This window comes from Agrobacterium sp. ES01 (genome assembly GCF_050320885.1).
Classification (GTDB): domain Bacteria; phylum Pseudomonadota; class Alphaproteobacteria; order Rhizobiales; family Rhizobiaceae; genus Allorhizobium.
Genome location: NZ_JBNQTH010000001.1, coordinates 833,944 through 1,063,651, shown reverse-complemented (window position 1 = coordinate 1,063,651; position 229,708 = coordinate 833,944). Strand labels below are relative to the sequence as shown.

205 protein-coding genes and 2 tRNA genes (2 of these 207 running past the window's edge) are annotated in these 229,708 nt (G+C 59.4%); 125 read left to right on the top strand and 82 right to left on the bottom strand.

All coding sequences use genetic code 11. The features are described from left to right. From flgH to folD, 31 genes are all read left to right on the top strand, one after another. Window positions 1-287, top strand: partial view of a flagellar basal body L-ring protein FlgH gene (gene flgH, locus ACQQ2Q_RS05250; RefSeq protein WP_428185963.1) — the 3' portion only. 415 nt of this gene lie to the left of the window's left edge; 287 of the gene's 702 nt are visible here — the last part of the coding sequence; the start codon falls outside the window, past its left edge; it ends in the stop codon at window positions 285-287. 33 nt (window positions 288-320) lie between these two features. Continuing rightward, on the top strand, window positions 321-836 hold the full coding sequence (locus ACQQ2Q_RS05245) for a flagellar basal body-associated FliL family protein (RefSeq protein ID WP_428185962.1): 516 nt from the start codon (window positions 321-323) through the stop codon (window positions 834-836). Further along, window positions 833-1,570 carry a flagellar type III secretion system pore protein FliP gene (fliP, locus tag ACQQ2Q_RS05240; RefSeq protein ID WP_428185961.1) on the top strand — a complete coding sequence of 246 codons (738 nt, stop codon included), beginning with the start codon at window positions 833-835 and terminating at the stop codon, window positions 1,568-1,570. The genes ACQQ2Q_RS05245 and fliP overlap by 4 nt, the downstream gene beginning before the upstream one ends. A gap of 284 nt (window positions 1,571-1,854) precedes the next feature. Continuing rightward, on the top strand, window positions 1,855-2,820 hold the full coding sequence (locus ACQQ2Q_RS05235) for a flagellin (RefSeq protein ID WP_428185960.1): 966 nt from the start codon (window positions 1,855-1,857) through the stop codon (window positions 2,818-2,820). Between the two features lie 262 nt (window positions 2,821-3,082). After that, on the top strand, window positions 3,083-4,048 hold the full coding sequence (locus ACQQ2Q_RS05230) for a flagellin (RefSeq protein ID WP_428185959.1): 966 nt from the start codon (window positions 3,083-3,085) through the stop codon (window positions 4,046-4,048). 275 nt (window positions 4,049-4,323) lie between these two features. Further along, window positions 4,324-5,289 (top strand): flagellin, encoded by a 966-nt coding sequence (locus tag ACQQ2Q_RS05225; RefSeq protein WP_428185958.1) that lies wholly within the window; start codon window positions 4,324-4,326, stop codon window positions 5,287-5,289. A gap of 253 nt (window positions 5,290-5,542) precedes the next feature. Then, window positions 5,543-6,508: a flagellin gene (locus ACQQ2Q_RS05220; protein ID WP_428185957.1), complete on the top strand. Its 966-nt coding sequence runs from the start codon at window positions 5,543-5,545 to the stop codon at window positions 6,506-6,508. A gap of 274 nt (window positions 6,509-6,782) precedes the next feature. Further along, the gene (locus ACQQ2Q_RS05215; RefSeq protein ID WP_428185956.1) at window positions 6,783-7,736 is read left to right on the top strand and encodes a flagellin; all 954 of its coding nucleotides are present in this window, start codon (window positions 6,783-6,785) and stop codon (window positions 7,734-7,736) included. Window positions 7,737-8,251: 515 nt separating this feature from the next. Then, the gene (locus ACQQ2Q_RS05210) at window positions 8,252-9,217 is read left to right on the top strand and encodes a flagellin (RefSeq protein WP_428185955.1); all 966 of its coding nucleotides are present in this window, start codon (window positions 8,252-8,254) and stop codon (window positions 9,215-9,217) included. A 316-nt stretch (window positions 9,218-9,533) separates the two neighbouring features. After that, entirely contained in the window at window positions 9,534-10,496 is a 963-nt protein-coding gene (locus tag ACQQ2Q_RS05205) for a flagellin (RefSeq protein ID WP_428185954.1), read from the top strand. Window positions 10,497-10,812: 316 nt separating this feature from the next. Further along, entirely contained in the window at window positions 10,813-11,460 is a 648-nt protein-coding gene (locus tag ACQQ2Q_RS05200) for a GTPase (protein WP_428185953.1), read from the top strand. After that, window positions 11,457-12,830 carry a MotB family protein gene (locus tag ACQQ2Q_RS05195; protein ID WP_428185952.1) on the top strand — a complete coding sequence of 458 codons (1,374 nt, stop codon included), beginning with the start codon at window positions 11,457-11,459 and terminating at the stop codon, window positions 12,828-12,830. The genes ACQQ2Q_RS05200 and ACQQ2Q_RS05195 overlap by 4 nt, the downstream gene beginning before the upstream one ends. Before the next feature lie 5 nt (window positions 12,831-12,835). After that, window positions 12,836-14,113 carry a chemotaxis protein MotC gene (motC, locus tag ACQQ2Q_RS05190; protein WP_428185951.1) on the top strand — a complete coding sequence of 426 codons (1,278 nt, stop codon included), beginning with the start codon at window positions 12,836-12,838 and terminating at the stop codon, window positions 14,111-14,113. Window position 14,114: 1 nt separating this feature from the next. Next, window positions 14,115-15,641, top strand: coding sequence for a flagellar hook-length control protein FliK (locus ACQQ2Q_RS05185; protein ID WP_428185950.1), 1,527 nt, complete (start codon window positions 14,115-14,117; stop codon window positions 15,639-15,641). Continuing rightward, window positions 15,580-16,146, top strand: coding sequence for a transglycosylase SLT domain-containing protein (locus ACQQ2Q_RS05180; RefSeq protein WP_428186486.1), 567 nt, complete (start codon window positions 15,580-15,582; stop codon window positions 16,144-16,146). The genes ACQQ2Q_RS05185 and ACQQ2Q_RS05180 overlap by 62 nt, the downstream gene beginning before the upstream one ends. Before the next feature lie 278 nt (window positions 16,147-16,424). Next, the gene (rem, locus tag ACQQ2Q_RS05175; protein WP_428185949.1) at window positions 16,425-17,096 is read left to right on the top strand and encodes a transcriptional activator Rem; all 672 of its coding nucleotides are present in this window, start codon (window positions 16,425-16,427) and stop codon (window positions 17,094-17,096) included. A 127-nt stretch (window positions 17,097-17,223) separates the two neighbouring features. Beyond that, a complete protein-coding gene (locus tag ACQQ2Q_RS05170) occupies window positions 17,224-18,438 on the top strand; it encodes a flagellar hook protein FlgE (RefSeq protein WP_428185948.1) in 1,215 nt (404 codons plus the stop codon). A 29-nt stretch (window positions 18,439-18,467) separates the two neighbouring features. Continuing rightward, entirely contained in the window at window positions 18,468-19,925 is a 1,458-nt protein-coding gene (gene flgK / locus ACQQ2Q_RS05165; RefSeq protein WP_428185947.1) for a flagellar hook-associated protein FlgK, read from the top strand. 3 nt (window positions 19,926-19,928) lie between these two features. Beyond that, window positions 19,929-20,993 carry a flagellar hook-associated family protein gene (locus ACQQ2Q_RS05160; protein ID WP_428185946.1) on the top strand — a complete coding sequence of 355 codons (1,065 nt, stop codon included), beginning with the start codon at window positions 19,929-19,931 and terminating at the stop codon, window positions 20,991-20,993. A 37-nt stretch (window positions 20,994-21,030) separates the two neighbouring features. Beyond that, complete coding sequence (gene flaF / locus ACQQ2Q_RS05155) at window positions 21,031-21,378, top strand: flagellar biosynthesis regulator FlaF (protein ID WP_428185945.1); 348 nt, start codon at window positions 21,031-21,033, stop codon at window positions 21,376-21,378. Beyond that, window positions 21,375-21,824, top strand: coding sequence for a flagellar biosynthesis repressor FlbT (gene flbT, locus ACQQ2Q_RS05150; RefSeq protein WP_428185944.1), 450 nt, complete (start codon window positions 21,375-21,377; stop codon window positions 21,822-21,824). Before flaF ends, flbT begins: the two co-directional genes overlap by 4 nt. Further along, a complete protein-coding gene (gene flgD / locus ACQQ2Q_RS05145; protein ID WP_428185943.1) occupies window positions 21,815-22,309 on the top strand; it encodes a flagellar hook assembly protein FlgD in 495 nt (164 codons plus the stop codon). The genes flbT and flgD overlap by 10 nt, the downstream gene beginning before the upstream one ends. 43 nt (window positions 22,310-22,352) lie before the next feature. Next, window positions 22,353-22,619 carry a flagellar biosynthesis protein FliQ gene (fliQ, locus tag ACQQ2Q_RS05140; protein WP_428185942.1) on the top strand — a complete coding sequence of 89 codons (267 nt, stop codon included), beginning with the start codon at window positions 22,353-22,355 and terminating at the stop codon, window positions 22,617-22,619. Between the two features lie 153 nt (window positions 22,620-22,772). After that, a complete protein-coding gene (flhA, locus tag ACQQ2Q_RS05135; protein WP_428185941.1) occupies window positions 22,773-24,860 on the top strand; it encodes a flagellar biosynthesis protein FlhA in 2,088 nt (695 codons plus the stop codon). Further along, complete coding sequence (fliR, locus tag ACQQ2Q_RS05130) at window positions 24,857-25,606, top strand: flagellar biosynthetic protein FliR (RefSeq protein WP_428185940.1); 750 nt, start codon at window positions 24,857-24,859, stop codon at window positions 25,604-25,606. Before flhA ends, fliR begins: the two co-directional genes overlap by 4 nt. 30 nt (window positions 25,607-25,636) lie before the next feature. Then, entirely contained in the window at window positions 25,637-26,050 is a 414-nt protein-coding gene (locus ACQQ2Q_RS05125) for a hypothetical protein (protein ID WP_428185939.1), read from the top strand. A 31-nt stretch (window positions 26,051-26,081) separates the two neighbouring features. Then, window positions 26,082-26,636, top strand: coding sequence for a rod-binding protein (locus ACQQ2Q_RS05120; RefSeq protein WP_428185938.1), 555 nt, complete (start codon window positions 26,082-26,084; stop codon window positions 26,634-26,636). A gap of 18 nt (window positions 26,637-26,654) precedes the next feature. Then, entirely contained in the window at window positions 26,655-27,020 is a 366-nt protein-coding gene (locus ACQQ2Q_RS05115; protein WP_428185937.1) for a hypothetical protein, read from the top strand. After that, a complete protein-coding gene (locus tag ACQQ2Q_RS05110) occupies window positions 27,020-27,556 on the top strand; it encodes a hypothetical protein (protein ID WP_428185936.1) in 537 nt (178 codons plus the stop codon). The genes ACQQ2Q_RS05115 and ACQQ2Q_RS05110 overlap by 1 nt, the downstream gene beginning before the upstream one ends. Before the next feature lie 366 nt (window positions 27,557-27,922). Beyond that, window positions 27,923-28,702 (top strand): WecB/TagA/CpsF family glycosyltransferase, encoded by a 780-nt coding sequence (locus tag ACQQ2Q_RS05105; protein ID WP_428185935.1) that lies wholly within the window; start codon window positions 27,923-27,925, stop codon window positions 28,700-28,702. A gap of 245 nt (window positions 28,703-28,947) precedes the next feature. Continuing rightward, window positions 28,948-29,847 (top strand): bifunctional methylenetetrahydrofolate dehydrogenase/methenyltetrahydrofolate cyclohydrolase FolD, encoded by a 900-nt coding sequence (folD, locus tag ACQQ2Q_RS05100; protein ID WP_428185934.1) that lies wholly within the window; start codon window positions 28,948-28,950, stop codon window positions 29,845-29,847. Between the two features lie 18 nt (window positions 29,848-29,865). Here the strand turns inward: folD and ACQQ2Q_RS05095 are convergent, their stop codons facing one another. Further along, window positions 29,866-30,891, bottom strand: a complete 1,026-nt coding sequence (locus ACQQ2Q_RS05095; RefSeq protein WP_428185933.1) for a LacI family DNA-binding transcriptional regulator — start codon at window positions 30,889-30,891, stop codon at window positions 29,866-29,868. A 303-nt stretch (window positions 30,892-31,194) separates the two neighbouring features. On the opposite strand from ACQQ2Q_RS05095, the gene ACQQ2Q_RS05090 reads away from it, so the two are divergent. From ACQQ2Q_RS05090 to ACQQ2Q_RS05055, 8 genes are all read left to right on the top strand, one after another. After that, window positions 31,195-32,550 (top strand): ABC transporter substrate-binding protein, encoded by a 1,356-nt coding sequence (locus ACQQ2Q_RS05090; RefSeq protein WP_428185932.1) that lies wholly within the window; start codon window positions 31,195-31,197, stop codon window positions 32,548-32,550. Between the two features lie 108 nt (window positions 32,551-32,658). Further along, a complete protein-coding gene (locus tag ACQQ2Q_RS05085) occupies window positions 32,659-33,894 on the top strand; it encodes a carbohydrate ABC transporter permease (protein WP_428185931.1) in 1,236 nt (411 codons plus the stop codon). 14 nt (window positions 33,895-33,908) lie between these two features. Beyond that, window positions 33,909-35,072, top strand: coding sequence for a carbohydrate ABC transporter permease (locus ACQQ2Q_RS05080; protein ID WP_428185930.1), 1,164 nt, complete (start codon window positions 33,909-33,911; stop codon window positions 35,070-35,072). A 31-nt stretch (window positions 35,073-35,103) separates the two neighbouring features. Next, window positions 35,104-36,759, top strand: coding sequence for an alpha-glucosidase family protein (locus ACQQ2Q_RS05075; protein WP_428185929.1), 1,656 nt, complete (start codon window positions 35,104-35,106; stop codon window positions 36,757-36,759). A 14-nt stretch (window positions 36,760-36,773) separates the two neighbouring features. Beyond that, window positions 36,774-37,865, top strand: a complete 1,092-nt coding sequence (locus ACQQ2Q_RS05070; RefSeq protein ID WP_428185928.1) for an ABC transporter ATP-binding protein — start codon at window positions 36,774-36,776, stop codon at window positions 37,863-37,865. A gap of 184 nt (window positions 37,866-38,049) precedes the next feature. Continuing rightward, entirely contained in the window at window positions 38,050-38,406 is a 357-nt protein-coding gene (locus ACQQ2Q_RS05065) for a hypothetical protein (RefSeq protein ID WP_428186485.1), read from the top strand. 153 nt (window positions 38,407-38,559) lie between these two features. Continuing rightward, window positions 38,560-39,264, top strand: coding sequence for an SDR family oxidoreductase (locus tag ACQQ2Q_RS05060; RefSeq protein ID WP_428185927.1), 705 nt, complete (start codon window positions 38,560-38,562; stop codon window positions 39,262-39,264). Between the two features lie 275 nt (window positions 39,265-39,539). Beyond that, on the top strand, window positions 39,540-40,847 hold the full coding sequence (locus ACQQ2Q_RS05055; protein WP_428185926.1) for a DUF2778 domain-containing protein: 1,308 nt from the start codon (window positions 39,540-39,542) through the stop codon (window positions 40,845-40,847). Between the two features lie 94 nt (window positions 40,848-40,941). On the opposite strand, the gene ACQQ2Q_RS05050 is transcribed toward ACQQ2Q_RS05055, so the two are convergent. From ACQQ2Q_RS05050 to ACQQ2Q_RS05040, 3 genes are all read right to left on the bottom strand, one after another. Beyond that, window positions 40,942-42,240 carry a PQQ-dependent sugar dehydrogenase gene (locus ACQQ2Q_RS05050; RefSeq protein WP_428185925.1) on the bottom strand — a complete coding sequence of 433 codons (1,299 nt, stop codon included), beginning with the start codon at window positions 42,238-42,240 and terminating at the stop codon, window positions 40,942-40,944. 678 nt (window positions 42,241-42,918) lie between these two features. Next, complete coding sequence (locus tag ACQQ2Q_RS05045) at window positions 42,919-43,836, bottom strand: MYG1 family protein (RefSeq protein ID WP_428185924.1); 918 nt, start codon at window positions 43,834-43,836, stop codon at window positions 42,919-42,921. A gap of 263 nt (window positions 43,837-44,099) precedes the next feature. Further along, a complete protein-coding gene (locus tag ACQQ2Q_RS05040; protein ID WP_428186484.1) occupies window positions 44,100-44,702 on the bottom strand; it encodes a TetR/AcrR family transcriptional regulator in 603 nt (200 codons plus the stop codon). Between the two features lie 200 nt (window positions 44,703-44,902). Between ACQQ2Q_RS05040 and ACQQ2Q_RS05035 the strand changes: the two genes are divergently transcribed. Next, window positions 44,903-45,865 (top strand): alpha/beta hydrolase family protein, encoded by a 963-nt coding sequence (locus ACQQ2Q_RS05035; RefSeq protein ID WP_428185923.1) that lies wholly within the window; start codon window positions 44,903-44,905, stop codon window positions 45,863-45,865. A gap of 15 nt (window positions 45,866-45,880) precedes the next feature. On the opposite strand, the gene ACQQ2Q_RS05030 is transcribed toward ACQQ2Q_RS05035, so the two are convergent. Beyond that, the gene (locus ACQQ2Q_RS05030) at window positions 45,881-46,111 is read right to left on the bottom strand and encodes a DUF2061 domain-containing protein (RefSeq protein WP_428185922.1); all 231 of its coding nucleotides are present in this window, start codon (window positions 46,109-46,111) and stop codon (window positions 45,881-45,883) included. A gap of 134 nt (window positions 46,112-46,245) precedes the next feature. Between ACQQ2Q_RS05030 and ACQQ2Q_RS05025 the strand changes: the two genes are divergently transcribed. Next, complete coding sequence (locus ACQQ2Q_RS05025) at window positions 46,246-47,085, top strand: transcriptional regulator (protein ID WP_428185921.1); 840 nt, start codon at window positions 46,246-46,248, stop codon at window positions 47,083-47,085. Between the two features lie 16 nt (window positions 47,086-47,101). On the opposite strand, the gene ACQQ2Q_RS05020 is transcribed toward ACQQ2Q_RS05025, so the two are convergent. Then, the gene (locus ACQQ2Q_RS05020; protein WP_428185920.1) at window positions 47,102-48,148 is read right to left on the bottom strand and encodes an AraC family transcriptional regulator; all 1,047 of its coding nucleotides are present in this window, start codon (window positions 48,146-48,148) and stop codon (window positions 47,102-47,104) included. 85 nt (window positions 48,149-48,233) lie between these two features. On the opposite strand from ACQQ2Q_RS05020, the gene ACQQ2Q_RS05015 reads away from it, so the two are divergent. Continuing rightward, a complete protein-coding gene (locus tag ACQQ2Q_RS05015; protein ID WP_428185919.1) occupies window positions 48,234-49,460 on the top strand; it encodes an MFS transporter in 1,227 nt (408 codons plus the stop codon). Between the two features lie 109 nt (window positions 49,461-49,569). Here ACQQ2Q_RS05015 and ACQQ2Q_RS05010 read toward each other — a convergent pair whose 3' ends face one another. The 8 genes from ACQQ2Q_RS05010 to ACQQ2Q_RS04975 form a co-directional block, all read right to left on the bottom strand. Beyond that, complete coding sequence (locus ACQQ2Q_RS05010) at window positions 49,570-51,363, bottom strand: methyl-accepting chemotaxis protein (RefSeq protein ID WP_428185918.1); 1,794 nt, start codon at window positions 51,361-51,363, stop codon at window positions 49,570-49,572. A 209-nt stretch (window positions 51,364-51,572) separates the two neighbouring features. Beyond that, on the bottom strand, window positions 51,573-52,766 hold the full coding sequence (locus ACQQ2Q_RS05005; RefSeq protein ID WP_428185917.1) for a hypothetical protein: 1,194 nt from the start codon (window positions 52,764-52,766) through the stop codon (window positions 51,573-51,575). Window positions 52,767-52,769: 3 nt separating this feature from the next. Beyond that, the gene (gene edd / locus ACQQ2Q_RS05000) at window positions 52,770-54,587 is read right to left on the bottom strand and encodes a phosphogluconate dehydratase (RefSeq protein WP_428185916.1); all 1,818 of its coding nucleotides are present in this window, start codon (window positions 54,585-54,587) and stop codon (window positions 52,770-52,772) included. 88 nt (window positions 54,588-54,675) lie between these two features. After that, window positions 54,676-55,374, bottom strand: coding sequence for a 6-phosphogluconolactonase (pgl, locus tag ACQQ2Q_RS04995; protein WP_428185915.1), 699 nt, complete (start codon window positions 55,372-55,374; stop codon window positions 54,676-54,678). Between the two features lie 10 nt (window positions 55,375-55,384). After that, complete coding sequence (zwf, locus tag ACQQ2Q_RS04990) at window positions 55,385-56,857, bottom strand: glucose-6-phosphate dehydrogenase (protein ID WP_428185914.1); 1,473 nt, start codon at window positions 56,855-56,857, stop codon at window positions 55,385-55,387. A 72-nt stretch (window positions 56,858-56,929) separates the two neighbouring features. Then, a complete protein-coding gene (locus ACQQ2Q_RS04985) occupies window positions 56,930-57,364 on the bottom strand; it encodes a hypothetical protein (protein ID WP_428185913.1) in 435 nt (144 codons plus the stop codon). 12 nt (window positions 57,365-57,376) lie between these two features. Beyond that, window positions 57,377-58,660: an NAD(P)/FAD-dependent oxidoreductase gene (locus ACQQ2Q_RS04980; RefSeq protein ID WP_428185912.1), complete on the bottom strand. Its 1,284-nt coding sequence runs from the start codon at window positions 58,658-58,660 to the stop codon at window positions 57,377-57,379. A 25-nt stretch (window positions 58,661-58,685) separates the two neighbouring features. Then, window positions 58,686-60,122 (bottom strand): glutamine synthetase family protein, encoded by a 1,437-nt coding sequence (locus ACQQ2Q_RS04975; RefSeq protein WP_428185911.1) that lies wholly within the window; start codon window positions 60,120-60,122, stop codon window positions 58,686-58,688. A gap of 63 nt (window positions 60,123-60,185) precedes the next feature. Between ACQQ2Q_RS04975 and ACQQ2Q_RS04970 the strand changes: the two genes are divergently transcribed. The 4 genes from ACQQ2Q_RS04970 to ACQQ2Q_RS04955 all read left to right on the top strand — a co-directional run bounded on the left by ACQQ2Q_RS04970 (window position 60,186) and on the right by ACQQ2Q_RS04955 (window position 65,404). Next, window positions 60,186-61,427, top strand: coding sequence for an NAD(P)/FAD-dependent oxidoreductase (locus ACQQ2Q_RS04970; protein ID WP_428185910.1), 1,242 nt, complete (start codon window positions 60,186-60,188; stop codon window positions 61,425-61,427). A 124-nt stretch (window positions 61,428-61,551) separates the two neighbouring features. Then, a complete protein-coding gene (locus ACQQ2Q_RS04965) occupies window positions 61,552-61,695 on the top strand; it encodes a hypothetical protein (protein ID WP_428185909.1) in 144 nt (47 codons plus the stop codon). Window positions 61,696-61,930: 235 nt separating this feature from the next. Continuing rightward, entirely contained in the window at window positions 61,931-64,468 is a 2,538-nt protein-coding gene (locus tag ACQQ2Q_RS04960; protein ID WP_428185908.1) for a methyl-accepting chemotaxis protein, read from the top strand. A gap of 192 nt (window positions 64,469-64,660) precedes the next feature. Further along, the gene (locus ACQQ2Q_RS04955; RefSeq protein WP_428185907.1) at window positions 64,661-65,404 is read left to right on the top strand and encodes a YrbL family protein; all 744 of its coding nucleotides are present in this window, start codon (window positions 64,661-64,663) and stop codon (window positions 65,402-65,404) included. A gap of 157 nt (window positions 65,405-65,561) precedes the next feature. Here ACQQ2Q_RS04955 and ACQQ2Q_RS04950 read toward each other — a convergent pair whose 3' ends face one another. Both ACQQ2Q_RS04950 and aceA read right to left on the bottom strand, forming a co-directional pair. After that, window positions 65,562-65,834, bottom strand: a complete 273-nt coding sequence (locus tag ACQQ2Q_RS04950; protein WP_428185906.1) for a hypothetical protein — start codon at window positions 65,832-65,834, stop codon at window positions 65,562-65,564. Between the two features lie 77 nt (window positions 65,835-65,911). After that, window positions 65,912-67,201 carry an isocitrate lyase gene (gene aceA, locus ACQQ2Q_RS04945; RefSeq protein WP_428185905.1) on the bottom strand — a complete coding sequence of 430 codons (1,290 nt, stop codon included), beginning with the start codon at window positions 67,199-67,201 and terminating at the stop codon, window positions 65,912-65,914. A gap of 227 nt (window positions 67,202-67,428) precedes the next feature. Here aceA and ACQQ2Q_RS04940 point away from each other — a divergent pair, with 227 nt between their 5' ends. The 5 genes from ACQQ2Q_RS04940 (at window position 67,429) to ACQQ2Q_RS04920 (ending at window position 73,043) form a co-directional block, all read left to right on the top strand. Next, window positions 67,429-68,856 (top strand): helix-turn-helix domain-containing protein, encoded by a 1,428-nt coding sequence (locus ACQQ2Q_RS04940; protein ID WP_428185904.1) that lies wholly within the window; start codon window positions 67,429-67,431, stop codon window positions 68,854-68,856. Between the two features lie 131 nt (window positions 68,857-68,987). After that, window positions 68,988-70,085, top strand: a complete 1,098-nt coding sequence (locus tag ACQQ2Q_RS04935; RefSeq protein WP_428185903.1) for a polyamine ABC transporter substrate-binding protein — start codon at window positions 68,988-68,990, stop codon at window positions 70,083-70,085. Window positions 70,086-70,162: 77 nt separating this feature from the next. Next, window positions 70,163-71,305, top strand: a complete 1,143-nt coding sequence (locus tag ACQQ2Q_RS04930) for an ABC transporter ATP-binding protein (protein WP_428185902.1) — start codon at window positions 70,163-70,165, stop codon at window positions 71,303-71,305. A 4-nt stretch (window positions 71,306-71,309) separates the two neighbouring features. Continuing rightward, window positions 71,310-72,221, top strand: a complete 912-nt coding sequence (locus tag ACQQ2Q_RS04925) for an ABC transporter permease subunit (protein WP_428185901.1) — start codon at window positions 71,310-71,312, stop codon at window positions 72,219-72,221. 3 nt (window positions 72,222-72,224) lie between these two features. Continuing rightward, window positions 72,225-73,043, top strand: coding sequence for an ABC transporter permease (locus ACQQ2Q_RS04920; RefSeq protein WP_428185900.1), 819 nt, complete (start codon window positions 72,225-72,227; stop codon window positions 73,041-73,043). Window positions 73,044-73,118: 75 nt separating this feature from the next. On the opposite strand, the gene ACQQ2Q_RS04915 is transcribed toward ACQQ2Q_RS04920, so the two are convergent. Both ACQQ2Q_RS04915 and ACQQ2Q_RS04910 read right to left on the bottom strand, forming a co-directional pair. Further along, window positions 73,119-73,361 (bottom strand): DUF6460 domain-containing protein, encoded by a 243-nt coding sequence (locus ACQQ2Q_RS04915; protein ID WP_428185899.1) that lies wholly within the window; start codon window positions 73,359-73,361, stop codon window positions 73,119-73,121. A 49-nt stretch (window positions 73,362-73,410) separates the two neighbouring features. Next, window positions 73,411-75,261, bottom strand: a complete 1,851-nt coding sequence (locus tag ACQQ2Q_RS04910; protein WP_428185898.1) for an AsmA family protein — start codon at window positions 75,259-75,261, stop codon at window positions 73,411-73,413. Window positions 75,262-75,417: 156 nt separating this feature from the next. Here ACQQ2Q_RS04910 and ACQQ2Q_RS04905 point away from each other — a divergent pair, with 156 nt between their 5' ends. Beyond that, the gene (locus ACQQ2Q_RS04905) at window positions 75,418-77,370 is read left to right on the top strand and encodes an acetoacetate--CoA ligase (RefSeq protein ID WP_428185897.1); all 1,953 of its coding nucleotides are present in this window, start codon (window positions 75,418-75,420) and stop codon (window positions 77,368-77,370) included. Between the two features lie 250 nt (window positions 77,371-77,620). Here the strand turns inward: ACQQ2Q_RS04905 and ACQQ2Q_RS04900 are convergent, their stop codons facing one another. Continuing rightward, window positions 77,621-79,195, bottom strand: a complete 1,575-nt coding sequence (locus tag ACQQ2Q_RS04900) for an ABC transporter permease (protein ID WP_428186483.1) — start codon at window positions 79,193-79,195, stop codon at window positions 77,621-77,623. 462 nt (window positions 79,196-79,657) lie between these two features. On the opposite strand from ACQQ2Q_RS04900, the gene ACQQ2Q_RS04895 reads away from it, so the two are divergent. Continuing rightward, window positions 79,658-80,299, top strand: coding sequence for a DUF930 domain-containing protein (locus ACQQ2Q_RS04895; protein WP_428185896.1), 642 nt, complete (start codon window positions 79,658-79,660; stop codon window positions 80,297-80,299). A 415-nt stretch (window positions 80,300-80,714) separates the two neighbouring features. On the opposite strand, the gene ACQQ2Q_RS04890 is transcribed toward ACQQ2Q_RS04895, so the two are convergent. Next, complete coding sequence (locus ACQQ2Q_RS04890; RefSeq protein ID WP_428185895.1) at window positions 80,715-81,461, bottom strand: SDR family oxidoreductase; 747 nt, start codon at window positions 81,459-81,461, stop codon at window positions 80,715-80,717. A 94-nt stretch (window positions 81,462-81,555) separates the two neighbouring features. Here ACQQ2Q_RS04890 and ACQQ2Q_RS04885 point away from each other — a divergent pair, with 94 nt between their 5' ends. Both ACQQ2Q_RS04885 and ACQQ2Q_RS04880 read left to right on the top strand, forming a co-directional pair. After that, entirely contained in the window at window positions 81,556-82,485 is a 930-nt protein-coding gene (locus tag ACQQ2Q_RS04885) for a cupin domain-containing protein (protein WP_428186482.1), read from the top strand. 410 nt (window positions 82,486-82,895) lie between these two features. Next, window positions 82,896-83,408, top strand: a complete 513-nt coding sequence (locus tag ACQQ2Q_RS04880; protein WP_428185894.1) for a 2'-5' RNA ligase family protein — start codon at window positions 82,896-82,898, stop codon at window positions 83,406-83,408. A gap of 28 nt (window positions 83,409-83,436) precedes the next feature. Here ACQQ2Q_RS04880 and ACQQ2Q_RS04875 read toward each other — a convergent pair whose 3' ends face one another. Then, entirely contained in the window at window positions 83,437-87,384 is a 3,948-nt protein-coding gene (locus ACQQ2Q_RS04875; RefSeq protein WP_428185893.1) for an ATP-binding protein, read from the bottom strand. Between the two features lie 243 nt (window positions 87,385-87,627). Between ACQQ2Q_RS04875 and ACQQ2Q_RS04870 the strand changes: the two genes are divergently transcribed. The 4 genes from ACQQ2Q_RS04870 to ACQQ2Q_RS04855 all read left to right on the top strand — a co-directional run bounded on the left by ACQQ2Q_RS04870 (window position 87,628) and on the right by ACQQ2Q_RS04855 (window position 90,335). Then, complete coding sequence (locus ACQQ2Q_RS04870) at window positions 87,628-88,074, top strand: phasin (RefSeq protein WP_428185892.1); 447 nt, start codon at window positions 87,628-87,630, stop codon at window positions 88,072-88,074. A gap of 138 nt (window positions 88,075-88,212) precedes the next feature. Beyond that, a tRNA-His gene (locus ACQQ2Q_RS04865) sits at window positions 88,213-88,289 on the top strand. A 267-nt stretch (window positions 88,290-88,556) separates the two neighbouring features. Next, window positions 88,557-89,282, top strand: a complete 726-nt coding sequence (locus ACQQ2Q_RS04860) for an AbiV family abortive infection protein (protein WP_428185891.1) — start codon at window positions 88,557-88,559, stop codon at window positions 89,280-89,282. 450 nt (window positions 89,283-89,732) lie between these two features. Then, window positions 89,733-90,335, top strand: a complete 603-nt coding sequence (locus tag ACQQ2Q_RS04855) for a hypothetical protein (RefSeq protein ID WP_428185890.1) — start codon at window positions 89,733-89,735, stop codon at window positions 90,333-90,335. A gap of 303 nt (window positions 90,336-90,638) precedes the next feature. On the opposite strand, the gene ACQQ2Q_RS04850 is transcribed toward ACQQ2Q_RS04855, so the two are convergent. Beyond that, a complete protein-coding gene (locus tag ACQQ2Q_RS04850; protein WP_428185889.1) occupies window positions 90,639-91,607 on the bottom strand; it encodes a hypothetical protein in 969 nt (322 codons plus the stop codon). A 25-nt stretch (window positions 91,608-91,632) separates the two neighbouring features. Continuing rightward, a complete protein-coding gene (locus ACQQ2Q_RS04845; protein ID WP_428185888.1) occupies window positions 91,633-92,460 on the bottom strand; it encodes an FRG domain-containing protein in 828 nt (275 codons plus the stop codon). A 441-nt stretch (window positions 92,461-92,901) separates the two neighbouring features. Between ACQQ2Q_RS04845 and ACQQ2Q_RS04840 the strand changes: the two genes are divergently transcribed. Then, a complete protein-coding gene (locus ACQQ2Q_RS04840) occupies window positions 92,902-93,210 on the top strand; it encodes a hypothetical protein (RefSeq protein ID WP_428185887.1) in 309 nt (102 codons plus the stop codon). Between the two features lie 159 nt (window positions 93,211-93,369). On the opposite strand, the gene ACQQ2Q_RS04835 is transcribed toward ACQQ2Q_RS04840, so the two are convergent. Continuing rightward, window positions 93,370-94,008 (bottom strand): hypothetical protein, encoded by a 639-nt coding sequence (locus ACQQ2Q_RS04835; protein ID WP_428185886.1) that lies wholly within the window; start codon window positions 94,006-94,008, stop codon window positions 93,370-93,372. A gap of 309 nt (window positions 94,009-94,317) precedes the next feature. Between ACQQ2Q_RS04835 and dcm the strand changes: the two genes are divergently transcribed. From dcm to ACQQ2Q_RS04815, 4 genes are all read left to right on the top strand, one after another. Next, on the top strand, window positions 94,318-95,307 hold the full coding sequence (dcm, locus tag ACQQ2Q_RS04830) for a DNA (cytosine-5-)-methyltransferase (protein ID WP_428185885.1): 990 nt from the start codon (window positions 94,318-94,320) through the stop codon (window positions 95,305-95,307). 589 nt (window positions 95,308-95,896) lie between these two features. Further along, entirely contained in the window at window positions 95,897-96,343 is a 447-nt protein-coding gene (locus ACQQ2Q_RS04825) for a hypothetical protein (protein ID WP_428185884.1), read from the top strand. A 1-nt stretch (window position 96,344) separates the two neighbouring features. Continuing rightward, window positions 96,345-96,791: a hypothetical protein gene (locus ACQQ2Q_RS04820; protein WP_428185883.1), complete on the top strand. Its 447-nt coding sequence runs from the start codon at window positions 96,345-96,347 to the stop codon at window positions 96,789-96,791. 459 nt (window positions 96,792-97,250) lie between these two features. After that, on the top strand, window positions 97,251-98,129 hold the full coding sequence (locus ACQQ2Q_RS04815; RefSeq protein WP_428185882.1) for an NYN domain-containing protein: 879 nt from the start codon (window positions 97,251-97,253) through the stop codon (window positions 98,127-98,129). Window positions 98,130-98,274: 145 nt separating this feature from the next. Here the strand turns inward: ACQQ2Q_RS04815 and ACQQ2Q_RS04810 are convergent, their stop codons facing one another. Then, complete coding sequence (locus tag ACQQ2Q_RS04810; protein ID WP_428185881.1) at window positions 98,275-101,985, bottom strand: SIR2 family protein; 3,711 nt, start codon at window positions 101,983-101,985, stop codon at window positions 98,275-98,277. A gap of 280 nt (window positions 101,986-102,265) precedes the next feature. On the opposite strand from ACQQ2Q_RS04810, the gene ACQQ2Q_RS04805 reads away from it, so the two are divergent. Continuing rightward, window positions 102,266-102,985 (top strand): hypothetical protein, encoded by a 720-nt coding sequence (locus ACQQ2Q_RS04805; protein WP_428185880.1) that lies wholly within the window; start codon window positions 102,266-102,268, stop codon window positions 102,983-102,985. Between the two features lie 202 nt (window positions 102,986-103,187). Beyond that, window positions 103,188-105,422, top strand: a complete 2,235-nt coding sequence (locus tag ACQQ2Q_RS04800) for an AAA family ATPase (RefSeq protein WP_428185879.1) — start codon at window positions 103,188-103,190, stop codon at window positions 105,420-105,422. Between the two features lie 329 nt (window positions 105,423-105,751). On the opposite strand, the gene ACQQ2Q_RS04795 is transcribed toward ACQQ2Q_RS04800, so the two are convergent. The 5 genes from ACQQ2Q_RS04795 to ACQQ2Q_RS04775 form a co-directional block, all read right to left on the bottom strand. After that, a complete protein-coding gene (locus tag ACQQ2Q_RS04795) occupies window positions 105,752-106,057 on the bottom strand; it encodes a hypothetical protein (protein WP_428185878.1) in 306 nt (101 codons plus the stop codon). Window positions 106,058-106,127: 70 nt separating this feature from the next. Continuing rightward, complete coding sequence (locus ACQQ2Q_RS04790; RefSeq protein ID WP_428185877.1) at window positions 106,128-106,958, bottom strand: hypothetical protein; 831 nt, start codon at window positions 106,956-106,958, stop codon at window positions 106,128-106,130. A gap of 121 nt (window positions 106,959-107,079) precedes the next feature. After that, complete coding sequence (locus tag ACQQ2Q_RS04785) at window positions 107,080-107,436, bottom strand: hypothetical protein (RefSeq protein WP_428185876.1); 357 nt, start codon at window positions 107,434-107,436, stop codon at window positions 107,080-107,082. Between the two features lie 406 nt (window positions 107,437-107,842). Beyond that, window positions 107,843-108,175, bottom strand: coding sequence for a hypothetical protein (locus ACQQ2Q_RS04780; protein WP_428185875.1), 333 nt, complete (start codon window positions 108,173-108,175; stop codon window positions 107,843-107,845). Window positions 108,176-108,311: 136 nt separating this feature from the next. Continuing rightward, on the bottom strand, window positions 108,312-108,794 hold the full coding sequence (locus ACQQ2Q_RS04775; protein WP_428185874.1) for a hypothetical protein: 483 nt from the start codon (window positions 108,792-108,794) through the stop codon (window positions 108,312-108,314). 715 nt (window positions 108,795-109,509) lie between these two features. Here ACQQ2Q_RS04775 and ACQQ2Q_RS04770 point away from each other — a divergent pair. From ACQQ2Q_RS04770 to ACQQ2Q_RS04750, 5 genes are all read left to right on the top strand, one after another. Continuing rightward, window positions 109,510-110,970, top strand: a complete 1,461-nt coding sequence (locus ACQQ2Q_RS04770; protein WP_428185873.1) for a hypothetical protein — start codon at window positions 109,510-109,512, stop codon at window positions 110,968-110,970. Between the two features lie 5 nt (window positions 110,971-110,975). Further along, entirely contained in the window at window positions 110,976-111,413 is a 438-nt protein-coding gene (locus ACQQ2Q_RS04765; RefSeq protein ID WP_428185872.1) for a hypothetical protein, read from the top strand. A gap of 190 nt (window positions 111,414-111,603) precedes the next feature. Then, a complete protein-coding gene (locus ACQQ2Q_RS04760) occupies window positions 111,604-113,556 on the top strand; it encodes an AAA family ATPase (protein ID WP_428185871.1) in 1,953 nt (650 codons plus the stop codon). Window positions 113,557-113,567: 11 nt separating this feature from the next. Next, window positions 113,568-114,119: a hypothetical protein gene (locus tag ACQQ2Q_RS04755; protein WP_428185870.1), complete on the top strand. Its 552-nt coding sequence runs from the start codon at window positions 113,568-113,570 to the stop codon at window positions 114,117-114,119. Beyond that, a complete protein-coding gene (locus ACQQ2Q_RS04750) occupies window positions 114,109-114,477 on the top strand; it encodes a hypothetical protein (RefSeq protein ID WP_428185869.1) in 369 nt (122 codons plus the stop codon). Before ACQQ2Q_RS04755 ends, ACQQ2Q_RS04750 begins: the two co-directional genes overlap by 11 nt. A 500-nt stretch (window positions 114,478-114,977) precedes the next feature. Here the strand turns inward: ACQQ2Q_RS04750 and ACQQ2Q_RS04745 are convergent, their stop codons facing one another. The 3 genes from ACQQ2Q_RS04745 to ACQQ2Q_RS04735 form a co-directional block, all read right to left on the bottom strand. Further along, complete coding sequence (locus tag ACQQ2Q_RS04745) at window positions 114,978-116,570, bottom strand: hypothetical protein (protein WP_428185868.1); 1,593 nt, start codon at window positions 116,568-116,570, stop codon at window positions 114,978-114,980. A 420-nt stretch (window positions 116,571-116,990) separates the two neighbouring features. After that, window positions 116,991-117,326, bottom strand: a complete 336-nt coding sequence (locus ACQQ2Q_RS04740) for an SPOR domain-containing protein (RefSeq protein WP_428185867.1) — start codon at window positions 117,324-117,326, stop codon at window positions 116,991-116,993. Between the two features lie 68 nt (window positions 117,327-117,394). Further along, on the bottom strand, window positions 117,395-118,012 hold the full coding sequence (locus tag ACQQ2Q_RS04735) for a HupE/UreJ family protein (protein WP_428185866.1): 618 nt from the start codon (window positions 118,010-118,012) through the stop codon (window positions 117,395-117,397). Window positions 118,013-118,175: 163 nt separating this feature from the next. On the opposite strand from ACQQ2Q_RS04735, the gene ACQQ2Q_RS04730 reads away from it, so the two are divergent. Genes ACQQ2Q_RS04730 through ACQQ2Q_RS04720 form a run of 3 tightly spaced genes read left to right on the top strand, consistent with a single transcriptional unit; the run spans window position 118,176 to window position 120,169 of the window. After that, window positions 118,176-118,781, top strand: a complete 606-nt coding sequence (locus ACQQ2Q_RS04730; RefSeq protein ID WP_428185865.1) for a HupE/UreJ family protein — start codon at window positions 118,176-118,178, stop codon at window positions 118,779-118,781. Between the two features lie 15 nt (window positions 118,782-118,796). Beyond that, a complete protein-coding gene (locus tag ACQQ2Q_RS04725; protein WP_428185864.1) occupies window positions 118,797-119,549 on the top strand; it encodes a hypothetical protein in 753 nt (250 codons plus the stop codon). Continuing rightward, window positions 119,546-120,169, top strand: coding sequence for a DUF1007 family protein (locus ACQQ2Q_RS04720; RefSeq protein ID WP_428185863.1), 624 nt, complete (start codon window positions 119,546-119,548; stop codon window positions 120,167-120,169). Before ACQQ2Q_RS04725 ends, ACQQ2Q_RS04720 begins: the two co-directional genes overlap by 4 nt. On the opposite strand, the gene ACQQ2Q_RS04715 is transcribed toward ACQQ2Q_RS04720, so the two are convergent. The 3 genes from ACQQ2Q_RS04715 to ACQQ2Q_RS04705 form a co-directional block, all read right to left on the bottom strand. After that, window positions 120,166-120,594, bottom strand: coding sequence for an OsmC family protein (locus ACQQ2Q_RS04715; RefSeq protein WP_428185862.1), 429 nt, complete (start codon window positions 120,592-120,594; stop codon window positions 120,166-120,168). The genes ACQQ2Q_RS04720 and ACQQ2Q_RS04715 overlap by 4 nt on opposite strands. Window positions 120,595-120,642: 48 nt before the next feature. Beyond that, window positions 120,643-121,524, bottom strand: coding sequence for a LysR family transcriptional regulator (locus ACQQ2Q_RS04710; protein WP_428185861.1), 882 nt, complete (start codon window positions 121,522-121,524; stop codon window positions 120,643-120,645). Window positions 121,525-121,666: 142 nt separating this feature from the next. Next, complete coding sequence (locus tag ACQQ2Q_RS04705; RefSeq protein ID WP_428185860.1) at window positions 121,667-122,116, bottom strand: Rrf2 family transcriptional regulator; 450 nt, start codon at window positions 122,114-122,116, stop codon at window positions 121,667-121,669. A 138-nt stretch (window positions 122,117-122,254) separates the two neighbouring features. Here ACQQ2Q_RS04705 and ACQQ2Q_RS04700 point away from each other — a divergent pair, with 138 nt between their 5' ends. Further along, the gene (locus ACQQ2Q_RS04700; RefSeq protein ID WP_428185859.1) at window positions 122,255-123,160 is read left to right on the top strand and encodes an NAD(P)/FAD-dependent oxidoreductase; all 906 of its coding nucleotides are present in this window, start codon (window positions 122,255-122,257) and stop codon (window positions 123,158-123,160) included. A 25-nt stretch (window positions 123,161-123,185) separates the two neighbouring features. Here ACQQ2Q_RS04700 and ACQQ2Q_RS04695 read toward each other — a convergent pair whose 3' ends face one another. Beyond that, complete coding sequence (locus ACQQ2Q_RS04695; RefSeq protein WP_428185858.1) at window positions 123,186-124,262, bottom strand: D-alanine--D-alanine ligase family protein; 1,077 nt, start codon at window positions 124,260-124,262, stop codon at window positions 123,186-123,188. Between the two features lie 160 nt (window positions 124,263-124,422). Here ACQQ2Q_RS04695 and ACQQ2Q_RS04690 point away from each other — a divergent pair, with 160 nt between their 5' ends. After that, a complete protein-coding gene (locus tag ACQQ2Q_RS04690) occupies window positions 124,423-125,913 on the top strand; it encodes a PLP-dependent aminotransferase family protein (protein WP_428185857.1) in 1,491 nt (496 codons plus the stop codon). A 308-nt stretch (window positions 125,914-126,221) separates the two neighbouring features. On the opposite strand, the gene ACQQ2Q_RS04685 is transcribed toward ACQQ2Q_RS04690, so the two are convergent. Beyond that, window positions 126,222-127,820, bottom strand: coding sequence for a DUF4166 domain-containing protein (locus ACQQ2Q_RS04685; RefSeq protein ID WP_428185856.1), 1,599 nt, complete (start codon window positions 127,818-127,820; stop codon window positions 126,222-126,224). Further along, entirely contained in the window at window positions 127,817-128,266 is a 450-nt protein-coding gene (locus tag ACQQ2Q_RS04680; protein ID WP_428185855.1) for a thiol-disulfide oxidoreductase DCC family protein, read from the bottom strand. The genes ACQQ2Q_RS04685 and ACQQ2Q_RS04680 overlap by 4 nt, the downstream gene beginning before the upstream one ends. Window positions 128,267-128,864: 598 nt before the next feature. Between ACQQ2Q_RS04680 and ACQQ2Q_RS04675 the strand changes: the two genes are divergently transcribed. Further along, window positions 128,865-129,338, top strand: coding sequence for a VOC family protein (locus ACQQ2Q_RS04675; protein ID WP_428186481.1), 474 nt, complete (start codon window positions 128,865-128,867; stop codon window positions 129,336-129,338). A 48-nt stretch (window positions 129,339-129,386) separates the two neighbouring features. Here ACQQ2Q_RS04675 and ACQQ2Q_RS04670 read toward each other — a convergent pair whose 3' ends face one another. Continuing rightward, window positions 129,387-130,574 carry a TCR/Tet family MFS transporter gene (locus tag ACQQ2Q_RS04670; RefSeq protein WP_428185854.1) on the bottom strand — a complete coding sequence of 396 codons (1,188 nt, stop codon included), beginning with the start codon at window positions 130,572-130,574 and terminating at the stop codon, window positions 129,387-129,389. Window positions 130,575-130,974: 400 nt separating this feature from the next. Between ACQQ2Q_RS04670 and ACQQ2Q_RS04665 the strand changes: the two genes are divergently transcribed. After that, complete coding sequence (locus ACQQ2Q_RS04665) at window positions 130,975-132,471, top strand: CoA-acylating methylmalonate-semialdehyde dehydrogenase (protein ID WP_428185853.1); 1,497 nt, start codon at window positions 130,975-130,977, stop codon at window positions 132,469-132,471. A 222-nt stretch (window positions 132,472-132,693) separates the two neighbouring features. Then, window positions 132,694-133,344: a pyridoxamine 5'-phosphate oxidase family protein gene (locus ACQQ2Q_RS04660; RefSeq protein WP_428185852.1), complete on the top strand. Its 651-nt coding sequence runs from the start codon at window positions 132,694-132,696 to the stop codon at window positions 133,342-133,344. Between the two features lie 30 nt (window positions 133,345-133,374). On the opposite strand, the gene ACQQ2Q_RS04655 is transcribed toward ACQQ2Q_RS04660, so the two are convergent. Next, window positions 133,375-134,292, bottom strand: coding sequence for a DMT family transporter (locus ACQQ2Q_RS04655; RefSeq protein ID WP_428185851.1), 918 nt, complete (start codon window positions 134,290-134,292; stop codon window positions 133,375-133,377). A gap of 156 nt (window positions 134,293-134,448) precedes the next feature. Continuing rightward, window positions 134,449-135,489, bottom strand: coding sequence for a Fe(3+) ABC transporter substrate-binding protein (locus ACQQ2Q_RS04650; protein ID WP_428185850.1), 1,041 nt, complete (start codon window positions 135,487-135,489; stop codon window positions 134,449-134,451). A gap of 173 nt (window positions 135,490-135,662) precedes the next feature. On the opposite strand from ACQQ2Q_RS04650, the gene rirA reads away from it, so the two are divergent. Continuing rightward, window positions 135,663-136,133, top strand: a complete 471-nt coding sequence (gene rirA / locus ACQQ2Q_RS04645) for an iron-responsive transcriptional regulator RirA (protein ID WP_428185849.1) — start codon at window positions 135,663-135,665, stop codon at window positions 136,131-136,133. 31 nt (window positions 136,134-136,164) lie between these two features. Then, complete coding sequence (locus tag ACQQ2Q_RS04640; RefSeq protein ID WP_428185848.1) at window positions 136,165-136,701, top strand: gluconokinase; 537 nt, start codon at window positions 136,165-136,167, stop codon at window positions 136,699-136,701. A gap of 158 nt (window positions 136,702-136,859) precedes the next feature. Here the strand turns inward: ACQQ2Q_RS04640 and ACQQ2Q_RS04635 are convergent, their stop codons facing one another. Further along, a complete protein-coding gene (locus tag ACQQ2Q_RS04635; protein ID WP_428185847.1) occupies window positions 136,860-138,164 on the bottom strand; it encodes an NAD(P)/FAD-dependent oxidoreductase in 1,305 nt (434 codons plus the stop codon). A gap of 1 nt (window position 138,165) precedes the next feature. After that, window positions 138,166-139,521, bottom strand: coding sequence for a glutamine synthetase family protein (locus ACQQ2Q_RS04630; protein WP_428185846.1), 1,356 nt, complete (start codon window positions 139,519-139,521; stop codon window positions 138,166-138,168). A gap of 455 nt (window positions 139,522-139,976) precedes the next feature. On the opposite strand from ACQQ2Q_RS04630, the gene ACQQ2Q_RS04625 reads away from it, so the two are divergent. Next, a complete protein-coding gene (locus ACQQ2Q_RS04625; RefSeq protein ID WP_428186480.1) occupies window positions 139,977-140,459 on the top strand; it encodes an SRPBCC family protein in 483 nt (160 codons plus the stop codon). A 29-nt stretch (window positions 140,460-140,488) separates the two neighbouring features. Here ACQQ2Q_RS04625 and ACQQ2Q_RS04620 read toward each other — a convergent pair whose 3' ends face one another. After that, window positions 140,489-141,193 carry an SAM-dependent methyltransferase gene (locus ACQQ2Q_RS04620; protein ID WP_428185845.1) on the bottom strand — a complete coding sequence of 235 codons (705 nt, stop codon included), beginning with the start codon at window positions 141,191-141,193 and terminating at the stop codon, window positions 140,489-140,491. 285 nt (window positions 141,194-141,478) lie between these two features. Between ACQQ2Q_RS04620 and ACQQ2Q_RS04615 the strand changes: the two genes are divergently transcribed. After that, window positions 141,479-141,703, top strand: a complete 225-nt coding sequence (locus ACQQ2Q_RS04615) for a DUF2188 domain-containing protein (RefSeq protein ID WP_428185844.1) — start codon at window positions 141,479-141,481, stop codon at window positions 141,701-141,703. Window positions 141,704-141,951: 248 nt separating this feature from the next. Continuing rightward, complete coding sequence (locus tag ACQQ2Q_RS04610; RefSeq protein ID WP_428185843.1) at window positions 141,952-142,344, top strand: hypothetical protein; 393 nt, start codon at window positions 141,952-141,954, stop codon at window positions 142,342-142,344. A gap of 77 nt (window positions 142,345-142,421) precedes the next feature. Here the strand turns inward: ACQQ2Q_RS04610 and ACQQ2Q_RS04605 are convergent, their stop codons facing one another. From ACQQ2Q_RS04605 to ACQQ2Q_RS04580, 6 genes are all read right to left on the bottom strand, one after another. Then, the gene (locus ACQQ2Q_RS04605) at window positions 142,422-143,675 is read right to left on the bottom strand and encodes an NAD(P)/FAD-dependent oxidoreductase (protein WP_428185842.1); all 1,254 of its coding nucleotides are present in this window, start codon (window positions 143,673-143,675) and stop codon (window positions 142,422-142,424) included. A 171-nt stretch (window positions 143,676-143,846) separates the two neighbouring features. Beyond that, window positions 143,847-143,990 carry a hypothetical protein gene (locus tag ACQQ2Q_RS04600; RefSeq protein WP_428185841.1) on the bottom strand — a complete coding sequence of 48 codons (144 nt, stop codon included), beginning with the start codon at window positions 143,988-143,990 and terminating at the stop codon, window positions 143,847-143,849. A 103-nt stretch (window positions 143,991-144,093) separates the two neighbouring features. Continuing rightward, entirely contained in the window at window positions 144,094-145,989 is a 1,896-nt protein-coding gene (gene cysN / locus ACQQ2Q_RS04595; RefSeq protein ID WP_428185840.1) for a sulfate adenylyltransferase subunit CysN, read from the bottom strand. Further along, entirely contained in the window at window positions 145,989-146,888 is a 900-nt protein-coding gene (gene cysD / locus ACQQ2Q_RS04590; RefSeq protein WP_428186479.1) for a sulfate adenylyltransferase subunit CysD, read from the bottom strand. The genes cysN and cysD overlap by 1 nt, the downstream gene beginning before the upstream one ends. A gap of 158 nt (window positions 146,889-147,046) precedes the next feature. Beyond that, window positions 147,047-148,000: a dihydrodipicolinate synthase family protein gene (locus ACQQ2Q_RS04585; RefSeq protein ID WP_428185839.1), complete on the bottom strand. Its 954-nt coding sequence runs from the start codon at window positions 147,998-148,000 to the stop codon at window positions 147,047-147,049. Between the two features lie 192 nt (window positions 148,001-148,192). After that, window positions 148,193-148,897, bottom strand: a complete 705-nt coding sequence (locus tag ACQQ2Q_RS04580; protein ID WP_428185838.1) for a GntR family transcriptional regulator — start codon at window positions 148,895-148,897, stop codon at window positions 148,193-148,195. Between the two features lie 325 nt (window positions 148,898-149,222). On the opposite strand from ACQQ2Q_RS04580, the gene dctP reads away from it, so the two are divergent. Genes dctP through ACQQ2Q_RS04565 form a run of 3 tightly spaced genes read left to right on the top strand, consistent with a single transcriptional unit; the run spans window position 149,223 to window position 152,139 of the window. Then, entirely contained in the window at window positions 149,223-150,281 is a 1,059-nt protein-coding gene (gene dctP, locus ACQQ2Q_RS04575) for a TRAP transporter substrate-binding protein DctP (protein WP_428185837.1), read from the top strand. A 25-nt stretch (window positions 150,282-150,306) separates the two neighbouring features. Beyond that, a complete protein-coding gene (locus ACQQ2Q_RS04570) occupies window positions 150,307-150,822 on the top strand; it encodes a TRAP transporter small permease subunit (RefSeq protein WP_428185836.1) in 516 nt (171 codons plus the stop codon). Between the two features lie 3 nt (window positions 150,823-150,825). Beyond that, the gene (locus ACQQ2Q_RS04565) at window positions 150,826-152,139 is read left to right on the top strand and encodes a TRAP transporter large permease (protein WP_428185835.1); all 1,314 of its coding nucleotides are present in this window, start codon (window positions 150,826-150,828) and stop codon (window positions 152,137-152,139) included. 73 nt (window positions 152,140-152,212) lie between these two features. On the opposite strand, the gene ACQQ2Q_RS04560 is transcribed toward ACQQ2Q_RS04565, so the two are convergent. From ACQQ2Q_RS04560 to ACQQ2Q_RS04535, 6 genes are all read right to left on the bottom strand, one after another. After that, the gene (locus ACQQ2Q_RS04560) at window positions 152,213-153,379 is read right to left on the bottom strand and encodes an iron-containing alcohol dehydrogenase (protein ID WP_428185834.1); all 1,167 of its coding nucleotides are present in this window, start codon (window positions 153,377-153,379) and stop codon (window positions 152,213-152,215) included. Between the two features lie 24 nt (window positions 153,380-153,403). Further along, entirely contained in the window at window positions 153,404-154,240 is an 837-nt protein-coding gene (locus ACQQ2Q_RS04555) for an ABC transporter permease (protein ID WP_428185833.1), read from the bottom strand. Next, window positions 154,237-155,115, bottom strand: a complete 879-nt coding sequence (locus ACQQ2Q_RS04550; RefSeq protein ID WP_428185832.1) for an ABC transporter permease — start codon at window positions 155,113-155,115, stop codon at window positions 154,237-154,239. Before ACQQ2Q_RS04550 ends, ACQQ2Q_RS04555 begins: the two co-directional genes overlap by 4 nt. A 2-nt stretch (window positions 155,116-155,117) precedes the next feature. Beyond that, window positions 155,118-156,215 carry an ABC transporter ATP-binding protein gene (locus ACQQ2Q_RS04545; RefSeq protein ID WP_428185831.1) on the bottom strand — a complete coding sequence of 366 codons (1,098 nt, stop codon included), beginning with the start codon at window positions 156,213-156,215 and terminating at the stop codon, window positions 155,118-155,120. An 87-nt stretch (window positions 156,216-156,302) separates the two neighbouring features. Beyond that, window positions 156,303-157,433 (bottom strand): ABC transporter substrate-binding protein, encoded by a 1,131-nt coding sequence (locus tag ACQQ2Q_RS04540; RefSeq protein ID WP_428185830.1) that lies wholly within the window; start codon window positions 157,431-157,433, stop codon window positions 156,303-156,305. A gap of 63 nt (window positions 157,434-157,496) precedes the next feature. Continuing rightward, window positions 157,497-158,822 (bottom strand): glutamine synthetase family protein, encoded by a 1,326-nt coding sequence (locus ACQQ2Q_RS04535; RefSeq protein WP_428185829.1) that lies wholly within the window; start codon window positions 158,820-158,822, stop codon window positions 157,497-157,499. A gap of 141 nt (window positions 158,823-158,963) precedes the next feature. On the opposite strand from ACQQ2Q_RS04535, the gene ACQQ2Q_RS04530 reads away from it, so the two are divergent. Both ACQQ2Q_RS04530 and ACQQ2Q_RS04525 read left to right on the top strand, forming a co-directional pair. Beyond that, on the top strand, window positions 158,964-159,764 hold the full coding sequence (locus tag ACQQ2Q_RS04530) for a helix-turn-helix transcriptional regulator (protein WP_428185828.1): 801 nt from the start codon (window positions 158,964-158,966) through the stop codon (window positions 159,762-159,764). A 216-nt stretch (window positions 159,765-159,980) separates the two neighbouring features. Beyond that, window positions 159,981-161,105, top strand: coding sequence for a diguanylate cyclase domain-containing protein (locus tag ACQQ2Q_RS04525; protein WP_428185827.1), 1,125 nt, complete (start codon window positions 159,981-159,983; stop codon window positions 161,103-161,105). Window positions 161,106-161,233: 128 nt separating this feature from the next. Here the strand turns inward: ACQQ2Q_RS04525 and ACQQ2Q_RS04520 are convergent, their stop codons facing one another. After that, complete coding sequence (locus ACQQ2Q_RS04520; protein WP_428185826.1) at window positions 161,234-162,823, bottom strand: putative bifunctional diguanylate cyclase/phosphodiesterase; 1,590 nt, start codon at window positions 162,821-162,823, stop codon at window positions 161,234-161,236. A 511-nt stretch (window positions 162,824-163,334) separates the two neighbouring features. Between ACQQ2Q_RS04520 and ACQQ2Q_RS04515 the strand changes: the two genes are divergently transcribed. Then, window positions 163,335-163,769 carry a pyridoxamine 5'-phosphate oxidase family protein gene (locus ACQQ2Q_RS04515; RefSeq protein ID WP_428185825.1) on the top strand — a complete coding sequence of 145 codons (435 nt, stop codon included), beginning with the start codon at window positions 163,335-163,337 and terminating at the stop codon, window positions 163,767-163,769. A 53-nt stretch (window positions 163,770-163,822) separates the two neighbouring features. Here ACQQ2Q_RS04515 and ACQQ2Q_RS04510 read toward each other — a convergent pair whose 3' ends face one another. The 5 genes from ACQQ2Q_RS04510 to ACQQ2Q_RS04490 form a co-directional block, all read right to left on the bottom strand. Then, on the bottom strand, window positions 163,823-164,554 hold the full coding sequence (locus tag ACQQ2Q_RS04510; RefSeq protein WP_428186478.1) for a hypothetical protein: 732 nt from the start codon (window positions 164,552-164,554) through the stop codon (window positions 163,823-163,825). A 62-nt stretch (window positions 164,555-164,616) separates the two neighbouring features. Then, a complete protein-coding gene (locus ACQQ2Q_RS04505) occupies window positions 164,617-165,924 on the bottom strand; it encodes a hypothetical protein (protein ID WP_428185824.1) in 1,308 nt (435 codons plus the stop codon). 349 nt (window positions 165,925-166,273) lie between these two features. Further along, window positions 166,274-166,951, bottom strand: coding sequence for a peroxiredoxin-like family protein (locus tag ACQQ2Q_RS04500; protein WP_428185823.1), 678 nt, complete (start codon window positions 166,949-166,951; stop codon window positions 166,274-166,276). Between the two features lie 71 nt (window positions 166,952-167,022). Then, window positions 167,023-167,793 (bottom strand): enoyl-CoA hydratase/isomerase family protein, encoded by a 771-nt coding sequence (locus ACQQ2Q_RS04495; RefSeq protein WP_428185822.1) that lies wholly within the window; start codon window positions 167,791-167,793, stop codon window positions 167,023-167,025. 50 nt (window positions 167,794-167,843) lie between these two features. Beyond that, complete coding sequence (locus tag ACQQ2Q_RS04490; protein ID WP_428185821.1) at window positions 167,844-168,464, bottom strand: glutathione S-transferase family protein; 621 nt, start codon at window positions 168,462-168,464, stop codon at window positions 167,844-167,846. A gap of 107 nt (window positions 168,465-168,571) precedes the next feature. Between ACQQ2Q_RS04490 and ACQQ2Q_RS04485 the strand changes: the two genes are divergently transcribed. After that, window positions 168,572-169,444 (top strand): LysR substrate-binding domain-containing protein, encoded by an 873-nt coding sequence (locus ACQQ2Q_RS04485; RefSeq protein ID WP_428185820.1) that lies wholly within the window; start codon window positions 168,572-168,574, stop codon window positions 169,442-169,444. Window positions 169,445-169,743: 299 nt separating this feature from the next. Here the strand turns inward: ACQQ2Q_RS04485 and ACQQ2Q_RS04480 are convergent, their stop codons facing one another. Beyond that, window positions 169,744-170,745, bottom strand: a complete 1,002-nt coding sequence (locus ACQQ2Q_RS04480) for a zinc-dependent alcohol dehydrogenase family protein (protein ID WP_428185819.1) — start codon at window positions 170,743-170,745, stop codon at window positions 169,744-169,746. Window positions 170,746-170,834: 89 nt separating this feature from the next. On the opposite strand from ACQQ2Q_RS04480, the gene ACQQ2Q_RS04475 reads away from it, so the two are divergent. After that, window positions 170,835-171,800: a LysR family transcriptional regulator gene (locus tag ACQQ2Q_RS04475; protein WP_428185818.1), complete on the top strand. Its 966-nt coding sequence runs from the start codon at window positions 170,835-170,837 to the stop codon at window positions 171,798-171,800. A gap of 250 nt (window positions 171,801-172,050) precedes the next feature. On the opposite strand, the gene ACQQ2Q_RS04470 is transcribed toward ACQQ2Q_RS04475, so the two are convergent. Then, window positions 172,051-172,599, bottom strand: coding sequence for a TetR/AcrR family transcriptional regulator (locus ACQQ2Q_RS04470; protein WP_428185817.1), 549 nt, complete (start codon window positions 172,597-172,599; stop codon window positions 172,051-172,053). Window positions 172,600-172,710: 111 nt separating this feature from the next. Between ACQQ2Q_RS04470 and ACQQ2Q_RS04465 the strand changes: the two genes are divergently transcribed. The 5 genes from ACQQ2Q_RS04465 (at window position 172,711) to ACQQ2Q_RS04445 (ending at window position 177,529) form a co-directional block, all read left to right on the top strand. Continuing rightward, window positions 172,711-173,499 (top strand): SDR family NAD(P)-dependent oxidoreductase, encoded by a 789-nt coding sequence (locus tag ACQQ2Q_RS04465; RefSeq protein ID WP_428185816.1) that lies wholly within the window; start codon window positions 172,711-172,713, stop codon window positions 173,497-173,499. 55 nt (window positions 173,500-173,554) lie between these two features. After that, window positions 173,555-174,646: an alkene reductase gene (locus tag ACQQ2Q_RS04460; protein WP_428185815.1), complete on the top strand. Its 1,092-nt coding sequence runs from the start codon at window positions 173,555-173,557 to the stop codon at window positions 174,644-174,646. Between the two features lie 108 nt (window positions 174,647-174,754). Then, on the top strand, window positions 174,755-175,579 hold the full coding sequence (locus tag ACQQ2Q_RS04455; protein ID WP_428185814.1) for an oxidoreductase: 825 nt from the start codon (window positions 174,755-174,757) through the stop codon (window positions 175,577-175,579). Window positions 175,580-175,629: 50 nt separating this feature from the next. After that, window positions 175,630-176,493 carry an alpha/beta fold hydrolase gene (locus tag ACQQ2Q_RS04450; protein WP_428185813.1) on the top strand — a complete coding sequence of 288 codons (864 nt, stop codon included), beginning with the start codon at window positions 175,630-175,632 and terminating at the stop codon, window positions 176,491-176,493. A 31-nt stretch (window positions 176,494-176,524) separates the two neighbouring features. Next, on the top strand, window positions 176,525-177,529 hold the full coding sequence (locus tag ACQQ2Q_RS04445; protein ID WP_428185812.1) for an NADP-dependent oxidoreductase: 1,005 nt from the start codon (window positions 176,525-176,527) through the stop codon (window positions 177,527-177,529). A 249-nt stretch (window positions 177,530-177,778) separates the two neighbouring features. On the opposite strand, the gene ACQQ2Q_RS04440 is transcribed toward ACQQ2Q_RS04445, so the two are convergent. The 7 genes from ACQQ2Q_RS04440 to ACQQ2Q_RS04410 form a co-directional block, all read right to left on the bottom strand. Then, window positions 177,779-177,991 carry an SIP domain-containing protein gene (locus tag ACQQ2Q_RS04440; protein WP_428185811.1) on the bottom strand — a complete coding sequence of 71 codons (213 nt, stop codon included), beginning with the start codon at window positions 177,989-177,991 and terminating at the stop codon, window positions 177,779-177,781. 38 nt (window positions 177,992-178,029) lie between these two features. Beyond that, window positions 178,030-178,212 (bottom strand): hypothetical protein, encoded by a 183-nt coding sequence (locus ACQQ2Q_RS04435; RefSeq protein WP_428185810.1) that lies wholly within the window; start codon window positions 178,210-178,212, stop codon window positions 178,030-178,032. Further along, window positions 178,209-180,218: a Fe(3+)-hydroxamate ABC transporter permease FhuB gene (fhuB, locus tag ACQQ2Q_RS04430; protein ID WP_428185809.1), complete on the bottom strand. Its 2,010-nt coding sequence runs from the start codon at window positions 180,216-180,218 to the stop codon at window positions 178,209-178,211. Before fhuB (ACQQ2Q_RS04430) ends, ACQQ2Q_RS04435 begins: the two co-directional genes overlap by 4 nt. Further along, complete coding sequence (locus ACQQ2Q_RS04425; RefSeq protein ID WP_428185808.1) at window positions 180,215-181,129, bottom strand: ABC transporter substrate-binding protein; 915 nt, start codon at window positions 181,127-181,129, stop codon at window positions 180,215-180,217. The genes fhuB (ACQQ2Q_RS04430) and ACQQ2Q_RS04425 overlap by 4 nt, the downstream gene beginning before the upstream one ends. Before the next feature lie 5 nt (window positions 181,130-181,134). Further along, complete coding sequence (locus ACQQ2Q_RS04420) at window positions 181,135-183,630, bottom strand: TonB-dependent siderophore receptor (RefSeq protein ID WP_428185807.1); 2,496 nt, start codon at window positions 183,628-183,630, stop codon at window positions 181,135-181,137. A gap of 111 nt (window positions 183,631-183,741) precedes the next feature. Next, the gene (locus ACQQ2Q_RS04415; RefSeq protein ID WP_428185806.1) at window positions 183,742-184,704 is read right to left on the bottom strand and encodes a FecR family protein; all 963 of its coding nucleotides are present in this window, start codon (window positions 184,702-184,704) and stop codon (window positions 183,742-183,744) included. Window positions 184,705-184,797: 93 nt separating this feature from the next. Next, entirely contained in the window at window positions 184,798-185,301 is a 504-nt protein-coding gene (locus ACQQ2Q_RS04410; protein WP_428185805.1) for an RNA polymerase sigma factor, read from the bottom strand. A gap of 385 nt (window positions 185,302-185,686) precedes the next feature. Between ACQQ2Q_RS04410 and ACQQ2Q_RS04405 the strand changes: the two genes are divergently transcribed. From ACQQ2Q_RS04405 to ACQQ2Q_RS04380, 6 genes are all read left to right on the top strand, one after another. Continuing rightward, on the top strand, window positions 185,687-186,553 hold the full coding sequence (locus tag ACQQ2Q_RS04405) for an alpha/beta hydrolase (RefSeq protein WP_428185804.1): 867 nt from the start codon (window positions 185,687-185,689) through the stop codon (window positions 186,551-186,553). 222 nt (window positions 186,554-186,775) lie between these two features. Beyond that, complete coding sequence (locus tag ACQQ2Q_RS04400; protein ID WP_428186477.1) at window positions 186,776-188,872, top strand: TonB-dependent siderophore receptor; 2,097 nt, start codon at window positions 186,776-186,778, stop codon at window positions 188,870-188,872. A 153-nt stretch (window positions 188,873-189,025) separates the two neighbouring features. Beyond that, window positions 189,026-189,832, top strand: a complete 807-nt coding sequence (locus ACQQ2Q_RS04395; RefSeq protein ID WP_428185803.1) for an ABC transporter ATP-binding protein — start codon at window positions 189,026-189,028, stop codon at window positions 189,830-189,832. A 15-nt stretch (window positions 189,833-189,847) separates the two neighbouring features. Further along, window positions 189,848-190,723 (top strand): iron-siderophore ABC transporter substrate-binding protein, encoded by an 876-nt coding sequence (locus ACQQ2Q_RS04390; protein WP_428185802.1) that lies wholly within the window; start codon window positions 189,848-189,850, stop codon window positions 190,721-190,723. After that, window positions 190,720-192,696 (top strand): Fe(3+)-hydroxamate ABC transporter permease FhuB, encoded by a 1,977-nt coding sequence (fhuB, locus tag ACQQ2Q_RS04385; RefSeq protein WP_428185801.1) that lies wholly within the window; start codon window positions 190,720-190,722, stop codon window positions 192,694-192,696. Before ACQQ2Q_RS04390 ends, fhuB (ACQQ2Q_RS04385) begins: the two co-directional genes overlap by 4 nt. 809 nt (window positions 192,697-193,505) lie before the next feature. Continuing rightward, on the top strand, window positions 193,506-194,651 hold the full coding sequence (locus tag ACQQ2Q_RS04380) for an ROK family transcriptional regulator (protein ID WP_428186476.1): 1,146 nt from the start codon (window positions 193,506-193,508) through the stop codon (window positions 194,649-194,651). Window positions 194,652-194,710: 59 nt separating this feature from the next. Here the strand turns inward: ACQQ2Q_RS04380 and ACQQ2Q_RS04375 are convergent, their stop codons facing one another. Genes ACQQ2Q_RS04375 through ACQQ2Q_RS04355 form a run of 5 tightly spaced genes read right to left on the bottom strand, consistent with a single transcriptional unit; the run spans window position 194,711 to window position 201,108 of the window. Further along, complete coding sequence (locus ACQQ2Q_RS04375) at window positions 194,711-196,849, bottom strand: beta-galactosidase (protein ID WP_428185800.1); 2,139 nt, start codon at window positions 196,847-196,849, stop codon at window positions 194,711-194,713. A gap of 17 nt (window positions 196,850-196,866) precedes the next feature. Beyond that, a complete protein-coding gene (locus tag ACQQ2Q_RS04370) occupies window positions 196,867-198,003 on the bottom strand; it encodes an ABC transporter ATP-binding protein (protein WP_428185799.1) in 1,137 nt (378 codons plus the stop codon). Window positions 198,004-198,050: 47 nt separating this feature from the next. After that, window positions 198,051-198,902: a carbohydrate ABC transporter permease gene (locus ACQQ2Q_RS04365; protein WP_428185798.1), complete on the bottom strand. Its 852-nt coding sequence runs from the start codon at window positions 198,900-198,902 to the stop codon at window positions 198,051-198,053. Window positions 198,903-198,905: 3 nt separating this feature from the next. After that, window positions 198,906-199,787: a carbohydrate ABC transporter permease gene (locus tag ACQQ2Q_RS04360; RefSeq protein ID WP_428185797.1), complete on the bottom strand. Its 882-nt coding sequence runs from the start codon at window positions 199,785-199,787 to the stop codon at window positions 198,906-198,908. Window positions 199,788-199,845: 58 nt separating this feature from the next. Next, the gene (locus ACQQ2Q_RS04355) at window positions 199,846-201,108 is read right to left on the bottom strand and encodes an ABC transporter substrate-binding protein (protein ID WP_428185796.1); all 1,263 of its coding nucleotides are present in this window, start codon (window positions 201,106-201,108) and stop codon (window positions 199,846-199,848) included. 1,008 nt (window positions 201,109-202,116) lie between these two features. Between ACQQ2Q_RS04355 and ACQQ2Q_RS04350 the strand changes: the two genes are divergently transcribed. The 6 genes from ACQQ2Q_RS04350 (at window position 202,117) to ACQQ2Q_RS04325 (ending at window position 208,193) form a co-directional block, all read left to right on the top strand. Further along, window positions 202,117-202,365 (top strand): hypothetical protein, encoded by a 249-nt coding sequence (locus tag ACQQ2Q_RS04350; RefSeq protein WP_428185795.1) that lies wholly within the window; start codon window positions 202,117-202,119, stop codon window positions 202,363-202,365. Then, window positions 202,362-202,649, top strand: coding sequence for a DUF1488 family protein (locus ACQQ2Q_RS04345; RefSeq protein ID WP_428185794.1), 288 nt, complete (start codon window positions 202,362-202,364; stop codon window positions 202,647-202,649). Before ACQQ2Q_RS04350 ends, ACQQ2Q_RS04345 begins: the two co-directional genes overlap by 4 nt. Window positions 202,650-202,891: 242 nt before the next feature. Further along, on the top strand, window positions 202,892-203,059 hold the full coding sequence (locus ACQQ2Q_RS04340) for a hypothetical protein (protein WP_428185793.1): 168 nt from the start codon (window positions 202,892-202,894) through the stop codon (window positions 203,057-203,059). Window positions 203,060-203,375: 316 nt separating this feature from the next. After that, window positions 203,376-205,655, top strand: coding sequence for a glycosyltransferase family 4 protein (locus ACQQ2Q_RS04335; protein WP_428185792.1), 2,280 nt, complete (start codon window positions 203,376-203,378; stop codon window positions 205,653-205,655). Then, window positions 205,652-207,007 carry a glycoside hydrolase family 130 protein gene (locus ACQQ2Q_RS04330; RefSeq protein WP_428185791.1) on the top strand — a complete coding sequence of 452 codons (1,356 nt, stop codon included), beginning with the start codon at window positions 205,652-205,654 and terminating at the stop codon, window positions 207,005-207,007. Before ACQQ2Q_RS04335 ends, ACQQ2Q_RS04330 begins: the two co-directional genes overlap by 4 nt. Window positions 207,008-207,047: 40 nt before the next feature. Continuing rightward, the gene (locus ACQQ2Q_RS04325) at window positions 207,048-208,193 is read left to right on the top strand and encodes an AGE family epimerase/isomerase (RefSeq protein WP_428185790.1); all 1,146 of its coding nucleotides are present in this window, start codon (window positions 207,048-207,050) and stop codon (window positions 208,191-208,193) included. Between the two features lie 197 nt (window positions 208,194-208,390). On the opposite strand, the gene ACQQ2Q_RS04320 is transcribed toward ACQQ2Q_RS04325, so the two are convergent. Continuing rightward, window positions 208,391-209,335 (bottom strand): AraC family transcriptional regulator N-terminal domain-containing protein, encoded by a 945-nt coding sequence (locus tag ACQQ2Q_RS04320; protein ID WP_428185789.1) that lies wholly within the window; start codon window positions 209,333-209,335, stop codon window positions 208,391-208,393. Between the two features lie 77 nt (window positions 209,336-209,412). Between ACQQ2Q_RS04320 and ACQQ2Q_RS04315 the strand changes: the two genes are divergently transcribed. From ACQQ2Q_RS04315 to ACQQ2Q_RS04285, 7 genes are all read left to right on the top strand, one after another. Continuing rightward, window positions 209,413-210,240: an oxidoreductase gene (locus ACQQ2Q_RS04315; protein WP_428185788.1), complete on the top strand. Its 828-nt coding sequence runs from the start codon at window positions 209,413-209,415 to the stop codon at window positions 210,238-210,240. 199 nt (window positions 210,241-210,439) lie between these two features. Continuing rightward, window positions 210,440-211,003, top strand: coding sequence for an AAA family ATPase (locus tag ACQQ2Q_RS04310; RefSeq protein ID WP_428185787.1), 564 nt, complete (start codon window positions 210,440-210,442; stop codon window positions 211,001-211,003). Window positions 211,004-211,216: 213 nt separating this feature from the next. Then, window positions 211,217-211,549 carry a hypothetical protein gene (locus ACQQ2Q_RS04305; protein ID WP_428185786.1) on the top strand — a complete coding sequence of 111 codons (333 nt, stop codon included), beginning with the start codon at window positions 211,217-211,219 and terminating at the stop codon, window positions 211,547-211,549. A gap of 41 nt (window positions 211,550-211,590) precedes the next feature. Continuing rightward, entirely contained in the window at window positions 211,591-212,583 is a 993-nt protein-coding gene (locus ACQQ2Q_RS04300) for a L,D-transpeptidase (RefSeq protein ID WP_428185785.1), read from the top strand. A gap of 450 nt (window positions 212,584-213,033) precedes the next feature. Then, a complete protein-coding gene (locus ACQQ2Q_RS04295) occupies window positions 213,034-216,246 on the top strand; it encodes a S41 family peptidase (RefSeq protein ID WP_428185784.1) in 3,213 nt (1,070 codons plus the stop codon). Between the two features lie 28 nt (window positions 216,247-216,274). Then, window positions 216,275-217,087: a lysostaphin resistance A-like protein gene (locus ACQQ2Q_RS04290; RefSeq protein WP_428185783.1), complete on the top strand. Its 813-nt coding sequence runs from the start codon at window positions 216,275-216,277 to the stop codon at window positions 217,085-217,087. A gap of 116 nt (window positions 217,088-217,203) precedes the next feature. Next, on the top strand, window positions 217,204-217,836 hold the full coding sequence (locus ACQQ2Q_RS04285) for a tyrosine-type recombinase/integrase (protein ID WP_428185782.1): 633 nt from the start codon (window positions 217,204-217,206) through the stop codon (window positions 217,834-217,836). Between the two features lie 273 nt (window positions 217,837-218,109). On the opposite strand, the gene ACQQ2Q_RS04280 is transcribed toward ACQQ2Q_RS04285, so the two are convergent. Next, a tRNA-Gln gene (locus ACQQ2Q_RS04280) sits at window positions 218,110-218,183 on the bottom strand. A 252-nt stretch (window positions 218,184-218,435) separates the two neighbouring features. Here ACQQ2Q_RS04280 and ACQQ2Q_RS04275 point away from each other — a divergent pair. The 3 genes from ACQQ2Q_RS04275 to ACQQ2Q_RS04265 are packed head-to-tail and all read left to right on the top strand — an operon-like array spanning window position 218,436 to window position 221,120. Continuing rightward, window positions 218,436-219,971 carry a Ppx/GppA phosphatase family protein gene (locus ACQQ2Q_RS04275; protein ID WP_428185781.1) on the top strand — a complete coding sequence of 512 codons (1,536 nt, stop codon included), beginning with the start codon at window positions 218,436-218,438 and terminating at the stop codon, window positions 219,969-219,971. Between the two features lies 1 nt (window position 219,972). After that, window positions 219,973-220,707: an RlmE family RNA methyltransferase gene (locus ACQQ2Q_RS04270; protein ID WP_428185780.1), complete on the top strand. Its 735-nt coding sequence runs from the start codon at window positions 219,973-219,975 to the stop codon at window positions 220,705-220,707. Window positions 220,708-220,736: 29 nt separating this feature from the next. After that, window positions 220,737-221,120 (top strand): VOC family protein, encoded by a 384-nt coding sequence (locus ACQQ2Q_RS04265; protein WP_428185779.1) that lies wholly within the window; start codon window positions 220,737-220,739, stop codon window positions 221,118-221,120. 21 nt (window positions 221,121-221,141) lie between these two features. On the opposite strand, the gene ACQQ2Q_RS04260 is transcribed toward ACQQ2Q_RS04265, so the two are convergent. Continuing rightward, window positions 221,142-222,548: an MFS transporter gene (locus ACQQ2Q_RS04260; protein WP_428185778.1), complete on the bottom strand. Its 1,407-nt coding sequence runs from the start codon at window positions 222,546-222,548 to the stop codon at window positions 221,142-221,144. Window positions 222,549-222,802: 254 nt separating this feature from the next. Here ACQQ2Q_RS04260 and ACQQ2Q_RS04255 point away from each other — a divergent pair, with 254 nt between their 5' ends. Then, window positions 222,803-223,789: an MBL fold metallo-hydrolase gene (locus tag ACQQ2Q_RS04255; protein ID WP_428185777.1), complete on the top strand. Its 987-nt coding sequence runs from the start codon at window positions 222,803-222,805 to the stop codon at window positions 223,787-223,789. Between the two features lie 43 nt (window positions 223,790-223,832). On the opposite strand, the gene ACQQ2Q_RS04250 is transcribed toward ACQQ2Q_RS04255, so the two are convergent. After that, on the bottom strand, window positions 223,833-224,138 hold the full coding sequence (locus tag ACQQ2Q_RS04250; protein WP_428185776.1) for a DUF1476 domain-containing protein: 306 nt from the start codon (window positions 224,136-224,138) through the stop codon (window positions 223,833-223,835). Window positions 224,139-224,445: 307 nt separating this feature from the next. Between ACQQ2Q_RS04250 and guaB the strand changes: the two genes are divergently transcribed. The 5 genes from guaB (at window position 224,446) to ACQQ2Q_RS04225 (ending at window position 229,661) form a co-directional block, all read left to right on the top strand. Beyond that, the gene (gene guaB / locus ACQQ2Q_RS04245) at window positions 224,446-225,933 is read left to right on the top strand and encodes an IMP dehydrogenase (protein WP_428185775.1); all 1,488 of its coding nucleotides are present in this window, start codon (window positions 224,446-224,448) and stop codon (window positions 225,931-225,933) included. Between the two features lie 80 nt (window positions 225,934-226,013). Next, window positions 226,014-226,430, top strand: a complete 417-nt coding sequence (locus ACQQ2Q_RS04240; RefSeq protein WP_428185774.1) for an MAPEG family protein — start codon at window positions 226,014-226,016, stop codon at window positions 226,428-226,430. 177 nt (window positions 226,431-226,607) lie between these two features. Continuing rightward, the gene (locus ACQQ2Q_RS04235) at window positions 226,608-227,486 is read left to right on the top strand and encodes a dienelactone hydrolase family protein (protein ID WP_428185773.1); all 879 of its coding nucleotides are present in this window, start codon (window positions 226,608-226,610) and stop codon (window positions 227,484-227,486) included. 197 nt (window positions 227,487-227,683) lie between these two features. Beyond that, on the top strand, window positions 227,684-228,805 hold the full coding sequence (locus ACQQ2Q_RS04230; RefSeq protein WP_428185772.1) for a DUF3734 domain-containing protein: 1,122 nt from the start codon (window positions 227,684-227,686) through the stop codon (window positions 228,803-228,805). Window positions 228,806-228,878: 73 nt separating this feature from the next. Beyond that, a complete protein-coding gene (locus ACQQ2Q_RS04225) occupies window positions 228,879-229,661 on the top strand; it encodes a 3-hydroxybutyrate dehydrogenase (protein ID WP_428185771.1) in 783 nt (260 codons plus the stop codon). Here ACQQ2Q_RS04225 and ACQQ2Q_RS04220 read toward each other — a convergent pair. Beyond that, on the bottom strand, window positions 229,651-229,708 hold the 3' end of the coding sequence (locus tag ACQQ2Q_RS04220) for a LysR substrate-binding domain-containing protein (protein WP_428185770.1). Its footprint extends 884 nt past the window's final position; the window shows 58 of its 942 coding nt (coding positions 885-942); the start codon falls outside the window, past its right edge; the stop codon is at window positions 229,651-229,653. The two genes, ACQQ2Q_RS04225 and ACQQ2Q_RS04220, sit on opposite strands and share 11 nt — an antisense overlap.

Genomic DNA, 229,708 nt, shown 5'->3' with positions numbered 1-229,708 from the left:
TCGCGCGGTCTGAAAAGCTGACACTCTTGGTTGCTGCCGTCGTGACGGGCATTCTCGAAAACGGCAACCTGTTGATCAGCGGCTCGCAGGAAGTGCGCGTCAACCAGGAAATCCGAATTCTCAATGTCGCGGGTATCGTGCGTCCGCAGGATGTCGATGCCGACAACACGATTTCCTACGACCGCATTGCCGAGGCACGTATTTCCTATGGTGGCCGTGGCCGTCTGACGGAAGTCCAGAATCCGCCTGTCGGGCAGCAGGTCATCGACCTGTTCTCGCCGATCTGACCAGGGCTGCTGCGGCAACAGAGGTAACGAGTGATGGATGAAGAAGAAGCCGAGGCCGGGAAAAAGAAGAAGTCAGCGACGATAATGCTTGTCGCGGCCCTGGCGATCCTGACCGTCGTTGGCGGCGGCGGCGGCTGGGTCATCGGTTCCATGATAACACCGCAAATCAAGGCCGCCGATGAGGCCAAGAAGGCGCAAGAGGCCAAGGCGGGTGGTCACGAGGGCGGAAAGGAAGAGGAGGGGTTACCCCATATCTCGACCGAGGAGAGAGGCGTCTACCAGCTGGAGCCGATCACCACCAATCTCGCTTATCCATCCGAAAGCTGGGTCCGTCTGGAAGTGGCCCTTCTTTTCAAGGGCCCGCCGGATGTCGCCATGGCCGAAAGCATCCACCAGGATATCCTCGCCTATCTGCGCACTGTGTCGCTTCAGCAGGTCGAGGGGCCGCGCGGGTTTCAATATTTGAAGGATGACCTTGAAGAGCGTGTTGACCTTCGCTCTGAAGGGCGCGTATCGAAGGTGATGTTCAGGACCTTTGTGATCGAATGATTCGATTTCTATTCTTGCTCGCTGTCATGATGATGGCGCCGGAGCTTGCTCACGCACAGCAACTCCCGACAGATCTTTTCAGCGCGCCGATCGATGGCTCGGTCGCCGCGTGGATTATCCGTACATTCGGGCTGCTGACCGTCCTCTCGGTCGCGCCGGGCATCTTGATCATGGTGACGAGCTTTCCGCGCTTCGTTATCGCCTTTTCCATCCTGCGTTCCGGCATGGGTCTGGCAACCACCCCGTCCAACATGATCCTTACCAGCCTTGCCTTGTTCATGACATTCTATGTGATGGCGCCGACGATGGATCTGGCGTGGAACCAGGGCGCCAAGCCGCTGCTGGACAATCAGATCACCGAAGGCGAGGCCGTACAGCGCATTGCAGAGCCATTCCGCACATTCATGCAAAACAACGTGCGCGACAAGGATCTGGCGCTGTTTGTCGATATTGCCAACGAACGTGGGCAGCCGACCATTACCGATGACAAGGTTGACTATCGTGTCCTCATCCCGGCCTTCATGCTGTCGGAAATCCGCCGCGGTTTCGAGATCGGCTTCCTGATCATATTGCCGTTCCTGGTCATCGACATGGTTGTCGCAACCATCACCATGGCCATGGGCATGATGATGCTGCCGCCCACCTCTATTTCACTGCCCTTCAAGGTTTTGTTTTTCGTGCTGATCGACGGCTGGAACCTGCTCGTCGGCAGCCTGGTTCGCTCATTTTCCTGAAAAACGCTGTTTTTTTAGAAAGTTAATGGCTGATTCCGATCCGGGATCAGCCATTTTTGTTTTCAAAAACAGATAGCTACGCGATTCGTCGCTCCGAGCGAAAAAATCTGAAATAGGAAAAACTTTACCAAATCTCTTCAATGCAACTTAAGCTGTATGCTGTCTTTTAGGAGACAGAGGCGGAATTAATTTTACCTATTAATTGACATGACGTCGCCCCCCTCTGCCGGTCCTAAAATCCGGCATGTCCCTCTCTCGTATATTGTACCCAAGGGGACACTCCTATGACTAGCATTATGACCAACGCTGCCGCTTTGTCGGCACTCGACACTCTTCGTTCGATCAACAAGAGCATGAACGAAACGCAGAACCGCATTTCGTCTGGCTATCGCGTCGAGTCGGCTTCCGACAACGCTGCTTACTGGTCGATCGCCACCACCATGCGTTCCGACAACAAGGCCCTCTCGGCCGTTCAGGATGCGCTCGGCCTCGGCGCTGCCAAGACCGACACCGCTTACACCGGCATGGAAGCTGCCATTGACGTGGTCACCGAGATCAAGTCGAAGCTGGTTGCAGCCCGCGAACCCGGCGTTGACAAGACCAAGATCAACAAGGAACTGACCGAACTGAAGTCGCAGCTGAGCTCGATCTCTCAGTCCGCTTCCTTCAACGGCGAAAACTGGCTCTACAACGAGTCGACAACGGCTGTTGGCACCAAGGAAATGGTTGGCTCCTTCGTTCGCGACTCGAGCAGCAATGTTTCGATTGAAACGCTGGAATTCGACGCCTCCACTTCGGTTCTGATCGATACCAACAATGCGACCCGGGGTCTTCTGACCAAGGCGTATACGGTCTCGGTTGACAATGGCACGACAACGCCGACGACAGCGACCTACTTCCTGGTCGATGCATCCTCCACAACCAGCGCAGCTGGTACGGAAGTCGAGCTGACAACCGCGACGACTGATGAAGAAGTTGAAGGCATGTTGAGCGCTGTTGACGCCATCCTCGAGGACATGACAGACGCCGCTGCAACGCTTGGTGCGACCAATAATCGTATCGACATGCAGAACGAGTTTGCCGCCGACCTTCGCGACGTGATTGACACCGGCGTAGGCCGCCTTGTCGATGCCGACATGAACGAGGAATCGACTCGTCTCAAGGCCCTGCAGACACAGCAGCAGCTCGGTATTCAGGCGCTGTCGATTGCCAACTCCAGCTCGGAAAATATCCTCCAGCTGTTCCGCTAAAATCTTTCCCGATCCGGGGAATTTTGAGAGCTCCGCTGCAAGGCGGGGCTCTTTTTCGTTGCGTCGCTTTCGTCATACCAGTCAAATTTTTTCCTTTGGCTTTAGTCTTCATTAACCGCGACGGTGTTGAATGAAGTTGTTAAAGCGGCAGATTAATTGTTTGTAAATAATAGTTAATTGCATGAGGCGGACTGTCGCTCTCCGGTAATTTGAGGCCGGAATGTCCCTGTTATTTTTTTTGTCTTTAGGGGCTGTGTCTACAATGACAAGTATCGTAACCAACACTTCCGCAATTGCTGCACTCGACACTTTGCGTTCGATCAACAAGGGTCTGGACGAAACCCAGAGCCGCGTATCCTCCGGTTACCGCGTTGAAACGGCATCTGATAACGCCGCATACTGGTCGATCGCTACAACCATGCGGTCCGACAACAAGGCAATTTCCGCCGTTCAGGACGCCCTGGGCCTCGGCGCTGCCAAGGTTGATACCGCCTATACCGGTATGGAAGCTGCCATCGACGTCGTCACCGAGATCAAGGCCAAGCTCGTTGCCGCTCGCGAACCGGGCGTTGACAAGGAAAAGATCAACAAGGAACTGACCGAACTGAAGTCGCAGCTGAGCTCGATTTCGCAGTCGGCTTCGTTCTCCGGCGAGAACTGGCTCTACAACGAGTCCACAACGGCCGTTGGCACCAAGGAAATGGTTGGCTCCTTCGTTCGCGCTGCCGACTCAACGGTGTCCATCGAGACACTGGAATTCGACGCTTCGACTTCTGTCTTGATCGACACGGACGATGCAGGACTTGGTCTTCTGACCAAGGCTTATACGGTCTCGGTTGACAATGGCACGACGACGCCAACGACTGCGACCTACTTCCTGATCGATGCATCTTCCACAACTTCGGCAACCGGCTCGGAAGTCACGCTGACATCGGCCACGAACGACGAACAGGTTGAAGGCATGGTCAGCGCAGTCGACGCCATGCTCGAAGACATGACGGATGCCGCTGCAACGCTCGGTGCCACCAAGACGCGTATCGATATGCAGAACGAGTTTGCAGCCGACCTCAGCGATGTGATCGACACCGGCGTTGGCCGTCTGGTCGATGCCGACATGAACGAGGAATCGACCCGCCTCAAGGCTCTGCAGACACAGCAGCAGCTCGGTATTCAGGCTCTGTCGATCGCCAATTCCAGCTCCGAGAACATTCTCTCGCTGTTCCGCTAAGACCAGATCGTCCGATCTTCAAAGTCGAAAGGGCTCCGCCGAAAGGCGGGGCTTTTTTTGTTTGGTGACCATCCAAACTTTCTCCCGAAAATCTATTTTAATTTTATCTATTTTAGGTGTCGTTAACTTTAGCGTGTTTAGATTGAAGGGTGAAGACGGCGGATTAATCATTTGTAAAAAATGACTAATTGCATGAAGCGCCCGACCGTCATCCGGAGGAAAATAACCCGGAATGTCCCTGTATCATTTCTGTCAATAAGGGGCAGTGTCTCAACATGACAAGCATCATCACCAACGTTGCAGCAATTGCAGCGCTCGATACCTTGCGCTCTATCAGCAAGGGCCTGAACGAAACTCAAAACCGCGTATCGTCCGGTTACCGCGTTGAAACGGCGTCGGACAATGCCGCATACTGGTCGATCGCCACCACCATGCGGTCCGACAACAAGGCCCTCTCGGCCGTTCAGGACGCTCTGGGCCTCGGCGCTGCCAAGGTCGATACCGCCTATACCGGTATGGAAGCCTCCATCGAGGTTGTCACCGAGATCAAGGCCAAGCTCGTTGCAGCCCGCGAACCGGGCGTGGACAAGACCAAGATCAACAAGGAACTGACGGAACTCAAGGCTCAGCTGAGCTCGATTTCGCAGTCGGCGTCTTTCTCCGGCGAAAACTGGCTCTACAACGAATCGACAACGGCCCTTGGCACCAAGGAAATGGTTGGCTCGTTCGTGCGTGCGTCAGACAGCACGGTTTCCATCGAAACGCTGGAATTCGATGCTGCGACTTCCGTCCTCATCGACACCGACGATGCAGGTCTTGGACTTCTGACCAAGGACTATGCCGTCAGCGTCGAGAACGGAACGACGACACCGACACCTTTGACCTACTTCCTGGTGGATGCCTCTTCAACGACCGCGGCATCGGGTACTGAAGTCTCATTGTCCGCTGCCACGACCGACGAACAGGTTGAAGGTATGGTCAGTGCAGTTGACGCCATGCTCGAAGACATGACGGATGCCGCTGCGACGCTTGGTGCTACCAAGCAGCGTATCGACATGCAGAATGAGTTTGCCGCCGACCTGATGGACGTGATCGACACCGGTGTGGGCCGTCTGGTCGATGCTGACATGAATGAGGAATCGACCCGCCTCAAGGCTCTGCAGACACAGCAGCAGCTCGGCATTCAGTCGCTGTCGATTGCCAATTCCAACTCCGAAAACATCCTTTCGCTCTTCCGTTAAGATCGAAAACCTGGATATCCAGGCACAGAAGAGGCCCCGCCGAAAGGCGGGGCCTTTTTCTTTTCAAAACTCTGCCGGAAACTGTCTCCGATTTAGGGTCTGTTAACCATAATAAGATTGAATGGAGATATCAAAACGACGGATTAACCAATTGTAAACAATGGTTAATTGCATGAGGCGCGCTGTCGTTTTCCGGTGACGTTTTTCCGGAATTTCCCCGATACATTTCTGTCATCAAAGGGCAGCATTTTCCATGACTAGCATCATTACCAACACTTCCGCCATCGCTGCGCTCGATACCCTGCGCTCTATCAACAAGGGTCTGGACGAAACCCAGAGCCGCGTATCCTCCGGTTACCGCGTTGAAACGGCATCTGATAACGCCGCATACTGGTCGATCGCCACAACCATGCGGTCCGACAACAAGGCAATTTCGGCAGTCAAGGACGCTCTGGGCCTCGGCGCGGCCAAGGTCGATACCGCCTATACCGGTATGGAAGCCGCTGTCGACGTCGTCACCGAGATCAAGGCCAAGCTCGTTGCCGCACGCGAACCGGGCGTTGACAAGGAAAAGATCAACAAGGAACTGACCGAACTGAAGTCGCAGCTGAACTCGATTTCGCAGTCGGCTTCGTTCTCCGGCGAGAACTGGCTCTACAACGAGTCCACAACGGCCGTTGGCACCAAGGAAATGGTTGGCTCCTTCGTTCGCGCTGCCGACTCAACGGTGTCCATCGAGACATTGTCATTCGACGCCTCGACCTCTGTCCTGATCGACACGGACGATGCAGGACTTGGTCTTTTGACCAAGGCTTATACGGTCTCGGTTGACAATGGCACGACGACGCCAACGACTGCGACCTACTTCCTGATCGATGCATCCTCCACAACCTCGGCAACCGGCTCGGAAGTCACGCTGACATCGGCAACGACCGACGCACAGGTTGAAGGCATGGTCAGCGCAGTCGACGCCATGCTCGAAGACATGACGGATGCCGCAGCGACGCTCGGTGCCACCAAGACGCGCATCGAGATGCAGGATGAGTTCGCCGCCGACCTGATGGATGTGATCGATACCGGCGTTGGCCGACTGGTCGATGCCGACATGAATGAGGAATCGACCCGCCTCAAGGCTCTGCAGACACAGCAGCAGCTCGGTATTCAGGCTCTGTCGATTGCCAATTCCAACTCCGAGAACATCCTCTCGCTGTTCAAGTAAGACCAGATCGTCCGATCTTCAAAGTCGAAAGGGCTCCGCCGAAAGGCGGGGCCTTTTTCCATGGCATCCAGGTTCAGGCCAGCATCGTGCAATTTTTCGCCTATGCAAATTTGCGTTGCATTAATCCTCTCCAACTACTCTGGACGTGTAAGGCGGCAGGTTGGTTATTTCGTATTTTGAAAAATGATTGATGGCATGATGCATGCTGCCGTTCTCCGGAAATATTGCGCCGGAATGTCCTTGAATATTTCTGTCTGATGAGGGCCCGCGGCAGATGATGAGTATTATTACCAATGCCGGAGCAATTGCCGCTCTGGATACCCTTCGATCGATCAACGAGGGGCTTAAAACAACCCAGGGCCGGGTATCGTCCGGCTATCGGGTCGGATCCGCATCCGATAACGCTGCCTACTGGTCCATCGCCACCACCATGCGGTCCGACAACAAGGCGATCTCGGCCGTCCAGGATGCACTCGGTCTGGGGGCTGCCAAGGTCGATACCGCCTATACCGGCATGGAATCGGCGATCGACGTTGTCACCGAGATCAAGGCCAAGCTGGTTGCCGCGCGAGAACCAGGCGTCGACAAGGAAAAGATCGACAAGGAACTGACCGAACTCAAGTCGCAGCTTCGGTCTGTCGCGCAATCCTCCTCCTTTTCCGGCGAGAACTGGCTTTACAACGAATCGACGGCCGTTTTGGGGACTAAGGAAATGGTTGGCTCCTTCGTTCGCGCTGCCGATGGAACGGTTTCCATAGAAACGCTGGCTTTCGACGCGTCGACCTCGGTTCTGATTGACGTCGAGAACGACCAGCAGGGACTTCTCACGCGATTTTACACCGTCGATGTTGAGCAATCGAACGGCTCAACCACCACAGCCAGCTACTATCTCATGGGCAATCCCGGCACTGGTGCCGTCATCGAACTGACAACCGCAACCACAGATGATGAAGTCGAAGGCATGCTCAGCTCGCTCGAATTGATGCTGGGACAGATGACCGATGCGGCAGCGACCCTCGGTGCCACCAAGCAGCGTATCGACATGCAGCACGAATTCGCTGCCGACCTGCGTGATGTGATCGATACGGGCGTCGGTCGGCTGGTCGATGCCGACATGAACGAGGAATCGACCCGGCTGAAGGCACTGCAGACACAGCAGCAGCTTGGCATTCAGGCCCTGTCGATTGCCAATTCGAATGCCGAGAACGTCCTGCAATTGTTCCGTTAACGAAAATCATCGAAGACGTGAAAAAATGAAGAGCCTGCTGGGAAGCGGGCTCTTTGCCTTTCCGTGGCTTGCTGCGGTCGAACGAAAAAAATCGGCTGGACGTAAACGCCGAGGGATCAAACCTTAAACGCAGGTTCCGCTGAATGCTGTTTGGCGGCCCGGGGCGAGCGTTCCATTGACTTAAGTATCTGAAACAACGCGATCTATTACTCGCCGATGTGTTGGGCTTTCCCAATCCTGTCGGCGGCGGTTCACCCAAAATCCGCCACGTTCGACATCTGTTTCTCAAGGCAAACCTTAACGAAACAAGACCGTCGTTTGCACTTTCTGAACTTTAATTAACGAAGCCTTCCAGCCATTTAGGTTTCGTTAACCATAATGGTGTCTTCTGTGCTCAGCCAAGCGATAGGCCGGGGCAAACAAAGAGACCCTGGCTGGCATGACGCTCACTATCGTTGCCGGTACACTCAACCCGGTATGTCCCTTCCTACACTTCTGTCAAAAGGGGCAGTTTAATGACAAGCTTGATGACGAATACTGCAGCGATTGCTGCGCTCGATACCCTGCGCTCGATCAGCTCAAGCCTTGATACGACACAGAGCCGCGTCTCCTCCGGCTACCGTGTTGAAACAGCATCGGATAATGCGGCTTACTGGTCCATCGCGACCACCATGCGGTCTGACAACAAGGCTCTTTCGGCCGTCAAGGACGCTCTTGGCCTTGGCGCTGCAAAGGCAGACACGGCCTATACGGGCATGGAAGCCGCCGTTGACGTCGTCAGTGAAATCAAGGCGAAGCTGGTCGCCGCCCGCGAGCCGGGTGTGGACAAGACGAAAATCAACAAGGAACTGGAGGAGCTCAAGTCGCAGCTTGCTTCGGTCTCCCAATCCGCATCCTTTACCGGTGAAAACTGGCTCTACAATGAATCGACAGTTCCCCTGGGAACCAAGGAAATGGTTGGCTCCTTCGTTCGTGCCGAAGATGGAACCATCTCGGTCGAGGTTCTTCAGTTCAACGCTGCAAGTTCGGTACTGATCGATACGGTCGATGCGACGCAAGGTCTGCTCACCAAGGATTATGTCGCCTCAGTCGACAACGGAACGACGACCCCGACAACGCTCACTTACTTCCTGATCGATGCCGGCGGCACGGGAACATCGGGCACCGAGGTCACCCTCACCATTGCCACGACGGACGAACAGGTCGAAGGCATGTTGAGCGCGGTCGATGCGATGCTCGAAGATATGACCGATGCCGCCTCGACCCTCGGTGCAACCAAGATGCGCATCGAAATGCAGGATGAATTTACCGTCGATCTGATGGACGTGATCGAAACCGGCGTCGGGCGTCTGGTCGATGCCGACATGAACGAGGAATCGACCCGCCTCAAAGCCTTGCAGACCCAGCAACAGCTCGGCATTCAGGCGCTTTCGATTGCCAACACCAGCTCGCAAAACATTCTGTCGCTCTTCCAGAACTAAAAGTAAGGGCGCGAATCACGCGTCATCACTTTCATCAATCAGGCCGCACCCCGCTATCCGGGGTGCGGTTTTCTGCGTTCTGCCCGTCCGTCTGCACGATTTTCAGGTGAAAAAACCTAAGAAAATTAACGAATTATTAGGAAGTTGCCCCAACTTCCCGGTTGCGTTAACCTTTTGTTAACCATATGATCAGTAACCATTCGTTAACAAACGTCGGGTCGACCCAGGGCAAAACAGGTCGATAAGCATGATGCACTCCCTCGTTGTCGGTAATTTTTGAAATCCGGCATGTCCCGCAAACTGCATGGGGCAACTAATGACCAGCATCATGACCAACACCGCCGCAATGGCGGCGCTTCAAACACTTCGTTCTATCGACGCCAATATGCAGGAAACCCAGGCACGCGTGTCCTCGGGCTATCGCGTCGGCACAGCCGCCGATAACGCGGCTTATTGGTCCATCGCCACGACCATGCGGTCGGACAATTCCGCTCTCTCCACCGTGCAGGATGCATTGGGTCTCGGTGCCGCAAAGACCGATACGGCCTATACGGGTCTCGAATCGGCCGTTGAGGTTGTGACCGAAATCAAATCCAAGCTTGTGGCTGCCCGTGAACCGGGTGTCGACAAGGAGAAAATCAACAAGGAACTCGCCGAGCTCAAGGCTCAGCTTGAGTCCATTTCGGAATCCGCGTCGTTCTCGGGTGAAAACTGGCTCTACAATACATCCACCGCCGCCCCCGGTACCAAGGAAATTGTCGCCTCCTTCAACCGCTCCGCCGATGGTTCGGTTTCTGTCACCACGCTTGCCTTCGATACTGCCGAATCCGTGCTGGTGGATATCGATGATGCCAGCCGCGGCGTGCTGACCAAGGACTTCATCGTCGATGTCGATGTCGCCGGCACGACCACGCAAATGACCTACTTCCTGATCGATGCGGACTCCAGCACAACGGCTGCAGGTGCAGAAGTCGCGTTGACCTCCGCGACCACCGATGACGAACTCGACGGCATGATCAGTGCGGTCGAAGAGATCCTTCAGGTGTTGACCGACTCGGCCTCGACACTGGGTGCGATCACCAAGCGCATCGAGTTGCAGGATTCCTTCGTGGCAACGTTGATGGACGTGATCGACAAGGGTGTCGGACGTCTTGTCGACGCCGACATGAATGAGGAATCGACAAGGCTTAAGGCTCTGCAGACCCAGCAGCAGCTCGGCATCCAGTCGCTCTCGATCGCCAATACCAACGCCGAAAACATCTTGACGCTGTTCAAGTAACCGGCCTCTCGAAAGGCCGGTATCGAGTTAAACTATTCTGCCGTGCCGCCGGTCATCGGCATAAGGTGGGAAAGCTGGACCGCGCAACTGCCCTGGCGCGGTCCAGCGCATTCATCCTCGCACAAGTTTTAACCCCTACCGTCCGCAGTGGAAGACTGCACGATTTCCGCATGATCATCGATGGCACTTGTCACCACGACATGCGGAACAGGGTTCAAATGAAGGCACGTCGCTTGAAGAAATTGTATAAAAACAATTCGATAGTCCGGTATGAAGCCGGTGCCGACATGCCCGTTGAGATCAGGGATTGGCAATTATGAACACGAATCTGGCGCGCTATTTGAAGGATTTTTCCGTTCCGGAAACCGCGCCTGTAAGCTTTGGCGATGGCGATCTTTCGTTCGGCGACACCGATCTGGACGATGCCTTTCCGATGCTCGAAGAGCCGGAACCTGTCGACATCGATCGCGAGCGCCGTGAAGCCTATGCCGAGGGTCATGAAGCCGCCACGACCGAATTGACAGAAATCCACTCCGCGGCCATCGCCGAAATGGAACGCATCCAGAATGAGCGTATCGCCGAGTTGGAGGCGCGTCACGCCAAGGCAATGGCCGAGACGCTAGCCGACGGATTGAAGAAGATAACAGCAGACATTGCACTGTCTGTCAGCGAACAGGTTGCAGTCGCGCTTGCACCGCTGTTTTCCGCGCAGGTGGCTGAAAATGCCGTCGCCGAACTTGCCAGATTGATCGAGGTGGAAATCCTCGCGGGCCATGCCGGAACCATCGTGGTGCGCGGTCCCGCCAACCTTTTCGAACGGCTGAAAGATGCGCTTCCCGACGCTGAAGAGATCCTGCGCCATATCGAGGTCGATGACCTCGATCTGTCGGCGGAAATGGGCGAGGGGGTTATTGTCACCCGTATATCGGCCTGGGCCGACAGCCTTGAGAAGGTGACAAGATGAGCGACAGCGAAAATCACCATCACGGCAAGACCGAAATCCTGATCATCAAGCGCCACGGCGGTGGCGATCACGATGGCGCCCATGGTGGCGCCTGGAAGATTGCCTATGCCGACTTCATGACGGCCATGATGGCGTTCTTCCTCGTGATGTGGCTCGTCAACGCCGCAAATGAAGAGACCAAGGCCTCTGTCGCCAGCTATTTCAACCCGATCCAGCTTTCGGAAGAAAAGCCGGCTGAAAAGGGATTGGAAAAGCCGGTCGAGGCCGACGACGGTCAGGAAACGAGCGAACGTTCCAAGCAAAAGGGTGACAACGAGACCATTGGTTCCGCCGCAGCCACCGGTGACGACCAGACAGCCACCTCCGGCGACCAGCCCAATTATTCCGAAGCCGACTTCTTCGAAAATCCGTATTCCGTTCTGGCGGAGATAGCCCAGGAAGTGGGCCAGCAGGCCAATGTCAGCGCCAAGGGCGAAGGTGGCGCAGCGGATTCCGGTCCGTCGACCGGTGCCGATGGCGGCGAAGCCTATCGCGATCCCTTCGATCCCGATTTCTGGACCCAGCAGGTACAGAATGTCGAGGGCCAGCCAGGTCCCAAGCGCGCCGATGTGCCCCCTGCGGGAGCGCCGGCAGATGCGACCGAGAATCCCGATCCGTTGACCGCCATTGCACAGCAGCCGACGCTGCCCAAGCCGGATCAGTTGCAGATCGTCCCACAGGAAAAGCCAGCAGCTGAGACACAGGCAGCCGAGTTGCAGGCAAGCGAACAGCAGCCGCCAGCCGAGGATCAGCCGCAAGAAGTCGCCATGGTCGATCCGGATGTCGGCAACAATGTCGATGTCGCCGCCAAGACCGAAGATGCCGACAACACCGATGCAGCGCCCCTTGCCAAAGTCGCCGACGATTTGAAGAGCCGGATCGAGAAGGAAATTTCCGGTATTCCCGGCAAACTCTCCGAGGGCCTGATCGTCACGCCGGCCGAGGGCGGTGTTCTGGTCACCCTTTCCGATCAGTCCGACAGTCCGATGTTCAACGTCGGTTCGGCTGTTCCAGGCCGGGAAATGGTCCTGGCCATGGAAAAAATCGGCAAGATTTTGTCTGATCGCCCTGGCCGGATCATCATTCGTGGTCACACCGACGGACGACCGTTCAAGGGCGGCGACAAGGACAACTGGACGCTCTCCATGGATCGCGCCCATGCGGCCTATTACATGCTGGTCCGGGGCGGGTTGCAGGAGAACCGCATTGCGCAGGTTTCCGGCTTTGCCGATCGTCGCTTGCAGGTGCCCGATGATCCATTGGCGGACGCCAACCGTCGTATCGAAATCCTGATCGAGTCTGATCAGCCGTCGAGCGCCGATCGGGGATAGGTCTTATGGCATTTGCCAGGCTAAAGGTTCTGACTGCCACCGCCGCCATTGGGTTCTTTGCAGCCCAGCAGGCGCTCGCGGTCGATATGGATACGCTTGAACCCTACAAGATGCTGCGGTCATTGCAGTTCGTTCAGGATTCGGTCGTCGTTGGCGACCATTCGGCAACGGACATGCAGCGTTTCATGCTGGGTACGATCGACAAGCGGCTGCGCGATTCGGACCCGTCCGCATTCGACGAGGTCCGCAATGTCGATGCGGCCCTGATTTATGCCATGAGCGGCGGAAACCCGGCCACTCTGGAATATCTGACCGCCCACGACATCAACGGCAATTTCGATAGCCGCGTAAGTGATGCATTACGCAAATATCTCAGCGGCAAGGGCGCGTTGATTGCCAAGACGCTGGCCGATATCGCGGTCGAGTACAAGAACAGCCGCATGGGTCCCTACCTGGCGCTGGTCGCGGGAAATGTGACTGTCACGACCGAGCCCGCCAAGGCGCTGGAGTTTTATGACTGGGCGCGTCTGACGGCGCCTGGCACCATTATCGAGGAGGCGGCACTGCGACGTTCGCTTGCCGTCGCAGTCGAAGCCAACATGGTCGACAAGGCACTGGGATACTCCCAGCGTTATGCCCGTCGCTTCCTGCACTCGCCCTATGCAAGCCAGTTCGCCGATCTCTTCGTTCAGCTCGCGGCGGATCATTATGAAGAACTGAGCGAGAGCGATATCCTGGCCACCCTCGGCTTCATGGATGCCGATCGTCAGCGCGAAGTCTATTTGCGCATTGCGCGCAAGGCCGCAATTGATGGCAATACGGAGCTGGCAGGGCTGGCCGCCGAAAAGGCGTCGTCGATCTCCGGCGAGGCGAACGACAATCTGGCGGCCCTTGCCAAGCTCTACGGTGGCGTTGCCGACATTTCCACCGCCGAAGTGGGCGATGTCATCAAGTCCATCAGCGCGATCCCGGATTCCATGTTGACACCGTCGGACCGCGCCTTGCGCAGCGCCGCCGAAATGGTGGCGCGAGAAGTGTTGCGCCCGCCCGTTCCAGAAAGCCTCACACAAGCCGATGGTGATAGACCATTGTCATCGGAGGAGGTGGTCGCTGAGGGGGAAGCGCCATTGCAGGATCCAACGCTTGCTGCACCGCAGGCAGTTGCTGCAAAGGCACCGGATATCGAAGCTCCGAATGTTGATCCCGAATTCAAGACATTTGTGACCAAAGGGCGTTCCAAGCTCGATGAGATCGATAGCTTGCTCGCAGAAGAAGGCAACTAAGATGATTGATCCTGGCATTCCAGCGAGAGTTCAAAGTTCTGATGCGGCCGGGCGCGCGTCCGGTAGCAGAAGCGACCGGAGCGAGGACGCAGGCGGCTTTTCCAACGCCCTGTCCGACGCCGGCAGCAAGAGCCAGAAGTCGTCGTCTGCAAGCGATGAGAACAGCTCCCTGGCCAAGCCCGGTAACGACAACGGTGCAGGCGGCAATGGCAATCTTGACCAGGCGGCCGAGGGCGAAACTGACGAACTCGGCAACTCGGGTCGTGGAACGTCGAACAAGCCGATCATAGACATTCGCGGTCACGCGAGTTTCAGCAATACGCGCCAAGCCAAGGCTTCGGCAAGCGGCGAAGCCGAACAGCTCGCAGGCAATGGCGACGACGCGGTCGCGCAGGAAAACAGCAAGGCCGATGGCAAGCAGCGCAGCGCTGCAAGCGGCACGAAGAACGCCTATGACACACTGTTGACGCAAGACGGCGCTGCCACAGCCGCGGCTGAAGGTACCAACAAGTCCGGCACCCGCGACAAGAAGGCGGGCGAAACCGACGACGAAAATGCAAACGGCCTGGAAGATGTGCTCAGCCTTTTGGCAGGAGGCGCAGAGGTGGCCGCGGCCGCCGGCGCCCAGGGCAGCCAGGCTGCCCGCCACGCCATGCGCGGCAGTGACAATAGCGACCAGAAGGTTGACGCCGTCACGGCAAAGTCCGGTGAAGGCCGGCAAGTCTCTGTGGATGCGGATACGGCGTCCTTGTCCGCCGACGACACGACAGCGGATACGGCAGACACTGGCGGACGTAATTTCCGCTTTGCGCGCGCCGACGGCAAGGGTCAGCCGCTGATCCTGTCGATTGGCGCCGGCGCTGATGGCCGTGCGCGTGCCGAGGCAGCCCAGGCGGGCAGTGAGGGCACTCAGAATATTACCGTGGTCGACGCCAGACGCTATCTTGCACCGGCCTCCACCTCCAATCTCGCCAATGTCACCGGCGCTCTCACCGGTAATCCGGATTGGTCGAGCGCCATGCAGCCGGGCTCGGAGCTCGCCAATGCGGCAAGCCAGTCCAGCACCGGCAATGTGGTCAATACCCTCAAGATTCAGCTGCATCCGATCGATCTCGGTCAGGTCACGGCCACACTCAGGCTCTCCGGCGAGGCGCTGACCATCCATCTGACGGTCGAAAACAGTGCAGCCATGAAGAGCCTGAACGACGATCAAGGCGAGCTCATGAAGGCGCTTCGCTCCCATGGTTTCGCTGTCGACAACGTGCAGATCACGATGGCCAGCACGCCGGATCGCAGCGCCGCCGATAGCGGCCAGAACAATGCCCAGCAGCAAGCAGGCCAGCAGGCGTCTGCGCAGGGCGGCAACAATCAGTCGAGCTTTGCTGGCGGTGGCCAGTCGGGCGAACAGCGCACGTCCGGTGACGTGGATGTAACCAACAGAACTGGGATGACGAGCGATGACACCAATGCTGCCACGACTGCTTCTGGCAACGCTGGCGGCGCTCGCCCTGATCACGTCTATATCTGACGCGCAAGCCTCCACGGGCGCTTGCGAACGCGAAATTCAGGCAGCTGCGGCGAAATACGGCATCCCCGAAGGGATACTCTACTCTGTCGGTCTCACCGAGACTGGCCGCAAGGGTTCCCTTCAGCCTTTCGCCATGAATATCGACGGACGCGCGGTCTTCATGGCCTCACGCGATGAGGCCTTGCGGGTCTTCGACAATGCGAAACACAAGGGCGCCAAGCTTATCGATGTCGGTTGCATGCAGATCAATCAGCACTATCATGGCGAGAATTTCGCATCCGTTTCTGCCATGTTTGAGCCTCGTGCCAACGTCGAATATGCCGCAAAGTTTCTCAATCAGCTGCACAAGCGCCACGAGACATGGACCATGGCGGTAGCAAGATACCACGCCGGACCGGATAACGACCCCGCTCAGAAGCGCTATGTATGCAGGGTGATCAGCAATTTGGTCGCAACCGGCTACGGAAACTGGACTCCGCCAGCGCGAAAATTTTGCGGTGAATAGCAATTGCAGGTTGTAGGTTGCGCGTGACCACGCACATTTCGACAATGAGGCGAGAATTAGGACGAAATATGTCTGGCAAGTCTCTTGTTAACCATCTGTTAATTTACGCACTGAAAAATAGTGGCAAAATACAGATGGGCTACTAGATGTTGATCAAATCACCACCGAAATCTTAAGCAATTATTAATACCCACCATTAACTTTCTACAGTTGTCGCTGATTCGCTCGATTCGTACTCCTATCAAATCGAGGCACCACACTGATTCGGAGGCGGACGAATGATCGTAGTGGTTGATGAGCGCGAGCTCGTTAAAAATGGGTATACTTCCCTGTTTGGACGTGAAGGCATTCCTTCGACCGGGTTCGACCCGGCTGAGTTTGGGGAATGGGTAAACACGGCGGCCGATACTGATATCGCGGCCGTCGAAGCTTTCCTGCTGGGGCAGGGTGAGCGGACGATTGATCTACCTCGCGCGATTCGCGATCGGACACAGGCTCCGGTTATTGCGGTCAGCGATCAGCCCTCCCTGGAGGCTACTCTCGCATTGTTCGATTCTGGCGTTGATGATGTCGTGCGCAAGCCGGTTCATCCGCGGGAGATTCTGGCACGCGCTGCGGCGATACGTCGTCGGCTGAAGGCCATCACCAACTTTACGGAAGTCGGCCCGATCCGGGTTTACTCCGACGGACGCGATCCCGAGCTGTCGGGCGAAGTCTTCCCGTTGCCGCGCCGCGAGCGCCGCATTCTGGAATATTTGGTCTCCAACCGCGGTCGTCGTGTTTCCAAGTCGCAGATCTTCAATGCGATCTACGGCCTCTTCGACGAGGAAGTTGAAGAGAACGTGGTTGAAAGCCACATCTCCAAGCTGCGCAAGAAACTGCGCAAGAAACTCGGTTTCGATCCCATCGATTCCAAGCGTTTCCTCGGCTACTGCATCGACTGGGAATAACCAGTCGATGACCCGGGCCTTGGGCGGGAACGATTTCCGGATCGAATTCGGAATTCCCGCCCGACAGACAGCTTCACGCAAGGCCCATCTCCTATTCTTTCCATGACTTCAGTAGCGAGGACATCCAATGAGCCTTTATGGAACTATGCGTACCGGTGTGTCCGGAATGAACGCCCAGGCAAACCTGCTTGGCACGGTCGGCGACAACATCGCGAACTCCAGCACCGTTGGCTATAAAAAGGCCAGCACGCAGTTTTCATCCATGATTCTGCCAAGCGCTGGCGGCACCTATAACTCCGGTGGCGTCAACACGGTTGTGCGCTACTCCATCTCGGACCAGGGCACGTTCAGCTATACCAATTCCGACACCGACCTTGCGATCAACGGCAATGGCTTCTTCATCGTCCAGGGCGGTGATGGTCGCGAATACATGACCCGCGCCGGTTCCTTTGTGAAAATGGATGATGGCACGCTGCAGAATGCAGCTGGCTACACGCTGATGGGTTATGAATACGACTCGAATGTTGATCCGACGATCGTCGTCAACGGTTTCGATGGCCTTCAGGCGATCGACCTGTCGTCAGCAGCCATTGCCGCAGAAGCTTCGGGCACCGGCAGCTTGATGGTCAATGCGCCTGCCAATGAAGCGATCGGCTACACGACATCGACATCTCTGGTCGCGGTGGATTCACAGGGCAATAGCCGACTGTTGACCTTCACTTACGAAAAGATCGCAGACAACCAGTGGAGCGTTTCCGCGTCTTACGACGACAACGGCACGCCGGTATCTGTCCTGGCGGCCACAACGCTCGACTTCGATGTCGACGGCAACCTGACCACGTCGCCGTCCACCGTGAACACGACGGCTATCCCGTCGACGACTCTCGGCGGTGCGGAACTCCCGTCCATAGCCATCGACCTGACCGGTACCACGCAGCTTGCTGCGGACTTCTCCGTTGTCGGTGACATTGACGGCACAGCGGCGGTCACAGTTGCCGGTTATGAAATTGACGAGGCCGGCATCGTGTCGGTCATGTACAGCAATGGTGACCTTCAGCCGCGCTTCCGTGTGGCTCTGGCGACTGTGCAAAGCCCGGATAACCTGACGCCGGTTGCCGGTAACCTCTACCAGCAGAGCAACAATTCCGGTGTGGTCGTCCTGGGTTATGCAGGCAACTCCGGTTTCGGTGACATCATCTCCAACGCATTGGAAGACTCCAACGTCGACGTTGCCGAGGAGCTGACCAACATGATTCAGGCCCAGCGAAACTACACCGCCAATTCCAAGGTGTTTCAGACAGGTTCCGAGCTGATGGAAACTCTCGTGAATCTGAAACGATAGCCGTGACGCACCGTTCCTAGGATGAACCTATGACGCTTACATCTGCCATTAATTCTGCGAAAAATGTATTCAGTAACACTGGCGAACAGTCAGCCGTTATATCGAAGAACATCGCGAATTCGAGCGACCCAAACTATGTTAAGCGTACAACGGTCAGCTATGGAACCCTGTCGGGTTCCACGCAGGTCTCCACGGAACGTGCAACCAACGGCCTTCTGCAGTCACAGATGTTCATGGCTCAATCGGAATCGAGCGGCCAGCAGACACTGGTAGACGGACTGGAACAGTTGAAATCCGTACTCGGCGGCAATGAATACGAGTTGTCGCCGAGCACCTATCTCTCCAAATTCTACGACAGTCTGCAGAACTTTGCCACCAAGCCTGGCGAAGTGGCGATGGCCCAGACGGCGATTTCTGCCGCAGGCGATGTCGTCAATTCTCTCAACACGGCGACAAAGGCCGTTCAGGATCTGCGCGAGCAGGCCGATCAGGATATCTCCGACTCGGTCACCGACCTCAATGCCCTGCTCAGCCAGCTTGAAACCCTGAATAACAAGGTCATTTCGATCACAACTGTCGGCGGGGATCCAAGCGATGCGCTTGACCTGCGTGATGGGGTGATCAGCGATATATCCCAGATCGTCGGCATCAATGTTCAGACGCGCGACAAGGGCGATGTCGTCCTTTACACAACGGATGGCACGACACTTTTCGAGACCATTCCCCGTACGGTGACATTCACGCCGCAGACCTTCTACGATGCCGGTGTCTCTGGCAATCCGGTGATGGTGGATGGCACAAGGGTGAATATCGGCGTCGGTGGGGACACGTCCGCCCAGGGCAGCATTGCCGCTCAATTGCAGATTCGTGATGAAATTGCGCCAGTGTTCCAGAGTCAGCTCGACGAAGTGGCGCGCGGACTCATCACCATCTTTTCGGAAACGGATCCTTCGCTGGTCAATCCGGATGAGCCCGGTCTCTTCACCTGGTCGGGCGGCACCTCATTGACAGCCGGCACAATCGAGCCAGGACTTGCCGGCACCATTGCGGTCAGCACCGCAGTGCAGTCATCGGCGGGCGGCGATCCCATGTTGCTGCGCGATGGTGGCATCAATGGCGCAGCTTACATCCACAATACAGGCGGTGCAGCCGGCTACACAGATCAGTTGAACGACTTTCTCGATGGCATGACAGGCGACATGATCTTCGACGCGGCCGCGCAGATCGACGATAATACAAGTCTTATGAGTTTTTCCACCAGCTCGGTCGGCTGGCTCGAGGAATATCGTTCGGGCGCGTCCAATGGCGCCGAGACCAAGACCGCAATGTTGCTGCGGGCCGAAGAGGCATACAGCAACAAGACAGGCGTGAGCCTGGATGAAGAACTGTCGTTGCTGCTCGATGTTGAGCAATCCTACAAGGCGGCGACAAAATTGCTCAATGCAGTAGATGAAATGCTGCAATCGCTCCTAGCTGTGGCGGGATAAGTCATGAAGACATCGAATATCTCCAATCTATCCGTTCAAAATGCCATGAGGCTGACGATCCTTCAGGCGCAGAACGAGCTGATCGATACCCAAAAAGAAGTCACGACAGGCCAGTATGCCGATATCGGCGCAGAACTCGGTTCGCGAACCACCCTGTCGCTGGATCTCAGCCGCGAAAGCACGCGCCTTCTCTCGCTGATCGATACAAATGGCATCGCAACGCAGCGTCTGGAATCGTCCCAGGCGGCCATGGAGCAGATGTCGGTATCCAACCAGACCATCAAGGAGCAACTGACGCTCCTGCAAGGCAGCGGTGACGAAACCACCACGAATGCCGCCATGCAGGAAATCGGCAATGCTCTTGCCACATTCACCAACGCAGCAAACACCGCCGTGGTGGGAGAATATCTCTTCGCCGGTATCAATACGGATGTGCGCCCGTTGGTCGATTATCAGGATACGACAACGGGTCTTCAGGCCAGCTTCGACACGGCATTTCAGACCTATTTCGGCTTTACGCAGACCGATCCGGCAACGGCGACGATTGCCGCCACGGGGCCAAGCCCCAGCATGGATGATTTTCTGACGACCGTGGTCGAGCCGATGTTCGATGAGCCGTCATGGTCGACCAACTGGTCGAACGCGACCGATGAAACGATGAAGACCCGCATCAGCCAGACCGAGGTCGTGCAGACGTCTGCCACCTTGAACAGCGACGGCATGAAGAAGTTCATGATGTCGGCGGTCGTGGCACTGGAGCTGGCGCCGATGAACCTGTCTGACGAGACGCGCGGCGTCGTCATCGATACCGTCACGGGATACAACAATGTCGCCTTGTCCGGTATTGATGCAGAACGTACGCAGCTGGGCTTGTCTCAGGAACGGGTGAAAGACGCATCGGCATCGCTGGAGATCCAGCAGGACATCATGGAAAACAGTTTCAACTCGATGGTTGAGGTTGATGTCTACGAGGCTTCGACGAAGGTGAACAACCTTCTGTCTTTGGTAGAGACTTCTTATACATTAACATCTAAAATACAGCAGTTGAGTTTGGTGAACTTCCTTTGATGAGCAAGGGAATGGACTGACAATGAAGGACGCTTAGATGTATCAGTTTTCCTATGCCGAGATCATGGAGGATGGTGTCGCTGACGCGAAAGATCGCGAGAGGCAGGCATTGACCCGGTCGGTAGAACTGCTGACGGCAGCCCGCGATGAGAGCGGATACTCCCGACAGGCAATTGAAGCCATGTTCTATACCCGTCGGGTTTGGATACGCTTCATCGAAGATCTTAAGCAGCCCGACAATCAGCTCGATTCCGAACTGCGCGCCAATCTCATTTCCATTGCGATATGGATCTTGAAGGAATGCGATCAGATACGAAAACGGCAGTCGACGAACTACCAGGGCATTATTGACGTGACAACCATCATCAGGGATGGACTGAAATGAAGAGCACTTTGCGCATCTCGCTGAAATCCGGTGAGCGAATTTTTATCAATGGGGCGGTGTTGCGCGTTGACCGCAAGGTTGCACTCGAATTTCTCAATGACGTGACCTTCCTCCTGGAAAATCACGTTCTGCAGCCCGAAGACGCCTCGACGCCTCTGCGTCAGCTCTACTTCATCGCTCAGATGATGCTGATCAATCCCGAAGGCCGCGAACAGTCTTTGATCATGTTCCGCAAATCGGTGATCATGCTGCTCAACTGCTTCGAGAATGAGGAAGTTCTGGCCGAATTGAAGCGGGTCGATGGTCTGGTTGCATCCGGCAGGGCCTTTGACGCACTGAAGGCTATCCGTGGGCTTTATGCGATCGAGGACGAAATCCTGAACAATCAGGAAATGACGCCGGCGACGATCGAGCAAATTCGCAAGGAGATCGCACCATGGCGGTAGACAGCGTAAGCCCCTATTCGAGCGTCTCCAACAATACGGCATCGTCAGAGGCATCCAGCGCCGCCTCTCTCAATTACGATTCCTTTTTGAAGCTCTTGATCGCGCAGATGAAGAACCAGGATCCGACCGATCCGATGGATGCCAGCGAACAGGTTGCGCAGCTTGCCACATTCTCGCAGGTTGAACAGACCATCCAGACCAACACCAATCTGGAAAATCTGATTGCCGGTTCGGCACTCTCCAATGCCGCCTACTTTGTCGGCAAGACCATCACGAATAATGACGGCACTGAAAGCGGTGTTATCGCATCGGTCAAGGTCTACAGCGATGCAATCGTTGCAACGACGGTCGATGGCGAGGAAATTCCGATCTCGGTTGGCGTCACGGTTGGCACTCCGCCGGCAACCTCCACGGATGACACTGCAGATTCCAGCGACAGCACTGGCGACAGCGACACGTCTGATGATACGACGACGGACACGTGAGTTCGTCACTGATTCGTAGTTTCCCAGTTTAGGAGCCGCCGCAATGAATGAGGCAGACGCTCTGGATATCATGCAGGCCGCCGTCTGGACGATTTTGATCGCGTCCGGTCCGGCGGTTCTGGCCGCCATGGTGGTGGGCGTGACGATCGCCCTCATTCAGGCCTTGACCCAGGTTCAGGAAATGACCCTGACCTTTGTGCCGAAAATCGTCGCGATCCTCATCACAGCCGGGATCACCGCGCCTTTCGTCGGCGCCCAGATCTCGCTTTTTGCCAACCTGGTTTTTTCCCGGGTGCAAAGCGGTTTCTGACAACGCTTCCGGCGGCTGAACTGTCGCCCCGGGCGTCAGCCAAACTTCGATTCTACCACCCTCGCGCAAGCTTCGTCTTCTACAGCAGACTGTGGAAAGGACTGCGGACATCTGTTGCCGCAGTCTGCCTTCTCATGAAGAGACGGGAATAACATGGCGCAAACACCTGCAATCATCATTCCGAAGGTCAGTCCGAAAGGGCGTGATATCGGCTTCGCGCTCGGTATCGTCGGTATTCTGTGCATTCTGTTCCTGCCGATCCCGCCATTCCTGATCGATATGGGCCTGTCCTTCTCGATCGCCTTTTCCGTGCTGATCCTGATGGTGGCCTTGTGGATTCAGCGTCCGCTGGACTTCTCGTCCTTCCCGACCATCCTGCTGATCTCGACCATGACCCGCCTGTCGCTGAATATTGCAACGACGCGTGTGATCCTGTCGCACGGCAATGAGGGTCACACCGCAGCCGGCGGGGTCATCTCGGGCTTTTCCAGCCTTGTCATGTCGGGCGATTTCGTCATCGGTCTGATCGTCTTCATGATCCTGGTCACGGTCAACTTCATCGTGATCACCAAGGGCGCCACCCGTATCGCGGAAGTGGGCGCACGCTTTACCCTCGATGCCATTCCGGGCAAGCAGATGTCGATCGATGCCGACCTGTCCGCCGGCATCATCGACGAAAAGGAAGCCCAGCGTCGCCGTCAGGAACTGGAGCAGGAAAGCTCGTTTTTCGGTGCCATGGACGGTGCTTCCAAATTCGTACGCGGCGATGCAATCGCCGGCCTGATCATTACGGCGATCAACATTTTCGGCGGCATCGTCATCGGCTATTTCCGTCACGGCATGGAAATCGGCGAAGCCGCTGACGTCTTCGTCAAGCTGTCCGTCGGCGACGGTATCGTCTCCCAGGTTCCGGCGCTGATCGTTTCGCTGGCAGCCGGTCTGCTCGTCTCGCGCGGCGGCACGCCGGGCTCCACCGATCAGGCCGTTATCAATCAGCTGAGCGGCTATCCCCGCGCCCTGTCGGTTGCCGCCGCATTGATGTTCCTTCTGGCTGTCATTCCGGGCCTGCCTTTCGTGCCCTTCACCACGCTTGGCGGCATCATGGCCTTTGGCAGCTGGTGGATCCCGCGTGCCGTGGAAGCCGAAAACAAGGTCAAGCGCGAAGCCGAGGAAAAGAAGGTCATCCAGACCAAGGAAGCGGAGAAGGATTCCGTCAAGTCGGTCCTCAAGACCGCCGAAATCGAACTGGCCCTTGGCAAGCAGGTCTCGACCCGTCTGCTCGGCGCCCACCAGGAACTGGCCTTCCGCGTTGGCAAGATGCGCAAGAAATTCGCCAGCCAATACGGTTTCGTCGTTCCCGAGATCAAGGTCACCGACGATATCGGCATTCCCGAAAAATCCTACCAGATCCGCATCCACGGCACCACGGTTGCGTCAAACGAGCTGCGCGTCGGCGAAGTGCTGGTGGTGACGGGCTCGGGGCGCAAGCCAACCATTCCGGGCGACGAGATCCGCGAACCCGCCTTCGGCATGCCCGCCGTCTCGATCATGGAAACCTTTGTCGATGATCTGAAACGCGAAGGCTTCCACCCGATCGATAACGTTTCGGTTGTTCTCACCCATGTGAGCGAGGTCATCCGCAACAACCTGCCGCAGCTTCTCTCCTACAAGGACGTCAAGGTGCTGATCGATCGCCTCGATCCCGAATACAAGAAGCTGGCCGACGAGATCTGCTCGTCGCACATGTCCTATTCGGGCCTTCAGGCCGTGCTCAAGCTTCTGCTGGCCGAGCGCGTCTCCATCCGCAACCTGCATCTCATTCTCGAAGCCGTGGCCGAACTTGCACCGCATGTGCGCAAGACCGAGCAGATCGTCGAGCATGTCCGGGTCCGTATGGCCCAACAGCTCTGCGGCGATCTGACCGATCACGGCGTGCTGCGTGTTCTGCGCCTCGGTCCGAAATGGGATCTCGTATTCCACCAGGCGCTCAAGCGCGACGCCAAGGGCGAAATCGTCGAATTCGATATCGACCCGCGCAATCTCGAGGAATTCTCTGAACAGGCGAGCAAGGTTATCCGTGAATTCATGGATCGCGGATTGCCATTCGTGCTTGTAACTTCGCCCGAAACGCGGTCCTATGTGCGCATGATTATCGAGCGCCTGTTCGCAACGCTTCCGGTGTTGTCGCATGTTGAACTGGCCAAGGGCATCGAGATCAAGATTCTGGGCTCCATTTCATGATTTCAGACCCTCAGGGGACAATTCTGGCGCTATTCGTGGCCTTCTGTCGTATCGGCGGATGTTTCATGGTGATGCCGGGATTTTCCACCTCGAGGATTCCGCCGCTAATCAGGCTGTTCGTGGCTCTGGCCGTTTCCATGGCCATTTTGCCGGTGTTGTGGGACGTTATCTATCCGCGGGTTGCGGGCTCCAGGCTTGAAGTGGTCCAGCTCGTCATTGCCGAGACCCTGATTGGCACAATGTATGGCCTGATTGCCCGGCTTTATACGCTCGGGCTTCAGTTCGCGGGTTCCATCCTTGCCATGTCGATCGGTTTTTCCGCCCCGGGTGCCGGCAATATTCTGGAAGATGCGCCGGAAAACCAGATCACCAACCTGATCACATTCGGCGGCCTCTTGATGCTCTTCATGATGGATTTCCATCATATGATCTTCCGTGCGCTGATCGATTCTTATACGGCCATGCCACTCGGCGGGATGATCGATAGCCAGAAGATGCTGATCACCCTGACAGACACGGTCGCAGCCACCTTTGTCATCATGTTGCGCCTCGCCAGCCCCTTCCTGATCTTCGGCCTGATGTTCAACTTCTCGATCGGCCTGATCAACAAGCTTGCGCCGCAGATTCCGATCTACTTCATCTCGACGCCGTATCTTCTGGTCGGCGGCCTGTTCCTGTTGTATCTTTCCATCGCGGCTATGGTCCGGCAATTTGCAGCGGGCTTCCCGGCGATCTTCCTTGGCTAGGCGTCAAGCCGGCAATGTCTGGAGAGGCTTATGGGCCCGAAGAAAAAATCCGACAAACTCAAGAGGCTGGTCATGGTCCAGCGCCATATGGAGCAGGTCGCCAGAAGCGATCTCGCCCAGACCGGCGTGCAACGCGAAGAAGTGGCGCATTCGATGGATGTCGTCATGGACGCAATCGGCTCGCTCGATCCGGTGCATCGCCTGTTTGCTCAAAATTACGCCGATCGCTTCGACCGCTTGACCAATGCCGACAAGCAGCTTGCCGGCATTCAGCGCGTGCAGGAAATGCAAACCCTGCGCGAGCGGGTCAAGGGCGACCGGCTGGAAGAGCATATGAAGGACGCCCGCGCTTTGGAACTGCGCGAAAGCGATGACAACGCCATTTATGACCTCGTCGATCTTTTGAGTGCAACACCAGCCTCCAGCAAGCTTCACGATACATAGTCCGCTGATACAAATCAGTGAGGACGAAGACGTGGCCATATCACCACCCAGCGATCTGGTTCTGGACGTAGTTCGGGCAGCTAACCCATTCGAGACACAGGCCGCGCAGGAGCAGCTGAAAGCCAGCCGCGCCGCCTTTGCCGCAACAAGTCTTGCGGAAAAGGGTGCAGGTTTCGAATCGGCTGTCGGCATTCTCAACGATGCAGCCTCAAAGGCCGGTCTGGGCAAGATCCAGAAGGCAGCGCCTGAAGATATGCCCAAGGTCTACCAGCAGTTTGAGTCCGTCGTGCTCCAGACCTTCGTCAAGGAAATGATGCCGGATGACACGGAGTCTGTCTACGGCAAGGGCAATTCGGGTGAGATCTGGAAGAGCATGATGGCCGAACAGATCGGTGAGGTCATGTCCAAGAATGGCGGCATTGGCATTGCCGAGCAGATGTATCGCGACATGCTGGCCGTGAAGCGGCATGAAGACACAGTCAACGTATCGACCAGCGAAACTGACCGCAGCATGGCTGTCAGCATGGTCACCGAATTGCAGCGGCAGACCATCGGTGTCTCCGCCAGCGAAGACAAGCAAGCTTAAATCCAGGTGAGGCCGGAAATGGAATTTGTGTCCAGCGAATATCGTATCAAAACGGTTCTGGGGCGTCTCGAGCGCATTGTCGATGACGAGAATCAGAGAATCGGACGTGATCCGGAATTCGACCTCAAGGTATCAAACGCCCACAAGAGCCGTTGTCTCTACGAACTGACGATGTTGTTTCGCGATACCGACCCCCGCGAATTGGCCAAGGGCTATGTCGAGCAGATGCACCATTTGAAGGCAAAGCTTGCTCTCAATTCAAAGCGTGTCGAAGCCCATATGAATGCGGTACGCGCGGTGGCGGATCTGCTCAAGAATGCGGTTCAGGACGCGGATGCGGATGGAACCTATTCCCAGGAACAATTTCTCTACAGTGAGTCCTGATGATCAAGATTATCCTGGCCGGCGTTTGGGTGTGTATCGTCTCGCTCGGCGCCGTCTACATGTCGGTCCACATGGCAATGGCTCCTCCGGAACCCACCGACGAGGAAAAGCGCAAGGCCGCACTCCAGCTGGTCCGAGGTGAATCGATTACGATCCCGATGATTGCCGATGGCCGGGTCAACGGCTATTTCGTCGGTCGCATTTCCTTCATGATGGAAGGCGAGAAGATCAAGGGTCTCGATCTTCCGATGACGGAGTTGATGACCGATGAATTGTTCACATTGCTGGTCGGCAACGAGATGATCGATATTAGCCATGCGGCGGCCTTCAATGTCGGCGACTTCCGCGATACGATCAAGAAAGACCTGAACGAGCGTCTGGGTGACGAGTTGATCGATGAGGTTCTGGTCGAACAGCTCGACTATATCTCGAAGGATGACATCCGCGCCAATCCGGGTGAACGCCCTGCCGGCAAGCCCTTGACGATCGTCGAAGGCGTCAAGATCGAAGAGCCCAAGGCGAGCGGCGGCCACTGAAGGGCTTTCATCCCCGCGATCATCTGAATGGCAGCCGGCCGCGATTGCGCGCCGGCTTTTTCATGTCTGGTTTGCCCCCTCTTGCAACGCCCTGACAGATGCAGCCGCCCCGCTGCGCCAATCGCTCTTGCGCGGAAATCCGAGCGGGTCTGCCCGGCAGGCATTGATCGTTGATGTTTGATATCACACGCAAAATGGCCAATTCTGTAAAATTAGAGATATTTAATTAAGCCGAAATTGAGGTTTTGACGTTACACAACAGCATCGATTTCTCGCATGAGCGGCATGATGCTACTTCAGAGTCTGGTTATCCTTCCTGCCATCTTGCTGCGCAAATCGTACAGGTCACGTCCGAAAGCTTGCAGCATGAATATACTGTCCAGAGCGTCCCCCGTTACCAGCACTCGTTTGATTTTCGGAATACCCGTCTACGACCTGAGCTGGCAATGTGCCCTGTCGATGATCGGCACCTTCGCCGCGCTGCCGATCGGTCAGGCTCAGGTATCGTTTCTCAATGCCAATAATGCCAATATCCTGCATCGCGATCAGAAATATCGCGACATCCTGCGTGAGCATGTGGTGCTGCCGGATGGGTTTGGCATGGATATCGCGTCTCTCGCGCTGAACGGTCGTGCCTTCACGGCAAACCTGAACGGCACCGATTTCGTGCCGGCATTGCTCACCTATCTGTCAAAGCCCATGCGCATTGGCCTGATCGGCGGGCGTGCGGATGTTCTGGACGCAGCGACGGAGAGCTTTCGACGCCACGCGCCCTGGCATGAATTCATCCCTGTATCCGATGGCTATTTCGAAAAGACCGATCAGGCGTCCACGATCGACAGGCTCTCGGATCTGAAGCTCGATGTGCTCATCGTCGGCATGGGCACACCACTGCAGGAGAACTGGATTCACGCCAATATCACCGCAGAGCATGCGCGGCTGGTCCTGGGGGTTGGAGCGCTCTTCGATTTTGTCTCTGGCCATGTTGCGCGCGCGCCGTTGTGGGTGCGTCGCTTGCGCTGTGAATGGGCCTTCAGATTGGTCAACGAACCGGCACGATTGTGGCGTCGCTATATTGTCGGCATACCGGTTTTCCTCTGGCGCGTGTTTCGCTATCGCAAACAGGCGCGAAGCGGCCAAATTTGACGGTGAACCCGTCACACGCGAGCCGGCGAATGTCGCCCCGGCCAGACTGACCGCCCACCACGAACGCTCTCCTTGCTGTCGATGACACGCCAAGCGCCGCCTGCGGAATAGCCGGGGTCGTACCTGCGGCAGCCTATGCATTGCCTCTTGCAATTGAATGACCGTCACCATAGAGCGGAGGCGGGCTCGCCGGCCCCGGCCGGACACGCCCATTTATGGACTGTATTTGCGCGCGGGGAGAAGGCATGACCGAAATCATCGATGGCAAGCAGGTGGCTGCCTCCGTAATCGAGAAGGTAAAGGCGGCTTCGGCGGATCTTGAGGCATCCACCGGCGTCAAGTCCGGTCTGGCCGTCATTATCGTCGGCGATGACCCCGCAAGCCATGCCTATGTCGGCTCCAAGGGGCGCATGGCCAAGGAATGCGGCTTCCATTCGGTCCAGCATACGCTGCCTGCAGAGACGCCGCAGGACGAGCTGATGGCCCTTGTTGCCTCGCTCAATGCCGATCCCGCAATCCATGGCATTCTCGTGCAGTTGCCACTGCCCAAGCATCTGGATTCCGAGGCTGTCACTCAGGCCATTCTACCCGAAAAGGATGTCGACGGCCTGCATGTCGTCAATGCCGGCAAGATCGCAACAGGCGATCTCGACACCGGTCTTCTGTCGTGCACGCCGGCGGGCTCCATGGTGCTGGTCAGGTCCATCCACGGTGCCGATCTGTCGGGCCTCAATGCCCTGGTCATCGGCCGTTCCAATCTCTTCGGCAAGCCGATGGCGCTGCTGCTTCTGGCCGCCAACGCAACCGTGACGGTCGCCCATTCCCGCACCGGCGATATCGCCGCGCTCGCCCGCAATGCCGATATTCTCGTGGCAGCGGTCGGCCGGCCGCAAATGGTCAAGGCCGATTGGGTCAAGCCCGGCGCCACCATCATCGATGTCGGCATCAACCGTATTCCCGCACCGGAAAGGGGCGAGGGCAAGACCCGCCTGGTCGGCGATGTCGCCTATGACGAATGCGCAGCCGTTGCGGGCGCCATTACGCCGGTTCCAGGTGGCGTCGGCCCCATGACCATCGCCATGCTGATGGCCAATACCGTGATCGCTGCCCACCGGGCGGCGGGTAAGGCAGCGCCGAAATTCTGATTTGGGGGAGGGGACGGCTCAGTCGGGTGCCGGCCCCGTGGACGCACGAACGACCAGATCCGCCTTCCATAACTCATGATCCGGCGGTGCCGTTTCCGCCGGATTGATCATGGCGATCAACCTTTGCGCAATCCGGATGCCGGCGGCGCGCAGCGACGAGCGCGTGGTGGTCAACGGTACGGTGAAGTTCTCCGGCTTGAGCGTTGGCAACACGTCGTCATGGGCGATCAGCGAGATATCCCGCCCAAGCTTCAGTCCTGCCACATTGATGGCCCTCACGGCACCCAGCGCAAGCACGGTACTGGAGCAGAGAACGGCGGTTGGCGGCATGTCCTGGGCCAGCAGTTCCGCCATGCATTGTGATCCGGCTTCGTCCGTCATTTCTCGATGATAGATATGGTTTTGCGGCATCGTCAGCCCATGCTCGGCAAGTGCTGCGATCATGCCTTTCTTGCGCCGGATGGCAAAGTCCAGATCCTCAGGCCCGTTCAGCAGCGCGAACCGCTTGTGGCCAAGATCCAGCAACATCTTGGTCGCGTCGTAGAACGCAGCCTGGTTATCCACGTCCAGATAGGCAAAATCGCTCTCGATCCCGGTCGAACGGCCATGGACGATAAAGGGCACGCCCAGCGATTGGGCCAGCGGAATGCGCGAATCGTTGTTTCTGAGATAGGCCAGATAATAGCCGTCGACATTCCCGCTCGACACCATCCAGCGGATTGCCTGCTCCTCGTCATGGGGATGTGCCGGCGTGATGACGAAATGAAAATCGTGTCTGATGGCCTCTTCGGCAAGCCCGGCCTGGAATTCGCCGAAATGCACATCCGAGTAACGACCGGGGTCGATCGGCATCACCACGCCGATAGAGCCGGAACGCCCGGTCGCCAGTCGTTGCGCGGCCCGATTCGGTCTGTAGCCCGTGTCGCGTGCAGCCTGCGCCACGCGTTCACGCGTTGCCGCACTCACCTCCGGATACCCGTTGAGTGCACGGCTGATCGTTGTCTGGGACAAGCCCAGCAACTGCGATAATTCTTTCAGATTCACCTGCCTGCTCCTCCCGGCCGTCCGCCGCAATCTGACAAGACGTCCAAAGCGGACCGATTATTGAACAATCTGGCGCGATGAAACAATGCCGAAACTGTGCTTTTCAGTACGCCGGAACAATGCGTCCGCAATAAGCGTTTGGAAAGGTTGAGCTGTCGGTGATGTCATGTCGCGTCTTTGACAAACTTCTTGACTCAGTCAACCATTGGCGGAATGACTGTGTCGGTCAAAGCGCTTTGGCTCGCTGTCTTTCATAGGCGTCTTCGAGCTGATAGTATGGTCTAATCCTGGGAGGGACATTATATGAAAAGCAAATTACTCATGAGCGTCGCAGCTTTCGCGCTGCTGACCAATATCGCCGGCGCGGCTGAACTCAAGTTCAAGCCCGGCGAAGATTCCAAGTTTCATTGGGACAGCTATGAAGAGCTGAAGAAGACCGATCTGAAGGGCGAACAGCTCACCATCTTCGGTCCGTGGCTTGGTCCCGACCAGGCGCTTGTCGAGAGCGTCTTGGCCTATTTTGCCGAAGCGACCGGCGCGGACGTGCGCTACACGGGTTCTGACAGTTTCGAGCAGCAGGTCGTCGTCGATCTCGAAGCCGGTTCTGCCCCCAATATTTCCATCTTCCCGCAGCCGGGCCTGGCATCCGACATGGCCAAGCGTGGCTTCCTGACGCCGCTTGGCAAGGAAACATCCGACTGGCTGGTTGAAAACTATGCCGCCGGTCAGTCCTGGGCCGATCTCGGCACCTATACCGGCAAGGATGGCGAAAAGGCCTTCTACGGTTTCCCCTTCAAGGCCGACGTCAAGTCGCTCGTCTGGTATGTGCCTGAAAACTTCGAGGATGCCGGCTATGAAGTGCCGCAGTCCATGGAAGAGTTGAAGGCGCTCACCGAAAAGATCGTCGCCGATGGCGGCACGCCCTGGTGCATCGGTCTGGGATCGGGCGCGGCCACCGGCTGGCCGGCCACCGACTGGGTCGAAGACATGATGCTGCGCACCACCACGCCGGAGAACTATGACAAGTGGGTCTCCAACGAGATGAAGTTCAACGATCCGATCGTTATCAATGCGATCAATGACTTCGGCTGGTTCGCCAAGAACGACAAATTCGTCGCCGGCGGCGCAGGCGCAGTCGCCTCCACCGACTTCCGCGACAGCCCCAAGGGCCTCTTCGATTCGCCGCCCCAGTGCTACATGCACCATCAGGCCTCCTTCATTCCGGCCTTCTTCCCGGAAGATGTGGTCGTGGGTGAAGATGCCGACTTCTTCTACTTCCCGGCCTATGCCGACAAGGATCTCGGCAAGCCGGTCCTGGGTGCCGGCACCACCTTCACCATCACCAAGGACAGCAAGGCCGCCGAAGCCTTCATCAAGTTCCTGGAAACCCCGATCGCGCACGAGATCTGGATGGCCCAGAAGGGCTTCCTGACCCCTTACAAGGGCGTCAACCCGGATGTCTTTACCGATCCGACGGTGCGCAAGATGAACGAGATCCTGCTCAACGCCACCACCTTCCGCTTTGACGGTTCCGACCTGATGCCGGGTGCCATTGGCGCCGGCGCATTCTGGACCGGTATGGTCGACTATGTGGGCGGCAAGTCCGCAGAACAGGTTGCCGATACCATTCAGAAGGCCTGGGACGGCCTCAAGAAGTAAGTCTTGCAAGCCTCGACAGATTTCTCCTGCCCGACAGTTTTCGGTCGGGCAGGAGACAAGACAATAAGTCGTCACTAACGACACTTCGGTATCTCGCGGGAGGGCACCATGAATCCGGCAATTCAGGCTGTGATCACCATCGTCATCGGCGTTGGCGGTTGTCTCGGCTACTTCTATTTGTCGAATGTCTTTCTCGACAAGGTCCTGTTTCCGGCCAAGGGCCCGCATGCCGGGCGCAATATCAACCGCGCCAATATGATCCGGCCCTGGCTGTTCCTCTTCCCCGCCATTTTCGCTCTCGGCCTTTACCTTGCCTATCCGGTTGTCGCCACCATCTGGCTGTCGCTGACGACCCGCAACGGCACGTTCATCGGCCTTTCCAATTACACCCGCATGGCCTCCGAGCCCAAGTTCTGGGAAGCGGTCAGCAACAATCTGCTCTGGCTGGTCATTGTGCCGGCGGCCTCCACCGCCTTCGGTCTGCTGGCCGCCCAGCTGACCGACCGCATCCGCTGGGGCAGCATCGCCAAGTCGCTCATCTTCATGCCCATGGCAATTTCCTTTGTCGGCGCATCGGTGATCTTCAAGCTCGTCTACGATGCCCGTCCCGCCAATCAGGACCAGATCGGCATTCTCAATGCCATGTGGCTGTCCTTCGATGGCGGCATTGGCTCCATCATCGTGCTGCGCGTGGTCCCGACGCTGCTGCTCCTCGCCTTTGCAGCCTTCGTCGCCTATGCCATTTTCAATCTCATCTGGCCGCTTGTCTCGCGCCGACCGCATCAGCCGCACACGCCGGTCTGGATGATGGGCCTTCGTGCCATCGCCTCGCTCATCGGCCTGTGGCTCATTTTCCTGTCGGCGCGCTCCATCATCGCCTTGTTCTTTGTCGACTATCCCTATGGCGAGCCGCAGAACTGGCTGACGATCCTGTTCTGGAACAACTTCTTCCTCATGGTCGTGCTGATCTGGATCCAGACCGGCTTTGCCATGGTCATCCTGTCGGCGGCCATTCGCGGCATTCCGGAAGAGACGATCGAGGCCGCCGTCATCGATGGCGCCAATCCGTTCCAGATCTTCTTCAAGATCAAGGTGCCGCAGATCATGGGGACCGTGGTCGTTGTCTGGACCACCATCACTCTGGTCGTTCTGAAGATCTTCGACATCGTCTTTGCCATGACCAACGGCCAGTGGCAGACGCAGGTTCTGGCCAATTACATGTATTCCAAGCTGTTCGTTGCCGGCGACTGGGGCGTGGGCTCCGCCGCCGCCATCGTCATCATGCTGCTGGTGCTGCCGATCCTCGTCTGGAACGTCTACAGCGCCCGCAAGGAAATGCGATGAGGGAGGGCTAAGCCATGGCAACGATCGCAGGAAAGAAATCCGGTCTCGTCTGGGCGGTTCACATCTCCGTCGTGGTGCTGGTCATTTTGTGGCTGACCCCAACGCTCGGGCTGTTTATCTCCTCCTTCCGCACCTCCGACCAGATCGCCTCGAGCGGCTGGTGGGACGCGCTCTTTCCCCAGCAGCAGAATATGATGCTGCGCACAGCCGAGCCCGACAAGCAGAAGCAGGACGGCAATGTCTTCGTCATCGAAGGCAATCTCTTCGTCGACAACAAGGAGAATGCCAAGGCCGACATTTCGGCCTGGGGCACCTCCTCGCTGAAGATTTCCGAATACAATCCGGGCGACACCGCCGATATGGGCAAGGACGGTCGTCTGACCGTTCAGGACAACGGCGACTACCGGCTGGAAAACAGCACCGAATTCAAGGGCAGTCGCGGCGAGCGCGTGTTTCTGACGGCCTCCGCTCCGCCCAAGTTCACGCTCGACAATTATCGTCATGTGCTGTTTTCCGGAAACAGCACCGACTCCATGGCCAAGGCCTTTTTCAACACGCTGACGGTCACCATTCCCGCCACCATCATTCCCATTGTCGTGGCAGCGTTTGCCGCCTACGCCCTGGCCTGGATGCGCTTTCCGGGGCGTGCCCTTTTGATCGCGGCGGTCGTCGCCCTGCTGGTCGTGCCGCTGCAGCTGGCGCTCATTCCGCTGCTGCGCCTTCATCTGGAGATCGGCATCGGCAAGGGCTATCTCGGTGTCTGGCTCGCCCATACCGGCTTCGGCCTGCCGCTCGCCATCTATCTGCTGCGCAATTACATGGTCGGTCTGCCGCGCGACATCATCGAATGTGCCAAGGTCGATGGCGCAACCGACTTCCAGATCTTCACCCGTATCGTGCTGCCCCTGTCCTTTCCGGCGCTCGCATCCTTCGCCATCTTCCAGTTCCTGTGGACCTGGAACGATCTGCTTGTCGCCAAGGTCTTCCTCATCGATGCGACCGGCGACACGACGGTGATGACGAACCAGATTGTCGAGCTTTTGGGAACGCGCGGCGGCAACTGGGAAATTCTGGCCACGGCCGCCTTTGTTTCCATGGCCGTTCCACTCGCCGTCTTCTTCGCCATGCAGCGCTATCTTGTCCGCGGTCTTCTGGCCGGCTCGGTCAAGGGTGGCTGATGGCAAACTGAACAGACTAGGATTTTAGAGAATGAATGCAGTTTCCCCAACCGTTGGTGCCGTCGATAAGGATTGGTGGCGTGGCGCGGTCATCTACCAGATCTATCCGCGCTCCTATCAGGACAGCAACGGCGACGGCATCGGCGACCTCAAGGGCATCACCGCCCGCCTTCCGCATATTGCCGAGCTTGGTGCCGATGCAATCTGGATCTCGCCCTTCTTCACCTCGCCGATGAAGGACTTCGGCTACGACGTCTCCGATTATTGCGATGTCGATCCCATGTTCGGCGCTCTGTCCGATTTCGATATGCTCATTGCCGAGGCCCACCGGCTGGGCATCAAGATCATGATCGATCTGGTCATGTCGCACACCTCGGACCAGCATCCCTGGTTTGTCGAAAGCCGCTCAAGCCATAACAACGCCAAGGCTGACTGGTATGTCTGGGCCGATTGCAAGCCCGACGGCACGCCGCCCAACAACTGGCTGTCGATCTTCGGCGGTTCCGGCTGGCACTGGGATGCGACCCGCATGCAGTATTACCTGCACAACTTCCTGACCTCCCAGCCCGACCTCAACCTCCACAATCCCGAGGTTCAGGACGCCCTGCTGGACTCTGTGCGCTTCTGGCTGCAGCGCGGGGTCGACGGTTTCCGTCTCGACACCATCAACTTCTACTTCCACGACAAGCAATTGCGCGACAATCCGGCTCTGGCCCCGGAGCGCCGCAATGCCTCCACGGCACCGGCGGTGAACCCCTATAACTTCCAGGAACACATCTACGACAAGAACCGGCCGGAGAATATCGCCTTCCTCAAGCGCTTCCGCGCCGTGCTGGAAGAGTTTCCCGCCATCGCTGCCGTCGGTGAAGTCGGGGACAGCCAGCGTGGCCTTGAGATCGTCGGGGAATACACCTCCGGCGATGACAAGATGCACATGTGCTACGCCTTCGAATTCCTGGCGCCCGAACCGCTGACGCCGCAGCGTGTCGTCGATGTCGATCGCGAATTCTCTGAAGCGGCCCCGGAAGGCTGGGCCTGCTGGGCCTTTTCCAACCACGACGTCGTGCGCCATGTCAGCCGCTGGGGGCAGGATGTCGTTGACCGCGACGCCTTTGCCAAGCTGCTCTCGGCCATTTTGATGACCCAGCGCGGTTCCGTCTGCATCTATCAGGGCGAGGAACTGGGGCTCACCGAAGCAGAGATCGCCTTCGAGGATCTGCAGGACCCCTATGGCATCCAGTTCTGGCCGGAATTCAAGGGTCGCGACGGTTGCCGCACGCCCATGGTCTGGGATAGCCGCGCGGTCGATGCCGGCTTCTCCACCGCCGAGAAGCCCTGGTTGCCGATACCGGTCGAGCATGTGTTGAAGGCTGTCGATACCCAGCACGGCAAGGACGCGTCGGTGCTCGAACATTATCGTCGTTTCCTCGCATTCCGCCGCGCACATCCAGCCTTCGCCAAGGGCACCATCGCCTTCATGCCCGTTCAGGGCCATGTGTTGAGCTACACCCGCACGCTCGGCAACGAGACCGTGCTTTGCATGTTCAACATGTCGGCAGAGGAGACATCTGCCGATATTCCGGACGGCGACTGGTCAGCGCTTTCCGGTCACGGATTTACTGCGAAACAAGAGAACAACAAGATCAAGCTTCCGGCCTGGAGCGCCTATTTCGCGCGCCACGCCTGAGAGGGAGGAAGACAATGACGGGCCTCGTACTGAAAGACATCCGCAAGTCCTATGGACAGGTGAAGGTCATTCACGGCATCGACCTGGAGATCCAGCAGGGCGAGTTCATCGTCTTCGTTGGCCCGTCGGGCTGTGGCAAGTCCACGCTGCTGCGCATGATCGCAGGCCTTGAGGATATCACCGGCGGCGAGATGTGGATCGACGGGATCCAGGTCAATGACGTGCCGCCATCCAAGCGCGGCATCGCCATGGTCTTCCAGTCCTATGCGCTCTACCCGCATATGACGGTCTATGACAACATGGCCTTCGGCATGCGGATTGCCGGAGAGAGCAAGGAAGAGATCGACCGCCGTGTCACCTCGGCAGCCTCCATCCTTCAGCTCGAGCCCTATCTCGACCGTCTGCCCAAGGCCCTGTCCGGCGGACAGCGCCAGCGCGTGGCCATTGGCCGTGCCATCTGCCGCGACCCCAAGGTCTTCCTCTTCGACGAGCCGCTCTCCAACCTGGACGCGGCTCTACGCGTTGCCACCCGTATCGAGATCGCCAAGCTCAACGAGCAGATGGCCGACACCACGATGATCTATGTGACCCATGACCAGGTGGAGGCCATGACGCTGGCGGATCGCATCGTGGTGTTGTCGGCTGGCCGTATCGAACAGGTCGGCCCGCCGCTCGAACTCTATGAGCGTCCCGCCAACCTGTTCGTGGCGCAGTTCATCGGCTCACCGGCCATGAACATCATGCCGGGCAAGATCGAGGAGACCGGCGACAACACCGTCATCAGTCTTCGCGACGGCAGCCGCGTGACGGTTCACATTCCAACGCAGGCAGCAGAGAAGGGCAAGACCGCAAGCTTCGGCGTGCGTCCGGAAGACCTGTCCATGACGACGGGAGACACGTATCTGTTCGAAGGCAAGGTCTCGATTGCCGAGCAGTTGGGCGAAGTCACTCTTCTCTATGTCGAAGGGCCTGTCGAAGACGAGCCGGTGGTCATCAAGCTGCCGGGCGTGGTCGATGTCAGCAAGGGCGAGACGCTGCGTTTTGTCGCCGATCCTGAGAAGCTTCATCTGTTCGATGACAACGGGCGTACCTATTTGGGACGCTGAAGTCGCTTTTGGTTCTTTGTTAACCACGATGACTGCCGTTACGTCAGCCTATCAATAGTTGTGAGTGGAATCTCACTTTCTGTTAAGTCTCGGCCGTTATTCTGCGCCTGTGTTGATAACAAGAAGCAGGTAAGAAATGTCCGCAGCACCAAGAACCACTTATCTTCAGCGGGAGGAATCCTTCATGTACGACCGGGAAGCCCGGTTCCCCATGGAGGATACGATGAACGCGGCACGCATCGAATATACGGAGAAGGGTGTGATGCATATGGCATCGCGCCGGGCAGATGTCCTTCGTATTTCCATGAGCGGTGCCATTCTGGGAATGCTCACGCAATATAATCTTCCCCAGCAGTTTTATCTCGATATTCCAGACGCCCGTATTTCCAAGGTCGGCTGCCTGTTGATGAAGACCTATACCAACAATACCGTCGAGGTCCGCTTTCTCCGTTTGATGACGCAGAAGGAACTGGATCGTATCTTCATCTTCTCCACGCATCCTGCCCACAAGGACAAGGTGCTCGACGTCCGCTCCTGGTAAGCGAAACATGACTGACGAGGCGAGCCCGGTTGCGGCTCGCCTGATCCGTCAACGCATGTCGACCCAATTGGGTCTGAGATGACGTCTTCTTTCTCTGGACATTTTTCCGCCGACAGCCAATCCTTCTCCGATATTGGACAAGGAGAATTTTGCATGTCGGAATACAAGGTCGCCATCGTCACTGCCGGCGGCAGTGGTATGGGTGCAGCAGCAGCCAGGAAGCTTGCAGCGGAAGGGTTCAAGGTCGCAATTCTGTCGTCCTCCGGCAAGGGCGAGGCATTGGCCGGCGAATTGGGCGGCATCGGCGTCACCGGTTCCAACCAGTCGAATGATGACCTCAAGCGCCTGGTCGACATGACCATGAAGACATGGGGCAGGGTGGATGTTCTGGTCAACAGCGCCGGTCATGGTCCCAAGAAGCCGGTCCTCGAGCTGACCGACGACGACTGGCACACCGGCATGGATGTCTATCTCATGAATGCCATCCGCCCCTCGCGTCTGGTCGCCCCGATCATGGTCGAGCAGAAGCGTGGCGCCATCATCAATATTTCCACCGCCTGGGCGTTCGAGCCGAGCGCCATGTTCCCGACCTCGGGTGTCTTTCGCGCCGGCCTTGCCGCCTTCACCAAACTTTTTGCCGACCGCTATGCTGCCGACAATGTGCGCATGAACAATGTGCTGCCCGGCTGGATAGACAGCCTTCCCATGAGCGAAGAGCGCCGCGATTCTGTTCCCATGAAGCGATACGGTTCAGCCGACGAAATTGCCGCCACGATTGCCTTCCTGGCGTCGGAGGGTGCCGGCTATATCACCGGGCAGAATATTCGTGTCGATGGCGGCCTCATGCGGTCTGTTTAGGATAACCTAAACAATTCAGCAGCTTCGCCTTGCCAACTACGCCAATAATACCCGTCATGGTGGTGCCGCGTTACCGCCAAATTTCCATGCGATGATATTTTATCGGACGCGTAAACCTTCTGGTTACCAAGTTTCTTCAGAGTTTGCCTGTCCGGTATTTCTTATCTGCATTAAGCCTGTGGGGGCTGAAGGGATTGGGTGACCGGATGAACACGAGCTGTGAGGCTTCCCTGGAAGCCACCGGCAGATTTTTGTGTCTGGTAACGAGTAATAGTATGGCGTCCTCGACAGAGTACAAGCGCAACGGTTCAGCCGTTGCCGAAGCGACTGCAATTCGACCGAAGAACAGACATGGAGCGAGAGGCGCGGGCCTGATTGGCGCGGGTCTGGCGGCTGTTCTGGTGGTCGGCGGCGGGGTCAGCGCCTTTTCGGCCCTGCGCACCACGCCGGGTCTGGGCAGCGACGATGACGCGGGCATCCAGATTGCGCTATTCGATCCGGATGCCGATGCAAAGGATGCAGACAAGCATCAGAGAGTGCGCCGTCACTATTCCGCAGATTCGCGTGAAGCCTTCAACGAGCGCATGATCAGTGCCATCACGGCCATGGACGATCCGATCGTCGCGGTGCTTCCGGGCTCGCTCGATTACGCAGCCGTCGACAAGTCGCAACGGCTGGAGCGTCCAAGTGCGCTGGAAGATGAGAGCAAGGTTGCCCTTCTGCGCGATGCGCTGACGAACTCGGTCAAGCAGCGTGCCGTCCGTCTGGCGCTGGCCGAGGAACTGTCGAGCCAGCGCAAGGAATACAAGCGCCAGCTTCAGGTCCTGGCATCGGCCCAGACCGACGCCGACGACGTGACCACCGGCGCGATTGCACCCGGCGCTGCGCTGGCCTATGCCTCTGCTCCGAGCGCTCGCGAGGCGCTGGCCGAGGCCAATGATCCCTTTGCCGATGTTCTGTCCGGTCAGGATGAGGCCGAAGCGGGTATCCTGCTTCCCGATGACGATATTCCGCTGCCGACATTCCGCCCGGAATTGCCCTCGATTGCCAAGACCACCATCGAGCCACCGGCCATCAAGCAACAGCCGAAGACTGCCTATGCCAAGCCGGACAAGCCGGAGAAGAAGACCCTGTTCTCCTGGTTCGGCGGCGGCAGCAAGGATCTGCCCGGACCGGGCAGCAAGATCGCCATCTATGATATCACCAATCAGGTGGTGATCATGCCCAATGGCGAGAGGCTGGAAGCCCATTCCGGTCGCGGTCCGACCAAGGACACGCCGAAATATGTGCATGTCAGCGGCCGTGGCTCCACACCGCCCAATGTCTATTCGCTGCGCATGCGTGAATCGCTGTTCCACGGCGTGGAAGCCATCCGCATGACACCGGTCGGCGATGCCAAGATGTATGGCCGCAACGGCTTCCTCACCCATTCTTACCTTCGCCGCATCCCCGGCGATTCCGCCGGCTGCATTGCCTTTGCCGATTACAAGAAGTTCCTGAACGCCTTCAAGCGCGGGCAGGTCAGCAAGATCATCGTGGTGCCGAGCATGAAGGAACTTCCCGCCTATATGGCCATGCTCTGACGGAAGGCGGCGCGCTCCTCGCCGATCGTTGAAACGCCCCGTGGCCGAAGCCGGCACGGGGCGTTTTTTATTGGTGTGTTCGGTCCGGTTCGCCTCAGGCGCCGGTCACCCTCCAGATGGCATTGCCGACATCGTCGGCAACCAGCAGCGACCCGTCCGGACCGATGGTAACGCCCACGGGGCGGCCATAGGAATACTTCTCGTCGTCGGAGAGGAAGCCATTGAGGATGATGCGCGGTTCGCCCGATGGCTTGCCGTTTTCGAACGGCACGAAGATCACCCGGTAGCCGGCAAGCGTGGAGCGGTTCCACGAGCCGTGCTGGCCAATGACCATGCCGCCCTGATCGAAGCCGGGAAGCGTGCCGGCCGGCATCCAGCAGAGACCGAGCGATGCGGTATGACCGCCCAGCGCATAATCCGGGCGGATGGCCTTGGCGACCATGGCCGGGTCCTGCGGGACGCGATCGTCGACCGTCTGGCCCCAGTAGCAATAAGGCCAGCCGTAGAAGCCGCCATCGACCACCGATGTCATGTAATCCGGCGGTGTCTCGTCGCCGATACCGTCACGCTCGTTGACCACGGTCCACAACACATCGGTGGAGGGCTCGAAGGCGAGGCCCACAGGGTTGCGCAGGCCCGATGCGAAGATGCGGTTTTCGCCGGTCTGGCGGTCATGCACATGGATGGCAGCGCGGCCTTCCTCGGCCTCCAAGCCGTTGTCGCCGATGTTGGAGAGCGAACCGACGCCGACATAGAGATAGCGGCCGTCCTTGCTGGGCAGGATCGAGCGGGTCCAGTGGCCGGCCGGCTTGTAGTCGGCAAGCTTGCGGCCCTCGCCCTCCAGCTTGGTTGCGCCCGCGACATAGGGAAAGGCCACCAGCGCATCGGTGTTGCCGATATAGAGTGTGTCATCGAGCATCGCCATGCCGAAGGGGTGGTGCAGCTTGTCCCGGTAGACGGTCTGCACCTCGGCGACACCATCGCCATCGGCATCGCGCAGCAGCGTGATGCGATTGGCGCTTTCGCCAAGGGCCGCCGCGCGCCGCATGGTCGCCTGCATGGCGTAGTCGAAGGGCGACTTTGGCTTGTCCGACAGTCCCAGCGCCTCCGATACCAGCACATCGCCATTGGGCAGCACATGCATCCAGCGCGGATGTTTGAGCCCCATGGCCAGCGCATTGACCTTGAGACCGGGGGCGGCGACCGGAAGCCGGCCATTCTCCCAGCCTTTGGCCGTCGGCATTTTCAGGGTCGGCAACGGGCCTTGGGATTTGGCCTCGGGAATGATGGGCGCACCGCCGATGGCCGGCACCTCCGCCGGCTTGTTGAAGCGCCGGATTACGATCATCGCCGCGCCGATCAAGGCGACGAGGCGGGCATATAGCTCGGACATTCAGTTCTCCTCTTGTATTCGTGGCCGGCACCTTATCTGAACACGGTGACGGTTGGAATTCACCGCGCCGGCTTTTCCCGGCTGCTGTGCGCGCCAAAAAACCACGCGTCAAAACCCCGGCCGGGCCGAAACCCTCCGCTTGATGAGAACTCAATCATGCCATCCATGTCGATGGCGGACGGGGCGCCGGAAGCTGCCGTGATTGAGTAGGTTAAAAATGGCACCTTTCGGCGCCCCGTTCGGCGGTTTTTGCAAGAGGCATCTTCGGTGGGCGCTGACATCGGCTCAACCCGATGCCTCGTCCGGCAGATCTGGCGCGTGTCAGACGCCCTGCCGGGTTTTAAAGGACGACGGTGTTGCACCCGCCGCCAAGGCTCCCACGCCTCAAGCCCCTGATGGATGGAGATTGCGTCCCTCTCAACCCACAAGCGCCGGCTCCACCTCGCTGACACGCCTGTCAGTGTATCCGCGGCGGAACACTGTCATTATCGCACAGGTTTGGAGGGTGTGGATAAATTGAGCATGGTTTCGTTGAAAACATTGGGAAATCGGCGTTTTTCTTCCACAGTTTCCGCAGGTTTTCAGGGGCGCGCGCGAAACCGGCATCGCCGGGCGCGGCGCGGCGCTGCGCCAGGCAGAAGGCAGAAGGCAGAAGGCAGAGGCGCTGCCGATTGCCCTTTACTGCGCTTCGGCGACCGCGATGTCTGCCATGGCCAGGGCCGCTTCGCGTGTTTTGGCGGCGGCGATGAAGAGGGCGTTGTGACAGAAGGTGGCGCCTTTGACGCCTGAGGCGGCTTCGAGCGCGCCATTGGTGAGGCCTGCCCAGGCGGCGGGAAGGTCGGCGCGCTGGGCAAAACTGTCTTCCGATTTGCGGATGCCCGTCACGCACCAGTCATTGTCGCGCGGGTGAACGACAAATAGCAGGTGATCGGCACCGGCCTTGACCACGGCTGAGCGGAAGGGCATGCCCATCGGCAGTTCCAGCACGCGGCTGTCGCCGGCACGGGCGATGGCATCCAGAACCATGCCTTCGGCGCGCAGTTTCGATGCCTTGCGGGCAATGCTGGCTTCCACGAAGCTGCGGGCGATCGCAAGGGCTGCATGAAAGGCACGGTCGGTGGCATCGGGGTCGCGCTCGTCGAAGACCGGCTTGAGCGTTTCCAGCAGGGCAGGAAGCGTCAGATCCGACAGGGGACCGGCAACCGACGGGCTGATCGCGCCATTGTCGAGAAGATCGATCGGCAGCACGAAATCGCTGTCGAAACCGGCATGGACGGTGTCGACATGGGCTTCGGGAAGACCGCAAGCGGCAAGGTAGGCATGGCCGTAATGCTTCCAGATGAGGCCGAAGGAACTGTAGGGCTGGCCATCGTCGCGAAGCGGTGCGCCGCGCTGATGGTGATCGAAGATCTGCGCCGCTGCATCATAGGCACCGCCGACATCGTAGATGATACGGTCTTGGCCCGGCGTGATCCACTCCGGCGCGCGGCTGCGCACGATCTGCGCATCGGGATAAAGCCGGGTCAGAATGACGCTGGACAGCAATTCGTCCGCATGAAAGCCACCGGAATGCGTCACGAGATGGGTGGGGTTCATAGCGGGAGAGCCTTGTTGGTTGGAGACGGGATGTCCTGGGTCGCAACCAGATACCCTTTGACGGCGATCACCTCAAGCCTTGATGATCGAGGCGGAGGGGCGATGACGCAGATTAGCTCAGACGAAAGTGAAGGGCTGCAGACCGCAGCATCGGGAGGCGCGGCTTTTACCGCGCGGACGCTTGCCGGCCGGGTTCCAATGGCGAGCGCAGCAATGACGGGGTGGGGGAGACAGGGGCGCGCCTGCAAGCCTTACTTGTAACGTCAGCCGTTTGCACCGTAGCGCATGCCATCGACCAGAAGGCCCACCATGCGCTTGGCCTGGCAAGCGGTATCGGCACCGGCACCCGAGGTCAGTCTGGCGGTGGCCTGGATCAGGTCTGAGCCGCTGACGGAGGGATCGATCTCGCCCGCTGTGATGGCGGCATCCAGCAGCGCATCGAGTGCCGGGCGCAGACGCTGGTCGAAATATTGCGGAAGCGCGGCATAGGCGGGATCGCCGGAGTGGAGGGCATCGGCAAGGCCGCGTTTTGCGGCAAGGAAGTCGACGAAGCGTTGCATCCACAATTTCAGCGCGTCCGCGGGCGCATGGGCCTTGGAAAGCACCGGGGCGGCATCGGCACAGGCATCGATTTCACGCCGCAACGCGGCCTTGATCAGGTCGGAGCGTTGCGGGAAGTGGCGGTAGAGCGTGCCGACGCCGACGCCGGCCTTGCTGGCGATCTCCCGCACCGGCGCATCGACGCCGGAGACGGCAAAGACCTCCATCGCTGCCTGCAAAAGCCCATCCAGATTGCGCTTGGCATCGGCGCGGACCGGACGCGGCGCAAGGCCATTTGCGGACGTTTCAGTCTCTGCATCTTGCATAGGCGCGTCGGGCGCAGATCTCTCGTCAGTGCCGGTCATGACAAGCTCCCTTGATAAATGGAACACTGTTCCGTATATATGGATCACGGTTCCGTTTACGCTTTAACACGGATGGGCAGCGCTGCCTACCGCAATAGACATGGTCGCGCCGACGCATCCAGGCCAGGGGCGAAGGCGACACAATCAAGGACGAAAGAGTCATGAATTCCCTGATCAAGAAGGCGGCTCCATTGCCGCTGCCAAATGCCGTGCCTGTCATTTCCATCGCTCCGGTGACCCTGCCGGCACCGGGGCGCGGTCGCGACCTGGAAATGCGGGTATCTGCGCCCATGTCCGGCGACAGCCTGCCGGTGATCGTGCTCTCCCATGGCATGGGCCCCTCGTTTTATGTCGCCTCCATGGATGGCTACGGGCCGGTCGCCAATTTCTGGGCGGCCCATGGTTTTGTCGTCATTCAGCCAAGCCATATCAGCACCCGCGTCTATGCCACGCCCGCCGACGCACCGGGTGGTCCGCTGTTCTGGCGTTCACGCGTCAAGGATCTGAGCGATATCGCCGATCAGCTCGACGCCATAGAGGCGTCGGTTCCGGGGTTGAAAGGGCGGATGGACAGGACCCGGCTGGCCGTTGTGGGCCATTCCATGGGCGGGCAGACCGCCGGCATGATCCTGGGGGCGCGGCTGACCGATCCCAAGGACCGGACTGCGGTGGACGTCGACCTTCGCGATCGCCGCTACAAGGCCGGCATTCTTCTGGCCGCACCCGGCAATGGTGCGGATCTGAGCGACTTTGCCAAGGAGAACTATTCGGCGCTCAATCCTGATTTTTCGACCATGGACACGCCGGCATTGGTCGTGGTGGGCAACGCCGATAATGGCACGCATCTCAACAGCAGGGGCGCCGACTGGTATGCGGATGCCTACCATCTGAGCAAAGGGCACAAGGCGCTGTTGCGGCTGGAGGGCGGTGGCCATGGGCTGGGCGGCATTGCCGGTTATGACGCCAAGGAGACCGATGATGAAGATCCCGATCGTCTGGCGACCACGCAACGTATGACGCTTGCCTGGCTGCGGACCGCACTCGATGTGGACGACAAGGCCTGGGCCGAGGCCTGCGCGGCGCTTCGCCAGACCGCCGGTCTTGGCACTGTTGACGAAAAGTAAGGCGATGGGGACCGGTCAGCCGGTTCCCTCAGCCCCCGTTCCAGTCAGCCGTCGGCCCCAGCGAACGGCATTCCAGACCTTCTCATGCAGGAAATAGAAGATGAAGCCGGTGGCAGAGGCGCTGAGCGCAAGGGTGAGCGCGGTGATCAGCGAGCCGGTCTGGCCATAGGTCAACGCCGTCATGGTGGCGATGCCGAGGAGTTGCCAGGTGAGGGCCTTGATGATGGTGCGGGCAGTCGTTTCCATGGGGTCCTTTGCGTCTCGTTGCGTTGCATCTGCCCGCTGTCTAACAGCCGCCCCGCACCCACCGATATTATGAACTAATAAATTTAATCGGCACATCCGTTGATTTTTTCTCACATATGCTGATTAAATGAACCATGGATAAAAGAGATCGCGCGGACCTGTTTCGCACCCGACTTGATGAAGCAATGAGGCGGGCGGAGATTTCCCGCAGTGCGCTGGCCCGGCAGGCGGGTGTGGATCGCTCCACGATCGCCCAGCTTCTGGGGGATGACGACGATGCGCGGCTGCCCAATGCGCATCTGGCCGCCGAATGTGCCGCAGCACTGAGGGTCAGCAGCGACTGGCTGCTGGGCCTGACCGACCGACGCGAGACGGCGGCCGACCTTCTGGAGATCTCGCTGCGCATCACGGAGGCCGAACGCACCTTTGCCGATGCGCAGATCGATGCCTGGCACCGTGAAGCCGCCGGCTACAAGATCCGCCATGTGCCGGCCACTCTGCCCGATATCCTCAAGACCGATGCCGTCCTCGAATTCGAATATGCCGCCTTTCGCGACAAGACCCCCCAGCAGGCGATACTGACCACCCGCTATCGCAGCGACTGGCTGAACACGCCGGGATCCGACTACGAGATCTGCGCCTCGCGCGAGCTGGTGGAATCGCTGGCGCGCGGCGAAGGCTACTGGCGCGGATTGCCCGAGGATGCGCGGCGCGAACAGATCGAGCATATGACGAGCGTGTGCCGCGAGCGCTATCCGTCGCTGAGGCTTTATCTCTACGATAGCAAGGTGGTGTTCTCGGCGCCGGTGACGATTTTCGGACCGTTGCTCGCCGCCGTCTATATCGGCCGCTATTACATGGTCTATCGCGAGAGGCGCCAGATCAGCGCGCTGACCGACCATTTCGACCAGCTGGTGCGCGACAGCGAGACCGATGCCCGGGCCGCAGCCGACGTGATTGCGGCAATGATCTGACGGTTTTTCGGACCGCTTATATCGCAGGCGAAGCGGCGGCAACCGGCGTGCGGCTTGGGGGGTAGCCGGTCACGCGCTTGAAGGCGCGGCTGAAGGCGGGAAGGGAGCCGTAACCGAGCTTCAGGGCGACGCTTTCGATCGGCATGGCATCCTGCGACATCCATTCGGCCGCAAGCCGCATGCGCATTTCGGTGAGGTATCGCAGCGGCGTCACGCCGGTGACAGCCAGAAACCGCTCGGCAAAGACCGAACGCGAGGCGCCCATTTCGCGGGCGAGATCGGCCAGCGTCCAGTTGCGACCGGGATCGCGGTGCAGGGCCAGAAGCACACGTCCGAGCCGCGGATCGCGAAGGGCGGCAATCCAGCCGCTGGCATCGCCGCAGCCGCATTCCACCCAGGCCCGGACAATGCAGGCCGCCACCACATCGGCAAGCCTCGACAGGATGCCAGCAGACCCGGCGCGCGCGCATTCAGCCTCGCGTGCCATGGCCTCCAGCATCGGCAGCACTTCCGGATAACGATCCGTCAGCGTGTCCACCCGCATCACTTCGGGCATCATGCCCACCAGCGGATGCATGCTGCCAAGGTCGAAATCCATGCAGGCCGAAAACAGCAGCGTGCGCTCTTGGCGAGGCGTTGCGCGCTCGTCGCAGGCCTTGATCTCGCTCACCATCCGGCAAAGCGGCGATGCATTGAGCGTGGAGAGATCGCGGCACGGTTGCGCGACATCCTCGGAAGAGCTGATGACATGCAGCCCGCCGCGTGGCAGAAGCGCGACATCGCCGCTGCCCAATCGGTGCAATGTGCCGCCGGGCGCGCGCATGGAGATGCCGCCGCGTGCGACGAAGACGAATTTGGCCCGGTTGTCGCCATCGCCGAAGGAATAGCGAAACGGGGCGTCGAGTTCGATGCGCCGGTAGTCGATACCGACCAGACGCATGCCCATCAGCAATTCGCTGACCAGATCGCCGGCGACGGGCATGGCGGTGACCGCAGCGCCGGCCACAGGAAGGGCCGCCGGGGCGGGACGGGAGACGGATGTTTCGGACGTTCGATCAAGCATGGCGGATTTTGTGGCATGGATCGTCCGGAGAGTAAAGCCTAGTGTCACAGCCGATCCTCCTCCCTCCTCCTCCAAAGGACCACCCATGACTTCCGTGACCAACGATATGTCTGAACACCCGGCACAGCCTGCCGGGCAGACACGACCGCAGACACCCGCCTGGGGTGCCGTTGCCTCCATGACCCTCGGCGTCTTCGGCCTTGTGACCGCCGAATTCCTGCCCGCCAGCCTTCTGACGCCAATCGCGACCGATCTCGGCGTGACCGAGGGGGCCGCCGGACAGGCGGTCACCACGACGGCACTGTTCGGCTTCCTGACCAGCCTGCTGATCACGGCGGCGGCGCGACGCATGGACCGCCGCCATCTGATGATGGTCTTTTCGCTCTTCCTGATCATCTCCAACCTGATGGTGGCCTTTGCCGTCGGCCTGCCCATGCTGCTGGTCGGTCGCGTGCTTCTGGGCATTGGCCTTGGCGGCTTCTGGACCATGTCGACCGCCATCACCATGCGGCTGGTTCCACCGGCGCTGGTGCCGAAGGCGCTCGCCATCCTGATGAGCGGCGTGTCGGCGGCAACCGTTCTTGCCGCGCCGGTTGGCAGCTATCTCGGTGAAATGCTCGGCTGGCGAACCGTCTTCATTCTGGCGGCCGGTCTGGGCATGGCGACCATAGCGGTGCAATGGCGTCAGCTGCCCAGCATGAGGCCCGCCGGTGCCACGCGTTTGCGCACCATGATCGATGTGGTGATGCGCCCCGGTATCGGGCTTGGCATGCTGGCCGTGCTTCTGGTATTTGCCGGCCACTTCATGTTCTTCACCTATCTGCGCGCCTATATGGAAGGTGGCAGCGGATTTTCCGTCGAGGCCATTTCGACCATTCTTCTGGGCTTCGGTCTCGCCAATTTCCTCGGCACGTTTCTCGGCGGCCGACTGGTGCAGAAAAGCCTGCGCCTGACGCTGATCGTCGTGCCGCTTCTGATGGGAAGCCTGGCGCTTGCCATGGGCGCGGTCGGTGCCCATCCGCTGTCGGATATTCTGGCCGTGGTGCTGTGGGGCCTGCTGTTTGGTGGCGTACCGGTGGCCTGGTCGAGCTGGCTTGCCCGCACCGTGCCGGATGAAGCCGAAAGCGCCGGTGGCCTGTTCGTCGCCTCCATCCAGCTTGCAATCGCAATGGGTGCCGGTTTCGGCGGGGTCATCTTCGACATGGTCGGCGGCACCGGCACGATTGCAGCCAGCGGTATCGTTCTGCTGATCGCGGCCATCAGCGTCATGCTGGGCGTGCGCATGCGGGCCTCGGCGCCGGTGACGGCTTAACCTTTCCCATCAAAGAGATCGGCCATGGCAGGGATCACTCTGCCATGGCCGACGAGATGTTTCGGTGTCAGCGCTCACCCCTTGGGGCGCAGGGCTGCCGGGACGGGTCCTAGAACTCTTCCCACTCGTCCTGCTTGACCGCGGCATTGCCGTTGAAAGCCGGTGCCGGACGCGATTTGGCAGCGGCCGGTGCCGATCTGGGCGCTGCAGCGGATGCAGCCGGTGCCGGGCGCTGGGCGGCATGACCGCCGGCCTTGGCCGTTCCACCCAGCTGGAAGCGGGAGACGAGCTCGCGCAGCTGCGCCGTTTCCTGGGCAAGGGCAGCACTGGCGGCGGTCGATTCTTCCACCATGGCGGCGTTTTGCTGGGTTGTCTGGTCCATCTGGTTGACGGCCGAGTTGACCTCGGCAAGGCCTGTCGACTGTTCCTTGGACGAGCTGGCAATCGACTGCATATGCTCGTTGACCACCATGATATTCTGCTGAATGGCTTTCAGCGCCTCGCCGGTCTCGCTGACCAGCTGCACGCCGCTCTTCACTTCTTCGGAAGAATTGCGGATCAGTTCCTTGATCTCCTTGGCGGCCTGGGCCGAGCGCTGGGCGAGTTCCCGCACTTCCTGGGCAACGACTGCGAAACCCTTGCCGGCTTCACCGGCACGCGCCGCTTCCACGCCGGCATTGAGCGCCAGGAGGTTGGTCTGGAAGGCGATTTCGTCGATCACACCGATAATGTTGGAGATCTGTCCCGACGATGCCTCGATGCGCGACATGGCGCCCATGGCGTCGGTGACGATCTGGCCGGAATGGGTGGCGCTGGCATCGGCGGTGGCCGAGGCAGCGCGGGCTTCTTCCGCACGGCTTGAGGCATTCTTGACGTTGACGGTGATCTGGTCGAGGGCGGCTGCCGTTTCTTCCAGCGATGCGGCCTGTTGTTCCGTCCGCTTGGAGAGATCCTCGGCACCGCGGCTGATTTCGCGCGAGCCGCCATCGATCTGGTCGGTCGAATAGGCAACGGCCGACAATGTGTTGTTGAGCTGGCTGACCGCCTCGTTGAGGTTGGTGCGCAGGGTCTCGAAATCGGGTGCGAAAGCCTTGTCGATGGTGAAGGAAATGTCGCCCTTGGCCATCTTCATCAGCGCGTCGCCAATGGTGTCGACGGCATGCACGCGCTCGGTCACATCGGTCGCAAACTTCACCACCTTTTCGACCTGCCCCTTGTCGTTCATGATCGGGTTGTAGGAGGCGTTGATGACGATCTTCTTGTTGGCCTTGCCGTAGCGCACGAATTCGGCGGCCTGGAACTTTCCGGCGCGCAGCTGGCGCCAGAATTCCTGATAGTCCGGCGATCCGGCATAGGCCTTGTCGACCAGCATGCTGTGGTGCTTGCCCTTGATCTCGTCCAACCGGTAGCCGAGAGAATCGCAGAAATTCTGGTTGGCATCGAGAATTTCGCCATCCGGCGTGAAGGAAATGATGCCCTGCACGCGACTGATGGCTTCCATCTGGTTCTGATAGTCGAGGTTTTGCATGCGTGTCCGTGCATCCGTCCATTCGACGACGAAGCCGGTGACCTTGTTGCCATCCTTGAGCGGAGTGACGATCAGGTCGAACATGCGGGTGCCGACCGAGATGGTGGCTTTATGGGTCGTCTGCAGCTTGGCCAGCATGTTGCGTTGGTGCGACGGGTTCTTGTGAAAGATGTCGATATTGCTGCCGACCAGCTTGGCATGCTCGAAGCGCGGCAGGGCCTTCTTCAGGTCCGATTCCGCTTCCTTCAGGAGATCGCTCACCGCATCATTCATATAGGTGATATTGAGCTGGGGATCCGCGATCATGATATTGGCGCAGATTGTATCCAACGCCTCAAGGCGTTCTTTTGCGTAGTTTTTCGAAAGTCCGAACATGCCTTGATACCTTACAGGAGAGAGTGCAACCATCGCCGGGCTTCCTGGCGTTGTCGCAAGCCGGGCGGGCCTGCGACGGTCGTTCGAAAACACCCGATATGATTCGATTCTATTCATTCACCATTGCTAAAGTGTAAATGGCTTATGCAATCGCGTACCGCGCGAAAACACGATCAAGGAGCGATGGAAAGGCCGCTCAGCTCTTTCAGCTACTCAGCCGGCTGTCCGAAAACGAAAATCGCCGTACCGAGCAGGGCCAGCGCCAGAAAGGTTACCGCACGCACGCGATGGCTGCGTCGTTGCGCCGCCGCCGCGGCAATGGCCGATTGTATCGCGTAATAGAGTGCAAAGGCGCGTGAGGCGTAGCTGACAATCTCGAACACGTTGAACACCCAGGTCAGCAGGATACCGATGGTGACCAGGGCCAGATAGGCGAAGCGCTGCGGAATGCGCCCGCCGCTTTCCTCCTCCATCAGTCCGCCGGCGCCACTGGTATCGGCAACCGCCGCACTGAACTGGGCGCTGAGGGCGGCGAGCACCAGCAGCCCCGGAAGGACCGGGGCCACCACGGCCATCATGTCGATGATGGCCGTTTCGTCGAGCTTGAATTGGCCCGCGCGAAACACATAGGAGAGCAGAACGATATAGATCATGTAGATGGCGGCCGACAGCCACTGGGACAGCCGCATGGCGCGGATGCGAATCCGAGGTTCATAGGTGGAACCGAGATAGCGCGCGGTCTCGAAACCCTGAACCGTGACAATCAGGCCGAAGGCGAGCGCAATCCCGTTCCAGCCGGTCTTGCCGGGCGGGTTGATTTGCAGCGCGCCCGCGGTCGTGCGGTCGTAGAAATACCAGGCAAGACCGGCCAGCAGCGCGGCAATGACCGCAAGCTTGATGCCGACGGAGACCTGTTCCATCCGCTCCAGCGCCTTGAAGCCCCAGAGCCAGCCGACGCACAGAATGAGAAGCAGCATCGCCGTTGTCAGCAGCCGGGCGTTGTCCGGCCCGTCGAAGGGTGTCAGGCTGACGCCAAAGGCACCGAACAGGTTGAGGTAATAACTGACCGAGATCACATAGGCGAAGGACAGCACCCAGGAGGCGATACGCTCCAGACGGGTTTCCAGCGCCGTGCGGCTCTCATCGGTCTCGATGGCCGCGATATTGTAGCGAATGGCCCAGCCGAATAGATAGGCCGTGGCGCACAGCGCTGCCATCACCAGCGGCGCGTAATAGCCATAGGCATCGTTGAGGATTGGCCCCAACACGAGAAAACCGCTGCCGATGATGGAGGCAAGCGGCGTGATCGTCGCCTGCCACAGCTTTGCCCCGGAAAGCCGGGGCCACAGCAATAACGCACCCGCAACCAGGGCGATGAGGATCAGCGCCCCGTTGAGCAGCATGGATCAGTAAAGAACGCTGGCGCCGAGATCGGCGGGGCCGGCCACCTGGCGGAAGGGTTCGAACAGTTCGCGGCCCATGCCGAAGGTGTTGTGGGTGAGATCCGGTGTGGCCGGGCTGCGGGCTGCAAATTCGGCGGCATCGAGCAGAAGTTCGATTGTGCCGGCATGGGCATCGAGCGTGATCATGTCGCCTTCCTGAATACGGGCAATCGGGCCGCCATCGACGGCTTCCGGTGTCAGGTGGATTGCAGCCGGCACCTTGCCGGAGGCACCCGACATGCGGCCATCGGTCAGAAGTGCGACCTTGTGGCCCCGATCCTGGAGAATGCCGAGCGGCGTGGTCAGGCGGTGCAGTTCCGGCATGCCATTGGCCTTGGGACCCTGGAAGCGAACGACGGCGATGAAGTCGCGGTCGAGCTTGCCGGCCTTGAAGGCGGCCTGCAATTCCTCCTGATCGTGGAAGATCATGGCCGGTGCGGTGATCACATGGCGCTCCGGCTTGACCGCCGAGATCTTGATCACGGCGCGGCCGACATTGCCGGTCAGCATTTTTAACCCGCCGGTTGGCTGGAACGGTGCTTCTGCACGGGCCAGGACCTTTGGATCGGCACTGTCTTCGGCGGCAGCCTCACGCACGACATTGCCATCGGCGCCAAGGCGCGGCTCGATGGCATAGGCTTCCAGTCCCTGACCGAAGACGGTGCGCACATCGTCATGCAGATAGCCTGCCTTCAACAGCTGCTTGATCAGATAGCCCATGCCGCCGGCGGCGTGGAAATGGTTCACATCGGCAAGGCCGTTGGGATAGACGCGGGCCAGCAGCGGCACGGTATCCGACAGATCGGAAATATCCTGCCAGGTGAGCTGGATGCCGGCAGCGCGCGCCATGGCGACCAGATGCAGGGTGTGATTGGTCGAGCCGCCGGTGGCATGCAGACCGACCACGCCGTTGACGATCGAACGCTCGTCGATCATTTCGCCAACGGGGGTGAACTCGTTGCCAAGGGCGGTGATGGCAAGCGCCCGTTTGGTCGCTTCCTTGGTCAGCGCATCGCGAAGCGGGGTGCCGGGATTGATGAAGGAAGCGCCCGGCATATGCAGGCCCATGATTTCCATCAGCATCTGGTTGGAATTGGCGGTGCCATAGAAGGTGCAGGTGCCCGGGCCGTGATAGGACTTGGATTCGGCTTCCAGCAATTCCTCACGCCCGACCTTGCCCTCGGCAAAGAGCTGGCGAATGCGGGTCTTTTCGTCATTGGGCAGGCCCGAGGTCATCGGGCCGGCCGGGATGAACACCGTCGGCAGGTGACCGAAAGTGAGGGCGGCGATGGTAAGCCCCGGTACGATCTTGTCGCAAACGCCCAGGAAGACGGCTGCGTCGAACATGTTGTGGCTGAGGCCGACGGCGGCTGCCATGGCAATGACATCGCGTGAAAACAGCGACAGTTCCATGCCCGGCTGGCCCTGGGTCACGCCATCGCACATGGCCGGAACGCCGCCTGCGACCTGCGCCACGCCGCCGGCTTCATGGGCTGCGGCACGGATCAGGGCTGGAAAGGTCTCGAACGGCTGGTGGGCCGACAGCATGTCGTTATAGGAGGTGATGATGCCGAGATTGGGGACGGTGTCGCCGGACAGCGCCGTCTTCTCGGCGGGGGAACAGACGGCAAAGCCGTGCGCGAGGTTGCCGCAAGAGAGCGTGGAGCGATGCACGCCCTTGGTGATCTGCGCCCGCACCCGGTCGAGATAGGTCTCGCGGCTGGGTTTCGAGCGTTCGACGATGCGCTTTGTGATGGCTTCGATCTGGGCATTGGCGGTCATGACAAATCCTCCTGTCGGGGCGCAGGCGCCTGGGAAGGGCGCCACTATGCGCGCGAACTGCCGCTTAGGCGTAAACTGTTGGAGCGCCTCAGGGCGCCCAGTAGATATCGACGGGCGTTGCTGCCCGGTTGAGCACGGCGCGGATCGGCATCTCTGCCTCGTCGCTACCGGACATGGCCGCATCCAGTACGGTCTTCTTTTCCTCGCCCTCGATATGAAGCACGAGAAGCCGTGCATCATGGAGGGCGGAGAAGGAAAATGTCAGGCGCGGCTCACCCGCACCTGCGGCTTCCATGGTCATCACCTGCCGGGGGGCCGACAGGTCGAGCGCTTCGGCAAGCTGGTCGCCGCCGGGAAAGAAGGAGGCGGTGTGGCCATCGGTGCCCATGCCGAGAATGACGACATCGAAGGGATGACCAAGCTCTTCCGCCTGCGCGGTACCGAGCTTGGCAGCCTCATCGGCGTGAATACCGTCCTTGTAGAGCGGCAGAACCTGTGCCTCGGCTGCCTTGTCCTGCAACAGATGTTCGGCCAGCAGAAGGTGGTTGGAGCGCGGGTTGTTGGCCGGCACATAGCGCTCGTCCACCAGGGTGATCGTGACCTTTTCCCAGTCGAGCGGCCGGGTGGACAGCGCCTCGAAGAACGCCTTCGGTGTCGATCCGCCCGAGACGGCAAGGGTGGCCGCGCCGCGGGCGTCGAGCGCGTCGGTCAGCGCTTTGGCGACAGTATCGGCCAATTGCTCTGCCAGTTCCGCGCGGGTGTCGATACTGTGAAGGCGAAAGGTCATCGGCTGCTCCTCAGTCCACTTCGTGCCAGGTGCGTCCGTCACGCTCGATGAGAGCGATGGCCTGGCTCGGACCCCAGGTGCCGGACGTATAGCCCTGCGCCTTCTGTCCGGTCTCTTCCCAGCCCTGCAGGATAGGATCGACCCATTTCCACGCCGCCTCGACCTCGTCGCGGCGCATGAACAGGGTCTGGTTGTTGCGGATCACGTCGAGCAGCAGACGCTCATAGGCATCCGGATTGCGCACGTTGAAGGCCTGGGCAAAGCTCATGTCGAGCGACACATGGCGCAGGCGCATGCCGCCCGGACCCGGGTCCTTGATCATCAGCCACTGGCGCACGCCCTCGTCGGGCTGCAGGCGGATGACCAGCTGGTTGGCCACCACGCGACCGGCGGCATCGCCGAAGATCGAATGCGGGATCGGCTTGAAGGTGATGACGATTTCCGACATGCGTTGTGCCAGGCGTTTGCCGGTGCGCAGGTAGAAGGGCACATCGGCCCAGCGCCAGTTGCCGATCTCGGCCTTGATGGCAACGAAGGTCTCGGTATCGGATGCTTCGCCCAGTTCTTCCAGATAGCCATCGACCGGGCCGCCGGAAGAGGCACCGGCGCGGTACTGGCCGCGAACCGTATATTTTTCCACATCGCCGTCGACGATGGGCTTGAGCGCGCGCAGGACCTTGAGCTTCTCGTCGCGAACCGCTTCGGCATCCATCGATGCCGGTGGCTCCATGGCCACAAGGCACAGAAGCTGCAGGATGTGGTTCTGCACCATGTCGCGCAGCGCGCCGGCCTTGTCGTAATAACCGACGCGGCCTTCCAGCCCGACCGATTCCGCAACCGTGATCTGCACGTGGTCGATATGGGCCGAATTCCACAGCGGCTCGTAAAGCGCGTTGGCAAAGCGCAGCGCCATCAGGTTCTGCACGGTCTCCTTGCCGAGATAGTGGTCGATGCGGAAGATCTGCTCTTCCTTGAAGGCTTTGCCGATATTGTCGTTGAGCGCCCGGGCAGAGGCCAGATCGCGACCGATCGGCTTTTCCACCACGATCCGGGTCGAATGGGTGATCAGCTTGTGCGCTTTGATCTTGTCGGCGATATCGCCGAAGATGCCGGGCGCGACCGCCAGATAGAAGGCGCGCACCACGTCCTTGCCGCTGTCGAGCAGCTTCTTCAGCTCGTCCCAGCCCTGATCGGACTTGGCATCGACCGAGACGTAATGAATGCGGGCGCAGAACTTGGCGACTTCGTCCTTGTCGAACTCGCCTTCCTTGAGGTGCTCCTTCAGCGCCTTTTCGGTGTATTTGCGATAGTCGGCATCCGACATCTGGGTGCGCGAGGCGCCGATGATACGGGTCGGCTCGGTCAGCTGACCTTCGACCTGGCGATGATAGAGTGCCGGCAGAAGCTTGCGCTCGGCAAGGTCACCGGTTGCGCCGAAAACGACGTAGTCAAACGGTTCAACAGGAATGATCTGGCTTGTCATTTTCGACGTTCCTTAGTCCGCATCATGTTGGCGTTCTTGTAATCTAATCGATTTAAAAAAGCCAGAACATGTTCAGTGAAATTCATGTGACGTTTTTGCGCCGCCCTTGGACGGCTGTGAGAGGCGAGGCGGCTGGAGGATGATCCAGCCACTGTCTGGTGGCACGATGCCGGTGACGAACCAGACCAATGTAAGGCCGATGGTCCGCCAGCGAAAGCGCCACCAGGGTCGTTTTGGCTCCGGCCCGGCTTGTTCCTTAACATTGCGTAGCAATGCGATGGCGTCCTCAGCCTCACTGGCGGGCACCGACAGTATGATGCCGCCGAGTGCATTCATCCATTGCCAATTGACCGTGGCGTGATGATGGCCTTGATCAAACACAGTCATGCCGGCTGCCATCAGCCTCGATCTGACCACGGCCCATTCGCCGGCGCCATAGGTCTTTGCGACGGGTACGAGGGGAGAATGCTGGCTTTCCCGCCTTTCGCTCCGGTTTGCACCCGTCACGCCGTTCACCTCTTAGAATTTGTCCCGCAAGGCGTAATAAGTCAGCGCGAGGAACAGCAGCGGGCTGCGCAGCCTGGAGCCGCCGGGGAAGGCACCGATGTTCAGATCCCTGATCAGATCGAGTTCCCTCGATCGCCCCAAGATGCCCTCGGCCCAGAGCTTTCCGCAATAGTTGGAGAGCATGACGCCATGACCGGAGAAGCCGCCAACCGAGGTGACGCCCGGCATGACCTCGCGGGCAAACGGCTTGCGCGACATGGTGATGCCGACCGAGCCGCCCCAGGCATGGGTGATGCCGATATCATGCAGTTCCGGGTAGATCTCGGCGATCTGCCGGCGGATATGTTCGGAAATATCGCGCGGGGTATCGGAGGTATAGGCCTCGCGTCCGCCAAACAGCAGCCGTCCGTCATTGGTCTTGCGCCAGTAGCGCACGACGAATCGGGAATCGGCAATGGCATCGGAGCCCGGAATGACCGACGGAAACTTGTCGAGCGGAACGGTGGCACCGATAAAGGAGCGGATCGGCATCACATGCGCCGCCGTGACCGGTTCCAGACCCTTGATATAGGCATTGGTGGCCAGCAGCACCTTGTCGGCGGTGATCGTGCCACGCGCCGTCTCGATCATGGTCTTGCCGCCGCTCTGGCGGATGCCGGTCGCACGCGTCATTTCAAACAGGTCCGCACCGGCAGCCTTGGCCGCCTTTGCAAGGCCGATCACCAGCTTGAGCGGATGGATATGCCCGGTGCCGGTATCGCGGGTGCCGCAATAGAAGCGCTTGGAGCCGACCCGTTCGGCGGTTTCCGCGATGTCCATATAGGAAATGTCGGTATAGCCGAAGCGGTGGAAGGCTTCGACCGACTTCTGGTAATCGCGCTCGTGGCCGGACTTGTGCGCGACATTGAGCTGGCCCGGCATGAAATCCATGTCGATGGCCTGGTCTGCGGCAAAGCCGAGGATGTATTTCTTGGCATTTTCGGCAAGGTCGAACAGCGCCTTGGCGCGCTCGAAGCCGTATTCGTCTTCCAGTTCATCCGGCTCGGCGCGCTGGCCGGTGCCGAACTGGCCGCCATTGCGACCGGACGCACCATCGCCGAAGCGACCGTCTTCGATCAGCGTGACCGACACGCCGGCCCTGGCCAGCGTATAGGCTGCCTGAAGGCCGGTGAAGCCGCCGCCGACAATGGCGATGTCGGTCTGTCTGGAGCCGTCGAGCACCGGATATTCCGGACGCTCGCCAGCACTGTCTTGGTACCAGGAAATCCCTGGGGCGATCGGGCTTTGCCAAAGCATGGGGGGCACTCCTTGTATGCGACTGTCAGACATTCAGGAGCAGGAATTCCCGCTCCCACGGGCTGATCACCTGCATGAATGTCTCGAATTCCCCCCGCTTGATGCCGGCGTAAAGACCGACGAATTCCTTGGAAAACACCTTTTCGAAATCGGGCTGCTCCTCCAGCAGTGCGACCGCCTCCAGAAGTCCGCGAGGAAGATCGATCGACCCTTCATTGGCCGAGATTTCCGTCGCTTCCGTGGGCTTGATGGAATTCATGATGCCGAGCATGCCGCAACCGAGCGACGCCGCAAGCGCCAGATAGGGATTGGCATCGGAGCTCGGCAGGCGGTTTTCCACGCGCCTTGCCGCCGCATCCGACTGCGGAACGCGGAAGGCCGTGGTGCGGTTGTCATAGCCCCAGGCATTGTTGACGGGGGCTGCCATATCGGGTGCCAGACGGCGATAGGAATTCACGTAAGGGGCCATCATCACCAGCGCACTGGGCACGTATTTCTGCATGCCGCCGATGAAGTGGAAGAATTCCTCCGACGGCGAGCCGTCGGCATTGGAAAAGACATTCTTGCCCGTGTCGATTTCCACCACCGACTGGTGGATATGCATGGCGGAACCGGCCTGTCCCTGCATCGGCTTTGCCATGAAGGTGGCATAGATGCCGTGCTTGAGGGCTGCCTCGCGGATGGTGCGCTTGAACAGGAAGACCTGGTCGGCCAGCGCCACCGGATCGCCGTGACGAAGGTTGATCTCGAGCTGGGCGGGACCCTCCTCGTGGATCAGCGTATCGATCTCGAGGCCCTGCTTTTCGGAGAAGTGATAGATATCGTCGATCAGTTCGTCGAATTCGTTGATGCCGGCAATCGAATAGCTTTGACCGCCCAGGATCGAGCGGCCGGAACGGCCTTTGGGCGGCCGAAGCGGATAATCCGGGTCGTCGTTCATGGCCACCAGATAGAATTCGATTTCCGGGGCCACCACCGGCTTCCAGCCGCGCTCTTCATAAAGCTTGACCACATTGCGCAGCACATTGCGCGGCGTATAGGCGACTTGCTCACCCTCGGTGTTGATAACGTCGCAGATCACCTGCGCTGTGGGATCGCTTTCCCACGGCACCACCGAAAGCGTGGACAGATCGGGCACAAGCTTCAGATCGCCATCGCGCGGCTCATAGCGGAACGAGGCCGTCTCATCCGGATAATCGCCGGAAATGGTGTGGCGATAAAGCGCCGACGGCAGAGCCAGCGATGTGTTGCTGGTGAACTTGGACGACGGCATCATCTTGCCGCGGGCCACGCCCGCAAGATCCGGCGTGATGCATTCGATATCCTCGATGCCGCGGGCGCGAAGCCAGTAGGCAGCCTCCTTCCAGCTTTTGACTCCTCGGGACGATCGCAGGTCTGGAGGCACAGAAGCCTTTTTGGAAGCGGCGCCCTGGGGTCTCAGCATATTTTTCTTCGGAGGCATGTCTCACCAGTCTGTTGTTGATGGCGCCATCATAGCCAGACTTTCCCGCTTGGCGAGGGGGGGATGATTGACTTTATGCCGCTGATCGCAAAAGACAGGGCCGAATTTTACCGGGAGAAGCACGTGGCGCGCGAATACGATGTCCTGATACTCGGCGCAGGCGCCGCCGGCATGATGTGTGCCATCGCCGCTGCCAAAAGGGGTCGCACGGTGCTGGTCATCGACCACGCCAAGGCCCCCGGAGAGAAGATCCGGATATCGGGCGGCGGGCGCTGCAACTTCACCAATATCCATGCCGGACCAAAGAACTATCTCTCGGAAAACCCGCATTTCGCCAAATCGGCGCTTGCCCGCTACACCCCTGCCGATTTTGTCGCCATGGTCGATGCCCATGGAATTGCCTGGCATGAAAAGACGCTGGGCCAGCTGTTTTGCGATGACAGTGCGCGCCAGATCATCGACATGCTGGTGCGGGAGATGCGCGACGGCGGTGCCGAATTGAAACTGTCCTGTTCGATCGAGACGGTTGAGAAATCCCCTGACGGCTACAAGGTCGCCACCAGCGACGGCGTCTTTCACGGCAAAAGCGTGGTTCTGGCCACTGGCGGCAAGTCGATCCCGAAAATGGGGGCGACCGGTTTTGCCTACAGGATCGCCGAGCAGTTCGGGCTGAAGACGACGGAGACGCGTCCGGCATTGGTGCCGCTGACGCTGGAGCCGGGTTTTCTGGCGGAACTGTCGCCGCTGGCCGGCCTTGCGGTGGATGCAAAGGTGCGCCACGCAAAGACCAGTTTCCGCGAGGCGCTTCTGATTACCCATCGCGGCCTGAGCGGCCCGGCCATCCTGCAGATTTCCAGCTATTGGCGCGAGGGCGACGAAATCGAGATTGCCCTTGAGCCGGAGACGGATTTTGCCGAATTGCTGAAGGCGGCCAAGCGCGAAAACGGTCGCCAGTCGGTGCAGACGGTGCTGGCCCACCGCCTGCCCAAGCGGCTGGCGCAATACTTCGCCGAGCGCAATCAACTGTCTTTGCCGCTTGCCGATATGGCCGATCGCAAGTTGGACGCCTGCGGCGAAAGCCTGAAACGCTGGACGATCAAGCCTGCAGGGTCTGAAGGCTACCGCACGGCCGAAGTGACCATCGGCGGCGTCGATACCAAGGGTCTCGACCAGAAGACCATGGAAGCAAGGGGCGTGCCGGGGCTCTATTTCATTGGCGAATGCGTGGATGTGACCGGCTGGCTGGGCGGCTATAACTTTCAATGGGCCTGGGCATCGGGCCGTGCCGCCGGAGAAGTTGCATAGACGTTCGAATGCGTCCTCTGATATTCAGCGCTTATTAATGGATCTCCGCCAATCTGGTTGAATGCCAAAGCCGCGATCGCATCGACGCTCTGGCCTGCGCCATTTGTCATTCAAGGAGTCCAGCATGCCAAAGTCCAGCCGTCGTGCCCGCGCAATCGCCATTGCCAAGACCGAAGATGCGGCAGCCCAGCGCATGACGTTTCTGACCGGTGCGGCGCTCTTTGCCCTGGCGGCCATTGCTGCTGTCGTGCTGGCAATCGTTTCCTGATCATAATGGCCGACCTGCCTTGCCGTTTCCCGCACGATCGGGACGGCAGATGGGTAGCATGCGTATCGTAAAGTAGCGATAGCTTAAATAAAAATTTAATTCATCAGCGTCACATTGGAGATACCGAAAGGTCTGCGCGCGTAAAAGCAGAGCCGAATTTTTTTTGAGGGCATGGGTGGCGCAGATCCGGAAGGGAGACCGGGCGCCGCATGGCATGCTGAGGGGGTAGTTTTAGATGTTTGTAGACAAGTTCCTGTCTCGCTTTTCCATTTCGACCAAGGTTCTGGCCTTCGTCTTTCCATTCGTTCTGTCCATTTCCGCCGTCGGCCTGATGGGACTCTACGCGTCCGGCCTGTTGCAGCACCGCATGGAAATCTCCAACGGCATGATGGGTGCGTTGAGCGGTTTCCGCGATGTCAGCACCGCCATGGACAAATTTCTGGTCGAGCCGTCAGAGGAGACCCGCAGCGCGGTCAGCGATGCGCTCACGGTGCAGCAATCGGCGCTTCAGACCAGCCTTGCCGGGCTCGATGACACGGCGGTCGGCCGCGAGGATCTCGAAAAGGCGATCCGCGCGACGGAAGGGATCGATGGTCGCATTGGCGGGCTTTGGGATCTCTATCAGCGTGAATCCGAACTGGATGCCTCGATCGCCGGCGGTTTGAGCGCCCTGGTCTCGGCACAGATGGAACTCTCCGATGAGGCGACACGCCTTCAGCGCGCCGTGCGCAACGAGGAAAATGAAGCCAAGGCAGCGTTGCGCCAGGCAGCACGCCTGACCGATGGCGGCCAGTTCGTCACCTCGCTGGTCAACCAGACCATGGCTGCCGGTTCGCCCGAGCGCCAGTTTCCCTTTCTGACGGCAAAGCTTGGCGACCTGGTGAAGACGCAGCGCAAGGTGCTCTCCGCATTGACCGGCAATCAGGGCATTATCGGCAAGAATTTCGCCGAATCGATCGCCGATCTGCGCGAACGCGTGCAATCGGGCGATATGGGTCCCGACAATGCCGATGCCGTCAAGGCGATCCTGCGCAAGTTCCGCCAATATGCAGAGGCCTTCGATGAGGCATCCGCCTCCAAGACGTCGGAAGCCATCAACCAGTTTGCCGATGTGGACGCCAAGGTCGTGGTGGCCGAAGAGGTTCTGGCCGGTAGCCGCAAGCTGATTACCGGCGTCTACGACCTGCGTATCGTTGCCGAAGCCTTCCGTATCACCAAGGATCAGGAGGGAATGGAGCGGATCGACCGTCAGGTGAAACTGATTGCCGATAATCTCGAAACACTCGGTGCCAGCATCGAGGACAAGGCCTTCTTCGATAAACTGTCTGCGCATATCACGCCGGCGCTTGCTGCGCTGAAGGACAGCAGTATTGCCCTGGTGGATGTCAGCGCCGAACGCAAAACGGAATATGCCGAGGCCAATCAGGCCATCGTCACGGCCTGGAGCAATCTCACCACCTTCTCCGACATGCAGAAACAGGCAGCCGTGGAAGAGCGCGTTCGCGCCAATGGCGTCTCGATCTCCACGACCGTGATCGGTATCCTGCTGGCGGTTCTGGGCGGAATTGCCCTGGTCCTGACCCTGCAGCGGCCGATTGCCGCCATTACCGGCACCATGCGCCGCATTGCCGATGGCGATCTTGAAACGACGATTGCCGGAGAGGCCCGTGGCGACGAGATCGGTGCCATGGCCCGTGCGCTCGGCATCTTCAAGAACAATGCCCGGGCCAAGATCGAGGTCGAGGCGCAAAGCGAGCAGCAGCGCGAAAGTGCCGAAGCCGAGCGCCGCCGTAACGATGAGGAAAAGCAGGCGCTGGACGCCGAGATCGATCATGCGGTGACGAAGCTTGCCGCAGCGCTGGAACGGTTGGCCGCGGGCGATATTTCCTTCCAGATCGAAGGCAAGTTCAACGGACGGCTGGAACGCCTGCGGGTGGATTTCAACCTGTCGCTGCAGCGCTTGCGCGACACCATGGGCAAGATCACCCATAATGTCGGTCTCATCCAGAACAATGGTCGCCAGATGGCAGGCTCCACCGGCGAGCTTTCCAAGCGGACCGAGCAGCAGGCCGCCTCGCTGGAACAGACGGCCGCAGCCGTCGACGAAATCACCGCAACCGTGCGGGGGGCCGCAGAACGCGCCAAGGAAGCCGACAGCATTGTCGGTGACACCAAGCGCAATGCGGATGAATCCGCCGTCGTGGTCGGCAATGCCATTTCGGCAATGGGGCGCATCGAGGAGGCCTCACGCAAGATCGAGCAGATCATCGACGTGATCGAGGATATTGCCTTCCAGACCAATCTGCTGGCGCTCAACGCCGGCATCGAGGCGGCACGCGCCGGCGACGCCGGCAAGGGCTTTGCCGTTGTCGCCCAGGAGGTGCGTGAACTCGCCCAGCGCTCCGGCGGGGCCGCGCAGGAAATCAAGGGCCTGATCAACAGCTCGTCCGAAGAAGTGGCAACGGGCTCGACCCATGTGAAGGAAGCGGGCGACGTGCTGCAGCGCATCAGCGAGCAGATCGCCACCATCAGCCAGCATGTCAATATGATCGCCACCGCCAGCCAGGAACAGTCTGCCGCGTTGCAGGAGATCAACACCTCCGTCAACTACATGGATCAGATGACCCAGCAGAATGCGGCCATGGTGGAAGAGGCGACGGCCGCAAGCCATGATCTGGCCAATGAGACGGACGATCTGATGGTTCTGGTCCGGCAGTTCCGCATCGAGGCGGAAGGCGTGGCGCCCCGCCATCCATCGACTGCCGCCGCCTGATCCGGGCGCGATCTCACGATGAAGTGTTTGTCGGGCTGGCCTTCGGGCCGGCCCTGCTGTCTTTTTAAGGCGGTGCGGCAGTTTGCCGTTTATGACAGGTATGTTACACGGACGCGCAATTAAGGACCGCTGTGATCGCCGTGCGACCCGCGTTCCGTTGGCAGATGAAGCCCCAAGGCGCAGGCACCCGTGATGAAGACGTTACAATTTTCCGACAAGATCGATCTCGCCGAATGGCAGCTTATTGCCGGTGGTGCCTCGCGTGACGTTTATGTTCACGACGACTATCCTGAAATCGTGCTCAAGGTCATTCGCGAAAACAGGCGCGGTCCCAACGGCGAAAAGCGACTGCGCTCCAGGCGCAAGTTCTACCGCCATATCCGCCGCTTTGGTGCCTATCTGAGCTTCAGCCGTGAATTCGACGAATTCCTGGAACAGGCGCGCCGGTTTTCCGGCGACGAAGATGTCGCGCTGCCGATTGCCCGTATCTACGGCTTCATACACACCACCAGGGGGCTGGGCATGCTGGTGGAACGGTTGCGTGGACCATCGGGTGAAACAGCCCCGACCATTCGCGATGTGCTGCGCAAACATGGGCCGCAGCCGTGGGTCTTCGAGCTTGTGGATGAATGTTTCGAGGTGATGCGCAAACATCATATCGTCATGGCCGATTGTAGCCCCGACAACTTTGTCCTGACCGGCGACGGCAAGGGCGGCCAGCGCATTGTCTGCATCGACGGCACCGGCGACAAGAGCGCCATCCACATCTATGCCGTGAGCGGCACGCTGAACGCGCTGAAACTGAAGCGTTATCGTAAGCGTCTGCAAGACACCATCGATGCCTTTGTTGTATCCGAAGGCCTGTCGGTGAATGGTGAGGAACTGGCGGCTCAGGCTCAGGATCCATCGCGAGACGCGTCTCGCCAGACGGTCTGATCAGTCAGGCGGTTTGATCAGTGAGGCGATGGCGTTTGACATTGCGCCGCAGTGTCGCCATCCGGTCGGGCCGGCATTGCTGCCTCTCGACAAAGAAAGCCGGCCAGAAGGCCGGCTGAGGTGGTGCAGGACAGTGATGAAGCCTGATTAAGCCATCTTATTGTGGCGTCAATTCGACCACGGTGTCGGATATGTGATGGGCCTGCGTGACAACGACGGGGATCAACAGGTCGCCCCAGTTGCCGTCGCCGCCATGGTGGCGGGCGGAGCGGATGAGTTCGACCGAGACGCCGCCATCGACGGCCTTCATGACGGAATGGTTGAGGCGATGCAGGTCATTGGCGATCATGCGGATCAATGCCTGCTGGTCGCCGTTCATGGCCGATGACTGTTCTTCGGCGCGTTCCTTGACTCGGGTTCTGGGTGTCATGGGTATTTCTCCTCTCATTGCTCGGGGTTGTTGAATTCTGGTTCGATTGGTTGGTGCAGTCGGGACAAGTCCCCCTCTTACTCCGCCGCCGGGCGGAACTGTTCGGTCTCGGTCGACCCCCGCATCGCCGTGGTGGAGGATGTGCCGCCGGAGATGGCGAGCGAGACCGCGTCGAAATAGCCGGTGCCGACTTCGCGCTGGTGCTTGGTCGCCGTGTAGCCGTTGATCTCCGCAGCGAACTCGGCTTCCTGCAGCTCCGAATAGGCGGCCATCTGCCGGTCCTTGTAGCCGCGGGCCAGTTCGAACATGCCGTAGTTCAGCTGGTGGAAGCCGGCGAGCGTGATGAACTGGAACTTGTAACCCATGGCGCCCAGTTCGCGCTGGAACCTGGCAATGGTCGCGTCGTCCAGGTTCTTTTTCCAGTTGAACGACGGCGAGCAGTTATAGGCCAGCTTCTTGCCCGGATGCACCTTGTGCACGGCCTCGGCAAACCGGCGCGCCTGTTCCAGGTCCGGCTTGCCGGTTTCCATCCAGATCAGATCGCAATAAGGCGCATAGGCAATGGCGCGGGCAATGCACGGATCGATACCGTTCTTGACGTGGTAGAAGCCTTCCGGCGTGCGGCCGGCATCGTAGTCGACAAAGGGCTGGTCGCGCTCGTCGATATCCGAGGTCAACAGCTTGGCAGCCTCCGCATCGGTGCGGGCGATGATCAGGGTCGAGACGCCCATGACATCGGCGGCCAGGCGTGCGGCCGTCAGGTTGCGGATATGGGCAGCCGTCGGGATCAGGACCTTGCCGCCCAGATGGCCGCACTTCTTCTCCGACGCCAGCTGGTCCTCGAAATGCACACCGGCCGCGCCCGCCTCGATGAAGGCCTTCATGATCTCGAAGGCATTGAGCGGTCCCCCGAAACCGGCTTCGGCATCGGCGACGATCGGGGCAAACCAGGTATCCACGGAAAGTCCGTTGCCTTCCTGCGTCTCGATCTGGTCGGCGCGCTGAAGCGTGCGGTTGATGCGCTTGGCAAGCTCGGGTGCCGCATTGGCGGGGTAGAGCGACTGATCGGGATACATGGCAGACGCGGTATTGGCGTCGGCGGCCACCTGCCAGCCGGACAGATAGATCGCCTTCAGCCCGGCACGAACCATCTGCATGGCCTGATTGCCGGAAAGCGCGCCGAGTGCGTTGACATAACCCTCTTCGTTGATCAGCTGCCAAAGGCGGCTGGCGCCCATTTCGGCCAGCGTATGGCGGATTGCGACGGAGCCACGCAGGCGTTGAACGTCGTCCTGACTATAGGGCCGCTCGATGCCGTCATAACGGCCCCGGGGTGCGTTCGGAATCAGTTTGTCAAAATCGGTCATAATAAAGCTCCTCGCCGTAGATGCCTCCGGTGCACGCCTTAAATCGCGTTTTGTGCGCCGGCTTCGATGTGACTGTTTTTACAGTGCGTCGCAAAATACTGCTAGAAACAAAAGGAATTCTGGGGTTTAAATGAGGTTATCTTGTCTGGTCTTTGACAGCAGGGCGGTGTAAATTTGTAAATATTGTAAATGCGGATTTTCTGGCAGACTTGTAAAGGACGGTAAAAATGGCGGAGAACAAGATATTTGCCGGTCCCCGCGTCCGGCGGATCCGCAACGGATTGGGGCTGACCCAGACGGCCATGGCCGAGGCCCTGGAGATCTCGCCGTCCTATCTCAACCTGATCGAGCGCAACCAGCGACCGTTGACCGTGCAACTGCTGTTGAAGCTCTCCGCCGTCTATAAGGTCGATCTGGATGAATTGCAGGGCGAGGCGGGCGGTACGGTGAGCCAGCTGCGCGAGGTCTTTGCCGATCCGCTGCTGGCAGGCGAGGTCCCGGGCGATCAGGAACTGATCGAGGTGGCGGAAGCGGCCCCCAATGCCGCCACCGGCATTTTGAAGCTTTATCGCGCCTATCGCGAACAGGCGGAACGTTTGACCGACCTTGCCGATCTGCTGGCGCGCGAGGGCCATGAAACCTCATTGTCCGGCACAAGGCTGCCAAGCGACGAGGTTCGCGAGACGCTGGAGAAGCGCGCCAATTTCTATGCCCGGATCGAGGATGCGGCGGAAGCCTTTCACGCATCGCTTGGGCTTTCCGCAGGCGACGATCTGGGCGGCGCGCTGAAAGCCTGGTTGCGGACAAAACACGGCATTGCCGTTCGCGCGCTGCCGGTTCATGCCATGCCCAATCTCAGGCGTCGCTATGACCGCCATACCATGCGGCTTTTCCTGTCGGAGCGGCTGTCGCCCTATGACCAGCTGCGCGAGGTCGCCATGGAAGCCTGCCTGCTGGCGTTGCCCGACGAGATTTTTGCCGAGTTGCAGGATCTGCCATTGTCATCCAACGAGGCCCGGCGCCTGGCCCGCTTCGAGCTGGCGCGCTATGCCGCCCATGCGTTGATGATGCCTTACGCAGGCTTTCTGGCGGCCGCACAGCGGGCCCGCTACGATGTCGACGTGTTGCGCGCGCGTTTTTCGGTGTCTTACGAGCAGGCCGCCAACAGGCTGACCATGCTGCAGCGACCGGGGGCCGCTGGCATCCCCTTCTTCCTGCTGGAAATCGACAATGCCGGGCATCGATTGCGAAAGGCAGGCGCTCAAGGCTTTCCCCAGGCCCGCTTTGGCGGCGGCTGTCCCAAGCTCAACATTCATGCCGCCTTTGCCCAGCCGGGGCAGGTTCTGGTCGATCATGTGGCCGTGACAGATGGGGGCGGATATCTGACGATATCGCGCACGCTGGAAGGTCCGCAATCGGGATTTAACGAGCGTGTCAGGCGTTCCGCACTTCTGATCGGTTGCGATGCCGCATTCCGTCACGATGTCATCTATGGAGAGGCGGTTGCGGGCGACGCTGCTGTGCCGGTTGCCATCGGCACGGCCTGTCGGTTGTGCGAGCGGCCCGGATGTCTGTCGCGGGCCGAACCGCCGGTGACGAGGCCGCTTGGCCTCGATGAAATGGTCACCGGCCTCTCGGCCTTCGATTTCCAATAGCGGTCGACAGCATTTTTTTGCACTGCGAATATTTTTCTTGTCGCCCGTCCAATTCCTTCCTAGTCTTGAGAAAACAAAAGGGAATGGCACGGGGAACAAGCCCGGCTGTGATAAAAAGAACTGGAGAGAAAATGAGATCCAATCTGATCAAACTGGCGTCTGTTGCGCTCGCGACGATTTTCGCAGGCGGTGTCGTCCAGGCTGAAGACCGCGTTGTGAATGTCTACAACTGGTCGGACTATATCGACGAATCGATCCTCGCTGATTTCACCAAGGAAACCGGCATCAAGGTCGTCTACGACGTCTTCGATTCGAACGAGACGCTGGAAACCAAGATGCTTGCTGGGGGCTCCGGCTATGACATCGTGGTTCCGACCGGCAGCTTCCTGCAGCGCCAGATCCAGGCCGGTGTGTTCCAGAAGCTCGACAAGTCCAAGCTGCCGAACCTGAAAAACATGTGGGACGAGATCTCCAAGCAGGTTTCGGTCTATGATCCGGGCAATGACTACGCCATCGATTACATGTGGGGTACCACGGGCATTGGCTACAATGTCGACAAGTACAAGGAAATCATGGGCACCGACGATCAGCCCGACTGGAATGTGATCTTCGATCCGGAAGTGATCGCCAAATTCAAGGATTGCGGCATCTACATGCTGGATGCGCCGACCGAAACTTTCCCGGCGGCACTCAATTATCTCGGCCTGAATCCGGATTCCAAGGATCCGGCTGAACTGGAAAAGGCGGCCGCTCTTCTCGAAAGCATTCGCCCGAATATCCGCAAGTTCCACTCGTCTGAATATATCAACGCGCTCGCCAATGGCGATATCTGCCTGGCCCTCGGCTGGTCGGGTGACGTGCTGCAAGCGCGCGATCGTGCCGCCGAAGCCGATGCTGGCGTTCACGTCGAATATTCGATCCCCAAGGGCGGCGCTCTGATGTGGTTCGACCTGATGGCCATCCCGGCTGACGCCAAGCATGTCGAAGAGGCACACGAGTTCCTCAACTACATGATGAAGCCGGAAGTCATCGCCAAGGCATCCAACTATGTCTTCTATGCCAACGGCAACAAGGCCTCGCAGGAATTCCTCGACAAGGACGTTCTGGACGATCCGGCGATCTATCCAACCGAAGAAGCCATGAAGAAGCTTTACACGGTGACCCCCTATGCCCCCAAGGTGCAGCGCATCGTGACGCGAGCCTGGACCAAGGTCGTCACCGGCCAGTAACCGCAAGAGACACAAGGCTCGGGAGAAAAACTCCCGGGCCTTTTTTAAGACACGAGTGCTTCGGGGGAAGAAGACATATGAAGTCACTGGGTAGTATTAGACGTTCCTTCGCGCCCTGGACCGATCCGGACGCAAAGCCCTATATTTCTTTCCGCAATGTGACCAAGCGCTTCGGCGATTTTACCGCCGTCGACAATCTCAATCTCGACATCTATCACCGCGAATTCTTCGCTCTGCTCGGTGCCTCCGGTTGCGGTAAGTCAACGCTGTTGCGCATGCTGGCCGGATTTGAGCAACCGACCGAGGGCGAGATCATTCTCGACGGCCAGAACATGGCCGGCACGCCGCCCTACAGGCGCCCGGTCAACATGATGTTCCAGTCCTATGCGCTGTTTCCGCACATGTCGGTGGAAAAGAACATCGCCTTCGGCCTGCGCCAGGACGGCATGCCCAAGCCTGAGATTGAAGAGCGCGTGAAGCAGATGCTGAAGCTGGTGAAGCTCGAGCAATTTGCCGGGCGCAAGCCGAGCCAGCTGTCCGGCGGCCAGCGCCAGCGCGTGGCGCTTGCCCGCTCGCTTGCCAAGCGACCCAAGGTGCTGCTGCTGGACGAACCGCTTGGCGCGCTCGACAAGAAACTGCGCGAGGAAACCCAGTTCGAGCTGATGGACCTGCAACAGGAACTGGGCCTGACCTTCGTGGTGGTGACCCATGACCAGGAAGAGGCCATGACCATGGCCGACCGCATTGCCGTGATGTCGGCGGGTCACGTGATCCAGGTGGCGACGCCGGCGGAAATCTACGAAGAACCCAAGAGCCGTTTCGTGGCCGAGTTCATTGGCGATGTGAATGTCTTCAACGGCACCTGCAAGGGTGTGGTCGATGGCAAATGCGAGATCGCCGGCGATGACGGCCTGACGATCCGGATTCAGTCGGCCGACGTGCCGCCGACCGGCACCAAGGCCGGCTTTGCCATTCGACCGGAAAAGATGCGCATCAGTGCCGGCCCTCCGGCCGATTCCACGGTCAATGCCATAAGCGGCGAGATCTGGGATATCGGTTATCTCGGCGATATGACGGTGTTCTACGTCAAGCTGGAAAGCGGCAAGGTGGTCAAGACCTCGCAGCTGAATGCCGCGCGCACCGTGGATGATCCGTTCGGCTATGAGCAGCAGGTCTGGGTGTCATTCGCCGAGGATGCCGGCGTCATCTTGAAGGATTGATGCCATGACAGGATTGCAAGCCTTCCTCACCAAGCGGATCGTCATCGCCGTTCCCTATGCCTGGCTGTTCGTCTTCTTCCTCGTGCCGTTCTTCATTGTCATGCGCATTTCGCTGTCGACGACGGCGATTGCCATGCCACCTTATACGCCGGTCTTCAGCTTTTCAGAGGGATTGTCGATCTGGCAGGAGAAATTCTCCGAGTTCTCGCTCGACAACTATGCCTGGCTGTTCAGCGATGCGCTCTACATCAACTCCTATATTTCCAGCGTCACCATTGCCGGAATTTCCACCCTGTTCACGCTGCTGATTGCCTATCCTCTGGCCTATGGCATGGCAAAGGCGCCGCGCACCTTGCGGCCGACCTTGCTGATGCTGGTGATCCTGCCGTTCTGGACCAGCTTCCTGATTCGCGTCTATGCCTGGATCGCGATCCTGAAGCCCGAAGGCCTGCTCAACCAGCTTCTGCTGACGCTGGGCGTCATCGACAGCCCGCTGATCATCCTCAACACCAATACTGCCGTCTATATCGGTATCGTCTATTCCTATCTGCCCTTCATGGTGCTGCCGCTTTATGCCGCGCTGGAGAAGATGGACGGCACGCTGATCGAGGCGGCCGAGGATCTGGGTTGCCCGCCGATGACCGCGTTTTGGAAAGTGACATTTCCACTGTCGTTGCCCGGGATCATTGCCGGCTGCATGCTGGTCTTCATCCCGGCTGTCGGTGAATTCGTGATCCCCGATCTGCTCGGTGGCTCGCAGACGCTGATGATCGGCAAGACACTCTGGAACGAGTTCAACGCCAACCGCGACTGGCCGGTGTCATCGGCGGTGGCGACCATTCTGCTGTTGCTGCTGGTCGTACCGATCGTCTTTTACCAGAATGCCCAGGCACGGGCGCAGGAGCGGGAGAGATAAGTCATGCTCAAATGGTCTCGCTTCAACATCGCATCGGTCACGCTCGGCTTCGCCTTCCTCTACCTGCCGATCGTGCTACTGGTCATCTTCTCCTTCAACGAGTCCAAGCTGGTGACCGTCTGGGGCGGTTTTTCCACCAAGTGGTATGTCTCGCTGATGAGCAACCAGCAATTGCTGGATGCCGCATGGGTGACGCTGCGCATCGCTCTGTTATCGGCGTCGATTGCAACGGTTCTGGGCACGATGGCGGCAATTGCCCTGACGCGTTACACGCGCTTTCGCGGACGCATGCTGTTTTCCGGCATGGTCTATGCACCGCTGGTGATGCCCGATGTGATTACCGGCCTGTCGCTGCTCCTGCTGTTCGTCTCGATCGGCATGGATCGCGGCTTCTGGACGGTGCTGATTGCCCATATCACCTTTTCCATGTGCTATGTCGCCGTCGTCGTCCAATCGCGACTGATCACATTTGACCGTTCGCTGGAAGAGGCAGCGCTCGATCTGGGCGCAACGCCGACCAGAACCTTCTTCGAGGTGACCTTGCCGATCATTGCCCCGGCGATCATCTCCGGCTGGATGCTGGGCTTTACCCTGTCGCTCGACGATCTGGTGATCTCGAGCTTCACCACCGGCCCGGGTGCCACCACGCTGCCGATGAAGATCTACAGTCAGGTGAAACTGGGCGTGACGCCGGAAATCAATGCGGTCTGCACCATCCTGATTGCCATCGTCACCTGCGGCGTGATCGCAACCTCGATCATCACCAAGCGCCAGGAAGTCCAGCGCCAGCGCGACGAGCATATCGCAGCCCAGGGCGGCTGATCCGACGGCCACGCGCGGTGGAGCATTTTGGCGAAGAAGTTGGCGAAGAAGGTTGCCGCTTTTGCTGGAGTGGCTCTAACCGCGCGGCGGCAACAGGATGTAGGTGATGAACCAGATCGGCACCACGAACAGCGCGCCCAGCATGATCTTGGGCGCGCACCATGTCATCCATTGACCGGCAAGTTCGACCAAGCGTTGCGGGGTAAGCCCCACCAGGCCGATCACGCTTTCCCATGTGATGCCGAAGAAGGAAAGGCCTATGCCCGCAAACAGCGAGGCAAGGGCAATCTTGAACAGGGCGATGATCATGTGGCGCATCAAAGCCTCCCCACGCCGATGATTCGCCACGATATTAGCGCGTTCTGATTTAACGGGACATGGGCGAGAGGATGGGATCTGGCCAGGATCCACCGACAAACAGGGTGGTTTGTGCGCTTGCGCCCTGACTTTTTGCGGGATCTGCCGTCCACTGCGCCATCAGTGCCAGACCGTTGTCGGCATAGGGAACGATCCCCGACAGAGTGAGGGTCGAACCGGAACTCTCCAGAAGGCCCTTGTCGATCCGGGCTGCGCCATCGGCGAGAGTGGCGACCAGCTCGATCTTGTCGTAGTCGAGGCTACCGGTGCCGGTATCGCTCAGGCGGAAAAAGCGCTCGCTGGCCGCACGCGCCAGGACAGCGTCCAGATTGAAGGGCTTCAGCGTTCCGGACGAGGCGGTAAAACGCAGTGTGCCGTCAACATCGTCCAAGCCGGCAACCGCCATCGGCTTGTTGAAATTGAGCGAGAGGTCAAGCGAGCCACGACCCCGGGGAAGGGGGCCTTGCATGGGCATGCGCTCGAAGATCGCCGCCAGATCGACATCCGATGCTGACAATTGCAACTGGTCGCCATCCGGCCCGCCAGTATCGACGAGCTGTGCGGTGAAGGCACCGCCTTCCAGCCGGGAATCGATGATGTTCACCTGGCGCCTGGTGCCGGATGTGACGATGCTGGCTGCCATCTGCTCGAGCTTGAATGGCTCGAGGCTTGCCGTCGCGGCAGACAAGGTCACATCGAAATCGAGCCATTGCGGCAACAGACCGGGTGTCTTTTCAAAACCGGGTGGAAGGGCGGAAAACGTATCGATCAGGGCGCCAAGATCGATATCGTCAAACGCAAGCGTGCCGCCGATTTTCGGCCTCTTCCCCGAGGGCATCATGAGATCCAGCACGCCGCTTGCGCTGCTGTCGTCCGATGTTGCCGCAAACTTGTCGAGCCGCATGCTGTCGCCAAGCGTTTGCACCTCGGCACGGACACTGGCGCGTTTGACGTTGACGAAGGGTCCCTGTTTCCAGCCTCCCCAGGTGAGGAAGGCTGCCATATCGGGAATGTCCAGCCTGAGCGAACCGGACAGCAACTGACCGGCATAGAGGTTGGCCGGACCATCGAAAGAGGCGCCAAAGCCCGGAGCGCGCAGCGTGAGCGAAATCGCGGTGTCCTTGCCGGCAAACAGAACGAGCGGCTTTGCAGCGGAGAGATCGATCGTCAAGGCCCGTCCGGCCACGCTGGCGGTGACCTTGCCCTCGAACCTGGCCGACAGGTTTGCCCATTTGATCTCACCGGAAATGGCATCGATGGTGACGGTTTGTCCCGACGAGACATCGGTGAACTCGACGGTGCCATCCTCAACGGTCACATTGCCGATCTCTGTGTCCAATGTCTCCTCGGAGGCTGGCTTGGCCTGCGTGTCCGCCCTGGCGCGCGCCACAGCCTGGCCGAGCAACCCGCCTCCGGTCCAGACGATATGGTGGTCCCGATCGCGGGTGACGGAAATGACGGGGCGGACAAATTCGAAATCGCTGAAGGCCGGTTCGCCGCGAAGGGCGGCGATCACACCAAAGCTCGCGGTCAGCCGCTCGATACGGCCGAGCACTTGATCGCCGCTGGCCGACGGCTTGACGATCGTCACGTTGGGCAGGGTGATGCGGGGCTCCGGCCAGAAACGGACCTGAGGTGTGCCGCCGATGCTGGCCTGCTCTCCCGTCCAGGCCGACAGGCTGCGTTCCATGGCACTTCGCACGGCGCTGGTGGAGACCAAAAGAGGGGCAAAGGCCAGAAGAGCGACGTAAAGGCCAGCACCTGACAGCATGACGACGGCGATGGTGCGCACGAGCTTGATCGCGCGTTTTGTCCGCGTGCCGGGGCAGACCGGCCTGCCATCTTTTTTATTCTGCGCCATGATCACATGTGGCCCGCTGTCGCAGGTCCTCTCCTGTTGTCTGCCCGATATAGGAATTGTCGGTTTCTGGCAAATGCAGCCAAGCTTGAGACCGGTAGAAGCACTTCATATTGCGGCGCAACCTGATATACAGGCAAAGACTTTGTGGAGGATAGCATGCAACAGGAAAAGCCGCTTTGGGAGCCCTCTGAAGCGTTTCAGAAAAACACACCGCTCTACGCATTCATTCAGTCCTGCGGCGAGCGTGCCGGACGGGCATTTGACGGCTATGACGACTTTTATGCCTGGTCGATCGCGGATCGCGGCGCCTTCTGGTCGGCGGTGTGGGACGAATGCGGGATTCGCGGCGAAAAGGGCAGCATTGCTCTGACCGATACCGGGCGCATGCTGGATGATCGCTTTTTTCCGCAGGCGAAGCTGAATTTCGCGGAGAACCTGCTGGCCGGCGCCGGCGATGGCGACGCGCTGATTTTCCGGGGCGAAGACAAGGTGTCCTATCGCTGGTCGTGGAACATGTTGTCGCAGACGGTTTCCCGCCTGCAGCAGGCCTTTCGCGCGCTGGGTATCGGCGAGGGCGACCGCATTGCCGCGATGATGCCCAATATGCCGGAAACGGTTGCCTGCATGCTGGCGGCCACATCGATCGGGGCGATCTGGTCGTCCTGTTCGCCGGATTTTGGCGATCAGGGTGTGCTCGACCGGTTCGGACAGATCGAACCGAAGCTCTTTATTGCCTGCGACGGCTACTGGTATAACGGCAAGATGCAGGATGTGGCCGACAAGGTGCGCGCAGTCACCGCCAGGCTTGGCGTGCCATCGCTGATCATTCCCTATGCCGGCGATGCCAAGGCATTGGCCGCATCGATCAGCGATGCAAAGACGCTGGACGATTTCATCGCGCCTTATCAGGCAAAGCCGCTGGACTTTGTTCAGCTGCCATTTTCCCACCCGGTCTATATCCTGTTTTCGTCCGGCACCACGGGCGTGCCGAAATGCATCGTTCATTCCGCCGGCGGCACGCTGCTGCAGCATGTGAAGGAGCATCGCTTCCATTGCGGCGTCGCCAGGGGCGAACCGATCTTCTACTTCACCACCTGCGGCTGGATGATGTGGAACTGGCTGATCTCCGGTCTTGCCTGCGGGGCAACGCTTTGCCTTTATGACGGCTCGCCCTTTGCGCCCGATGGCAATGTGCTGTTCGATTATGCCGAGGCGGAAGGCTTTACCGTCTTCGGCACCTCGGCCAAATATATCGACGCCGTGCGCAAGGACGGGCTGACGCCGAAAACCACCCATGACCTGTCCAAACTCAGGCTGATCACATCGACCGGCTCTCCGCTGTCGCCGGAAGGCTTTTCCTTCGTCTATGAGGGGATCAAGGACGATGTGCATCTGGCCTCGATCTCCGGTGGCACGGACATCGTGTCCTGCTTCGTTTTGGGCAATCCGCTCAAGCCGGTCTGGCGCGGCGAGATCCAGGGCGCGGGCCTTGGTCTTGCGGTCGATGTGTGGAACGACGAGGGCAAGCCGGTCAAGGGCGAGAAGGGCGAGTTGGTCTGCACCAGGGCCTTTCCGGCCATGCCGATCATGTTCTGGAACGATCCGGACGGGGCGAAATATCATGCCGCCTATTTCGAGCGCTTCGACAATATCTGGTGCCATGGCGATTTTGCCGAATGGACGGAGCATGGCGGCCTGATCATCCATGGCCGTTCCGACGCGACGCTCAATCCGGGCGGCGTGCGCATCGGCACGGCGGAGATCTATAACCAGGTCGAGCAGATGGATGAGGTGGCAGAAGCGATCTGCATCGGCCAGGACTGGCAGGACGACGTGCGGGTGGTGCTGTTCGTGCGGCTGGCCGCCGGTGTGACCCTGACGCCGGAGCTGGAAAAGGCCATCAAGACCAAGATCCGCACCGGCGCCTCGCCGCGTCACGTGCCGGCCAGGGTGATTGCCGTTGCCGATATTCCGCGCACCAAATCCGGCAAGATTGTCGAACTGGCCGTGCGTGAAGTGGTGCATGGCCGGGCCGTCAAGAACAAGGAGGCGCTGGCCAATCCGGACGCGCTCGACCTGTTTCGGGACCTCCCGGAGCTGAAGACGTAAGCTATTGCTATAAAAGGGTGATCTGTAATGCGTAAAGAGCCGGCACGACGATTTTTTTATGCCGACTTAATAGCCTGTTAATGGCTGTTGCCTACAACGGTGGGCAACTTGAGCGCGACTGATGAACACGTCGCGAGGGATCGTTCAGTCCCGGTTTGGCATGATGCCGATCACCCCCGGCTCTGGTTGAACAGCATAACTTTTACGGGCGGCTTCGGCCGCCCTTTTTTCTGCGGCACGATCGCTGGCGTCAGCGCTTGCCCTCGAGCGAGCGCGAGACCAGCAGCACGGGGACCAGCCCCGCCAGAATGATGATGATGGCGGCAACCGAGGCATCCTGCACGCGCGAGCGCGAGGCATCTTCATAGACCAGCGTGGCCAGCGTGTTGAAGTTGAACGGGCGCAGCAGAATGGTGGCCGACAGCTCTTTCAGCGTTTCGATGAAGACCAGCAGGGCGGCGGTCAGAACGGCCGGCCGCATATTGGGCATGAGCACATTTTTCAGGGTCTGCAAGCCGGTGCGCCCGAGCGTGCGCGAGGCCATGTCGAGATGCGGCGACAGTTTCTGGAAGCCGGCATCGATGGAGCCTTCCGCCATGGTGAGGAAACGCACGCTTGCGGCATAGACAATGGCAAAGCCGGTGCCCGACAGCAACAGCCCGGTGGACAGGCCGGCATAGTCGCGCATGACACCGTCTATGGCATTGTCGAGGCCGGCCAGCGGAATGAGAACGCCGATGCCGAGCACCGTTCCGGGAATGCCGTAGCCAAGGGCCGCGATCCGTCCGGCAATGGCGGTCGGGCGCGATTTTCCCACCCGGGCGGCATAGGCAAGGGCAAAGGCAAGCACGACGGTGATGGCGGCAGCCGACGACGACACCAGGATCGAATGGCCGAGCGCGGACAAAAGCCGGCTTTCGGCGAACTGGTCGATCCGGCGGGCGGCAAATTGCGCCATGACGCCGGCTGGAATGAAAAAGCCGATGACCACCGGCAGGATGCAGGCGGTGACGGCGGCCAGGCTGCGCCAGCCGGAAAGCCGGCGGCGCAACTGGTCGGGAACGGCAGCCGTGGTCTTGTTGCTGGCAAAGCGCTGGCGTTTGCGCGCGGCCCGTTCCACCGCCATGACCGCCACCACGATCAAGAGCATCACGCAGGCGATCTGGGCGGCACCCGACAGGCTGCCGCGATTGAGCCAGGTATCGTAGATGGAGAAGGTCAGCGTCTTCACCCCCAGATATTCCACCGCGCCGATATCGTTGAGCGCTTCCATCATCACCAGTGTCAGCCCGATCATGATGGCAGGCCTGGCCATGGGGATCTGCACCCGCAGAAACACCTTGAGCGGCCCGGCACCCAGCGTGCGCGCCACATCGGCCGCAGCCCGGCCCTGCATCAGGAACATCGAGCGGCAGGCGAGAAACACATAAGGATAGAGCACGGCGCTCATCACCAGCACCGCACCGCCGAGCGAGCGGATATCGGGAAAGACATAGTCCCGTGCCGACTGATAGGCGAACAGGCCGCGATAGAAGGTCTGGATCGGGCCGGTGAAATCGAGGAATTCGCCGAAGGCATAGGCTGCCAGATAAGACGGGATGGCAAGCGGCAGTACGAGCGCGATGGACAAGCTGCGGCGCAGCGGAAAGTCGAAGGCGGTGACCAGCCAGGCGCACAGGATGCCGATGAAACTGGTGACGATGCCGGTATAGAACACCAGTTCGAAGGTCTGCACCGAGGCGCGCGGCACGACATTCAGCATCATGTGACGCCAATTGTCGGTATCGCCGGAAAAGGCAATCCAGAAGATCGCCACAATGGGCATGGCAACGATGGCGGAAATCAACAGCGCCAGCGGCGCCAGCCTGTTGACCGGTCGCTTTGTCGCGCCCAGATGCGCCTCAATGGGAGGCGCCTCCATGGGATATGTGGCCCGATCGCGCTGCAAACCCGCTATCCTTCATCCATCTCACCGTGCCCGCTCTAGCCCAAACCGGCGCGGAAGGAAACGGGGGAGGGAAAAGGGCGGGGGAAAAGGGTGGTGCGGGTGGAGGAGATGAGGCGCAATTGGCGGCAGTCGGTCGCCCGGCGCCGATATTGCATCGGTCGTAATAATCTCTAATCTCGCTTTTAGTTCAAAGAGATTGCATGGGCTTAATTCTCACTTCGACGTCTTTTCCAGGGTCTTCATGTTCGTGCTCACAAAGCCAAATTTTGGCGCATCACATTGAATGCTGCGGTCGGCAAGACAAAGGAGCGGTTTGACCCGCAATATGTCGCAGCCTCTGTGCTGCTGCATCTTCTCCTGCTTCCTCTGATATTGCTGTGGCCCCATCCCGCCGCGATGCCCTCTCCGCAGGAGGATATCCTTGATGTGCAGATTGTCACCCAGGCACCTGTGGTCGCGCAACAGAACCAAAGTCTGCTGCCGCTGGCTGTCGTATCCAAGACTGGCAAATCCCGGTCAACGGAAACGCAACAACCTCAGTCGGCATCTGCTGTGCCTGCAAAGCCCCCGACGGATTTACCGACAAGCGTCAAACCGACCCATATGCTGTCGCAAGACGTTCTTGCCGACCGCCGCAGCCTCCAGGCGAGGCTTGCCCTGGCCCAACTATCTCCCGCCGAGCAGGTCGAGCAGCTTTGCAATATCGAGGCGATGGCGCAGGTCGGGCATTGGAATGGAAGCCTGAACCCCGATCGCGTCGTTGCCTATGCGATGGCTGGCACCCAACTCAAAGAGAACGCTTTTTCCGCAGACGGAGCTGCGGTGCACAGCCAACGGGACTGGTACCGGCTCAAATTTCAATGTGGCTTGACCCCGGACCACAAGAAGGTGGTGAACTTCGAGTTCACAATGGGCGACCCAATTCCAAGGAAAGACTGGACGGAATACGGCCTGCCCGAAGAAGAGGGAGAGCTCGATTGACGGCAAGCGAGTTGTGTCCGGGTCGCGCTGCAAATCCGCTATCCTTCATCCATCTCACCGTGCCCGCTCTAGCCCAAACCGGCGCGGAAGGAAACGGGGGAGGGGTGTCGAGCACGGTTCTTGTTGGAATATCTGCTATGGCAGGTTTGGGGGGGCGGCAGGGGACTGTCCAATGACGGAGCTCTGAACGGCGAAAGCGGACATCCAGGCATGTGGTGATGCGGTCCGAGTCCGGCCTTGAGCGGTCATGGCCATAAAGTCCGGGAGGCGGTACACGTTTGATCTCGGTATTCAGTCAGACAACCGACGATCGGGGATGCTGCAACAAGCGGTCCAGGCGAAGGGCTGCGTAGAAAAGAACGAAGGGCAGCAGAATGCTCGCTAATCTAGCCGCCACTCCCTCCTGATTTCTCCATCAGCGCGCTTGAGCAAGCGCGGCAGCGTCCGCTCCGGCAGGAAACCGAAGCTGATTGTCGGTATCGTGGACGGCCCGCCAAATCGCCTCTGCAACATCGTTTTCCGTTGTGGTCAGCAATGGATGTGCAAACGCCTCTAGGATTGGCCTTGCGAAGTCCGCATAGCCGCCGGGAAGGAGATCAGAGACGGGAACGATGGCATTCGCCCCAAACCGGGTGGTCGGTGCATAGCCCGGCTCGACGAGTTTCACGCGCACCCGGAAATGACCAAGCTCATGCGCCACCGAAGCCGAGAAGCCTTCGATGGCCTGTTTAGTGGCGGTGTAGGCTGCTGCGAGTGGGAATTCTCCCAACGCGACGCTTGATGTGACATTGATGATGGTTCCGGATTGACGCGCGCGCATCTGTGGGATGACCGCCTGGCACATCGCCATAACGCCGATCGTGTTGGTCTCGAAAAGCTGTCGAATGAGGGACATTGGCATCGCCTCGAATGCACCAACGCCGCCAAGCCCAGCGTTGTTGACCAGCACATCAATCGGACCAGCATTTTCGATAAGGCTGGCGATGCTGTCGGGGCTGGTGACATCGAGCGGCAGCACACGCAGCCGGTCAGTCTGGGCGAACAGCGACGGATCGGGGCGCCGCATGGTCGCGAGAACATTCCAACCTTGAGCGAGAAAGTGTTCGGCGGTGGCCTTGCCGTAGCCAGATGATGTGCCAGTGATGAGGATCGTCTTGGTCATGTTCGTCTCCTTGGTTGCGGTCAGATAGCAATAGACAGCAGTCTTGGGACGATCTATGGTTCATGATCCAAGAAAGATTACGGATCGTCCAAATATGGATCCCCTCAGCGATATCGTCACTTTATTGCGGCCGAGAGCCGCGATAGCAAAACCCATCTCCGGGCGCGGCACATGGGGCGTTCGCTACGAATCCTACGATGCACCCGGATTCACGCTCGTCCTGACTGGAGAAGCATGGCTCACATTCGGTGACCGGGAACCGCTCCGGATATCCGAAAACGATTTTCTCCTGTTGCCGACGACGCCCGCCTTCTCATTAGGTAGCCACCCCGGCGCTCCCTGCGTTGCCACAGAACCTCTGGCCGAAGCTGTTCGCCACGGCGAGCAGGAAGGAGAGCCTGAATTCGTGGCGCTGGGGGGAAGCTTCTCGATTGAAAGCGTCAACGCGCCGCTGCTGCTGGCGCTGCTGCCCGATGCAATTCACATCCCCGCTTCGGCGGGACGCGGGACGCGATTTGGCCGCGTAATCGAACTGCTCTCCGAAGAATGCGCTGCTGACTATCCCGGCAAAGATCTGATTGTCCAGCGCTTGCTGGAGACGCTACTGATAGAGGTATTGAGGTGGGACATTATCGGGACCAACACAGCCTCGGCGGGTTTGCTGAATGGGCTGCGCGATCCCGCCATGGCCCGGGTCCTGCGTGCAATTCACGAGGACGTTCGCCGGAGGTGGACGGTAGCCGATCTTGCGGGGGTAGCTGGCATGTCGAGATCGGGTTTCGCCGCGCGGTTCAACGAGACCCTCGGGTGCGGGCCAATTGAATATCTGTCTCGCTGGCGCATCGCTATTGCCAAGCAAGCCCTGCTGAGCGGTTCAAAGTCACTCGACCGGATCGCGGATGAAATAGGTTATGAATCTGCGAGCGCCTTTAGCACAGCGTTCAGCAAGAAGCTCGGCTGCTCCCCTGGCAGGTTCGCTAAAAGGCATGAGCTCAGTGCCAGCGCCAGCATTCCAGTGATCTAATGACGCTACCCGACGCAGACCGCCGCCCGTGATAGTCTCACATGTCCGCTCTTGGCGCCAAGGCGACATGACATGCCATCTTCGGATGTCCGCTTTCGAGCGACTCAGCGGATCGCCTGAACATCCGACTTGACGGCGCAATCGGCGCTTGACGGTCAGGTCCACTTCCCCGCAAAATGCGGGACATGCTGTCCGGTCCGGCCGTCGCCCATCGCTCACACCATGGCGCACCGCAAGGGGGTGCAACCCTCTTTGCTCCCATGCCTGGAACATATCGCTCTGCCACCCGTTGCATATGGAGAGCGAATAGGCGCGGCGCGATGACGTGGACTGGACTTTCCCGGCATTTGACCGGATAGCAATGGCCACCGCGCCGCGTGGCTCTTCTCCTTGCAAAGACCGATATCGCCATGAAAACGCGACATCCGCTGATCCTCACCGCCCGCATTGCCGACGATGATCTGGCACCGTTCGACCGGCTGCGCAAAGCCCATTTTCCGCCGGAGCGGAATTTTCTGCATGCGCATCTGACCATGTTTCACCGGCTGCCCGGCGAATATGCGGGCCGCATCGTCGAGACACTCGAGCGGGTCGCAGCACTGCAAAAGCCGATCGGTGCACAGGTCACGGGTCTGCGCCATCTGGGCGCGGGCGTTGCCTTTGCGATTGCCAGTCCTGAGCTATATGAGGTCAGGCAGGCCTTGAGAGGCGCCTTCGTCGCCTGGCTGAATTCGCAGGACATGCATAAATGGCAGCCGCACATCACCATCCAGAACAAGGTTTCCAGAGGTGAGGCAGATCAGCTTTTCAAGGCGCTTCAGACACGTTTCGAACCGCGCCCAATCCGCATCGTCGGCCTCGACCTGCATGCCTATCTGGACGGTCCCTGGCGTCTGGACAAGTCCGTGACCTTTGGCGCTTAATCCTGAATTGGTCGCGGCCGGCTTGCCCTCAGTCGGCAAGAACCCGGGGTGAGGGGAAGGTGATTTCCACGAGCGTGCCTTCATTGGGCGTCGAGTGGATGGAGAATTGCGCGCGGTTGGCGTCGACCATGGCTTTGGTCAGCGGCAGGCCAAGGCCGGTTCCGTCGCCGCGGGCCTGCATGCCCGACGAGATCTGGCGAAACGGCTTCATCGCCTGTTCCAGTTCCGAGCGGGACATGCCGATGCCGGTATCGCGAATGCGCAGGCTCACGCTGCCATTCATCTCATAGGCCGTCGACACGATGATCTGCCCGCCCGACGGGGTGAAGCGGATCGCATTGGCGAGAACATTGAGCACGATCTGCTTGATCGAGCGCATGTCGGCCACCACCGACGGCACGGTCTGCGACAGCGAGGTGCGGATGATGACGCGCTGGCCATTGGCCTGCGGCTGCACGATGGAAACGGCCTGGGAGACCGTTTCGTTGAGGCCGACCGCGGTGAAATCGAGATCCATCTCGCCCGCCTCGATCTTGGAAATATCGAGAAGGTCGTTGACGATATCGAGCACGTGGCGGCCGGAGCGGACGATATCGGTGGCATATTCGCTGTAGCGGGTATGGCCGATCGGTCCGAAATGCTCATTGGCCATCATGTCGGCAAAGCCGATGATCGCGTTGAGCGGCGTGCGGATTTCGTGGCTGACCCGGGCGAGGAAATCGCTCTTGTGGGAATTGGCGGTTTCGGCCGCGCGCTTGGCATTGCGCAGCTCTTCTTCGGTGCGCTTCCACTGGGTGATATCGCGGATCACGGCGCAGTAGCCGTTGGACGAGGTCAGCCTGCCGATGGTCATGAACAGCGGCAGGAAGCCGCCGGAGGCCTCGCGGCCGATCACTTCGCGCCCGTCGTTCAACACGCTGGCCACGCCATGGCCGGCCAGGCCTGACAGGTAATCGAGAATGGCCTTCTGGCTTTCATGGGCAAACAGCATGACGAAGGGCTTGCCGCGCACTTCGGCATCTTCGTAATTGAACAAAGCGCCGGCCGAGCCGTTCATGGAGCGGATCTCGCCCTCGGACGAGAGGATCACCACGCCATCGGTGGCCGTTTCCAGGATCGAGCGCATCTCGTCCACTTCGACCTGGATCCGCGCCAGCTCGCTGGCCATGTCCTGCCTGCCCAGATCCTGGTTGGCAGCATCCGGCCTTGCGACGTCGCTTGCAGGGATTGTCGTTTCCACGGGCACCAGCGACAGCATCAGCGCGCTTGCCCCATCCCAGCGGATCGATTGCAGCCTCGCCGAGACAGGCACCAGTTCGTCATCGGAGCGCACGGCCACGATGCGGCTTGCGGTCTCGGAGGCGCCCTCCAGATCCTGTCGCTGCAACAGCACGTCCAGCCCGCCGGCCTTGCCGAGCGCCTCGACGCTGTCATAGCCCGAAAGTTTCAGGAATTCCGGATTGGCATGGATCAGCCGGTCGCCGACATGGACCAGCAGCGCCACCGGCATGGCATCCACCAGTTCGGCACTGAAGCCCACTTCCTTGCGGTTGACGGTGGAGGCAAAGACGGAGAAGGAGCGCGTATGCTCATCCTGCTCGTCTGGCGCCTGAATGGCCTCGTCGTGGTCTGCGTCGGACCTGTCTGCCTCGTCGGCTGGCGCGTCCACCGCGTCCGATGGAGCCTCCGTCGTCGCGGTGTCGCGGCGTTCATCGACGGTCGGTGTCTGGGCGGGAATGTCGCTGCGCTCGGTCGCCGCGTCGCCACTCTGGTCGCCTGTCATGACATCGTCTTCGGTCTGTTCGGCCGGTGCCTGTGTCCTGCTTGCGGATGCCTGATCGCGAAGACCATGCGGATCGAGCTTGCGGGCGATCTCGCGGAAGGCGGCTTCCTCGCCGGGTGACAGACCGTCGCGGTTGCGGACACGATGATCCTGGAACCGGATGACCTTGTCGGACTGACGGCGGTTGGGCGTTTCAGCGAGCGTCAGGACCGGCGGTTCATCGCGCACGATCCCGGCGTCGGGCGCGTCCGCAGCCGGTGCGGTGTCGGTGTCGGGCTCGGCCTCGACCTCGGCCGCGACATCCGTCTCGGTCTGCGCCGCAGCCTCGTCAGGCACTTCCTCGGCATTCACCGCGGCGTCTTCGACATTCTGGTTGGCTGCAGGCTGGTTGGCGGCGGGCTGGTTGGCTGCAGGCTGGTTGGCTGCAGGCATCTCGTTCGTCGCCGCTGCGGCGGAAGCCTCGGTTGGCGGAGCATTATCAGAGACGGAAGTCTTCGCTTCGGTCTCAGCCTCGACAATGCTGTCCGTCTCCTCTGCTGCGACCGTATCGGAAGTGGCATTGCCGGCAAGCGTCAGGCCGGCGCCATCGGCATCGTCCACGGCATCGCTGATGCGCACGACGCCAAAGCCGCGGAAACCGTCGAAATCGCGGTTGCGGGTATAGGTGGGCAGGGCGGCAAGATCGACCGGCACGCGAAGGGCGGTTCCCTCGATCGGCCACAGGATGGTCTTGCCCGACCAGGTGTCGCGCTTGTTCAAAAGGGCGCGCACCGTGCCTTCCGGGTCGAGATCGAGGCGTTCTGCCAGATCGGCAAAGGAGACGCCGTTAATGGCGGCCGCACGCGGGCCGACGGCTTCGGCAAATTCGTGGGAGACCTCGCTGAAACGGCCCTCGGCATCGATCTTCCAGACAAAGCGCGTGGCGCGGCTCTTCGGGTCGAACACGAAAGCCGGCACATCACCGGCGGCCTCCGCTTCGATGGCCTGCTCGGCCTTTGCGGCTTGCGGCTCGGCATCATCCGGCTCGACGGCAGCGGCAGGCGCATCCGCGACGGGGTCTTGCTCTTGCGCCGCGTTATCCTCATCGGCCGACATCATATCGACGACGGTGTCGATCAGCGACGAGGCAGGCTGCGCCGCGTTAACCATTTGGGCATCGGCATCTGTGGAAAACGTATCAAGATTAGCTTGCGGCGCAATCTCATTTTCGGACGAATCAATGTCATCCGGGCCGGCCTCGATGGTGTCGGCGTCGGTGTCGGTGTCGCGGTCATCGCCATTATCTGCGTCGAATGACGTGGCCGGTTCCAGCCTCTGATCGTCTGCGGGAGTTTGCGAGCTGTCGTCTTCGGCAAAGGCGGCGACGTCGTCGGTCTTGTCTTCCTCATCCGGCTCGACAGCTTCAGGCTTTGCCGCGAAAGGCGCGTCGCTTGGCACCTCCGGTGCCGCATCTGCCACGGCCGTTTTGGGCTGAGGGGCGGCGCGCACTTCCGTTTCCAGCGCCTCGTCTGACGGGCCGAAATTGCCGAGGATGGTTTCCACCACGAACAACAGGTTGAGCGACGGTTCCTCGGAAATCTTGCCGATGGCAGCCGGCAGATAACCAAGCCGGGTCTGGATCGGACGCTTGAGCAGGCGGCTGCGCTCGCTATCGACCATGGTGACGAAACCCCGCGCGGTCTGGTCGGTAATGTCGAGCCGGGCAAAGCCCTCGGAGGCCGAAATCACCATGCCCTGATTGTCCAGCACCGCCATATGGGTATCGGGATCGTCAAAGCCCGACAACAGGCGGCGCGACAGTTGAAGCGGGCTCTGGGCGCTTTCGCCGGGCGGCAGCGAAAACAGGATGGCCGGTTCGCCGCGCCTGATCTCAATCATCTCCACCTGCGCCTGCACGGCCACACGCTGGAAGCCCGAGGGCACGCGCACGACCAGCGAGCGCGTGTCGCCGACAGCCGTGATCTGGCCGGCCGTCACGGCCAGCTGGCGGAAGGAGAGGTCGTTGCGGTTGGGGCCGTTTTCCAGGAATTCATAGATCAGCGGCGTGCCGAAAAAGGCAGCACCCGTGCCGTTTGCCCATAGCACACTGGCCATGTCCGGGGCAAAAAGCACCAGCGCCGAACCACGGGCAAGCTGGTCGCGAACCGCCGGGTGGACGGCAATATCGATGAATGGATACTGGGCAGCGGGCATGTTTGAACCTGTATTCGTAAAACAGCCTTATGGTGGCTTGTTAACAGATTTTTAATATCGACGCACGCCCTCCCGGTCCAGAACATGGGGCGTCATTTCAACGAACAGAGTTAATCGTGAAAATTTTAATTATTGTGCGATGCACAAAAGATGTTGCAATGCACAAATAATCGCCTATATTAGCGTCATGGACGATATATGGGGCGTCAACAGCGGCCCCGCAACCAATAGGAGATTTGATCCATGGCAGCGAAGACAGCAGACGTATTTTCCTTCTCCACCTTCGATCCGTCGAAGCTTCAGGAAAGCTTTCGTGACTACGCCGAAAAGGGCGCAGCCCAGTCGAAGGAAGCCTATGCCAAGATGAAGTCGGCAACCGAAGAAGCCACCAAGACCGTTGAAGCCACAATGCAGACCGCCCAGGCTGGCAGCGTTGAGCTGGGTCTGAAGGCCATCGACGCCATGCGCACCAATGCCGAGATGTCGCTCTCGCATATGGAAGCGCTGATGGGCGTGAAGTCGATTTCCGAATTCGTCGAATTGCAGTCCAATTTCTTCCGCAAGCAGGCCGAAACCACGGTCTCCCAGGCGAAGATGATGCAGGAAACAACCAAGAAGGTTGTCGAGACGACGGCACAGCCTGGCAAGAAAGCCGCCGAAAAGGCAATGGCGAGCATGAAGTCCGCCTGATACAGGCTCGATCCTCCCAAGGATGAATTGGGACCGGTGCATGATGTGCCGGTCCTTTTTTCTTGTCCTGAAGAAAGGGCTTGAAAATTCGTTCGTCACCCCGTATGTGACCCCTCGTAAGCCGTTCGCGGCTTTTGTGCGGTTGTAGCTCAGTTGGTTAGAGCGCAGGTTTGTGGCACCTGAGGTCGGAGGTTCGAGACCCCCCAACCGTACCATTCCCCTCTCCCAGTAAGTCTATATATCAGAAAGACTTACTGGGAGAGGGGAAAACTTTCTCTGAAAAATTCTGTCCACGAGTTTGCCCTGTTGCGCAGTCCATAACAGGCTCATAACATTTGGGCAGTGTTGACAACCCAGTATGATATGAGAACGGCGGCCTGCCCCAGTTTTGTTAAAGTTGGCGCTGTCGGGTCTCTTCGACCGATCATTTGCCATCTTCTGGGTTATTGGCGGTCTCGCCGCGGCCATGTTACCCGTCGGAAATGACTCGATCCCGTTCACAATTCGAATCCGATCTCCTGAAAAGCATCAAGGTATGCATCGCGAACTGTGACCGACTTATCGAAGAAACCTATAACCTCGAATTCAGGAAACCTCCCTCCACTCGCATGTATCTCTCAATGATAGCGCAGGAGGAGGCCGCGAAAGCATTTATGCTCTTCCTTGTGAAAGAGGACATCATCCCTTTCACAAAGGAAATCCGTCGAGCGATCAGGGACCACACTTCAAAACAGCTAGTCGGCGTCCTGATGGACTACATGATCATGCACTGGGACGACATTGGGGAACTGGATGCCGCCATCGCGGTCGACCTCGATAGCGGCGATCAGCTGCCTGTAGATGTGAGGTCCGCCGTCGAGTTGCTCTGCTACGAAAAAGTCGGAAAGTGGATGGGGCACAATTGGATTTGGACTGACGAACCCGAATACGACAAGCTCGTACAAAAAATCGCCGACGGTCACACCGACCGTCGGAAGCAAAGTGCTCTGTACGTCAACATAGGCAGCACCGGTCAGGTTTCAAGCACGCCAGATTCGATTGATGAGACGGAGACCGTCGCTGAACTGGCGAAAGCCAGCAGGTACTCGTGGTTTGCCGAGCGTCTTGTAGATAACGAACCTGAAGCAATCCGAGACAAGGCACGGTTTGAAAAGGTAATGGCGTCTCTCCGCCTTCATTTCGGCACTCGATGGGTCCGCGGCTCATGAAGCTATCGGTACAGCTTCGGAAAACGGCTTTTGGCCTGGATAGACGAGAATGAGATTTCGCCAACGGGATATGGAGGACGGCTCAAGAGGCGTGTCAAACCGTTGAAGTACATCAGCGGCAACCGCGTTTCCGGGTAGTGCCCGACTACAGAGGCCGCCATGCTCGAGCTGTCTGTTGCCCCACCCGCAGGTGGAGAGACGTTTGGACCGAAACCCGTGCGATCGCAGTCGCATTGTGATGGCAAGAGGGATTGGAACCGACAACCTGCAGGACATTTGCCCCTTAGACTCCTGCAGGCTGAGATCGGGCTGTTTGGCTTCTCGACCGTCAAGCTACTGCCATCACGTGATTACTGTGCCGGACATCGATGCATCGTGAAATAGTCGGCGGAGATGGACGCTGCGTTTTTGAACGGATACCAATGTTCCGTGGGTATGGAGGACGATAGCATGTGGCCGTTCAGCAAGAGCAAAACAGTAGCTACGAAGACGCAACCGAAACCCGTTGTCGCGGTCTCGACCATTGCTGAGGTCAATCGCGAGGCTGTCAGGGAGGCGATATCAACGCTCGGACTCGTCAAGCCTGAGACCGAGAACACCATTGTTAGGTTCCTGGAAGACAAAATGGAGACGCATCCGAGGCAGACGCTGACCCAGTACCGGAAAAGTGAACAGCTAACGAAAGAAGAGAAGAACGCAATCGGACTGCGATCGACCGCTTCCATGAGCCGCCAGGCTTTCGAGGACTTGACGGAAATTGGCCTGAAGGAACCATTGAAAGCACACGAGACGGTGCTACTGCGCGCTACGTTTACGGTTCAGCGCCATCGGACGATCCGGCAACTCATGACGTCTGGTGTCGCTGCTGACAAGAGTTTCAAGGGTATCAAGTACGACGTTCTCAATATGGACTGCCCCATCTGTGGACCGCTGCACGGAAAGACGATCAAGCTTGATGAAGCCTCGATTTTTCCCTTGAAGGGCTGCACTTGTGCTACCGCGAATTTCGGCTACCGAGCAGATATCGATTTTCTCGACGCCTGGAATGATTAGCTAGGTCCCTATGCGCTTATGGCAAATCCCGAGGAGGTGCGATGCCCGTAACATGCTCATTGGAGATGCGAGGCTCATTCAAGAGGACCGTAGTTCTGTGCGAGTTCCCGCCACGGATTGGCGACACGATATACCTTCCGGACGAGGCAGGTAGCGTTGTTCAGGTCTTTGCCGTCGGACATATGTCTCAGTCAACGGATAGCGCTCACGCTCCGACCGTGGTGTATTATTGCGATAACCTTGAGGATTGACACTGCTGTCATAACAGCGAGTACGATCATGCAGCGAGAAATAGCCGGCAGATCAATCCCGCTCAGCTCTCTCCGCCTGATGCGCGTCGTAGCCACACAGGCTTGGGTAGTCTTCGTTGTAGTCATTGACGTTGATTGCCTCTCCGCACACGGCACATTCGCCAGGTGCGGAGGCATCACAGAATACACATTCCCCTACGTCGATGAGATATGTGTCTAGACCGCACTCGAAGCATGTCGCGATCGGAGGCTCCCCGCCATCGGTCATGGCGATATAGGCCAAGCCTGCGGCCTCGGAATTCAGGGCGGGTTCCATCACTTCCCCGAAGTCTAGATCGTCCCTGCCACATGCGCGACAAGCGAACTCTATCTCGTTGGGAACGGTGTTGTCCGGGTCCTGCTGTCTTATGAGACTTGAGCCGCAATTCGTGCAGCTGAGGTGTTCGATCGGAAACGGGACTTCTGACTGTGGCCACCTCAGCTTCTCGAACGTAGCCGCGCATTCCTTCTCGATCTCGGCAAAGATGTCGGCGTTGTCCAGCAGTTTCTTCCAAACATCGGTCCGAAACTCGTGCTCTGGAGTGTAGCCGAGCTGGTCTCGCATGATCGTGTTGATCAGAGGCAGTGCATTCGCCAGCGCTTCCCTGACGACCGCCTCCGGTGCCGTCAGGTAGAAATGCTCAATAGTGTTGCGATGCCTGGTCAGCTCATCGAGCTTATCCCATTCGAGCGTGAGGCCGAGGAGCTTATACCGCGCTTTAATGTCGAACACGTCGACGGTTTTATTTTTGTTCGGCTGCCATTCGATTGTTCCATCGGTGAGCTTCTTGGGTTCCATCTTGATGTAGATTAGAGAGCCATCGCTACCGGGGGAGTGTCGCCACAGAACCGTTTTGCAAAGCAGGAGAACACCCGCGTGGACGTTTCGGACTGCTGACAGGGCGCGGCGGGCATGGATCGATTGTGAATCCTCGACGCCGACCTCGATCGAGTCAATTGCGTTTCTCAGTAGCTTGTCCATGCAATCCTGCCTCAGTCACACAACGTCACCTATTGAGGACGATTTCCTGATAAGCGAGCATCCGCATAAGTGATTCCTCGCTTCCATAGATTGAGTAGTCCGTAATGTTCATCGAGTGCAGGTCTTTGAGCGCCTTCTCGCGATCCTTAGCGCTAAGAATGTACTTGCGCATCCGATGATCGCTGGGGTTGATCGACATGGCATCATCGTGCGGACTGAAAAAGAACGTCTCTTCGTCCTGCATCATGCAGACGGTGTAAGTGCTTTGTTGTCGATAGTGCCGAGGGTGGGTTTCGATGTACGAACCTATCGCAGTGATCATCGGATCACCGAGGTTCTGCGTCCGGTGATGCCCGTCCCATTCCCTAAAAGCCCAAATTGCGACGTCGGTATCTCTGTTCGACGTAGAGTAAGCGAAAAAAGCCGCAACGTAGAACGAACGGCTCCAGTCCAGAAGCGGCGTAGGGAACCCGTGATGGCGCGCATAACATAGTAGTTCGATCTCTGGGAGTTCTCGCTCTTCAAGATCAATGAAATCCGGAATCAAGTCGTTGTTAAACTTGTGGGACGTCAGCGAATTTATCGCAGGAATAATTCGGGTGAGATAGCGATAGTATTCCTTGATGTTGAACCGCTCGAGATCATATCCGATCTCGGTCTTAATGTATCGCTCAAGCGATGTTTGAAGCGGCCAGAGTGCGTTCGACTGTCCACGATATATCCATGGCCAATAGACGCCCGACCCTGGGTTCTCGTCCTGTTGTTTCTTGGCTGCCGCTTCCTCAGATTTCAGCATAGACAGGCAATCATCCCACCCGAGCGGTTGTTTCTCGCCTTCGATTTCGATTGCCATGCGTCTACCCCCAGTTGTCTGACTAAATACGTCAAAGTCAGCCGGTGGGAAAGGTTACTCGGCCGACTACCCCGCGACTAGCCACCAAAGCACTCCGATCGGGACGACCACGGTCAGCGCCGCCATCACGTACGCCATCGCCACAGGCGCTTCCCGCTCCCACTTCTCGTCCAATTCCTTGAGCTTGACTTCACACGGGGATCGTCAACATGAGTTCGCTTGACCCAGTACCGCTACACGGCATCATCATCCTGCAATCCCGCCAACCAGAATCTCACTAGCCAAGGTCTCTTCATCGCTCCGCTCCTCTCTCACCGATAACGCGCAGCGCTAACCTGAGCTCCGTTAACGGTCCGATCGCCAAGTTGTCCATTGTCGACTTGCCGGATTCCATCGAGCCCGGCACAACACGCCTCCGACCACGACGACGGAGGCATGCAGATGGCAAATTTCGGCTCACCCGCCCACAACGCCGCAATGGGCAATCTCGGCGGCATGATGCTCGTAGCCGGCGGCGCGATGTGTCTCGCGCGCGGCGTCTCCGATGCCCTGGATGCCGTGGCAGAGGCTCGTTACCGTCGTCAGTACCAAGACGCCCTGGGCGCGGCATCGGCGCATGCTCGCGAACTTGAAAGCGTCGCCCGTGCCGCCGTCCAAATCATCGCGGAACTCGAGGCGGAGGTCGCGGGTCTCCGTACGGCATGCACTCAGCGCCATGAGGTAATCGAAGCTCTGGTCGGCCGCGCATGAGCGTCTCTGATCGCGAATGGCAATGGCTCCGTCGGCAATACGGTGACCTTGCGTACGAGCATCCAGAGCTTCATCTGCAATGGCTCAAGTCGATGCCACGGCTGCGCCTCGTCGTAGACAACGCGAACAAAAAGGCCGCCTAGCTGGCGGACTTTGTCGTTAGGGACGGGCTTTTCGCGGATACTCGTACGGCTCCGATTCCGTCGGCTTGAGCATCTGCTGACGAATTCGCCAGACCATAGCTTGATTGATGCTCATTCCTTTGGGCGGGGTTTCCGTCGGCGACGCCGGGATGTGTTCGCCGAAAGAAGGGACGCCGACTATGCCGTGGGGCTTGCAGTCGAGGAACTTGCGCACCTGACCGATGCCCGATGCGCGCAACCTACGCAGTTCCGAGTCGTCCATCGTCAACAGCCCCGCCCTAACACGCGGATCGAGGCTCTCCGGCAGCGTCATCATTGCCCTTGTGTCGCGATGTGCGCCGGCGAACTCAAGGACAGTCTCAATTCCATTGCGATCCAGCCGGCGGGCTTCAGCCTGTGCCGCCTGGCGGCTGTCTTTGAGGACTTTCAGAAGGTCGCTGGTCTGGACGTCAGGCGTGTATGACGGAGCGCCGGCGTCATGTCCGAAAACCATATGGAAGGGTGCCCTGATGACATTGTCGCACCAGTTTAAAATGTCAAAACGACCTTTCCATATGTCGATCCCGATCGACGACATAAACCTCCAGATTGCGGCAGCTATCCTTGCAAACATGTGCATCCCCATATTCTCGTAACGATCTTTCTTCTTCAGCATGCAAGATCAAAACCGTTGGCGCGAGGAACTGGAAAGGTGGCCAAGCGGCACACTTTCCATACCCGGCCCCCAATAAGGGCCTGAGTGAAAACCCGGGCCCGCGCTTCGAAGGAAGTTTCAGCTGACGTGGGGGATCAGGGAGGCTGAGGACGTCGTCTGCTGAGGATAGACTTCCGCGAGCGAGTGCGCCAATCAAGACCGCTACCGAAATTCATTGCGTCTTCACCACGCTTAATTCAACGGCATCGACGGACTCGACTCTCCTGAAAATTGACCACACGATTGTTGGGCAATGGCATCGGAGGTCAAATGACTGCGCTTTTTAAGAACTGGAAATTCGTCGACCTTTTCGCCGGCATCGGCGCTTTCCACGTCGCGCTGAAAGATCATGGCGCAGAGTGCGTGTTTGCATCCGAGATCAATCCCGACGCCGCGTCGGTTTACGAGATCAACCACGGTCTCAAGCCCAACGGTGACATCACGAAGATCGCTGCAGAAGATATTCCTGAACATGACATTCTATGCGCGGGATTCCCATGCCAGGCGTTCTCGATCAGCGGACGTAAGCTTGGTTTCGATGACACGCGTGGGACCCTGTTCTTCGACATCGTCCGCATCGCAAAGCATCATCAGCCCCGGGTGCTTCTCCTTGAGAACGTCAAGAACCTCGAGTCGCACGATCGGGGTCGGACCTTCACTGTCATGAAAGCAGCGCTCGAAGAGATCGGATACCGTGTTTATCACAAAGTTATCGACGCCTCGGATTTCTGGACACCGCAGAAGCGCGAGCGGATTTTCATTGTGTGCTTGCGTGCCGATATCCAGCTTGATCATGCGTACTTCTGGCCGATGAAAGGTGTAGCGAAGTACCGTGTCGATGATCTCGTCGATCTAGGTGTCCAGCGGCCGATGAAGCAGGAGTACATTCCCGAAGGGGAGTTTGACGGCCGCCCAGACCGTATCGCGCGCGTCGGACGCTTCAAAAACGGTACGCAGGGCTATCGCGTCTACGATCCCCGTGGCCTTGGAGTAACCCTATGCTCGGCAGGTGGCGGAGGAGGGGCCAATACCGGATTGTACATGATCGAAGGTGCGCCTCGCGTCTTGACCGCGCGCGAATGCGCGCGTCTGACGGGCTTTGGCGACAATTTCTCAATGCATCCTAACGAGAAAAAGGCGGTCAGACAGTTCGGGAACTCAATCGTCGTACCTGTTCTCGCGGCAATCGTTTCGACTTTTTCGCTACAGCTTGATCGGCACTACCGCCGGACGGCGGGTATTGCGCTGCCTGCAGCGTAAGATGCTCCCCGCCACATCACGGTTTCCAGCCTTCACGGGTTCGCCCCCACAGGTTATCGGCTAAGACTTCTCGCATTCTCTCGACCACACAAAGTCTCTAGGCCCCACTCATGATGGTTCGCGCTGAAATGGCCGACGACGGTACTGACCGCTTGCCGTCATTGGTGTGATATTTCGGCAACGCCGCCGCAACTGCTGATATGTTTTAATGGTTAGCGAGGATTTAGCATCTCCGCTAACTCCCGGATTCTGCAGCGAATCCCATTTTGATACGTCAAAATTGTCAACATTTGCAAGTACTTAGTTCGTCCTTTCGGGTTGCGGGGCCGGTTTCGGTGTGCCAAAAGGTCCCCAACATTGCAACCGGGCAGATGCCGCAGCGAAGAAAGGACATGAGCTATGCAGTATGTGTATCAGCACCGAAATCATGTCCCCGCGTCTGTACAGACGGTTGATCGGGGCTATCCCCCAGCGTCGCGCATCATGCGTCTCGGCCAGTTTACACTGTCCGTCTCGCCGGATGTCTCAGTCATTGCACAAATAGATCGTCGGAGACGACGATGTGTAACGGCAATCAAGGAGACATACCATGCCGCGTTCTTTCTTCGCACTTAATGACCTCCGCCAGCATAAAGCCAAGTACAAGCCCGTATTCAACGGTCTGCGTATCTCGATGGAGGGCTGGGCCTCACCGACCACGATTTATGATCGCTCCCAAGGGGAGTATGTCATCGTTGTGTCAGGCCGTGCCGATGAGGGGTCTGTCCTTTATCGCCGCCGCCCTGCCACGGAGAAGGTCGGCGACGGCGTGATGCTGCGCTTTCCCGATGACGGCCGCCCTGTTCATGTGTTCAAGGCTCTCTACGGCGATGATCGCTGTGAGTGGGAAGTGATCGAGATGCACCGCCTTTGCATGCAGCTCGCCGATCTCGAGGTGAACAGCCCGGAGGCGGTTGCGATCTACGACGCTCTCGAGGTGCCGTCGAAGACGATCATCGATGCTGTCCGCGCCCATGCACTTCGCGAGGTGGTGTGACATGGGTAAGGTCGTGCAGCTCGGCGATTACCGCGCTCGCAATCAGGACACGGCAGCTTCGGCTGCCGTGGACATCGACGCGACAACATCTGTTGCTGTGTCGTTCTCTGGTACTCCTGACCAAATCTATGAAAGTGTAGTCGAATGGCTGTCATCACCGAACGTCGAGCTACGCGACGTCGTGATCACGCGACCCGGATACATCGAGTTTTCCGATCTATCTGACGATGATGATAGCTGGCGCGAACGTTATGACGACTCTCTTTGGGAGGAAACGCTCCCCATGTGTGACCTTGACGACGGTGAGCACGGCGGCATCTTCTCCGCGGATACGCTGTTGCAGCTGATCCGTCGACATCCCGTCGGGTTTAAGGCCATGGTGACCGGCGGCTTGGATGAGAGCGTGTATGATGAGAACGACTTCATTCAGTCGTTTTACCTCTATTAAATCGCAGGGCCCCGAGAGTTATTCGGGGCCTTCTTGCCCTCGCCCGACGCTGCGCTGCCGTCGTGCAGGGCGATCTCGACGTTGTCCCTGTAAGGGTTGCGACCAAGCGTCACAGTGCCCAATACGGGCGACTTGAACGTTCCGGAATCAAATTACCGATAATGAATGTTATCGGTACCCAGGCTAATACCGCGGTGATGATTGTTACAGGAACCTAAGCCCCAGTCACTTCCTGGTCACAAAAAACGAACAGGCGAGACATCAGCTTGGTAACATTTTTGGCGCCATCACTTACCAGCCCGTGCCGTAAAGACGCAATAGGGGCAGACAATCAGAAGTGTTCGGACCTTTCGTCTATTATGCGCACAGAAGCAGATGTTAGGTGGTTGCTCCGCTTAGACAATTGGCGGCATCGCATGTACTGTTGCCTTTTAAACTAGGTGATCAGTGGAGCCCTACATGTCCGTAGCTAGGTCTATGGAGCGCGAATATCTCTTTGTCGACGGTGGATGCCTAAGAGCGAGTGTTAGGACGTTTTGCCGATCACTGTTCGGCGACGAGAGCGCCTACAAGCCTTACATACAGGGTCTTGTCGGCTCCTTCGACAAAGTATTTTACTACGACGCGATATCAGGCCGCGAGTATCGCGAGACCCAGGAGGCTTACGCAGCGCGTGTGCAGCCCGAACACGAGAGGTTCGAGCGCATCCAGGCACTGGACCGAGTACACGTCGCGTTGGGTAAGATCGTAGGAAAGGATCGACGTCAAAAGGGGGTGGACGTCAGGCTCGCCGTGGACATTATGACTCATGCATTTCGCGGAACAATAAGTCGTGCGACACTCTTGGCGTCAGACGCGGATTTCGTGCCTTTGGTCCGTGCTTTAGTGAACGAAGGACTGCATGTCACACTGTGGCATCCACCGCAGGCGAGCAAAGAGCTGATGGGAGCTGCGGACAGTAACAGGCCTTTCAGCTTCAGAACGGATTGCCACTGCTTCAGTCTCGACGAAATTGCTCCAGCATTTCTGAGCACCGGCTTCGCGAGCCGTCAAATAGACCTGTCAGACCAGGGTTTAGCATATTTCATAAAAGCTTCGGGTCAGCAATTCTCGGGAGCTTGGGATGGAAACACGTTGACTATCTTCAAACTCGCGCCCGACGGGCAAAGAGCCGAGATGATTAACTTGATCGCTCCCGGTTCGACGTTGAAGAATGCGTTATCTGCCTTCCAGGCCATCCATGGATGGGACGTGGCCAATGACGGAGAAAATTGGGTGAGACCTCAAAGTTTACATTACCGTGATCAATCTCAGAAGGGCACGGGACCGTCATCGTGAACGGCGCAGGAGGCCGACGAGATGAGCTTGATGCGGTCTCGCATGTAAAGCTTGGCAGTCCTTGGTCCCATCTTTCATTTCACATCGGTTACTATCGCGTCGAGGCCTCTTTCGCACGGACAAGCGTGCAGTGTGCATGCGATAGTTACCTCGTATTTAGTTCATTTAAACGACGCCACGCGGTTGTGCCGCGTAGTGTCGGATCGGCCTCGGCGATATCAGCCAACAAGGCAGAAAGCTCGTTGGGGACATATGCCGGTTTCAGCCCTACAATACGATCCGCAACTTCCAAAACCTTATGAGGCCATCGTTTAGCAAGTGAAGCGCCTCTCTTTTCGTCCTCTCGCCGATGACGGAAGATAAACATATCGGGATGATCTATGGGCCTCAGGAAGTCCTTTATCGTATCAACAACCTCGAGAAATTGGTCCGGCTCATCCCCAGCCAAAAGCAACATGGTGTTAGAGGCAGCTCCTGTTTGAAACCGAGCCTCTTGAGGCCATATGGATGCGAAAAACCTTTTCCCGAATGACTTCCAAGCGTTCTCTTGTTTTACAATTCTGTGAAGGCTCCACAGAGCTGTCTGTCTTCCAATCTCGTCAACTGATTGCAAAACCCGCCGACATTCCTCGTCAGTGATGTAGGCCTTGTTATTCTTGTTCCAGTAGGTCGCGATGATCAGCACAGTGACTGCATGCCGCTCGTCACGATTCTCCGACAACCACTCTTTTCGCTCATCGAATATCCTAAGGAATTGCAGTTTGAGCAGAGAGAAAAGTTGCGTCGGCTGGGGCACTTGCTGAGTGAAAAGCAGTGCGTTCCACGCCGCTTCAGCACGCGGATGAGAAAGCTCGAAAATCGGAACGATCGCCTTTGTAGTCCAGGCCTTGTCAACAAAAAACAACCAGTTCAGTCTCTGAGCTATTAGGGAAGCTGCATGGTCCGCTCCTTCACCCACTGAATCCAGTGAACGTTCGAGGCGAACGCTGAGGTCCGATGGAATTCTCTCGTTCTTTTTGAACTTGCGTTTGCCCATCGACGCAAACAATGCTTCTACAAGCTGCCCGATGGGGCCATTGATGGCGTGATCGAGGGTCCGCCGAGATCGTTGTACTATGTTGCCCCCTACTGTAATTTGACCGATACCGCTGGTGGTCGCGTCGCTGCCGGCTTCCTGAAGGGCGGCGAAAACGCCGTCCCAGACCCCATAGAACTCATCTGGATAAGAAGTAGCGACTTCAGTGTAAAAGTCCCTGATCCAACTCGCCAAATATGCCCTCAGTTCAAATTGAACTTGCTGGGGCAACCTTCTGAGCCTCAGGCCACATAACCTGGTTGTCCTTGGAGGCACATCCTTTGGCCACTTGGAAAGCAATTGCCTCCAATGTCCAACTGGATACCGTTGGTGCCTAGCCTCAAAGGCCAGCGCGGAAAGGGCAAGTGAGGGCCGTTCAGACACAACGCCCTCGAAGGGAGCGTACTCCACGAACGCATCTTGATCGCGTCCAGACAATTCTATGGATCGCGCGATCAGTGCGGAGACCGCAACACCGTCTAGATTGGCCGGGTCGACACGCCGTTCCACCCATCCGACGCGGCCGTCCATATCTCGGTCGGCCTTGGTTTCCAAGTCTTCGGTCCAATCAGAAACTATTCTGATTTCCGCCAGCTCGCTCAACGCCAACTGTGAGAGTTGACAGCCATGGTGGTCCAGCCAGCCAAGCCGCGAACCGATATCGTACCGGATTTGGCGTTCGACCTCAGTATGATCACGTTCGGAAAACCGATTAGGTGGCTGGCAAAGGCGATCCTCGATTGATTTCCGCTGAAGGGCAGAGAAACTTCCCCATTTCGCCCGCAGCAGATGCAGAAGGTCACGCTGCAGATATGGGTCCCAAAATGAATCCACCCGAAAAGTCAAAATACCTTCGGCGATGTGATCAGGGTCGAACAGGGTATCAATTCTCCAAGCAAACAATCGAAATTTGTCGAAGAAAAACCGATCGTCTGGAGGCCATTTGGCCGCTTCAGCCAGGGCTATTTGTGGGGCGGATTTGGCCAATTGACTGAAAAGTTTGGTAGCCCAAAGAAAGAGTTCTGCAGGACCATTTCTCGGAACGTAACGTTCGCCGCGTCCGGCATCTGGTTCGATAGCAGGCAGATGAAAGTAAACTGCTGACCTGCCACTTTCTTCTAAAAGGTCGGTTGCCCGCTCCAAAGAGCGCGTAACTATCCCAACTACGCGGGGAAGTGCTTCAACGGGTATGTCAATATCGTGGTCATGCCTTGACGGGCAGTGGACTGAAAATCTAATCAGTTCTTCTATTTTGCGGTCGCTGTCGTGGCCATCACCCAACTGCAGATGTGGCATTGATCGGAATGATGCTTCTACCTTCAATCTAGGTTTGATTGCCTTCTCGAAAGAACGGTAGGTAGCGCTGCTCCATCCGCCGCGTTTAAGAAGACCAACGAAATCAAACCATCCATGGTCATGATCGTCTTCTCCCCGTTCTTCTTCGATCTCAAGTATAAGATTCCACACTCGCTGGACATCGTCGGAAAACTTCGCTCCATGACCAGTTAAACGTCGATTGACACTCCAGATGATGTCGGGGTGGAGATTAAGTTGCCGACTTGCCCACCAAATCGCAATCCATTCGTGTGCAATCGCTTCGAACCATCGGGTTAAGGACCACAGCCGACGAGGGATTGCGCCCCTTCGTTTGGGAGACGCCCCTGCCAATCTAAAGAAAATGTCACTGTCCGTGTCAGCTGGGAGCTTCCCCAGAAAATCTAATCCGCCTGCATCGGACCTCATCCCGTCGAGCCGAGGAGGGTCGTCGTCCAGGCCGTATTCCAAGAAGGGATCGATTTCCCGCGCTTCGTCCCCGTAACCATCCCTAAACGGCTGGGAATATCGAATATTGCGATCAAGCACACACAGCCACTCTGCACAAGGTGGAGGATCGGCTTCCGCAAATCCTCTTGCTCCCTCGGGAGTCGCGGCAAGAGCAGCTATTTGCCCCCTCTGGTATGCCTTCAAAGCCCGGGGAGAAGACTGCGCCATTGATAGCGTTTTAGCACGCCAACCGTCCGGATCGTCAGCGCGTTCAGCCCACACTTCGAGAGTGCCCCAAAGGTCTTGGAACTCCGTAAATGGAATGCCCGACACGCCAAGTTCACGCCATTTAGAACTAACTTCGTTCTCTTCTCCGCGGTCGAATGCATATATTGGCTGAAGTCTGGCCGATGTGCTGGAATTCAACCCTTCGAGGAGATAACGGATTGGAGGATCGCCTGCCGAATAACCCAGTAAGACTACCGTTTTCCTCTCCAACAGTTGGCGGAAAAAGGCCGTAGCCCAACCATCGGCAAGATAAGCCCGACCGAAATCACCTGATCCAAGAACGAGTGGGCTCGATGGTCCTTCCGTGTGGCGGGCGCTCCCGAGTCTCCCATGGAGATAAACCACTCCAGAATGGAGACTATCTCCTGTCATGACTGGTAGCATTGGCGGAAGCCAGCGCCTTAAACGCGGCATTGCTCGTTCGAACAGGTGGTCAAAGTTCGTCGTTACGACGAACGGAAGCCCCCTAGCGTCCTTTGAGAGGCGGAGCACAACCTTATGATTGTGCGTGATGGCATTTTTTGGTGTTTTGAGGAGGCGCGTAATCTCTTTTTCGATCTTTTCAGTCGTGTAAACGCGCTGGAGTTGGCCGAAAACCTGATCGAAAGGCGGAGCAAGATCGGGATCGTTTTTCGCGATGGCGTGAGCCATCTGTATGCCGACCTTTGAATTGGCCTGTACTCCCAACTTCCGCATTACTTGGACGGTTAGCTCGAAAAAGCTAAGCAAGCCTGCCGGCTTCGAGACCCCCGCACCACAAAAAAACACGACCTCGCCTTGATCTCGCGCCGAGAGCAATTCGATCGGTATTGACGGACCTGATTCTGTAAATCGCATGGCTGCAACTTTACATAGTGCCGCTTTAAAGGGAACTGGGGTCGTGAGATACAGACGGGGTAGTCAGTCTAACGATCGATGCTTAAACCCAAGAGGGAATATCTAGGTTTCAGGCTTGGGGCGCGCTGCTTACTAAAAGTGGAATCGAATTGTTTGGGGGAGATGCTTAGGCATGCGGGAAAATCCATTCTGGTATCCTCGCCATAGGAGGATCAGCGGACGCCTTGAGTTCGATGTCTTCTTGGACGCTGCGAAGGAAGAGGCGATGCGCTTCACGAAAGAATTCGAGCGATTCCAGATACTCAAGCGCGAGTGGGGATTTGTGCTGCCCGACAAGGAGGCAATCCTTAGAAGGAATGAAAAGGGGGCATACGAAATCCATAGGCAGAGCACTTACGAAATTGGCTTTGCAGGGCATCTGATGGGCAGGAAAGACCTGAACGGGAAACCGGCTTTCGAGCATGGCGCAACGCTACACTACAGCCTTGGCGATGGAGGCCAGGTAGTCACTTCGATCTACGGTGCCTATTCTGAGTTAGGTCGGATGGAAGAGAAGATTATTTTTTTGAGGATTGGGCACTATACGGGATATCAACTCAAGACTCTCTTGGAGCGCGACATCAAAGACTTGGTCGCATATGCTTACGTCTCCAGTGCGGATACTGATCCCACCTTTCGAGAGTCGACGCGCGTTTGGTTCCTTAGGCATTTCCATCCCCGACAGGTGGACGGTGACTTCGTGCCGCCGACAGGGAACAAGTGGGTTGGATCGGCGGCCGACTTCACCATGAGAACGCTGCTTCTCGTTCTATTAAAGCCGATAGGCATCGCGCTCGCTATCGCAGTTCTGCTTTTCCTCGGATTTGAATCACTCGCCAACCTAATCGCGTAGCAGTTTGAACTGACATTGCGTTTCGGCTCATAATCTTTGAACATTCGTAGCGACGTTCAGAGTTCGTGGGCTCCCACCTATCGAACCCTGAAGGGTTGCCTAAAATACAGACTGCAACCGCCTTCCGACCGCGTGAATTTTACGATAACGATTCTACCTGTCGAGGACGTCGAAGCCGTGCCGACGAATGACGGGGGCAGAAATGTTCAGGCGCATATCGAACATTCGAGAATTCGGGGTCTTTGACAATTTCTCGGGTGGAGGGCTGGCAGATTTCGTGCCGTTCAACCTGATCTACGGCTGGAACTATTCGGGTAAGACGACCCTCTCGCGAGTGTTTCGTTGTTTGGAACTCGGTGCACTGCATTCTGACTACGCCGCCGCGAAATTCTCCTTCACCCACAGCGACGGTGTCGCACGGGACAATTCCTTTACGACGCCTGTCATCGTGAGGGTCTTCAACGAAGACTTTAAGCGAGAACATCTTCTCTGGGACAATACGGACGGCTTCACCCCGATCCTGTTGTTGGGTGCGGAAAACATTGAAAAACAGCAACGGCTCCATCAACGACGCCAAGAACTCGAGAGGGCAAATTCACTGCGTGCCGCCTCTGATAGCGAGGCCAGGCGATTGGCGGAAATTATCAGCGCCGCCGAGACCGAATGCGCGAGCCAGATCGTGAGAGAGCTTCCGGGTCGATTAGATCGTCGCCATGTTACCAGAATTGCCGCCGGCTGGAATGGCACGATCCCTGCGCCATTAAGTGAAGAGGACTTCAAATCGGCGAAGGCAAAGGTCACATCGGAAGAAAAAGACGCCCTGCCGACGTTGAAGGTCAATGCGCATCCGATAGACGAGGTCTGGAAATCGGCTACCCTCATTCTGCGCGAGCAGATCGGTTCATCCGGCACGTTGACCAGACTGGCCGAACACCCGAAAATCGGAGCATGGGTTGAGCGCGGTACCCATATCCATAGAGACATCGAGCGATGTGAGTTCTGCCATGGCATCATTACGCTCGATCGCAGAGAGGCCCTCAACGCGCATTTCTCAACAGCCTTCACCGATCTCAAAACACGAATAGCGACGTTGATCGAAACGCTATCGGGAGCGAAGATCACGGTCGATGGCTCTGTCTACGGACGCGGGCAATTCTACGCCGACCTTCATGCGGAGCATGCGGAGGCCGGTGCTGATTTCGGGAAGACCAAGAAAACGTTCAACGACAGCATCGACCATATGATCGGCAGACTCCGGGAGAAGGAGAGCAATCCGTTTGAAGTCATTCTACCTCCCGACACCGTGCCAGCGCTGTCCAATGTCTTGACGTCCGCAGGGAGGTTCAAAGCGTTGATCGACGTTAACAACGAGAGGACGTTAAGCTTCAAGGCAGAACGTGACACGGCCGCCGAACGCCTGAAAGAACATTATGCTGCTGAGGCCATGCGACGTATCGACCTGTATGATCTTCAGCGGAAAATCCAAGACGCTAGGTCGGATGAGGCGGAGAGCGCAAAGGCTGCAGTAACGCTTGGTGAGGAGGTGCTCGCGCTCGAAGCGGAGTTGTCCGAGGCAACCAAGGGGGCCGAAGAGATAAACAGCGCCCTTCACCGCTTCTTCGGAAAACAAGACATCCAGGTGAAAGTGGTCGAGGGGGACAGATACCTATTGATGCGGGGTAATCGGCCGGCACGAAACCTCAGCGAGGGCGAGCGCACGGCCATCGCGTTCTGCTACTTCGTCACAAAGCTCCTGGAAAGTGGAAACGAACTCGCGCAGACCGTCGTCTATATCGATGACCCCATCTCGAGCCTGGATTCCCACCACCTCCTGCACATCAATGCGTTCCTCAAGTCCATATTCCTGAAGTTCGATGCCAACTCGAACCCGAAATGGAGCTGCCTGGCAAAGCAGGTGTTCATCTCCACCCATAACTATGAGTTCTTCCACCTGTGCTGGGACTGGATGTCGAGCAGGAAGCCCACCGGTTTCGCGGCGGCCTTCATGACCGAGCGTGCAGACGAAAACGAAGTCTTCAGGACGCGCCTTATCAACTGCCCATCCTCAGTGCTAAAATTCAGGTCCGAATACCTTTTCCTTTATCACCAGCTCGCAGCATACGTGGGGTCACCCTCAAACGACCCGGCTGTCATTTTCAATATCGGAAACATGGCGCGGCGTTTCGTTGAAGGTTATCTCGCGTTTAAATTTTTCGAATTCAGTGCGATCGACGAAAAGCTGCCCCACTTGATCCCGGATTCTGTCGACTGCGAGCGCGCTCGGAAGTTCATGCACTTTTACTCTCACAGTTTGCTACGGGGAGGCGGGATGAAGTTGCCCGATATGGCAGAAGCCAAAGACGTCGTCGTCAGCATTCTGAATGGCATCAAAAATCATGACCCTATTCATTTCGCCGCTATGGAAGCGGCAACCTGAGTTAAATTCTAACAAACCGCCAATTCGACCTACCACTCCGCTCCGGCTCAGCAGGACCCGTGGTATTCAGGTCAGAGATCACGCTCGGAAGCATAAACTCGCACATTGATTGCACTGGTGATTGCCACTGGGATCGTGGTGACGCCCTCCGCGGAGATGGCGTAGAGGGCTCCGTGATGAGACAGCGCCAATAGTGCACGTTATCATCGGGAAGCAGCGGTAGCGACGTTTGCGGCCGTCTTCGCGCTCCAGCTGATCTGTGGAGCTGAGCTCAGTTATGACGCATGGACGGCCGTGCCTTGTCTATATCGGTCTGTAATGTCCGAGACTTAGTCGATATCGGCCAGCTCCAGGTCGCCGAACGCATTTGCGCAACTCTTGTAAGACTCATGGACCCTAAGGCCGTGGGCAAGAGCCGACTGCCTCTCAGCGCGGATCGTCGGCTCGATCCTCTGGTGAATCGGATGAGAGTCGAAATGACAGACGTCCAATGGACGTTTCCAAGTCGGTCTGGTGACGTCGTAAGCAGCCAGACTGCGAACGTAACGTATCATGCGTTCGTGCTGTGCCGGTGAATACCCTTTGTATGCTTCTATGGCCCATAGCGATAGGACCATTTCGTCGAGTTCTTCCATCGTCGTTCTCCCTACCGCTCTCCGATTGCGGCTCCAGATATTGTGTAACTGTCGGCGGCGAGCGTCAAAATCAGCCGAAAGAGGGGCGTCGAGCTTGGGCGGCCATAGGCGTAACGTCGGTCAAGATGTCGTCGAGCGCCGCGGTGAATAGTTCGACGACATGCGGCTCTGGAAGCATGTTTCGCGGACCCCGCAGTTGTCGGATAACGCTGACGAATTGTCCGCTGACGAGCTTGGGCGTCGCCTCTACAGTCGCGCGTGGTTGGCCGCTGGAATCTCGGATTGAGAAAAAACGAAAACCCGGTGTCCCGAGCTTGGCGTCGTAGTTGCCCTGCCCAATACAATGCCGCATGCGCGCACTCTCGACGTCTAGAGCATCCGCAGTGAGTAGCTCTACAACGGCGTAGCCAGCGCCGATGTCGGCAAGATGCCGCTCGTCGGCTTCTGTTAGGTCAATTGATGACCTGCGCCGCGGCTGACGCCCGCGCAAGCATTTCACCGACTCGTTGTAGAGCATCTGGACTGAATGGCACTTCATCAGCTTCCGTGGTCGGTTGCGCTCGTCTACATTCTCAAGCCACGAGTGGCGCGCAGCACCAGCGAGCAGGAGCCAGTCGATGATCTCTACCAACTCGTATTGATATTGTCTGAGGAATACGTCCGTCTTGAGAACCCACCGCTGCATCCAGTCTTCAAATCGGCCGAGGTCACGACATGGCAGCGGCGCGCCCAAGCCCGCCGCAATGTCGCGGTCGACTTTGCGCGACCAAGTGATGAACAGCCTACCGACTGAGACCTCGAGGTACTCCGGCATCGATTGACTGACCATGCGCATCGGCTCGGCGTCGAGTTCGCCCAGCAGGACCTTGAGGCCGATATTCTCGTCATCTGTGTAGTCCATTATCGCGCTCCCTCCCCCAGTTCGTTGTCGACATAAGTCGATGAGGCCACGATGTCCGGGGGGGAATGGAAAAAAGGCCGCCTGGAGGCGGCTCTTGTTGGTTTGCTGGTAAACGGCGTGCTCAGGCGGCGCTCAGGCCGATTGTCCTGCCCTTGGTTGGCGGGTTCATGACGATGTCCGCAAGGCGGGCGGCCATCAATCTCTGTTCGTAGTGGATGGCATGCATATTCTTCTTCAACACCCACGTGCATGCCTGATCGACCTTGTCGTATAAGGGGTGCCTGAACAGTGTAAGCTTCTCACTGAACAGCATGATCACGATGAGGTCTTCAATTTGCTCCGGCTTGGCGGACAAAAGGAATATTTCCCCCCTGTGATGCGGAAGCGTCTCATTCAATTCCCGAAGTCGATTGTGGGCCGTCGAGAATATAATGTCGGGACGGACCTCATGGCGGAGCGTTTCGAGTAGTGTTTTCATTTCGTCGACTCAACTAACTGGGATTAAATCTCAACAACAAGGATTGATCCACTACAGAAACGAAGCAAGCGTTTTTTTAAATATTATATCGGATTTTTATGGACACAATTGTCGATTTCATATCGGTGAATAATACGTAAACTGAACGATTAATGGTTTCAGTAATAGTTAGTACGCAATCCGTTAGAATGAATTGGCGGACGGAGTTGTTTCCGAGTTGATCGTGAACGAGCGCTCATACATTGCATCCGGGCCTAGCGATTTACGCCGGCGAAATTCGAAACGCCGTTTATTAATTTTTTTCCGATTCAAATCTTTGGAGTAATGGGGGGAATCGAGACAAATATCGCGAAACAGTCGCAGGGAGGGACGCTACATGCGGTCCTCGAAACGGAGATGCCAAAAATCATCCAGATTTAGCCGGTACGAGATACCGACGTTTTTTCATCAGGCGCTCGCGTAATGCAGCCTTCGATTTCTCGAGGTTCATGCTCCGGACGTCTACCAGGTGATCGATTGTCAACTGAAAGACATAGTTGAAAACTTCCACCGGCTCGATGGCTACCGAACAACCAGACAAGAGGTCGCGATGATAGTCCCTTGATGCACGACGGACGGCTGCACTGAGGGCTTCGTCTACGTCACGAGCCTGCGGTTTGCGCACCTTGGCTCGCTGCTTCCTGGTTATGGCTGCCGATGATCTCTGCCGCTCTGTCGTCTTGAAATATTGCCGCGCCATCTCGTTTCTCCCGGAACGCCGTTTCCAACCCAATGGAACGGCGTTTCGGTGCAAGGGAGAAAAACGGCAGCTAAGGGACCCGGCCGTCGCACGTTATCGCAAATTGGAATTGGGACTTCCTCGCCCGAGTGTCAAATCAAATCAACCGTAGACGCTGCAAGCGCTCCTCGCGCGACATCGCCGGATACGAGAGATACTTAGGGTTCAGACTCCGGTTCGCACATTCCGCCCTTATCGAAATCGGAGCGCCGATCTGGTGGGTAAACACCTTCGCGAGCATGCATTCAATCTCGTCAGCCACGGGGCCGCCTCGCTGGAGCAGAACCATAGCGGCGTCGGCGAGCGCCTGTCGTGTCGTGTCCGCATCTCTTATGACCGTACGCAACTCCTTTGCCTTCTTCGCAATGGCTGCACGACGATCACGCTGGTGCTGTGTCTTACGAGCCGTGCGTTCCTCAGGCGTTTCCCCGGAACGATCTAGGCGGGGCTTCCGACCGCGTTTCGACTTTGGCCTCGGCAGAGGGGCTTCTTCGTCGACCATCGAGGCCAACATCGCGGCGTCCATGGCTGTCAGAGCCGCGTCTTCCAATGTCGCCTCGATCATCGTGTCAGTCGCCATGTCGTTCGCCATCGGGGTCTATATGAAGAGGCTGCCGGACGGCGTAACATCGCGCAATCAAAATCTACATGTAGATTAAATTAATTCCGTCCACATGTAGATTGCGATTTCATCGCGCCCGAAACGACGGCTCCGCCAAACTCCGTCAGATTGGAGTCTCGAATTCAAAGGATTCTGGAAAGCTAAGATCAACAGGGTCTGGAACCCCAGGACAACATATTCTTGCTATCGGCTGGTGCTGACGCTCATTGTTGTCGACGCTACGCTGACTGGCTTTCTCGGGATTTCACATGGCCTCGACCCAAAACAGAAACCAAGCGAAGCTCCCCGTTCTTCGTTTCATCGCGGAGCCCTAGAAACCAAGAATCCGTTAGGCGCTTAGAACCCAGAATCCTGCAGTCCAAGCTATCAAATATAGAGGTCTTCTATATCACCGCTAAATTCTGCTGACAGCGCCTAGAACCCCTAAGCGAAAGTGCCTGTCTTTTGGTGAGAAGATGTCCGCTGTGCCTGGCGTATGGTGATGGAGGAGGCCATTCGCACGAGTCTGACGCCACTCCGACACCCGACGGTAGCCGAGGCGTGTGTATACTGGTCATCTGTATCACCACTAAAATGTGCTGGCAGAGCCTAAGTAAAAGTCCCTTCTTTTGGTGAGAAAATGTCCGCTATGCAAGAGTTATATTGAGAAGATTTCCACTCCCGGGAATTCTTAATGAATAAAAATAAATCAAATCACCAAATAATACTGGAGCTAATTGCCGCCGGCACTCATGATAATCCTAACGAGGTGGAAATCATGTCAGTCGCAGTCACACACATTCGGTCGGACGGTACCCAAGTCCTCGCCGTCTCACAGCGCAGCGGAGAACACATCGTCCGTGGGAAAGACCGGAAAGGGATACGCGCTGGTGACTGGACGCAGGAGACTGGTCCGAACAGGCATATGCTGGATCAGCCGCAGGTGGAGAAAGCCCGCATCCTCGTCGAGACCGCTGCTGTCGTTGGTGCCGACGAGTTGACCGCGCAGGATAGCGCTTGTCACGAGTACCTTTTGGCATGCGCACGGTTGGACGGAATAGACAAACCCAAGCATCAGATCGTGATGCGGCAGATGTGCGACTACCTCGGCGTCGCGAAACCAGACCGTGTCTGGTGCAGTCTTGAGCGCCTGATGCGGACGCTTGTCAGATATCACATTGTCGATCCCAAGACGTCGCGCCGCGTATGCAAGCCGCTGATCGACGGTCTGGCGGCTTCGACAAACCGACTGACGGGGGCGACAGTCATCGACTACTCAATCCCTGCCGTCATCCGTGACGCGATCCTCCAGTCCAGGTCGTACACCTGGCTCGACATCAACGTCTTCCCTAAGTTCAAGTGCAAGTACTCCGCACGACTGTACCCGAAGCTCGCGCTTATGGCGGGGTACGACTTTCGAGTTCGGAAGCCTTGGACACCGACATTGCCAGAACTGGCAGCCTTCATCGGTTACTCGCAGGACGACGGCAACATCCACATCACATATTTCACCAGGGTCCTGGATAAGGCGCTCGCCGAGATCGCCGAGCATGTGACCGCCTTCGAGGTCGTCTGTATCAAACCGCAGCGCGGCTCTGGTCGGGGAAGGCCGGTTCCGGAAGGCGCGACATTCCACATTCAGGTTTCCGACGGCACGAAATCTCTTTGGGCGCACCGCCCTGCCGATCTCGGGCCGGCGCAAATCGGCCGCATAGAAGACCGTCGATATTCGCCACTGCGGAGGGAATACGAGCATCCACCGGTTAAATGGTTCGCCCAGGCCCAGGCTATGACGACGGTCCCCGCAGAGGAACTTTCCGATCGCTGGCGGCGCGACCTCAGCATGTCTCAGGCTGACCCGACAGTCCGGATCGGGGCCATGACGGGTGCGCTGCTGACGTCCGTTCTCGACGCCGAGGGACTCAAGTCGGCGTTCCGGCTCTGGGCCGGCATGGCGGTGATGGCCGATCCTACAGCTACAGCGACCGCCGACGTCCCGGAGTTCCCCAATGCACTGCAAAGGTGTGCGTCTGGACACGCCGCGGAGACATGGATCGAGGAAGAGGTCTGGCACGCGGACGACTACACCGAAGAAGACGAAATGGAAGACCTCAGGCTCGGAGATGATTTCAAGCTTGGCTACGGAGAGGATTAACGAGCGTGCTGACAACAGAACAGAAGACGGAAAAACTCAAGGCGGTTTTCGCGCACCGTAAACACCTACTTTCGGAGCCTCATATGCGCAGCCTTCCGATCATCGGGCATTGCAGTATCGAGATGATCGGTGGCCAGGATATGGTGGAGTGTCTTGGCGATCTGCACTACGCGCTTTTGGCCCGATCCCTGAACTGGCTCGAGGGAGTTGACGGCGAGCCGACGATGCGGATGCACCTTATGGAAATCCTTGGTGCGCTTTCGACGTTCGACCTGGGCGAACTCGAAGAGGCCTGCATGCACATTCTTCGCGTCCCGAGCGCGCCGCCCAAGCCGTACCGAAAGAAGCGCTATGACGCGGGCATGCGCCTGATCGATCATTCGCCAATGACCTATACGCGAGCAGCGTATAGCGTGGTCGATGAAGCGGACGTCCCGTTCTGATCGATCGCAATCTGTTAACCGGAGCGCCGTGATCTGCGGACATCGCGTTGACTTCAGAGATCGAGCCCGGCACCTTGCCGTAACGAATTGGAGACCCGAGCGATGACGTCTGCACTGCGAATAGCCCGATAGCCCCCACGCCCCTGCCGATCGGCGGGGCGAAGCTATCATGTGTTTGCAGGAGATCGCGATGTCTCGCTTCGATTACAAGCCTTCGTTCGAAGGCGCTATTGCCCGTCTTCATTTTACCCGTGTTCTCACCGACCTCGGCCAAGGGGCGGCCGGAATCTACATCGTAACCGTTCCGGATGGCACGGAAGCCGATCGGTGGTTGCGGCCGGCCTTGGACTACGTCAACAACCTGCGACACGTCGCCAGCTATATCGAAGATGCTGTTGACGGCGAGAAGCCGCGTGCCGCGTATGATGTGGAATTGCTGACGTCTGAAGGTATCTTCGGCGGGAACACCGGCCCGCGCTGCATGCTGTATCTGACCGAGGCCGGCCATGACGACCTCCGCCATTTTTCGGTACGCCTCGCCGACGGTATCGTAGACATCGAGTTTGATCCCTCGCTGGTAGTGCAGGCTGCGGCAGAAATGGGTCGCGTCATCTCCGCCGACGAGGCTCGGCTTCTTATCAAGATGCCGTGGCGTCACCGCCGCCTTGCACTGATGTCGCCTCGCGACCTTGCCGAGAGCCATGAGTTGCATCTCATCGCCCTCGAAGACGAGCGCGCCGCTAAGGTCGTCGAAGACCTCAAGCGAGCCGAAAGAGCAGAGAAGGACGGGAAGAAAACCAAGACGCCGAAGCGAGTTGTCCCGGATGTGCGTCCGCTTGAAGACCTGCACGGCTACGGCGAGGCCAAGGTCTGGGGTGCGGAACTTGCACGGGACATTAAAGACTGGCGTCGCGGGACCATTGACTGGTCAGACGTCGATAACGGAGTCTTGCTTTCCGGGCCTCCCGGATGCGGCAAGACTACGTATGCCGCGGCACTGGCGAAGAGCCTTAACGCACACCTCGTCGTCGGTAGCTATTCCGCCTGGCTCGGAACCGGTGACGGCCATCAGGGCAATCTTATCGGGGCGATGCGCGCGGCGTTCGACGAGGCGCGACTGCATGCGCCGTCCGTGATCTTGATCGATGAAATCGACAATTTCGCGCAACGCGGCAGCATCGGTGACGCCCGAGCGGACGAGTGGACGCGTGGTGTCGTCAACGCGCTTTTGGAGTGCATGGACGGCGCGCTCGAGCGTGAGGGCGTTATCGTGGTCGGCGCGACGAACGATCCGTCGGGGATCGACAAGGCGCTCCGTCGAGCCGGGCGTCTTGACCGTCACATCGAGATTCCGCTTCCGGACGCCGAGGCGAGGGAGGCTATCCTTCAGCAACACCTCGGCGTCGGCCCCGACTTCCCCCTGGCGCTGCTTCGCAAGCATTCCGAAGGGATGTCCGGTGCTGATCTGGAGCAGCTCGCACGCCAAGCCAAACGCCTTGCGCGCCGTGAGGGTCGGCCGCTCCGTCAGGTCCACGTCTGCCGAGCGTTCCCCCGAAAGGAGCCGCGCACCGACGAGGAAATCCGGCTGATCGCCGTCCACGAAATTGGACATGCGGTCGTTGCGGCCGTCCTCGGTGCGACCGTGCACGAGGTTGTCGTGCAGAGGGAGCGCAATCCGAAGATCGATGATCAAATCGCCGGACACGCCTCCGTCGAGATGGCTCCGTCGATCCGAACGCATCTCTGGTACGCAGACCGTGTCGCTCACCTGCTCGGTGGCATGGCTGCCGAGCGCATGGTGTTCGGCGCTCACGGAGACGGTGTTATCGCCGATCTCGCCGAGGCCACCAACGTCATGACTTTTGCGTTCGTGTCGCTGGGGATGGGCGACACGATGCTTTCAGACGGTCACCGTGATCCGAAAACCCTCACTGCGGATCGCCAGTTCGATCCCGGCCTCCGTCGGCGGGTTGACGACGCGCTGAAGGAGCAGGCGGCCCGCGCTCGCGATATCCTTGAGCGCAACCGCGACGCGTTCGAGGAACTTGTCGAGCTGCTCATCCATCGCGGTCTCATCGAGGGCGATGTCATTGTCAGCGCGCTGCGGGCGAATGCCCCCGTGCAGCTGTCGCTGGCAGTATGAGCGAGGGTCAGATGTTCGTACGCAAGTTCTACATTTCGGACACCCACCTCGGCCACGCGCGCCTGCTCGACATGCAGCCTCGTCCATTTAACTCCATCGAAGAACACGATGAACATGTCGTCGCTTGCTGGAATTCGGTCGTCCGGAACGAAGACATCGTCTATCACCTCGGGGACTTCGCCTTCGCCCTGTTACGTAACGAGGACAGGGTGCGGGAGTTGTTTGGCCGCCTCCGGGGCCGCAAGTATCTGATCATCGGAAACCACGACGTCGACAAAAAGGGCAATCTACACCCGGCCCTCGCGACTCTGGGCTGGGCAGAGCGGCCGTCCCAGGCGCTGCGCACCAAAGACGGCGGCCGCGACGTCTACATGTCTCACTACGCTGCCCGAGTCTGGCCTTCGTCGCATCACGGCGCTGTCCACTTCTACGGGCATTCACACGGCCGGCTTCCGGGACACGGCCTGAGCCGCGACGTCGGTGTCGATATGCCTGACGTCGATTTCACGCCGAGGACCTTCTCGGAGCTCACGGCAAACATGGAGCTGCCCGATGGCCGATGACATCGCCGAGGCGGCCGCCTTCTTCGTCAGGGTGTGCGAAGAGCATGGTAGGGTGTTTCCGCTACGTAACATTTTGGTCGCCACAGACGGTTATCGGGCGTCCGAGGACAAGGAAAGGTTCGTCGAGGACGTCAGCGCGTATCTCCTGGCCGATGTTCGACGCCGCTTAGAGGATGCGACGAAGCAGATTGCAGCCGAACACCGCTTCGGAGGACCGAATATAGTGGCTTCGGAAATCGAGATCATGGCCGAAGCCACGGAGCTGGTCGCTGCCGCCCGAGCGACAGACCGCGATCCCGACGACGACATTAATGAGCAAAAAGAGATGAGATCGCGAGACGGACGCAAGGCTGATTGAGCTGTGCGAGCGGGGTCTGTCGATAGGCAGCATCTCCGAAAAGATCGATAGGAAGGTGTCGACGGAACAGTACCGGGCGAGCAAGCTCCGAGTCCGCAGGCAGCTTGGCGACAGGTCACGGTTCGGGGCGGTTACCGCTAACGCCAAAGTCTACTGAACGGCTGCCGACGACGCCGAACTCCGGACGTTGATGACAGCGTGCATCGGCCCAGAAAACGCTGCGCCCCGGCTTGGCCGAACGGTCTCGGCCGTTGATACCTGGTTAAGCGTCTATCGACCGCGCGGTCTCCGAGAGTTCAAGTCGCCGTCGGCGGGAAGATACGCAACTGCATGTGTTGCAAGACCCCGTTCAAGTCCTCGTGAAAGGGCAACCGGTTGTGCCTGCCCTGTGGTTCTTACGCCTCAGGGTGAGGGGCACAGTATGACCACGGCCCGCCGGCGTGGAACCTAAGAAAATCCACGTTGCCATTTTAGCCGACCTCTGGACAGGCCGCCCCTATTCAGGCGGCCTTCTTCGCGACTTCGTCCGCGACGATCACTTGCTTGTCTTTGTCCACGTAGATTGGCGTGCCGCGCCATTTCTCCCAAGCGCCAATTACCGCGTCGCTCCACATCAGCATCGCCTCACCCTTGAGTTTCAGGTGCTGAATATCGCCGTAGCTCTCACCGGTGATTTTGGCGACCCTGTTGCGCGCCCAAACCTCGAACTGTGCGTCGGTCATCTTCTTGTCGGGCTCGCCGAGATCGATGGTATGAGACAGGACGACCGAGGCACCGCCCGGAATACCCCACGCCTCCATCGCGTTGGTCAGTGTGCGCCTGACGTCATGGGGAGACCAATAACCGATACCGTTGAGTGCTAACAGATCGATCGCATTCTCATCTCCCTTTGCCCGATCGTCACGTGCCGCGAGACGTTGGAGGAATAGACGGGGCGCATTTCTGTCGATCTGCTTATCGTTACCATCTTCTGACGGAAACGCCCATTTTGAGCCGATGTGTTTCGATGGGAGCATAAAGAGCGTCAGGACATCCGCAGCCTTTGGAGGGATGGGAAGAACGAAGCGCTTTCTATTCTTCATGACCCCGTCACGCCACATCGCCTGGAACCAGCCTTCTTCTCCTTTAGCGGTCCAAGGTTGGACGTCTTCAAATTGGAGTGAGAGCGCCGAGGCCACACGTTGAGATGTGATGACAATCCATACGAACGCTGAAAAGACGTTGTCACGAACGCCATGCTGGACACCCGTGCGGCCGGGCAATCGGTGGTGAAGGAAGTACTCCCCGAGCGCCAGGACCTTGCCGATATCGTCGATGCTAGGTTGACGGTCCCGAGCATGGATGACGCTGTCTTCAGTCAGCATCAGCCACCAAGGCTGATGGTCCTCCAGTCCTGACTGGCCTTTGTGATGTTGGTATGTATAGCCGAGGACCTTGCGGAAAGCGCCTACCGCTTTTTTAGCCATAGACACTCCGGAGTTTTCGAGGACGTCGTCCCGGATATCTTCGGCCATTCTTGACGTGAGTTTGGTGATAGGCAGATCGATGACCGACGCGAACTCCGCGCGCCCGACGACCATTCTCACCTCGGCACCATAGGTGTCCTTTATCGGCTTCTTATTGTCAGCCTTGGTTCGCTTCTCGATCCAGTTTTCGACGGCCTGACGGAACGTCCAAGCCTGAGCGTGCGCTTCCTCGCCTCGAGCGCGTGCGACGGCCTTCTCGGCGGCTTCAATAGCCTTGCGCTGACTTCTAATACCATCAGCCGACAGGCCGAAGTAATTGTCCAGAAATGGCTTGACCAGCTCAGGGTCCCGATCTTTCAGGTCGCGGACGGTCTCGTTGAGCGAACGTGCTTCCTGAGGGGTCACGATCCGTCTCTCGACAATCCCTTTGGCGACGACCGCGTAACCGAGGGTCGTCGTCGTGCCTCTATAGCGGCCGACCCAGGCCGCGCGTTTTCCCTGCACACGGAGTTCCAGAGCCTTACGCTCGCTGATCGTGTCCGAATAAATCCGATCCCCGGCCGTGAAAGGATCGGCGAGGAAAGTCTTCAGCCATGCGGTGGTAATGGCAGCAGGATATGAGGCCATGGGGAGCGCTCCAGCGTGTTATCGAAACTCATAACACGGCCATAACATTTCGACTGTGTTGACAACAGGAAAAAGAATCCCGGATTGCCGGGCTTTTTCGTCGACTAGGTTAACCATGACAGGCCAAACCGGATCGTTAAATTTTGATGTTTCGTGAGTGTTGACAACAGTTTAACTCAGCATCAGACTGTATTTTCAGGGTAATCCTGATGTGTTGGCAGAACGCCGATCCAGTTAGAGCGCAGGTTTGTGGCACCTGAGGTCGGAGGTTCAATTCCCCCCAACCGTACCATTTCTCTCCCGAAATGTTCAAAACAGTAAATTCGCTCTGATGCGAATAGGCTTCGCTTTGACGGCGGATTTCCGTGATCGGTGTGGCCAGTCGGATTAGTCGAATCCGCCGCAAGGCCTTCCCCCACCTCACTCGCCCGAATAGGTCCCGCGCCGGATATAGGCGTCGGGGACGCAGCGGCGGGCGGTGTTGAGCACTGTCCTGGCCTCGGCCCTGGTTTCATAGGCACCGAGCAGGAAGGTGTTGAAGCCGGGGCGGAAGCCGGAAAATTTGGCGGAAAAATCGTTGAACGGTTCGAACCCGCAGGCCCTGACCCGATTGCGGATCGCCTCGGAGGCGGTGTTGTCATAATCGGTTTCAAGCAGATTGCCGACGATCACCCAATAGCCGTCATCGCGGTCTGCGCTGGCGCCACCGGTGGTGGCGGCAAGCAGCAGGCTCGCAGAAAAGATGCGCTTCAACATCCTTGCCCCTTTCGATTCCCCTGAAAAATTTTTAGCCGATCAGGGCAGGGGGGTGAAGGCTTGGTCTATCAGAATAGAAGAAAATAGATGCCGCTTGCTGCAATCGCGCCGCCCAGAAGGCGCACCAGCTTGCCCTGCCAGATGCGGCCAAGGCCGTAACCGATGCCGATGCCGAGAATGTGGATGACGCCGGTGGAGACCACGAAGCCGACGGTAAAGGCGGCTGGATCGGCAGCGCGAAGCGTCATCTGTCCGTGCGGATAGCCGTGAAACAGCGCGAAAATGGCAACGATTAAAATGGCGGCCCAATCGGGCGCGCGCCATTGGGCGGCGATAGCGCCGCCCAGCACCATGACCGAAATGGCAATCACCGTGGTGATGACCGGATCGGGCACCAGACCCAGCATGCCGCCGACACCGCCCACGCACATGATGAGCGGAAAGGTGGCGGGCAGCATCCACACGGTGCGCCCGCCCATCTGCGCCCCCCACAGACCGACAGCCAGTATGGCCAGAAAATGATCGGCACCCGCCAGCGGATGGCCGAAGCCGCTGCCGAAACCGCCCATGGGGCCGCCAAGCACATGGGCAAAGGCAGGGGAAGGCAAAAGGCCCGTGGACACAAGCGCAAGGCCAATGCCTGCCAGCCGGGCCAGAGCATGCTGCAGTCGGGATTGGCGTGTCATGGCAAGTCCTCGTTTTCCGCTCCGGGCATTAGGCAGCGATTTGGTCTACAAAGCGGCACAGTTCGGATATAGTCGAGCCGCATGCCCGAACGCAATGTGGTTGGACAACCGCTTGTCCCGAACCCCGTTGGCGAGAAGGCCTGACGAAATGGAGATCTGATCAATGGCTGTGTCGAAAGCCTCATCGCATATCGCTTGTCTGTCCCTTGCAAGTCTCATGGCGCTGGCCATGCTGCCCGGCACCGCAGATGCCCATATCCTGCAGGGTGAGACGGGCGGCTTTCTCCATGGTTTCGAGCATCCGCTCTCCGGCCTCGACCATCTGCTCGCCATGTTCTGCGTGGGCCTGTGGGGCGCGCAGATGGGCGGGCGCACCGTCTGGAGCCTGCCGATTGCCTTTCCGCTGATCATGGTCGCCGGGGGTATCATGGGCATTGCCGGCGTGCCGCTGCCGGCGGTGGAAAGCGGCATTGCCATGTCGATTATCGTGCTGGGCGCGGCCATTGCCTTTGTCTGGCGTCCGCCGGAATGGGTGGCGCTGGCCGTGATCGGCATTTTTGCGATTTTCCACGGCTACGCCCATGGGGCAGAATTGCCGACAGCCACCGATCCGGCCGATTTTGCCATCGGCTTCGTGGTGGCGACCGGCCTGATCCACATTGCCGGCATTGCCGTTGGCCTGGGCTTCCAGCGCGTTCACGCCGGCAAGCTGTCGCGCGCGCTGGGCGGGCTGATCGGCATTGGCGGCCTTTATTTCCTGATCGCCTGACGGGCGTCTGGAACCGTGCCTTTATCCAAGCATGATGGACAATGGCGCCCTGTTGCCGGCATGAGCGCGCTGGCAATGGGGGCGCTTGTTCTCGTGGCATCGGCAGTACTGACCGCGCTTGCCGATGGCAGTCTCGATCACTGGCTGTTGTCGACGACGCTGACGGCGGAACGACTGCTGCCGCTGGTCGGGCTCGGGCTTGTTCTGGGGCAATGTCCGCAGACGCGGTTGAAGCCGGCAATCCTGCTGCTGCTTGCCGGTTTCGTCGGGGGCTATCTCGGCCACCAGCCACTGATGCGGCTTTTGGCACCGCTGCCGGCGGCGCCGACCCATTATTTCCTGGTGGGCCCGATGGCCTGCCTGTTGACCGGCGCGCTGCTGGCGCTGCCACCTTCCATGCGCTTCCGGCCGGGCGTTTTCCTGCTGCCGGTGATCGGTGCAAGCCTTGCGCTGGCAATCCGGCTGTCGGATCCAAGCCTGCATGACTGGCGCTACCCGCCACTGGCCATGCTGCTGTCGGTCTGGCTGGTGTTTGCCATTGCCGGCCTGGCCCGTCTGGTCAACGCGCCCTGGAGCCTGATTGCCGCGCGCGTATTCGGAAGCTGGCTTCTCGCCATCGGCGCGCTCTATGGCGGGGCCTATATGGCGGCCAAGACGGTTGAACTGACGCCGCCGCCTTTCGTGCAGCCAGTTCGCGGCAGCGGCGACTATCCGGGCTTCGGCGCGGTGCTCGATGCCTTCGAGCCTGCGGCGGGGGAGGGGCAATGATGCGGCCTGTCACGGCATTCCGAGGCTGGCGGAGAGCCGGATTGGCGGGCCTGATGCTGGCGATAACGGCCATGCCGGCCGCCGCCCATCCCGATATCGCCGTGACCCTGCGCCTGCTCTTCAACCTGAATGGCGCCGCGCTGACCGGTATCGGCGAAAGCTGGACCTTCGACACCCGCTATAGCCGCGCCCTGATCGACCGCTTCGATCATGACCGCGATGGCGCCTTTGCCGAGGATGAAAAGCAGGCGCTGCGACAAAGACTGGTGGCGGATCTGGGCGGCGGTGCGTTCCTGAACACGCTGACGGCCGGCGATGAGACGGTGGCGCTTGGCGATCCCGCAGGATTCGATGCCGCAATCCATGGACCGGCTGTGACCGTGACCTTCGCCTTCAATCTCGACGCGCCGATCGGACTTGAGAACAGCCAGGCGAGCCTAATGGTGCGCGACGAGAGCTATATCGCTGCCTTTCGACTGGCAGACAGATATCCGGTCATGTTGCGCGGCGATCAAAATGGCAGTTGCCTTGTCAGGAGCGAGGCGGCACCCGACGCTGCCTATTTCGCCGGTCTGGTGGTGCCGGACCGTTTCATCCTCTCCTGCAAACCTGCCCGCTAGCCGCTGACGGTCGTGGTGAAGGTCGGATCGGAGCGGATGGTGTTGGAGACGGTGCAGACCTCGTTTTCGGCGCACTCGGCAATCGCCTGTCGCGTCCGGTCATCGAGATCGCCGACAATGGTGAAGGCGATTTGGAAATGGCCGATCCGCGATGGCCCGTCCTCTGCCTTGTCGCCGGAAACGGCAGCGGTGATTTCGCTAATCCGATCCATGACGCCCAGCTCATGGGCGGCGATGCGCGCGCTCATGGCAAGGCAGGCGGCAAGCGAGGCATAGAGCAGATCGAGCGGGTTGAAGCCGGGCTGCGATGCGCCGGTGACAATGGCAAGCTCGCCTCCGGTTGCGGACGTGACCTGCGGAAAGCCCTGGCGCCCGAGAACGGCAGTGGCACCGACAGGGCGGGCTTTGAGTATGGCAGCAGTCATGGTGAGGGTCCTGACAGTCTGGGCGTGACGATGCCGGGGCGAGCCGGGTTACAGAAAAATTGCCCGTTCCGCATCGACGATCTCCTGCAGGAACTGGGCAACGGTGCGCACCCGCACAAGGGCGCGGGCATTCTCGTGATAGGTGGTCCAATAGGCGCGCGAGATTTCGATCTCCGGCAGAATGCGAATGAGATCGGGATATTGCCGGGCGATATATTTGTGCAGGATGCCGATCCCGGCACCCGAGCGCACAGCCTCGGTCTGGCCGGTGGCGCTGGAAATCTCGAAGCCGGCATTCCAGTTGCGCAGGATCTCGCCGGTATAATTGAGCGAGGCGGAAAAGATCAGGTCTTCCACATAGCCGATGCGCCGGTGTGCGGCGAGTTCGTCCACGGTGCCCGGCGCGCCATGGCGGTCAACATAATCGCGCGCGGCATAAAGGCAGAGCGCATAATCGGTAAGCTTGCCGGATATCAGCCGGCCATGCTCGGGCCGCTCGAGCGTGATGGCGATATCGGCCTCGCGGCTGGACAGCGAAAAGGCGCGCGGCACCGGCACCAGCTGGATTTTCAGGGCCGGATAACGCTCGGTCAGTTGCCCGAGGCGCGGTGCCAGGAAGGCCACGCCGAAGCCGTCCGGCGCACCGATGCGCACGGTGCCGGCCACCGCATTATCGACATGGCCGATGCCGGATTGCGCCGCAAGCATTTCCATTTCCATGCGCTCGGCCGCATGCAGAAAGATCTCGCCCTCCGGCGTGAGCTCGCAGCCATTGGTGCGCCGGGTCAACAGCTTGGTCTTCAGCGTATCCTCAAGCGCCGTGACACGGCGCGACAGCGTGGCGTGATTGACGCCCAGCCGCTTTGCCGCTGCCAGAAACTGGCCTGCACGGGCCACGGCCAGGAATATGCGCACGTCATCCCAGTTCATGGGCAGTGTCCGTTCGGGCGTGGGTAGGAAGGTTCGCGCGCAAATGCATCCCGTCCGTTTCAAGAAAATTGCACAACAATCGATAGTCTGATTGGCTCGCCTGTGCAATTGCCGCAATCAACGCCGAGGCGTATCGCACGCGTCAGTCTCGATGCGGCGGGAGACCGAGGGCTGCCATGCGTTGCTCGAAATCGTCGGCGATATCGGAGAGGCGGATGCCGGCGAAGCGGTCGAGGAGGAGCGTCTCCGCCTCCAGACGTGCCGATTGCAGCGCATCGTTGACGGCAATCTCGACCAGACAATTGGCATGATCGGAGGAGGGCACAAGGCAAAAGAGTTCGGGCCGGTCGAGGGCATCGTAGACATCGAGAAGCGTGATTGCGTTCAGGGGCTTCAGCAACGCCCAGCCGCCGCCATGGCCCTTGACGGACTGCACATATCCGCGCTCGCGCAGGCCCGCCATGGTGCGCCTGACCACGACCGGATTGGTGCTCAGCATCTTGCCGATCATCTCCGAGGTCATCGCTTGACCGCCGCGTTCCAGATGAATGAGCACATGCAGCATGCGCGATAGACGGCTGTCGCCTCGCATTTCGTTTTCCCGTCAGCTTTGAATTCCGGCCGTCACCCTAGCAACCGGAGGCTTTCGCAACAAGTGATGTTACGTGTATTGACGAGGGCAAAGATTCGTAACATAAAAAGATACATGAAAACGAACTGGAGCCATCGCATGTCGCAAACCCATGATGTCATCATTGTCGGCGGAAGCTTTGCCGGCCTTTCGGCGGCCCTGCAGCTGGTACGGGCGCGAAAACATGTGCTGCTGATCGATGCCGGTGCGCCGCGCAATCGCTTCGCCCCTGCCTCCCATGGTTTTCTGGGCCAGGATGGGTCAGCGCCGGCGCAGATTGTGGGCATCGCCCTTTCCCAGCTGCGTCGCTATCCGACCTTCGTCAAGATCGACGGCGAGGCGATGTCGGCGGCTCCGGCGGAGAGGGGTTTCGAGGTGGAACTGTCCGACGGCCGGTGCGTGCAAGGCAAGCGGCTTGTTTTGGCCATCGGGGTTCGTGACCAGCTGCCGGAGATCGAGGGATTGGCGCCGCTCTGGGGCAAAAGCGTGCTGCACTGCCCCTATTGCCACGGTTATGAGATCGACGGCGGCCCCATAGGTCTGCTGGCCTCTTCGCCCCTTGCGCATCACCAGGGGGCACTTCTCCCCGATTGGGGCGCAACGACCGTATTTCTGCAGCCGGGTGTCGAATTTGCCGAGGAAGACACGGCCATGCTCATGAACCGCGGCGTGTCGATCCTGCAGGAGCCCGTGATCCGGCTGATTTCAAAAGGCGAGGCGCTGCAAGCCGCAGAACTGGCCGATGGACGCCGCGTGCCGATCAAGGCCCTGTTCGTGCAGACCCGCGTCAAGCCGGCGTCGCCGCTGGCCGATCAGCTGCGCGCTGCCACGGAGGAGGGGCCGCAGGGGCCCTATATCAAGACGGACGAATGGGGAGCGACCAGCATTCCCGGTCTCTTTGCCGCCGGCGATGCCGCAACCCCCATGCACAATGCCACCTTCGCCAGTGCGGCTGGCGTGAAGGCAGGGATCATGGCGCATCGATCGCTGATCTGGCAGGGATGAGGGCAATTCCCGCAAACGGTTGCGCTCAGTTATTCCGTTCGGCGCGCGCCAGGCCATGGGCCACCAGGCGGTCGATGATATCGGCATAGCCGACGCCGCTTGCCGCCATGGCCTTGGAATACATGCTGATATTGGTGAAGCCCGGAATGGTGTTCACCTCGTTGACGAGGAACCGCATGTCCTCGGTCAGGAAGAAATCCACGCGCGCCATGCCGTCGCAGCCGAGCGCACGAAATGCCCTGGCGGCCATCTCGCGCATCGCCGCCTCGATCTCCGGTGGCACGTCTGCCGGCACCGTCAGGGCGGCACCGCCCTCATCGACATATTTGGCATTGTAGCTGTAAAATCCATGGCTTTCGGCGGGCGTAATCTCGCCGGGCCGCGAGACGAACAGACCGCCTGCCGGATCTTCCAGAACGCTGAATTCAATCTCGCGCCCGTCGATGAATTCTTCGGCGAGCAACGACCGGTCATATTGGAAACCTTCCGCAAGCGCGGGCAGAAACTCCTGACGTCCCGAGACCTTTCTCACGCCCACCGAAGACCCTTGCCGGGCCGGCTTGATGAAGAGCGGAAGGCCGATATCGTCTTCCAGTAAGGCAATATCGGCAGTCGCACTGTCGGTCAGCGTGGCGGATCGGGCAACCGGGATGCCGGCGGCGCGCAGCAACTGTTTGGCTATGACCTTGTCCAGGGCCGTTGCCGAGCCGAGAATGCCGCAACCCGCCAGCGGAACGCGTGCGACATCTGCCAGTCCCTGAACCGATCCGTCCTCGCCATAGGGGCCGTGCAGGACGGGAAAGAGGATGTCGATGATACCGGCTTGCGCCATTGCTCCGCTGCTGTCGATGGCGACCATGCGCCCGCGACCGCCGGGGATCAGGCAGACCTCCGTTCCGCTGTCTGGCTGCGACAGGGTGCCGTTTTCAAACCGGCTCATCAGCCAGCGCCCCTCGCGCGTCACGAAGATCGGGACCGGATCGTATGTGTCGGGGGCCAGGGCCCTCATGACATTGGTGGCCGACAGGACGGAGACGTCATGCTCGGCTGAACGGCCGCCGAAAAGGACGGCAATTCGCAGCCTTTTGTTGGAAACTGTCATCTGGGGCTCCCGATAGGGGTAAGGAAAAGACGGTGGCAAAATGTGTTGGCGTGGCGGGTTTCAAATCCGTGCTTGAAAGTGGATCGATAAAAATGCAATTTGCTCCCGATTTGAAGGGCCACTTTGCATGCGGCGCCTGAGCCACTTGACGGGATGAGGCATGGATCTGAAGAGGCGCCGGGAAAGTCCATCGGCTGGTTTTCACCCGAATATCGATCCCTCGTCGCCGGCCTCTCTGGCGCGGCAACTCTATCTCGATCTGCGGGGCGCGATCGCGAACGGACGTTTGAATGCCGGCCAGCGCCTGCCCTCCACCCGGCTGGCATCGACGGAATGGAGACTGTCGCGGGGGACGGTTGCCGAGGCCTATGACATCCTGATTGCGGAGGGCTATGCCGTCGCCCGCCACGGGTCCGGCACCTATGTCGTATCGGTCTCTCCGGAGACCTTTATCGGGACAGGCAAGCGCAAGGAGCCGCCGCCGCATTCCACGCGTCGCGGTTTGTCGCAGGCGGTGACACAAGTGCTGCGGACTGGCCCCAGTCTGGAGCCGCAAAAGCCGTTGCCATTCGCGACCGGCCGGATTGCCCATGATGATAGAACGGCCGGCCTGCTCACCCGCATTGCAGGACGCCACATGAATTATGCCTTTGAAGGCTATGGCGATATTCAGGGCTTTCCCGAACTCCGGCAGGCCATCACCGCCCATCTGGCGGTATCGCGCGGCGTGACGTGCAAGGCCGATCAGGTCTTCATCACGGCTGGAACGCAGCAGGCGCTCGATCTGGCCTTTCGCGTTCTGGCCTCGCCCGGCGACACCGTTGTCGTTGAAGATCCCTGTTATCCGCCCGCCCGGCAGTGCTTGACGCTCAATGGCGCAAACATCATCGGCCTGCCCGTCGACCAGGACGGGGTGGTGACGGAAACGCTGGCAACAGGCACCTTGCCGCCGCCCGCCCTGTTTTATGTCACGCCATCCAACCAGTATCCGGTCGGCTCCGTTTTATCCCTGCCGCGGCGGCTGGAGCTTCTGGCCTATGCAAGCGAGCATGGCTGCTGGATTGTCGAGGACGATTACGACAGCGAATTTCGCTATGACGGCCATCCGATTGCCTCTCTGCAGGGCCTCGATCAGGCCAGTCGCGTTCTCTATACGGGCACGTTCAGCAAGGCATTGCTGCCCAGCCTGCGGCTCGGCTATCTCGTCGTGCCCGCCGATCTCGTGCCGGTATTCCGGGCCATTCGCCCGGCGCTCGACCGCTGTCCGCCCACCTTTCAGCAGCGTGTGGTCGCCGATTTTCTGAACGAGGGCTATTTCCCCTCGCACCTGCGCCGACTGAGGGAGCGTCTGCGGGGCTCCAGAGATCTGCTGGCGGGTCTCCTGAAGGAGCGGATCGGCGAACATCTTTCCGTCGTGCTTCCGGATCAGGGGATCAATCTGACCGTGCGCAGCACGGGCACCTGGGGGGATGACACAGCGGTCTCGGACGCCGCGTTGAAGCGCGGCGTTGTCGTCATGCCGCTCTCGCGCATGAATGTGGTCTCGCGCGACACCTCCAGATTGATGCTGGGTTTTTCCGGACTGTCTGAAGAGGAAGCGGATCGCGGCACGATGCTTCTGGCGGAGACATTCGGGCGAAGAGAGTTTTGAACACGGTCGGGCGAAAGAGGCACGTCTTGCGGCGACACTTTTGCGAAGGCGAAGCGGCTTGTTGGGGAGCGTTCACAGCGTGTTCAATGGGGTGGATATGCCGCGATTGACTGAGTTGGCGATGGTGCAACCCCAGGCACAATGCCACCTTCGCCAGTGCGGCTGGCGTGAAGGCAGGGATCATGGCGCATCGATCGCTGATCAAGCCCGTGACCCAAAGTCCCGATTCGGAAAGGGTGCGCGGGGAAGGATGATTGGCGAGGCGCGTGGTCGCGTCGTTTTATGACTTTGATCAACGGCCATGGGGACTACCTGGTTCGCGAATGTCCGGGCTCGAGCGTTCCCCGATAATGCACGAGCAGGTCGCCTGTGATCGGTGCGGACAATTTTACGTCAAAATGAAAACGGCCATCGCGAACATATTCCTTTGCCTCGGAAACGGGCAGAAGCCATCGGGGCAGCGGGAGAGGGCCGAGCCTTCCTGATAAGACGGGGTAGTGCAATGCCTGGTCGCTTACTTCAAGTCCAAGCAGAAATGTGAACGGTCCGAAACGCTCGGTCATGCCCTTGCGCGTTGGCGTGAGTTTCGAGGTGAAGCGATATTTTCCAAAGCAGCGGATCCAGATCTCGCCCGACGCTATGACACGCTTAGTCACCTCGATGGTTGTCTGGTCAGAAGCCTTGGGAAAGCTGAAAATCCGAGCGATGAGGCGGCTCCACAGACTGGTGCCACGTTCGACACTGGCATGGCCGTTCCAGTAGGCGGTGTCCGCTGTCATGTGGGTGTTGCGGATGATCTGTGGAAGGGTCGCGAAACCTGAGCCGAGCACTTTCGCAAAAATGGGCTCAAAAGTTTCGGACACGCGTTCGATTGAAACGTTGAGGTCGGACATCGCCGCCTCCGCTTCTTCCAATGTTATTGCACACAGTGCCGGGCCAGCGCCTACCGGGAGAATGTCACGGCGCAGCAAGGCCCGGGCGGCGATTGCCGGAATGAAAGGCCCATTGCCATCCTCTACCAACAGACGCCAGTAGCGCTTCTCTCCGCCGGAGATCACCATCACAGACATGCCGCCTGTTCCGCTGCCAAAGGGGGCCAGCAATTCGGCTGCATATTTGACCGCATGCGCAATCGGTCCTGTCACGCGAAAGGGAAAAACGCGGCGAAGCGCGGCGAAGAATGCGAGACCGTAGCGCATCACCGCCAGCTCGAGACCGGCACGGAAGAGTACCGTCCCTGCCTTAAAATAGCCGGGGAAGAGCACGATGTCTGGAACGGATATTTGCCAGCCTTGCCGGATTGTGCCGTCAGGTAACTTATAGTCTGCTGGATCCGACCAGCCGGTGGTTGTCAGCCACGAACCGCCGCGCCAGACCTGCATGGGGCTTCCCGCTTGCGTGAGAATGGAATGGATCACCGACAGCCCGCGCGGGCTGCGATTGCCGGGTAGGATGGCGGTGTCGATCATAATGGGAGCGTCGTTGGCCGCCAAGGCCCGGACGGCGGCGCTGGACAGCGCAGGCACAGTCGAAAGGCCAGACAGAACACAAATCCCGGCAGTGCGCGCCGCAGCGTCGAGTTCCGCAATGCCCGCGCAGAACCCGGCATCGTCGGACAGGTCGAGATAGTGCATTTGCGCTGTAATTGCGGCCTGCGCCAGCCGGTAGCGTTCGTCACCGTAGGAATGGAATGGACCGGCAGCATCGATCACCACCTGATGGCCCGCCAATTCCGTCAAATTGCCCTTGCGATCCATTTGGACGGCGGCACAGTCCAGTTCGGCAGCCAGACGTTTCGCCGCTCTGAGATCGCGTCCCGCAATGGTGACGGTATGACCATCGCGCACCAACAAGCGTGCGAGTCGCTCTCCGAAAACGCCATAGCCGCCTAGCAGGAGTACTTTCATCGCATAAGTCGTTTTTGCAGTTTGGGATCAGGAAGGGCACACAGGTCACTACGACCGAATATCGCATAGCGATTGCGCGCCAGCCAGTTATAGAGTTTGTGCCGCACACCTTTTGGAAACAGCCTCAAGATGGCGGTCATGTGCCCCCATCCTCCGAAGGTTCGACCTGCATGTATCACGGCTTCGAAATCCGTGTGTACAATGCCGTCATCGAGAAAGAGCCAGCTTGACGGGTCATCCGCTTTGAAGCCGTAATGGTGCAGCAATGCGGAACCCAAAGGTGACTGGATCGGGCATATCCGCACCGTACCCGAGCGGTCGAGCCGGTTGATCATGCGGGCGCCCCACGAACAGATTGCGCATTTGGCATCCATCACAGCAACCGGCGCACTATCGTCGAAATCAGGAACTGTGGGGTCATCCCTGTAGGAAAAACGTTTGGTCATGGCAATTACGCTATCGATGTGGAAATGAGCGACTATAGCGGAGAGGTGGAGAAGGTCTAGCGCGATGGAGAAAGCCCGCCCCATTCGGTGGGATGCGCCCGTCTCGACCGGGGAGACGGCTGCCGATGGGTGCAGTCGAGGCACGATGCTTCTGGCGGAGACGTTCAGACGACGAGAGTTTTGAACACGGTCGGGCGAAAGAGGCACGTCTTGCGGCGATACTTTTGCGAAGGCGAAGCGGCTTGTTAGGGAGCGTTCACAGCGTGTTCAACGGGGCGGATATGCCGCGATTGGGTGAGTTGGCGATGGTGCAACCCCCATGCACAATGCCACCTTCGCCAGTGCGGCTGGCGTGAAGGCAGGGATCATGGCGCATCGATCGCTGATCTGGCAGGACTGACGATCCTCGATGATGATGAGGGCGGGCGGCAGGCGTCCAAAGCTGCCTGTCCTGTCTCCTTCTATGTCGCGGCGTCGCCGGATCGATGCTAGTTTCCGCTGGGGAGGCCGCATGCAATCGTGCCCTCCCCAGCCTTGAGGAGGACGCGGCCGGGCAGCCACCCGCCGCGTATGCGAGAGGAGCGCGAAAAAGATGGCAATGGCAAAGAACACGATTTGCCTCTGGTATGACAGGGACGCGGAGGACGCTGCCCGCTTTTATGCCGAGGTCTTTCCCGACAGTTCGGTCGGCACGGTATACCGCGCGCCGGCCGACTTTCCCTCCGGCAAGGCGGGCGATGTGCTGACCGTCGAATTCACGGTCGCCGGCGTGGCTTGCATGGGTCTCAATGGCGGCCCGGCCTTCGCCCCTGACGAGGCCTTTTCTTTCCAGATCTCGACCGAGGACCAGGCCGAGACCGACCGCTACTGGAACGCGATCGTCGAAAATGGCGGCAAGGAAAGCGCTTGTGGCTGGTGCAAGGACCGATGGGGCATTTCCTGGCAGATCACGCCGCGCGTGCTGATGGAAGCGCTGGCCGCCGGTGGCGACGAGGCCCGGCGCGCCTTCGCCGCGATGATGGAAATGGGCAAGATCGACGTGGCGAAGATCGAGGCGGCCAGACGCGGCTGATGCTGGGTGACGGGCGTGGCCCTGCGACCGCGCCCGCCGGCTCCGGCCTTATCGCGCCGTCACCGCAACGGCCGGCCGCAGGCCCATGACGACAAGCGCGCCGAGCGCATAGAAGGCGATCACCGACAGCCAGATCGCGCCCGGCCACTGGTCCCGGACGCTGAAATAGAGACCCGAAAAGATAAGCGGCGCTGCAATCGATGCCAGGCTGACCAGCGAGGCGAGCACGCCCTGGAACTGGCCCTGTCGATCGGCGTCGACCTGGCGGGTGGCGAGCGATTGCAGCGCCGGCATTCCGACGCCGCCAAAGGCAAAGACCGGCATGACCGCGAAGATCACCCAGCCTTCGGTGGCGAAGGCCATGACGCCGAGCGCAAGGCAGACGCCGGCAACACCGCCGAGCACCGCGCCGCGCTCGCCGAGCCGCTTGACCGCCAGGCCCGGAAGAAAGGCCTGGACAAGCGTCTGGCAGAGGCCAAAGGCGCCGAGCGACAGGCCGATATGCAGGCCGTCCCAATGAAAGCTGTCTGCACCCCAGAGCGCCCAGCAGGTGCCATAGGCCTCGCCGGTCGCGCTGAACAGCAGGAAGACGAGGATAAGCGGCAACAGGTGTTTCATGGCCAAGGCCCAGCGCAGCGGTGCCAATGGATTGAGGGCGGCAAGATCGATCTTGCGACGACCCGCTGTGCGCGATTCCGGCAGGGCGAAGACGGCGACGAGCAGGTTGGCGGCGTTCAGCAGCGCGGCGGCGATGAACGGCAGCCGCATCCAGATGTCGCCAAGCACGCCGCCGAGCACGGGACCGATGATGAAGCCCATGCCGAACATGGCATTGGTCAGGCCGAAGCGCCGGGCTCGCTCGTCTTCGCGCGAGATGTCGGTGATATAGGCCATCGAGACCGACATGTTGGCGCTAGTCAGGCCCGCGATGGCGCGACCGACGAACAGCATCCAGAGGCTGGGCGCGAATGCCAGGACCAGATAATTGACCGCAGCCCCGGCAAGCGAAATCAGCAGGACCGGGCGGCGGCCGAGGCGGTCGGAGAGGGCGCCCAGAACCGGGGCGCAGAGAAATTGCATGGCCGCGTAGAGCGCGGTCAACGTGCCGATCAGGGTGGCGACATTGCCGCCCTCGGCGACGTCTTTCAGCAGGGAAGGGAGGATCGGGAAGATCAGGCCGATGCCCACGGCATCGAGCAGGATTGCGGTGAAGATGACAAACAGGGGCTTGGTCATGACGGTGTGCTCCGGCCGATCGGCGCGGCACCGCAAAGCGTCCACGGCTTTGCTGCCCGCCCGAGCGGCGTGAAAGGGTTCAGGTTTTTTCGGAAGCGCTGGCCGATCCTGCGCCAGGGCAGGGCCGACGTGTACTTGACCGCCTGGACGCCAATTCGTCCACCGTCTTACTCCGCCATTGGCGGATCATGGGAAGCGGTCGCTTTTCGCGACGGCGACTTTTTACGCCGGATCGGCAATCCTGGCAAGCCGTCGGTTATAGGGTGCCGGTCGGATGCAATCCGGGCGCCATTGTTCCGCCTTGTGTTTGTTTTCGCACAACGGATGCGTAAAGCCTCGCGTTGCGTTGTGCGCGTGAAAGCGCATACTGGCCCCAACGAAATCCAAGGAGGGATCATTCATGTACGAGATCGGTCATTTTATCGGCGGCAAGAAGGTTGCCGGCACCAGCGGGCGCACAGCCGACGTCTTCAATCCGGCAACGGGTGAAGTTCAGGCCAAGGTTTCTCTGGCAAGCGACGCGGAAATCCGGGCCGCCGTCGAAAATGCCAAGGCGGCGCAGCCGGCATGGGCAGCGACCAATCCGCAGCGCCGCGCGCGCGTGTTCATGAAATTCGTCGAGCTTTTGAACCAGAACATGGATGAACTGGCCGTGATGCTCTCCAAGGAGCACGGCAAGACGGTGGAAGACTCCAAGGGCGATGTCATTCGCGGCCTGGAAGTCTGCGAATTCGTGATCGGTATTCCGCATCTCTCCAAGAGCGAGTTCACCGAAGGTGCCGGTCCGAACATCGACATGTATTCGATCCGTCAGCCGGTTGGCATCGGTGCGGGCATCACCCCGTTCAACTTCCCCGCCATGATCCCGATGTGGATGTTTGCACCCGCCATCGCCTGCGGCAATGCCTTCATCCTGAAGCCGTCCGAGCGCGACCCGTCCGTGCCGATCCGCCTGGCCGAACTGATGATCGAGGCCGGTCTGCCGGAAGGTATTCTCAACGTCATCAACGGCGACAAGTCGGCTGTGGATGCGCTGCTGACGGACCCTGATGTCGGCGCGATCTCCTTTGTCGGCTCCACGCCGATTGCCCGCTATGTCTATGGTACCGCGGCGTCCAACGGCAAGCGTGCCCAGTGCTTCGGCGGCGCCAAGAACCACATGATCATCATGCCCGACGCCGATCTCGATCAGGCCGCAAACGCCCTGATGGGGGCCGGCTACGGTTCGGCCGGCGAGCGCTGCATGGCGATTTCGGTGGCGGTTCCCGTGGGCGAGGAGACAGCCAACCGGCTGATCGAAAAGCTGACCCCGATGGTCGAATCCCTGCGCATCGGTCCCTATACCGACGACAAGGCCGATCTCGGCCCTGTGGTCACCAAGGAAGCGCAAAAGCGCATCATGGGCCTGATCGACAAGGGCGTCGAGGAAGGCGCAAACCTCGTGGTCGACGGTCGCGATTTCAAGCTTCAGGGCTATGAAGACGGCTATTTCGTCGGCGGCTGCCTGTTCGACAATGTCACGCCCGACATGGACATCTACAAGACCGAGATCTTCGGTCCGGTCCTGTCGGTGGTGCGCGCCAAGAACTACGAAGAAGCGCTCGAACTGCCGATGAAGCATGAATACGGCAATGGTGTTGCCATCTACACCCGTGACGGCGATGCCGCCCGCGATTTTGCCAGCCGTATCAATATCGGCATGGTCGGCGTCAACGTGCCGATCCCGGTGCCGCTGGCCTACCACTCCTTCGGCGGCTGGAAGTCTTCCTCCTTCGGCGACCTGAACCAGCATGGCACGGATTCGATCAGGTTCTGGACCCGCACCAAGACGGTCACCAGCCGTTGGCCATCGGGCATCAAGGACGGTGCCGAATTCGTCATGCCGACGATGAAGTAAGGGTTCAGTCGCGTTTTCCATGGACGGACAGGCAATGGACGGACAGGGCTCTCTCCCCGCATCGGGGCGAGGGCCTTTTCCGTGTCCGGCGTGAGGGGCGAGCCGGCCCGGGCCTTGATCGAGCGGCCAATGTGGCGTAGTCCTGGTTCTGAGGTACGTACATCATGTTGTTGGGCGGCTGTAGATGCTGACGGGAGCGCGGCCAGCCGGGAGGAGAATCCAATGGAGAAAATGACGCTCGATCCGGCGTTCGATATCGAGGATTTGCAGGCACTTGCCGGACTTTACGGGCCGACGCACGAGATGGCGCTTTTGAAGTGTCAGCCGACGCTCGGCACCCATGCGAGGGAATTCATTTCCCGCTCGCCCTTTTTATGCATCGGCACCCAGAGCGCCGAGGGCAAGGCCGATATCAGCCCGCGCGGCGATCCGGTGGGCTTCGTGCAGGTGCTGGACGACAAGACGCTGGCGATCCCCGACCGGCCCGGCAACAACCGCCTGGACACGCTGAGGAATATTCTTTCCAACCCGACTGTCGGGCTGCTTTTCATGGTGCCGGGTTTCGATGACACGCTGCGGGCAAACGGTCGCGCGCGCCTGAGCCGCGATCCAGCGCTTCTGGCAAGTCTGCAGGTGAATGGCCGGCTGCCGACGTTGGCAATCGTGGTGGAGGTCGAGGAGGTCTTCATGCATTGCGCCAAGGCATTCCGGCGCTCGAACCTATGGAACCCCGGGCATTATCAGGATCGCAAGTCGATGCCCTCGCTGATGAAGATCATTCTGGACGAGACGAAGGGCGCGCCGGCGGATGAGGGGCAGATGCGCAAGCTCGACGACGACCTGGAGGTCGAGTACCGCAACACGATCTATTGAACCTGGGCGGCGCCGGCGATCCGGGGGGCATCACATCCGGTCGGCGAGGCTGGTCTCGCTGAGCGGCTGCTTGTTGTGCCGGTGTTCGCGCCAGACGATGTAGAGACCGCTTGCCATGATGATGGCGGCTCCCACCAGCACCGCGAATCCGGGTTGTTCGCCCCAAAACAGCCAGCCGAGCAGGGTCGCCCAGAGAAGGGCGGTATAGTCGAAGGGCGCGATGATTGCCGATGGTGCGAAGCGGAAGGCCTGGGTGACCAGCGTCGTGCCGATCGTGCCTGTCAGGGCGAGGGCGGCAAAGAACGGCAGATCGCTGCTGGCGACCGGCTGCCAGACGAATGCCGATACGATGCCGCTAAACAAGGCGCCGAACATCACCAGATAGAGCATCAGCGTCCAGACGCTGTCGCGCGGATCGACGAAGCGGGCGCCCACCATCAGGAAGGCATAGAAGAAGGCGGTGCCCAGCGACAGAAGCGAGGCGAGCTGGAAAGTGGCGCTGCCGGGCTGGACCGCGATCAGCACGCCGACAAAGCCGGCAATCACGGCGCTCCAGCGGCGCCAGCCCACCTGCTCGCCGAGGAAGAGTGCCGAAATGGCTGTGATGATGGCCGGCGCGATAAAGACCAGGGTCGTCGCCTCTGCGAGCCCGAGATAGCGCAGGCTGGTGATGAACTGGAAGGCGGCACCCAGCCAGAGCAGTCCGCGCAGAAGATGGGCCGAAGGACGGTGCGATATCAGCGCCGCCTTGCCGCCCAGACCGAAGGCGATGAGCAGCGCGAAGGGCAGGGCGATCATGTTGCGGATGAAGAGGATCTGAAAGACCGAGTAGCCGCTCGTCAGGTTTTTCGCCAGCGCATCGTTGACGGTCAGCAAGGCAATGCCGATGCACATCAGAAGAATGCCCTTGCCCGCTTCCGAACGTGTGTTCCCAGCTTCTGTCTGCATCACGCCTCCCCCTTATTCCTCGCCGGGACATTGAGCAGAAAGCGATCTTGCCGACAAGGCCGGCGACGGCAGAAGCCGTGCAAAGAAAGACACAAAAAAACCGGCCCGATTGGGCCGGCTGGTCACAGATGAACTCGTGTGAGCTGACGTCGATCGTCAGTCCTGTGGGCCGTCGTTCAGCCCCACCTTGTCCACCAGTTCGGAGGCAAGCTTGCGGTTGGCGGCGATTTCGGAAAGAGCCAGCGTATCGGGCTTGATCTTGCCGAAGGACTTCACGATCTCGGACGGTTCCACGCCCGGCATGACCGGATATTCGAACACCTGCTCGCCATACAGCTTCTGTGCCTCGCCCGATGACAGGAATTCCATCAGCTTGATGCCATTGTCCTTGTTGGGGGCATATTTGGCCAGCGACATGCCGGAGATGTTCACATGGGTTCCCCGGTCGCCGGAATTGGGAAACAGGATCTTCATCGCTGCGGCCCAGTCCTTTTCTTCCGGATCCTTGTCGTTGGTCATCATCAGGCCGACATAATAGGTGTTGCCCAGCGCAATATCGCATTCACCGGCATAGATGGCCTTGGCCTGGCTGCGGTCATTGCCATCGGGCTTGCGGGCCAGATTGTCGCGCACACCCTTCAGCCAGGTTTCCGTGTAGTCGGCATCATGATGGGCGATCATCGAGGCAATCAGGCCGATATTGTAGGAATGCTGGCCATCGCGCATGCAAAGCCGGCCCTTCCACTTGGGATCGGCGAGTTCTTCATAGGTGATTTCGGTTTCCGGAACGCGCTCCTTGGAGGCATAGACGACACGGCCGCGGGTGGTCAGCCCGAACCAGTCCCCATCGGGATCGCGAAAGTGGGCCGGGATATCCTTGTTGACCAGTTCATCGACCAGAGGTTGTGTGACGCCGCCATCCTTGGCCTCGACCAGACGACCGATATCGACGGTGAGAATCACATCGGCCGGCGAGTTCTGCCCCTCGGCCGCCATGCGCTCCACCAGTCCCTTGTCGAGGAAGAGCACATTGGTCTCGATGCCGGTTTCCTTGGTAAAGGCATCCAGAAGCGGCTGGATCAGTTCCGGCTGGCGATAGGAGTAGATGTTCACTTCGCCGTCAGCGAGCGCTGTGCCGGTACCTGCCAGCAAAGCGACAGGCACAAGAGCGGCACGAAGGGTGTTGATCGGGTTCATGGAAACCTCCGGGTAGAAAGCAATTCTTGAGTGTGGTTTTCATGATTTTATGCTAGGTGTCAACGACGACTCGGCGTCTCACGGAGACGTGATGTCAAAAGTTGAGTATTTTGGAATTGTTCAAAACTACAAAGCAGGTTATATAAGTGCTCAACGGAATTAGGGAGTTCAGCATGCGTTTGACAAAGCAGACAAATTACGCGGTGCGCATGCTTATGTATTGCGCGGCCAATGATGGCAGTCTGAGCCGTATTCCCGAAATTGCCCGAGCCTATGGTGTGTCTGAACTGTTTCTCTTCAAGATTTTGCAGCCGCTCAACAAGGCCGGTCTGGTGGAAACCGTGCGAGGCCGTAACGGCGGCGTGCGCCTTGGGCGTGCAGCCGACAAGATCACCCTGTTCGATGTGGTCAAGGTGACCGAAGACAGTTTCGCCATGGCGGAATGCTTCGAAGATGACGGCGATGTGGAATGCCCGCTGATCGATAGCTGTGGTCTCAACTCGGCGCTGCGCAAGGCTCTGAACGCGTTTTTCGAGGTCCTGGCGCAATACACGATCGACGATCTGGTGAAGGCCCGTCCGCAGATCAATTTTCTGCTTGGCATTGACGAGCTTGCCCCGCGCACTGTATCGCCGGCTGCCTGATCTTAATTTTCGAAGAAGCCCGATACAGTCAATGTCTTCCCAATCCGTTCTTCGCCGCCCATGCGCGGTTATCGTCATGGGCGTCAGCGGTTGCGGAAAGTCATCCGTCGGTGCGGCAATTGCCGAACGTCTGGACCTGCCCTTCATCGAGGGCGATGTCCTGCATCCCCGGGCCAATGTGGAAAAGATGTCGCGCGGCGAGCCGCTGAACGACGATGATCGCTGGCCCTGGCTGGAAGAGATCGGCACGCGCATGGCAGACGCGCTCGACGCCAATGCCGGCATTGTGGTTTCCTGCTCGTCACTGAAGCGCATTTATCGCGACCGCCTGCGCGACGCCACCGGCAACCGCCTGACCTTCGTCTATCTCGACGGCAGCCGCGAACTTCTGACCGGCCGCATGGGCGCTCGCACCGGTCATTTCATGCCGCTGTCATTGCTCGACAGCCAGCTCGCCACGCTGGAAGTGCCGACCGGCGAACCGGGCGTGGTGACGGTCAGCATTGATCAGAGCGTGGATGCGATTGTCGAAGAGGCGCTCAAGGGCTTGGCTGCGATTGCCGAATAAGGTCGATCTCGACTGATCCGCAGGCGAAACAGCACAGGCCGGCTCATCCGCCTTCAGGAGCCGACACGCCACGAATACGCTCGAACGCGTGGTCAATATTGCCCAACGCGGCTCTTTTCCAAGGTTCGCGGCTGCGATGCTTGGCTTGACGCTTTCCCTTACACGCCGAGCTTGTCGCGCATGCCGTACCACCAGGCACCGAGCATGGTGAGCGGTACGCGGAAGGTCTTGCCGCCGGGGAAGGGATAGGCCTGCAGCGAGGACCACACGTCGAAACGGCTGGCATGGCCGTTGACGGTTTCGCCGAGGATCTTGCCGAGCAGATGCGTGGTGGTGACGCCGTGACCGCTGTCGCCGTGGGAGAAGAACACATTGTCGGCAAGCTTGCCCATATGCGGAATGCGTGTGAGCGTCAGCGCGAAATTTCCGGACCAGGCAAAATCGATCTTCACATCCTTCAATTGCGGGAATGTCTTCAGCATATTGGGGCGGATGACGCCGGTCAGATTGGCCGGGTCCTGACCGCCGTAACCGATGCCGCCGCCATAAAGCAGGCGGTTGTCGGCGGTGCGGCGATAGTAATCGAGCACGTAATTGGCATCTTCCACGCAATAATTGGCCGGCAGAAGGTCCTGGATGAATTTGGCATCCAGCTGTTCGGTTGCCATGACCTGCGAGGACACCGGCATCATCTTGTCGGTGATCTTCGGCAACAGGCCGGTCATATAGGCATTGCCACAGACCAGCACATATTTGGCGGTGACCTGGCCCTTGTCGGTCTTGACCACCGGGTTGGCGCCCATCTTCAGGTCAATCACGCGGGAGTTTTCAAAGATCCTGCCGCCGAGGCTTTCGACAGCGGCCGCTTCGCCCAGCACCAGATTGAGCGGATGGATATGGCCACCACGCTTGTCGATCATGCCGCCGGCATAGCGGTCGGACTTTGCATATTTGCCGACATCGGACTTCGACACCATTTCCAGTCCGTCATGGCCGTGCTTTTCCCAATGGGCTTTCACATGGGCCATTTCGCGGATCTGCTTGTCGGTGAAGGCGGCAAAGAAGCCGCCATCGACGAGATCGCATTGGATGCCGTATTTCGCCACGCGCTCGCGGATGATCGCGCCGCCTTCCAGTGACATCTTGCCCAGCGCATCGGCCTTGTCCTGGCCGTAACGTCTGGCGATGGTTTCCAGATCGCGGCTATAGCCATTGACGATCTGCCCGCCATTGCGCCCTGACGCGCCATAGCCGACGCGTTCACCCTCGACAACGATGACGGAATAGCCGTTTTCGGCCAGCTGCAGGGCTGCCGAAATGCCGGTAAAGCCCGCACCGATGATGCAGACATCGGCCGACAATTCGCCAACCAGCGGATCGCGCACACGCTTGTCATTGGCCGAATGGGCATACCACGACGGCGCGTGGCCCGGATTGGTGGCAGAGGTTCTGTCAGTGCTCATGTCATACCGTCCTGATATAGGCGTCGTATTCGACGTCGGTCACGCGCAGGGAAAATTCGGAGATTTCCTGCTGTTTGCAGGCCGTGTAAAGGCCGCGATATTTCTGTCCGAGTGCCGCATAGGCAAAGCTCGATTTGGCAAAGCGCTGAACCGCATAATCCCAGTTGGTGGGAAGCGGCTCATGATTGATCGCATGGTCGTCACCGGTGATGGCGCCGCCGGGTGCAAGCTTTTCCTTCATCCCGGCAAGCGCTCCCGACAGGATCATGGCCAGAACCAGGTATGGGTTGGTGTCGGATCCGGCCACGCGGTGCTCGATACGGGTGGCCGGCTTGGGCGAGGGGATGACGCGCACCGCCGCCGAGCGGTTATCGATGCCCCAGGAGGCATAGGTGGGTGCGTGTTCGGAAGGGCGCAAACGCCGATAGGAATTCTGGTGCGGAGCAAACACGGCCATGCTCTCGCCCATGTTTTCCAGAAGGCCGCCGACCGCATGCATCAGCTTTTCCGACGGACCGTTGTCACCGGCAAAGATATTGTTGCCCTTCTCGTCGAGAATGGAAAAATGCACATGCATGCCGCTGCCGGCCTGCCGGCCATAAGGCTTGGCCATGAACGTGGCATCCAGATCGCTGGCGCGCGCCACACCCTTGACGATGCGCTTCAAGAGAACTGCATAATCGGCAGCCGCAAGCGCATCGGGCACATGGTTGAGATTGATTTCATACTGGCCGGGGCCGTTTTCGCGCAGCGTGGTATCGGCGGGCACGCCTTGCGCGCGGGCCGCTGTCGAAATGCCGTGAAACACTTCCTGGAAATCCTGCAATTCGGAAATCGACAACACCTGCGTCTGGCCGGTATGCCAGCGACCGTCACGCGTATTGGGCGGACGCACCGGATCGAGCGCCGAGCGCACCGGGTCGATCAGATAGAATTCCAGTTCGGTTGCCACGACAGGCGTGAGCTTCAGTGCCTTGTAGCGATCCAGCACATTGGCAAGCGCCCGGCGCGGATCGGCATAAAAGGGCTTGCCGTCCACTTCCATATGCAACAGCACCTGGGCAGTGGGGCGCGACAGCCAGGTGACACGCGACAATGTGCCGGGCACCGGGAAACACATGCCATCGGGATCGCCGGTCCCTTCGGCAAGGCCAGCGGCATTCACGTCGCGGCCCCAGACATCGAGCGCGAAGACCGAGCGCGGCATGGCCATGCCCTTGGTCAAAACGTCGAGTGCCCGTTCGCGCGGGATCCACTTGCCACGCGGCATGCCATTGACATCGATCACGAAGGCTTCAAGCACTTCGATATCGGGATTGGCATCTAAAAAGGCTTTGGCTTGGCTTTCAATGTCCATAAGGCACCGGGTCTTGAGTCAATGATCTGATTTGAAACGCAAATGAAGCGCAGGCGCAAGCAGCGCCGCTAACGGTCGGCAACGTCCGCGTTGTAAATCAGAAATCGACGCATGTCCCACATATCGCCCCGGAGAAAACTGGTCGAATGACCAGAAATGACGGTAGCATGGTGCCAGCCACTTTGCCAACCCGGGGCAGGACAGCCCGGCCATTCCGGTTGCGCCGACCCACGAGTGACGCCTCTGGGCGTGTATTCGGCGCTTTGCAACCTCGGGCTTTACGGTTAAATACTGACACAATTGGGTCGGCATCAAAATTACTGTCGTTACGCGTCCTTTCGCACCTGCGGAGGACACCGGGGCCCGCCCGCTATGGCTGGAGCGCTTCAACGCCTTCGACGATGTCTTGCATGATCTGAACGAGAGGGAGAATTTCCGTGGGCGAGACGGATCATATGTCCAACGACAGACGCACGCATGTGGAGCGAGGGTCCGATCACGACCTCTCCGTCACCCGCAGCTTCGATGCCCCGGTCAGGCGGGTGTTCGAGGCTTGGGTCGCACCGGCACTGTTCAAGCGCTGGTGGGCACCGAAATCTCTCGGCATGACGATCCTGTCCTGCGAGATGGATGTTCGAACCGGAGGCGGCTACCGGCTTGAATTCGGCCATCCGGACGGCGAGCAACCCATGGTCTTTTACGGCAAGTATCGCGAGGTGGTGCCCGGGGTGCGCCTCGTCTGGACGAATGAAGAGAGCGAAGACGGTGCCGTGACGACCGTGACCTTTGAAGAAAAGGATGGCAAGACGCAGCTGGTTCTGCATGAACGCCACCGCTCAAGGGAAGCGCTGGAGGAGTCCTTTCAAGGCATGGAAAGCTGCATGCCGGAGCAGTTCGACCAGCTGGACGCATTGCTGGCGAGCCTGAAGGCGGGCTGATTGACGCAGCTGAAGCCGACGGACGGTTTTCACGCGCGGCGCGTGAACCATGCTCCCCAGAACAGGCTGGCGAAGAACCGCAAGGGCGGCTCGAAACCGGCTTCGGTCAGCAGGCCTGAAACGGCCTCCTCGGATTGCGGCGGCTCTGCCCCTTGCAGGATTTTCGCGCGCCGGGCTTCGACCTCGTCCGGCCCTGCGCCATGCATGCGCCAGCGATTGGCCCAGGCCGCCATCAACAGCGGCTCGGACGCGTAGGCGCGGTAATTGCCCGCCAACACGAGAGGCGCGCCCGGTTTCAGCCTGGCAGCGAGCTCGCTGAGCAAGGCCTGCTTGGCGGCATCGCCGGGAATGTGGTGAAGAACGCCGATCATGATGGCGGCATCGAAGGCGGCATGCGCACCGATCCTTTCGAGATGCCCCTCGATCGTCTCCACCCGTGCGGACAGTCCCTCTTTATCGAGGGCGGCGCGGGCAAGTTCAAGCATCGGCGGCGATGGATCGACGGCGACGAAGCGCCAGCGATCTTCCAGCCTGGCCGCTGCGATGATCTCCCCTGCCGTGCCGCCGGCGCCGACGACCAGCACGCGCGCCCCGGATCCGGCGCCGAGCGCTGCCGAGAGCATGCAGGCCGAAAGCGCATGGCAGGCGTCGTAGCCGGCGAGCGCGATGCGGCTCTGCTCGGCATAATCTGCGGCGCGGGCCGGGTCGAATTTTGCAGCGGAGGAGGAGGTCATGTTCGGTTCCCGAGGTGGATTCGACGGCTGGCTTGAAGATGGGGTAAAGAATATGTGCTTTTGAGCGTTTTTTTGAGAAATTCCATAATCCAGATTCAAACATGACAGCAAAGCATGATCGCCTGACTGCATTTCTCGACGCTTTCCCGCTCGATGGCACCGAAACAGATTGCTGGGATGGAGTTGGATCTCAGGCCGGGGCAATTTGAGGGCCTTTAATCCTTTTTGGTGTGCTTCGCTCGTGATGTCTATATAATAGAGAAGTGTTAATTGTGGAGATAGGTCATGTCCAAGAAAGGGCAGCATGTTGTACCCAATGGCGCCAAATGGAGCGTAAGGTCTGCGGGGGCCGAGCGGGCGAGCAAAACATTCGCGACCCAAAAGGAAGCCATCGATAACGCCAGACAAAAAGCGCAAAAACAAGGTACGGAACTCTATATCCATGGCAAGGACGGCCGCATCCGGGAGCGTAGTTCCTATGGCCGTGATCCCTTTCCGCCGAAGGGATGATGGTCGCGCCTGAGAACTTCGAGCAATCGGTCTTCGTCAATTGTCCCTTTGATGAGACGTATGCGCCATTGTTGGAAGCTGCGCTTTTTTGCATCACATATTTTGAATTCGTTCCGCGCCTTGCGAACGAGAGTTTGGAAGCTGGAGAAAACCGTCTCGACAAGATTGTCGGGATGATACGTGGTGCGAGATACTCCATCCATGACCTGTCGCGATGCAGAGCGGACGAGCAGGGCGAATATTTCCGAATGAACATGCCGTTTGAATACGGTATCGACGTTGGTTTTCGCCGCAGCGAGGATTCCGGGCTTCAGCAGAAGAAATTTCTGATTTTTGAGCGCAAGCCGTATGATTTGAAGCGCGCGTTATCCGATATCGCAGGGCAAGATGTTGTTAGCCATGGCGACAGTTTCGAGGCTGTCATAAAACACGTCAGGGAGTTTTTCCGGGTGGAAGTCGGTGTCAATGCTCCCGGACCTGCGAGACTCGAAGCAGATTATGCGACCTTCCAGGGGTGGATGATCGAAAAGAAGATTGCAGAAGGCCATGCGGAGGCCGAGGCTTTGAAGCTGCCGACCAGAGAGCGCCTGGATGAGATGAAGGCTTGGGTCGCTCAAGGCAAGCCAAGCCTGTTCAAGTAAAGCTCTCGCCAATCGCTCATGTCCTGTACCGGAACGTTCGGAGCGGTAAAAAGCGCTGAAGACCTCCGGTCCTGGCCTTACGCCTTGAAACGTTCCGGCCGCCATGCGCTGATGTCGAGGAAGGGTGTCTCACCGGTCATCGCTTCTGCGATCAGGCGGCCGGTGACCGGTCCAAGCGTGAGCCCGTGATGGGCGTGGCCGAAGGCGAACCACAGGCCGTCATGGCGCGGGGCCTTGCCGATGATCGGCATCATGTCGGGCGTGCAGGGGCGCGACCCCATCCACGGCTCGTCGTCCAGCCGGTGGCCGAGCGGAAAGATGGTGCGGGCCACGCGTTCGGCGCGTTCCACCTGAACCGGGGATTTCGGCGCATCGCGGTCGGCGAATTCGGCGCCGGTGGTCAGCCGAATGCCCTTGGCCATGGGGGCGAGGAAATAGCCGCGCTCCTTGTCCATGGTCCAGTTGTTGAGGACGGCATTGCCGGCTGGCGAATAATGCATGTGATAGCCGCGCTTGACGCCGACGATGAAGGAATAGCCGAGCTTGCGGGTGACATCTTCCGACCAGGGACCGAGCGCCAGAACCACCTTTTCCGCCTCGACCACACCATCTTCGGTGGTAACCTGCCAGCCCTTGCCGCTGGCGCTCTGGCCAAGCGTGGTCGCATCGCCGGTGACGAACTGGCCGCCCAGCGACTGGAAATAGGCGAGATAGGCTTTGGTCAGCCCATGCGGATCGGTGACCGACCAGGGGTCGTTCCACTTCAACCCGCCGACGAACTTGTCTTTGAGATGCGGCTCGGCCTTGGCAAGGTCTGCCGGGGTAAGCACGGTGTAGTTGATCTTCGCCACCTTTGACAGACGTTCGGCCTCGGCCAGTTCGTCGTCGCGCACTTTCTCGGTGCGGAACACTTCCATCCAGCCATCCTTGCGGATCAGGTCGCCGGCACCGGATGCCTGGATCAGATCGTCATGTTCGGAGACGGAGTTCTCGATCAGCGGCGCATAGGCATTGGCAATGGCGTTGTGCCGCACCTTGTTGGAATGCCACCAGTAGCGCGACAGAAACGGCACCAGCTTGGGCATGGCGGCAATGTGGTAATGCGCGTCGATCCGGTTGTTGAGACCGTAGCGCATCAGCGTGGAGACTTCCTGCGGAAAACCGTAAGGCACGATGCCTTCGCGCTGGATCAGTCCGGCATTGCCGAAAGAGGTTTCCTCGCCGGCGCCGCGCCGGTCGACCAGAACCACGGACTTGCCGCGCCGCTGGAGGTGGATGGCGGTGGACACGCCGACAATGCCGGCACCGAGCACGAGGATATCTGCAGTCATCTGAAAGCTATTCCGTTGAGAATGTGAACAGATCCGATGATTGCAGGTGGCATGGGTGCAGTGCAAACGAAAAAAGGCAAGTGCCCTTAATTTCACAGGGATCGCGCGAAAATGTCGCTGGCAGAGGCTGTGTGTCGTTCAGCAGGTGTCCGGTGTGGGACCGCAATTTGATCAATGGCAGTGCACGCGACCGACGCTGTTGTCCATATGGCAGCATTGTCCCGGCGGTGAACTCTTGCGGCAGCCTCCGCCGTGGGCAAAGGCCTGTGCCGCGAACGTCGTTATGGCAATCGTCAGCAGGATTTGTCTGATCATGACCTGGGTCTCCCTATGCGGCGAGGGTGGCGATCAGGGCGGTGAAAAGCAACCAGGAACGGCGATTATGGTTACTGGTGCGCCTCGACCGATGGGAATTCGATCATGGACGATCCGCGCCCAGCAACAATTCGATCTGCATCGCCAGTTCCTCCGGTCCGGCGTCGAGTGTTTTCAGATGCAGTTCCGGCGCAAGGGGTGGTTCGTAAGGCGAGGTGATGCCGGTGAAATTCTGGATCTCGCCGTTCATCGCCTTCTTGTAGAGGCCTTTCGGATCGCGTCTGGCACATTCCTCCAGCGGCGTGTCGATGAACACTTCCATGAATTCGCCGGGCACCATCATCTCGCGGGCAAGGCGTCGTTCGGAGCGGAAGGGCGAGATGAAGGAGACGATGACGATCAGTCCGGCATCGGCCATCAGCTTGGCCACTTCCGCCACCCGGCGTATGTTCTCCACCCGGTCCGCATCGGTAAAGCCGAGGTCGCGGTTCAGCCCATGGCGCACATTGTCGCCGTCCAGCATATAGGTGTGATGCCCGCGCGCGTGCAGCAGCTTTTCCAGCCGGTTGGCGATGGTGGATTTGCCCGAGCCTGACAGTCCGGTAAACCAGATGACGGCCGGCTTTTGATGTTTGAGCGCAGCGCGTGCGTCGCGGTTCACCTCCAGCGCCTGCCAATGCACATTGGCAGCGCGCCGGAGCGGATAATCGATCAGACCGGCGCCGACTGTGCGGTCGGTCAGCCGGTCGATCAGGATGAAGTGCCCCGTGACGCGGTTGTCGTCATAGGCATCGAAGGCAAGCGGCGCCTGGGTGGAAAGATTGCAGACACCGATATCGTTCATCTGTAGAGACTTGGCAGCGATATGGGCAAAACTGTTGATGTCGACCCTGTGTTTCAGCGTGGTCACCGTGGCCGTCACGCTGTCGGTTTCGGTGCGCAGGACATAGCTGCGACCCGGGATCAGAGGGTCGGCGTCGAACCAGATGATGCGCGCCTGAAACTGATCGGCAATATGGGGCCGGTTGTCGGGCGCCACCAGCATATTGCCGCGCGACACATCTATCTCGTCCTGCAGCACCAGCGTGACCGCCTGACCTTCGATGGCGCGGGCAAGCGCTCCGTCGAAGGTGACGATGTCGCGGACGACTGATGTCTGGCCCGATTTGGCAACAGCGACGGCATCGCCGACGGCAATGCTGCCCGAAGCAATCTGACCGGCAAAACCGCGGAAATCGGCATTGGGGCGCGATACATATTGTACCGGAAAGCGGAACGGCTTTTCGCAAGACCGCGGTTCGACATCGACCGTCTCCAGATGCTCGAGCAGCGACGGGCCGTCATACCATGGCGTTTTCGGTGAGCGCCCGCTGACATTGTCGCCGTGCCGTGCCGACATCGGAATGGCGCAGAGGCTTTCAAAGGAGAGACCCTCGGCAAACTCGCGGAAGTCTTCGATTATGCGGCAAAAGGCCTGATCATCATAGCCGACCAGATCGATCTTGTTGACGGCCAGCACCATGTGGCGAATGCCAAGCAGGCTTGCGATCGTGCTGTGCCGGCGCGTTTGCGCGAGAATGCCGCAGCGGGCATCGACCAGAACGATGGCAAGATCGGCGGTCGAGGCACCGGTTGCCATATTGCGGGTATACTCCTCGTGACCCGGTGTATCGGCCACGATGAACTTGCGCCTTTCGGTCGAAAAATACCGGTAGGCCACATCGATGGTGATGCCCTGTTCGCGCTCGGCCTGAAGCCCGTCGACCAGGAGAGCGAAATCGACCGCGTCACCCGCCGTGCCATGTCGGGCGCTGTCTCGCGCCAGCGTTTCCATCTGGTCGTCGGGGATCTGGCCGGTGTCGTGAAGCAGCCGCCCGATCAGTGTCGACTTGCCATCGTCAACCGATCCGCAGGTGAGAAACCGCAGCAGTGTCCTGGGTTGTGCGCCCGATCCGTCTGCGCTGTGGCTGAGTCCTGTCTCGATATCGCGGTTCGCCATCAGAAATAGCCCTCGCGTTTCTTCTTCTCCATGGAACCGGCCTCGTCGCGATCGATCATCCGGCCCTGACGCTCGGAGGCCCTGAAGGTCAGCATTTCGGCAATGATATCTTCGACCGTTGCGGCAGTGGAGGCGATTGCACCAGTGAGGGGATAGCAGCCCAGCGTGCGAAACCGCACCAGCCGCTCGGTCACTGTTTCATCTGAGGCAATCGGCATGCGCCCGTCATCCACCATGATCAGCATGCCGTCGCGCTCCACCACGGGCCGGGGGGCGGCGAAATAGAGCGGAACCACCGGAATGGCCTCACGCTCGATATACTGCCAGACGTCGAGTTCGGTCCAGTTGGAGAGCGGAAAAACGCGAATGCTCTCGCCGGGCCTGATCCTTGTATTATAGGTCTTCCACATTTCCGGGCGCTGGTTCTTGGGGTCCCAGCCATGGCCCTCGCTGCGGAAGGAGAAGATCCGCTCCTTGGCTCTGGACGCTTCTTCGTCCCGGCGTGCGCCGCCGAAGGCTGCGTCGAAACCGTAATGGTCAAGCGCCTGTCTGAGGGCTACCGTCTTCATCACATGGGTATGGGTGGACGAACCATGGGTGAAGGGCGAGATCTTCTCGGCAAGGCCATCCGGATTGATATGGATGAGAAGCTCAAAGCCGAGTTCTCCAGCCATGCGGTCGCGAAAGGCAATCATCTCCTTGAACTTCCAGCCCGTGTCGACATGCAGAAGCGGGAAGGGCAGTTTGCCCGGATAAAAGGCCTTGCGCGCAAGATGCAGCATGACGGCGGAATCCTTGCCCACCGAATAGAGCATGACCGGCCTGGAAAAGCTGGCCGCGACCTCGCGGAAAATGTGGATTGATTCCGCTTCCAGACGGTCGAGATGGCTAAGAGACATGGGCACGCGCAATACTTCGTCTTCGAGTAAAGCATCTTTTATAGCACAGGCGGACTTGCGCGAGGCAAAAGGGATAAGGCGCGATCACTGGACATGAAAAGGCCATCGCCGCGATCCCTCACGGCAATGGCCTCATTCTGTAGCGGCAGTCTCTGGTATCAGGCAGCCAATGCGCCGGGCAATTTGCTCCAATCGGCATACCAGCTGTTGAACAGCGTGAACTGGGCCTCGACATAGCCGCGCTGGCTTGGGCTCAATTCGTCTGTCTCATAGAAGTTCAGGCTGTATTCGCTCTCGCCCTTCAGCACCAGCATATGCTTGAAATAGAGAACCAGATCCGGGCCTTCGTCGAAGGACGACAGCACGCCGAGGGCCGCTTCCAGTTCCAGCGCCCGCGTGCGGGCCTGGGCATCGCCCTTGGCAGCGGCTTCGCAAAGCGCCACCAGGTTCAGCACTTCCTTCGGCAGCACATTGCCGATGCCGGTGATGGCGCCGGTTGCGCCGCAATTGACGAAACCGTGGAAGACGGCCGTATCGACGCCGACCATCAAAGACACATCGTCATCCTGGCTGGTGATGTTTTCAGCTGCGTAACGCATGTCGGAGGGGCCGCCGAATTCCTTGAAGCCCACCAGATTGGGATGCTCTGCGCGCAGGGCGAAGAACAGGTCGGCGCGGGTGGCAAAGCCGTAATAGGGGCTGTTGTAGATGACCGCCGGCAGATCGGGAGCGGCAGACAGGATGGCCTTGAAATGGGCCTTTTGCGCCGCCATCGACGGACCACGCGACAGAACCCGCGGAATGACCATCAGGCCCTTGGCGCCAACCTTCTGGGCGTGCGCTGCATGGGCAACAGCGAGCCTGGAATTGACCGCACCGGTGCCAACGATCACCGGAATACCGGCTTCGACCAGGCGTTCCACGCCCTGCATGCGCTCGGCATCGGTCAGAAGCGGCCAGTCGCCCATGGAGCCGCAATACACAACCGCCGACATGCCCGCCGCCATCAGTGCCTTGGCCTTGGTCACCAGCGCGTCGAAATCAGGGGTGCGGTCAGCCTTGCAGGGCGTCATCAGTGCCGGAATGCAGCCGGAAAAAATTGCGGAAGTCATGTCTTGCTCCTTGAGGGCGGATCTTTCGCGGGCCTGGTCCTCTTGACCGATCATGCCCGTTTCAGTGTTCCGTTTGATCGGCGTCATCGTTGTATATTATTTGTCGACAAGAATTTCAAGCCGTGTTTTGCGTCCGCCGAAAATGGCGCAGCTGCGCGGCGTCGGCAAACGGGCGAAATGGGAATCCGGTTGCTAAAGCGGGATCGTCACCCGTTCGTCGCGGGCAATCATCGCCTGGATCTGGCGGACGATCTGGTCGGCATGGGCAGAGGCGATCCGGTCGCAGGCGTCGATATCCCGTGCGGCGATGGCCGAAATCATGTCCTCATGCTCGGTGACATATTGCCGGGGAAGGCTGTCGTTGAACGAGCGATAGTAAAACCTGAGGATACGACGGCCTTCATCCAGCAGCCGGCAAAAGAGGGTGGTGAAATAGGGATTGCGCCCGGCTTCGGCGATGGCCGCATGGAATTCCCGGTTGGTGGCAATCATCTCCAATGCGTCGCGTGCCTCAACGGCCCTGGTGAAATCGGCCTGATGTTTGCGGATAATCTCCAGATCGGTCGGCACATGGTATTGAGCCGCAAGGCGCGTGGTCACCCGGTACATCAGCGTCATGGCATCGAAGAAGGTGTGCAAATTGAGGAAATCGATATTGGAGACCACGGTCGAGCGGTTGGGAAGTGTCGTCACCAAACCGTCCGAGGCGAGCCGCACCAGAGCTTCGCGGATCGGCGTGCGCGACATGGCAAACCGCTCGGCAAGATGAATTTCGTCGATCGGGCTACCCGGCGGCAGGGCCATGTTCAGGATATCGGTGCGCAGCACGTCATAGACATGCTTGACGCCAGATCCGCGCTTGCGCTCCGCCTTGTCGATTGCCTGCTCGTCGTCCATTTCGAATACCCTCTCGTCGCATGAGGAACCGCAGCATCCCATACAGTCTGCAATTCCGGTTTTCGGCCGCCCATTCCGCTGAAGTGCGGCCTTATGCACGGCCAGGCGCAATGCCGGATCGTTATGCCCGTGTTGCGAGTGGCGCAAGTAGGTGGCCCGTTTTCGCGACAATGACCTTTTGTATTTTTTATGTCGACAAGAAAAATTTTAATGGTAGTCTTTGGCCTGCGACGGCGACGGTCGGGTGGTTTCGCGTCAAAGCGAGATACCATTAACGGCCGCGAAACGCGCCAAAGGGAAACGACTTAACTGGAAGGTTCTGACGATGAAACATCTGAAAATGCTGGCGCTTGCGCTGCCTCTGGCGCTCTCTGCCTTTCCGCTTGCTGCTCAGGAAGTGACCTGGCGCGTACCGACATCGGTTCCCGAAGGCTCGCCATTCTACGTGAACTTCCTTGAACGCTTCGAGAAGAATGTCGACATGATGACCGGTGGTCGCGTCGACATTGAACCCTTCGGCGCTGGCGTTCTGGTGCCGGCACTGAAAGTCTATGACGGCGTGAAGGACGGCATTGTCGAGGCAGGCCATTCCAGCCCGAGCTATCTGGTCAACCAGGACCCGATCAACGCGATCTTCGCCGGTTTTCCAGGCGGCATGGGTCCTGAAGCCTTCATCACATGGATCTATGAGGGCGGCGGCAAGGAAAAGCTGACCGAACTGCGCGCCAAGGACGGCCTGAAGAGCCTGATCGTCGGTATCGGTTCGTCTGAAATCATGGCCCATTCGAATGTGCCGATCAAAACCGCTGCCGATCTGAAGGGGCTGAAATACCGCACCTCCGGCCCATGGGCAGAAGTGATGCGCGATTATTTCGGCGCTGTGCCGACAGTCGTGCCGCCGGGTGAAATCTACACCCTGCTCGAGCGCAAGGGCGTGGATCTGATCGAATGGGGTCCGCCGTCGGCCAACCTTCCCGAAGGTTTCCATCAGGCAGCCCGTTACGTCATCGTTCCAGGCGTCCACCAGCCGACCTTCCTGTGGGAAGTGGTCGTGAAGCAGGAAACCTGGGATGCGCTGCCCGACGACATCAAGCCGATGATGGAAACGGCCGCCGAACTGACCACCATGCAGGCGCTCTATAACTTCTACGATCTGGACATGAAGGCGATGGAAACCTACCGTTCCGGCAAGAACGAGGTCATCTCGCTCGATCCGGCCTTCATCAAGGAATTGTCGGACGCAGGCGTCGACTGGATCAGCAAGAAGGCGGCAGCCCAGAAGGCCGAAGGCAAGGGCGATATGTCCGAAGTGCTGGCCGACTACACAGCCTACCAGAAGCGCTGGTCCGCCGAGAGCGATTACCTCATCCGCAACAAGGATTGATCGCAATTAACTGGAGGCTGCCGGAATGACCTTTCTTTATCGCTTGGCCGATGGACTGTCGTCCGCTCTGGCCCGGCTGGCCGAGGCTATCGTCCTCATCCTGGTGGCCTCCATGATCTACGAAGTGGTGGCGCGTTATGTCTTTGACGCGCCAACTGTCTGGGCCTTCGATATTGCCTATATGGCAACGGGGGTTCTCTTCATCTTGGGTGCCGCCCAGGCCCTTCGGGAAAACGCCCATATCCGCATCGACTTTCTCGCGTCGCGCATGCCAAAGCGGCTGCAGGGCATGATCGAAGGCGCGATCATGCTCCTGGGTGTTACGCCGCTTTTCGCCGCACTTGCCTTCGTCGCAACCACGCGGGCCCTGCGCGCCTATTCGTCTGGCGAAGTCGAGACGGTCAGTCCCTGGGCACCGCTGATGTGGCCCTTCTATGCCTTTCTGGCCCTTGGCCTTGCGGCGCTGGCGCTGCAGATTTTCGCCAATGGCCTGCGTGACCTTCTCGGCCATCATTCGCACAAACAGTCGGGAGAAATCTGAGCGATGCTGATTGCCGGATTGATGTTTCCAGCGCTCTTCGCGCTCATTCTGCTTGGCCTTCCGATTGCATTTTCTCTGGCGCTGGTCTCGGCCGTTGCCGGCTGGATGGCATTCGGGTCCAGTGCCATCGCGCAGCTTTACGGCGCGTTTTATTCCGCCGCGACCAATTTCATCCTCTCCGCCATTCCGATGTTCATCCTGATGGGGGCATTGCTGGAGCGCTCGGGCATCGCCGAGCGGCTGTTTCGGGTGATGAATATCTGGCTTGGCCGGCTGCCCGGCGGTCTGGCGATCGCAACGATCGCCATGGGCGCGATCTTTGCGGCTGCCGCCGGTGTGGTCGGTGCGGTCGAGGTGATGATCGGCATGATGGCCATCCCCGCCATGCAGCGCGCCGGTTATCCCAACAGTCTGACGGCCGGGACGATCTGCGCCGGCGGCTCGCTGGGCACCATGATCCCGCCATCGGTGATCGCGGTCATGTATGCCGCACTGGCACAGCTTTCCATTGGCGAAGTGTTGGCCGCCATGGTCCTGCCGGGCCTGCTCATGGTCGGTCTTTTCATTCTGTACCTGATCGTCTACGGCGCGACCTTCAAGATTTCGGAACGCGCTGCCGACGATCCGGATCGCAATTTGCCGCTGTCACAAAAACTGCGGCTCACGGTCACCTCCCTGCTGCCCGTCATGGCACTGATCGTGGCGGTTCTGGGCTCGCTGCTGAAGGGCATTGCCTCGCCCACAGAGGCGGCTGCCGTGGGCGCGATGGGCGCACTGATCCTCTGCTTTGCCTATGGCCGATTCAGCATCGGCATGCTGCGGGAATCGCTGCGCATCACTGTGCGGATCTCGGCCATGATCCTGCTGATCGTCGCTGCCGGCACCATGTTCATGGGCGCCTTTGCCGCCAATGGCGGTGCCAAGATCGTGCGCGCCTTCGTGGAAAGTGCCGGCCTTGGCCCCTGGGGCATGATTGCCTTCTTCCTGCTGGTGGTCTTCATTCTCGGCTTCGTGCTCGACTGGACGGCCAATGTACTGATCTGCGTGCCGCTGTTTACGCCCTTTATCCGTTCAGCCGGCATCGATCCGATCTGGTTTGCGACCATGGTGATCATCGTCATCCAGACCGGCTATCTGACGCCGCCAATGGCCTCGTCGATCTTCTACCTCAAATCCATCGCCCCGCCCGACATGACCTATGGGCAAATGTGCCGCGGCGTCCTGCCCTTTATCGGTCTGCAGATTGTCACGCTGCTGCTGGTGATGTTCTGGCCGGAACTCGCCACATGGCTACCGGGACAGATCGTCGGCTTTTAGCGGGGCTGCCAAAAACAGCGAAGGGGGCCTTTGGCCCCCAAACGTCATCGGTCCTGTTTGCATGCCTGTCCGTTCAGCCTTGCGCGGCTTTCAGGATGGTCTTCAGGCCGTCCTCGTCCAGCAAGACCGGATTGCCACCGGCACAGGGGTCGGCGACGCCCATGCGCGCGACCGTGTCGGTGTCGATATCGACAAGGCCGATCTCCTTCAGTGTCGCGGGAATGTTCAGGCTATCGCGCAGTTCCCCGACCCATTCGATCACGCCGGCTGCATTGGGCATTGGCAGACCGAGGAAGCGCGCAAGCACATCGAGCTTGTCTTCGACCGCAGGCGCATTGAATTCCAGAACATAGGGCATCAAGACTGCATTCAGCAGACCGTGATGGGCGTCGTAGAGGGCGCCCAGCGGATGGGCCAGTGCGTGGATGGCCCCAAGGCCCTTTTGCAGGGCAACGCAACCCATGCCGGACGCAATCAGCATCTGTCCGCGGGCTTCCAAGTTATCGCCTTCCAGCGTTGCCACAGGAAGCCAGGTCTTGATGAGACGCATGGCATTCAGTGCCACGCCTTCGGCCATCGGATGGAAGGACGGTGCGCAAAAGGCCTCCAGGGCATGCGAAAGCGCGTCCATGCCGGTGGCAGCGGTTATGGGGGCTGGCAGGCCAGTCGTCAGTTCCGGGTCCATGATCACGACATTGGGCATCATTTTCGGATGGAAGACGATCACCTTGCGCTTGTCGGCCTCATGGGTGATGACCGATGAACGGCCAAGCTCGGAGCCTGTTCCCGCCGTCGTCGGAATGGCGATCACCGGCACCAGACGGGAAGTGTCGGCGCGCTTGAAGTTGTCGCCGATATCTTCCAGATCCCACATCGGTATCGTCTGGCCGGCCATCAGGGCGATGGCCTTGGCCGCATCGAGCGCACTGCCGCCGCCAAGCGCGACAACCAGATCGTGGTTGCCCGCGCGCAAGGCGTCGACGCCGTCTTCGACATTGGTGCCGGTGGGGTTCGGCTTGACGTTGTGAAACAGGCCGGCATCCAGGCCGGACGCGCGCAGCACCTCCAGCGCGCGCTGCACGGGATAGAGATCCTTCAAGCCGTTATCGGTCACCACCAGCGGGCGGCTCGCGCCGAGTTCGCGCACAATGGCAGGCAGTTCCGCTATCCGGCCATTGCCGAAGCGGACTGCGGTTGGAAAGCTCCAGTTGCTGGAGACAGCTTTGGTATCGAAAGACATGGTCATTGCCTTCTGGGTGGGATGTCACGAAGTGGGATTGGGCGCGCTCAGCCGTTTCAACGCTCTGCGGCGCAGGAATTCGGCCAGTCCGACCAGCACGATTGCGGGTATGAAATTGAGGGTCGCCAGTGCCGGATAGATCGGCGAGGACCCGACTGCGATGCCGCTATAGACGAAGACCGGCAATGTGCGGGCGGTTCCGGCCAGCGAATAGGACACATAGAAATTGCCCCAGGACAGCAGGAAGGCGAAGGTGGCGGCGGAAAAGATGCCGGGCCACAACAGCGGGAATGTCACCTCGCGGAAGACCTCCCATCCGTTGGCGCCGGCATCGCGGGCAGCGTCTTCAAGCGTTTCGTCGAAGCCATAGACCTGCACGGCAACGATCACCAGGGCAAAGGGCGTGATGTAGACGACGTGGCCGATGATGACGGTGGTAAGGCCGGTGGAAAAACCGAGCCAGTTGCCGAGAACCGAAAACCACAACAGCATGACCACGCCAAGCAGCAGCTGCGGGAAGAGCAGTGGCGCAAAGGTTATGGCGCGAAACAGGTTCTGAAAGCGGAACCGGTAGCGGATCCAGGCCACGGCGCCTGCCGTTCCGAGCACGGATGCAAAGATCGTCGAGATGGCGGCAACCGTTGCGGAATTGATCACGGCCGGGAAGAAGTCCGGCTTGCGCACCAGTTCGCCATACCATTCGAGCGAAAAGCCATCGATGGGCAAGGTCAGCACCCGGCTCGAGGTGAAGGAAAAGGCGACCAGCGTCATGATCGGCGCATAGAAGAACAACAGAAGCAGAACCACACTGCCCACGAGAGCCACATCGACGACGGCATTCTTGAAGCGTTGCGACATCATGCAGGCGTCCTCTCGCTTGTGGCCTGGCGGCGCAACACCAGGGCAGAAGCCAGCGCCAAAGTGAGTGCGCCAATGGCAATCAGGACGATGGTGAGCGCTGCACCCAGCGGCCAGTTGACCCGGGTTTCGAAGCTCTGGCGGATCAGTTCGGAGGCAAGCGGCGAGGTGCCCCCGCCCAGAACCTTGGGTTCCAGAAAGGCACCCAGGCTAAGGACGAAGACCAGAACCGCACCGGAATAAAGTCCCGGTCGCGACAGCGGCAATGTCACCTCGAAAAAGGTGCGAAGGCGCGATGCGCCGGCATCGTAAGAGGCAAGGATCAGATCGCGATCGATCCTCGCCAGCGACAGATAGATGGTGAACATGGGATAGACGGCGAGATTGTAGATCATGCCGATCATCGTTCCGGTTGGCGTAAACAGGATATTCGTCGCCTCCGGTCCCATGCCGAGATAAGACAGCATCCAGTTGGCCACGCCGTTCTTGTCGAGCACCAGGATCCAGCCGAAGGTCTTCAGCACGGCGTCGGTGAGAAAGGCAAAGATGATCAGGATCTGGATCTGCGCGTTATAGGTCTTCAACCGTGTGGTCAGCGCATAGGCAACCGGAAAGGCGATCAGCACGGAGATCACCACGCAGACCGCCGCCATCCACACCGTGCGCAGCATGATGGTCCAGTAATGCGGTTTGGAAAAGATCTCGGTCCAGATCTTCAGATCCCAGGTCCAGTGCAGCCGATAATATTGGGTTGTCTGGAATGTCAGCAGCACCGTCATGACGAGCGGAATAAGAAAGAACACCACCATGACGATGGCCAGCGGCGCGACTGCGGCCACCAGCACCGGATCATTCCATGTCTTTGCTTCGGTCTTCATGGTCACTCCGACAACAGGAAGGCGCGCGACGGTTCGAACCCGATCCGTACCTGATCCCCGACACGAGCCGGCAGTTCGAGCGAGCCGGGCAGATCCATGACGACAGGTGCATCGAGACCCGCGACACGAATGCGGTACTGCGTCGATGATCCCTTGATGAAATATTCCTCGACCGTGCCAGACAATGTCCATTGGCCAGGTTCGGGCTCGCCCGATACGAAACCGATCGTCTCCGGCCGGATCAAAAGCGCCGTTTTTCCCTCGCCGAGGAATTCCGACACGTTTGCAGGTGCCATGGCCGTGGGGCTGCCCGTGACCAGTGCGCAATGGACATGAAGTGCGCCGTCCGCTGAACGGATGACATCCACAGGCAGGAAATTCGTCTCGCCGATGAAGCCCGCGACAAACATATTGGCCGGACGATAATAGATGTCCGACGGCGTGCCGATCTGCACAACCCGGCCGGCGCGCATGACACAGATCCGGTCGGCCAGCATCATCGCCTCTTCAAGGTCGTGGGTCACCAGCACGAAGCTGGTGCCGATTTCGCGGTGGAGCTTCTTCAGCTCCGCCTGCAACGATTTTTTAAGCTTGGCGTCGAGCGCGCTCATCGGCTCGTCGAGCAGCAGAACGCTTGGCTGCGAGACCAGCGCGCGCGCAAGCGCCACACGCTGCTGTTCGCCACCGGACAATTGCGCCGGGTAGCGATCCAGATATTCCGGCTTCAGATGCATCAGTTCCAGCATGGCGGCGACGCGATTGTCGATCTTCGCCTTCTCCACCTTCTGCAGCTTCAGCGGAAAGCCGATATTCTGGGCAACGGTCTTGTGCGGAAACAGGGCGAGCTTCTGGAACACCATGCGCGTCGGGCGACTGGCTGCGGGAACACCGTGCATGTCCTTGCCCTGGATTTCCAGCCGACCGTCTGTGGCGTCCTCGAAACCCGCCAGGATTTTCAGGAGTGTGGTCTTGCCGCAGCCCGAGGGCCCGACCAGAGCGACGAATTCGCCGGCTCCAACCTCCAGGGAGACGCCATGAAGCGCACGCGCCTGACCGTAGTCCTTGATGATTGCGGACGCATCAATGATCGGAGTTGCCACTGCCAGCATTCCTCGCTCTGCTCGATAAATCAATTACGGTCCCGTCCGCTTGCATGCGGACGGGTTGTTTTAGCATGATATCCCGGATCAGCGGGCTGCGAGTTCTTCCTGCCAGATCGCCAGCATGTCATCGATATTCGGCGCGACCGTGTGGAACTGGCTGTTGTCCCAGGCCGTCCACATATAGTCCATCTGCAGCGCCTTCTTCTCTTCGTCGGAAAACAGCGCTTCGGCCTTCTGGTTTGGCACCAGATTGCAGGTGGCTTCGGTGATGGCCAGTTCCTTGGCGACGTCCGGCGATACGATGTATTTCAGGAAGTCGGCGGCAATGGCGGAATCCTTGCCATTGTCGATGAGGCCGGTTGCCTCCATCCAGATGATGCCCTGCTTCAGGCCATTCTTGGGCTCAGGCACGATCGACTGGATATAGTCGTGACCCTTGAGACGAAGCGATGAGGTGCAATAGGTTCCGCCACCGATGAGCGCGCGGAAGGAGCCGTCCAGCAGACCCTTCTGTGCGATCGCCAGATCGCCGACAATGGCGCGGGTATTCTTGAAGGCCGCGCGAAGAACCTTGCGAACTTCGCCAAGGGCAGCCTCGTCGAGTTCCTCATAGGGATTGACGCCGGCATAAAGAGCAAGCGGCATGATGGGCCAGTCACCCCAGTCCAGCAGGCAGATCTTGTCCTTGTAGGCGCTGTCGAAGACCGGCGCATAGCTGGACCAGGTCTCCAGCTTGTCGAATTTGGTGTTGACGGTCGGGCCAACCCAGCCCCAACGCGTCGGCAGGCCTGTTGCCTTGCCGTCATATTGCAAGGGCTCGAAAGGGGCGCGGAACTGCGGATAGAAGTCGGCATACTGATCGGCGAAATCGGCCTCGTCGATATAGCGGCAGAAGCCGGCAGGCCCCATGCGCTGAATCCACGGGCTGTCGGACGAGACGAGATCGAAATCGCGCGAGGCACCGGCGGCAAGCTTGGCAAAGCCACCGGCAGAATCGGTGATCAGGTCGATGGAAATGTTCACGTCCTTGGACTTCTGGAAAGGATCGAGGATCGAAGGCGCGTTGTAGCCTTCCCAGCACATGTAGTTCAGGCTCTCGGTTGCCGACGCGCGACGCGGCGCGCCCAGAAAACCGGCGCCGGCGGCTGCCAGTCCCATGCCGCCCATGCCCTTCAGCACCGAGCGACGGTTCATGCCGTCCATAAATCTGCTCATATTGACTGTTCCCTTTTTCATTGTTCGGTCCTTCCTGTCGTCAAACACAAGGCATGAGGCGCATCAGACGATGCCGAGATAGCGTCTGAGTTCCCACTCGCTCACATGCTTTTGATATTCTGCGTATTCGAACTGACGTGCGCCCACGAACCACTCGATGAAGTCTTCGCCGAAGATCTCACGGGCGACAGCGCTGCGGTCGAGCCGCGTCGCGGCCTCGCCCAGATCGCGCGGAAATGCTGTTTGTGCCGATGGTGTGGCAGCATAGAAATTCTCGTCGCTACCGGCCGGCGGCTCGATCTCGTTGCGGATTCCGTAAAGCCCGGCGCCAAGGCACAGGGCCAGCGCCAGATAGGGATTGGTATCAGCCGATGGCACGCGGAATTCCACGCGGGTGGCTTCCGCGACATCGTTGATGACACGAACCGCTGCGGTGCGGTTCTGCACGCCCCATGTGGACGATGTCGGTGCCCATGCACCCGGAACCAGCCGCTTATAGGCATTGACCGTGGATGCGCATAGCGCCAGCAGTTCCGGCATCAGCTTGATCATGCCGCCAATGAAATGCCGCGCCGTCCGGCTCAAGCCGTCTGCCGCATCGGGGTCGGAGAACACGGGATTGCCCTGGCGATCACGCATCGACACATGCAGATGCCCGGACTGGCCGGACAGCGCCGGAGACAGCTTCGACATGAAGCTTGCCGTCAGGTCATGCCGGGAAAAATATGCCTTGGCGAAATTTTTAAACAGCATGGCATCATCGGGCGATTTCATCCCCTTGGCATAGGTGAGGGGGGCCTCGAAGCAGCCGGGACCAAGCTCGGTGTGGATCGCATCCAGCCCGATGCCCATGGTCTTCATGGTGTCATCGAGTCCCTCGAGCAGATCGCCGTGCAGGGCCGATGTCTGCAAGGAATAGGTACGATTGCCCTGGGCAAAATGGGTGAGATCGCGGTAATCCTTGGCGCGCAGGCTTTCCGGTGTCTCGTCGAAGACGAAGAACTCGAATTCGAAGGCCGAAAACACGTCGAAGCCCATCTCGGCAGCTTCGGCGATCAGCGCCATGCACACATTGCGCGGCGAACGCTTGCCGAAATCGCCGGTGAAATCGGCAAGACACAAGGCCTCACCCTCGGCAAAGGGATAGGGGCGTACCGTGTCGGAAAAGAGAGCGGCCGGACGGTCGATGAAGGCGCCATCCCGATAGGTCTTTTCGGCAATGTCCCAGAAATACAGGACTTCGCAAAACGGATAGCCAGTCTTGCCAAGCTTGACGGCCTTGTCGGTCGAGATCAGCTTGTCGCGAAACTCACCCTCCGGATCAACCAGGCCGATATGGACCGATCTGGCATTGATTTCCTGAAGTGCGGCTTGCAGACTAGCGGTCATGTTGCTTGATCTCGGCATGGCTTTTATTGCAATTACCAGCGAAGACTAGGCGCGCATCTGGGGCAATGAAATATCCCGATGGGGATAGACCGACAGATTTAATATTTGGCCAGCGATGGACTGGCCAGCATGGAAGGACGGGTGTTGGACAACAGGTTTTCCGCGTGGAACGGAGCGATTGCAGAGACAATCGACGCGGTGGGGAAGAGCAATTTCGCCAACCGGATCGAAGCCGCGCTGAAAACGATCGTCGATTTCGACATCCTGATGGTCTTTGCCTATTCGGGTAAGGAAAAGCCGGTCTGCTGTTATCACAACATGGTGGCGGCGCGGGCACGCACTGTGATCGATGCCTATACTTCCGGGCCTTATCTTCTGGACCCTTTCTATGGTGCTGCCACCGACCCGAATGTGACAGGCGTCATACGCTTACGTGAAATGGCACCGGACCAGTTCCGCAACTCGGAATATTACCGGCGGCATTACGTATTGACCGGCATCCGCGACGAAATCGGCATCGTTTGCAGACCGGCGGGCTGCACCGGTCTCGTCATCAGCTTTACCCGACCGGTCTCCGGGCCTGCCTTCGGGCGTCGCGATCTGTCCACGGTTCGGGCCGCAGAACCGATGATTGGAACACTTGCCAGACGGCACTGGCACAATGGCGTGGAGACGAACCTGCCGGACGACCGGGCGGTCGAGAAATCCGGCGATGCCATCAACGAGACGCTCAACCGCATGACCGATGGTATCTTGACCCCCCGCGAAATCGAAATCACCTCCCTTGTATTGCGCGGCCATTCCAGCGGATCGATTTCAAGGCGCCTCAGCATCGCCGAAGGCACCGTCAAGATCCACCGCAAGAACATCTATCAAAAGCTCGGCATTTCCAGCCAATCCGAATTGTTTGCCCGGTTTATCACGCAACTGTCGGGACGCTGATGGCGAAGGCTTGTGAAGCCGAAACGGCAGAGGTGGCCCGAAGAAGGGACGCAACAGCTTCACATGCGGTCCCCGCACCAGTTCTGATGCCAAGAAGACAAGCTTAACAACGGTTTACCGTCTCAACTGACAAAATATTAAAGCATCTCCCTTACAAGATCCTGGAAGCTGCAGGTCTGCGACAGGTCGCCGATTCTTATGAACCAGGAGGTTGATGTGCGAGACAGAGAGACCGACGAGGTGTTCAAGACGCTGGTGTCGGAACTGACCTCGACGATCGCCCCGACAACGATCATGAGCCTGACGATACTGGCCGTCGGTCTGTTTGCATATGAGAACCTGGGCAGCGCTGGACTGATGCTGGCCACGATCAGCGGAAGCCTTGCATCCCTTGCCAAGCTTGTCGTGACGATGGCTCATCGGCACTCGAATGCGACCAAGAGCGTAACCGTTGAGGATGCCGCCCGCTGGGAGATGGTACATGGGTTGCTCACCTTCGTCATTGCCGCCTCGGTCGGGTCACTGGTCACCGTGGTCTTCACCTATCGCGATCTGTCGGTCCAGGTTCTCGCAACAGCGCTCCTTTTTGGATATTCCGCCGGTGTGGCCGTGCGCGTTTCCGTTCGGCCATGGATTGCCGCGACAGCAATTCTGATTGCGGGCCTGCCAACGACAATCGCGATCATGCTTTACGGCGATACGGCCCACTGGATAATGGCCGGGATGTGTGTGGCCTTCCTTGTGGCGGCAATGCAGAGCGTCCGGCATGTCTATAGCACGGCTACCAGACAAATCTGCCTGCGTCTGGAGATGGAACATCAGGCCCGCCACGATCCTTTGACAGGTCTTCGTAATCGCACGGCGCTGAGTGAGGCATTCAAGACGGTCAGCCGCGCTGAAGATACTCTGACCTGCGTGCATTGCTTCGACCTCGACGGTTTCAAGAGTGTCAATGACCGCTTTGGTCACGCAGCCGGGGATGAGCTGCTGGCGGCCATCGGACTGCGGCTCAGGGAGAACCTGGACCAACCGAATATCGCCGTGCGTGTTGGCGGCGATGAATTTGTCATTCTTCAGCCAGGTGTTCGGCAGACCGTTGAAGCAGACGTCCTGGCCAGCAAGATCGTCGATGTTCTGAGCCAGCCCTACGGCATTTCCGGTGAAGAGATCGCCATCGGCATCAGCCTGGGCTACACGATGGCCCTCTCAGGCTCTGCAAAACTGGAAGCCATGATGGCGATTGCGGATAAGGCATCATACCGCGTGAAGCGGAACGGCGGCGGTATCGATCGCGAAATCCCCGCAACCCTTGACCTCGGCCCCTTCTCATTCGCAGCGTGAGCGCAGCTTTGGCAAGTCAGAGCCTTGGCCATGGCCTTCCGCTGCTGGTTGCGGGTGGCCGCGTGATACAGGAAAACCGGGTTCGCGGGCCATGGTTGCCGAATGATCAGCCGCGTTCAGCGCTTTGTTCAGGACACCGCCGAGGCGGGCTGAGGTCCGGTGACATGCACCGATTGGTGCTGCCTGATGAAATTCAGCGTCTCGTGAGCAGGCATGGCCTTGCCGAAAAGGTAGCCCTGGCCAATATCGCAGCCCTGCTGAAGGAAATAGGCGAGCTGGGCGTTTTCCTCGATACCCTCGACGGTGGTCTTCAGGTTGAGATTTCTGGTGAGTCCGAGGACAGCCTGCAGGATCTTTTTCTGCGATTCGTCCTTGTCGAGATCTGCCACAAAACTCTTGTCGATCTTGATCTTGTCGAACTTGTAGCGCGTCAATTGCGACAGGCTGGAATAGCCCGTGCCGAAGTCGTCCAGGGCCACCTGTATGCCCGAGTGGCGAAACTTGTCCAGGATTTCGACGGCCAGATCGGGATCCTGAATCAGGGCATTTTCGGTGATCTCGACTTCGAAACGGTGAGAGGGAAGGTTCGCTTCCGCCAGCACATCGAGGATGCGGGTGACCAGCAGCCTGTCTTCCATCTGTACCGGCGACACGTTGAAGGACAGTACCACGTCATCCGGCCACATCATGGCGTCAAGGCAGGAGCGGCTCAGCAATTGCTGAAACAGGGCCGTGATCAGGCCGGTCTCTTCAGCGACGCCGATAAACACCTGTGGCGGGATCGGGACCCCGTTCTCGTCCGTCCAGCGTGCGAGGGCCTCAAACCCGCAGACATCGCCGGTCTTCAAGTCGATGAGAGGCTGGTAATAAGGCTCGATGACCTTGCGCTCGATGGCCTTTCGCAGCTTGTCCTCCAGCAAGGCCCGCTGTGCCACCTTTTCCTGCATTTCAGAGGTAAACAGCAGAGCGCCGTTTCGCCGGGTCGACTTGGCTTCGTAAAGGGCAATATCGGATTTGTGGGAGACCTGCTCCAGCGTGGCACCGTGATCGGGCCACCGCGCATAGCCGACGCTGGCGCCAACCTCGGTCCAGATCTCTTCAATCTGGATCGGGCGCGTGATCGACTGGATCAGGAGCTGGGCAAATTGCTGCTCTTTTTTGTGATCGAGATTGAGCGCCAGTACGATGAATTCATCGCCGCCGAACCGGAAAACCTCGGAAGAGCCGGCGAATTGGCAGAGCCGGCGCGCAACCTGCTTCAGCAGTTGATCGCCTCCGCCATGACCCATCAGGTCATTGACCTTTTTGAAGCCGTCGAGATCGAGTGAAAACACGGTAACGGAGGGTTTGCTGATCTCGACACCGTTGCAGTCGGATTCTCCGGAAAATGCCGTGGCATCGACCCGTTCGAACGCATAGCGATTGGGCAGCTGGGTCAGGTGATCATGGGTCGCGATCCAGTCGGCCTTGTGCTCGGCCTGCCGCCGGATGACCATCTCCTTGCGCAGGTCATAGATACGCAGGACCGAGTAGACGGAACCGACCATGCCGGCGATCAGCAAGGCCAGAAGAATATTGGCGGCATTGCCGCCCACGAGATTGACCAGCAACGCGAAAAAATTGGCCTGCAGTGCCACGCCGCACGCCCACACACCAAGCGCGAAGGCGCTCAAAAGCAACAGCTGCTTGCCCGCGCGACTGCGAAAGAACTCCCACATCTTACATCCCTCCATCGCCATTATGGACCGAGGGACTTTAAATTTACCTTAAGCGGTTGAAAGACGAATCCGAAATTGCGCGTAAAAATTGAGGTCTTCTGGCCACGAAATCTTCCCGCTGTCGTCAAGCCTGCCACCATCGATAGGCCGATTGCGATCCCTCGAACGCCTCTGCGGGCACCACCATGGCTGCAAGCAGGGGCTCGACGTGGTCAAAGACGTCGACAGGCTTTACAACCCCGAAGCGCAAACGGGTCCGAAATCCAGGGCCGCCGCCCGCAGAGCTGAAAACGCGGCATAAGACATGGCCCGACGGTGTCAACGAGCGCGCGCCTGTTCAGGAAGAGCTGGCGGATACGATGGCGACGACACAAAGGACGATGCGAAAATCGGGATGTTGCCGCCCATCCGGCATTTTGATCGATGCATGCCCAACATCGCAGTGTCTCAGGAACAATTCGGATGGAGAGCGGTTTCTGGTCGCGCACTCAAGCGCTTCGAGGAGCAACGGATGTCGGACCTTTCACTGCATGACCTGTCGAAGAAAATGGCGAAACTCGACTTCGCCATGCTGAACACGGCGGCCGCCCACGGAGGCCTGAATTCCAGGCCGATGAGCAATAACGGCGACGTGGAATACGATGGCGACAGTTATTTCTTTGCCTACGAGCAGTCGCGCAAGATCTCCGAAATTCGCGCCGACAGCAAAGTTAGTCTGACCTATACCGGGGCTGTCGGCATGTTGGGCGGCCCGCCCTTGTTCGTGTGTGTCGAGGGATCGGCATCGCTGATCGAGGACAGGTCAGAATTCGAAGATCACTGGACCAAAGATCTCGATCATTATTTCCCGGATGGCATGGACACCCCCGGCGTGGTGATGATCAAGGTCCAGGCGAAAACAATCCGCTACTGGGATGGCGGCGACGAAGGCCAGATCTCGCTGTAAGCTGCAACGCGGCGGTGGGCGATTTGCGCCTACCGGCTTTCGCGTGGACGCGATCAATTCGCCTGCTTTGCCGTCGTAACCGGTGCGGTCGTCAGGTTGAACTCCGCCATCTCCTGCGGCGTCAGGTAGTAAAGCCTGTCCGGTGGCGTTTCCAGCGCGTGGATCCATAGCCCGCTGCCGATGCCCATCTCGTCCAGATGGCGGGCGATGCGTGCCGTCGTGCTCTGGGCACCGGACATGGCCTGTTCAGGAGAAGGCTTCTTCTCGCCAGCATTGAAGACCTGATGGACGCCGAGAATGGCGTCCTTTTCAGCCGTGCGCGCGACCCCGCCGGCAAAGACCAGGGGACAGGACGAGGCGCAGAGCGCCTTCGTCGCCACGATGGTATTGAGGCCCTTTTCGCGGATCAGTTTCGACATTGCGAGCGCGTCCTCGACGGAGCCGCCCGGCGAATTCAAGGACACGGCCTTCACATACTCGCCGCGCGCGGCGATTTCGTCGCTAAAGCGATCGGCAGCACCCAGATCGATCGAGCCTTCTGCCTTCAAAAGGCCGCCGGGCTGCAGGTCGAAGCGCATGGGTTGGCGCAAGACTTCGGGCGAGCTCTCCGGTTCTGCAGCAGGCGCCTGCGGAACGCCATCGGTAAGGGCAGGCGGTAGCACAGGCGCATCGGTGGTCATCGGGTCATAGGCGGGAAGCGATGCGTCCGCGACACGCATCTCGCGCAGGTCCACAAAAAGGAAGGCGCCTGCCGCCGCCAGAAGCGCGAAGAAGGCGCCGCGCATCAAAACGCCATCGTCGGCGCGCAAAATACCGGTCTTCAGGCTGAGGGCGAGCGACGACGGTTTCACGCGGGCGGGCCTTTTCGCGGCGTCTTCGTCGATATGTCGAGGCTGGTGATGTTGGAATCAGCCCGACTGCGCTCATCTTCTGTTTCAGCGGTTTGCAAAGCCTGTTCCACGTCGATCCCTTGCCGGCCGAGCGCTCGCTGCACCTCAAGCGCCTCCAGAAGTTCTGCCGCCGTGATCCGCTGCGCAAAGGGCAGATGCTCCTCCTCCCGCCGGATCGCCCCATGAACAACGGCCAGGATGAAGACGAGGACCGCAGGCAAAAGGTCGATGGAGATGGCGCCTGCCCAGGCCGGAATGAAATCGGCCGCATAGCGCAGAACGGCTTCGGCCGAAGACAGCGGCACGAAGCGGCGTTCGGCCACCGGCGCACGCGCCAGAATATCGTCGGCGGCTTGCGACAGCACCTGTGACTGGGCGGATACCGAAGCGCGGATCGTCTGCATGACCTCGTCCTGCCGGTTGGCGAGATCGGCAGCCCGGCCATCGGCGACCGGCGCGATGAAGCCAAGCGACAGATCTTCGGCCGCGCGCTTGACCGAGGGTGCAATCGAGGTCTGTTCCAGCGAGGTGATGACGCCGGAGAGCGCCACGACCTCGGCCGAGAATTCATCGCTGCGGGGGGCTATAGCCCCTGGCGCGGAGACCAGCGTGCGCATGGTTGCCAGATGCGCCCGCCCCTGGTCGAAGAGTGTCGTGACCCGTTCGCGCGAGGCAATGATACCGGCTTCGAGTTCGCTCAACTGCGAGGACATCTGCGACAGCAGCTGGACGACACTGCCGGAACCAGTCGTTCCCGTCAGTGCCCCGTTCTGGCGCTCGTCCTCTGCAAGCCTCGAAAAGCGCTCGGATGTGCGCTGGATATCGGGCAGCAGGCTTTGGGCGGCGAGCGCGTTTTGATGGGCCTGGTCGAGATCGGCGGTATAATCCTGCACCGTCTCCGCCAGATGCTGCTCGAGCGCGGCCGAACCGGCAAGCGCTGCCGCATTCAGCCAGCTCGACATGGCGATGATCATGGCGCAACCGAGCGCCATCACGCCGATCAGGGCACCGCGGGAGGCTGCACCGCTGACATGGGGATAGAAGCGCGCCATGTAGGACCAGAACGCGTAGATCGCCACCGAGACGGAAGCCGAGTAGATGATGGCGGCAAAGAAGACCGATGTTGCTGAACCGTCGAGGAGACTGCGAACGCCGAGATAGGTATAGACACCGGACGCGAGAGCCAGAACAGCAAGCGCAAAGCGGGTCATGGTTTCGACGGCAATGACGCCATCTTGCAAACGATGCGATGCGCCAAGCGCCATGAAGACCTCCGAAAGAATTGTTTCTTAACACGCTCTGAAGAAGGGGGCAAAATGAAGGCCGTGGCCCGGCTTCTGCGTCTTCGCGGTCTGCTTCAGATACTTGCCCGTCGACGGATCTGAGGGCCGCTCCGGGAGACTGCTGATTGCGCTCCTGCCGGCTTTCACCCTATTGCTGGGCTTGCCACCCGCTGGCGTTGGTGGGCAGCAGGCAAACGCGCTTCACGGGAATTCGCGCCAGGCCAACGCCCTTGCTTGCGCCGGCGATCTAAGAGGTTTTCTTCATCGCATTGTCCTTTTCAATATTCTGTGGCCCTGCTTGTTGTAAGCAGGGCCTTATCGGTGGACGGGATCAGGCGGCGGCGCGGCTTGTCGCAAGGCGGAGCGCGGGCAGCATGTCTTCCGGCTCGGGACGGCGGGTGTAGTCCGGGTTCACCTCGGCATAGAGGATCACGCCATCCTGACCGACGACAAAGCGGCCGGGCATCGGCAGGGTCCAGCTCGAATCGCCATTGAAGGCTGGCAGATCATTCTTCAGCGACGTGTAGAGCTCGATCAGGTAGTCAGGCATCTCGAAGCGCAGGCCGAAATCCAAGGCGACCCTATTCTGAGGATCGGACAGGATCGGGAAGGTCAGGTTGTTTTGCCGGACGGATTTGCGGCTGTTGACCGGGTTCTGCGGCGAGATCGCCACCAGTTTTGCGCCGAGTGCCTCGAATTGCGGCAGGGTTTCCTGCAGCGCCTGGAGCTCCATGTTGCAGTATGGGCACCAGACACCCCGGTAGAAGCTGATGACCAGCGGACCGTGCGCGAGCAGATCGGCGGACGAGACGGTGTTTCCTTCCGGGTCAAAGAGCGTGAAGGCAGGCAGGTGGTCGCCGGCCTTCAGCGCATGCTGGGCCGCACCTGATGCGATCAGCTCCGCAGTGGCCCGGTGCATCGTGTCGATGACGGATTGGGGAACGTTGTAGGGCGGTTTACCGGCTTCGAAAGCGGCCTTGAAGGCATCGAGCTTGGATTGCAGTGTCATGATCTTGATCCTTCGAAAGGTGACTGCGCTTCAGGATGAAGTCTGAAACGCAGTGATTGGTGAGCGACAGGTCAGCCCTGGGCCGCCATCGAGCGGGCGACCTCGGCGGCGCTGATGCCTTCGAGTGCCAGGCCGTAGCCGGCACCTTCGTCGACGATGCGGCGCAGTTTTTGGGTGAGCGCGATGCGGGTGTAGCGGCTGGTGAGCGGCGGCAATGCTGCGATACCCTCGGCGATCTCGTGGGCGCGGGCGAGCAACGTGTCGGCCGGCACGATCTCGTTGACGACGCCCCAGTCCTTGGCGGTGGCTGCATCCAGCAGCTGACGGGTCAGGATAAAGTAGCGACCGCGGATCGAGCCGATCACTTCCGGCCAGAGCAGGTTGACGCCGTCGCCGGGCACGATGCCGAAATCGAAATGCGGCTTGTCCTGGAAGACGGTTTCCGGCGTGGCGAGGACGATGTCCGTCAGCAGCGCATATTCCGAATGCAGCAGGACAGGCCCGTTCAGCGCGCTGATCATCGGAACCTCGATATCGAGGATGTTCATCAGGACCTTCTTGCCCTCGCGCAGGATCTTGTCATAGCCGACGGGCGAGAAGAAATCGAAGCCTTCGGGGCTGATTGCATCCATGAAGGCGTCGCCGGAGCCGGTCAGGATAACGACGCGGTTCTCGGCATCGGAGCCGATCTGGTGGAAGAGGTCGACGAACTGCTCATGGGTATGGCCGTTGAAGACGAGCTTGCCACCGTCTGTGTGCAGCGCGACTTCCAGCACGCCGCTCGCAGAGCGGGTCAGGCGGGCGTTGGGGAAGCTGTTCTTGTAGGTATCGAAACGGGACATTGTTATTCTCCTTTGCGTGGGTGGTTGGTGGGTTCGGTTGTGGGAGGGGATCAGGCGGCCGGCACGAGGGCTTCGACGCGGGCGATAGCGCGCTGGACCGCGGGCCGTGCAGCCACCGTGTCGTACCAGCGGGAAAGGTTGGGCCGGTCGTCGAGCGTCACGCCTGGGAACTGTAGCCGCCAGAGCCAGCCGAAATGGGCGATGTCGGCAATGGTGAAGTCCTCGCCGGCCATGAAGGCCTGACCCGCAAGCTTGTCGTCGAGGAGACCGAGGATGCGTTCGGCTTCGCCCGAGAAACGCGCTTCGGCGATAGGCTGTGGCTCCGGCGACGAGCGCTTGAAGAAGCCGGCATTGCCGAAGGCTGGGCTCAAGGCGGAGGCGTGAAAGAAGAGCTGCTCGAAGACGCGGGCGCGGGCTTCGCCGTCACGTGGCAGAAGCTTGCCGGTCTTCTCAGCCAGGTAAACCAGGATGGCGGCGCTTTCCGTAAGGACCAGGGCTTCATCGACCAGCACCGGCACCTTGGCGTTCGCGTTGAGCGCCACGAAGGCCTCTGCCTTCTGCTCGCCCTTACGGACATTGACCGGCTTCAGCTCGTAGGACAGACCCAGTTCCTCAAGGGCAATCGGCACCTTGACGCTGTTGGGGGTGGCAAAGGCGTAAACCTCGATCATTGCTCGTCTCCATGAGATCGTGTTGGTTGAAGAGAGTTATGACCATTCCTGGATACTTGCGGCAGGCGGCTTGAAGCGATAATGCTTATTCCAAATAGGAATGAGCGATGGACAGGCTGCATGCGATGACCGCCTTCGTGCGGGTGGTGGAAACGGGATCCTTCTCTCAGGCCGCCCGGCAGATCGGCGTCGGCCAGCCGGCGATCTCGAAAACGGTCGCGCAACTGGAGGAGCGCCTGCAGGTCCGCCTTCTCATCCGCTCGACGCATGGCCTGACGCCCACGGATGCCGGGATGCGCTTCTATGAACGCGCGAAGAATGCCATTCAGGAAGCTGACGAGGCGGAACTGGAGGCGAAAGGCGCGGGCGCGGGCCTTTCGGGCCGGCTACGTGTCTGCGCGGCGACCACATTCGCGAGGCTGATGATCATTCCGCGCCTGCCGAAATTCCTTGAGGAGCACCCGGAACTGGAGGTGGACGTGGTACTCGACGACCGCGTGATCGATCTCGTGTCGGAAGGCATCGACGTGGCGTTGCGCATGGGCGAACTCGCCGATTCGTCTGCCGTCGCGCGACGACTTGCAGCCGGACGGCGCTCGGTGGTGGCGACGCCGGCCTATCTTGAAATGCACGGCACGCCGAACGTGCCTGCCGATCTGTCTCTCCATCAGGCCGTGGTTTATACCCAGCTCGGCAAGACATGGACCTTCAACAAGGATGGCACCGAAGCGTCTGTGGCCGTTTCCGGGCGGGTTCAGTTCACCGCCGCTGAAGGCATTCGCGCGGCGGTCAAGGCGAATATGGGGCTGGCCGTGACGTCGGACTGGATGTTCTGGCCCGAGCTGCAGCGAGGCGAAGTGCGTCGCGTGCTGGAAGATTGGGCGCTGCCCGATGTCGACCTCTGGGCGGTCTTTCCAACCGGACGGCTGGCAAGCGCAAAGGCGCGCGCATTCGCGGACTTCGTGCAGGCCGTCTTATGATGAGACGGCGGTGAGCGATGGCCCTTCTGATGCGAGGCATCGTGACGGTCCGATAGCAGCGGACGCTGCCATCCCCGTATTCTTCAATCGGTTTGGATTGCGCAACCTTTCCCCTTCAGTCGCGGAGACTTCAGCAAATGCCCGGTCGCAAGGCCGATGACCGGCGTCTTGTCGCCGCTCCGGCGGGGCGCCACCCACAATTTACTTGCGGGCAGCGCCTGCTCCAGGACGTGCCGGAGACCGGCAACATGGATATTCCAAAATCCGGCTGCGGCAGATTTTGCGATGCTTGGAGGCCGTTAGATGTCGATGATCAGCTTGCCCTTGGCGTCCCCTGCTTCCAGCTTGCGATGGGCGTCAGCAGCATCTTCGAGGGCGAAGCGCTGCGGATCGATCCGCGGCGTGAGCTTGCCCTCCTCGACGAGCAGGGCTATCTTTTCGAGTATTTCGCCCTGTTGCGGTCGTGCCGTGCCGAACATGATCGGAACGAGGACCAGAACCATGTGCAGGTTGGCACCCTTCAGATAGAGCGGCGCAAGGTTGTGGCTTGCAGCCCCGACCACGGTCACCACATCACCTGTCGGCTTGATCATCTGGAAGGCCGCGTCGAGCGATGCGCCACCGACCGTATCGAAGATCACGTCGAAGCCCTGGCCATCCGTGTGGTCCTCGACAATTTCCTGCGCTGTGGTGACGGCCAGATCGACGCAGGCGCCGGCACCGGCAAAGATCGCGGCTTCGGCACTCTCGGCGGACCGCGTGACGGCAACGACGTGTGCGCCGGCGGCATGGGCGAGTTGTACGGCCGGATAGCCGACGCCACCCGCGCCACCCGTGATCAACACCCGGCTGGCGGGCGTGATCCTCACCTTGTCAAACAGCGCCATCCAGGCAGTGGTTGCCGTGAGTGGCAGGGCAGCAGCGCTGCGGAAATCGACATTGCCGGGCTTGCGGGCAATGAGATCCGCGTCGACCACGGCATAATCTGCAAGCGCTCCGGGAAGATCGCCGTTCGGGCCGCGGAAGCCCCCGGCAAAGCCGTAAACGTCATCCTGCGCAGAAAAACGCGTAACGCCGGGACCGACAGCCTCGACCGTTCCGGCAAAATCGGTGCCGAGCACGGCGGGAAACAAGGCCGGCGTCATCGGCAGCTTTGCCTTTCGAACCTTGGTATCGATCGGATTGACGCTCGTCGCCCGGATCCGCACGAGAACCTCTCCGGGGCCGGGTGTCGGTTTCGGTAAATCGGTGAGACGAAGCACGTCCGCGCTTCCCTGTTCGGTCGCGATCACAGCTTTCATGGGTTTAGTCCTTTTTGTTGTAGATGGCGGCAGGGTATTCATCTACTCATAAATAACAATTCGATCAGAATTCAGGAGACTTGTTCCCCATGGTCAGCAATCGGCGTTTGCAGCACAAGGCCGCCGGGATGGAGGAATTCCTGCGCGTCGCGGAAGCGTTGAGCTTCAGCCGGGCGGCGGAATCGCTCGGTCAGGCATCCTCGGCCACGTCCAAATCGATCGCCCGCTTGGAGGACCGGCTGGGCGTGCGCCTGTTTCACCGCACCACGCGCAGCGTAAAACTGACGGAGGAGGGGAGCCTGCTTTATGCGCGGGCCAGCAGGTGGGCGGATGAACTGGACGACATGCAGAGCGCGCTTCTGAAAGACCCGGACGAACTCAGTGGCGTGATACGCCTCGAAATGCCGGTCTCGCTCGGGCGCGCGCTCATCCTGCCCTTGCTCGGTCGCTTTCTTGCGGATCATCCGAAGCTCAAGGTCGAGGTTCGCATGAATGACCATCATGTGAACCTTATCGCGGAAGGCGCCGATCTGGCTTTGCGCGTGGGCCATCTCTCAAACGAGGATCTGGTCGCAAAACCGCTCGGATTTCTGCGTCAGGGAACCTATGCATGTCCGGACTGCCTCATCCGCCATGGTCGTCCGCAGGTGCCGAACGACCTTCTTTCGCATCGGCTGATCGCCTACCTGCCGCCCTCTGGCCGGCACCGACCCATGGTCTATGCGGCTGCCGTCGGCGATATTGCAATCGACACCCGCGGGGCCGTCGCCACCTTCACCAATGGCGAGGCGCTGGTTGATGCTGCGATTGCTGGCATCGGTATCGCGCAAGCCCCGGAGATCTACGCGCGCCAGGCTGTGCGCTCAGGCGCTCTGGTCCAGGTCTTGAGCGGCCAGGACGCGCCCGGCACCCCGGTCCATCTCGTCCATCCTCCCCGCCGTCAACTCCCGCGGCGTGTCCGCGCCTTCAGGGATTATATCGGCGAGGCCCTCTTGAGCGAAAGCGCACTGGGTCGAGACAGGGCATCGGTCACGGGGCCATCCCCCCTGCGATAGCACCTGCAATGCCTACGGGGTGAGCATAGCGAGCGAAAGTGGATGCCATCTTTGTGCCCTGGCTTTGGGCATCAGGCAATACGAGCGGTCGAGCGGCAATAATTTTCGCTCGTGAGTGCAGAGCCGGAGGTGAAGTTGGCATTTGCCGGGGGCAGCTTCGCGCCCCCATTTTCTGCCGTCACGTGAAGTTCGAGCGTATCCTCAAAGCAGACGTAGATTAGGCACTCGAAATCCGCCCTTTCACTTGCTCCTACTCGACCTGAGCGTCAATCCAAGCGCGCGTCTGCTCAAGAACCTCATCAGACAATTCAGGGTCATCGACCGCTCTCGCGAGGATGACGGCTCCGACCATTGCTGCCCAGCTTCCGATCGCCGCACGGCGCTTGTCGGCTGCACCTTCATCCAGCAGCGCCTGCTCAATACGCGCAATCTGGGAGCGCAGACCTTCGGTCATGGCGGCTTTTGCGGCAGGCGTCTGGTGACGAATGGCGGCTGAGAGACCTGCCGTCGGGCATCCATTCCCGGCGTTATCCCGGTGTCGAGGCGCCAGGTAGGAGCGGACAAAACCGCTGAAATCGCCGTCTCCGACACTGTCTGCGGCAAGCGCATGCGCCAGCGTTTGGGCCACCAGATCGTCCTTTGAGCTGAAATGTCCATAGAATCCGCCATGGGTCATGCCGGCGGCTTTCATCACCTCCGCGACGCTGACCGCATCGAACCCCTTGTCTTTGAACAACCGGCTGGCGACGTCCAGTATCCGGCGACGGTTTTCCGCCATCTGTTCTCGGCTGACCTTCATCTCAAAAATTCTCCGCAACGCCCGTTGACATTTACATGATGACTATCATATTTAATTTCAATCATGATGACTATCATGAATATAGGGTCAGTTACAGAAAAGAGCAATCCGATGAGCCAAGTTTCCGCAGTCCTGATTACCGGCGCCTCTACGGGCATTGGTGCCACCTATGCCGAGCGGTTCGCGCGACGCGGACATGACCTCGTGCTGGTCGCACGAGACGTGGTTCGTTTGAACGCGCTTGCGAACCGTCTGCGCCAGGAAACCGGGGTAACGATCGATATCCTCCCGGCCGACCTCACCAAGGCTGAGGATCTTGCCAAGGTCGAGACCAGGCTGCGGGACGATGCGCGCATCGGCATCCTCGTCAACAATGCCGGAACGGCAATCGGCGGAACCTTCATCGAACAGAGCATCGATGACATGAGCAAGCTTATCGCCCTCAACGCAACCGCGCTCGTCCGGCTTGCCGGCGCCATTGCTCCCCGTCTCGCCAAGGCTGGCGAAGGCGCGATCATCAATATCGGTTCGGTCGTTGGTCTGGCGCCAGAATTCGGCATGACCGTCTACGGCGCGACGAAGGCCTTCGTGCAGTTCCTGTCGCAGGGGCTTGCCCACGAACTTGGCCCCAAGGGCGTCTACGTCCAGGCCGTGCTTCCTGCCACCACCCGCACCGAGATCTGGGATCATGTCGGCGCCGACGTCGACGCCATGAGCAATGTCATGGAAGTGGGCGATCTGGTGGATGCGGCCCTGGTCGGCTTCGACCGCCGCGAACCGGTCACCATCCCGCCGCTTCATGACGGCGGTCAGTGGGATGCGCTCGATGGCGCACGCAAATCCATGCTCGGCAATCTCGTCAATGCGCTTCCTGCCGAACGCTATCGTACGCAGGCCTGAGCTTTAGCCAGTCAGCGAGCCCACGCCCCAGAAAATGAAACCTCATAGGTACAACATGATCAAGACTACACTTTACGAACCCGCCACCCTTGGCGCCATCCCCGTTGCAAACCGCATCGTCATGGCGCCGCTGACACGCAATCGCGCTGGTGCGGGCCTGGTGCCGAGCGAGTTCGCCGCGGAATATTATGCCCAGCGCGCGAGCGCCGGACTTATCATTACCGAAGCAACCCAGGTCTCGAAGCAGGCCCAGGGATACCAGGACACGCCCGGGCTCTACACACCGGATCAGATCGCGGGCTGGCAAAAGGTCACAGACGCGGTTCATGCCAAGGGCGGACGGATCTTCGTTCAGCTATGGCATGTCGGTCGTGTCAGCCATGTCGATCTTCTTGGCGGTGACGCACCGGTCGCACCCTCAGCGATCCGCGCCGCGACCAAGACGTTCCTGAATAACGGTTTCGCTGACGTCTCCGAGCCGCGTGCGCTTGAGCTTGATGAGCTTCCGGGCATCGTAGACGACTTCCGCAAGGCTGCCGCCAATGCCATCAAGGCCGGTTTCGATGGTGTCGAGGTCCATGGCGCCAACGGCTATCTGCTGGAGCAGTTCGCCAAGGACGGCGCCAATGTCCGCACCGATGCCTATGGCGGATCCGTGGAAAACCGCGCCCGTCTGATGCTTGAAGTGACCGCTGCGGTGGCGCAGGAAATCGGGCCGGAGCGCACCGGGATCCGGATTTCGCCGGTCTCGCCCGCCAACGGCATTTCGGCCAGCGATCCCCAGGCGCAGTACGATTATATCGTCGATCAGCTCGATGCGCTCGGCATCGCCTATATCCATGTCGCCGAAGGCGCGACCGGCGGCCCGCGCGATGTTGCGCCGTTCGACTACGGATCACTGCGCCGTCGCTTCAGCAGAACCTACATCGCCAACAATGGCTACGATCTTCAACTTGCAACCGCGCATCTCGCCGAGGGCAAGGCGGATCTGATCGCCTTCGGACGCCTGTTCATCGCCAATCCGGATCTCGTGGAACGGCTGCAAAGCGGCGCGCCCTTGGCTGAGATCAATCCGGCGACGATCTATGGCGGCGGCGCTGCGGGTTACACGGATTATCCCCGTTTCGACCAAGCGTCCGGCGTTTGAGCCATCAGGGGCCATGCCTCGGTGCGGCCCCCATCATCAAGTGACCACGACCCCCTCACAATCAAAGGCATCGCGGCCAATGTCGCCTGCCAGATCGAGAACCAGACCATGACCAGCATCGCATCAAAAGGACAGAAGACTGCATTCGTCACCGGCGCCTCCAGCGGCATCGGCAAGGCTGCTGCACTCGCCCTCATCCGGGCGGGCTATCGCGTCATCGGCACCAGCCGCAAGGCGGCACCGGGAGAGGTCCGCAATGGTATCCGCATGATCGCCTGCGACGTGACTTCGGATACGTCTGTCGTCGAGGCGGTGGCGCTGGCACATGCGGAGCTCGGTCGCATCGACCTCCTGGTCAACAATGCCGGCTATGCCGTGTCCGGGGCAGCGGAGGAGAGCTCGGTCGAGCAGGTTCGCGCACTCTTCGACACCAACTTTCTGGGAGTGGTGCGGGTGACGAACGAAGTCCTGCCGATCATGCGCAGGCAAGCCTATGGGCGGATTTTGAACATTGGCTCCGTCGTTGGGCTGATTCCAGGGCCATTCGGCGCTTATTACACGGCGAGCAAGCACGCGATCGAAGGCTATTCGGAATCGCTGGACCATGAGGTGCGTGCGTTCGGTATCCGGGTGGCCGTGATCGAGCCATGGGCGACAAAGACGTCCATCGAGACCAACTCGCCGCAAGGCGACCGTCCGGTGGCAGCCTATCGCGAGACGTTCGCCAGGTACCAGGCAGCGTTCAACACGGCCATGGCGAACGGCGATACGGCAGACAATGTCGCCGAAACAATCCTTGCAGCAGCCCAGGCCCGGAAGCCACGGCTACGCTACCCATCAGGCAGCGCGGCACGGCAGACGTCCGTTGCCCGGCGCTTCCTCCCCCGCGGGTTGTTCGATCGCATTCTCCGCAAACAGTTCAACATCGCCTGACACCGGCTTCTCCCAACCATGCGCCCGTGCGCGGGCAAGGCAGTCCCATCTTGACATACACATCTCCCGCGGCCGCAACCAAACAACGCTACCGTGATGCCGCCAACCGCTTCGTGACTGTGGCCAATACCCGGTTTGCCTATCGGGAACTTGGTTCGCCTGGCGGCGTCCCGCTGGTTTTGCTCAATCATTGGGGTGCGGTTCTCGACAACTTCGACCCGCGGATCGTCGATGGACTAGCAACCTCTCACCACATAATTGCGCTGGATTACAAAGGGATCGGCCTTTCCGGTGGAACTGCCCCGGTGACGATCGATGAAATGGCCCGCGACATGATGGCCGTCATCCGCAAGCTGGGCTTTGAGACGATTGATCTGATGGGCTTTTCCCTTGGTGGCTTCGTGGCGCAGGATATTGCTCTCAAAGCCCCTGCTCTGGTGCGCAAACTGATCCTCACCGGTACCGGCCCTGCCGGCGGTGAAGGTATCGCGAAGGTCGGGGCGGTCTCCTGGCCGTTGATCCTCAAGGGCATGCTGACATTGCGCGATCCGAAGACCTATCTGTCTTTCACCTCCTCTGCCAATGGCCGGCACGCGGCGAAGGGCTTTCTGGCAAGCCTGAAGGAACGCAGGAGGGATCGCGACAAAGGCCCGACGCCGCGTGCCTTCCTGCGCCAGCTTGCGGCGATCAAGGCCTGGGGCGGTCAGGCGCCGCAGGATTTAGAAGGCATTCGTATCCCTGTTCTGGTAGCCAATGGTGATCACGATATCATGGTGCCGACATCCAACAGCCACGACATGGCCCGCCGTATCCCGGATGCGGAGCTGGTGATATACAAGGATGCAGGCCATGGCGGCATCTTCCAATATCATGACGAATTCGTGCCGAAGGCCCTGGCTTTCCTGGCTGCCTGATCTGATAGCCGTTTCACACTGGAGAACACCCGTGAAAGCTTTCGTTGTCGACAAATACAAGAAAGAGGGCCCGCTACGTCTGGCCGACATGCCCGATCCTCAGATCGGTGCCAATGATGTGCTGGTTCGGATCCACGCCACCGCCATCAACCTTCTCGATTCCAAGGTCCGTGACGGGGAATTCAAGCTGTTCCTGCCCTATCGCCCGCCCTTCATTCTGGGTCACGATCTGGCCGGAACGGTCCTGCGTGTCGGCGCCAATGTCCGACAGTTCAAGGCTGGCGACGAGGTCTATGGCCGCCCGCGCGATCTTAGGGCCGGTACCTTTGCGGAGATGATTGCGGTCGATGCCGCAGACCTCGCCTTGAAGCCGACCACCCTTTCCATGGAGCAGGCCGCGTCGATCCCGCTGGTCGGACTGACCGCATGGCAGGCACTCGTCGAGGTGGGCAAGGTCAAGCCCGGGCAGAAGGTGTTCATCCAGGCCGGGTCCGGCGGCGTCGGCACCTTTGCCATCCAGCTTGCCAAACATCTCGGTGCTACCGTGGCGACTACCACCAGCACTGCGAATGCCGAACTCGTCAAAAGCCTCGGTGCTGATGTGGTGATCGACTACCGGAACCAGGACTTCGAGCAGGTGCTGTCCGGATACGATCTGGTGCTGAACAGCCAGGATGCCAAGACGCTGGCAAAGTCGGTGAACGTCCTGAAACCCGGCGGAAAGTTGATCTCGATCTCCGGCCCTCCGGACGTTCCATTTGCCAAGTCGCTGAAGCTGAACCTGTTCTTCCGATTCATAATACGTATGCTCAGCCGCAGCATCCTGAAGAAGGCAAAGAGCCGCGACATCGACTATTCCTTCCTCTTCATGCGCGCAGAAGGTCAGCAACTGGGCGAGGTCGCCAAGTTGATCGACTCGGGTGTGATCCGTCCGGTCGTCGACAAGGTCTTTCCCTTTGCGCAGACGCCTGAGGCCTTGGCCTACGTCGAAACCGGGCGCGCCAAGGGCAAGGTGGTCGTAGCCGTTTCGCAATGACCCTGTCGCCGACACGAGGGGCGGTTCGTTCGGAGCATAATGTCCGCTTCCATCGATCTTGGGACAGAATCGGACTGTCTTCTCACGGCCCCGTTTCGGAAATGATTTCCGCTATGCGCCTCCATCTCGGCCTTCAGCGCTAGCACCGCGCCATATTCGCCGACGAACCTGACGGAGCAATCGTCGGCTTGATCCGAATGCGTGGGCACCGCATGGCGAACCGCGTTCTGCAATTCGGCCGCTCTGGCATCAATCCGGCGCAAGCGCATCCGGGGGAGCTGCGGAAAAGAGAGAGCGCACGTCATGGGCGGTGATATCGATCAGGATTTCGCCTTCGGTGTCCGGTGGCAATTGTTCCGCCACGCGGGCGATTGCCGGCCGCTGTGTTCCATCTCCTGCGAGCAACATGGTCGGGGCCAGCCGGGGCGCGAAGCCGTAGGGGCCGGCGACGTCATGGACCACACCCCGATTGCCAGCGATCGTGCGGCGGGATCAATCCTTCAGATAATGTAATAGCGTATGGCAATGTTTCCCGCCGAGGAGACCACCGGTCGGCCGTTTCGACGGATTTCCGGAGGCTCGAGATCGGTGCTTTTAAAATGCCGGCGCAGCGGGGCGTGAGCGATCCGTCGGCTGTCGCGGACGCGCAGCAGGCGCAAGCGGTTGTCCATGTCTGCTGTCACCGCGACTTCCTGCTCATCAGCAGGAGCAGGACCGGCGCGCCGATGACGGTGGTCAGCAATCCCGCGGGGATGTTGTAGGGGAAGATCACCACCCGGCCGATCAGGTCGGCGATCATAAGCACGAGACCGCCGAACAGGGCGGCGCCAGGCATCTCGTATTGCGGTCCCGCGAGACCCGCGCGGCGGGCAAAATGAGGCCCCATGACACCAACGAAGCTGAGCGGACCGATGGAAATGGTCGCCGCCGCGCTCAGGAGCGCGACAAGGCCGAGCAGGCTCAGCGATACGATCCGGCCCGAAAGGCCGAGCGAGCGCACGACGGTGCCGCCAAGCGGCAGGATCGTCAACCAGCGCCGCAGGAACGGAAGCGCGGCGAGGCCCAGGAGCGCAACCCCAAGTGTCGACAGCGCCTCCTTAAGGTCGGTCTGGTAGGTCGATCCCGACAGCCACGCCAGCAATTGCCCAAGTCGCGGGTCCTGGAAGGTTCTCAGAACGGCGACGACGAGGCCCGTGATCGAACTCAAGGCGATCCCCGCGAGCAGGAGGCGCTGGCCGGACAAGGCGTTTCGCCTGGTCATAAGCAGGAGAAACAACATGACCGTCGCGCAACCGGCGCCGCCGCCGAGCATCTGGGTGCCGCGCCCGGCGCCGGAAACCAGGAACATCACCGCGACCGTGCCGAGTATGCCGCCCGAGGAAACGCCCAGCACCTCCGGCGCCGCAAGCGGATTGCCGGTCTGTCGTTGCAGGATCGTCCCGGCGATCGCCAGCGCCATGCCGCCGGCAAAGGCAGAGAGTGTCCGCGGCAGGCGGAAATCACGGATCTCGTCCCAGTATCCGAAGAGAGGTCCCTCCACTCCTCCCGCGATGGAGAGGCTGAGCGCGAAGGTGATGACAACCAGAATTCCGAGGATGGCGAGCGCCAGCCCAGGCCTCGACACCCGCCTGACGCGCTCGCCGTTGGCTATTGCCGGTGGCTCGGCCGCTTTCAGGCGCGGGAGCAGGGCGATCAGCACCGGCGCGCCGAGTAAGGCCGTCATGGCGCCCGTCGGAAAGGCCCTGTAGGTGGTTGGCAATAGCAGGATCAACTGGTCGGTCAGCAGCAGCAGCAGGGCACCGGCGGCGAGCGACCAGGCGAGTTGCGCGCTCAGCCGGCGTATGCCCGCCAGCCTCACGATCGCCGGCGCCGCGAGCCCGACGAAGGAGATGACGCCGACCGACGAGACGATGACCGCCGTTATGGCGACGGCGACCGCCATCGCTGCGAGGCGAAACCAGACGACGGAAAGCCCGAGTCCACGGGCGGCCTCGTCGGTGAGACCGAGTAGGGTCATCGGGCGCATGAGAAGAAGGCCGACCGCGACCAGAGGGATGATGCGCACGGTAATGAACCACGTCGCGGCCCAGCCGTTCTGATCGAGATAGCCGGCGCCCCACAGGAAAAGGCCGATCAGAAGGTCGTGATGAAACAGGGACAGCACGGCACCGGCCATGCCGCAATAGAGGCTGATGATAAGGCCGACCAGCGTCACGGTGACCGGCGACAAGGCGCGAGACGCGGAGAGCCCTAGCACCGTCGCGAAGGCAACACCCGCGCCGACGAGCGCCACCCATTCCCGGCCGAACAGCATGGCCCACGGGGCGAACAATGTCGCAACTGTAAGCGCAAGCTGCGCGCCGGCGGCGACGCCGAGCGTCGTCGGTTCGGCCAGCGGATTGCGCAGGACATGTTGCAGGATCGTTCCGGAAAAGGCGAGCCCCGCTCCCGCCAGAATCGCCATCGCGGCACGCGGGAGAAAGCCGTAGAGCGCGATCATTTCGGCGGTGGCCGCTGGGTCAGGCTGGCGCCACAGGCGCATCCACTGGTCGGCCGGGACCAGCCGTGCCAGATTGTGATGCAGGAGCAAAAGGGCGGCAAGCGTGAGCGCCGCGAGAATGAGCCAGCGGCCGAGGCGCTCGGCTGCGCTGGCGGGCTGGTGGATGGGGCGTGCGACTGTCACGGTCATGTCTTTTTTTGCAGGCCGATGGAGAGCTGCTCCGCGAACCGCAACGCGGCCGGCGCGCCGCCGTAGAATAATGACTGGTCGATGGGAGCCACGCGCGCCGCGGCGACCGCCGGCAGGCTCGACAGCACCGGCAGGCGCATCGCGAGCGCCGCCTTGACCAGCGCCAAGTCGCCGATTGTCACGAGTCGGGCGTCCGAATCGGTGAGCGTATCGAGTGTTACCGTCAGATGACCGAAGGCCGAGCCGGCGCCACGCCAGGCGTTGTCGAGGCCGAGACGGTCGAGAACCGATTGGTAAAGAGAATTGTTGGCAAAGATCAGACAGCGGCCTGGGTCGAGCAGCGTCGCGAGATAAAGCGGTCGCCCGTCATAGTCCTTGAGCCGTAGTCTCGACCGCGCCATTCCGGCGTCGAGATCCGCCTCAAATTTCCGTGCCCGATCGGACACGCCAAGTTCGGAGGCAAGCATCATCAGCGTCGTGAGGCCGTGGGTGAGCTGATCGATCCCCTTGCCACGCGCCAGCGGCTGAAAGCGCAATACCGGCGCGATGTGGGCGACGCGTGGCTCGAGCGCGACCAGTTCCTCGTTCATCACTACAATGTCTGGCTTCAGTCGGTTCAGCAGTTCGAGGCTGGGCTCCGCCCTCAGGCCAATCTCGACGACGCTTTCCGGCAGTGGCGGATCGACGACGAAGGTGGCGTAGCGCATTTTCTCCGGCGCGACGATCGGCGTGATGCCGAGATGCAGCAGGTTGAGCGCCGAGGCCCAGTCGAGCGCGGCCACGCGCGGGCCGAGCACCGCTTGAGCGGCGCCCGGACTGACCGCGAGCGCGCAAAGTCCGAGGAGCAGGGCCCGGCGGCCGCTTCGCGCGGGACCGCCGGAGGTGGATGCTGATGTGGTCGGCACGGTCACCACGCCTACCAGCGATAGTTGAGGGTTGCCTTGATGGTACGGCGTTTGCCGTCCAGCACCGAGTTCGAATAGAAGCCCGGCGTGTAATAGCGCTCGTCCGTGAGGTTGGTGCCGCTGAGCGCTAACATCAGGCCGTCGAGATCCGGTGATTTGCGGCCGAAATCGTAGGTCACCGCGGCGTCGATCAAGGTGTAGCCAGGTATCCTCGTCTGTGTGCCGGTGGAGCTGTCCATGGCGGTGTAGGAGCCGCCGACATAGCGAATGCCGCTACCGATCGAGAGCCCCTCGACCATCGGGTCCTCAAAGGCGTAGTTCAGCCACAGGGACGCGGTGTGATAGGGAACCGCCTTCACATGCGTGCCGACCTCGCTGATGCCCGAGCTGTCGGGATTGTCCTTGGTGACCTCCGCGTTGGTATAGGCATAGCTGGCGACGAAGCTCCAGCCATCGGCGATTTCGCCCTTCGCCTCCAGCTCAAGCCCTCGCGAGCGGATCTCGCCCTGCTGCACCGAGTAGCCCGAATGGTTCGGGTCGGTGGTGGTGACATTCTGCTGAGTCAGATCGAAAAGCGCGACCGAGAAGAAGCCGTTCCAGCCGAGAGGCTGGTATTTCAGGCCGACTTCATGCTGCGTACCGGTGGTCGGCTCGAAGGTGTTACCGTTGTAGTCCGTTCCGCTCGCCGGCTCGAACGATGTGGAATAGCTGGCATAGGGCACGAAGCCGTTTTCGAAGGTATAAGCGAGGCCAATACGGCCGGTAAATGCGTTCGCCTCCTCAGTGGACTTCGTATCGGTATAGCCATAAGCGGCGTAAACCGTCTTCGAATAGTAGTCATAGGTGGTCATGTCGACCCAGTCGTAGCGGCCGTTCAGGGTCAGAATCCAGTTATCCCATTTGATCTGGTCCTGCGCGTATAGCCCGAACTGACTCACCAGTTCCTTGCTGGCCGACCAGGGCAGGCCGTAGGTGTAATCGAAATCGTAGTTCGGATCGAGAATGTCGATGTGATTGTAGTTGGTGGAATTGGTCCGGGTTTCGCGGATATTCGAATAACCGTAGCTGGCGCCGAGCAGCAGGTCGTGGACGAGCGGGCCTGTTTCCACGGCGCCGGCGAGATTGAGGTCGAACAAGACGCTGTCAGAGGTGCGCGGCCGCTGCTGCAGGCCGACATTCACGTAATGGTCGTCAACGACGGCGACCGGCCAATCCCAGATCCAGGAGGAGGCGAAGTCCAGCTCCGAATGGGTATATCGGAGATTGTTGTTGAGCTTCCAGCCATTGTCGAATTCATGCTCGAAATTGTATCCGATCGAGGTGGTCTTGCTGTTCCAGTCGGAAATGCCGGGCGCACCCATATAGAAGGCGCTCGGAATGGTGAAACCACTTCCGAAGGTCGCGTTGTCGAGCGGAATGCTCTGTTCCGATCCGCTTCGGGTCTGCTCCTGGTATTGGCCGAGGATCGTCAGGCTGGTGGCGTCGTCCGCCTTCCAGGTCAGTGCCGGTGCGATGTAGAGTGCATCGTTGGGTGAGTAGTCGACCTGAGTGTCGGCATCGCGCTTCAGAGCCGTGAAGCGATAAAGCACGGCACCGTCTTCTGTGCCTGGGCCGCCGAAATCGACCGCAATCTGCTTCTCGTCGAAGGAACCGTATTCGACCTGCACCTCGCCGAAACGTTCTTCTGTCGGGCGCTTGGTGGTCATGTCGATCAGTCCGCCCGGCAGGGCGTCGCCGTAGAGCGCACTCGCCGGTCCCTTGAGCACGCTGATCGATTCCAGCCCATAGGGCTCAATCGTCATGTCGTAGGGGTTGAAGCCGTTGCGAAGCCCGTCGCGGTAATAGGTGCGCTGCGACTGGGAAAAGAAGCCGCGCATGTAGACGAGCGGCAGCCCCTGATTGGAGGTGTAGTCGACCATGCGGATGCCGGGCGTGTAGGCCACGGCGTCATTGAGATCGTTGACCTTGCGTTCGTCGAGTTCTTTGCGCGTCACGACGCTGACGGCCTGGGGAATCTCGACAAGCGGAATATCGGTCTTGGTGCCAGCGGCGCTCGCCTGTGCGGCGATGCCCGCCGGTCCCTGTCCCTCGACATTGATCGTCGACAACAGGGTCGAGCCGTCGGCCGTGACCGGCCCCGCGTCGGCGGATGGCTGGGAAATCGTCACGGTGGTCGCATTGGGGAAGGAATAGACAAGACCGGAACCCTGAAGGATGGCGGCCAGCGCCTCCTGCGCGGACGCCGAGCCGGAGAAACCGGGCGAGGATTTGCCCGAGGCAAATGAGGCGAGATAGGTGACCTGAAACCCCGTCTGACGACCGAACGTGGAGAGCGCGCGGGAAAGGGGGCCGACCGGAATGTCGAGTTGCACCCGGGCGGCGCTCTGGGCCCAAGACGATGCAGCCGGTGCAAGCGCCACGGTCGCGAGCGCCGTTGTCAGCAGCAGTCCGGCAGTCCACTTGCGGTGACGCCCATTCGCCGTCCAGTTCTTCAAAACGTATGCCATGCCCCTACTCCAATGCCTGTTCACACGACGTCTCGGTACTCCCCGATCGACGTCCCCATAGGCTTTACAAACGGGCGGCGGAAATTTTCACTTTTTGACTCAAGTTTTTTTTCAGAGCGGAGAAACGACGGTCAAGAGCGATGACATTCGCCGGACCCGGGCGCCGGTTGGGTGAACGACCGCCTCCAGCGCGGCGAATGGTTCGCCAAGGTCGAAGACGCCGCTAACCTTCTGTCCGGCGATGAAGGGGTCCGCGAGCACGACGCGGCCGGGTACCCAGCGTGAAATGCGGGCGACCAGGGCGGCAACGGTTTCGCGTTCGGCTATCAGCAGCCGATCGCGCCAGGCCGCGATCTGGTCGGTGTCGCGCGTACCCCGGTCGAGGCCGCCTGCGCCTGGGTCGAAGACAAGCCATTGCCCGGCTTCGAGCGTCTCCTGGCGTCCTGCCACGCGGCCGAAACCGTTGACCGCGACGCTGCCGTGCGCCACTGAGACGGATATGATCCCTGCATCGTTGCTAACATCGAAGGCGGTTCCGAGCGCAGTGGCAAGGCAATCCCCCGTACTGACACTGAAGGGGCGCTCGCGATCCGGCGCGACCTCGAAAAATCCCATGCCGGCAAGCAGGTCGATGCGTCGCCCCCGCTCGCTGAAATGAAGGCGGATGGCGCTGTCGGGGCCAAGGATGGCCATGCTGCCGTCCGGCAGAGCGATGTTGCGCGTTTGTCCAGTCCCGCTGGCGTAATCGGCACGTGCCGCGACGATGAGCGATGGCACCACACCGTAACCGAGGCAGGTGCCGCCACCGATTGCCAGCGCGCCGATGGCCAGGTTGCGGCGTGTCAGGCCCAGGCTCTGTCTACGTTCGATGCGACGCTTTTCCTCCAAAAGCCGCCCGGATGCGCCATGCACGGCGGCGACCCGCGACCATGCCACTTCGTGGCGCGGATCGCGTGAACGCCATGTCTGGATCATCTCCACCGTCACGGGATTGTCCGGGTCGTTTTGCAGGCGGATGACAAGGTCGATCGCCTCGTCGAGAAGACGATCTTGTTCTGATGCCGGTTCACTCATCTCGCATTCCTTCCCGCGCACCTGCTGCATGGCATCGGCCCATTAACCAATACAATCGAACCGGCCGGATTTTCCCCTCGGGCGAAGAAATTTTCAGAGCGGATCCACCCGGGTGATCAGGTGCCGATAGGCCTCGCGTATCAGGCTCCATGCGCGGGTGGTGGATATGCCGAGTTCATCGGCCACCTCGGCGATGGTCCGCTCGCCCAGTCGGTGCATTTCGAAGGCGAGGCGCGTGCGTTCCGGCAGCTCGGCGAGCGCGGTGTGGGTCATGACGAGGCATTGCCGCGCATAGGCCACGCGCTCGGCCGAAGGAGATGGATCGGCAATCGTCTCCGCGATGTCATGGTCGAGGGCCACCAGCGGAACGAGACGTTCCCGCTTGAGGTGGTTGATGCCGAGATTGCGGGATACAACGTAGAGATAGCCCTCGGGATTGTGGCGCAGCGAGCCATTGGCCGGCGGGCTGGCAATGACGCGCACGAAGGTATCCTGGGTAAGGTCGGCCGCCGTGTCTTCGTTCACGCCGCGACGACGAAGCGAGCGGGCGATGCCCCTCGCATGCTTTCGAAACAGGTCCTGTATGTCCCAGGTCAATTTGCATTGCTCCCGCCCCGCCACGGTCGCGGGGCCATGCCGATGGCCGGCCGGCATGAGGATCCGACGGGCAGGTCATCCAATAACAATACTCTTTTACTCATGTTTTAGATCGAATGACAATCGGCAACTGGACCTGTCGCAAAATTTTCCGATGGCCGCAGATCCCCCATGGCTGGCCTCACTTTCACCCAGCACCGAGCCAATCTCTCGGGACGCATTGGCGGGCACCGTGTTTCGGTGCGATAGTGAGATCGCGCAAATGCAAAAGCTCATATCAAATCCCAATCAGATCTGAAGGTTGCCAGCCCCTTGACGTACTTGAGGGGTAAAGCCTGATCTTCTAGAATCGGGAGCTACTCTGTTATTTCCAAAGGATGCACAATTGGACAACGGGTTTGAGATAGATGTGATCCCAGATGATTGCTCTATCGACATGCGACCGAACGATACCTCCGATCCGTTTCGCATTTTCATCTCGATACCGAAGAAGAGCCCGCCTCCCAGGGGCTGGCCTTTCCTGGTGCTGACGGATGGCAATGCAACATTTCCGTTCGCGCAAGCTTGCCTCGTCACGCAAGCGCCCCATACGAATGAAACCAATATTGACTGGGGTGTAATCGTTGCGATCGGCTATCCGGTCGATGACCCCTATGATCCGTTTCGTCGCTCATGGGACCTCAGTCCGCCGCCGGGCAAGACCTATCCGCCGTTCTACCCTGGCGCAGAGCCGGTCAGGACAGGAGGGGCAGACATGCTGCTTGATTTTATCGCAGAAAAGCTACTGCCCAAAATCGCCGAAATGACAAGAATTGACCCTGAGCGCGGCACCTTGTTCGGCCATTCCTTTGGCGGTCTCTTCACACTTTTTGCGCTCTTCAGGCAACCGGATCTCTTCAAGAATTGGGTGTCAGCGAGTCCATCCATCTACTGGGAAGAGGAAGAAATTCTGGAAGTCGAGCGGAGCCGCAGACCCGCTCGCGCCAGCAAGCCGTTCCTTCATCTGTCCGCTGGAGAGTACGAAGCCGTCACCCTGGCTCCTTTCGAACGCCTTGGGACAGACGCCGCCGAGCGCCTCAAGGCAAGGCAGATCGAAAAGACCGTCGTTCTGGCTCAAGACATGGCAAAGAGGCTCAATGGAGCAGCCGATGGCTTGGAAGCCCGCTTTGAACTTTTCGCCGACGAAACGCATATGTCTGTGCTTGCTCCGGCCATCAATCGCTCCATTAAAATCGCCTTTTCAAAGGGGTAGCCAACTCTGACGTTGCCGTCTTCACCGACGTCTCGTGCAGAACTGCTCACATATGCACAGCCATATTCGGATAGCTTCAATAACTTGACTCTTTTCATCCTGTTTCAGTAAGAAGCCTGACAGCAGGCTGACAAAGTGGCTGCAAACAGGCGTAAAATGATCAGGTCGGGGATGAAGACTATGGGACGAACGTCCAAACCGTGCGGCAAGTCGCTGCCGCGAATGACGGGCAGCACATTGGCTGCCGCTTCTGTCATGCTGGCCGGGCAGGCATTGGCGCAAGACAGTACCGCTGACGGTAGCACCCAATTGCAGGTTATCGTGGTGGAAGGCAAAACCGATCGTCCGATCGGGCCGGACACGACGATTGTTGCAAAGGATGCGACCACGGGCACCAAGACCGATACTCCGGTCATCGATGTTCCGGCCTCGGTTTCGGTCGTGACCCAAAAGGAACTCGAAGCGCGTCACGTCGACAGCCTTCAGCAGGCGGTTTCCTACACGTCCAGCGTTCTTGCCGACGAGTTCGGAAATGACGACCGCTATGACTATATCCGTATCCGTGGTTTCGATCAGACAACACTCGGCACTTATCGCGATGGTCTGGCAGCCAGAATACCGGCCTGGTTCACAGCCAGTCGCCTTGAACCCTACGGTCTGCAGCGGGTGGAGGTGCTGAAGGGCTCCACCTCAACCTTGTTCGGCCTTAATGGACCTGGCGGTCTGGTCAATGCGATCACCAAGCGTCCCCAGGATGAAAAACATGGGGAAGTGTACACATCCTATGGGGATGGCACGAAGGAAGTCGGTGTGGATTTCGGCGGTCCGATCGATGCGGATGGTGTCTGGACCTATCGTTTGACCGCACTTGGCAAGGATGGCGACCAGGGCTGGGACTATTCCAACGATGACCGCCTCTATGTCGCGCCCGCTCTGACCATCAAGCCGCAGGAAGGCACGTCGCTTACGATCCTGACCGACTATTACAAGCGTGACGGAACGGGCGCGCGCGGTTTCCCCGAAGGTGCCACTGTCGATATCGATACCTTCCTGGGCGAACCGGATTTCAATCGCTTCAACACGAAACAGGCTGATTTCGGCTACCAATTCGAGCACGAGATCAATGAAAACCTGACCTTCCGCTCGAATGCGCGTTACACGCATCTCGATCTCGACTATGCCGAAGTTTACGGCGGCTCTCTGGATGCTTCGGTTAACCGGAAAGCCTTCTCGGTGGACGGGATGTCCAATCGCTATGCCATCGACAATCAGCTGCAATATGACACTGGTTGGGGTAACTGGGACAGCAAGACGCTCGTCGGTGTGGATTACACCAACGACAATACCCGTGAGACTATTCTTTACGGCAGCGCCAGCGGGATCGACATCAACAATCCAAGCTATTGCGGCATGGCATGCATAAGCCTCGGTCCCTATGTGAATTGGCGGGTCAAGCAGGAAGCCGTCGGACTTTATGCGCAAGAGCAGCTCACCTTCGATGACCGCTGGATTGCAACAATCGGCGGGCGTTGGGACCATGTGCACACGACCGCAGATTATCTGGACACCGGCACCCGCGATGACGATACCGCTTCTGCCTTCACCAAGCGCATCGGCCTGACATACAAGTTCACGCCCAATCTTGCGGCCTATGCGAATTATTCCGAGAGCTTCCAGCCACTCGTTGCCCCCAGCGGCAACGGTTACGCTGTTTCGGGCTCATTGAAGCCCCAGGAAGGTCGGCAATACGAAGTGGGCCTGAAGTATCAGCCGGATAGCTTCAATGGCATGTTCACGCTGGCCTATTTCGATCTCACCCAAACAAACGTGCCGACCTATGTCAGCCCCATCCTGCAGGAGCAGATCGGCGAAGTCGGCGTGCGTGGCATCGAATTTGAAGCCAAGGCTGAAATTGTCGATCATCTCAACCTGACGCTCGCCTATTCCTACTGGGACGCAGAGATCCTGAAAAACGGTACGGAAGGCAATGAGGGCAACAGACCGTCGCGCGTTCCACGCCACCTGGCATCTGCCTGGGTGGACTATACCATTCCCGGAGACGATCGTCGCGGAGACCTGACTCTGGGTGGCGGTGTTCGCTATATCGGTCAATCTTACGGCGATGACGCCAACACAGCCTCGATCGACGCCTATACGCTGTTTGATGCAGCGGTGAGCTACAAGGTGACGCAGGATCTGACATTGTCCGTCAACGCCACCAACCTCTTCGATCGCAAATTTGTCTCCACGGCCTACTACGGTACGGAATATTACGGCGACCGCCGAAAGGTCGTCGGCACACTCAAATACACATGGTGATGAAACGCCAGATTTGACAATCAGCTTTTGCGCCATGGAGCTATTACCCATGGCGCAAAATCATTTCTGCCGGGGACCTCTCAACGAGCCAAACAGGCTTTGTTGATATCCGGGCAACGAATTTGAAGTGCATTTTTTGGACGAGGCACAACCGTGATCAATGCAGCAGCAGAACAGGATGACGCACCAGTGACTTTTGACGTTGCAAACCTGGAGCTTTCCATTGGCGAAACATCCATTCTTTCCAATGTGAATCTCAAGTTTCCTGCAGGCGAAGTGGTTGGCCTGGTCGGTCACAACGGTTCCGGCAAATCCAGCCTCCTCAAGATCCTGGCAAGACAGGTTTCACCCTCCAGTGGAACTGTTCTGTTTGAAAACCAGGAGGTGCAGCAATTCGGCGACCGGGACTTTGCACGGGCTGTCGCCTATCTTCCACAGGATCTTGGCTCCGGCGCCGACATGACGATCCGTGAACTGGTCGCCTGTGGCCGTTACCCATGGCACGGTGCACTTGGCCGCTTCACCAGCTCCGATGAGGACTTCGTCAATGCGGCCTTGCGAACCACTCACCTGGAAGCATTTGCCGAGCGCATTGTCGGGACCCTGTCCGGCGGCGAGCGCCAGCGTGCCTGGATTGCCATGCTGATTGCCCAGGATGCGCGGTGTCTGCTGCTCGATGAGCCGACAGCGGCTCTGGACGTTGCTCATCAACTCGACGTGCTGTCTCTCGTCAGGCGGCTGGCTCATGAGAGCGGACGCAGTGTCGTGGTTGTGCTGCATGACATCAACATGGCAGCACGATATTGCGATCGGATACACGCACTCAGGGGAGGCCGTGTGGTGGCGACCGGCAGACCGACTGAAATCCTCCTGCCGGCCACCTTGAAGACGATATACGGCATCGAAATGAATGTCGTGTCTGCGGCTGATCTATCCCATCCGCTCGCATATGCTTGTTGAGTGGAGGCCAAGAGAATGATCTCGCGGCGTTCCCTGATTTCATGTGCGCTGGCCACTGCCTGCGCGCCTCCCGCGCTCTTTGCTCAATCCGTATTCCCTCGGATTGTCAGTCTGGATTACGGCCTCGCCTCGACGCTGTTATCGCTTGGGGTGACGCCTGTTGGCGTTTCCGACCTTGCCGATTGGGACAAGTGGGTTGTTTCGCCGGAAATGCCGGACAGTGCGGTCGATATCGGCAGCGCCTACGAGATCAGTTTCGAGGCTCTTGTCCAACTGAAGCCCGACCTGATCTTGACCACGCCCTATCTCGACGAATTGAAGCCAAGATTGGATCCGATCGCAGAGGTCTTGCGTCTGGAAATTTACGCCCCCGACATGGGCCCGGTGCTGACGGCTGCGGTTGCTGCGACACGAAAGCTCGCCGATCGTCTTGGCCTGCAGCGGCAAGCGGAAGATTTTCTGGCCCGATCCGATGCTTTCTTCGATCAGTGCCGATCGCGACTGGCCGGCAAAGACATTCCAGCCGTCGCGTTGGTCAATTTTATGGATGCCCGCCATGCACGCATCTATTCGAGCCCCGGTCTTTATCACAACACCCTGGAGCGGATCGGGGTCCGAAACGCCTGGACCCGTCAGTCAAACTACTGGGGCTTTGAGACGATCGGGATCGAGGATCTGTCCGCGATCGAAGACCGCGACGCACGCCTCATCGCCTTTGAGCCGGTGCCAGCGGATGTCCTGCCAAGTCTTCATCAAAGTCCCCTTTGGCAAAGACTGCCCTTTGCGCAACCCGGTCACATATCGATCCTCCCATCGACTTTGATGTTCGGCATGGTCAACGAGGCGGTCCGCTTCGCCGGACTTTTGACAGATTTACTGGAAGGCGCATGACCAAGTCTTATCGTGACCATGTCGGCCCGGCGCTGGTTGTTCTGCTCCTGCTCACTGTCGGGCTTGTCGCATCATGGGCGCTCGTTTCACCGGTGCTTTCGGCCCCTTCGACGGGCGACTACGATATCCAGCGAATGGTGCTCTGCTACTCGACGCTTCCGCGGCTGGCGACTGCCTTGATTGTCGGTGCAGCGCTTGCTTTGTCGGGTATTCTGTTCCAGCAGGTTTTACGCAATCCACTTGCCGATCCAACCACATTGGGGGTGTCCGCAGGCGCCAATCTTGCCCTTGTGCTTGTCTCGCTCTTTCTGCCTGGGCTTCTGGGTGCGGGGCGCGATGTCGTTGCGCTGACAGGAAGCTCTGTCGCTGCAGCAATTGTCATCGGGCTTGGCGCGCGACGTAGCTTTTCACCTTATTCACTGGTGCTGTCTGGTCTCGTCCTGAGCCTTTGGTGCGGTGCGCTATCGGCCATTCTCACCTATCTCAACGAACGCTATCTCGCGAGCCTGTTTATCTGGGGCGCCGGGTCACTTGCCCAGACAAGCTGGAGCATCCCGGTGTCGCTGCTATGGAAGGTCGGGGCGGTGGCTGTTTTGTCTGCCTTCACGGTCAAGCCATTGGGCTTGCTTGATCTTGGTGAGACCGCTTCCCGTGCTCTCGGCGTCAATCTTTTCCGCCTCCGCCTGATGGTGATCGCTTGCGCCGTGGCGCTGGCCGCTTTTGTCGCAAGCGCCGTCGGCGTGATCGCCTTCATCGGCCTCGTGGCGCCGACAATTGCGCGACTGGCCGGAGCACGTCGACCTCAACAACTGTTGGTTTGGTCGCCACTCATCGGCGCAGCATTGCTCTTTGTCGCAGATAGCCTGCTTCAGCTCTTCGCGGGAAGTCTGACTGAATTTTTGCCCACCGGCGCAGTAACGGCGATCTTCGGCTCCCCCTTGTTGCTGGCACTTCTACCGCGCCTGAAAATTCGGCATCGCATTCAGCAGACAGCGGCCCGCTTTGTTTCCCGCCGCAAGAACGTCGCGAGATCTCTGCTCTTCGGCATCGGGCTGCTTGTTGTGTTGCTTGTCTTCAGCAGTTTGATGGGTCGAGGCTCCGATGGTGAATGGGCCCTCCTGTCTGGCGAATTCACGGACAAGATATTGGCGATCCGACTGCCCCGCGTCCTCTCGGCGCTTGCCTCGGGCGCCATGCTTGCCGTGGCGGGAACGATCCTGCAGCGGCTGACCGGTAATGAAATGGTAAGTCCGGAAGTATTGGGTATCAGTGCGGGTGCGACCTTCGGCATGGCCATAGCCCTTTTTGCAGCGACCACGGGACTGCCCAGCCGGCTGGCCTTCGCAGCCCTTGGTGCGCTGCTGGTCCTTGCAATCATCTTCATCAGCTCCCGGCGATCGGGGTTTGCGCCGGAGCGGGTTCTTCTTGCTGGAATTGCACTCAGCGCCATGGTCGACGCGGTCGTCGGCATATTGAGTTCGACCGGAGATCCTCGTGCGGTGCTTTTGATGCGCTGGATCAGCGGGTCGACCTATCTGGTGGAAGCAGGAAGCGCCATCACGGAGACCGCCATTGCCGTTCTACTGATCGCAGCAGCGCTATTGTCACGGCGCTGGCTCGATATTCTGCCGTTAGGACCGTCTCCATCCGCCGCAATCGGCCTCCCGCTCTCACGCGCTCGCCTGATGCTGTTCGGAATTGCTGGTCTTCTGACAGCGGCAGCAACCCTCACCGTCGGCCCTCTGTCCTTCGTCGGTCTGATGGGGCCGCATCTGGCCCGGGAGGCGGGTCTTCCGCGTTCCTTACCGCAAATGATTGGTGCAGCCTTGATCGGCGGGGCACTCATGGTGCTTGCAGACTTCATCGGCCGAACGCTCGTGGCACCCTATCAAATACCAGCAGGCATGGTGTCAGCGCTCGTCGGCGCGCCCTTCCTGATATACCTGATGACAAGAAAGGCGAAAGCAATTTAGTTGCGGGAGGCTGCGAATCGAAGCTGATGTGTCGCGCAATGTAGTTCCATTGGCAATGATGCAGATGGGGTGCAGTTTAGGAAGGCAGCTTGTCGGATTTGTTCAATGACAAGGAGGAGCTTGTGGCAAGCCAGCTTTGCGCATCTCCGTTACTGAAACCCGCCAGTCTCCCCACGGCCCCCTTGCGGCCATCGATCGCGGGTCCCAGCCAGTTTTCTCCGCCTTCTGCGAACAGGACAGGTCGCATGGATAGCAGCGGCCGAGATCGTCCACGTTGTTGAGAAGACGCCACTTTTTCGTGCGGGAGATGGTCGCAGATTTGGATTCGAAAATCGGTCAAAGATAGGTTGCCTGGGAAACCTGGATTCTCACATGATTTCAATGACTTAGTTGAAAAGCCTTGAAATTCCCTCTGTTTTCCCATCGCGAGCGACCGTGGATGCCACCTTTGTGCCTTGGCTTTGGGCATCAGTCAACAGGGCGGACGAGCGGCAATTATTTCCGCGTGCAAACGCCAAGCCTGCCGTGACTTTGCAAAAAGCCTAGAGCGCCCAGATGGCTTCAATTGAGTCGCTCAGGCGACGCAACATCGATACAAAAGACGCTATCCGCTCTCGGAAAAAACAGTCACACAGCAACCATTGAGGCAGAAATCCAACCTGGAGCTCACAGTCACTTTCCGGTCCATCCCCCTCTGCCGCATTCACGCGACAACGCGATCTCGATTTGCTAACTGGATATCTCGTCTTGCTCGCAGCAGTGTTTGGAGTGTCAATTTCGTGAAAATTGATCAGCGTATGACCCGAGCCATGAACCGGCGGCTCATACTCAATCTTCTTCGACGTGAAGGACCAGCGAGCCGGGCGGACATCGCGTCCGTGACCGGCTTGAGCCCGGCGGCCGTGACCTTCGTCATCGCAGACCTGATTGCAGAAGGCTATCTGCGGGAAGGAGAGACGCAGCCCGGTGCCAGCGGAAGACGGCCGATCCCGATCGAACTCAATTACGGCGGCCATTATGCGATCGGCATCAAGATGAATGTCGGCACGCTCGGCTGTGTCCTCACGGACTTGTCGACCTCCGTTCTGTCCAGTCTGACGGTGGAATACAAATCGTCCGAGCCAGCGGATGTGCTTGATGCGGCAGAGCAGGCGGTCATCAGGTTGCGGCGCATGGCGCCCGATCCGCAGGGAAAGCTGATCGGCATCGGCTTCTCCATGCCGGCCACCGTCGATATCGAGCAGTCGATTTGCGTACAGAGCCGCCGCTTCAACTGGGAGAACGTCCCCTTCGGCAAGATGCTGCAGCAACGGGTGAACGCGCCCGTCTGGATGGAGGACGATACGCTTGCCTTTGCGCTGGCGCAGCACCTCTTCGGGCTCGGGCGGCATCACCAGGTCTTCACCGCGCTCGCTCTCGGTGTCGGCATCGCCTGTGCGACGGTCAATGACGGTGTTATCCATCGCGGTGCGTCCGGGCGGGCAGGCAAGCTGGGCCATGTGACGCATGATCCAAATGGACCTCTGTGCGAGTGCGGCCGAAAGGGGTGTCTGCAAGCCTTCTACTCAGAGCCCGCGATCGTCGAGAGCTGGCGAACAGAGCGCGGACTTGCGCGCGGCGTCGACCGATATGCCATGAAGGAGGCGGCGATCCAGGGCGACCCCTTGGCCCGGCGGATCCTGAGGGAGGCCGGAGAAGCCATCGGCTATCACCTCGCCGACGCCGTCAACGTAATCGATCCCGAGGTCATCATCGTCGGTGCCGAAGCCGTCAGCTTCGGGGACCTCTTGTTCGGACCCATGCGGGAGAGCCTGGCGGCACGTTGCTACGCGGATCCACCGGCCATCGTGCCCGACGAACGGGATAATTTCTGGAGCTCGGGAGCGGCGGCTCTGGCGACCCAGGCGCTGTTCAACTTCCAGGCAACGGGAAGCGGCCTGATCGAGACCGACTAAAGAAAAGGGCGGTGGATTTGCGATCCACCGCCAGTTTGTCGGGAGGTTATCCTAGTGGATCAGGCCAGCTCGATGACCATGCAGCCATAGGCTTTAAGTTCAGTCTTGCCTGACACCTTGTCTCCCGTCAGCAGATCCTGACCTGTGGGAAGGCTTGCGAGGTCAACCGTCGTTTCGCGGGTATTGAGCACGAAAAGCAGGCGCCTGTCGGCCGAACTGCGCAGGGAGACCTCGATGCCCGGCGGAAGATCAGGAACGAGAGGAGAGACGCCGCAAGGCGCGAAGAGTTGATCCTGCAACGTCTCGACGAGACCCGCGGTGAGATAGGTGGCGAGATAGACGACCTGTCCTTTGCCCACCTTGCGGCGCGTGATCGCTGCTTCACCTTCGATAAACCGGTTGGACCAGTGGGCCAGGACCTCGACATCCGTATCGGTTTCGATCCGCTCGTAGAGATGTTCGGCCCGGATCTCGCGTCCAGCGAAATCCAGGGTATAGATGCGCTCAGTCGATGAGGATGCAGGAGTATTGGGAGCGTCGTAGAAGCCCGCCTGCGGCACGATCCTCTGGAACAGGCCATTTCCATTCTTGGCGATGATCCGACCAAATTCCGTCACTCGGACGCCGCAGAGTTTGGCCAACGCTCCGCCCGGAGCCTGTTCCCGGATGATGTGATTGTTGATGTCGCGCGTGCCCGTCATTGCTCCGACGATGAGTGTGCCACCCGCTTCCACGAAAGCCTCTAGCCTTGGTGTCCATTCCGGCTTCCACATCACCCAATGCGGCACATAGAACACCTTGAGGCGGGAAAGGTCGTCTTCCGGATGCACGAAGCCACAGGCGACACCGCGCTTGTAGCACTCCAGATGAAGAACGGTGCCATCATCCTGAGGCGAGGGAAGACCGATCGGATAGGTCTTGTGGGCTTCCTGGTTATCAAAATCGGCGCCGGCAATGCCGATGTCGATATGCACCGCTGTCCCCAGCAGGCGGCCCTTGATCTTGTGAATGTCGGACGCAAACTGCTTTGCTTCCTCGAAACGTCGGCGCGGCGCGTCGTCATGGTCGATGACGCCCATCCAGTAGATCTCTGCGCCGAAATGTGCCGGACGCCAGCGGAAGAACATCAGGCCGTCCGCCCCGCGCGCAACGGAGGACATCGCCATGCGGCGCATCTCGCCGGGTTCCGGTGTCATCGTCGTGAAGGACGGCTGGCTGCCGAGGCCCGATGCCTGTTCAGGCACGAGGAAATTGCCGCTATGGCTTCGGCAGAGATCGAGTTGCAGCGCCTGGGTCGCCGGATGGCCATTGGTGCGCCGCAGTTCGTCGTAGAGCATCGGATAGATGTCGAAGCCGATGAAGTCGAGATCCTGGCCAAACTCGGCCCTGAAATCGATGTCCTGCAGATTGCCCAGGTTGTGAAAGACAAACCAATCGGGATTGGTGGCGCGCAGGATCTCGACCTGGTCGCGCTGGAAAGCCGCCGTCGACCATGCGAGGAAGCGGTGATAGTCCTGCACATGGCCGGGGCTCAGATGCGATGGCGCCATGGGATGCGGCAGCACGACCTGGTCGAAATTGTCGTAGGCCGTTGCCCAGAAATGGCCGCCCCAGGCGAAGTTCAGGTCATCGATCGTTGCGTAGCGGTGGCGCAGATAGTTGCGGAAGGCGATTGCCGTGGAATCGGAGAAAGACTCCGAGACCGTTGTGTTCAGCTCGTTGTCCGTCTGCCAGCCGATGACATGCGGATTGTCCTTGTAGTGCTGCGCCATTGCGGCCGTGATGCGGCGGCTGTGCTGGCGCAAAACAGGGCTCGTCGTGTCGCAGTGCTGCCGTGACCCATGGCTTGCGCGGCGACCGTTTCGATCCACACGAAGCACTTCGGGATAGTTCAGCGTCAGCCAGCGCGGCGGGGTGGCGGTCGGCGTGCAGAGGATCGTCTTGATGCCGGCCTTCCCGAGCACCTCGATCGCGCGGTCGAAGAGGTCGAAGTCGAACTTGCCTTCGAAGGGCTCCCAGATATGCCAGGCGAACTCGCCCATGCGCACGACATTGAAGCCGGCTTCCTTCATGCGTTCGGCGTCACGTTGCCAATAGCTTTCGTCGACATGCTCAGGATAGTGCGGAACGCCAAGCAGAAAGTCGTCGAGATTGATCGGCCGCCAGGCGGAAAGGGGGGCGGGTTGGGTCCGTTTCATGGGGATGCTCCTGGTATTCAGATGGCTTGCAGCGGCTTGGGTGCAGTCAGGGTCTGGCCGTCGGGGCCGAACAGATAGACATCGGCGATGTTGAAGCCGACCGTGACGGCGGCATCACTCGAAAAGGGGACGATCTGCGGCACCTGGACCGTGATGTTTTCGGTCCCCGTATCGGAGCCCGAGGTCTTGAGCGGCGAGGCGTCGGCATAGAACACGGTCTCGCGTCCCAGATGTTCGACCAGCCGGATGCGCGTGTTGAAGGTGACTGCAGCAGCGCTCTCGGTGACCAGCTTTTCGGGTCGAACGCCGAGGGTGATCCTGTCGCCCACGGACAAAGCCTGCGCCTGCGGAATATCGAGGCTGATGGCTGGTAGACCGTCGATCGCCGTGGTGACGACGCTGCCCGAGATGCTCGCGACCGTGCCTTGGAAGAAGTTCATGCGCGGCGCGCCGAGGAAACCGGCCACAAAGAGGTTTTTCGGATTGTTGTAGAGTTCGAGAGGCGAGCCGACTTGCTCGATCTCCCCCTTGTTCAAGACAACGATCCGCGTTGCCATCGTCATCGCCTCGACCTGGTCATGGGTGACGTAGATCATCGTCGAGCCGAGTTGCGCATGCAGCGTCGAGAGTTCCACGCGCATCTGGGTGCGCAGTGCCGCGTCGAGGTTCGACAGCGGCTCGTCGAACAGGAAGACTTCGGGAGACCGGGTGATCGCACGGCCGATCGCGACGCGCTGCCGCTGACCGCCAGAGAGCTGCTTGGGCCGTTTGTCGAGTTGTTCGGTGATCCTGAGAATCACGGCCGCACGTTTCACGGCCGCATCGATTTCCGCTTGCGGACGCTTCGCCATTCTCAGGCCAAACCCCATGTTCTCGGCGACCGTCATATGCGGGTAGAGCGCATAGGACTGGAACACCATGGCGATCCCGCGATCACCAGGCTCCTCGTGGGTCACATCACGCCCGCCGATCGAGAGCGTGCCGGAGGTCACGGTTTCCAGGCCGGCAATCGTCTTCAGCAGGGTCGACTTGCCGCAGCCGGATGGACCGACCATGACGATGAACTCGCCCTTGTCGATAGTCAGGTTGATATCCTTCAGAGCGTGAAACTGCGCGTAGTGCTTCTGGAGGTTTTCGAGTTTGACGCTGCTCATCGGTCAGCCCCTTGCAAGTTTGAATGTGAAACGTTGGACATGATCCGTCATCCCTTGACGGCGCCCATGGTCAGGCCGGAGACGAAGTGCTTCTGCATCAGGAAGAACATCAGGACCGGAGGAATGGCGACGAAGATCGTGGCGGCAGAGACAATGTTCCACTGCGACACCCATTCGCCCTTGAGGTTCGCAAGGCCGGCCGTTACGGGCTTCACCGCATCGCTCTGGGTCAGCACAATTGCCCAGAAGTAGTCGTTCCAGATGAAAGTGAAGGCAAGGATGGCGAGGGCTGCCAGCGCCGGTCGAACCAGGGGCACCACGATGTGGATCAGGATCTGCCAGGGCGAGGCGCCTTCAGCCCGTGCCGCCTGAAAGAGTTCCACAGGCAGGGCTGCGATGAAGTTACGCATGAAGAGGGTGGCAAATCCGGTCTGGAAGGCGATGTGGAAGGCCATCAAGGCGAAGAAGGTGTCGTAGAGCCCGAGCGAGACCATCAGATCGCGGATCGGGATCATCATGATCTGCTGCGGCAGGAAATTGCCGCCGACAAAGATGACGAAGATCGCCATGGCGCCGGGAAACTGATAACGCGACAGGACGAAGCCGGTCATGGTCGAGAAGACCAGAACCATGATCACCGAAGGAATGGTGATGATCAGGCTGTTGATGAAGTATTGAAGCATCTTCGTTTGCTGGAAGACGGCGACATAATTGTCGACCAGGCTGAACTCGGTCGGCCAGCCCCAGTAATTGCCCGCCATCACATCCTCGAACGAGCGAAACGAGGTCATCATGATGGCAAAGAGCGGCAGAAGCCACAGCAACAGAATGGCGCAAACCATTGCCATATAGGCCATGCGGGTGCCGGTCTCTGTCGTCGGTATGGGACGAGGATACATGGCTTAAGACCCTTTCTCTGCCTTGATCAGACCGCGCAGGTACCAGGCAATGAAGACGGACATGATGAGGAACAGCACCGTCGCGATCGCTGCGCCGTAGCCGAAGCGGTAAGAGAACAGCGACTGCTCATACATCTGGTAGGCGAGCACCGTGGAGGAGCCGAAGGGCCCGCCTGCTGTCATCACCGAGATGATGTCGAAGGAGCGAAGCGCGCCGACGAGGGTGATGGCGACAGCAATGAAGGCCACCTGCGTGAGTTGCGGCAGAACCACGTGCCGAAGCATGCTCCAGCCGCGTGCACCATCAACCCTGCCTGCGCCGATCAGTTCTTCATCGAGATTGTTGAGGCCGGCGAGGAACAGCACCATGCAGAAGGCGATCTGCGGCCAGAGGGCAGCCGCGATCACGGCGAAGGTCACCAGATGCTCGTCGGAGAGCAAAGCGGGGGCGACCGCGCCCATGGCACCGTAGATGATTGCCAGCAGGCCGAAGGTCGGATCGTAGAACCAGTTGAAGATCACGCCGACCGTCACGGTGGCCAGCACCAGCGGCATGAAGAACAGCGACTTGACGAAACGCATGCCGGCAATCTTCTGGTTGACCAGAAGCGAGATCGCGAGCCCGGCGGGCGGGGCGAGCAGAAACATCACGAGCCAGATGACGTTGTTCTTCAGCGAGGTGTAGAACTGCGGATCGTCGAGAAGTTCGATGTAGTTGCCAAGCCCGATCCACGTCTTCGGCCCCATGCCATCCCATTGGAAGAACGAGATCCAGAAGGTTTCGATCGACGAAGCCACGATGATCACCAGGAACAGCAGGAGTCCTGGTGCGAGAAGAAGAGCTGGCGTCAGCCAGCTTCGGTGTCGCCGCCACCAAATTGTCATGGAAGGTTCCCGTGAGTTTTGGCGGGCGAACCATGGTCCGCCCGCTCTGACAGGTTGATCAGCCGTGGATGCGCGCGCGGGTGCGTTCGATCTGGGCGAGGATGGTCTCGCGCCGTTCCGGCCGTGCCATGAATTCCTGCAATCCCTTCAGTCCTGCCTGTGCAAGGTCTGGATCGCTGTCACGGTCGTAGAACTGCGCCGTGCCCTTGACGCTCTTCAGCGCATCGACCGCCATGTTGAGGATCGGGTCATCGCCGATCGGGCAGTCGCTGCGGGCCGGCACATTACCTTCCGGCTCCAGATAGGCCGACAGGTTTTCCGGACGATAGAAATAGGCGAGGAACTCGCGTCCCACATCCTTGTTCTTGGCGCCTGACGGCATGTGGATGGAATCGACCGAGAAATCCTCGTACTGGTCCAGGCCCGCCTTGATCTCGGGGAAGGGGGCAAACCGCACCTGCGGCAGGTCTTCCACTGGAAAGGCTTCCTTGATGAAGTTTCCGAGATCCATCATCGCCGCCTTTTTCTGCGACAGGGCTGCTGCCGCCGGATCCCAGGCAAACGAGGTGTGGTTCGGCGTGAACAGGTCCGCCTTGATCAGCGCTTCCCAGCGATCGAAGATTTCGGTGAGCGAGCCATCGGTATATTTGATCTTGCCGGCCATCAGGTCCATGTGATGCTCGAGGCCGTTGATGCGCAGGTTCATGTGATCGAACCAGCCGCCGCAGGGCCATTGATCCTTGGTGCCGATGCTCATCGGCACGATGCCGGCGGCCTTGGATTTCTCGGCAAGGGAGAAGAAGTCGTCGAATGTCTTCGGGACGGACAGACCGAACTGGTCAAACGTGTCCTGGCGGTAGAACAGTCCCCAGAGAATGCCGCCGGTCGGAAGACCATACTGCTTTCCGTCGACGGTGACCGATCCCAGCGTGTTGCCGATGACATCGGCATAGTTCTCGCGCGCCACCAGATCGGAAATATCCTCGAACAGGCCGCGCGTGACGAAGGAACGCATGCGGCTGCCGGAGAACCAGAAGCAGATGTCGGGCGGGCTTGTGACGAGATAGTTGCGGATCGCCGTCTTATGCGCCTCGTGGTCCATGTTGTTGACCGAGACGGTAACGCCGGCTTCCTTGCCGAAAGCAGCCGCAATCGCTTCCAGCGCCTGGCGCTGACCCGCATTGCCGCGGTTTGAGATGATGGTCAGTTCGCGGGTCTGGCCAATGGCAGGCGTCGACAAAGCAGAGGCTGCAATGGCCGAGCCCGTGGTCGCCAGAAAGTGGCGCCGCGACATTTCGAAACGGTTATTCGGAAACTTCATGATTTTGCTCCTCCGTCGGTTTTCCCAATGCCGACGAACGCAAAAGGCCAGATCGCAGGGCCGCAGTCAAGAATTAATTTAATAAATAAATTATCTGAGCTGTTTGAATTAGGTTGCACGAGCGAGGAGTGCCTGTCATGGGCTCCTTCCCCGAGCCGCGCGTTCAAATCGAGGGTCCCCAGCCAATTTTACGAGACCCAAATGAGCACGACGGATGACCAGAAAAACAGATGTCGTAAGTGCCCAAGTTGTTGAGAAGACGTCGCTTTTTTCTGTGAGAAACAACCGCCAAATCTACGCGGAAAACCGACCTAAAATGGCCCGCCTGGGGAGCCTGGATTCTCACATGATTTCAATAGCTTAGTAGAAAATCCCTGAAATTCCCTCTGTTTTCCCGTCGCGAGCGACCGTGGATGCCATCTTTGTGCCCTGGCTTTGGGCATCAGTCAATAAGGGGAGGTCGAGCGGCAATAATTTCCGCTTTCGGGCTAAGTTTCACCTTCCTGCGGTCGCCGCGCGGATGGTCGCTATGCGCTCCCAACTCGGCCATTGACGTTGGTCGGTTGGATACCCAATAGCAGTCGATCAGCTCGCCCTGTCAGCAATGCGGTGCGAGCGAGCGTGGATTTATCGTTAGGCCCCGGATTTGACCTGACGTGAACATGGCACCAGAGCGGCAATTATTTCCGCATCCACGCCAGCGCAAGGAGTGTGAATCGCGACGACAGATTTTGTGGATCGCTCTAGCCGCGCCGCTCAGGTTAAAGACATGCCGCAGCAGGCCATCTCTTCTTTGAAGGCGGCCGTTAAGGAGAGTTTATTCGTGCCGGAGTGACGCGCGGCACGGACCATATGACAACGGCTTCTTCAATCACGCCCTATGGATGTTTTTCGAAGGATCTTGCAAGTTCTGATAAGCGAGCCCATATTCACTGAAGTGGCAGCCATTGAACGGGCACTGCCACTTTCTGGGCGGCACTCACCCTGGCCCCAATAAAGGAGGACGTCATGTCTTCCGACCTTCATCAGCCGATTGGCAGCTTCGACATCAGCATCATCAGAAACGCCATCCGGCATGCCGGGTTTCGCTATGAAGAACCACTCTGCGAGCTGGACCGTGGCGCGGCGCGCCATGCGCTGACGCTGTATCAGAATGGCGTCCGCAGATCCGCCGATTTAAGCCCTGCCGTGAACCTCTGGGCAGACAAGGCCGTCCTCGCGCGGCTGAAGAGCAGCAGTCGGGTCGCGAGCCTGTGACCCTTTCCTTCCCCAATTCGACCCGCGCCTATGACGAGGCACGCGGTTTCATTCGTTTCATCGGGCATGATGGCTTGAACCAGGTTCTGTTTCTATTGCCTGTCGCACTCTTTGACCGTGAGGGGGTGACCAGCCGCCGGAAAGAGCGCGACTATCTCCTGGCATTCGATCGCCTGCGGGAACGCATCCTGACGACAGCGAAGCAAGCCTATCAGTCTCGGCGACGAAAAACGATCAAACTCGATCTCAGTGCATTCGGGTCGTCCCTCCAGTCGGCGACCTGACGACGCCAATCAAAGCGCTTGGCGAACTTGAAAGAGGTACACGTCATGGTCGATCGTCAGCAATCCACTGCAGTGATCGTCCATGACGACCGCCTCGGCCAGACATTCGGCCTTCGACAATGCTGAAAAAAGATCCTCCAGAGTGTGAGCCAACCCTGGCTGAGGAGGCGCTTCTCCACCGCTCAAGCTACTCGAGCGCGGGACTCCAGGCGCAGTCAGGTGGCAACTATGCAAGAGAGGTCGTGATCATCGACCGCCTTCTCAAGGCAATTGTCATGAGCGATATGCAGGCAGCCATCTGGGAGACTGTCGTCTTCAGTCACGCTGCGGCTCTGTCGCGCTGGGAGGGCGAGGGCGGGAGTCCGTGCGGTGGCGATCAGGCCGTTACGCCCGAGAAGCGAGGCATCTGATGGAGCCTTCGGACAAGGTGATCATACTGGCTGACATCCGTAAAAAGCGGATCGCGTCTGCGACGTGTCGGCCGAACGTCTTCGACATCAGGTCAGGGGCCGGGAAGCGGCCGGATTGCAGAATCCATCCGTTTACACAGCCCTTAGTCCCGGCTCTGGAATGCCGGACTCCGCCAGGGTCGCGTCGCCCTGGAACGGAACCTGGAGGCTACGGGACCCGCGTAATCCCGACGCGCGTGAATCCACCATGCGGCCGCGCTGTGCGTCCCTGGCCAATTCGGCGAGACCTCGCCACCATGTTCTGGAGGGAACGCAGATGAGCAGACCGATACGTATCGCCTTCATTGGCAATTCTCTTCCCCGCCAATGCGGGATAGCGACTTTTACCGGCGACCTCTCCCAGGCACTGGTCGACGCGGTCGAGCCCGTGCAGGCGAGCATCGTCGCCGTGACGGATGCCAGGCAGAGTTACTCCTATCCTGACGATGTGATCTTCGAGATCCGTGAGGAAGAAGTCGAAGACTATGTGACGGCCGCGCAGGTTCTGAACGAAGGTCGGTTCGATGTGGTTTCGCTGCAGCACGAATTCGGTATCTTCGGCGGTGACGACGGCGAGTTTATCCTCACGTTACTGGAAAATCTGCGCATTCCGCTCGTCACCACCTGCCACACCATCCTTGCCGAACCGACACCGTCCCAACACCGCATCCTGCAGAAGGTCGCGGCCCAGTCCAGCCGTGTCGTCGTGATGGCCGAGAAGGGACGCACGCTGCTTACGGAAATCTATGGCATCGCCCCCCAGAAGATCGATGTCATCGCCCATGGCATACCCGATCGTCCCTTTCATGATCCGGATCTTGCCAAGATCGGGCGGGGCTATGCGGGACGCCCGGTCATCCTGACCTTTGGCCTCCTCTCTCCCAACAAGGGCATCGAGGTTGTCATCGATGCCATGCCAGACATTCTGAAAGAGAGCCCCGAGGCTTTGTACGTCGTCCTCGGCGCCACACATCCGACGCTTCTGCGCCAGCAAGGCGAGGCCTATCGCGACAGTTTGCGCCAGCGCACTGAGCGGCTGGGCGTCGATCATGCCGTGCAATTTCTAAATGAGTTCGTCGATCTGCCGACGCTTCTCGACTTCATTGCCTTATGCGACGTTTACGTGACGCCCTATCTGGATGAAGCGCAGATGACGTCAGGAACGCTCTCCTACAGTTTTGGCATGGGAAGTGCTGTGGTCTCTACGCCCTATTGGCACGCCTGCGATCTCTTAGGCGACGGCCGAGGCATTTTGGTTCCTTTCGGCGACGCGTCGGCCACGGGTAAGGCAATCTCTACCTTGCTCGGCGATGACGAGGCCCGAACGGTCATGCGCGAGAGGGCCTACGAGGCTGGGCGCGCGATGATTTGGTCGCATGTTGCCACGCTCTACCTCGACAGCATGGCGAAGGCGCGAACTTCCTTTCGGCCGAAGCTCGTCAGCGACCTCGTCTCCTTGCGGATCAAGCGCCCACCGCAGCAGACGGCTTTGAAGCTCGGCCATTTGCACACAATGTGCGACGACACGGGCATTACGCAGCACGCGGTATTCTCCGTGCCGGACAGGTCGCATGGCTACTGCGTCGACGACAACGCGCGAGCCCTACTTCTGTCCTCACTCCTCTCGGCCATCGGCGAAACGGGTATCGCTGACCGCATGACGGCCTCCTTCGCAGCCTTCGTCGAACACGCCTGGAACCCCGACACCGGTCGCTTCAGAAACTTCATGAGCTACGACCGCCGCTGGCTCGAAGACGAGGGCTCCGAAGATAGTCATGGTCGAACCCTCTGGGCGCTCGGAGCCTGCGCCCTGTCCGATACGGATGCACCGCGCCGTCGGTGGGCAAGTGCCCTTTTCGCCCGCGCGATGTCCGTCACACTCGACTTTCGTTCCCCGCGTGCCTGGGCTTTCACGCTTCTCGGCCTCGACGATTACTGCACGGCCAATCCCAACGACGCTAGCGCACGCATGCTGCGCATACGGCTCGCTGAAAATCTCATGGATCTGGAGCGTCGTGTGTCGACGGACGGGCGCCGTTGGTTCGAGCAGGGGCTTTCCTATGAAAACGCCCGCCTGAGCCAGGCCTTGATCCTGACTGGCCTGTCGACCAAGGTTCCGGCTTTCGTCAAGACGGGTGTTGCGACGCTTGAATGGCTTATGCCTCAGCAGACAGGTGAGAAAGGCCATTTTCGTCCCGTCGGCACCGACGGCTTCTTCGAGGTCGGGCAGCCGCCGAGGCCCTTCGACCAACAGCCGGTCGAAGCGACGGCAACCGTGGCCGCGTGCCTTGCCGCTTACGAGGCGACCTCGGACAAAAGCTGGATAGAGGCCGCCAACAGGGCCTTCGACTGGTTCACCGGCAGCAATGATCACGGCATTTCCCTCATCGACCCGGAAACCGGCAGTTGCCGCGACGGCCTGCATGTGGACCGCCCGAACGAGAACCGGGGTGCCGAATCCGTGCTCTGCTACCTGATCTCCTGCGTTGAACTCGGGCGTGCCAACCAGATGCTGCGCCCGATGCTTCCAAGGGTTGGCGTCAGGCAATCGTCATGAGCCGCTCCACCCACAGCAAAAACTCCGAAAGACCAACATTGCCCCAATCCAGCCTCCTCAACCGGCAGGCCCTCTATCTGAAGCCGGATCCGACACGGGTGATCGTGCGCCCGTTCAAACCATCAACCGAACCGCGGCATCTCAATCCACGCGACAAGACAAGGGCGAATGAAATCGTCGATCGAGTTCTGTCGCTGGACCCCACCTCGACCGCCAACCAGTTGCGCGACATCCTCGACAATTTCGATGGTCGGCATCGCAATCTGTTGCGACAGTTCGAGCTGCGGGCGGATGCGATGGAGGATGCCTTTATCGACCATCAACAGTTCACCCAGCAGCAGAGGCAGTTGGTCGGGGCCTATTTCATGAACGAATACTCGTTCGAGTCCGCCGCTCTGTTCAATCCGAGCATCGTGCCGCATCCCGACCAGTCCGGTATTGGTGAGGGAAGCCGGAGGGTGATCCTCAGTCTGAGGGCCGTAGGCGAAGGACATATCTCCTCGCTTACCTTCCGCTCTGGCGTGATCGACCCGGAGGGGGCCGTCACCATCGATGCGCCGACGCAAATGGCGGTGTTGCCCCACATTCATGCGAATGACGGCCTGGCTCCCGCCGGCTGCATCGGGATTAGCTTCAAGGAGGAAAGCGATCTCAGCGAGCGGGTCATATTCCCGGTGACCGAGGCTCAAGCGAACGGCATAGAAGATGCCCGCTTCGTCGCCTTCGAAGACGAAGGCAAGACCATCTACTTCGCCACCTATACTGCCTATAGCGGTTCTTCGATCCGCTCGGAACTCCTGGAAACGACCGATTTCCTCAACTTCACGCTGACGCCGCTGCGGGGACCTGCCGCCCGCAACAAGGGCATGGCGCTCTTTCCCCGCCGCATCGACGGTCGTTATGCAATGATCGCCCGGCAGGACAGCGAAAACCTTTTCTTGCTCTATTCCGACGACCTGCATCAATGGGACGAAGGACGTCTCCTGATGAAGCCGGAATTCGCCTGGCAGTTCGTCCAGATCGGCAATTGTGGTTCACCGGTCGAAATCGACGAGGGATGGTTGCTGTTCACCCACGGGGTGGGGCCGATGCGGCGCTATGCAATCGGCGTGACGCTGCTCGACAAACATGATCCCCGCATCATCCTGTCGCGGACGGTCGAGCCGCTACTGCAGCCGGAACCGACGGAGCGGGAAGGCTACGTGCCAAACGTCGTCTATTCCTGCGGTGCCATGCGGCATGGCGATCTGATTGCCCTGCCATATGCAGTCTCGGACACCTATTCCAACTTCACCACGATGAAGATCAGCAGGCTTCTGGAAACGATGCAACCCACTGGGATGACATTGTGAATGCGGGGGGTACGAGGGGCGCTCCACCAGGCATTCGGCGATGAGCTACATGCAATTGAAACGGGTCTTCCTCGAAGATATTCTGCCGACCTGGAGCAGGTCCGGCTTCGATGAGACCTGCGGCCAATTCGTCGAATACCTGGAGCTGGATGGATCGCCCCAGAAGGCAGGTGAGGTGCGGACCCGGACGGTAGCCCGCCAGATCTATGTCCACGCCCATGCAGCCCATCTCGGCGTTGCCCCTTCTGCTTCGCTCGATTTGGCCGAACTGGCTTTCGCTAACCTGCACCGGATCGCCTGGGTGAGCGGGAAGCGGGGAGGCTACGTGAGAAGCTTCAATCGCCACACCGATAGCATTACCGATCCCGTTCGCGATCTCTACGACAATGCCTGCGTGCTGCTCGCTCTCTCCTGGCTGCTGACGGCGACCGGCAAGGATGTCTACAGACACCAGATCGACGAGACGATCCAGGCGGTCGACAAGACCTTGGGAAATCTCTTTGGCGGCTGGGACGAAGACAGCGATGGCACCCTTCCTCGCCGCCAGAACCCGCATATGCACTACCTCGAGGCTACACTGGCCTTGTGCGAGAACAACCGGACTTCCGTCCATATGAGGTCGGAAGGCAGGGCCTTCGCGCTGCTGCGCGCGCATTTCTTCGTCGGACCGAAGGGGCCGCTGCACGAATTCTTCGGCCCCCAATGGGAGCTTGCCGACCGATATGGATCCGATCGGCTAGAGCCAGGCCATATGTGCGAGTGGGTCTGGTTGACAACTCGTCACGATACGCTCGCTCACAGCGACAACACCGAGACATGCCTGGACTTGTTCTCGACTGCGCTGGCAGTTGGGCGCATGCAGGGCTCGCTTTTCTTGGTCGATACCGTTTCGGCAGATAAGGCGATCAGCCCGTCACGGCGCCTGTGGCCGCAGGTGGAGATGCTCAAGGCTTTCATGGCGCTCCATAAGCGACTTGGCTTTCCGGGATATCAGACAGAGGCGGACGACGTCGCCTCTGCAATCCTTGCTGCCTACATGACACGCGTACCGCATGGCTGCTGGCACGACCGTCTGGACCTGAACGGCGCACCCATGGGCAGCACGATCCCGGCAAGCTCGCTGTATCACCTCTGGACGGCGATTGCTGCTTCGGCAGGGGATTTACGGTTAACCTGCTCCACCTGAAACGCAGATTGCTGAAAAGTAGGTGGTGTGGTCTGACTTCCAGAGTCTGGATGGGAGAGCTCAGCCATGGCGACGAAGAACCCTTCTGCCAGCTTTGGGCCGAGATCGACCAAGCTGCCAGACTTTTGAATGTCGGCTCCGGCTTGCGGCACCTCAACTTCAGACATTCCGCAGTCGGCCCCACAGGGACAATCGCCCTATGCTCCCAAGGCAAGCGCGCCGAGATGTTGGCGGACCCAACTTGCCTCTTGCGAAGCGGTGCGGCGGAAGTGCCGTTTGAAGTCGCGGCTGAATTGAGCGGGGCTGACATAGCCAACCGAGAGAGCCACTTCCGCGATCGTCATGTCCTGTCGTGCGATCAGTAATCTGGCCTCATGAAGCCGCATGGCCTTGACGTATTGCATCGGGCTACTTCCGGTCAGCGCCTTGAAATGGGTGTGATAGGATGGAATGCTCATGCCCGCGTCGCTTGCCAGAGCCGAGACGGAGATGTCTGAGCGGTACGTTTCGCGCAGCCGGGCAAGGCTTTGCACGATTTTGCCGGATGTACCTCTCTGCTGTAGCGCCGATATCATCGCCCCACCCTGGGGGCCCACAAGAACCCGATAATGCAGTTCGCGCAAGACGCCTGCGCCCAGCACCGCAGTCTCCACTGGATTGGTCAGGGCTTTCAATAGACGCAGCAAAACGTCCAAGATATCGGGTCCCATCTTGCTCGATACGAGACTTTTTGCCTTGGCTGCCGACGTCCCGGATGACCGCTTTTCGATTTCCGAGGCGATCTCGGCGGCTAGCTGCATATCGAATTCCAAATAAACCGCAAGCAGCGGCCGATCCACACTGGCGACAGATTCCATACGGAACGGAACGGGCACCGAGACAGATAGATAGTGCTCCTCGTCGTAGAGATACACGTCGCCTTCCAGCATGCCTTGCTTTTTTCCCTGCAACACGAAGACGGCCCCGGGCTTGTAGAGCACCGGGACGTCATGAAGCACCGTCTCCGTCCTCAAAATGCGAATGCCTGGAAGTCCCGTCAGATTGTACCCCTCATCTGCGGCGAGCAGTCCGGCCAGCTCCAACAGCCGCTCACGCACAACCTGTCGGCTTTCGATACTCATAGGATTTGGCAAGGAAGTCATAGAAATTGGTCTCATCAGATCGCGGACAGGAGAGTATCAGTCAAAGACAACAATCAAACAAGGAGAGGAAGTCACCTATGTCCAAGAAGACCTTTTTCATTACAGGTGCCAATTCGGGCTTCGGTCTGGCCATAGCTACGGCAGCCAGCAAACAGGGCCACACGGTTGTCGGCACCATCCGCTCCGAAGCGTCGCGGGCAAGCCTTGCAGAATGCTTGCCTGCCGTCCGCTCTGTTTTGTGCGATGTTACAGAATTTGACCGGATAGCCGATATCGTCGAACAGGCAGAGGCAGACTACGGGCCGGTGGACGTCCTGATCAACAATGCCGGCTACGGCCATGAGGGTATCCTTGAAGAGTCGCCGCTCGAAGAGATGCGGCGCCAGTTCGATGTGAACGTTTTCGGTGCGGTTGCAGTGGCGAAGGCCTTCCTGCCGCGTTTCCGCGAAAGACGTCACGGCTTCATCGTCAACGTCACCTCAATGGGCGGAATGATCACCATGCCGGGCATTGGCTACTACTGCGGCAGCAAGTTCGCCCTCCAGGGCATCTCCGAGGTCATGCGCGCCGAAATGGCGCCATTCGGTGTAAACGTCACCGCGCTCTGCCCAGGCTCGTTCCGAACAGACTGGGCCGGACGTTCGATGATCCGCACGGAAAGATCTATTGCGGACTACGATGCGCTGTTTGGTCCGATTAGGGAGGCACGACAAGAAAAGAACGGTAAGCAACTCGGCGATCCTGCGAAACTTGCAGAGGCAGTCATGGCTCTGGTCGAGTCCGACAATCCACCGCCGCAGCTCTTGCTTGGTAGCGACGCGCTCAACCTCGTCTCTGACAAGATTGAGCGGCTGCAGCAGGAAATCGAAACCTGGAAAGCCATCACGGTCTCGACTGACGGCTGATAGAAGCTGCCACGACTACGGCAGACCGCGCCACCATCCGTGCGCGCGGTTTGCGGCTGAATTGCATAAGGCGCTATCCGGTCACGGTCGATTTATGCTACGGCGCAAGCAGGCTCAGATGACTGCAATCGGCCGGTTCCGGATTTCAGTTTCGTTCAAAGAAGTCGCCGTTGGTGAGGTTCAGTGAATAGGGTCAGATATGCAAGCTGATGCGCGTAGCCGTCACGTTATACTTTCAGGATGTTCGGGAGGCGGAAAGTCTACGCTTCTTGCTGAATTGCACGAGCGAGGCTTTGGAACCATAGAAGAACCGGGCCGCAGAATTGTTCTGGAAGAGCAGGCGAACGGGGGAGGAGCGTTGCCATGGGTTGATCTTGAAGCCTTTGCGCGTCGCGCCATCGAGATGGCCTCAGTCGATCGAACTCGCGCATCTGTTTCGAACGATTGGATCTTCTTTGACCGCGGCCTAGTCGATGCGGCATTGGCATTGGAGCATGCTTCCAGCATCTGCGCAGATGAAATTTTGAGGCAATCGCCACGGTACCACCGTCTGGTATTTCTCACGCCTCCTTGGCCTGAAATCTTCATCCAGGATAGTGAGAGGCGGCACGCCTTCAAAGAAGGTGTTGAGGAATATGAGCGACTGCTCTCAGGATACAGAAAGCTGGGATACGGCCCAATCATCCTCCCGAAAATCGATGTCAAAGCGAGAGCTGACTTCGTACTCGAGCGTCTTGGAGTTTGCGGCCAAGTCCGCAACTGACGTGACGGCCGTCCAATCGCGTCGCCTTTGCGCCTTCAATTGAGACATTCATCCCTATGCTCCCTTCGCCTACAACCGGACATAGCTAAGTTGCTACAGCGATGCGCAGTTCACTCAGGTGACGACGAGCGAAGGGGCGGATCTTCAGCAATGGACGTCTCGCGCTGAGATTGCTAAGTTAGCAATAGATAAATCTGCACGGGGAATTTCGCCATGACGACGATCCGAGTGCTTGTGGCTTTGGCGAGTGTGGCTTGTCTCATGGGAGCCGGGCCAGCGCGCGCGACAAGTGGTCCGGGCTGTCTCGTGGTCGCCCATGTTTCCGATAACGACGCTCTCAATATGCGTGCCCGCCCCTCGGCACAGTCGCGGATCGTTGACGGTCTGATGCCAGGCGAGCACGGGATCATCCATCTTGACGGTCCCTGCATTCCGCTGTCCCGGCAGTGGGCCAGTCGCTGGTGTCCCGTGGCGCATTACCATGAAGACCGGACGACGAGGGGCTGGGTGAAGGCCCGCTATGTGCACGATAGCGACTGTCCCTGACATTCGGCGAACGGTTGATTTCACGATGAGTGGGAGGGGAAATGACCAGTCTTTCAAGTGGCCTATCCCGGCGATGGCTTTTGCAGGGCATCGGCCTGGGCCTTGCCTTCATGCCGTTCACGGCGCGGGCTGCCAGCAACGGGATGAAGGAGATCCAGGCGCTTCGCGCCGGTGAATTCACATGGCATCCGGAGCGATCGCCTACGGGGCCTCTCGCGGTGATCGTCTCACTGCCGCGCCAGCGGGTTCATGTCTACCGCAATGGCATTCGCATTGCCGTTTCCACCTGTTCCAGCGGCAAGCCGGGCCACGAGACACCCACCGGTGTCTTCGTCATTCTGGAGAAAGACCGCGACCATCACTCCAGCACCTATGACAATGCGCCGATGCCCAATATGAACCGGCTGACCTGGTCGGGTATTGCCCTTCATGCCGGCAATCTTCCGGGCTATCCCGCCTCCCATGGCTGCATTCGCCTCCCGACAGCGTTTTCCGAGAAGCTCTTCGGTGTGACCCATCTGGGCACGCCGGTGATAATTGCCGGGGCACCGGGCGATGCAAGCGAGCTGATCGATCCGGGCCTCGTGCTCGGGGGGCTGGCTGCCGGACAGATGCAGCAGCTTGTCTCCGCCCAGAAGGGGCGAAAGCACGCATCAGACTGGACGGGCAGCGGCGCGCAGCCGGTTGTTTCGGTCATTGCATCCTCGGCGGACCGGGTGATCATGCTGACCGAAAACGGTCATGTCCGGGCACAGGCGCCACTCTATATCAGCGGATCCAGCGCGCTTGGCAGTCACGTCTATATGTTTCAGTCGGCCGATGCGACCGGGGCCCAGTGGATAGACATCACGCGCAGCGTCTCGTCGGGTGCCAATTTCCGCGGCGCGTCGTCGCCACTTGAGCGGTTGACCACCACGCCCGAATTTGCAGCGAACCTGCAGGCTTTACTTCATCCCGGAGCCGTTCTGGTGCTGACGGATGCGCCTCTGCATCCCGATACCCGTTCGGGCCGAGATTTCGTGATCATGTCGTGATGCCTCGGGCGTAGAAGCGGCAGAGCATGCCTCGACGCCCGGATCGTCTATCTGTTCTAACTTGCATTCGCGATTGAAATGACATGCGACTGCAACCATGATCGGCAATTAAGGACCAGCAAGGATGCAGGGAAGGACGATGCAAGGCGCAACACAGTTCGGTGACCTCCTCAGCAACTGCCTGACCCAGAGGTCCTTTCGCAACCGCCCAGCCAATTGGGAGCAAACAGCGTCGCCGCCAGCGTCCTACTGAACGGATCGAATGCGTGGCAGAGGAGGAGCCGATGGTGCCATGCAGAGACGCCAGATGAAGAGGTTTCCGGCTGGGCTTCGGCCGGCTTTCTTTCACCTTGCGCGACCGATGAGGGGGCTACGTTCTCGTCTGAACCGACGTCTTGGATCGCGCAGGGAAACACAAACTAGTCCGAACAAGCATTTGAGGGGAATGAAATGTCGAGAAGAAGTGCGATCCGCCTGGCCATTGCCGCCCTCCTGTCCGTCACTCCCCTGTCAGCCTATGCTGAAGACCACCCGGAAGCCCTGTGGCTTCGCTACCCGGCGATATCCCCTGATGGCGGTCGCATCGCCTTTTCCTATGCCGGACAGATCTGGACCGTTGCTGCATCTGGTGGCGAAGCCTCGCCTTTGACGGGAGGTCCCTGGCATGCCACGCATCCTATTTGGTCACCGGACGGCAAATCCATCGCTTTTGCCGCCGATCGCCACGGTCAGGATGATGTCTTCATCGTGCCAGCGGCGGGTGGGGCAATCACCCGCCTGACTTACCATTCGGTCAATGATCGGCCAATGAGCTTCACTCCGGATGGCAAGGATGTTGTGTTTTCCTCCGCGCGCCTCGGAGATCCAAAGGCGGACGCCACCAATGCCGTTTATGGACTGGCTGGCCTTTACCAGCGGCCCTATGCGGTTCCGGCCACGGGTGGACGGGAGCGGCAACTCCTGCCGACCACGGCGCTCAATCTCAGCTATGGCCCGGACGGTCGGTTCCTCTACGAAGACGATCCCCCGGTCGTGGAGAATACTTGGCGCAAGCACCATGTATCAGACGCCAGTCATGATATCTGGCTCTTTGATCCCAAGACCAATCACCATCAGGAATTGACAGATTTTCGCGGAGAGGACCGCGATCCCACCTGGAGCGCCGACGGCGGCCAGTTCTACTGGCTCAGCGAACAGGGTGGCAATTTCAACGTCTGGCGAAAGGGCGTCGACCAGACCGAGCCGCAGCAGGTGACATTCCATGAACGCTGGCCCGTGCGCTTCCTCTCTTCAGCATCGAACGGGACACTCGCCTATGCCTGGAACGGCGCCATATGGCGGCTTGATCCCGGCGCGGGGGAACCTGTCCGTCTCTCGGTCACGATCGGTCAAGGCAACCTCTATGACACCACGTCCATTCGCGACGTGACCAGCGAGGTGACCCAGATGGCGATTGCCCCGGGCGGCAAGGAGATCGCCTTTGTGGCGCGTGGCGAAATCTTCGTCACCGGCTGGGACAGCAAGGTCACCCACCGCATTACCGACACGGCAGCCCAGGAGCGTGATCCGACATTTTCCGCCGATGGTCGCAGGCTTGCCTATGCCAGCGAGCGGACTGGCAGTTGGGACATTTACGAGACTGCGCTGAAAGAGGGCGACACCGGTGGTTTGTCGGCTCCGGTGGTGCTCGAGGAACACGCCCTGGTCGAGGACGGCGCAGATCTCTTCGCGCCAGCTTACGACCCCGAGGGAAAACGGATCGCCTATCTGCGCAATCGCACCGAATTGCGCGTTCAGGATCTTGCCACGGGCCAATCGCTCACCGTCCAGGCAGGCGACCAGACCTATTCCTACGATGATGGCGATCTTTCGCTGGAATGGAGCCCGGACGGACAGTGGCTCTTATCGCGAACCGGATATTTCAATACCTCGGAGATCGCGCTCATCGCAGCGGACGGCTTGGCAAGCCATAACCTCAGCCAGAACGGCTTCGTCGATCTCCAGCCGCACTTCAGTGATGATGGTTCAGCCGTGCTTTGGGTTTCGGATCGCTATGGCCTGCGCTCTACCGAGGGAAAATCTCAGGAAATGGATGTCATGGGGGTCTTTCTCACCCGCGATGGCTGGGAAAATCTTCATCAGACAGCGGCGGAGCGGAGCCGATCTACCGGTCGCAGTGACGCAACGGGCGATCAAAGGATCGTGCCGGAGCTGGATGGCATCCGCGAGCGGACGACAAGGTTGACGCCGCGCTCCGGAGATTATCCGAGCTACCGCCTCCTGAGCGACAACACATCCTTTGTCACGATCTCGCCGACACCCACTGGAACCGCCGAGGCACGGGTGCGCGACCTCACCAGCGGCGCTGACCGGAAGATATTCGAGATCCCGGCAGCCAATGTCTTTGCAGCAGAGATCGATCCGGAAGGAAAGGCGATCTTCGTCATGACGCCCGGCACGATCACGCGCTATGATCTGGCCAGCGGCGCATCGCAGGCGGTCGCCTATCACGCCGAAATCGACCGCAGCATCCGGTCCGAGGTCGATTACATCATTCGCTCCAACTGGCGTGCGACGGACCAGACCTTTTACCGGGACGACATGCAAGGCACCAACTGGCACGGGGTGCGTGATCACTATCTTGCCTTTGCACCCTATATTTCCCATTGGGAGGATCTGGCCGAATTGCTGGGCGAGATGGACGGCGAACTGAATGCCTCGCATCAGAACCCCAGCTATGCTGCGACCAACCCGCTGGCGGACGCGACGGCCGTGCTCGGGCTCTATTATGACGCTGACCATAGTGGCGAAGGCATGAAAATCCTTGAGGTCATGCCGGGCGGGCCTTCCGATCGCAAGAACAGCCCTCTGGTCCCCGGGGCGACCATACTTGCGGTGGACGGCGCGCCCATCGCCACCGACGTAAGCATCGAGAGGCTGCTCAATCGCAAGGCCGGCAGGGAGGTTCGGCTCACTGTCGAGGCTGCAGAGGGTGGCCAAAAGGTCGAGACGATCGTGACGCCGATCACGACTGCTGAGGAGTTTTCGCTTGCCTACCAACGCTGGGTCAACAAGCGTCGGTCCATGGTTCAGGAGCTGTCCGGTGGGCGGTTGGGCTATATTCATCTCAGCCTTATGATGACCGATCCCTATCGCACTGCCTTTGGCGACCTGTTCGGTCTTCACCCCGACGCTGAGGCCGTGGTCGTCGACATCAGGGCGAATGGCGGCGGGAACCTCCATGATGAGCTCATCATCATGCTCACGGGCTCGGCTGACGCCGTCAACAGGGCGCGCGACGGCCATGTGGTGACGCGCTATCCGCTGGGACGATGGGCAAAGCCGAGTATTCTGCTGCAGAACGCCGGCAGCTATTCGGACGCCTCGGTCTTTCCCATGCTCTACAAGAAGAAAGGTATCGGCAAGATCGTCGGCGATCGCACGCCCGGCACGGGCACGGCTGTCAGTGAAGTGCAGCAACTGCAATCAGGACTGCGCTACCGGGTGCCCGAACTCGGCTTTCAGCTTAATGATGGCACCTGGTTCGAGAACACCGAGATCGAGCCTGACATTCTGGTTCACAACGATCCCAATAGTGTTGCCGAAGGGCGCGACTCGCAGCTCGAAGCCGCTGTGAAGGCCATGCTGGAACAGTTGAAATAGTAAGGGGCGCACAAGGAGGAGATCGCGCGTGCTGGAAGACAAGACGGCCTCTGACACGAGCACCCGCATCATCCTGTCCCTGGTCACGCTCGTCCTCTGGACAGGCGTGACATTCTTCGGTGCCCAGCTTCTCTATCCGCCTGAGATTTCACTGGATGAGCTGATCTCGCGAAACATTGCCTGGCATATCCTGTTTGCCTGCATTCTGCTTTTGCTCGTGATCGTTTGGCGCGGATGGCGTGATATGGGTTTTCGCCATTCCAGACCCGGGACACTGCGGCTGCTCTGGCTACCCGCTGTTCTGATTGGCGTTCTACTTGCGGGGGCTGCGCTCCTCGGGCTTCCGTCTGTTGGCGTCATTGCGCTGCTGCTGGCAAATGCGCTTCTCGTCGGCTTTTCAGAAGAGGTGATGTTCCGGGGCATTCTTTATCGAGCCCTGCTCACGCGGTTTTCCATCTGGCCCGCAATCCTCATGACGACGGTCGGGTTCGGGGTTGTCCACGTCTTGAACGGTCTCATTACCGGAGATTTCGGAGCGTCAATGATCCAGGCGCTGACCGCCGCGAGCACCGGCATCCTCCTCATCGCCATCCTGATCAGGACCGGCTCCATCTGGACCTCGATCATCGTCCATGCACTCTGGGATTGGGCCACCTTTCTGCTTATGCTGGCGGCCAAAGCCCAGGCGCCCGTCGCAGGCATGGAGCAGACGACGGAGGCAGCCAGCCAATCGTCGTTCATTGGCCAAGTCGTCATTCCCGTCGCGGTGGTTCTGCCGGGCTTGCTTTATGGATTGTGGCTGCTGCGGAGAGTTGGAGGCACCGAACGTGGGAGTGTCTGATACAGCTACTGCTTTCCTCCCCCAGAATAGAGTTGTGGCTCGCCTTATCGCTGCTCAGCCATAAATCGAGAGTGGCGCGTTCTCTCTGTGGCCAATGTGGCCATAGGAGAACTGAAATGGGGATCTCACAATATGATCCTGGCGCACTGGGCCGACCGGCCTGGAACGCGGGCAAACAAGTTGGCGTAAAGAAGCCCTTGAAGCAGCGCCAAATCTGGGCAGTCCGCTTTTTCCTCGACCGTGAAGGAAGGGAGCGAGATCGAGCGCTGTTCGATCTTGCCATCGACAGCAAGCTACGCGGTTGTGATCTGGTAAAGCTGAAAATCGGGACACTGGTCACGGGGCACGACGTTCGAACTCGTGCGATGGTCGTTCCGCAGAAGACTGGACGTCCCGTTCAGTTCGAAATTACGACAGCGGTCAGAGCTAGTCTGCTTGCCTGGCTTCAACAACGGGGCGGAACTGTCGATGACTATGCCCTTCCCAGTCGCGTCGACCAGGCTGACCATCTCAGCACTCGGCAATACGCCCGGCTGGTCGACGAGTGGGTGACGGCGATCGGGCTTCGTCGGGAGGATTACGGCACGCATTCCCTGCGGCGAACAAAGGCTGCCATGATCTACAAGGCCACCGGCAACCTTCGGGCGATCCAGATCCTGCTTGGCCACACCAAGATCGAGAACACAGTCAGATACCTCGGCGTCGACATTGAGGACGCACTGGAACTGGCCGAGCGGACTGAAATCTGACAGGCGTCTCACGTTCAGACTAAGGGCCGCTTCTGAGGGGCCAGATGTGATATGTCCGCTTCTGTTCCTCGCGCGGCAGAAGCGGACAGTCTGCACACGGCCCCCTTGCGGCCATCGATCGCGGGTCCCAGCCAGTTTTCTCAGGCTTCTGCGAACAGGACAGGTCTCATAGATAACAGCGGCCGAGATCGTCCACGTTGTTGAGAAGACGCCACTTTTCCGTGCGGGAGATGGTCGCAGATTTGGATTGGAAAATCGGTCAAAGATGAAATTTGGCTGGGGAACCTGGATTCGAACCAAGATTAACGGAGTCAGAGTCCGTCGTTCTACCGTTGAACTATTCCCCAGCAGGGGATCGCGGAAGCCGCGATCTGTCGGTGAGCGGGCTTATAAACAAAAAAAGATGCAGTTGCAAATAGCTGAAATCAAAAAAATGCGGTCTTTTTATCGAGCCCTCGATCGCGGCATGGGCGGCTGGGCGCCACGCGGAAAAACAGGTTGGCGAAAATCGCCTGCGCTGGTATGGTTTGCCCAACGAAAGCAATGGATCGCCAGCAGCATGCCTCAATGGCCTTGCGCGGCGAATAAGGACTTGAAAAGTGACAGACCCCGATCGCGGCCCGGTGCCGCAAGTCGAGGGGGCGTCGGCGGAAAAGCGTGCAAAGGGCCAGTCCCGACGCCGCAAGAAGGCCAAGCGGAAGGGGGCAATGCCGCCCGCCGCTCAGCCGCATTCCGTGGAGAATCGGGCTCAAGCGCCCGACTCGTCCGGACGTTCCGAAGCCGGTGACCACCGTGCAAGCCGCAAGCGAAAGCGGCGTCGCAAGGGCGGTGCGGCCAAACTCAACCCATCATCGACGGAAGGCCAGGCTCAGTCTGCCGCGACAGCGCCAGCCCATGGTGACACGTCGAAACCGGAACAGAGCCCGGGCAAGAAGCGTCGCCGCAGTCGTAACCGCAAGAACCGCCATGTCCGGCCGCTGGCACCGGCAGGCGTCTCGCAGACCTCTGCAAGGTCGGGCGATGTCGCTGTCAAGGAGACACCGCAAGCACCAGACAGGGCGGAGCCGCCGGCCAGACGTCCATCCAGCCAGACTGCCGCACCGTTCCAAAGCGACCAGGATCTCTATGCCGCACTTGACCTCGGCACCAATAATTGCCGCCTGTTGATTGCAGCGCCCACCCGGCCGGGACAGTTCCGTGTTGTCGATGCCTTTTCGCGTATCGTGCGCCTGGGTGAGGGGCTTGGCACATCGAGCAGGCTATCCGACGAGGCCATGGACCGTTCGGTCGAGGCGCTCAAGATCTGTGCCGGCAAACTGGCAGGCCGCCCGATCCGCCGCATGCGCTTGATCGCAACAGAGGCCTGCCGCGCGGCAGAAAACGGCGAGCTGTTCCTCACCCGCGTGACCGAAGAAACCGGGCTGGAGCTTGAAATCATCAATCGCGAAACCGAGGCGCGTCTGGCCGTGTCCGGTTGTTCTTCGCTGGTTGGTCGTGAAGCGCGCTCTGTCGTGCTCTTCGATATCGGCGGCGGCTCGTCCGAGATCGCTGTTATTCGGATCGGCGACAATCGCTCCAGCCGGCTTGCCAATCACATTACCCACTGGACCTCGTTGCCGGTCGGTGTGGTCACGCTGTCGGAACGCCATGGCGGGCGAGACGTGACGCCCACGGTCTTCGAGGCCATGGTCTCGGAAGTGGCCGGCATGCTGGGCAAGTTCGAATCCCCGTCACCGCAAGACGATCCCCATCATGCGTCCGGTTTTCATTTGATCGGCACTTCCGGCACGGTGACGACACTTGCAGGCGTCCATCTCGATCTGCCGCGCTACGATCGCCGCCGGGTGGACGGGCTGTGGCTGTCGGATGACGAAGTCTCGGCCATGCAGGCAAAGCTTCTGTCCTGGGATTATGCCGGCCGTGCCGCCAATCCGTGCATCGGGCCGGATCGCGCCGATCTGGTGCTGGCCGGCTCTGCCATTCTGGAAGCCATCCGCAGGCGCTGGCCGTCGACCCGCATGCGGGTGGCCGACCGTGGCTTGCGTGAGGGTCTGCTGACCGACATGATGGCCGATGATGGAGTGTGGCGGCGCAATCGCCACCGCGTCAGACAATTCCGCGAGCGGGAGCATTGAGATGACCAAACCACCAGTGGCCAACAGCCGCACAGGCCGCAAGCTTGGCCAGCGGGTCAAGAAGGGCAAGCTCAAGGCCTCGTCCAGACGCTGGATCGAACGCCACATCAACGATCCCTATGTGCAGCGCGCCAAGCTCGAGGGCTACCGCGCCCGTGCCGCCTTCAAGCTGCTCGAAATTGACGAGAAGCACCAGATTTTGAAAGGCGCCAAGCGCATCATCGATCTGGGGGCCGCACCCGGCAGCTGGTCGCAGATCGCAGCCAAGGTCACCGATTCCACCGATGAGGATATTCGTGTTGCCGCCATCGACTTTCTGGAAATGGCACCGCTTCCCGGCGTCACCATCCTGCAGCTCGACTTTCTCGATGACGATGCGCCCAACCAGTTGAAGACGGCCATCGGCGGCGCACCCAACCTGGTGCTGTCGGATATGGCGGCCCCCACCACGGGCCACCACAAGACCGACCATTTGCGCACCATGCATCTGTGCGAGGTCGCCGCCTATTTCGCCATCGATGTTCTGGCGGTGGGTGGCCACTTCCTCGCCAAGACCTTCCAGGGCGGGACCGAGAAGGATCTGCTGGATCTGTTGAAGAAGAATTTCAAGCAGGTCATTCACGTGAAGCCCGGTGCCTCGCGGGCGGAATCGGTGGAGATGTTCCTGCTCGCCAAGGGCTTCAAGGGGCGTCATCCCCATGCTGTCGAAGGTGAAGCCAGTGAAGAGGGAGCCTGAGGGGCAAGAGCAGGGGGCGACGACACGGCATGCTGTTATACATCACCCTTGGCACCAATGATCTGGAGCGGGCACGGCGCTTCTATGATCCGCTATTGGCAACGCTTGGCTACAGCTTCATCCGTGGCGACGATACCGAGATCGGTTATGCCGGTGAAGGCGATACCCGCTGTCGGCTTTGGGTGACGAAACCCTTCGACGGCAAAGCGGCCACTTTCGGAAACGGTACTTCTATTGCGCTAGATGCGCCTGACCGCGCGGCTGTCGATGCCTTCTATGCAGCGGGCCTTGCCCATGGCGGAACGGATGAGGGGGCACCGGGTCTGAGACCGTTTCACGCGCATTTCTACGCCTGTTATCTCCGCGATCCCGATGGCAACAAGCTGTCGGCGGTGTGCGAACGGTCGGTTTGAGCTTGCCGTCACCGGGCTGTTTCATTTGACGGCGGTGTTGTCCTCAAGGGGATCGCGCAGATGACCGGAGACGGCCGAGCCTGCATTGCGGGCCAGCCCCAGCACCGGAATTGCAGCCAGCAGCGAAAGCCCCGCCACCACGGCAAAGGCCATATGGAAATCTCCCAGCTGAAGTTCGCCGCCGCGCAGATGCGTGCTGGTTTCCAGAATGGCTGCCGCCAGCGCCACGCCGAGCGCCAGACTGACCTGCTGCAAGACCGATGATGTCGATGTTGCCTGGCTTGCATCGTCGTCGCGCACATCGGCATAGCCAAGCGCATTGATGCCGGTAAAGAAGAACGAGCGGCAAAAGCCGGCGACCAGAAGGAAGGTCATGATCACGGCATAGGATGTGCCCGGCATGAAGAAGGCATTGGCCGCCGTGGTTGCAGCGCCCATGACGGCGGCCATCAGCAGAGTGGTTCGAAAACCGGCAGCCGCAAAGACGCGTTTGGCCATGAACTTGGTGGTGATTGCGCCGATCGCGCCGATAAAGGTGGTCATGCCCGACTGGAAGGGCGTGAGGCCAAACCCGATCTGCAGCATCAGCGGCATCAGGAACGGAATGGCGCCGCCGGCGGTGCGGAAGATCGCGCCTGCCACCACGGCTGTGCGGAAGGTGGCATTGGAAAACAGGCTGAGCGCCAGAAGCGGCGCAGGGTGGCGCCGCGCATGCGCAACGTAAAGAAAGGCCGCCAGGATACCGATCAGGGTCGCGCCTATACCGATGGCGGGCGGCAGCGCTGGCAGGCTGACGACAGACAGGCCAAAGACGATGCCGGATGCCGCGACACTGACATAGAAGAAGCCCAGGAGATCGATCGGCGGCGTTGCCCTTGACGGTACGTCCGGCAGGTAGAGCGATGCAAGCCAGATGCCGGCAAAGCCGATGGGCACATTGATCAGGAAAATCCAGTGCCAGCTGAAATAGGTGGTGATGAAACCGCCGATCGGCGGACCGGTCAGCGGCCCGACAAGGGCCGGGATGGTCAATAGCGCCATGGCCGACACCAGCTCGGAGCGCTGCGTCGTGCGCAAGAGAACCAGTCGCCCGACCGGTGTCATCATCGCCCCGCCCATGCCCTGCAGGAAGCGCGACAGGACGAAGGACAACAGCGAGCCAGACACCGCGCACAACACGGACCCGATGATGAACACCATGATGGCCAGACGGAAAATGCGTTTGGCGCCATACCTGTCCGCCATCCATCCGCTGACGGGAATGAAGATCGCCAGCGCCACCATATAGGCCGTCAGCGCCAGTTTCAGCGTGATCGGCCCCACCTGAAGATCGGCGGCAATGGCCGGCAAGGCTGTGGCGATCACGGTCGAGTCCATCTGCTCCATGAAAAGTGCGACGGCAAGAATGAGTGGAACAATGCGGTTCATGGATGAAGGCAAAACCATTTGCGGGCGGATCGTTGCGACCTTCTAGACCCAAGCTGTCCTTCTGCCAATGCGGGTTCTCTCATTTGAGGCGTTGCTGAATATGTGTCCCGCGCCGGTCGCATCTATGCCGTTGATCAAAACGTGATCGGGCAACCATCACGTCTGTGTGAGACGCGGCAAAAGCGGTCTTGCGGTTGGAACGGCTTTGAAGCTCTGATCGTTACCCATGGATTGAATCAAGAACGGAGGACGCGATGTTTACATTGAACCGCAGAACGATGCTCGGTGGAGCGGGGCTTGCAGCACTGTCTGCGCCCATGCTGATGACTCGGGCAGCCTTTGCGCAGGGGGCCACGAGTTCCGCCTCTATCGACCACGCCATGCCGCCCGAAACCCATAGGTTCAAGGTCGGCACTTTCGATATCGTGGTGGTCAAGGATGGGGCAAAAGCGTTTGAAGATCCGGGCAAGACCTTCGGCACCGACCAGCCTGAGGAAAAGGTCGCCGAGTTGCTGGAAGCCAATTTCCTGCCCACGGACGAGTTCGTCAACAGCTTCTCGCCCGTGCTTGTCAATACCGGCTCGGAGGTCGTTCTGTTTGACACAGGTCTCGGTGAAGGTGCCCGCGCAGGCGGGATGGGCCGTCTGACCGAAGGGTTGATGGCCGCAGGCTATGCGCCGGAGGATGTCTCCATCGTCGTCATTACCCACATGCATGGCGACCATATCGGAGGCCTGATGGAGAAGGGCGCGCCCGCTTTCCCCAATGCGCGCTACGTGACCGGCCAGAAGGAATATGATTTCTGGGTCGATCCGGCCCGCGAGGGAACCGCTGCCGAAGGTGGTCACAAGTCGGTGCTGGAAAAGGTAAAGCCGCTCGCTGAGAAGATGACCTTCATCAAGGGCGGAGACGATGTCGTCACCGGCATATCCGGCATGGATGCCTTTGGCCACACGCCGGGTCACATGATCTATCGGCTGGAATCGGATGGACGTCAGCTGTTGCTGACGGCAGACACGGCCAACCATTTCGTGCTGTCTTTACAGCGTCCCGATTGGGAAGTGCGCTTCGATATGGACAAGGCAGCCGCTGCCGAAAGCCGCAAGAACGTGTTCGATATGGCCGCCAATGACCGGATGGCCTTCCTGGGCTACCACATGCCGTTCCCGGCTGCGGGCTATGTCGAACCGCTCGACACCGGTTACCGCTTTGTGCCGAAGAGCTATCAGTTCGAAATCTGATCGCGAAGGGAGCCCGGTCGTCAGCGGCCGGGCTCGACACCTGTCAGGCGAGGAGTTCTTCTGTCGCCTTGTGAAGGAGTTCGTCCAGCCGGGTTGTGATTTCCTGATCATCGACCAGCACGCCGGCGGCGGCCAGATCGCGCTGCAGCTTTTCCAGCAGCCGGCGTGGTTCATTGACCTGATATGTCGCGAGATCGCGGGCATAGGTGTCGGCATCATTGAGCCCGATGACATTGGCAGCCCAGCGGCCCATCATCGCATTGCGACGCGCATGCGCCTTGAACATGAGTTCCTGTTGATGTGCAAATTGGTTTTCGAGCGCTTTGGCGCGCTTTCTCAGTGCAGTCATAACCAGTCCCCGTTTCTTGTTGTCGTTATCGGTCCCCTTTGATCGACCGTACGCAAAGCCTAGCCGAGACCCATTCAGGCTCCGTCTATTCGATCCCTAAAATTTTAGCGATAAGGCACGGATCTCAGGCCTTTTTTGGTATCTGGGGATGGTGGCGCCCAGCAAGCGGTGGAAAGCGTTTTGCTATTCCCTTCCTGTCATAGACGTGTTACCAGCCCTCGCCAACTTCCAAGCAAAATGCAGGAAAGTGAACCGGACGATCAGTCGCGGAGCGGACCCTGCATTTCCCAAGACGAGGAATTTTGGCATGGCACGCATAGTAGAGACTGCAACAGGCGCAGAAGCGCTGACCTTCGACGATGTTCTCCTTCAACCGGGACATTCGGAAGTCATGCCGGGCCAGACCGACATCTCCACCCGCGTTGCAAAAGACATCGACCTTTCCCTGCCGATCATCTCGTCTGCGATGGACACGGTTACTGAAAGCCGGCTTGCGATTGCCATGGCGCAATCGGGCGGCATGGGCGTTATCCACCGTAACCTGACACCAGCCGAACAGGCCGAGGAAGTTCGCCAGGTCAAGAAGTTCGAAAGCGGCATGGTGGTCAATCCCGTCACCATCGGTCCGAATGCGACGCTGGCTGAAGCGCTGTCGCTGATGAAGGCGCATGGCATTTCCGGTATTCCTGTCGTCGAAGGTGACAGCCGTCCCGGCAAGCTCGTCGGCATTCTCACCAACCGCGATGTGCGCTTTGCTTCCAATCCGGATCAGAAGATCTATGAACTGATGACCAAGGAGAACCTGATCACGGTCAACGAAAGCGTTGATCAGCAGGAGGCCAAGCGTCTGCTCCATACCCATCGCATCGAAAAGCTGGTGGTGATCGACAGTGAACGCCGTTGCATCGGCCTGATCACCGTCAAGGACATTGAAAAGAGCCAGCTCAACCCCAACGCCGCCAAGGATGCCCAGGGCCGCCTTCGCGTTGCTGCCGCCATTTCCACGGGCGACGACGGCCGCGAACGCGCCGAGCGCCTGATCGATGCCGGTGTGGACGTGATCGTTGTCGATACCGCCCACGGTCATTCGCAAAAGGTTCTGGATGCCGTTCTGGCAACCAAGCGCATGTCGAACGCCGTGCGCATCATCGCCGGCAATGTGGCAACGGCAGAAGGCACAAGAGCTTTGATCGATGCCGGTGCAGATTGCATCAAGGTCGGCATCGGCCCCGGCTCGATCTGCACCACACGCGTGGTTGCAGGCGTTGGCGTTCCGCAGCTGGCAGCCGTCATGGCTGCTGCGGAAGAAGGTGCAAAGCACGGTATCCCGGTGATCGCCGATGGCGGTATCAAATTCTCCGGCGACATGGCCAAGGCGATCGCTGCCGGCGCATCCGCCGTCATGGTCGGTTCGCTTCTGGCCGGCACCGATGAAAGCCCGGGCGAAGTCTATCTCTATCAGGGCCGTTCGTTCAAAGCCTATCGCGGCATGGGCTCCGTCGGTGCCATGGCACGCGGCTCCGCTGACCGCTACTTCCAGGCCGAAGTGCGCGATACGTTGAAGCTGGTGCCGGAAGGCATTGAAGGTCAGGTCCCCTACAAGGGACCTGTATCGGCTGTTCTGCATCAGCTCGCCGGCGGTCTGAAGGCTGCCATGGGCTATGTCGGCGGCAAGGACATCAAGGACTTCCAGGAGAAGGCCACCTTCGTTCGCATTTCCGGTGCTGGCCTGCGCGAAAGCCATCCGCATGGCGTGACCATCACCCGCGAAAGCCCCAACTATCCGGGCGCATGATCCTCTGATATTGACAAGGCCCGTCTGCACGCGTTGCAGGCGGGCCTTTTTGCGTCTTCAGTTTGAGTTGGGTATTTTCAATGACCGGATTTGAGATTTTCTGGCCGATCCTGGCCCAGGTGTTTCTCGTCTACACGCTCTACGGACTGCTGCGCCTGCGCCGGGTCAAGCTGCGCGGTGATGGCAAGCTTACCGAGGAGGCCATCCGTTCAGGCGTTGGCGAACCGCCCGAAAGCCAGAATGTGAAGCGGTGTATCGCCAATCAATTCGAAGCGCCGGTTCTGTTTTATCTGTGTTGTGTGCTGCTTTATATCACCGAGGCGGATTCCTTGCCCGCCGTTATGCTTGCCTGGGTTTTCGTGGCGACCCGCTATGCGCATGCCTTCGTCATGGTCACCAGCAACCGGCAGTCGCTGCGCTATCCGGCCTTTCTGGTCGGTTTTGCAACCATGGGCCTGATGTGGATCTGGCTTGGTGTCTGGATGGTCAATTCGTAAGCCGGTCGCATCCCGGTCATGGAGCCTTGGTCTGCGGGGGCGGTTTGATAGCCACGCAAGACTGCTGGCCCGCGGCATGAAAGACGGTAACGGGAAATTGTAGGATCGGGCTGCGCAACTGTCATAATGTAGGGTCAGAATGGTTCAGGGTCGTTCGGACACCACAGGGAGGATATCATGGACAAGCCGAAGGTCACTCAGGCGATGATTGCCGCCTATGACGAATATACGCATCTGACGCTGGATAGGCGCGGGTTCATGGAAAAGCTGACCATGCTGGCAGGGTCAGGTGCGGCAGCTGCCGCCGTTGCCCCATTGCTGGCCGCCAGCAAGGCCAAGGCGGCCATGGTCTCCGAGGGCGATGACCGGCTGACGGCTGACAATATCACCTGGCCCGGTGGCGATGGTGTCGAGATGAAGGGCTATCTGGTGATGCCGAAGGATCGGATAGCACCGATGCCCGGCGTCATGGTCATTCACGAAAACCGTGGGCTCAACCCGCATATTCGCGATGTGGCCCGTCGTCTGGCGCTGGAGGGGTTCGTGGCGCTGGCTCCGGACTTCCTATCGCCCAATGGCGGCACGCCCGAGAGCGAAGATCAGGCCCGCGAAATGTTCTCCACGCTCGACATGGGCGTGACCGTCGACAATGCCACCGCCACCCGCGCCTTTCTGGCGAAGGACGATGCGGTCAACGGCAAGGTCGGTGCCATCGGTTTTTGCTGGGGCGGCGGCATGGTCAACCGGCTGGCGGTTGCCGACCCTGATCTGGGTGCCGGCGTTGCCTATTACGGCGCACAGCCCCCGGCAGCGGATGTGGCCAAGATCGAGGCGCCATTATTGCTGCACTATGCCGGCCTCGACGACCGCATCAATGCCGGTATCGACGCTTACAAGGCAGCGTTGGATAGCAATCAGAAAACCTATGAGATCTTTGTCTATGACGGTGTCAACCACGCGTTCAACAATGACACCTCGTCGGCCCGCTATGACAAGGCGGCAAGCGATCTGGCATGGTCGCGCACGGTTGAGTTCCTGAAGTCCAATCTCGATTAGGCAGGGTCTGGCCGGCACAGTGCCGGCTGCAGATGGTCTTTCGGATCCGATTGAAAGGGTGGCGAGATTGTTTCGCCACCTTTTTTGTTTTTGCCCAAACGCCGGTGGACGAAATTTAATCTGAAGATCGCGCGATTAAACTAGAGAAGTGACGGATCGGGACCCATATATGTTGCAGTGCCGCATGGAGTTGTCCGATGTCAGAACGTCCAGAACAGAATGTCTTCGTCCTGCAAGGTGGTGGTGCACTGGGCGCTTATCAGGCCGGTGCCTTCGAAGCTCTCCATCAACAGGGTGTCGAACCCTCCTGGCTGGCGGGCATCTCGATCGGGGCGATCAATTCCGCAATCATAGCCGGTAGCCCCTACGAAAAACGGGTCGAGAACCTCAGGTCTTTCTGGGACATGGTGTCGTCCGGCATCAGCTCGACCTTTGCCCCACACGATCCGGCAATGCGCCGTCAGTTCAATTCTCAGTCCGCATTGATGTCAGCGGTCACCGGTGTGCCCGGTTTCTTTTCACCTAGGCTCTATACACCGTATCAGCTGGCGCTGAACCCTGACAGCCTGATCAGCTTTTACGATACCGAGCCTTTGCTGCAAACGCTGGAAAATCTCGTCGACTTCGATCTGCTGAACGATGGAAATACACGTGTCAGCTTAGGTGCTGTGAATGTGACATCGGGCAATTTTGCCTATTTCGACACGATGCGCACCCAGATCACGGCACGCCATATTGCTGCCTCCGGTGCCTTGCCACCCGGCTTTCCGCCCATCGAGATCGACGGCCATCATTATTGGGATGGCGGCCTCGTCTCCAACACGCCGCTTCAATATGTGCTGGCAGCGACCGGCATCGAAACGGATCTCTGCATTTTCCAGGTTGATCTGTTCAGTGCGCGTGGTGCCATGCCGAAGGATCAGCTCGAGGTCGAGAGCCGCACCAAGGAAATTCGTTATTCCTCGCGGACGCGCATGAATACCAACGAGTTTGCCAAGAAACAGCTGGCCCGGCGCGCCGCCAATCGCCTCCTCGACAAGCTTCCGGCTGAATTCGAGGACGATGACGATGTGCGTCTGCTGCGTTCTCTCGGTATCGACTACGACGTGACGATTGTCCATCTCATCCACCGCCGTGCGGCGGCGTCATTTCACGCCAGCGACGCCGAGTTTTCCCGCGCCTCCATCACCGATCACTGGAAGGCCGGCTATGACAATGTGATGACCACGCTCAAGCATCCTCGCTGGAAGGGAAGAGGCCGTCCCAAAGACGGCATCCAGATTTTCGATCTTGCCGGACATGACGAAGACCGGCACTAACTGCCGGACGCAAGACGCTGCCAGCGCTCGATGCGCCGACCGTCCTGCCATCCGGCGCCAAAGGAGCATGACGATGAAACTGCAAGGAAAAGTCTGCCTCATCACCGGGGCCGCAAGCGGCATCGGAGCCGCTATCGCCAAGCGTTACGTGGAGGAGGGTGCCAAGGTCGTGATCGCCGACCTCAAGGCCGATGCCGCGAACGCCAAGGCCAGGGAACTGACCGATATGGGCCCGGGCGAGGCCATGGGCGTGGTGATGGATGTCACCGATGAAGACGCCGTCAATGCCGGTATCGCCAAGACGGTCGAGGCCTGGGGCTCAATCGACGTTCTCGTGTCCAATGCCGGAATTCAGATCGTCTATCCAATCGAGGATTTCCCCTTTTCCGACTGGAAGAAGATGCTCGCCATTCATCTCGATGGTGCCTTTCTGACCACAAAGGCGTGCATGCCGCATATGAAGAAGCAGGGCGGTGGCGCCGTCATCTATATGGGCTCGGTTCACTCCCACGAGGCTTCGTCACTGAAATCGGCCTATGTCACGGCCAAGCATGGCCTGTTGGGGCTTGCCCGCGTGGTCGCCAAGGAAGGCGGCAAATACGGCGTGCGTTCCAATGTCATCTGCCCTGGCTTTGTGCGCACTCCGCTCGTTGAAAAGCAGATCCCCGAACAGGCCAAGGAACTCGGCATTTCCGAGGACGAAGTCGTCAAGAAGGTGATGCTGGGCGAAACGGTCGATGGTGAATTCACCACCGTCGAGGATGTCGCCGAGGTCGCGCTGATGTTTGCCGATTTCAAGACCAACGCCCTGACCGGTCAGTCACTGCCTGTCAGCCACGGCTGGTTCATGCAGTAACGGCAGGCATGGCATCTACCTGAGTGCGGGCAGACGCGCAAAGCGTC

Excerpts from the sequence above, each read along its gene's own strand:
- ACQQ2Q_RS05245 (WP_428185962.1), top strand. The coding sequence starts at position 321 with ATGGATGAAGAAGAAGCCGAGGCCGGGAAAAAGAAGAAGTCAGCGACG.
- fliP (WP_428185961.1), top strand. The coding sequence starts at position 833 with ATGATTCGATTTCTATTCTTGCTCGCTGTCATGATGATGGCGCCGGAG.
- ACQQ2Q_RS05235 (WP_428185960.1), top strand. The coding sequence starts at position 1,855 with ATGACTAGCATTATGACCAACGCTGCCGCTTTGTCGGCACTCGACACT.
- ACQQ2Q_RS05230 (WP_428185959.1), top strand. The coding sequence starts at position 3,083 with ATGACAAGTATCGTAACCAACACTTCCGCAATTGCTGCACTCGACACT.
- ACQQ2Q_RS05225 (WP_428185958.1), top strand. The coding sequence starts at position 4,324 with ATGACAAGCATCATCACCAACGTTGCAGCAATTGCAGCGCTCGATACC.
- ACQQ2Q_RS05220 (WP_428185957.1), top strand. The coding sequence starts at position 5,543 with ATGACTAGCATCATTACCAACACTTCCGCCATCGCTGCGCTCGATACC.
- ACQQ2Q_RS05215 (WP_428185956.1), top strand. The coding sequence starts at position 6,783 with ATGATGAGTATTATTACCAATGCCGGAGCAATTGCCGCTCTGGATACC.
- ACQQ2Q_RS05210 (WP_428185955.1), top strand. The coding sequence starts at position 8,252 with ATGACAAGCTTGATGACGAATACTGCAGCGATTGCTGCGCTCGATACC.
- ACQQ2Q_RS05205 (WP_428185954.1), top strand. The coding sequence starts at position 9,534 with ATGACCAGCATCATGACCAACACCGCCGCAATGGCGGCGCTTCAAACA.
- ACQQ2Q_RS05200 (WP_428185953.1), top strand. The coding sequence starts at position 10,813 with ATGAACACGAATCTGGCGCGCTATTTGAAGGATTTTTCCGTTCCGGAA.
- ACQQ2Q_RS05195 (WP_428185952.1), top strand. The coding sequence starts at position 11,457 with ATGAGCGACAGCGAAAATCACCATCACGGCAAGACCGAAATCCTGATC.
- motC (WP_428185951.1), top strand. The coding sequence starts at position 12,836 with ATGGCATTTGCCAGGCTAAAGGTTCTGACTGCCACCGCCGCCATTGGG.
- ACQQ2Q_RS05185 (WP_428185950.1), top strand. The coding sequence starts at position 14,115 with ATGATTGATCCTGGCATTCCAGCGAGAGTTCAAAGTTCTGATGCGGCC.
- ACQQ2Q_RS05180 (WP_428186486.1), top strand. The coding sequence starts at position 15,580 with ATGCTGCCACGACTGCTTCTGGCAACGCTGGCGGCGCTCGCCCTGATC.
- rem (WP_428185949.1), top strand. The coding sequence starts at position 16,425 with ATGATCGTAGTGGTTGATGAGCGCGAGCTCGTTAAAAATGGGTATACT.
- ACQQ2Q_RS05170 (WP_428185948.1), top strand. The coding sequence starts at position 17,224 with ATGAGCCTTTATGGAACTATGCGTACCGGTGTGTCCGGAATGAACGCC.
- flgK (WP_428185947.1), top strand. The coding sequence starts at position 18,468 with ATGACGCTTACATCTGCCATTAATTCTGCGAAAAATGTATTCAGTAAC.
- ACQQ2Q_RS05160 (WP_428185946.1), top strand. The coding sequence starts at position 19,929 with ATGAAGACATCGAATATCTCCAATCTATCCGTTCAAAATGCCATGAGG.
- flaF (WP_428185945.1), top strand. The coding sequence starts at position 21,031 with ATGTATCAGTTTTCCTATGCCGAGATCATGGAGGATGGTGTCGCTGAC.
- flbT (WP_428185944.1), top strand. The coding sequence starts at position 21,375 with ATGAAGAGCACTTTGCGCATCTCGCTGAAATCCGGTGAGCGAATTTTT.
- flgD (WP_428185943.1), top strand. The coding sequence starts at position 21,815 with ATGGCGGTAGACAGCGTAAGCCCCTATTCGAGCGTCTCCAACAATACG.
- fliQ (WP_428185942.1), top strand. The coding sequence starts at position 22,353 with ATGAATGAGGCAGACGCTCTGGATATCATGCAGGCCGCCGTCTGGACG.
- flhA (WP_428185941.1), top strand. The coding sequence starts at position 22,773 with ATGGCGCAAACACCTGCAATCATCATTCCGAAGGTCAGTCCGAAAGGG.
- fliR (WP_428185940.1), top strand. The coding sequence starts at position 24,857 with ATGATTTCAGACCCTCAGGGGACAATTCTGGCGCTATTCGTGGCCTTC.
- ACQQ2Q_RS05125 (WP_428185939.1), top strand. The coding sequence starts at position 25,637 with ATGGGCCCGAAGAAAAAATCCGACAAACTCAAGAGGCTGGTCATGGTC.
- ACQQ2Q_RS05115 (WP_428185937.1), top strand. The coding sequence starts at position 26,655 with ATGGAATTTGTGTCCAGCGAATATCGTATCAAAACGGTTCTGGGGCGT.
- ACQQ2Q_RS05110 (WP_428185936.1), top strand. The coding sequence starts at position 27,020 with ATGATCAAGATTATCCTGGCCGGCGTTTGGGTGTGTATCGTCTCGCTC.
- ACQQ2Q_RS05105 (WP_428185935.1), top strand. The coding sequence starts at position 27,923 with ATGAATATACTGTCCAGAGCGTCCCCCGTTACCAGCACTCGTTTGATT.
- folD (WP_428185934.1), top strand. The coding sequence starts at position 28,948 with ATGACCGAAATCATCGATGGCAAGCAGGTGGCTGCCTCCGTAATCGAG.
- ACQQ2Q_RS05090 (WP_428185932.1), top strand. The coding sequence starts at position 31,195 with ATGAAAAGCAAATTACTCATGAGCGTCGCAGCTTTCGCGCTGCTGACC.
- ACQQ2Q_RS05085 (WP_428185931.1), top strand. The coding sequence starts at position 32,659 with ATGAATCCGGCAATTCAGGCTGTGATCACCATCGTCATCGGCGTTGGC.
- ACQQ2Q_RS05080 (WP_428185930.1), top strand. The coding sequence starts at position 33,909 with ATGGCAACGATCGCAGGAAAGAAATCCGGTCTCGTCTGGGCGGTTCAC.
- ACQQ2Q_RS05075 (WP_428185929.1), top strand. The coding sequence starts at position 35,104 with ATGAATGCAGTTTCCCCAACCGTTGGTGCCGTCGATAAGGATTGGTGG.
- ACQQ2Q_RS05070 (WP_428185928.1), top strand. The coding sequence starts at position 36,774 with ATGACGGGCCTCGTACTGAAAGACATCCGCAAGTCCTATGGACAGGTG.
- ACQQ2Q_RS05065 (WP_428186485.1), top strand. The coding sequence starts at position 38,050 with ATGTACGACCGGGAAGCCCGGTTCCCCATGGAGGATACGATGAACGCG.
- ACQQ2Q_RS05060 (WP_428185927.1), top strand. The coding sequence starts at position 38,560 with ATGTCGGAATACAAGGTCGCCATCGTCACTGCCGGCGGCAGTGGTATG.
- ACQQ2Q_RS05055 (WP_428185926.1), top strand. The coding sequence starts at position 39,540 with ATGGCGTCCTCGACAGAGTACAAGCGCAACGGTTCAGCCGTTGCCGAA.
- ACQQ2Q_RS05050 (WP_428185925.1), bottom strand. The coding sequence starts at position 42,240 with ATGTCCGAGCTATATGCCCGCCTCGTCGCCTTGATCGGCGCGGCGATG.
- ACQQ2Q_RS05045 (WP_428185924.1), bottom strand. The coding sequence starts at position 43,836 with ATGAACCCCACCCATCTCGTGACGCATTCCGGTGGCTTTCATGCGGAC.
- ACQQ2Q_RS05040 (WP_428186484.1), bottom strand. The coding sequence starts at position 44,702 with ATGCAAGATGCAGAGACTGAAACGTCCGCAAATGGCCTTGCGCCGCGT.
- ACQQ2Q_RS05035 (WP_428185923.1), top strand. The coding sequence starts at position 44,903 with ATGAATTCCCTGATCAAGAAGGCGGCTCCATTGCCGCTGCCAAATGCC.
- ACQQ2Q_RS05030 (WP_428185922.1), bottom strand. The coding sequence starts at position 46,111 with ATGGAAACGACTGCCCGCACCATCATCAAGGCCCTCACCTGGCAACTC.
- ACQQ2Q_RS05025 (WP_428185921.1), top strand. The coding sequence starts at position 46,246 with ATGGATAAAAGAGATCGCGCGGACCTGTTTCGCACCCGACTTGATGAA.
- ACQQ2Q_RS05020 (WP_428185920.1), bottom strand. The coding sequence starts at position 48,148 with ATGCTTGATCGAACGTCCGAAACATCCGTCTCCCGTCCCGCCCCGGCG.
- ACQQ2Q_RS05015 (WP_428185919.1), top strand. The coding sequence starts at position 48,234 with ATGACTTCCGTGACCAACGATATGTCTGAACACCCGGCACAGCCTGCC.
- ACQQ2Q_RS05010 (WP_428185918.1), bottom strand. The coding sequence starts at position 51,363 with ATGTTCGGACTTTCGAAAAACTACGCAAAAGAACGCCTTGAGGCGTTG.
- ACQQ2Q_RS05005 (WP_428185917.1), bottom strand. The coding sequence starts at position 52,766 with ATGCTGCTCAACGGGGCGCTGATCCTCATCGCCCTGGTTGCGGGTGCG.
- edd (WP_428185916.1), bottom strand. The coding sequence starts at position 54,587 with ATGACCGCCAATGCCCAGATCGAAGCCATCACAAAGCGCATCGTCGAA.
- pgl (WP_428185915.1), bottom strand. The coding sequence starts at position 55,374 with ATGACCTTTCGCCTTCACAGTATCGACACCCGCGCGGAACTGGCAGAG.
- zwf (WP_428185914.1), bottom strand. The coding sequence starts at position 56,857 with ATGACAAGCCAGATCATTCCTGTTGAACCGTTTGACTACGTCGTTTTC.
- ACQQ2Q_RS04980 (WP_428185912.1), bottom strand. The coding sequence starts at position 58,660 with ATGCTTTGGCAAAGCCCGATCGCCCCAGGGATTTCCTGGTACCAAGAC.
- ACQQ2Q_RS04975 (WP_428185911.1), bottom strand. The coding sequence starts at position 60,122 with ATGCCTCCGAAGAAAAATATGCTGAGACCCCAGGGCGCCGCTTCCAAA.
- ACQQ2Q_RS04970 (WP_428185910.1), top strand. The coding sequence starts at position 60,186 with ATGATTGACTTTATGCCGCTGATCGCAAAAGACAGGGCCGAATTTTAC.
- ACQQ2Q_RS04965 (WP_428185909.1), top strand. The coding sequence starts at position 61,552 with ATGCCAAAGTCCAGCCGTCGTGCCCGCGCAATCGCCATTGCCAAGACC.
- ACQQ2Q_RS04960 (WP_428185908.1), top strand. The coding sequence starts at position 61,931 with ATGTTTGTAGACAAGTTCCTGTCTCGCTTTTCCATTTCGACCAAGGTT.
- ACQQ2Q_RS04955 (WP_428185907.1), top strand. The coding sequence starts at position 64,661 with ATGAAGACGTTACAATTTTCCGACAAGATCGATCTCGCCGAATGGCAG.
- ACQQ2Q_RS04950 (WP_428185906.1), bottom strand. The coding sequence starts at position 65,834 with ATGACACCCAGAACCCGAGTCAAGGAACGCGCCGAAGAACAGTCATCG.
- aceA (WP_428185905.1), bottom strand. The coding sequence starts at position 67,201 with ATGACCGATTTTGACAAACTGATTCCGAACGCACCCCGGGGCCGTTAT.
- ACQQ2Q_RS04940 (WP_428185904.1), top strand. The coding sequence starts at position 67,429 with ATGGCGGAGAACAAGATATTTGCCGGTCCCCGCGTCCGGCGGATCCGC.
- ACQQ2Q_RS04935 (WP_428185903.1), top strand. The coding sequence starts at position 68,988 with ATGAGATCCAATCTGATCAAACTGGCGTCTGTTGCGCTCGCGACGATT.
- ACQQ2Q_RS04930 (WP_428185902.1), top strand. The coding sequence starts at position 70,163 with ATGAAGTCACTGGGTAGTATTAGACGTTCCTTCGCGCCCTGGACCGAT.
- ACQQ2Q_RS04925 (WP_428185901.1), top strand. The coding sequence starts at position 71,310 with ATGACAGGATTGCAAGCCTTCCTCACCAAGCGGATCGTCATCGCCGTT.
- ACQQ2Q_RS04920 (WP_428185900.1), top strand. The coding sequence starts at position 72,225 with ATGCTCAAATGGTCTCGCTTCAACATCGCATCGGTCACGCTCGGCTTC.
- ACQQ2Q_RS04915 (WP_428185899.1), bottom strand. The coding sequence starts at position 73,361 with ATGCGCCACATGATCATCGCCCTGTTCAAGATTGCCCTTGCCTCGCTG.
- ACQQ2Q_RS04910 (WP_428185898.1), bottom strand. The coding sequence starts at position 75,261 with ATGGCGCAGAATAAAAAAGATGGCAGGCCGGTCTGCCCCGGCACGCGG.
- ACQQ2Q_RS04905 (WP_428185897.1), top strand. The coding sequence starts at position 75,418 with ATGCAACAGGAAAAGCCGCTTTGGGAGCCCTCTGAAGCGTTTCAGAAA.
- ACQQ2Q_RS04900 (WP_428186483.1), bottom strand. The coding sequence starts at position 79,195 with ATGCCCATTGTGGCGATCTTCTGGATTGCCTTTTCCGGCGATACCGAC.
- ACQQ2Q_RS04890 (WP_428185895.1), bottom strand. The coding sequence starts at position 81,461 with ATGACCAAGACGATCCTCATCACTGGCACATCATCTGGCTACGGCAAG.
- ACQQ2Q_RS04885 (WP_428186482.1), top strand. The coding sequence starts at position 81,556 with ATGGATCCCCTCAGCGATATCGTCACTTTATTGCGGCCGAGAGCCGCG.
- ACQQ2Q_RS04880 (WP_428185894.1), top strand. The coding sequence starts at position 82,896 with ATGAAAACGCGACATCCGCTGATCCTCACCGCCCGCATTGCCGACGAT.
- ACQQ2Q_RS04875 (WP_428185893.1), bottom strand. The coding sequence starts at position 87,384 with ATGCCCGCTGCCCAGTATCCATTCATCGATATTGCCGTCCACCCGGCG.
- ACQQ2Q_RS04870 (WP_428185892.1), top strand. The coding sequence starts at position 87,628 with ATGGCAGCGAAGACAGCAGACGTATTTTCCTTCTCCACCTTCGATCCG.
- ACQQ2Q_RS04860 (WP_428185891.1), top strand. The coding sequence starts at position 88,557 with ATGACTCGATCCCGTTCACAATTCGAATCCGATCTCCTGAAAAGCATC.
- ACQQ2Q_RS04855 (WP_428185890.1), top strand. The coding sequence starts at position 89,733 with ATGTGGCCGTTCAGCAAGAGCAAAACAGTAGCTACGAAGACGCAACCG.
- ACQQ2Q_RS04850 (WP_428185889.1), bottom strand. The coding sequence starts at position 91,607 with ATGGACAAGCTACTGAGAAACGCAATTGACTCGATCGAGGTCGGCGTC.
- ACQQ2Q_RS04845 (WP_428185888.1), bottom strand. The coding sequence starts at position 92,460 with ATGGCAATCGAAATCGAAGGCGAGAAACAACCGCTCGGGTGGGATGAT.
- ACQQ2Q_RS04840 (WP_428185887.1), top strand. The coding sequence starts at position 92,902 with ATGGCAAATTTCGGCTCACCCGCCCACAACGCCGCAATGGGCAATCTC.
- ACQQ2Q_RS04835 (WP_428185886.1), bottom strand. The coding sequence starts at position 94,008 with ATGCTGAAGAAGAAAGATCGTTACGAGAATATGGGGATGCACATGTTT.
- dcm (WP_428185885.1), top strand. The coding sequence starts at position 94,318 with ATGACTGCGCTTTTTAAGAACTGGAAATTCGTCGACCTTTTCGCCGGC.
- ACQQ2Q_RS04825 (WP_428185884.1), top strand. The coding sequence starts at position 95,897 with ATGCCGCGTTCTTTCTTCGCACTTAATGACCTCCGCCAGCATAAAGCC.
- ACQQ2Q_RS04820 (WP_428185883.1), top strand. The coding sequence starts at position 96,345 with ATGGGTAAGGTCGTGCAGCTCGGCGATTACCGCGCTCGCAATCAGGAC.
- ACQQ2Q_RS04815 (WP_428185882.1), top strand. The coding sequence starts at position 97,251 with ATGTCCGTAGCTAGGTCTATGGAGCGCGAATATCTCTTTGTCGACGGT.
- ACQQ2Q_RS04805 (WP_428185880.1), top strand. The coding sequence starts at position 102,266 with ATGCGGGAAAATCCATTCTGGTATCCTCGCCATAGGAGGATCAGCGGA.
- ACQQ2Q_RS04800 (WP_428185879.1), top strand. The coding sequence starts at position 103,188 with ATGTTCAGGCGCATATCGAACATTCGAGAATTCGGGGTCTTTGACAAT.
- ACQQ2Q_RS04795 (WP_428185878.1), bottom strand. The coding sequence starts at position 106,057 with ATGGAAGAACTCGACGAAATGGTCCTATCGCTATGGGCCATAGAAGCA.
- ACQQ2Q_RS04790 (WP_428185877.1), bottom strand. The coding sequence starts at position 106,958 with ATGGACTACACAGATGACGAGAATATCGGCCTCAAGGTCCTGCTGGGC.
- ACQQ2Q_RS04785 (WP_428185876.1), bottom strand. The coding sequence starts at position 107,436 with ATGAAAACACTACTCGAAACGCTCCGCCATGAGGTCCGTCCCGACATT.
- ACQQ2Q_RS04780 (WP_428185875.1), bottom strand. The coding sequence starts at position 108,175 with ATGGCGCGGCAATATTTCAAGACGACAGAGCGGCAGAGATCATCGGCA.
- ACQQ2Q_RS04775 (WP_428185874.1), bottom strand. The coding sequence starts at position 108,794 with ATGGCGACTGACACGATGATCGAGGCGACATTGGAAGACGCGGCTCTG.
- ACQQ2Q_RS04770 (WP_428185873.1), top strand. The coding sequence starts at position 109,510 with ATGAATAAAAATAAATCAAATCACCAAATAATACTGGAGCTAATTGCC.
- ACQQ2Q_RS04760 (WP_428185871.1), top strand. The coding sequence starts at position 111,604 with ATGTCTCGCTTCGATTACAAGCCTTCGTTCGAAGGCGCTATTGCCCGT.
- ACQQ2Q_RS04755 (WP_428185870.1), top strand. The coding sequence starts at position 113,568 with ATGTTCGTACGCAAGTTCTACATTTCGGACACCCACCTCGGCCACGCG.
- ACQQ2Q_RS04750 (WP_428185869.1), top strand. The coding sequence starts at position 114,109 with ATGGCCGATGACATCGCCGAGGCGGCCGCCTTCTTCGTCAGGGTGTGC.
- ACQQ2Q_RS04745 (WP_428185868.1), bottom strand. The coding sequence starts at position 116,570 with ATGGCCTCATATCCTGCTGCCATTACCACCGCATGGCTGAAGACTTTC.
- ACQQ2Q_RS04740 (WP_428185867.1), bottom strand. The coding sequence starts at position 117,326 with ATGTTGAAGCGCATCTTTTCTGCGAGCCTGCTGCTTGCCGCCACCACC.
- ACQQ2Q_RS04735 (WP_428185866.1), bottom strand. The coding sequence starts at position 118,012 with ATGACACGCCAATCCCGACTGCAGCATGCTCTGGCCCGGCTGGCAGGC.
- ACQQ2Q_RS04730 (WP_428185865.1), top strand. The coding sequence starts at position 118,176 with ATGGCTGTGTCGAAAGCCTCATCGCATATCGCTTGTCTGTCCCTTGCA.
- ACQQ2Q_RS04720 (WP_428185863.1), top strand. The coding sequence starts at position 119,546 with ATGATGCGGCCTGTCACGGCATTCCGAGGCTGGCGGAGAGCCGGATTG.
- ACQQ2Q_RS04715 (WP_428185862.1), bottom strand. The coding sequence starts at position 120,594 with ATGACTGCTGCCATACTCAAAGCCCGCCCTGTCGGTGCCACTGCCGTT.
- ACQQ2Q_RS04710 (WP_428185861.1), bottom strand. The coding sequence starts at position 121,524 with ATGAACTGGGATGACGTGCGCATATTCCTGGCCGTGGCCCGTGCAGGC.
- ACQQ2Q_RS04705 (WP_428185860.1), bottom strand. The coding sequence starts at position 122,116 with ATGCGAGGCGACAGCCGTCTATCGCGCATGCTGCATGTGCTCATTCAT.
- ACQQ2Q_RS04700 (WP_428185859.1), top strand. The coding sequence starts at position 122,255 with ATGTCGCAAACCCATGATGTCATCATTGTCGGCGGAAGCTTTGCCGGC.
- ACQQ2Q_RS04695 (WP_428185858.1), bottom strand. The coding sequence starts at position 124,262 with ATGACAGTTTCCAACAAAAGGCTGCGAATTGCCGTCCTTTTCGGCGGC.
- ACQQ2Q_RS04690 (WP_428185857.1), top strand. The coding sequence starts at position 124,423 with ATGGATCTGAAGAGGCGCCGGGAAAGTCCATCGGCTGGTTTTCACCCG.
- ACQQ2Q_RS04685 (WP_428185856.1), bottom strand. The coding sequence starts at position 127,820 with ATGAAAGTACTCCTGCTAGGCGGCTATGGCGTTTTCGGAGAGCGACTC.
- ACQQ2Q_RS04680 (WP_428185855.1), bottom strand. The coding sequence starts at position 128,266 with ATGACCAAACGTTTTTCCTACAGGGATGACCCCACAGTTCCTGATTTC.
- ACQQ2Q_RS04675 (WP_428186481.1), top strand. The coding sequence starts at position 128,865 with ATGGCAAAGAACACGATTTGCCTCTGGTATGACAGGGACGCGGAGGAC.
- ACQQ2Q_RS04670 (WP_428185854.1), bottom strand. The coding sequence starts at position 130,574 with ATGACCAAGCCCCTGTTTGTCATCTTCACCGCAATCCTGCTCGATGCC.
- ACQQ2Q_RS04665 (WP_428185853.1), top strand. The coding sequence starts at position 130,975 with ATGTACGAGATCGGTCATTTTATCGGCGGCAAGAAGGTTGCCGGCACC.
- ACQQ2Q_RS04660 (WP_428185852.1), top strand. The coding sequence starts at position 132,694 with ATGGAGAAAATGACGCTCGATCCGGCGTTCGATATCGAGGATTTGCAG.
- ACQQ2Q_RS04655 (WP_428185851.1), bottom strand. The coding sequence starts at position 134,292 with ATGCAGACAGAAGCTGGGAACACACGTTCGGAAGCGGGCAAGGGCATT.
- ACQQ2Q_RS04650 (WP_428185850.1), bottom strand. The coding sequence starts at position 135,489 with ATGAACCCGATCAACACCCTTCGTGCCGCTCTTGTGCCTGTCGCTTTG.
- rirA (WP_428185849.1), top strand. The coding sequence starts at position 135,663 with ATGCGTTTGACAAAGCAGACAAATTACGCGGTGCGCATGCTTATGTAT.
- ACQQ2Q_RS04640 (WP_428185848.1), top strand. The coding sequence starts at position 136,165 with ATGTCTTCCCAATCCGTTCTTCGCCGCCCATGCGCGGTTATCGTCATG.
- ACQQ2Q_RS04635 (WP_428185847.1), bottom strand. The coding sequence starts at position 138,164 with ATGAGCACTGACAGAACCTCTGCCACCAATCCGGGCCACGCGCCGTCG.
- ACQQ2Q_RS04630 (WP_428185846.1), bottom strand. The coding sequence starts at position 139,521 with ATGGACATTGAAAGCCAAGCCAAAGCCTTTTTAGATGCCAATCCCGAT.
- ACQQ2Q_RS04625 (WP_428186480.1), top strand. The coding sequence starts at position 139,977 with ATGTCCAACGACAGACGCACGCATGTGGAGCGAGGGTCCGATCACGAC.
- ACQQ2Q_RS04620 (WP_428185845.1), bottom strand. The coding sequence starts at position 141,193 with ATGACCTCCTCCTCCGCTGCAAAATTCGACCCGGCCCGCGCCGCAGAT.
- ACQQ2Q_RS04615 (WP_428185844.1), top strand. The coding sequence starts at position 141,479 with ATGTCCAAGAAAGGGCAGCATGTTGTACCCAATGGCGCCAAATGGAGC.
- ACQQ2Q_RS04610 (WP_428185843.1), top strand. The coding sequence starts at position 141,952 with ATGAACATGCCGTTTGAATACGGTATCGACGTTGGTTTTCGCCGCAGC.
- ACQQ2Q_RS04605 (WP_428185842.1), bottom strand. The coding sequence starts at position 143,675 with ATGACTGCAGATATCCTCGTGCTCGGTGCCGGCATTGTCGGCGTGTCC.
- ACQQ2Q_RS04600 (WP_428185841.1), bottom strand. The coding sequence starts at position 143,990 with ATGATCAGACAAATCCTGCTGACGATTGCCATAACGACGTTCGCGGCA.
- cysN (WP_428185840.1), bottom strand. The coding sequence starts at position 145,989 with ATGGCGAACCGCGATATCGAGACAGGACTCAGCCACAGCGCAGACGGA.
- cysD (WP_428186479.1), bottom strand. The coding sequence starts at position 146,888 with ATGTCTCTTAGCCATCTCGACCGTCTGGAAGCGGAATCAATCCACATT.
- ACQQ2Q_RS04585 (WP_428185839.1), bottom strand. The coding sequence starts at position 148,000 with ATGACTTCCGCAATTTTTTCCGGCTGCATTCCGGCACTGATGACGCCC.
- ACQQ2Q_RS04580 (WP_428185838.1), bottom strand. The coding sequence starts at position 148,897 with ATGGACGACGAGCAGGCAATCGACAAGGCGGAGCGCAAGCGCGGATCT.
- dctP (WP_428185837.1), top strand. The coding sequence starts at position 149,223 with ATGAAACATCTGAAAATGCTGGCGCTTGCGCTGCCTCTGGCGCTCTCT.
- ACQQ2Q_RS04570 (WP_428185836.1), top strand. The coding sequence starts at position 150,307 with ATGACCTTTCTTTATCGCTTGGCCGATGGACTGTCGTCCGCTCTGGCC.
- ACQQ2Q_RS04565 (WP_428185835.1), top strand. The coding sequence starts at position 150,826 with ATGCTGATTGCCGGATTGATGTTTCCAGCGCTCTTCGCGCTCATTCTG.
- ACQQ2Q_RS04560 (WP_428185834.1), bottom strand. The coding sequence starts at position 153,379 with ATGTCTTTCGATACCAAAGCTGTCTCCAGCAACTGGAGCTTTCCAACC.
- ACQQ2Q_RS04555 (WP_428185833.1), bottom strand. The coding sequence starts at position 154,240 with ATGATGTCGCAACGCTTCAAGAATGCCGTCGTCGATGTGGCTCTCGTG.
- ACQQ2Q_RS04550 (WP_428185832.1), bottom strand. The coding sequence starts at position 155,115 with ATGAAGACCGAAGCAAAGACATGGAATGATCCGGTGCTGGTGGCCGCA.
- ACQQ2Q_RS04540 (WP_428185830.1), bottom strand. The coding sequence starts at position 157,433 with ATGAGCAGATTTATGGACGGCATGAACCGTCGCTCGGTGCTGAAGGGC.
- ACQQ2Q_RS04535 (WP_428185829.1), bottom strand. The coding sequence starts at position 158,822 with ATGACCGCTAGTCTGCAAGCCGCACTTCAGGAAATCAATGCCAGATCG.
- ACQQ2Q_RS04520 (WP_428185826.1), bottom strand. The coding sequence starts at position 162,823 with ATGTGGGAGTTCTTTCGCAGTCGCGCGGGCAAGCAGCTGTTGCTTTTG.
- ACQQ2Q_RS04515 (WP_428185825.1), top strand. The coding sequence starts at position 163,335 with ATGTCGGACCTTTCACTGCATGACCTGTCGAAGAAAATGGCGAAACTC.
- ACQQ2Q_RS04510 (WP_428186478.1), bottom strand. The coding sequence starts at position 164,554 with ATGCGCGGCGCCTTCTTCGCGCTTCTGGCGGCGGCAGGCGCCTTCCTT.
- ACQQ2Q_RS04505 (WP_428185824.1), bottom strand. The coding sequence starts at position 165,924 with ATGGCGCTTGGCGCATCGCATCGTTTGCAAGATGGCGTCATTGCCGTC.
- ACQQ2Q_RS04500 (WP_428185823.1), bottom strand. The coding sequence starts at position 166,951 with ATGACACTGCAATCCAAGCTCGATGCCTTCAAGGCCGCTTTCGAAGCC.
- ACQQ2Q_RS04495 (WP_428185822.1), bottom strand. The coding sequence starts at position 167,793 with ATGTCCCGTTTCGATACCTACAAGAACAGCTTCCCCAACGCCCGCCTG.
- ACQQ2Q_RS04490 (WP_428185821.1), bottom strand. The coding sequence starts at position 168,464 with ATGATCGAGGTTTACGCCTTTGCCACCCCCAACAGCGTCAAGGTGCCG.
- ACQQ2Q_RS04485 (WP_428185820.1), top strand. The coding sequence starts at position 168,572 with ATGGACAGGCTGCATGCGATGACCGCCTTCGTGCGGGTGGTGGAAACG.
- ACQQ2Q_RS04480 (WP_428185819.1), bottom strand. The coding sequence starts at position 170,745 with ATGAAAGCTGTGATCGCGACCGAACAGGGAAGCGCGGACGTGCTTCGT.
- ACQQ2Q_RS04475 (WP_428185818.1), top strand. The coding sequence starts at position 170,835 with ATGGTCAGCAATCGGCGTTTGCAGCACAAGGCCGCCGGGATGGAGGAA.
- ACQQ2Q_RS04470 (WP_428185817.1), bottom strand. The coding sequence starts at position 172,599 with ATGAAGGTCAGCCGAGAACAGATGGCGGAAAACCGTCGCCGGATACTG.
- ACQQ2Q_RS04465 (WP_428185816.1), top strand. The coding sequence starts at position 172,711 with ATGAGCCAAGTTTCCGCAGTCCTGATTACCGGCGCCTCTACGGGCATT.
- ACQQ2Q_RS04460 (WP_428185815.1), top strand. The coding sequence starts at position 173,555 with ATGATCAAGACTACACTTTACGAACCCGCCACCCTTGGCGCCATCCCC.
- ACQQ2Q_RS04455 (WP_428185814.1), top strand. The coding sequence starts at position 174,755 with ATGACCAGCATCGCATCAAAAGGACAGAAGACTGCATTCGTCACCGGC.
- fhuB (WP_428185809.1), bottom strand. The coding sequence starts at position 180,218 with ATGACCGTGACAGTCGCACGCCCCATCCACCAGCCCGCCAGCGCAGCC.
- ACQQ2Q_RS04420 (WP_428185807.1), bottom strand. The coding sequence starts at position 183,630 with ATGGCATACGTTTTGAAGAACTGGACGGCGAATGGGCGTCACCGCAAG.
- ACQQ2Q_RS04415 (WP_428185806.1), bottom strand. The coding sequence starts at position 184,704 with ATGAGTGAACCGGCATCAGAACAAGATCGTCTTCTCGACGAGGCGATC.
- ACQQ2Q_RS04400 (WP_428186477.1), top strand. The coding sequence starts at position 186,776 with ATGACGGGCAGCACATTGGCTGCCGCTTCTGTCATGCTGGCCGGGCAG.
- ACQQ2Q_RS04390 (WP_428185802.1), top strand. The coding sequence starts at position 189,848 with ATGATCTCGCGGCGTTCCCTGATTTCATGTGCGCTGGCCACTGCCTGC.
- fhuB (WP_428185801.1), top strand. The coding sequence starts at position 190,720 with ATGACCAAGTCTTATCGTGACCATGTCGGCCCGGCGCTGGTTGTTCTG.
- ACQQ2Q_RS04380 (WP_428186476.1), top strand. The coding sequence starts at position 193,506 with ATGAACCGGCGGCTCATACTCAATCTTCTTCGACGTGAAGGACCAGCG.
- ACQQ2Q_RS04375 (WP_428185800.1), bottom strand. The coding sequence starts at position 196,849 with ATGAAACGGACCCAACCCGCCCCCCTTTCCGCCTGGCGGCCGATCAAT.
- ACQQ2Q_RS04370 (WP_428185799.1), bottom strand. The coding sequence starts at position 198,003 with ATGAGCAGCGTCAAACTCGAAAACCTCCAGAAGCACTACGCGCAGTTT.
- ACQQ2Q_RS04365 (WP_428185798.1), bottom strand. The coding sequence starts at position 198,902 with ATGTATCCTCGTCCCATACCGACGACAGAGACCGGCACCCGCATGGCC.
- ACQQ2Q_RS04360 (WP_428185797.1), bottom strand. The coding sequence starts at position 199,787 with ATGACAATTTGGTGGCGGCGACACCGAAGCTGGCTGACGCCAGCTCTT.
- ACQQ2Q_RS04355 (WP_428185796.1), bottom strand. The coding sequence starts at position 201,108 with ATGAAGTTTCCGAATAACCGTTTCGAAATGTCGCGGCGCCACTTTCTG.
- ACQQ2Q_RS04350 (WP_428185795.1), top strand. The coding sequence starts at position 202,117 with ATGTCTTCCGACCTTCATCAGCCGATTGGCAGCTTCGACATCAGCATC.
- ACQQ2Q_RS04335 (WP_428185792.1), top strand. The coding sequence starts at position 203,376 with ATGAGCAGACCGATACGTATCGCCTTCATTGGCAATTCTCTTCCCCGC.
- ACQQ2Q_RS04330 (WP_428185791.1), top strand. The coding sequence starts at position 205,652 with ATGAGCCGCTCCACCCACAGCAAAAACTCCGAAAGACCAACATTGCCC.
- ACQQ2Q_RS04325 (WP_428185790.1), top strand. The coding sequence starts at position 207,048 with ATGAGCTACATGCAATTGAAACGGGTCTTCCTCGAAGATATTCTGCCG.
- ACQQ2Q_RS04320 (WP_428185789.1), bottom strand. The coding sequence starts at position 209,335 with ATGACTTCCTTGCCAAATCCTATGAGTATCGAAAGCCGACAGGTTGTG.
- ACQQ2Q_RS04315 (WP_428185788.1), top strand. The coding sequence starts at position 209,413 with ATGTCCAAGAAGACCTTTTTCATTACAGGTGCCAATTCGGGCTTCGGT.
- ACQQ2Q_RS04310 (WP_428185787.1), top strand. The coding sequence starts at position 210,440 with ATGCAAGCTGATGCGCGTAGCCGTCACGTTATACTTTCAGGATGTTCG.
- ACQQ2Q_RS04305 (WP_428185786.1), top strand. The coding sequence starts at position 211,217 with ATGACGACGATCCGAGTGCTTGTGGCTTTGGCGAGTGTGGCTTGTCTC.
- ACQQ2Q_RS04300 (WP_428185785.1), top strand. The coding sequence starts at position 211,591 with ATGACCAGTCTTTCAAGTGGCCTATCCCGGCGATGGCTTTTGCAGGGC.
- ACQQ2Q_RS04295 (WP_428185784.1), top strand. The coding sequence starts at position 213,034 with ATGTCGAGAAGAAGTGCGATCCGCCTGGCCATTGCCGCCCTCCTGTCC.
- ACQQ2Q_RS04285 (WP_428185782.1), top strand. The coding sequence starts at position 217,204 with ATGGGGATCTCACAATATGATCCTGGCGCACTGGGCCGACCGGCCTGG.
- ACQQ2Q_RS04270 (WP_428185780.1), top strand. The coding sequence starts at position 219,973 with ATGACCAAACCACCAGTGGCCAACAGCCGCACAGGCCGCAAGCTTGGC.
- ACQQ2Q_RS04265 (WP_428185779.1), top strand. The coding sequence starts at position 220,737 with ATGCTGTTATACATCACCCTTGGCACCAATGATCTGGAGCGGGCACGG.
- ACQQ2Q_RS04260 (WP_428185778.1), bottom strand. The coding sequence starts at position 222,548 with ATGAACCGCATTGTTCCACTCATTCTTGCCGTCGCACTTTTCATGGAG.
- ACQQ2Q_RS04255 (WP_428185777.1), top strand. The coding sequence starts at position 222,803 with ATGTTTACATTGAACCGCAGAACGATGCTCGGTGGAGCGGGGCTTGCA.
- ACQQ2Q_RS04250 (WP_428185776.1), bottom strand. The coding sequence starts at position 224,138 with ATGACTGCACTGAGAAAGCGCGCCAAAGCGCTCGAAAACCAATTTGCA.
- guaB (WP_428185775.1), top strand. The coding sequence starts at position 224,446 with ATGGCACGCATAGTAGAGACTGCAACAGGCGCAGAAGCGCTGACCTTC.
- ACQQ2Q_RS04240 (WP_428185774.1), top strand. The coding sequence starts at position 226,014 with ATGACCGGATTTGAGATTTTCTGGCCGATCCTGGCCCAGGTGTTTCTC.
- ACQQ2Q_RS04235 (WP_428185773.1), top strand. The coding sequence starts at position 226,608 with ATGGACAAGCCGAAGGTCACTCAGGCGATGATTGCCGCCTATGACGAA.
- ACQQ2Q_RS04230 (WP_428185772.1), top strand. The coding sequence starts at position 227,684 with ATGTCAGAACGTCCAGAACAGAATGTCTTCGTCCTGCAAGGTGGTGGT.
- ACQQ2Q_RS04225 (WP_428185771.1), top strand. The coding sequence starts at position 228,879 with ATGAAACTGCAAGGAAAAGTCTGCCTCATCACCGGGGCCGCAAGCGGC.